We start from the raw sequence: 230,686 nt of genomic DNA on the forward strand, positions 1-230,686 counted from the left end.
GGCGCTCGCCGCTCCTTCATCGTGGATGGCAATTCCAGCCAGCGCATTGTTCATGTTTCCGAGAGGAAGAAGTCATGACCCGCCCCCCTCGCCTGAGCGCCCTGGCCGCGGCGCTCTTGCTCGCCAGCTGCTCGGTGCAGCAGGTGGACGAATCGGCCCAGCGCGCTGAGAACGATGCCGCCATCGCCAGCCAATACGCCGCCCTTCTACGCAATCAGCAGCAACAGCCCAAGCGCGAAACGGTCGTGTTCAGCGACAGACCCTGGGTCTCGACGCAGCCGGTGGTAGCCAAACGTGGCATGCCCTCAGCGTTGGATTGCGAGCTTAGCTATCGCCCGTCGGGTAGCGTCGGTATCACCGAGATCGCTCAGTACATCACCAGCCAGTGCGGTATCGCCGTGCTGGTCTCGCCCGATGCACTGAATCCCAACGCCGGGGCGGCCAGTGCACAGCCGGCCAGCACTGGGCCAGCGCCCATTGGCAATCCAAGTCCGGATAGCCTGGCAGGCCTGCTGCCCGCAGGTGTCATCACCAACCCAGCAACCATGGGCGCCGCCGCGAGCTCGACCGGCTCCGGGTATCGCGCGGCCGACTTCACCAGCTTCGGCGGCGGGAGCCAGGTGAGCGGGCTCAAGTACAGCGGTAAGGCTTCTGGCCTGCTCGATGAGGTGACAGCGCGACTGGGCCTGGGGTGGCGCTACTCGCCCGTCGAGCGCGCCGTGCGGATCAGCTATTTCGAGACGCGGGTCTTCGATGTGTGGTCGTTTGGTGACAAGCAGGTCATCGCCAGCACGGTGAAGTCCGGTATGGCTACGGCCGCAGGTACCAGCGGCAGCAACTCCGGGGGATCCAGCACCAACTCGGGCGTGTCCGGAGACTCTGGCAGTAACCAGAGCACTACGGTGACCCTAGAATCCTCGATCCTGCAGGACATCCAGAACAACGTGAAGGCGATGCTCAGCGTCGCCCCAGCCGGGCGGATGTATCTGGCTCCTTCCACCGGGACCCTAACCGTCACCGATCGCCCAGAGGTCATCTCCCGGGTCGAGGCCTATCTCAACAGCACCAATCGCAGCATCACCCAGCAGGTGCTGTTTAACGTGAAGGTGTTCGAGGTCACGCTCACCGATTCGGACCAGCTCGGCCTCAACTGGGCTGCAGTCTACAAGTCCCTCAACACTAAGTGGGGCCTGTCGCTCTCCAATACTGTCGCCGGCCTCAGTACCAGCGCGACCTCGGCCTCGATCGGCATCGTCGATACTGCCAACTCCGCCTGGGCCGGTTCCAATGCCATCGTCCAGACCCTCGCCGAGCAGGGCCGAGTCTCCAACGTCCGCTCGCCCTCGGTCACTACCCTAAACCTGCAGCCGGCGCCGCTGCAGATTGGCAACGTCCAGGGCTACCTGGCCTCTAGCCAGACAACGACCACAGCGTCAGTCGGTTCGAGCACCTCACTCACACCCGGCACCATCACCAGCGGTTTCAACATGACGCTGCTGCCGCGCGTGCTCGATCACGACGAGATGCTGCTCATGGTGTCGATCAACATGAGCAGCAAACCGACCTTCCAGACCTTCACAAGCAACGGTTCCAGTGTCCAGCTGCCGGACTACGACGCCAAGTCGCTGTCGCCCAAGGTCAAGCTGCGCAGCGGCCAGACGCTGATCTTGTCGGGCTTCGAAGAGCTCAACGAAAACGCGGCCAAGACCGGTGTGGGTGCCCCCAGCTTCTTCGGCCTAGGCGGCAGTCGCACGCGGACCTCTGGTCATAGCGTCCTGGTGGTGCTGATCACGCCGATCGTGACGGGCTGATCGTATGGCCATCTCTGGTACCCCACCGGCAGCCCCCGCGCAGAACGTGCAGATCCTGACCTATCACGGCAAGAGCTTCGTGTCCGGCCTGGACTGGCACCCGCTGGACAGCCCGACCAGCTACATGAAGGAAGCCCGGCAGTACGGCCGCCTGCACAAGATGGACATTATCGCCATCCGCCGGGCTCGTAACGTCATCCAGGCCGGCTTCGTCGCGCGCAGCGCGGGTGCCATGAAGGGCATGTATTCCTTGGCGGCGACTCTTGCCGGGCAACTGGGTGATTCCTGGCTTGCTGCCTGGCAGATATCCCCTGATGAGCCACGCTACGCGCTGGTCGCCGTCTTGGATGGCGCGATCATTCCCAACGCCGACCTGGTTGGCTCCATGGCGGACGTGCAAAAGCGCGTTGCCCAACTGCTGAGTCGGTCCATCACCTTCGACGCGATGTTCCTGCCTGATGAGTTCGGGCTAGGCGGTCAGCCGCTGGACATCGAGGCGCTGCTGCAGCCAGGCAATCTCAAGCGCGAGTACGCCCTGCGTCCGCTAGCCTTCGGCATGAGCAAAGGCGAATGGGTCAAGGTCGCTCTGCTCGGTCTGGTAGTCGTTGGCGCCATCGCAGGCTACGGCCAGTGGAAAGCGCACCAGCATGAGCTGGCGCGGCGCGCGGCCGAGGCTGCAGAGGCAGCGCGCCAAGAGGAACTCAGAGCCCTGAGTCAGCGTTCCGGTGAGCAACTACCCGTGCAGGCCTTGGAACATCCCTGGGTCAGACGCCCCGGGGTGGCGGCCTTTCTTGCCACCTGTAACGGCGCCATCGACCAACTTCCTTTGTCGATCGCCGGTTGGCTCTTCACGTCGGCACAATGCGACGGCGTGCTGCTGTCCACCAACTACAGACGTGATGGTAACAGTACCGCCTCAGGTTTCCTGGCCGCTACCCGCGGGCACTTCGCCGATCAGCCGGCCTTTTTCGATGAAGGTAACGGCGCCGCGCTCAAACTGACTTTCGAGCCGCCGCTGGCCGGCGACGATGAGCTGCTGCAAGAAGCTGCTGCGCTGGCCGACCTGACTTCCTGGCTGCATGGCCAAGGCCTGGCTCCAACGCTCAAGGAAATCCCGGTCGTCGTGCCAGCGCCGGAAGCCTTGCCCGGCCAGCAGGCACCGCCCCCACCGCCGCCGCCGGACTACAAGCACTTCGAGCTGACCTTCAACACGGCGCTGCCGCCGGCGATTGTCCTCAAGGACGTGCCCGACCAGGGCCTGCGGCTGCGCGAGATCAAGACCCTTCTGCAGAGCGATCAGCTGGCCTGGTCGGTGACTGGTGACCTATATGTCAAATGACCTTCCCCTCGCCGTGATCGGCGTCCTCATGTTGACGCTGGCCGGGCCTGTGCTGGCCGCTGAGACGAAGTCGGCTGATCCAGACGGCATCACCGTGGGTGAGCTTTCCCGGGTACAGAGCGAGACGATCCTATTCAAGGCTCAGGGCGAGCGCGCCAAGGCGCTACGCGAAATCAATAACGGGGGCGTTCAGGCGATCTCCGTACCTCAGCCCAGCTACCCGCAACAGCCCCTGCCCATCCCAGGGAATCGTGGAAGTACGACGGCCGATCCAGCGAATGTCGTCGAGCAGTTGCCGGTAGTGAAGCTGGTATACGGCGCCGGTAAGGCACTGCACGCCACCCTGCTCTACAGCGGCGGATTCGAGATCGACGCCTCCCTGGCATCAACCGACCTTCCTGGTGGCTACCGCGTCGCCAGCCTGACGTTGGACAGCGTCGTGCTCAGCCGCGGCCGTAAGCGTTTTCCTCTGGGCTTCTCCAACCGCGCGCCGAGCTATCCGGTAGCCAGCGTGGCAGCAAGTCAGGGGCCTGTGCTGCCGATGACTGTCACGCCGATGAATCCCATGCCTCCCGCACCTATAGCCGCACCTACGCCTATTGCCCTCCCGGGCGCTACGCCTGCTGGTCTCTGACCTGGAGTTCCGCTAATGACCTCGAACGTTTCCATTGAAAGCGCTGCGGATGAACCGGATGACTCAGCCAAGGCGATCGGCCAGCGCCTTGCAGGTGAGCTGGTCAACGAGCTCCTTCCCCTCCAGGCGCGCAACGTGTTGACTGCCGAGGGCGCTCCCTGGGGTTTGCTCAAGCCAGAGCTTCGGCAGCTACTGGCCTTGGTGGAAGGCTCACGCCCAACCGATCGCACCCAGTTGCTGGTCTCGGGTCAGCATTTGCGAGATCCCTTCGTGATGGCATTCATGGGCCAGTTGGACCGGGCGGACCTGGATTACCAGGTCGTACCCAGCACCCTGAGTGACATCCAGGCGCTATACAAGGTCGAGGCATCCTGCAGTGTCGTGGCTATCTCCGTAGATGGAACCTCACGTCAGCAGGAGGTCATTCGACTGCTGGGCGAGGCCCATGCTCGAGGCGCTTCCGACGTCCACTTCGTGGTGGGCCGCGAGATCACCCACATCCTCTTTCGTATCCATGGTCTTCTGACCGAGTACGGTCAGATCCAGAGCCGCATAGGCCGTGAGCTGTGCTCGGCGCTCTATAACTCCATGTGCGACGTGGCCGAAGAGCACTATCAGCCGGAGATCAGCCAGGATGCACGGGTCAAGCACGACTTTGTAGCGCAACTGGGCCTGTTCGGCGCGCGAGTCGCCTCGCGCCCCCTGGTGGGGGGCCCCCTCATGGTCCTGCGACTGCTCTATGACGAGAAAGCCAAGCAGTCCTTGGACGAGCTCGGCTTTCTCTCAGAACAGATCGCCCTGCTCAATCGGCTGCGTCGACTCCCGTACGGCGTCATCCTGATCACTGGACCGACCGGTTCCGGCAAGTCGAAGACCTTGCAGGTCACCCTCAATACGCTGCATAGCGAAACAGAGGGCACTCGCCACATCCTCACAGTCGAGGATCCACCCGAGTACCCACTCAAGGCCAACCAGTCGCCGTTGGGTCATGCCGAGACTTGGGACGGCGCAATCACCAACACCATGCGTCTGGATCCGGACATCCTCATGTATGGGGAAGTACGCGACCTCGCCACCGCCCAGGCGGCGTTTCGCGGCGGCATGACCGGTCACCTGGTCTTCTCGACCCTGCACACCAACAACGCGGTAGCGAGCCTGCAGCGGCTCATCGACATGGGCGCCGACCCGAGCCTGGTGACAGACCCTGCACTCATGTCAGGCCTCATCAACCAGTCGCTGTTGCCGGTGCTGTGCACGCATTGCGCCCAACCACTGGCCTCTCAACGCGAACAGCTGAACCCCGCCCTAATCGAGCGACTGGAACGGGTCATGGATCCCGCGAAGGTCAGGCTGCAAGGTCCTGGATGTGCGCACTGCCGCAACATGGGCGTCTCCTCGCGGACGGTCGTCGCCGAGGTTCTGATCCCCAACCATCGCTTCATGCAGATCTTCCGCGACCAGGGTGCTAGCGCGGCGAAAACCTACTGGGTGCGGGAAATGGGCGGGATCACCAAGATCCAGCACACCATCCGCAAGGTCGCCGCCGGCCTAATCGATCCTCGCATGGCCGAAACCATCGTCGGCCCGCTGGACTTCGATCTCTACGTCCTGGAGCAGCCCCATGCTTAGTAGGGTCCTGGACAGCTTCAGTACCTTCGCCGATACCTTCTACGCCAAGCAGTTCGGCAGTAAGGAGCGGATCCAGTTCTACGAAAGCCTCTGCGCGCTGATCGAGAACGGCGTCGGTATTGACCAGGCCCTGGATGAGGTTCGGGGGATCTACAGCGACAACGGCAAGAAGCCGCGTCACCCAGTAGCGCTGGCCAGCGCCGGCATGGTCCAGGGCGTGCGCAACGGGAAATCCCTGGCCGAGGCCTGCCAGAAATGGATGCGCTACCAGGAAGCCGCCATCATCGGCGCCGGTGAGCGTTCCGGCGCGCTGGTCCAGGCATTCCTCGATTGCGTCCGCATGATTGAAGCGCGCAGCAAGATTGGCTCGTTGGTCGTGAGCACGACGCTGTACCCCTGCTTTATCTGGGCCCTGATGGCGTATCTGCTGCATGTCGTGGCGACCCGCATGGTGCCCGCCATGACGCGAGCATCGAACCCGGACAGCTGGTCGGGCGCCCCGCGTGTGCTCTATCTCCTCGCCACCTTCGTCCAGCAGTGGGGCACGCTCACGCTCATCACGCTGGTAGCCCTGCTGATCATCATCCTCGCAACGCTCCCCTACTTCACCGGACCGTTGCGGGTGAAGCTTGAGGACCTTCCGCCGTGGTCGATCTACAAGGCCCTGCACGGCTCCACGTTCCTGCTCAACATCTCCGTGATGCTCAAGGCCAACATCAACCAGGTCGATGCCCTGGAGTCTCTCTTGCAGGGCGCCAAGCCATGGCTGCGCGAGCGCCTGGTGGCAGCCATCTACGGCGTGCGCATGGGCAAGAATTTCGGTGAAGCGCTGCGCCTGGCCGGTCACGACTTTCCGGACAAGACGGCCGTCCAGTTCCTGTGCGTGCTGGCCACCCGCAAGGGATTCTCCGAGGCTATTCACCGTTTCAGCATCCGTTGGCTGGAGCAGTCACTCAAGATCGTCGGACGCTACAGCAAATCCGTGCTGACCCTGTCGGCCATCGCCATGGGCTCGCTGATGATCCTGGTGCTGCTGGGCACCTACGGCATGCAAGAAGCCGTCACTTCAAACATACACCGCTGATTCACCCCAACCCCCTGCAGTGAGGATGTCGCAGATGCGTACCCAAAGTTTTACCGGCAGTCGCCGTCAACGTGGCTTCTTGGAGCTGAGCACCCTGTTCGTGCTTATCGTCTTAGCCCTGGGCATCGCCGGGGCCGTGTCGGCCGGGCTGGGCCTGCTCGGCAGCTCCGATGTCAGTACCGAGCAGTCCAACGTCGGTACCCTGATCGCCAATACGCGCAAGCTCAAGAGTAGCTCCGGCTACGGCACGTCCGGCACGAACCTGATCTCCCAACTGGTCACCACCAAGGGCTTGCCGAGCATGAGTCAGTCGGGTTCGAACCTTTACAACAGCTGGAACGGCGCCGTCACCGTTGTATCCGGTGGCATGACGTTCACCGTGACCGAAAACGGTCTTCCGGAGGATGCCTGTGCAACGTTGGCCACCAAGATCAGCAGGGGCACCAAGGTGACGACCACGATCAATGGCGGCACCGCCATCACCGGTGAAGTCGACTCCGCCACGGCCTCGAGCGGTTGCAGCAAGGACAGCAACATCGTCGCTTGGACCGCCTACTGAGCCGGTATGAGCCTGATCACGCAAGCCAATTTCGTCGATCTCTTCCTCGGCCCAGACTTCTCGGACGTGAAGGGGCTGGACGGCTCTGGAAGCCGTCGCGACAGCGCACCGGCTTCCTGGAGTGACGAACTTCAGGCGCTGCGCGAGCAGTGCCTGGCCACAATCCTTGATCATGGAGACCCTGAATTCTCGCTGGTTCAGGACGGCATTGTCCTGCGGGTGACGCAGATCAAGGACGCCTTTGCGCAAGATGTCTTCATCATCCGCAAATCCAATGCGCAGATCCGCCCCTTCCACCTGCTCGGTATCCCCGAGCCGTTGGCCAACGCCATGCTTAGCGACCAGGTGCGTGGCCTGGTCGTCTTCTGCGGCGAGATGGGCACTGGCAAGACCAGCAGCGCGGCGTCCCTGATCGCCGCCCGCCTGCAGGAATGTGGGGGTACAGCGCTGGCGATCGAGGACCCCGCCGAAACCAACCTCAATGGCCTGCACGGGCAGGGACGCTGCATCCAGATGCAGGTCTCCCGCCGCACCGGTGGCTATGAAGAGGCGCTGCTGCGCGCGCTGCGCACGGGCGCCGACATGATCCTGATTGGCGAGATCCGCGACACCGCCACCGCCGTTCAGGCGGTCCGCGCAGCAATCAACGGCGTCTTCGTCGTCTGCACCTTTCACGCTGGCAGCCCAACGCAAGCCCTTGATCGCGTCCTGGCGCTGGCCAGCAATGAGATCAAGAACGCTCGCGAGATCCTAGCGCAGGGTCTCGTCGCGGTCGTCGCGCAGACGCTCGAAACCCAGAAGGATCGACGCATCCTCAAGGTCCGCAGCTTGCTGCTGACCGAGGCGGACGGCCCCGCCATCCGCGAGAAGATCCGCAAGAACGAGATTTCGAGCCTGGACCAGGACATCGAGAACCAATCCACCAGGAGTCTGTGGGCATGAGCGTTCAAGACAAAGGAAAGCAGGCCGGCTTCATCGCCGTGGAAGTGCTGTTTGGCCTGATCGTGTTGTCGATCCTTGCGGGGATCGGCATCAACCAGGTGATGAACCGCATGGACTCCCAGAACTACCAGATCGCGGCCGAACAGCAAAAGCAGGTAGCAGATGCCGCGGCCAAGTACCTCAAGGACAACTTCGCCACGGTCTACGCCGCGGCCGGTACCACGACGCCGGCGCAGATCACGCCGGCGATGCTGCGCAACACCAATTACCTCCCGAAGGGCTTCGGCGATGCCAATGCCTTCGGCCAGACCTTCGTGGTGCTGGCCCGGCGGGTGGCTGCCAATCAGCTCGAATCCATTGTGCTGACCACCGGTGGCCAGACCATCGACGAGATGGGTACCCGGGAGATCGCCGAGAATCTCGGCGCCCCGGGCGGCTTCGTGCCGGTGGCCAACACCGGCATCATCCAGGGCGTGCGCGGGGGTTGGTCATTGACTCTGAGCAACTACGGGATGAGCCCCGGTGCAGGCCACACCGCCAGCGCCCTCTTCTTACAGGATGGCACCCTGGCCAACGACTACCTGTATCGCAATGCCATCGCCGGCAAGCCAGAACTGAACCGGATGAACACTGCGCTCAACATGGGCGGCAACGACCTGAACAATGCGGCCAACATCACCGCCTCCGGTACCGCCAGCATCAGCGGCGATGTGAACGCTGGTCGCAACGTCAATGCCAGTGGCAACGTAAACCTCAATGGCACAGTCACCGCCGGCGGCGACCTGCGTGCAGGATCCATGTACCTGCATGGCAATGCTTCGATGAAGGGCAATGCGTCAGTCGGCGGCAACGTTGCCGTGACAGGCGATGTCACCACCGGCTCCATGTACGCCCGCGGCAATGTTCAAGGCGTCACCGCCAGCATGTCCGGAGAAACCTACACCACGGGCTGGTTCAGGACCCGAGGGGATACCGGCTGGTACAGCGAGAAATGGGGCGGCGGCTGGCACATGACCGACAGCGACTGGATCCGCGCCTATGCCGGCAAGAATGTGTATACGCCAGGGCAAATGCGAGGTAACAGCCTATTCTCTGAAGGGCGTACTTACGTGGGTGAGTATCTGCAGCTCAACGGCACTGCGAGTGAGAACGCAGGGTGTGGCTCAAATGGCATGGTCAGCCGCACCGCAGAAGGCTTGCTACTTTCTTGCCAATCGGGTGTGTGGAAGCGTCAAGCAGCAGACACGCACTGGGGAGGCACTTTTTTCGCGGCTTCCTGGGCTGCAGGAGGATGCGGTACAGCCAACCCCTACACTGGGTCATGTAGCTGTCCGGTTGGGTATCGGTCCTACAATCAGTTCTCGATTCAGGTAGGTGGATGCCGGCCTTGCATCTCTTATGGCTGCTACAAGCCTTAAACGCAATGTACCCGCCGCCTAGAACTTGCAGCAAAAAAACCTAGCATAGTCGTTATGCCCAACGACAGGACTGCGGTGGATGCAGATCGCTGCATCTGTCCACCGGTGTTCAACCTGGTTTTGGTGGCCAGCAGGACACGTTCACGTCGTTGCGTCGTTGCGTCGTTGCGTCGTTGCGTCGTTGCGTCGTTGCGTCGTTGCGTCGTTGCGTCGTTGCGTCGTTGCGTCGTTGCGTCGTTGCGTCGTTGCGTCGTTGGATTCGTAGCCGTTTACGGTGTACGCCACACTTGGCAGTCGTCAGACCGGCGGCGACTTTAGAGGGGGACTACTAGGATCGTCAGCTCTGGAGTAACCGTTTCAGGTGCAATAACAGTTGATGCTGACCTCCCGGAGCAAACTTTAGGCCTCATAGGGGTCCATCACCGTGAAGCAACTCCATGCCCATCCTCTGGATCATCCTAATAATTGTGACTGCTACCGTCGGGCTGTTGGCCGATGTTGAACGCTCTTCCAGCAGCCGGGCAAGTGAGGTCGACGTCTCGGCGATCGCCTACAACCTCCTCACCTATCGCAATGCCCTGGCCGAGTACGCGCACGCCAATCCGACCGTCACCGGCGCGCCGGCCGATTCTGTCCTGGCACTGCCTACCTGGTACCGCAAGCTGCCGAACGTCTCCGGCTATGTGAACGCCGGTCAGAGCTTCACCTACTACCCCACGCCGCCCAATGGCCTGGTCAGTAAGATGGTCGACCTCACCCAGTCTCAAGCTATCGGCACGGTAGTAGCCAGCACACTGCAAAGCCCCATCAGCGGCAACATGGGTGTCGTTGTTCCCCAAACCATTCCCAATGGCTCGGCCCTCGCCTACCAGTAGCGACTCCACAAACCGCTCCTGAGCCAGATGCGGCTCCGCGCCCACACCTCATGCTGCTACATAGTGTTACAGCAATGAAACACTCGAAGTGCAGTGGCAGACGAAGCGGACCGGCTGTCCCTTCAAATTAGCGGACGGTCGACTAAAGTCGCATTCCTGAGCGATTCGCAGTCTAGTAGGCGCCCCGTTTGAGATCGCTGATTTGAAACACTTCACCGTCCGCAACCTACTGCTCGTCTTGACCGCTATCACGTTGCTCGTGTGCCTGAATCAAGACGCAGGGATGTCCGTGGTTACGGGTGGATAGCGGCTCTATGGGACATCGCGGTTACCCGCATTTGATGCCAAGCGCCCCTTCGCGCCGTCCGGCCCTGCCGGAAAGCTGACGAAATCCTAGAGGTCGCGGTAACCATCACGCACGAGGCGACGGGCATTGCCCCATCGCTTTACAAGGCTCGCTATCCAGGTAGTCCACATGCAGCAAAATGGCTGGAATTTTCTCAGCAACATCAGCGTTAGGGCCAAGCTTACGCTCGGCTTCTCCCTGCTCATCGGCATGATTTTGCTGGTGGCATACACCGGTTGGACGGCAACCGAAACCCTCCGCGACCGTAGCGCCCGAATGGGTGATATCTCCGGGTTCAGCACCCTGGCCCGAGACATGCGCATCGAGCGCCTGGTGTACTTCAACAAAGCTGATGACGTGCAGGCGGCGAAGTGGCTCGCTGCTCTGGATAAAACCGAGGGCCAGCTGCACAGCATCGCTCCGCACTTCAACACCCCAACTAACAAAGCGCTGCTGAGTGAAGCGGACGCGATCCTGAAACGCTACCGCGAGTTCTATCAGCAGACGGTAGCAGCAACCCGTCAGCGGGAAGCTACGCGAAAGACGGCGGCGACGGCGGTGGAGGGTATGAATACCTACCTTCTCGCGTTGTCCGACGCAGCCAATGCCGAAAGCGGTCACTATGAAGACCGTAAGCAGCTCGCCTCGCTCTATGTCGGCGTCCAACGTATGCGAGTGACTGTCCGCAGCTTTACCGCACAACCCGGTAAAGACACCGAGGAAGCCGCGCGTACCGCCATTTCGAGTGTGCTGGCTCAGATGGAGGCTCTCAAGTCGACAAGCCTGCCGAGAGACGTGGTGCAGACGCTCACCAATGAAGTGAAAGGGTACCAAGAGCGGCTTCTGCAAATGGTTGGGGAACAAGCGAAGGTAGACGCCGCGCAGGGAGGGATCACGACCTCCATCACCGCGCTGCTCGCGACTGCCGACAAGCTGACTGCTATCCAGAACGAATTCCAGGCATCTGATGTGGCCGGCGCTCGGCAGATGCTGCTGATCTGGCTGGCTGTCGCCATCACGTTGGGCCTCCTTGGTGCCTGGCTGATCACTCGCTCTATCGTCCGGCCTCTGAAAGAGACCGTGGCGTTGGTCGAGACTGTTGCCGGTGGTGACTTTACTCAACAGCAGGCGGTTACCCGCAAAGACGAGCTGGGCATGCTCCAGGCCAGCATGCAGCGGATGACCACCAACCTTCGCGGCCTGATCGGTGAAATGAAGGACGGTGTCGTTCAGGTTGCAAGCGCGGCCGAGCAGCTGTCAGCGGTCACTGAGCAGACCAGCGCCGGCGTGCACTCCCAGAAGGTCGAGACCGATCAGATTGCCACCGCTATGCAGGAGATGACCGCGACCACCCATGAAGTCGCGCGTAACGCGGGTGAGGCAGCCAAATCGGCCATGGATGCCAGCCAGCAGGCGCAGCAAGGTGACCAGGCTGTCACCAAGGCGGTCACTCAGATCGAGCTGCTTGCTCACGAGATGGATTCGACCAAAGTAGCCATGGCCGCGCTGCGCGACCAAGCCGATAGCATTGGTGGTGTTCTAGGCGTGATTAAAGCAGTGGCAGAACAGACGAACCTCCTGGCGCTTAACGCCGCTATCGAGGCCGCCCGGGCCGGTGAAGCCGGTCGCGGTTTTGCGGTGGTGGCTGACGAAGTGCGAGGTTTGGCACAGCGCACGCGCGCCTCCACAGACGAGATTGCTCAGTTGATCACCGGCCTGAATCAAAGCACGGACCGAATGGCTTCGGTGCTGGAGCAGAATGTGCAACTCACTGGCAGCAGCGTGAGTCTTTCCCGCGAGGCCGGCGAGATGCTCAAACGCATTACTCAGTCGGTGAAAAGCATCGAGTCGATGAACGAGCAGATTGCCTGTGCGGCCGAACAGCAAAGCTCCGCCGGGGAAGAGATTAGCCGCAGCGTTACCAATGTACGCGACATCTCCGACCAGACCGCTGCAGCGAGTGAGGAAACGGCGTCCTCAAGCATGGAGCTTGCCCGTATTGGTGTCCGCTTGCAGGAAATGACCGCTCGCTTCAAGGTCTGATGGCTACCGGGCCCGGTAACGCACTGGGCCCTACTCATTGAGGTGTAACGCGGTACTGCGGACCTCGTGGACTGAAATCTTTCAATCCGGGACTACATTGGGGTGATAGGCCAATTAGTGGCTTCTCTAATGCCCGTGATGTCTTACGTAATGGCGTAGGGTCATCAATTCGCCACTTTTCTAACGTGGACGAGCTCAATGCCCATTGACCTAGCGAGCGCCTCAAACGTTATCGCTGGGTCAGAGGGCTTATGGCCGAGCAGCAATCGCTCGGCGAAGCAGATCTCCGCATAGGCATCGCTGCGCGAAAGCCGATCAGCTCTCACGGTCAAAGACTTGAGCTCACCAGTCGTGTAAGCAATCTCAAAAACCTGCGTTTCGCCCATAGCCTGTCATTCCGTGACACACATCACATTTTGATGGCATGGTGACACTAGTGTTCAACGATATGAAGCGCGGAAACGCCAGTTGTAGAGCCTCTCGTCGGAAATCATTAGTCAGACAAACATCTTTCACTTCAACTGAATCTGAGCTAGTTGCGGTTCCGCGCTGACGCCTCATGCTGCTCCAGGCACGGTTTCTCTGTAGGCCATTTGGCCATCAACAGGGGAATCCCATGCGTGTGTTTTTGTGCGAGAAGCCCAGCCAGGGCAAGGACATTTCCAGGGTGCTCGGCGCCACTGGGCGCGGTGAGGGCTGCATTCGCGGCCAGGGCGTGGTGGTCACCTGGGGGATCGGCCATCTCCTCGAGCAGGCGCCGCCAGAAGCTTACGATCCGGCGCTGAAGTCCTGGTCCCTGGAAGCGCTGCCGATTCTGCCGGCGAACTGGAAGGTCGAGGTCAAGCCCAAGACCAGCAGCCAATTCAAGGCGGTCAAGGCGGTGCTCAAAGAAGCGACCGAACTGGTCATCGCCACCGATGCCGATCGCGAGGGCGAGATGATCGCCCGCGAGCTGCTGGAGCATTGCGGCTATCGCGGTCCCGTCCAGCGACTGTGGCTCTCGGCGCTCAACGACGCCTCGATCCGCCAGGCCCTGGCGAGCCTCAAGTCCGGGGCCGAAACCTTTTCCATGTACCACTCGGCGCTGGCTCGCTCTCGGGCAGACTGGTTGATCGGCATGAACTTCACGCGGCTGTTCACCCTCCTCGGCCGTCAGGCTGGCTACAGCGGGGTGCTATCGGTAGGGCGAGTGCAGACGCCTACGTTGCGCCTGGTGGTCGACCGCGATCGAGAGATCGCCCACTTCGTCCCGGTGCCGTTCTGGAGCCTGGACGTGCTGCTGGCCGCCAACGGCCAGACCTTCACGGCCCAATGGCGACCTGCCCGCGACATCACCGATGACGAGGGGCGCTGCCTGGACCAGCGCCATGCCCAGGCCGCGCAGGCACGCCTCACTGCGGGATCTACCGCCATTGCGGTGTCGGTCGAGACCGAGCGGGTCAAGGAGGTGGCCCCCCTGTCTTTCGACTTGGGCACGCTGCAGGAGATATGCTCGAAGAAGCTCGGCCTCGGGGCCCAGGAGACCCTGAACGTCGCCCAGGCGCTGTATGAGACGCACAAAGCGACGACCTACCCCAGGACCGACTGCGGCTACCTGCCCACCAGCATGCTGCCGGAGGTGCCGGCCGTGCTCGAGGCGATCCGGCGCACGGATCCGTCCATTGCCCCGGTGCTGGCCAGCATCGATCCGGCGCAGCGCTCGCGTGCCTGGAACGACGCCAAGATCACGGCGCACCACGGCATCATCCCTACCCTTGAGCCCGCCAACCTGTCCGCAATGAGCGAAAAGGAACGGGCGGTCTACAGCCTGATCCGCGCGCACTACCTTGCCCAGTTCATGCCCCACCACGAGTTCGATCGGACGGTGGCGGATTTCGACTGCAACCAGGTCGCTCTACGGGCAGTGGGCAAGCGCATCGTGGTGCCGGGCTGGAAGACCCTGTTTCAGGCAGTAGCATCTGATGACGATGAGGACAGCAAGGAGAAGGACCGAGCGCAGATCCTGCCACCGCTGCAGAACGCCTCTCGCGCCCAGGTGCAGCAGGCCCAGCTCAAGGCGCAGCAGACGCAACCACCCAAGCCCTACACCGAAGGCGATCTCATCAAGGCGATGAAGACCGTGGCCAAGCTGGTGACCGACCCGCGCTTGGCCGCCAAGCTCAAGGAAACCACCGGCATCGGCACCGAGGCCACCCGGGCCAGCATCATCCAGGGCCTGATTGATCGTGGGTTCCTGCTCAAGAAGGGCAAGGCAGTGCGGGCATCCGAGGCCGGCGTCTCGCTGATCGCCGCGGTGCCGCCGGCAGTGGCCGACCCTGGCACTACCGCCATCTGGGAGCAGGCCCTGGACATGATCGAGGCCGGCACCATGCAGCTGGATGACTTCATCGCTAAGCAAGGCGCCTGGATCGGCAAACTGGTCGCCCAGTACCGCCAGACCACGCTCAGCATCAAAGTCCCGGAGGGTCCGTCGTGCCCGCTCTGCCACGGCAAGATGGCTCAGCGAAAGGGCAAGAGCGGCGACTTCTGGTCCTGCCTGCGCTACCCCGACTGCAAAGGCCTAGTGAACATCGAAACGTCAAAAGGGAAAGGCAAAGGCGGCCCAGAAAAGGCACGCGCTTCGACGCGAGCAAGCGGCAGTTCAACGTGACGTCGAAGCTTCAGGATCGTCTGCACCATCATGTGGCCACGCATGAGGCGCACTCAATCTTGCCTCTAGTAGGCCTGCATATTTTCGAGCCTCACTCTCGCTCGCAAAGTACGCATCCGCGCCAGGAATCGAGACACGCCAAGGTTGTGCATTACCTTCAGCAAGATGCTGGATTGTCACCGCTTTCATGAGTTGACCCTTGCCGTAGCAATATCTACGACTACTAGTGAGCACCGTAGGTGTCCTACCAGGGTCCGACTCCGAGAGTAGAGGGTCGTGCGATATTGCTTTACTCAGAATTCCCCCCGCATAATGCAATCGCTCCACCCCGCTCGCGCACTGGCGGTCATCAGTGGCAACCCGGAAGCTTCTCGACCTGGTCTTGAAGTTTCACCCCTAAGAGCACGCTAAGCATCGGGTAGGGCGTGTAGATCTTTGCGTGATGCTCTCCCTGTGTCTCCCTGCTCCGCAGCTGACACGCAGCCGTCTAACTTCGTGATAAGCGGGTTTACAGGCACATAGGGCTCACAGAAGGTTCGGTGCACACTGTACTTCGGGCCAACCTGGTGTGTTGGCCCACACTGTTCCTCCCCTTCAGCTGCATTCGAAGGGTAGCCTGGTCCTCTCGGCATCGCCTGGTGGACGAGGCTACCCGTCGGGTAGCCCTCCTCTCTGCCGGTGCCCGCCGGCGCAAAAATGGGATCCCTTTGTGCGCGGATGCGTGCCTTGCGATTACTGGCCCCAGCCACGATAACGGGTCGGGTGAATGCGACGATCATCAGGACGGTAGGTCAATGCCCAGGGACCACCAGTGCCGGTGCTCACGCTCACAGGTGGCATCTTTCTCTTGAGCTCCACTAGCCCCACCCTCGCCGAGGCGCCCTGCTGCTAGACCCAGCGCTGCGCCTGGCGCGCTTTTCCATTGCAGTGAAAATCGCCGGCTTACAAGTTTCAAAGATAGTACGGCCCCTATGCATCGCCCTGGAAGGCTCTACTTGCCGATCTAAATCTATCCCTAGATCTTGAATTAGACGTTTAATGCGAAGCACCCTTATTCCTCTGACCTAAGGTCAGCAGCAGCCAGACTATAGCGGCGCAATACAAGGAACCGGTCCAGGCGGATGTCTGGGTGCCGTACGAGCTGATCACGCCCGGTAACCTGGCGATTACACCGCTCGTTTCAAGTAGCGACTGGGAGAGCGCCGGCCTGAACGGGGTAGCGTCCCGAATTTATGCGAGTCGCTGCCGAAAAAGAGCGATCGCCCTGCAAGAACGCCCCTCGAAGGCTGAAAACTGACGCCCGGGACAGCTCAATACCGCGTCCAGCGGTAGAAAGGCTTCAGTGCGGTCCCTTGCTCCCCTGGCGCGCCGCTCGCCCACCATCAGGACCAGTCCTTTACCAGCGACCTGAAGTAGAGGGTGAAGATCAGCCGTACATCCATGAGCGGCGCGAAGATGTCTTGGTCACGAAGGATGCCAGCCAGCGTGCCGCAAAACAGGCTATGCAGCTGTAGGCTGGCACTTCTCGGCGTCACCGCGACCTGCAGGCGCTGCCGTTGGCCATCGAAGAGGCGCTCGACGAGCGCCACGAATTCGCGGGTCAAGGCATTTTCCCGCTGTTCGACTTCCTGCAATTCCTGAGTGAACTCGCAACGGTGCATCAGGATGGTCATGACTCGACGCTCCCGTCCCGGCTGAACGAATTTCTCCATGCACTCGACGCACAGTTCGTACAGCCTCATCAGGCAATCGCCCTCCCCATCCGCACTCAACTGCTGGGTGACTTCGTCAAGCGGAATGCGGATGCGATTGAGCATCTCATGGACCAGCTGCGCCTTATCCCTGAAGTGCCAATACACCGCTCCTCGCGTGAGCCCGCACTGTCTGGCGATCATTTCGAGGCTGGTGCGTGAAACACCATTGGTGAGAAACAACGCCTCGGCTGCATCCAGGATGGTCTGGCGGGTCTGCTCAGCGTCTTCTTTTGTACGGCGCATGGCTATCTCGTTTCAAAGGCGTCTGTTTTAGAAGTCTAACGTTTCGCCTGTCTTTTACAAACATTCTTGCATGTATGCTTACCTGGCGCATCTCTTCGGCACTTCTATCGATGCGCGCTCGTCAGTCCTGGGAGCTACTTGGGTGCCGGCTGCCCAGTCAGGTTTTGGACAGCGGCTAGAGAAAAACAGGAAGAGAGCCCTCTCTTCCTGGTGGACTCATTTCTTATCTGAAACGACGCAGGGAAACGCCGTTCCTACCGCTACGCGAGTCCAAAAATTATGTGCACCGCCGCGAGCGTGGCCGGCCGGGCCACCCCTGCAAGCACGTTCAGCAACTATCAGCTCCCCATCCAACGCTTGAACAGCACGCTGGCGTTCACCCCACCGAAACCGAAGCCATTGGACAGGGCGTAGTCGATCGCCACCGGTCGAGCCTGCAGGGCGACAAGATTCAGGCCTTCGGCAGCCGGGTCCGGATCGTGCAGATTCAGCGTTGGCGGCACGACCTGATCACGCAGCGCGAGCACGGTGAAGATCGCCTCGATGCCGCCTGCGGCGCCCAGCAGGTGTCCCGTGCTGGATTTGGTCGAGCTGATGGCCACCGAAGCGTTATCGCCGAAGACCGCGCGGATGGCTGCCAGCTCCCCCTTGTCACCCACCTGAGTAGAGGTGGCGTGGGCATTGATGTGCTGCACCTCGGCAGCGCTGATCCCGGCCTGGCGCAGGGCCTGCTCCATGGCGCGACGAGCACCGCTGCCATCTTCCGGGCCGGCTGTGAGATGGTAGGCATCGGCGCTGGTGCCGTAACCCACCAACTCGGCCAGGGGCGTGGCGCCGCGTGCCAGGGCGTGTTCCAACGTCTCGATCACCAGCAGCCCCGCCCCTTCGGCCATGACGAAGCCGTCGCGATCACTGTCGAAGGGACGCGAGGCCTCCTGCGGACGCTCGTTGAATTCCGTGGACAGGGCCCGGGCGACGGCGAAGCTGCCCAGGCTCACACGATTGATCGCCGCCTCAGCCCCGCCGCAGAGGGCGATGTCGGCCTCGCCGCTGCGGATCAGCCGAGCGGCGTCGCCGATGGCCTGGACACCGGCGGCGCAGGCGGTGATTGGCGCACCCAGCGGACCGCGGAAGCCGTATTGGATGGAGACGTTGCCCGCCGCCATGTTGGCGAGGAACGACGGCGCGGTAAAAGGCGAGAGCCGCCGCGGGCCGCGGGCGTCGGTGGTCCGCACCGCCTCGGCGATGGCGCCGAAGCCGCCCACCCCAGAGGCGATGATGGTCGCCGTACGCTCGCGTTGCGCCTCGGTGGTTGGCTGCCAGCCGGCCTGGCCAAGGGCTTCCTGGGCCGCCACCAGAGCGAACTCGATGAAGCGATCCATCTTCTTCAGATCCTTGGCGGCGATGGCCACCAGGGGATCGTAGCCCGCTTCTGGATCTTCGGCGCGGCCGGGAACCTGACCGGCGATGAGACTGCCCACCCCGTCGCTGACCTCGGGCGGCAGCGGACTTATGCCCGAGCGCCCCGCCAGCAGCCGAGACCAGACCTGGTCGGTGCCACAGCCCAGCGGACTGACCGTGCCCAGGCCGGTCACCACGATGCGTGTTCTGTCATTGCCTTGCATTGCCTTACCTCTTCTCTCGATGGACCAGGCGCCCGCGGGCGGCCTCGTGTCGTGTCCGCGCCCGATCAAGGCGCAATTGGCAGATCGGAGGACAGGGAATCACCACGAGCGGGTGGCCTGATCCTGAACCAAATGGCGTACATGGCCGGCAGGAATACGAGGGTGAGCACGGTGCCCGCGAGGGTGCCGCCGATGAGGGTGTAGGCCAGGGTGCCCCAGAACACCGAATGGGTAAGGGGGATGAAGGCCAGCACCGCCGCCAGCGCCGTGAGGATCACCGGTCTTGCGCGCTGCACGGTCGCCTCGACCACCGCCTGGAAGGGGGGCAGGCCGTCCTGCTCGTTCTGGTGGATCTGCCCGATCAGGATCAGGGTGTTGCGCATCAGGATGCCTGACAGCGCGATCAACCCGACCAGGGCATTGATGCCGAAGGGTTGCTGAAACAGGATCAGGGTCGGTACCACCCCGATCAGCCCCAGGGGACTGGTCATGAAGACCATGATCATCGCGGCCATGGAACGCACTTGCAGGATGATGATGAGCAGCGTCAACGCGATCATCAGCGGGAAGATCGGCAGCATCGCCGCCATTGCCTTGCCCGACTCCTCGATGGCGCCCGCCTGCACGATCCGATAGCCCGCCGGCAAGCGCTCGATGATCGGCTGCAGCTGCTTGAGTACGGCGGTGGAAACGTCTGGCGGCTGTAGCTCTTCGGCGATATCGCCGCGCACGGTGATGGTCGGCACCCTGTCGCGCCGCCGCATGAGGGGCTCTTCCATCTGCACCTCCAGGTCGCCGATCTGCGACAGTGGAATGCGTTGGCCCTGAGCGCCAACTAGCGTGAGATCGCCCAATCGCGCAGGATCGAGGCGAACGTCGCCGGCCGCGCGCGCCACCACCTGGACGGTACGAATGTCTTCGCGGACCGCCGTAACCGGAACGCCGCTGAGCAGGAATTGCAGCTGCTGCGCCACGGAGCTCGAGCTCAGGCCTATTGCCTGCAGGCGATCCTGTTGCAACTTGAAGCGCAAGACCGGCGTACGCGTGCCCCAATCGCTGTTGACGGTGCGCATCAGCGGACTGGCACGCATCACCTGCTCCACCTCCCCCGCCACCCGCCGCAGCACCTGCGGGTCGGGACCGCTCACTCGATAGGCGACCGGGAACGGCGAATAGGGCCCGAACACCAGTTGTGTGACCCGCAGCCGTGCCTCCGGCGCGAGTCCGGCGGCAATGGCGCCACGCAGCCGCATCTTGAGTGCTTCGCGGTCCTCGGGGTTGTCGGTGCGGATGATGATCTTGGCGAAGGACGGATCCGGCAGTTCCGGGCTCATGGCGAGAAAGAAGCGGGGAGCGCCTTGCCCGATGTAAGACGTCACGATCCGGGCGTCATCCTGCTGGGCGAGCCAGGCCTCGACCTTGGCGGTCGCCCGCTCGGTCTCGGTGATCGAGGTGCCATAGGGCATCTGCACCTCCACCATCACCTCGGGGCGATCGGAGATGGGGAAGAACTGTTTCTTGACGACAGCCATGCCCAGGATGGCGGCCACGAACAGGCCGATCACCAGCAGCGCGACCAGCCACTTGCGCGCAATCACCTGGCCGAGAACACGGCGGAAGCGGTGGTAGCGCGGCGTGTCGTAGAGCGCACCATGGCCACCCTCGACCGCCTGGGTCTCCGGCAGCAACTTGACGCCCAGGTAGGGCGTGAAGACCACCGCCACGAGCCAGGAGGTGATCAGCGCGATGCCGACGATCCAGAACATGTTGCTGGTGTATTCACCCGCAGCGGACTGAGCAAAGCCATTCGGCATGAAGCCCACGGCGGACACCAGGGTGCCGGCCAGCATGGGGGCGGCGGTGTGGCTCCAGGCATAGGCCGACGCCTTGACGCGGCTATAGCCCTCCTCCATCTTCACCACCATCATCTCGATGGCGATGATGGCATCGTCCACCAGCAGCCCCAGGGCCAGGATCAATGAGCCCAGGGTAATGCGATCGAAATTCTTGCCGGTGGCGGCCATGACGAGAAACACTGCCGCCAACGTCAGGGGAACCGCGGCCGCCACGACGACGCCCACCCGCCAACCCATGCTGACGAAGCACACCACCATCACCACCAGCAGGGCGACAAAGAACTTGATCATGAATTCGTCGACCGACGAGGCGATGTTGACCGCCTGGTCGGTCACCTTGGTCAGGCTCATGCCCAAAGGCATCTCAGCGTTAATGACGCCAACCTCGCTTTCAAGGGACTTGCCGAGATCCAGGCCATTCCAGCCGTCGCGCATGACGATACCCAGCAGCAGCGCAGGGTCGCCACCGCTGCGGATGACGAAGGTGGCGGGGTCTTCATAGCCACGCTTCACCGTCGCGACGTCTGCCAGTTTGAAGGTGCGGCCTTTGACGATTACCGGGGTGTCGCGGATGGCATCGAGCTGTTCGAAGGCACCATCCAGGCGGACGAAGACCTCGGGGCCGCGGGTTTCGATGGAGCCCGCGGGCGTCAGGACATTCTGGGCATTGAGCGCGGCAAAGATGTCTTGCGGTGCCACGCCCAGGGTCGCCAGGCGATCGTGGGAAAACTCCACATAGATGCGCTCGGTCTGCTCACCCAGGATATTGACCTTCTTGACCCCTGGCACATGCAGCAGACGCTGGCGCAGCGTTTCCGCCTCGCGTGCCAGCAGCCGTTGCGGCTCGCCCCGGGCCTTGAGCGCGAAGAGCGCGAAGGTGACGTCGGCGTACTCGTCGTTGACCATTGGCCCGATCACCCCGGCAGGCAAGGTCTTGGCTTCGTCACTGATCTTCTTGCGCGCCTGGTAGAACTCCTCCGGCACCTCGGCCGGCGGCGTTCTGTCGAGCAGCGTCAAGGTGGTAAAGGCCAGGCCCGGACGGGTATAGGTCTCCGAGCGCTCGTACCAGCGCAATTCCTGTAGGCGCTTTTCCAGCTTCTCGGCGACCTGATCCTGCACCTCCTGCGCCGTGGCACCCGGCCAGGCCGTGATAATGGTCATGACCTTGACCGTGAAGGCCGGATCTTCCGCTCGGCCCAGCTTGAAGAACGACAGTACCCCGCCGACCGAAATCAGCAGGATCAGAAACAGGGTGATGGAGCGCTCGCGGACGGCCAGCGCCGAAAGGTTGAATCGGCTGTCGCTCACGGCTGCTTTCCTTCCAGGGCACTGTTGGCAGCTGTGGCTAAGCGGATCGTCTGGCCTTCGTGGAGCAGATGAACGCCGAGGGCTACGACCCTGTCGCCCCGCTGCAGCGACCCCTCCACCAAAGCAGTGTCATCGGACACCTGACGAACCTGTACGGGTACCCAGGCGACCTGCTCGGGCGAGCCCTGGATACGCCAGACCCCCGCGCCCTTGCCCTCGTCGTACAGCGCACCCAATGGCACCTTCAAGGCGTTCGCTCGCTGCACAGTGTCTTCCGGGATGCGCAGTGTCACCGTTGTGCCCAGAGGAGCACTGGCCAGAGCCCCTTCGAGCACATAGCGCGCCTCAAACGTACGCGTCTCGCGGTCGGTGCTATCCGATAACTGTCGCAGCCGTGCCGGTCCCGGCTGTTGAGTACCACCTAAACGGCTGGCTTGTGCCAGTGAGCCAAGCGCCGGACGCAAGGTTTCCGGTAGCTGGACGACGACCTCGCGGGCGCCCGCGCGGGCCAGACGCACCACGATCTGTCCTGCTGCTACGACCTGCCCAGGCTCGGCCAGGGTGTCGACCACAGTGCCATCCGCATCGGCGACCAAGACGGCATAGCGGCTGGCGTTGAGCGCGACTTCGGCCTGGGCTTCGGAAGCCTTGAGCTGGGCGCTGGCGGTATCCGCAGCGGCCTTGATCTGATCATAGCCAGAGACCGAAATCGCCCCCGTGCCCCGTAGATCCCGGTAGCGCGCCTCATCCTCTGCCGCCTGGCGAGCCCGCGCCTTAGCAGCTGCCACGGCCTCGCGCTGCGCCTGCAAGGCCAGTTGCAGATCGATGGGATCAAGCTTCAGCAGCGGTTGCCCCCGCTTGACGGTTTCACCGATGTCCACCAGCCGTTCGGCAACCTTGCCTGTCACTCGAAAACCCAGATCGCTCTGAATCCGCGCGGCAACGATACCGGTAAAGGTACGACCGACGCTCTCGGCAGGCTCCGCCACCGCAGCTCGCACCAAAGGCGCCTGCGTACGGGGATCGCCTTGGGAAGGGGCGTTGCATCCGCCAAGGGACAGCGAAAGGACGGTAGCCCCCACAGCGGTGGAAAGCAGACGGCGCGCGAACATGGAAGCTCCGAGAGGATGCCAGCAGAGCGCGCAATTTGATACGAGTGACCATTTTAGTCAACAGTCACAGAACAATTTATGGCGAGAGGCTACGCAGTACCAGATTGGCCACCTGAGTGGGAGCGACGTCGAAATGCTCGAAGCTGTGCTGCAGCATCAGTGGATTCAGATAGGGTCGAAGCACGAGATAGGTCGCCGTCGTTACGTCGTCAATCGGCGTCTTGCGCTCGAACTCTCCCTCCCAGCGCCCTTGCACCAGGATTTCCTTGAGCAGCTCCTGCATCCGCGCTTCGTAGCTGATCGTGGCCGGCCAGCGACCCGACGCCGCTGAGATCGCAATTTCGTACAGCTTTCGATCGTCTGAAAACAGCTGCAAGGTGGCCGTTGAAAGGCTCTGAAACAGCCTTCTTAGCTTCTCGTGCGGCTGGCTGGTCGAGGCCACCGCGGCCCTGGCCTCTGCCTCGATTCGGCTCAGGCAATCCGCACAGATGGCCTCGCCAATCGCCTGCTTCGAATCGAAGAATTTGTAGATGTAGGCCTTGGAAAACCCAATGCTCCTGGCGAGTTCGGACACGGTGGTTTTCTCGTAGCCGTAAAGGCTGAAGTGTTCTTTCGCTGCCACCATGATCTGGTGACGGACATCGTGCTCGGCCGGTCCGCGGGCCTGGCCGGGTGAAACGGATTCGGTAGTCATGGAAAGAGGCGTTCCGACAGTTGCAAAATGAAACGGAAGGTGACCAATATACACTTCAGTCACTAAAATCGTTAGGCGTTGCTCAGGATAAAAGCCCATGCGCTCCAGACTCCAGATTATTCTGCTCACCAGCGCTACCCTGGCGAGCGGCTGCACAGCAGGGCCCGACTACCACGTCCCTGTAGTCGCATTACCTGCAGCTTTTCAACAGAAGCCGGTGGCGGCGCCCCTAGCCGATCAGTCCCTTGCTGGCTGGTGGGACCGTTTCAACGATCCGTTCTTGAGTCGCCTGGTAGAACAAGCCCTTGCGCAAAATCTCGATCTGGCCCAGGCCACCGCACGAATTACCCAGGCTCGCGCCGGTGTTACGGCGGCCAAAGCTGCGCTATTGCCAGTAGAGGATCTTGGTGGCCAAGCCGGTCGTGCCTATCAGTCGCTGGAAACACCGCTTGGACGGGTGCTCAATTCATCGCCCGGCTACGACAGGAGCGGTTCTTCTTATGAAGTCAATCTCGACTCAAGCTGGGAGCTAGACGTGTTTGGCGGCCTGCGGCGAAATCGCGAAGCCGCCCAAGCCGATTACCAGGCATCCTTAGCTGGCGCCAGCGCCGTGCGCCTCGCTGTGGCTGCCCAGACGGCAGATCTCTATCTCGATATCCGTGGCCTGCAGACTCGCCTGGCGATCGCTCGGCGTCAGGTCGATACCCAGCAGGGGCTGCTATCGATGGTCACGCTCTTGAATGACAAGGGGTTAGCGACCGAAAGAGAGCGTAACCAAACCGCTGGTGGGCTCGCTGAGGTTCAGGCGACGATACCCGCTCTGCAATATACTCTCGAACAGGCGCTGAACGCCCTCGACGTCATATTGGCCAAGCCGCCTGGCACCTATCGAGCTGAGCTGGCGGCGGTAGCGCCTATTCCCACGGCGCCCCGAATTGAAACAGCTGGTAGTCCCACCGACCTGCTCCGCCGGCGTCCCGATTTAATGGCGGCCGAGCGGCAACTGGCCGCCGCAAATGCACAGATAGGCGTAGCGGTTGCCGAGTATTATCCTAAGTTGTCCCTGAACGCGTTAATCGGCAGCGCGACCACAACTTCCGGCAGTAATCTGTTTAGCCACGATGCCAATCAGGCCTTAGGCGCCCTGGGCGTACGTTGGCGATTGTTCGACTTCGGTCGGATTGATGCCCAAATCCAAGCGGCCAAGGGCCGCGATGCGGAACTACTGGCGGCTTACCGGCTTGCGGTGCTCCATGCTACCGAGGACGTTGAAAACGCCCTTGCTGCCCAGCTCCGCCGTGAAGAACAGGCAGCATTGCTTGCCTCTGCCGAGGCATCCTTAGCTCAAGCCCGCCAGGCCTCATCGCTTGCCTATCAAAAAGGTGTAGTGCCCCTGATCGAGGTCCTGCAGGCTGACGAGCGCTTGTTGCGGACCGCAGACGCACGTGCTCAGGCGCAAACCTCTGCTGCGCAAGCGACGGTCGCGACGTTCAAAGCATTGGGTGGAGGGTGGCGTGCGGAAGAAAAAGGTAGGTTTATAGCGAAGGATTGAGGGTGATCTATAGCTCGGAAAATCGACGTTGCGCGATCACCATTTGTTCTACGTTTGAAGTTTGAGCGAGGGTCTCTCGGTCAGCCAGTGCCCAGTATTTTTCTTCTATATAGCTACGCGAAAACGGTTCATCCACCCGAATCCCCTAACGGCCAAATTGACAATTACGGTGCAGCGGAACATTCTTGCCCCATGTTCCGCTGACGGCGTCAGCAACATGCCCAGGCAGCTCTGGATCTCAAGACTGCAACGTGGCCACCCACGTCGATCCGAACCCATAGTTCGCCAAGCTTCCGGAGGCGCGAACGGTTGACCGGTTCCACCGGTTGATGGAGGCACCTCACACATCTGCTCTACCTACCCAGCGGGGACACACTCCCCCCGCCCGGGATCAGTGTTTCTCCGCATTACTCACCTGCAGGAGAAACACCATGACCACCCCTACCCTGAGCTATCGCTTTGGCGAATCCGTCGGTACTGCCCTGCGTGAAATCATTCGCTCCGTGCGTAATGCTCAAGCCCAGGCACGTGCTGCACGTCCGTCCATAGCACCGGCTGAATGCCGTGTAGTCGAGTTTCCGCAACCGATCGTATCGGCTGCTGTGCTCGAGGAGATGGATCATGTGCCGGCGTTTGTTCGCCGCCATGGGAACAACCTCAACACTTGGTTCCAGGAAAACACCCGCGAAGCCCAGCCTGAAAAGCCCAAGCGCGAGCGCAAGCCGCGCAAACCCAAGGCTGCCGCCTCTGTCACTGAGCCCGTCCAGTCGCCAGCGCCCCGCGTACTGCGTCCGGGCTCCTTGGACCAGCTGATTGCCCCGTTCGACCCTGAGGTCGCGCTGGCCAGCTGATTCACACCGTACCCACCCCTGTCGGGAAACCTCCCGTCAGGGCGGTTTCCTGACTTCACCCTTGAAGAAGGAAGGCTATGAAACCCAAGCGTCAAGCTGCCCTCGCGGAGGATCTCCGTAAGATAGGTACAACCGCTGTAGCAGTTGCTTTTCCTCAGCGACCACAAGTCGTTGACGGCTTGCGCACTGGTAACTGGTGCAGTAATTTGGCTGTATGGCATCTACCTAACCAAGGAGGAATGACATGAGCCAGACCGCCTTCGGGATACTCATGCTGGGAAGCCTGCTGACTCTGTGTACTGGTTTGACGGTCTGGGCTGACTGGCCCAACCTCAAGCAGAAGGCTCAGAAACTGCTAGGCCACCACTGATTGATGCACCCCTCTACCAAAGCCCTCCTCGGAGGGCTTTTTCATTTCCAGGGGATTGACAAGCGATACGGCCCTGAACATTCTGAGGATGTATGCCGCTGACGTTGTCAGCAACATGCCCCAGGCAGTCTCGGATCTCACGACTGCGATGCGCTCCAAGCGCATTGATCCAAACCCAAGTTCGCTAAGCATTCGGTAGCGCGAACGATCGACCGGCACCCCCGGTTGATGAATGCACCTTCCACCCACCCTCGACGGGACTACCCGTCAGGGCCGGTCTCCGTCAAAACCTGGAGACCTTTCATGAAAAGCAGTTTTGCGTTGTACCAGGCATTGATTGCGATCAATGTCCCGGAAGACAAGGCAACAGCTGTTATCGATGCTCTGGAGTCCGATATGCAAACTCAGCTTGTTACCAAGGCTGATCTAGCACAGCACGAGCTCGCTACCAAAAGCGCTCTCATGCAGCTCGAACTCAAGCTCACCATCCGCATGGGCGTCATGATTTCCGCTGCTGTTGGCATCATGCTAACCGCGATGAAATTCATGCACTGACCTGGCACCACCCTTTCTGGCTACACCCACCCACGCGGGGAATACTCTTCCCCTCCCGGGCAAGGTGTTCTCCGCTTTCACCTTTTGAAACTGGAGAGTCACCATGAGCAACCAAGCCAACGAAAGCCAATACTTCGACCTGCACACCACCGGTATCGGTTACCTCAACCGCATCCGCGAAGTGAAGCTCAAGAAAGGCCAGCCATTCTTGGCCGTCACCGTAGCCGCACTCTGTGGCAGCAAAGACGATGTGGAGTACCGCCACATCGACTGCAATGTTGTCGGCGCCGAGGCTGAAAAGCTGGTCCGCCGCTGCATTGACGCCGAAAAAGCGAACAAGAAGGTCCTCGTGTCCTTCCGCATCGGCGATTGCTGGGCTGACTCTTTCACCTACCAATCCGGTCCGAAACAGGGCACCCCAGGCGCCAGCCTGAAAGGTCGTCTCCTGTACATCGGCTGGATCAAGGTGGACGGTGAAACCGTGTACGAAGCCAAACCGCGCGACGCAGCCCCGGCTGAGCAGCAAGGTACGGATCAAGGGAACGAAGGCGACCAATCGGCCGCTTGAGTCACCCTGCTCTTCCAGGCGCCCACCGGGCGCCCCTGCTCTACCCAGGCTTTGCCACCTTTCTCTTCGCACACCCATCCGGGGGCACCATCCCCGGACAGGGGCATGGTGATCTCCATTAGCTAGATTTTGGAGCCCATCGTGCAAGTCATCGCCACCATCAAGTCCGAGCTGCCCGCCCTGCCCATCGTTGCCGAAGTCTCCTATGACGACGTCACCGAAGAGCTACTGAGCAGCGATCTGTTCTGCGACAACGCCTGGTTCCTGTTCGAGATGAACGCCACCAGCGCTGACCGCGTCCAGGCCTGACTGACCACACCCTATAGGCGCCCTCGGGCGCCTTTGTCTTTTGGAGGCCCCATGGCTACCGATACCCCTGCAGGCTTCGGCCGGCTCGCCTTCGAATCGCAAGGCATACACTTTCCCCTTCAAGTACTGCGCAGCAACGCGGGCTATTACATCGGCACTGTCAATGAGGATGGCTTTCCGCTGAGTCGCGAGTCGAAGGAGTACTTCCGCAAGCAGGCCGAGGCTGACCAAGTCCTGGCAGAAGGCACCTGGACCCAGCACGGTTTGTCGTCGCTCGTTCCTGCCTTGCTTGGCTTCTAACCCGCTTCGTCTACCCTTAAGGGATTCATCATCCCTTGAGGGCATGATGAATCTCAGGACGTTGGAGGCATCATGGAATTGATTATTCAACACTTCGAAGGCCAGGCTTTCGTCAGCAACCCGTACGCACCGGGTACATCCCTTCGCCAAGACCTTTTCGAGCGGCAATTCACCGTTACCCTGCACGGGTCGATGGAGCGCTTTGAAGACTCCGGTCGTAGCACCTTCCACATAGATGGCTACGTCCAGCTCGGCCAGTGCGGCCTGCTCGACGACATCCTTCCCATCGCCTTGGAGGCGGTCCGACAAGACCGCTATCCGATACCTATAGCAGCGCTCAACTTCCATCCTAAACGGATCTCCGTTTCCGATCGCCACGGCCACCTGGTCATGGCGGGTAAGGTGGATTGCGAGAGCCGCCGCATCGACTGGATTGACCCCTGCCGTACGGCCGAGGAAGAGAAGGTAGTGCTGGCTCAGATCCAGCTGTTGCGTTCGCGCTCTGCGTTCCAAGATGGCTGGGACAACTTCAGTACCTCACGACTGCTAGACACCGACGCTGACCTACTCAAGGGCCGGCTCGTTCACAAAGCCTGGCGGCCGCACGTCCGTGCACTGCTAAGCGACTGATCTCACCCACACCCATCAGGGGACACCGTCCCCTGGGGGCGGTTGTCCGCCAACGCTTTGGAGACAACCATGACCAACGTCCACCCGCTCGACAGCACTTCAGCCATACGCGCTCGCGAAGACGCCATCATCGCCGAAGCCAAGGTCATCTTGGATCAGCGGCTCTTCACCCGCGGAAGGGGCCTCAATAGCCCGGACGATGTCCGCAGCTACCTGAAACTCAAGCTCGCGCATGAGCCTAACGAAGTCTTCGCCGTCATCTTTTTGGATACCCCATTTCGAGTGATCGCGTTCGAGATTCTGCAGTACGGCACCATCGACCAGGCCTTGATCAGTCCTCGTCACGTTGCCCAACGCTGCCTGAAGCACAACGCTGCTGCGGTCATCGTGGCGCACAATCACCCCTCAGGTAATCCCGAGCCTAGCGAGGGTGATTACAGCCTCACTGAACGCCTGCAGGACGCGCTAGCGCAGCTGGATATCCAGCTGCTGGACCACTTCATCGTGGGCAAAGGCCAGCCTCTCTCGATGGCGGAAGCCGGAGGTTTCACCTTCGCCACCTCGAGTTGATACAGCCCCTAGCACTACACCTTCCATTCACCTACCCAGAGGGGCTGACCCTCTGGGCGGCTCCTCTTCCTGAGGAGAGCACCAATGACCACCCCCAACCCTTTCATTCGCGGCTACCAAGACCTGTTTATCCGCCGCGAGCTGCTGATCACGTACGACGAGCACTTCGAGCCTTGCTACCGACAGATAACGGCCGAGCAGCAGGATGCAACCGACAACCAACTGGTAGGCCACTACAGCGTCTTCAACGAAACTCATGCCCTGGCTATCGAGCCGGAGGAAGTCACTGCTGACCAGCACACGCTCTACCCGTCCAATGGCCAGGTACGGGCGGTTGTCTATGCGCTTCGTGCCATTGAGAATGGCGAAGAGATTCACCTCGGTGACACTGAGACTCTGGCTAGGGCCCAAGGCCTGCTCAAGCGGATCCAGTTCGAAACCGGCTTCTACAGTCGAGCGTTCGAGATCACCTCGTCCCATCTGCCCGATGACGAATGGGATGACCTACAGGACCTGGTGCGGCACGCTGACACCCAGCAACTGATGTTCGAGTGCTTCACCCTGTCAGACAGCGACGCTGTCGGCTTCAAGCTGCACGGTACGCCCTGGACGGACGAGCACCTGAACAATCTAGAAGGGTTCGGGCTGTCGGTCCTGCAGGCCAAGCAACACGAAGAAGGCTTCCTGCCGGAGACCATACGGGTGCTCGGTTTGGCAGGCCAGGCCGACGTCAGGATCCTGATCCTTGATCCCAATGGCTGCCTCCTCGAAGGGCTAACACTGTTCTAACTCCCAACCAGGCGCCTTCGGGCACCATTCGCTTTCTGCCTTAAACGTCTCGGCCATGTGTCAGACTTCAGCCCCAGAAATTTGTTACCACGTGCTCAAATTCCGCTGGACGCGACTTACTACACTCAACATGCCAAGACTTCAGCGGTCATCGGAAGGCCCACCCCCAAATCTACGACTGGGCGATGACTCGAGGAGGTCTGCTATGGCAATCGGAAGACATTACAGAGCTGAAAGAGAATTTCGGGCTGATGACCGCAGAAAGCGCTACGGTATAACTAGTGCAGAGATCGTTGCGAAAATGGCTGAAAAGCTTGAAAAGAACGCTGGTTTTAATGCGATAGCCCAGGCTGCAGGGATGGCGTACCAAGTAGAATGCATGAACGACGGACTCACTCCTTATGCAGATGCCGTTGATGAGGTGCTCGAGGATCGCCGTACTGCAGGGCTTGGGTCTTACGGACTGACTCCGGCAAACTGAGTTCACTTGGGAGCCTCCTTGAAATAGGTTGCTCCCATGTTTGTGGTGAGCGCTGCAACTATTGACCGCATTCAGTCTCAGCTCCACAACCCATTCGACATGCAGCTGACGTCGTCAGCCATGCCCAGGTGGTCAGGATCTCAAGACTACGGCGCCCCGCGCTGATCCAACCCCAAGCTTGCCGAGCATGCGGTAGCGCAAGCGGTCGGCCTCGCCGATGGATGCACCTTTCACCGTTTTCTCCCACAGGGTACCCATCCCCTGCTGGGCATGGCGCGCCCCCCTTATTCACGAGGACCGCCATGATCAAGATCCCCGGCCACCTGGCCATCCGCACCATCCAGGGACGCAACGGTGCTTTCAACGTCGGCCGGCTCTCTACCTCAATCGGCGAATTCGTCATCAAGAACGCTGTGCTTGAGCAACACGTCGAGGGCAAGTACCGCGGCGAGTTCGTCATCACCGAGATCCGTGCATCGTCCTACAGCACCGGCGGCCGTCTGGTCATCGAGATTCGCGCGCGCCCTGGCCGGACTGCTGTTTCCGGCCGGAGGTGGTGAAACACCCTCGGACCCGGGACACCTTGGCCAGGGTTGATGCGATCTTCGACGAAGACCAGGCGAGCCCCAAGGAGGAGGCGCTGATCGAGCTGTGCCGTCAGGAGAAGGCGCTGAGCCGCAAGGTGCTGGCCTACACCGTCTACAGCGGCACCCGGGACACGACTAGCCGACTCAAGCGCTTGCTCGAGCAAGCCGGTCTGAAGGTGGCGGTACTGCGTGCTTCGGTGGACACGGCCCGGCGCGAGGATTGGATCCTCGACCAGGTTGACCGCGGCGTCGACGTGCTGGTCACCAACCCGGAGCTAGTGAAGACCGGTCTAGATCTCTTGGATTTCCCGACAATCGTCTTCCTGCAGACGGGCTACAACGTCTACACCCTGCAACAGGCAGCGCGACGTTCGTGGCGGATCGGGCAGAAGCAGGCGGTACGTGTGCTGTTCTTCGGCTATGCCGGCAGTTCGCAGATCACCTGCCTGCAGCTGATGGCCAAGAAGATCGCGATGGCTCAGAGCTCGTCGGGAGACGTTCTGGAATCAGGGCTCGATGCGTTGAACCAAGATGGTGATTCGGTCGAGATGGCGTTGGCTAGGCAATTGGTCAATGGATGACAACAGCTCCGCTTCGGCGGGGCTTTCTATTTCCGATAGCCCAGGGAAGCACCTGCCAGCATCCCGTTAAATACGCCAGACCAACGCATAAGTCGCGTATAAATTTACGCACAATTTTGTGTATCATGAGCGTGCGCGTGCCATACCTATGACTAAGCTAAATATTTGATCGCACCGGCACGACAATCGAATTGACTTAGACGATCACACCTACCTACCGCTATCTAATGACTTTGAGGCCACAGCGCATGAGTGCACTCCTAGACCGGGCTGAACAGGCAGTGTCCGCTACAGCAATGGTTCGGGGCTTTAGCGCGAAATTGAAAGAGGTCACCAGTGGTGAGGTCACTCACCTAGTTATTTTCAAGGACAACGAGCCGGCTGCAGTGTTAGTAGGCGTAGAGGCCTACCAAGCTCTGCAGGACGAACTCGAAGACCTCCGTGCTGAGCGCCTCGCCATTGAGCGCCTTTCCACCTTGGATAAACAGAAGACAGTGAGCCTTGAGGACATGGAGGCTCGCTTCGAATAGGCGAAGGTTGATGAAATGGAGCGTTCGGTTTCACCTTGATGTCGAGCACGATCTCGCCCAGCTAGGCAAAGCTGAGGCGAAAAGGGTACTCAAAGTTATCCGGGAACGGATCGCTGAAAGTGAACCTGAAAAAATTGGCAAGCCACTCCGCGGCGCCCTCGCAGGGCATCGCGGGATCAGGACGGGCGATGTACGCATCGTTTACAGGATCGAAGGCACGGAAATCATACTGGTCCTATGTGTAGGGGCCAGACGTGATGACGAGGTTTACGAGGCTGCCAATAGAAGAGTCTGACGAGATCCCCCGCTTCGGCGGGGTTTCTTTTGCCTATTGCTCATCGACCACACGCCGCTTGTCACGCAAGACGGCCGCTAGCTGCCAAAATCTTCGAAAGCGACGGTTATCAGCTAGGAGAAACGTCTCGAAAACGACAGCTCTCGACCCAAAGCTGCCGTTGGCGGAGGGCAGCTAACGGCCAGCAGCGCGAAGAAGCTCCACCCGGGCACTGGCAATGGCAATGGCAATGGCAACTCCTAAGAGGTCCTCCAACTGACGGTGTGCGCCGTACCTCACAAACCGCCATCAAGGCCCGACGCTATGTGTGCCAGCAGACAGACGCCGCACATCCAGACTTCCACACTGAATGGGCACCCCCTCAAAGGTGTCGTGCCCGCGGCAATAGCGTGAAAGGCATCTCCGCGTCGTTGTCTACGTATCGCGTTGAATGCTAAGGAAAACATGGATAGGCAGTGGCTTCGAGCAATCCAACGGTTGCGGCATCCCGCGCCGCGCACCTTCCAGTACGAGCCGGCCTTGCGCGCGGAACTGTTCAGTCTGGAGCAGATGGCCGCCCACGGCGCTCATCTCGCCCGACAACATCGGCTGAGCTCCCATACCACCTCGGACGCCCTACTTCATCGCCTTGCTGAGAACGCCGCCGTACTGGCCAGCAGTGGCCAGGCGATGACCATGGCCGCGCTGTCTAATCAACGCGCTACGCCAGCGGCCACCTGGCTACTCGACAATTTCTATCTAGTCGAAGAGCAGATACGCACCGCCCAGAAACACCTGCCCAAAGGCTACTGCCGTGAGCTGCCTGGTCTGGAAGACGGGCCCTCTCGCACCTTTCCACGGGTGTATGACATCGCGCTGGAAACCATCTCCCACGGCGACGGCCGCGTCGACAGCGATAATCTGAGCCGTTTCGTCACCGCTTATCAAGCGGTGACGCCCTTGACCCTGGGCGAGTTGTGGGCCATTCCCATCATGTTGCGCCTGGCGTTGATCGAAAATCTTCGGCGTGTCGCATCACAGGTGATGGCTAGCTGGACCGACCGCAACCTCGCCAACGACTGGGCCGACCGTTTCATTTCCACCGCAGAGCACGACGCCAAGAGCGTAGTGCTGCTAGTGGCCGACCTCGCACGCTCTGCGCCGCCGATGACCAGCGCCTTCGTTGCGGAGCTCTCGCGACGTTTGCAGGGCCAGAGTACCTCACTGGTTCTGCCGATGACCTGGGTCGAACAGGCCCTGGCGGAGTCCGGTCAAAGTGTCGAACGCCTTATTCATCTCGATGGCCAACTGCAGGCCACGGAGCAGGTGTCGATCAGTAACAGCATCAACAGCTTGCGGCTGCTATCGGCAGCGGACTGGCGCGAGTTCGTCGAACGCATGAGCGGCGTTGAACAAGCGCTGGCCAAAGACCCGGCTGACATCTACCGTCGCATGGATTTCGCCACTCGCGATCACTACCGCCACGCCATCGAGCGCCTGGCGCGCAGCTGCTCGCATTCCGAGATCGACATCGCGCAGGCGGCCATCGGGCTCTGCGACGCCGCTGCCGAGCAGGATCCGCTAAAGAGGCACGTCGGTTTCTACCTGGTGGGCGCGGGACTGGCCACACTGGAAATACAGCTGGGTGCCCGGCGCTCCCTGGTGGAGCGCTGCCGCAGGATACTGCGCGGCGCGCCTATGGCGTTCTTCGTCGTGCCCGTCATAGCGCTCAGCGTGCTGTTGGCCTGGCCTTTCTTCACCTGGTCTAGAGCGGACGGATGGGGGCTCTGGACGATAGTGCTGCTTGGCGGGCCGATCATGGTAATGACCAGCCAGCTGGCTATCGCGCTAGTAAACCGCCTGGTGACCCTAACGCTGCTGCCGGACATTCTGCCCCGCATGGATCTCAGCGCCGGCATTCCCCCCGAGGCACGCACACTGGTCGTGGTGCCAACGCTGATCGGTAGCGTTCAGGATGTGGAAGAACTGATCGATGGCATGGAGGTACGCTTTCTCGCCAATCGGGACGCCAACCTGCACTTCGCCTTGCTCACCGATTTCATGGATGCCCAGAGCGAAGTCCTCGAGAGTGACGCGTCGATACTGCACTACGCGAGCCAGGCGGTCGAAGCCCTGAACCTGAAGTATCTGGAAACCGGCCCGGCCCGGTTCTTCCTGCTGCATCGCCCGCGGCGGTGGAATCCCACCGAACAGCGCTGGATAGGCCACGAGCGCAAGCGCGGCAAGATAGCGGACCTCAATGCGCTACTACGCGGGCATGGCGCTGGACGCTTCTCCCTGGTCGTCGGCAACTTTTCTGCTCTGCCGAGGATCAGCTACGTCATCACGCTGGATACCGACACCCAACTGCCGCGCGAGGTGGCGCGGCAGCTTCTGGGTGCGATCTGCCACCCGCTCAACCAACCGCGCTTTGATGGGCGCCAGAAACGCATCACGAGCGGCTACGCGATTCTGCAACCTCGTATCGGCATCAGCCTGCCGAGCATCGCCCGCTCCGCGTACGCTCAGCTGTTCGGCAGCGACGCTGGCGTGGATCCCTATACGCGCTCCGTTTCCGACGTCTACCAGGACTTGTTCGGCAACGGCTCATTCATCGGCAAAGGGATCTATGCCGTGGATGCCTTCGAACATGCCCTGCAGGACCGCTTTCCCGAAAACCGTATTCTCAGCCACGACCTGATCGAGGGCTGTTATGCCCATTCCGGCCTGATCAGTGATGTACAACTCTATGAAGAGCATCCGGCGCGCTACAGCGCCGACGCCAAACGCCGTCATCGCTGGATACGCGGAGACTGGCAGTTATTGCCGTGGCTGATGCCCTGGACACCGAAATCCGACGGTAGCCTGGAGCCGAATCGCCTGACGCACCTGGCCTACTGGAAGATCATCGACAACCTGCGTCGTAGCCTGGAGCCAGCCGCCTTTCTCGGGGTATTGCTATGGGGTTGGTTTGCCAGCTCTCACCCGCTGGCGTGGAGCCTTGGCGTATTGCTGCTGGTGATCACCCACCCCCTGACCAGCGCCTCGCTGGAGCTGCTGCACAAAGCCCCGGACATCCAGCTCGGTCAGCACCTGAAGGTGGTCCTTCGCAGTGCCACCCAGCAGATCACGCGTGCGTTGCTGAGCCTGGTGTGGCTACCCTTCGAAGCCTTCAGCAGCCTGGACGCCATCGGCCGCACGCTGTGGCGCCTAACCATCAGTCGCCGCCATCTACTGCAATGGAATTCGTCGCGCGAAGTGGAGCGCAGCAGCCGCAACGACCTGCCGAGCCTGTATCGGCTGATGTGGGTGGCACCCCTGCTGGCCATCGTCGTGGCCGCCGCCTTGCTGCTGGGTGACGCCCCCTGGGTATCTGCAATCGCCGCGCCTTTCCTGCTGGCCTGGCTGCTGGCACCGGCCGTCGCCTATCGGTTGAGCCAGCCAAGTGGCCCATCGATGTTCACGCCTTCTCCCGCGGAGCAGCAATTTCTGCGCGGCCTGACGCGCAAGACCTGGGCCTTCTTCGACGATCATGTGGGCCCTGGCGATAACTGGCTGCCACCGGACAACATTCAGGAGCAGCCAACGGCGGTGACCGCCCACCGAACCTCGCCAACCAACATGGGCATGGCGCTACTGTCCCACCTGGCGGCCCATGACTTCGCCTACCTGAGCGGGGGCCGCCTGCTCACACGATTGGATAAGACACTGGCCAGCATGTCGCGGCTGGAGCGTCATCGCCGCCACTTCTACAACTGGTACGACACCCAGACCCTGCAACCGCTGCCGCCGCGCTACGTGTCCACGGTGGACAGCGGCAATCTGGCTGGCCTGCTACTGACGCTGCGCTCCGGGCTTTATGAATTGCCGCACGCGCCACTGCTCAGCCCTGACTGGTGCAGTGGCATGGCGGACTGCCTTGCCGTGCTGCGAGGGGCAATACAGGCGAGCGAACTGGATGAGCGCCTGCTCGACGGCGCGCACAGCGAATTGGCGTCCGCCCATACGCTTGAAGGTCTGAAAGAGATCAGTACCGTCCTGCAGCGCCTGATCGTTTGGGCCGAGGCTCTGAAACCCGCGCTAGAAGTGGCTCCCGAAGCCGACTACTGGCGTCTGGCATTGCTCGCTCAATGCGAGGATCTCCACGGCGAGTTGGCCAGCCTGATCCTGCCCGGCTCCCCCCTGGCGTCGGCCAGCTGGCATGAGCTGGCGCAGCTGGAGGTTACGCAGTGGCCTGTGGCCGAGCAGCCTCAGGTACGGGCGGTAATCGCCCAGGCCAAGGAGCGCATCGTCACCGCGCTGCGCCTGGCGGATCTCACTGCCGACCTGGCCGACATGGACTTCACCTTCCTCTACAACTCGCAACGCGAGCTGCTGACCATTGGCTACAACGTCGAGGAACAACGCCTGGACGGCGGCTACTATGATCTCCTGGCGTCGGAAGCACGTCTGACCAGTTTCCTGGCCATCGCGCAGGGACAACTGCCACAGGAAAGTTGGTTCACCCTCGGCCGGCTGTTGACGAGCAACGGCGGCAATCCCGTATTGCTGTCCTGGACCGGCTCGATGTTCGAGTACCTGATGCCGATGCTGGTCATGCCCAACCATGCCGGCACCCTGCTCGACCAGACCTGCCGCGCGGCCGTGGCGAGACAGATCGAATACGGCCAGCAACTGGGCCTGCCATGGGGCGTATCCGAGTCCGGCTACAGCACCCTGGACGCGCATCTCAACTACCAGTACCGGGCCTTCGGCGTACCCGGGCTCGGTCTCAAGCGCGGGCTTGGCGAAGACCTGGTGATGGCACCCTATGCCTCGGTGCTGGCGCTGATGGTAGCGCCAGAAGCCGCGTGCAAGAATCTCCAACGCCTGGCCGGCATGGGCATGGCTGGCCGCTATGGCCTGTATGAAGCGATCGACTTCACCAGCGCCCGCTTGCCTCCAGGGCAGAGCGCCGGACTCATTCAGTCGTTCATGGCGCACCATCAGGGCATGAGCCTGCTGTCATTGACCCATGTCTTGCTCGATCGGCCTATGCAGCGCCGCTTCGAAGCCAATCCGCAGTTCCAGGCCACGTCCCTGCTGCTGCAGGAGCGGGCGCCGAAAAGCGCCGCGCAGTACCTGCACACTGCCAATGCCTCGCTGGAAGGCCAAGTCTCCCGTGCCAATGAGAACAAGCTGCGGGTCTACACCGATCCTTGCCGCCGGCACCCGGCGGTGCAGTTGCTTTCCAACGGCCGATATCATGTGATGATCAGTAATGCCGGCGGCGGCTATAGCCGCCGCGATGATCTTGCCGTCACGCGCTGGCAGGAAGACGTCACTTGCGATAACACCGGCACCTTCTGTTACCTCCGCGATGTGGACAGCGGCGACTTCTGGTCGTCGGCGCACCAGCCGACCTTACGCAAGACGGAGGGCTTCGAGGCGATCTTCACCGATGCCAGGGCCGAATTTCGGGTCCGCGAACGTGATTTCGATGTCCATACCGAAATCGTCGTCTCGCCGGAAGACGACATCGAATTACGGCGCCTGCACATCAGCAATCGCAGTGGACGGCGCCGAACCCTGGAGCTTACCAGCTACGCGGAAGTGGTCCTGGCCCCTGCCTTGAGCGACGCCTTGCACCCAGCATTCAGCAAGCTGTTCGTGCAAAGCGAACTGCTCACACCGCTGCAGGCCATCCTGTGTAGCCGGCGGCCACGCTCCAGTGATGAAAAGGTGCCGTGGTTGTGTCACCTACTGGCGGTCCACGATGCGGACATCGCGGCAATCTCCTACGAAACCGATCGAGCCCGCTTCATCGGACGTGGGCGGAACCTGACGTACCCCGCCGCCATGGATGCTGAGGCACTTTCCGGTACCGCCGGCGCGGTGCTCGATCCCATCGTGGCCATCCGCTGCCGGATCACCTTCGACCCAGGCCAGATCGCCACCATCGACCTGGTGACCGGCGTGAGCGACAACCGTGAGGGTTGCCTCCAGCTGATCAACAAATACCGCGACCGCCGCCTTGCTGACCGCGTCTTCGACCTGAGCTGGACCCACAGCCAGGTGCTTTTGCGCCAGCTCAACACCTCCCACGCCGAGGCGCGGATGTTCGAGCAGATGGCTGCGTCCATCATCTATACCAATCCCTCACTGCGGGCCGCACCGAGTATCCTCGCGGCCAATCAGCGCAATCAAAGCGGCCTCTGGGGCCAGGCGATCTCGGGCGACCGACCCATAGTGCTGCTGCAGATTTCCACGGCTATCCATATCGATCTAGTGCGCAAGCTGGTGCAGGCTCACGCCTACTGGCGACACAAAGGGCTTAGTGTCGATCTGGTGATCTGGAACGAAGACCAAGCGGGCTATCGGCAGGAACTGCAGGACTCGATCATGGAGCTGGTCACCTCGGGCAGCGAGGCGCACTTGATCGATCGGCCAGGTGGCATCTTCGTCCGCCCGGCGCAACAGCTCTCCCATGAGGATCGTGTGCTGATGCTGGCGGTCGCTCACCTGGTGCTCAGCGACGAGCGCGGCAGTCTCGCCGAACAGGTCCACCGGCGCCGCGCGGAACCGAGGCTACCTGCTTTCGATGCCAAGCTATTGCCCAACGTCGTTCCGACCGCTGCGACTCCGCTGGCCGATGCGTCCCTGATCCTCGGCAACCCCCATGGCGGCTTCAGCGCCGATGGCAAGGAATACGTCATTCACTCGCATGGTGGACAGCGCACGCCAGCGCCCTGGGTGAACGTGCTGGCAAACCCCAACTTCGGCAGCGTGATTTCGGAAAGTGGCAACGCCTACACCTGGTATGAAAATGCCCACGAATTCCGCCTGACCCCGTGGCGCAATGATCCGGTCAGTGACCCAGGCGACGAGACCTTCTACCTACGCGACGAGGACAGCGGCCACTACTGGTCGCCCACACCCTTGCCCCGCCCTGGCAAGGGTACTTACGTGACCCGGCACGGCTTCGGCTACAGCGTCTTCGAACACGAGGAAGACGGTATTCGCAGCGAGCTGTGGGTCTATGTATCGCTTCAGGATCCGGTCAAGTTCTCGCACCTGAAAATCCATAACGCTACAGATCGACCTCGGCGGCTATCGATCACCGGCTACGTGGCCTGGGTACTCGGAGATCTTCGCGAGAAATCCTGCATGCACGTGGTCAGCGAGGCCGACCCGAACAGCGGCGCGCTCCTGGCACGCAACAGCTACTCCATCGAGTTCCCAGGCCGCGTGGCCTTCTTCGATGTCGATATGCCAATCGCCAGCAGTACCGCCGGCCGCTGTGATTTCATCGGCCGCAACGGGCATCTCGCGGCGCCGGCAGCGATGGCACAGCCCCACCTGTCCGGACGCAGTGGTCCAGGGCTCGATCCTTGCGCTGCCCTACGGGTGGATATGCAACTGGTGCCTGGCGAGAAGCGCAGCGTCACCTTCCGGCTCGGCGCGGCGCAGGATGCCACCTCGGCATCGCATCTGGTGCTACGCATGCGGGGCAACGTCACCGCAGAAGCGGAATTGCAATGCGTCCGCGAGCACTGGCACGACACGCTCGGCAAGCTGCAGATCAATACGCCAGAGCCGGCCGTGGACGTACTGGTCAATGGCTGGCTGATGTATCAGGTGATCGCCTGCCGCTTCTGGGCCCGCAGTGGCTATTACCAATCCGGCGGGGCGTTCGGTTTCCGCGATCAGTTGCAGGACAGCATGGCCATGCTGCATGCCGATCCGACCGCAGTTCGTCGGCACCTCCTGCTGTGCGCTGCTCATCAATTCATCGAAGGTGATGTGCAGCATTGGTGGCACCCGCCCTTGGATCGCGGTGTGCGTACCCGCTGCTCCGACGACTATCTCTGGCTGGCCTGGGCGACCAGCCGCTACGTCAAGATCACGGGAGATGCCAGCGTACTCTCGGAAACCGTGGGCTACCTGGAAGGACGCGCGCTGAACGCTGGTGAACAGTCCTATTACGACCTGCCGACCCACTCCCCCTTACGAGAGACGCTGTACCAGCATTGCGTGAGGGCCATTGAGCACAGCCTGGCGCGTGGCGCTCACGGCTTGCCGCTGATGGGTGACGGCGACTGGAACGATGGCATGAACCGCGTCGGCGAAGGGGGCAAGGGCGAAAGCGTCTGGCTCGGTTTCTTTGGCTACGACGTGCTCCGCCGCTTCGCCACCACCGCCCTGCTCCATGACGATGCCGCCTTTGCCAAGCGCTGCGAAGAAGAGGCCGAGACCTTGCGCCTCAGCCTCGATGCGCACGCGTGGGACGGAGACTGGTATCGCCGCGCCTACTTCGACGATGGTACGCCCCTGGGTTCGGCTGGCAATGATGAATGCCGCATCGACTCCATCGCTCAGAGCTGGTCGGTGCTGTCGGGCGCAGCGCCGGAGCCGCGCCAACGCGCGGCCATGGCGTCTCTGGAGCAGCACCTCATGCGTCGTGATATCGGCCTGGTGCAGCTGCTTGATCCGCCCTTCGACCAGGGTGTACTTGATCCTGGCTACATCAAGGGCTATGTACCCGGTGTTCGCGAGAACGGTGGGCAGTACACCCATGCGGCGGTGTGGGCGGGCATGGCGTTTGCCGAGTTGGGAGACAGTGCCCGGGCATGGGAGCTACTGCGGATGATCAATCCAGTCGGCCACGGGAACGATGCCACCGCCATCTACAAAGTCGAGCCCTATGTCGTGGCTGCCGATGTCTATGGCATGCCGCCCCACGAAGGACGGGGTGGTTGGAGCTGGTACACCGGCTCCGCCGGCTGGATGTATCAGCTGATCGTCGAGTCGCTCCTCGGCGTGCAACGCAGCGGCAGCCAGTTGCGCATCCGCCCGGTGCTACCGGCAGAGTGGGCGACCTTCAGCCTGGAGTATCGGTTCGGCACCACCCTCTACCACATTGCGCTTTCCCGCGGCGACCTGCCCCAGCCGACCATTCAAATGGACGGCACGATGTTGCAAGGCGACAGCATCGATTTGATCGACGATGGCCTGGAGCATCAGGTCGATGTGCGCTGGCCGGACAACTAGAGCTGCGCAATGCCAGCGCGCTCCGAGCCCTTCGCAGCAGCGCGCGAGACAGAGGGACAGGACTTGACGACGCAGGACCGGCGAAAAGCCGCATCATGCAAGGATATCCCTGATATTCACGACTGGGACAGGGCCATCTGAACGAACTGATGGTCTGGTCTACGAACAAAAGCACAGCGACCTGCCTCGCGAACTCCCAGAAGGGCACTACACAGCAACATCGCTCATACACCCATGAGGAAGCCGTTATGCTTGCTTACTTCGTCGTTTCAAAAAGTTCGGGAAACATCATTCGGGTCACCAGGCGCGACGTCAGGCCAGCGGACTCCGCAACCGTCACCTTCCTCGAGGCGTTGCCCAGCGAACTGGCTAGCTACGAGTCTGCACACGCACGCGGCCAGGACCTGATCAACATCGCCGATACGGTGAGCCATCTCAGCAGCACCTGACACCAAGGGAGCATTCGTGGGTGACGCCAAGCGTATAGAACCGCCACCATTCGATAGACCAGCAGCTGTGTCGTTGGCTGTTATTATCGCTGGATCGTCTGCCTGGCGATCAGCTGAACATGACTCAGGAATTGATCGCCAACATGCTCGGCGTACGTCGCGAAGGGGTCACCGAGGCCGCGGGCAAACTGCAGCGCTAGGGCGTTATCGAATACAGCCGCGGCCACATCACGGTACTCGACCGTAAGCAACTCGAACAATTGAGTTGCGAATGCTATGCCGTAGTGAAAAAGGAAACCGATCACCTGCTGTCATATCTGCCGATACGCAGTTAAGACACGTGCACACGAAGCTAGAGGCGGGTACTAGCTCAGCATGGAAAAAGGCGCCCATCGAGCTGATTAACTCCCTGAAACAAAAAGCCCGGCGCTATAGCCAGGCTAAATTTCATTTCCCACGAATCACCGAGGGGCTGGCTCTTGATCGTCATTCTCACCTGTCACTGGTTCATCGAAAGCGTCTGAATCTTCATTAGGCAGGCTGACCGAATCTATCTCATCAGGACGCAACGGCTCGGCTGGGTCAGGTTCAGCTGCGTGTGCGCTCAGGAATTCGGAGGGCATCACGTATGGTCCGTGCAATGCTCTTGCGAGCAGGGCTGAGGCGTTCGGCGAACTGAATCTTTGCCACCTACTAGTTGGGACAATCATTTACCACCTCACAGGGAGACCGTGAATGGCCTCAATAGATTCGAGGTAGAAAAATATGAGATGTTCAGTAGCCACTACTACCGGCAGTCTTTATTATTGTGGGACTAGCATTTTTCCCTATCCGCTCCTAGAGAGGGGGATAAAAGAAAATGCTGACGAAGTTTTTCGGCTTTTTGCTTGCGTACCTCAGCTTTTCGATACTGCCTCTCTTCTGGAGTAGACGGCAGACAGCCTGAACGCGTGCCACTATCCACTACACCTCTAACATCTTCAGCCATTTTGATTCTCATTTTGCTAAGTTTGCTCGATATTGGAAACGTCCTTGAGCTTTCTGTTCAGTGGCCACTATTACCAGCCATCTGAAGCTTGACCGATCATCCGCACACCACGTCGCGCTAACGGGGGCTAGTATTTATAAAGCGTTTACTTTACCGCTTATGCTTGAGCGAGCCGTATTATAGCGTTTAATTATCCAGTGGTGTCATGGCCCATCGAAGGAAAGAGTAATGAAAGGCGACCCACAGAAGTGGACTCTTTCTTCCTACGCTCGGGGATTTCGCGCGGCTCTTGTTTTAGAGCAGGCATAAAAAAGCCCGACTCAGTGGCCGGGTTTCAAATTCGGCTGCATCTTCTATACGCACAAAATTGGCAAGATAGGGAAATAATTGCTCAAACGCTCGCTACCGTCGAGGGGCAATATGACCCAGTAGCCCTTCTTCTGTTACCACGGTGTTAGTACGACTAAGCGCCTGGGTTACTAGATCCTCGCAGCGCTTACCGATGCCACCGCACCACCGGCGGCACGTCTGCTCGGGGCGTGCATCCGGCTCCCAGCTGTTAATGTAGTAGCATGCTTTGAGCAAGACGACTATGTCTGTGGATCGGCGCCATTCTACCCCGCGTAGCTCAGGGATCGTCCAGGAGGTGGCCGCCTTCCATACAAACAGCCGTGGCGCTGGTGACTCAGGGCGCGGGATCAGGAATCCATGGCATCGACCTTGCGTGCCTTGCCCGTGCTGTACTTGGCCACCAGTCCAGTCCAGTGACGATAGCTGATGGTGTAGCGGAGCGTGCAGCAGGCAGTCCAAGTCGCGCTGCTCCTGCGGGCTAAGGCCGCTGCCAGATTGCACTTCCAGGTGGCCGGCGTCATAGAGCTTCTGTCAGGCCTGCTTGCTGGTGTTGTCGATGATCTGGGCGGACAGGCAGCGGACGACTGCACTAAGGATGTCACGGTAATGCTTATGGTGAGTCTCCGGTGCGATGCGTGCCGTGCGGGCCGCGGCGGTTGCTCGATTCGTCGTGCTGCATCCACTGCAGGGTGGCCAGCAGCTGTTCCAAGTGCAGGAGGCGGTGGCTCAGGGTGAAGACCAGATCCTCTACGGGCAGCGCCTGGCCAGGGGTGTAGTCGACCCAGCTGGTACCAGCACAGGCGTCGCACGCCCTCTCGTAGATGACGCCTTTGGTGACGCCTCCCCTGTGACCTATCACGCAACGCGAAATCAGCTTCACCTTCCGGGTGAGGTCAGGGCCGTGCTACTTGCGCATTAGTCCTTCGGTCGATCTCCTCAATGATCAGGGCCTTCTCGCTCTGGGCGCGTGACATGTCACGCTGGTTTTTTTCCTGCGCCGCTCTGTCGATGGTGCTGCTGTCTTTCCAAGACAGGAACCGATCATCCTGACCTCGACCAGAGCGCAGAACCGGGGCGGTAGATATACGGACGAAGCATTGGCTGCGCTGCTCCTCCAATACGCGGCACCTTCGGCGCAGCTCATCGTCCGTAGCAGTACCCATGCGAAGCGCAGCAATAGCGTGTATTTCGTCGACAAGCTCCTGAGCGTTATCAGGAGCAGCTATGTGTGCCTTGTCGAGGTGGCTTGGCAGAACGACTAGGGACCGCCCCAAGATCTGGGCGGCTATGTCGTGGATTGTGTGCTGCATAGTGATCACTGGATGACCTCGATTCTGGGCAGGCGCAAATAAGCGGTGATGGCTAGGCGCATCCTCAAAGCCAACGCAGACCCGAGACAAGAAAGCTGCTTCGCTCAGATGGTGCAAGGTCTCACGCTGCGCCGGGGAAACAGTGCCCTTGTGCACATGGTTCAGCTTGAACTCAATCCGCGTACCGAAATAGCCGCAGCGCGCTAGATCGATGCAGATGTCCGGGATGCCGACCGTTACGCCCTGCCCCTGTAACTTCTTAGCCGTAGTGGCGTCGCGTTTGCCGCCTTTAGGGACGGGGTAGATCAGTTTCGACTCTTTCGGGTACTGCAGGTCGAGCCAGTCGAACAGTTGCTTTTGCTCAATGGCTTCCCTGTCGTTCCGGCGGGTCTTTGGGCGCGACTAGCGCGGCGGGGCTCAGGGCATGAGGGCGGCGGTCATGCAGCACCCGCCTTGGCCAGCAGCCCATGGCAGCGCTGCAGCAGCTTGTCTTGGGCATCGTAACGGTTCTCGAATCGGCGCTTCCAAGGGTGGATGGCAATCAGGCCGGGCATGCCGGTTCCATCCTGATGGCGGCTAGCGCGCAGCGGTAGCAGGCGCAGGTGGGCGCCGGACCAGGCGCGACCTTCGATGTGGTGGATGCTCACGAGTAGGTTCAGGCGGCCATCCAGCCGACGTGCGATGCAGCCCAGGCTGGACACAGCATTATGGAAGCGCTTTTCTGCGGCGCTAAGTGTCTTACCCTTCATCGCCATCGACCAGGAGGTTGCCGATCGCGCGGCGTGGTGCCGGGGCCGGCGCATTGCGCTCGCGCTCCACCGACTGGGCCAGCTCCTGCTCGCGGAAGTGGATATGGGCCTCGGTCTGCTGGATCTAGGGGTCCGTGACGGAGCCGCGATTGAATCCCTGGTCATAGGCCAGGCGGCGGGCTTCGGTCATCTTTTGCTTGGTGAACATCATGCTACGTCGGCCTCCGGCCAGATGATGCGAGCCGAGGTCAGCGCATCGTCGCGGGTTACTTGGGCGCCGACCATTGCGAACGGCGGTCGGCCAGGGAACAGAACGAACCAGCAGGGCTTCATGCGGCACTTCGACGAGTGCTTTCCCACTCGAACAGGACGAAGCCGCCACCCTCGCGGAGCCGGTCAGCAGTGCGTTCCCCTACGCTCGCCTCGAACTTGGCAGCCGAGAGGGACGGTCGGCTTCATCTCCTCGTAGCGCTTGTACACCACTTCAACGATGCTCATGCGCTCGAAGTCGTTGTCACGACTGGCGCCTAAATCATCGATAACCATTAGGACTGGCCTGGGGCGGCAGGACTTCTACATCGAGGAGCGTGTACTCCCGATCTGGAACTTGCATAAGGCATAGCCAGCGCGAAGACAGCGTCCATAGTTCTCGGTCTGCATCCACGGACGACTTTGCTGCTGACTAGCGTGACTGTCATCTGGCGATGATTGCTAAGCTAGGCGCGAGGCCCACCGGTCGGCCATGGAAGGAAAAAGCGATAATGAGCAGTCTAAGGAAAAGCCGGGAATGAAATCCGTGGAGACGGTGAGTTGTGGCACGGAAAATTTTGAGGTCGAGAAAAAGCGTCGCCTACGTTGGTATCCTGCTGTTCATCGCAGTTGCAGGAACGGTCGTCATTGTAGTTTTGCCGTTCTTCCTATTTGATTATTGGTAGAGCGCACACCCGCGGAGGCGCTGCCCGGACATGCTGAATCCCACAGCTATCACTGGCGCTAGAGCGGTTTCTTGCGGGATACTCACTACCCTATTGGAATAGAAGCACAGGAGGTGCTCATGGTCCTTACGGTACGGTTTCAGCTCAGGCTCACCAACTTGGAAGCGGATTTGGTCAATCGTTTTGCTGAAACGCTTCAAAATCGCTCACGCCGCTGACCTCAAGCTCTAGGTTCAAACCGATCTTGAGCAAGCCCTCACTGACGCAGGCAAACTCAGCAAAGAACAGGAGTTTTGTCTTGCATGGGCTCGTACCAACTGTCCAGACCTATATACCAAGGAGTGAATGAAGATGACGGACTCTCTCGTCGGGCGTGACCCCTACAAAGCGCTTCCTATCGTAGACGGCCCTGTTCAAGGCCAAACCCATGCTTGGCCACACCGCTCATTCCAAGTGGACTCATCTCCAGGAAGCCTTGGATCACTTCCCTCTATCGTTACCTATCACCTAAATCAGCATCAACACCTCGGCTGGGTTTGGTCGCTAGCGCAGCCATCCTGACACCACTTGAACAGGGGCGTACTGGTACAGATATAAATGGCGATTAGGCATCCTTTGAGGCAATCCTCCAGTGGGTCGAGGCCCGAAAAGTGGATTTCCTTGCAGTAGTGCTTAACGGGCCCTGAAAGATGCTGAGCGAAGGCATCGGTCGTATCTCACTTCGCCTTTTGCGAGCCACACAGCAAGATCGCTGATACAGGCACGAGGAAGCCGTTATGCTCGCCTATTTCGTCGTTTCACAAAGTTCGGGCAATATCATCCAGGTCACCAGGCGCGACGTCAGGCCGGCGGACTCCGCAACCGTCACCATCCTTAAGGCGTCGCCCAGCGAGCTGGATCGCTACGAGTCTGCACACGCCCGCGGTCAAAACCTGATCAACATCGCCGATACGAGTCGTCCCAGCAGCACCTGAGGCCAAGGGAGCATGCGTGGGTGACGCCAGGCGTATAGTGACGGCTCAATCCGACCGCACTGCCGAAGAGAAGCTATGCCCGAAGACTCCAAGCCGCAACGCAATAGCTTGTTGGCTGCTCTACCTGACGACGTCCAGCAACGGCTCTCTTCGCACCTGGAGCTCGTCCATCTGGCGCTGGGTCAGGTGCTCTATGAATCTGGTGAGTCCGTACGCTACGTCTACTTCCCCACCGACTCGATCGTTTCGCTGCTCAACGTGATGGAAAACGGCGCCACGGCGGAAATCGCCGTGGTGGGTAATGAAGGCTTGGTGGGTATCTCGCTGTTCATGGGCGGAGAGAGCACACCTAGCCGCGCCGTGGTACAGAGCGGCGGCTATGCGTATCGCCTGCAAGGTCAGCGCCTGACGGAAGAATTCGATCGACATGGTGACATGCTGGTGCTGATGCTGCGATATACCCAGGCACTGATCACCCAGATGTCGCAGACCGCTGTCTGCAACCGCCACCATTCGATAGACCAGCAGCTGTGCCGTTGGCTGTTATTGTCGCTGGATCGTCTACCTGGCGATCAGCTAAACATGACCCAGGAATTGATCGCCAACATGCTTGGCGTACGTCGCGAAGGGGTCACCGAGGCTGCGGGCAAACTGCAGCGCCAGGGCGTTATCGAATACAGCCGCGGCCACATCACGGTACTCGACCGTAAGCAACTCGAACAGCTGAGTTGCGAATGCTATGCCGTAGTGAAAAAGGAAACCGATCGCCTGCTGTCATATCTGCCGATACGCAGTTAAGACACGTACAGCCCTTGCAGCGTGAATGGATCGTCAACATGCCTGTAGGCAAAAAAGCCCATCACACATTCAGTCTGACTGTCCGAGTCGGTGCCACGACCCAGCGCATTATGCCCAGGGCATTTCTGGAGAGATCACGCTGTAGACAAGCGCTGCTGGCTAAGGAAGTAGGACATATCCATGGCCTCCAAGGGTTTACTGAAAAAAAAACCTTGGGCCTGATCGCATCCGCTATTCATAAAAAAATCTGCTTCGGCAGAGGTTTCTATACCTTCAGCTATCACCGTGAGGCCTAGGCTTTTCGCCATTGAGAGCATGGCACCGACCACCGCCTCCCTGCCGCTATCCAATTCGATATCATGAACAAATGACCTGTCTATTTTTAGAAAATCAAAGGGCATACGGGTCAAGTATGAAAAGCTCGAATAACCGGTACCAAAATCATCGAGTGCAAGCAAAACGCCCGCCTCTTTCAGCGCCTCCAACCTTATCAAGCATTCGCTCAAATCCTTTATAAAAATCGTCTCCGTTACTTCTAGCTGCAGTAGACCCGGATCCAGCTTACAATCGCGCAAAACCGTAGAAACGTAGTCTGCGTAGGAGTCGTCTTCCAACTCCAACGCCGACACATTGACGGCGATTTTGATCTCCCCTAAACCCAGCGACTTCCATTGGCCTATTTGGGTACAGGCTTCCTTTATCGCCCACCGACCTAACGCCACCACCAGCCTCGTCGCCTCAGCGACGGGAATAAAACTATTTGGCGCAACTTCTCCCAAAGCGTCATTGCGCCATCTCATCAACGCTTCAACACCTACAACCGCACCGTTCGAAAGATCGATCTTAGGCTGATAGACAAGCCTGATCTCGTTAAGATCGATGCACTGACGTAGACCCTCCTCGATTTTCTGCCGCTCCTGGGCCTGAGCGCCTATTTCATTACTAAAGAAAGTATACCCGTTTCGGCCGTTCTGTTTCGTCCGGTACATGGCAGTGTCAGCTTGCGCAATGAGCGAATCTATATCGACATGCTCATGCGGAGAAAACCCTATACCCATACTGATCGTAATATGAATTTCTTGGTGATCTATCAAATGAGGCTCATTGCAACTAGATATGATTTTTTTCGCGACTTTCTCGGCAGCTTCGCGACTCTTGAGTCCTGCGAGCAATACTAAAAACTCATCGCCTCCCTGTCTGCTTACCGTATCTTCCTCCCGCACACATCCCGACAGTCGAGCAGCAACCGAAACCAGAAGCTTATCGCCCACCGAGTGGCCAAAGGAATCGTTTATCCCTTTGAAGTTATCCAAGTCTAGAAAGAGTATTGCGACGTTTGAATGGTTCCTAACGGCGGATCGCAATGATTGTGCTGCCCTGTCACGGAACAACAGGCGATTGGGCAGATGGGTCAATTGATCATGCTCCGCCAGATAAGTCATCTTCGCCTTCATAGCGCGCTCCATCGAGACATCATGGAATACGATGACGGCCCCCGTTACAGCCCCCTTGTCATCGATCATTGGCGCGGTGGAGTCCTCGATGTCTATTGATCCACCGTTACGCCTCAGGAGGACAGCGCCTGCACTCAATCCTGTAGGTGCTAGCTTACTCAGCGCCAGTTCTACCGGATGAGGTATATCGCCAAATGCCCCATCAAGCTTGACTTTCATGACGTCGCTGACAGGCTTCCCTTTTGCCAACTCTTTCGGCCATCCCGTCAGCTTCTCAGCGGCGGGATTGATATATTCAACCTTTCCTTCACCGTCAGTGCCTATGACTCCGTCACTGATGGAATCCAGGGTGATCTTTGCTCTTGACAGAGCGCTATTGCGTAGGCGGTATCCTTCAGAACCTGTCCAAACGTCTTGTAACACCTGTATCAGGAGGCGAGGATGGGATAACTCATCACCTATATAGATATGCGCGCCTTCTTGAAGGGCGAAATCTACACGTGCGCGGAATGACTCCGACCCTAAAAGCAGAACAGGAATAGGAGAGCTTTTTTTGGCGGCGGCGCTCAAGAGCTCTAGGATTTTAACGGGCTTCAGGACGCTCTTTGTCAGTACCAGGACGATAACATCTGGCTTCTCCTCACCCTTGAGCGCCTCGAGCGCAGAACCAACACTATTAAATTGGGAAACACCAAAGACAGTAGACGTAGAACCAAGGCTTTTTATGAATCCAGTGGCTCGTGCCTTCGTAGAAACAACCATCAGATTGACGTCCATCACCACCTCTACCTGGCCAGGCTTTTTTAATATATCCACCAAACAATGACGCCATGAATCACGTAGCGCGTTCGACTGGATCCATCTATAAAATAACGATCATCAAATTATATTAAACCAAACAAATCCCTGATAATCTGCAATACATCCTGGACCTCACGCGCATCCTGGCACGGAGTCAAGAGCTCCATTGCGTGGAGCACCCACTAAAACCCTGCAGTCTACTTGTTTAAAAATCGGATTTTTTAAAACAATCAAAGACACTACCACCAGGAGGCCGTCGAAACGAAATAATAACCTAAGCATCCCCTTCACAATCCAAAGCCGCTCAGAACCCTTAAGGGCCTTCGATTATCGCCAACAGCAGGGAGAGCTAATCTCCTATTATCAGAGAGATACTCAGGTCATCCAAAACGGTCCTCTACCAAAAATCGAAAATAAGACTGGACAACAGTACCAGCAAGACCACGCCGATCAGCAAAAAATACAATACACCTTCTATAGACGCTGAATCTTTTTGCATATCTTCCCTACTAACCCATACGCGTGCCACACGCAACGCGTGAAGTCACAAAACAACCAAATGCAAAAAAAATACTGCAACTATTGAAATTCGCATTTAATTCATAGCGGCGCAAATACCCAGCCACGAATACGGCTAGAAAATCGCATCTACAGCAATGCTGTCGACCACTACCATTGGCAGGAACAGCTAAATCTTGCAGACAGGACCAGCCCTGCATCCAATCATATTCTTACGAAAGCACACCAAGCATTCCAAGTGAAGGAGACTTGGCTGCCACACGCCTTCATGGGCCATTTTTAATTATTGATCCGCCCTATACATCAAGAGCGGAATGCCTATGAGCGCCCTATCCATTACGCCGCGCCGATAAAACTAGGCAATAAGAGGGAATCCCTTCCCACCCTTGACAGCGCCATCTAATTCCAGCCAACGAACCCATTCACCGACGCCTTGGACCTGTTATGCCCAAGCCTTCGTGCCAATTACAGACTCGCTATAATCAAATTCTGCAACCAAGGGCATGCGTTCAGTACTCACGGTATATCTTGAGCTGCATTATAAGTGCAAAAAAGGGAATTTTCCGCTACTCATATTTCCTGCTATCAGTGACGCAAGCGGCAAACTTGAATGCAGCGTTCGGCATCTGGATCTTGGATATTTGACCCACCAGACCCTGGTCATTACGACAGCTATGAGAATGATGCGCCCCACGGCAAGGCTTGTCGGTGAACAGCTGAGAGTCAGGCAGCCGTAGCCCGCCCGACTCGCTATCCGTGGTAGTGCTTGAGCTCGAGGAGTCGACGTCCTTTGAGGGGATTCAGGGAGATCAAAGCTTCGGAAAGAGCGAGATGCCATTACCGAATAGGTCAATCGCCTGGCACGCCTACCAAAGCCTATCGGTAAAACGCCACTCCCCAAAAATCAACCAGCGCATCGACAGGATGAGCAGTAAAGAAAAGCGGCTCTTTATTACCAAAAAAAGTGACTGATTCAGTTCGCCACGCTAGGGAACCAACTTGTCGTTCCTGTCAGCTGTTATCGAACGGTCCGACAGTTCTCGTTGGCGCCGCTTCGCCATTTTCTCTAAACGTAATTCAGCATTCCTGGCTTGCGTTTCTTCCAGGGTAGGTCGTAAATCTTCCGGTCGCGCTCCGGCGTTTGTCCGAGTGTTGGATTTATCATCCATCTATGTTCTCCTGTAAGCGGCATTCGCCTACATCAGAAGTGTTACGATGCTCGCCGTTCAGTGGCCACTATTACCAGCGGTCTAAAGCCACACAGTGACTGGGGACCGGATGCCTTTCGGCACACGCTCTCGCGTCCGGATCCCGCGGGTCAGCGAGCCCTGGCAAGAGCCAGGCATTACCTAGACGGCCGAGGGGATACACAGCTTGCAGTACCCCTGCAGATCGACTGCCCACAACGACCTCCCCACTCCAGATCTGCCTTAACGGTATCGATCACATCAGCAATTGGGCCAAGCACGCCATTAGGCCAGTCAGAGCAATGCCGCCGATCACGGGTAAGAGGATCCAGAACGGGTTCTTCTGTTGCCTACGAAATCGCATCGACTTGGCGAGTACGGCACTCACCTTGGCCTGGGAGGCATCGATGCGACGGCGCGACTCAGCGCGGGCTTGAGCATGAGTATTCACGATCGACTCCTTTAGCGGCAGCGGCCTCCGCAGTCTTTTTGAAGAACGGAGACCGGTTGATAGTGCCTCCCGCCAAAATTGACTATTAGCCGGGAGATCCAACGCTTACGCCGGTGTCGACTTGACGATCTCTATCGGAGAACTGACCGCCTACTCGCGGTCTGCTAGCCAACAAGCTGGCACTTGAGCACATCCTGTTCCGGTGCCATGCGACACATTATCCAATCGCGGGTGGCGGCGCGCGGGCTACACTACGTGTAGACCCGCCAGTTCCACGGTTTCAGCACTGAACGCTGTCGGATGGCGATTTACGATAGCTTCGAAGATACTCCGCATCACCGCATCGGACTCGAAATCGGTGCGACACCGAAGCAGACCGGAATGGGAGACGCTGCGCTGCACTGCGGCAATTAGCCCACCAGCGCAGAGGCTCTTGATGATGTTATGCGGTAAACGCCCCGAGCGGCGCAACGTCGTTACGGCCTCGGCGAGGACATCGAGAATCTCCTCCTCCGCGGCTGAGAAGGGTCCCGTACCAAGCCTGCCTTTTTTCAGCAAGTAGCGGCGGGCCAGATTAAGCGCATGATGATCCAACTCGGCCTGGACCCTTGTGTTCATAACGCCACGCGCTTTAAGGCTGCTTTCCAGTGCGATGAGATAATCCCAGTTGAGAGACTGAGAAATCTGTGCGACGACACGATCCATAGTGACTGTCCATGCAAGAGCTAGCCTCAATGGCAGTCTGATAGCATCCGATAAGTATCGTTCCCGACCGTCCGTCTCGACACACGGAGGCCGTCATAACCCTGGAGCGTACTGACCTCTCGCTCCGCCTCCGAGCCAGATCTTTCGATCTCTCCGCTCCCAACACGGATCAGTTTAGCGAAGCACCGGGATTGAAGCGGGCGGACCTACGTCGTAGTAATGTCATGAACCGCCATCTCGGATTGCACAAGGACGAAGCTTAAAGATGCGTTTATAGAAAATTATGGAATGAAGATGTGTCTAGCTCATACGCGGTTGCCAAAAACTATTTATTAGCAATTGGCTGGAATGCCAGAGTTTAAGGCGAGTACGCAAATCATTCCAGGTAATGGCCATAGAAGATCGTATCAGCTTAGAGCACATTGGTAGACGTTCGGACGTCGGGGGTTCGACACGCTGATCAGGACAGCGATCCATCGCACCAAACTATACTTAATCTATCGAAGCCTACCGCTGATCAGCAACACCGCCATCTATTAAAACACGGGAAAAATTATTTCATCTTCGCTATAGCCATTTACAGATGAAAAAAGCTATAACGGCAGCTACTGACTAATCTGGAGGAGATCACAATGTCCTTGATCCAAGAGTACCGTCAAACCGAAGCTGCCATTGAAGAATTGAAGCAACGCTTGGAACAGTTGAACACTGATGAGCGTCTGCAGAAAGAGCTCGAGTTCGAAAAACAGCTACGTGCCCTGCTAGGCGAACACAACAAGTCGCTTCGCGACGTCATTGCCGCTCTGGACACAGAAGCCGGCATCAAAAGCACCGATCGCAGGAGTAACTCTGCCGCTGCAGCACAGCAGCGGCGGCCCCGCTCGTTGAAACGCTATAAGCACCCAGAAACTGGCGAAGTCATCGAAACTAAGGGTGGCAACCACAAGATACTGAAAGCCTGGAAAGCTGAGCACGGCGCCGACGTAGTCGAAGGCTGGCTTCAGAGCGAGTAATCACCTCCCAGCGCCGCATCAAGCATGCGACTCATACCAAGGTTGAGTCGCTGCACTATCAGTACTTCTGATGTTCCCGTAGGGAAAGCTCAACGCATCAGTAGTCGCCGCTTCGCTTCTACCGTTCGTCGGTGTCAAGCTTGCTGGGAACCCTTTCGCTGATTACTGTCTATCCATACAGTATCCTGAAAGGAGGTTTTCCCATGTCCATTTCGCGCCCTATCCCTCGTCTCTGCCACGGTTGTCCCGGTCGTTCTGTCGAGTACCAGAAGGTCATGGCGTCAGGGATTGAGCAGGTGGGCCGCTATGGACATGCTTGGTGATGAGCAGGACACCTTCGAACAGCAGCAGTCCCTCTTCCGTCCTACGGAGCTGATGTACTGCCGCAACCTTGTTGATCTGCTGACTGAAGAACTGGACCAGGTGCGTCAGTGCTTGGGGCAAGCCCAGCGCGCCAATCGGATTTTGGTCGCTGAGCGGGATGTCCTGACGGCGGAGGTACAGCGCCACCGACTGCGCTACGTCCAGTTCGTACAGGAAGAGAACCAATGCCACGTGCCACGGGGTGACCGGCTCATTCCGGACGACCGCGGCGACCCACTCTCGCGTGCCCAGCGTCATATCCTGCGGCTGGAGTCGATGAACTCCATCCTGCACGCAGACCTCTTCAAGGTACGCGCGCAGCTGCAGATCCTGCTTACCGAACGAGACAGCACGCCGTCGGCGCCGACGGGGGTGCAGCATGGATAACGCCGCCACCAATGTCGTTGCGCTTGACTCCCTGCTAGACAGTCGCCGCGTATGGCGCGGGCAGAGTCCTCACGTCGACGATGCCAGCACCCAGCCAACCGGGCACGCCTCGCTCGACGCCCAACTGCCCCTTGGTGGTTGGCCTGATGCAGCGCTCACCGAAATCCTGAGCGAGCGACCGGGCCTGGGTGAGCTGACCCTCGTGTGGCCAACACTGGCGCGCCTTACTGCCGCCGGCGAACGCGTCGTGCTGATCGCCCCTCCCTACCTGCTCTACCCGCATGCGTGGCTGCAGGCCGGCGTTGATCTTAGCCGGCTGAGCGTCATTCAGGTCCAGGGCAAGGACGTGCTGTGGGCGGCAGAGCAGTGCCTGCGCTCCGGTAGCTGCGGAGCAGTGCTCTGCTGGCCAAGCCGGGCGGACGATCGCGCGCTGCGCCGACTGCAGGTTGCTGCAGAGACGGGACAGACCCTTGCCTTTGCGTTCCGCCACCAGCGGGAAGCCGTCAATGCCTCACCTGCAGCGCTTCGCCTGGTGCTCGAGGGTTCGCCTCAGCAGCTGCGGGTGCTCAAGTGCCGCGGCGGCAACCCACCGGCGACTGCGCTGGCGTATCAGGTCTGGCATTGAGGGACGACCGCCATGAAATGGGCCTGCATTTTTTTCCCGCAGTTCGCGTTGGACGGTGTGCTGCGCAACTGTCCTGACCCAGACGAACCCCTGGTACTGCTCCACGGGCCTATCCAGCGCAGGATCATCAAGGCGGCGAACCCGGCGGCGTTGGCGCTGGGGGTCCGGCTGGATATGACCTACACCGCTGCCCAAGCAATCTGCCCGCAGTTTGCTACGGTGGAGTACGACGAGGCGGCGTTGCGGCGCCAGCACGAGCTGCTCGCAGCCTGGGCCTATGGCTTCAGCTCCCAGGTCAGCCTGCACTTCGCCGACGCCTTGGTGCTTGAGGTGCAGTCGAGCCTGCCGCTCTTCGGCCCATGGCCCAGGTTTGAATCGCGCCTGCGCCAGGAACTCACGGCGCTCGGCTTCGGCCATCGGATCACCCTGGCACCCAACCCGGTCGCTGCCCGGGTGTTGGCCAACGCCGGCGACAGCCTGGCAGTTCGGGACGACGCAGGCCTAGCCAGCGCGATGCGGACGCTGCCGGTGGCGCTCTTGGGCTTCGAGCCGGAGATCGTGCAGACCCTGAGTCGCATGGGGCTACGTCAGCTCAGCCAGGTGCTGGCGCTGCCCCGGGCGCAGCTTGCCCGACGCTTCCCCCTGAGCCTGCTCAACCACCTCGATCAGATGCTCGGCAGCAAGGTCCTGCCCATGGAGTTTTTTCTGCCACCGACCACCTTCACGCTCCGGATCGAGCTCAACTTCGATGTCGAGTCGACCCAGGCGCTGCTGTTCCCGCTGCGTAGCCTGACCTCGGATCTGGCCACATACCTCGCCGGCCGGGATATGGGGGCGCAACGCTTCACCCTGCGCCTAGAACATCGCGAGGCGCCGACAACCGAGATCGTTGTGGGTCTGCTGGCACCCGAGCGTGACCCGGCGCTGCTGTTCGAATTTGCCCGGGGCCGTCTGGAGCCCACCCAGGTGGTTGAGCCAGTGCTTGCCATCGGCCTGGTCGCCGACGAGCTACCCTCGTTCGTCCCTCAGCACCGCGGCCTCTTCGATGAGCGTCCGCAACAGACCATGAGCTGGGAGCAGCTGCGCGAGCGACTTCGGTCGCGCCTGGGCGACGACGCGGTCTATGCGATCGGCGCCCAGGGCGATCACCGGCCGGAGCGGGCCTGGCGGCGCGATACGCCTTCGCTTGCACTCCAAGCATTAGGACCGAATCGGCGGCCTGGCTGGCTGCTGCCGGCGCCGGAGCCTCTGGATGTCGATCAGCCACGCGTCCTAAGCGGGCCGGAGCGTATCGAGAGTGGCTGGTGGGACGGTGAGGATGCCCGTCGGGACTACTACGTGTTGGAGCTCGCCGACGGACGCACGGCCTGGGCCTTCCAAGCGCCAGCCGAAGGGCCGGGCTGGTGGGTGCAGGGGTGGTTTGCGTGACACCCGGCTATGCGGAGCTGCACTGCCTGTCGAACTTCAGCTTCCAGCGCGGTGCCTCCAGCGTCGATCAGCTGTTCGAACGGGCCAAAGCCATGGGCTATGAGGCGCTGGCCATCACAGACGAGTGCACCCTCGCCGGCATCGTGCGCGCCTGGCAGGCGTCGGAGAAGCACGACGTCCGGCTGATCCTGGGCGCGGAGTTTCAAGTGGCCCAGGGCCCCAAGCTGGTACTGCTGGTAGAAGACCTGCAGGGGTACCAGCAGCTGTGCCGGCTGATTACCCTCGCCCGCCGGCGTGCGGATAAGGGCAGCTACCGGCTGCTGCGCGAGGACCTCGGCCAGGTCGCCGGCCTCGTCGCGCTTTGGGTACCGGAGCGGGGAGCGGAGGCGGAGGCAACGCGCTGGCTCTTGGAGGTGTTTCCCGACCGGCTATGGATCGCTACGGGGCTGCACTTCGATCAGGACGACCAGGTGCGGCTGCAGCAGCTTCAAGGGCTGGGGGCGGCCTTGGGCCTACCGCTGGTAGCCGCTGGCGACGTGCACATGCACTGCCGCGGGCGCCGGGCCCTGCAGGACACCATCACCGCGATCCGCCATCACGTCCCGGTAGCTGAAGCCGGCCAGCTGCTCTTTCCGAACGGGGAGCGTCACCTGCGCACTCGTGAAGCCTTGGCGAGGTGCTATCCGCCCGAGCTACTGGCGGAGACCCTGCGCGTCGCCGAGCGCTGCACCTTCAGTCTGGCCGAGCTGCGCTATCAATACCCCAGCGAGGTGGTACCGGAGGGTCATACGGCCACCAGCTGGCTGCGTGTGCTCACTGAGGAGGGCTGTGCATGGCGCTGGCCCGAGGGCGTCTCGGATCGACTGCGCGCCCAGATTGAGAAAGAGCTGCAGCTGATCGCCGTCAAGGCATACGAGAGTTACTTCCTGACGGTGCACGACATCGTACGCTTCGCACGGCAGAAGGGAATCCTCTGCCAGGGTCGGGGCTCGGCCGCCAACTCGGCGGTTTGCTTTGCACTGGGCATTACCGAACTAGATCCAACCCGGATCAATCTCCTGTTCGAGCGTTTCATCAGCCATGAACGCGATGAGCCGCCGGACATCGACGTGGACTTCGAGCATGACCGGCGGGAAGAGGTCATCCAGTACATCTTCCGCCGTTACGGCCGGCAGCGCGCCGCGCTCACCGCAGTGGTATCCACCTATCACGCTGCCGGCGCCGTCCGAGACGTGGCCAAAGCCCTGGGTCTTCCCCCGGATCAGATCACAGCGCTTGCAGACTGCTGTGGCCGCTGGACCGACAATCTGCCGCCACCGGCGCGCCTGCGTGAGTCGGGGTTCGATCCTGATAGTCCCCTCATTCACCGGATCCTAGTGCTCACCGGTGAATTGATCGGATTCCCGCGCCACCTCTCCCAACACCCGGGCGGTTTCGTCATCGCCGACCAGACGATGGATACCCTGGTGCCGGTCGAGAACGCGGCCATGGAGGGTAGGACGGTCATCCAATGGGACAAGGACGATCTCGATGCGATGGGCCTGCTCAAGGTCGACATCCTCGCCCTGGGCATGCTCAGCGCCCTGCGCCGGTGCTTCGACCTGGTCAAGGGCTACCGGGGCAATGAGCTGACGCTGGCCACCGTCCCCCAGGAGGACAAGCCGACCTACGCCATGATCAGCCGGGCCGATACGCTTGGGGTGTTCCAGATCGAGTCGCGCGCCCAGATGGCCATGCTGCCGCGGCTGAAGCCGCAGACCTTTTACGACCTGGTGATCGAGGTGGCCATCGTACGGCCGGGCCCCATCCAGGGAGGTATGGTCCACCCGTACCTGCGCCGGCGGACGGGTCAGGAAGAGATCAGCTACCCGCCGGCGCTGGAGCGCGTCTTCGGCCGGACGCTGGGTGTGCCCCTGTTCCAGGAACAAGTGATGGAGCTTGCCATCCTTGCCGCCGACTACACCCCGGGGGAAGCCGATCAGCTGCGGCGCAGCATGGCGGCGTGGAAGCGTCATGGCGGACTGGAGCCACACCGGGAGCGGCTCACCTCACGCATGCGCGCTAACGGCTACACCGCCGAGTACGCCGCGGACATCTTCCGGCAAATCGAGGGGTTCGGCAGCTACGGTTTTCCCGAATCCCATGCGGCCAGCTTCGCCCTGCTGACCTACGCGAGCTGCTGGCTCAAATGCCACGAACCGGCAGCTTTTGCTGCGGCGCTGATTAACTCCTACCCCATGGGTTTCTACAGCCCAGACCAGATCCTGCAGGACGCCCGGCGCCACCGGTTGCAAACCCTGCCGGTGGACGTGACCTGCAGCGACTGGGACTGCAGCCTCGAGGCTGTCGCGGATAGCCGGCAACCCGCCATCAGGATGGGGCTGCGCATGGTGCGAGGCCTGGCCGAGAAACACGGCCGCGCGGTCGAACAGGCTCGCAGGCAGCAACCGTTTCGAGATATCACAGATCTGTGCCTACGTGCCGGTCTTGATGCCAAAGCACGCGAGCACCTCGCCGATGCAGGAGCGCTTAAGGGGTTGGCTGGTCATCGCTTCCAAGCACGATGGGCAATGGCCGCAATCGAGCCACAGCTTCCGCTTTTCGCTGAGGGCGCAGTCGTTGTAGAGGAGATCCAGGAACTGGTCGCTCCCACCACGGGTGAAGACCTCCATTCCGACTATGCCTCGTTGGGTACTACCCTAGGCCCCCATCCTCTTACCCTGCTCCGCCCCGAACTCATGGCTCAGCGTCTTATGAGCTCTCGTGACCTCAAGGAGCGACGCCACGGTCAGCCAGCGCGGATCGCCGGACTGGTTGTCGGTCGGCAACGCCCAGGCACTGCCAGCGGTGTGACCTTCGTAACGCTGGAAGATGAATTCGGGATGGTGAATGTGGTGGTCTGGCGCACCCTGGCGGAGCGTCAGCGACGGGAGCTGGTCGCGTCTCAGCTGATGCGTGTGGATGGCACCATTGAGACGCGAGATGGGGTGCTGCATGTAGTGGCGGGTAGGCTGCAGGACATTAGTGAGCTATTACAGGGGCTGGATACACGCAGCCGCGATTTCCACTAGGGACTTTACCCTTGTTATAACCAGGCCAAGTGACGGTGCTGGCTATTTCTTACGTGCCAGCCTATCAGCAGCTTGGTCTAAACATCCGCTTTCCCCACCCAATGCTCTCGTGGCCTTTGCAGATGCCCGGAGCAACAATTCGCTTGCATGGACCACTTGCTTATCTGCGAGGCGATCAACAGGCCCCGACAGGGTCAGAGCACCTTGCAAAAGTTGGCCGGGCCCAAAGACAGGGACGGATACCGCGGCGATTTCCGGGTCTCGCTCGCCCGAGGAGGATGCCCAATAGCACTCAGCAACGTCAGGCAGGTCACTAGCGGCCTTGTGCCCAAACACTCTAAGCACCTTTCCGGATGCACCTACGGCTAACGGAAAGCGATCGCCCTCGTGTACCGATACCTTGATGGCGCGCTTGGGCTCAACGCGAAAAAGCACGACTCTGCTCTCTCCTTCCTCGACGTAGAAGGAGGAGGTTTCTCCTGTTTCGTCCGAGAGATCCTGCAACAGAGGATAGAGGATGTCGCGTAGACGAAAGGACGTCTGGTAAAGGTTGGCCAACCGTGACGGCTCATGACCGATGGTGAACTGTCCATCTGCCAATCGCCGGATAAATCCTGCTTTTTCGATGGAGCTAATCAGGCGCAGGATCGTGCTCTTGTACAGCCCCGTGCGCCGGGCAAGCTCCGCCAGCGTTAGGACAGGATGATCGGCGTCGAACGCGCCCAGTATCGCGAAAGCGCGGTCGACGGCAGCGACGCCTTCGGAACTGCTACGGGCAAAGGAATCGGTTTGTTCGAGATCGGCAGGAGTCATAGGCTCTATCGGGAGCAATCGTTCAAGGGCCCGGAGCAATGCTCCAGATTCGCTCCAGTGTAGCCGCTGGAGCGAATCGGCAGCCAGAACGACGTTCTACCCTCAATCTTCGCGAAGGAATAATTTCAGTGACCCCGCCAACAGGGCCGCAGCGAAAAGAATGCAGCCCATGACCATCAAGCCTGCGGTAAAGGATTGAGTTTGCTCCTTCAGGTAGCCCATAAGGTAGGGGCCAACAAATCCACCAAATGCACCGATCGAGTTAATGAGTGCGATACCGCCCGCAGCTGCCTGACCAGTTAGGAATTTGGCAGGCAAGGTATAGAAGATCGTCTTGGCTGAGATGGTGCCGACCATCGCCAGGGTGATGCCGATAAGCGCCGGTACCAAGGCATTCATGTTCAGCGCGAAGATCAGCGCCAGGCCGCCGAGTACGAGTGCTACGACAAGGTTGAAAATCCCCTTGCCGGTACGATCAACGTGTTTGGCCCAAATCAACAGCCCCAAGGTAGAGAAGAAATAGGGGATGGCTGCGATCCAACCAATCATTCCGAACTCGACCCCCTGGCTCTTGAGCATCTGTGGCAACCAGATACCAATACCGTAAGTGCCAAGGGTGAAGCTGAAGGTGATCAGACTGAGAATCCAGACCCGAGGATCTTTCAGCGCATCGCGAAAACCGTGGTTCTTCTCAGACTTGGTTCCTTCGCTAGCAACCATTTCCTTCAAGGCTTCCCGCTCTTCAGTCGACAGCCATTTTGCCTCGTCTGGACGATTGGCGAGTAGACGCAAGGTGATGAAGCCGAGCACGCAGGCTGGTAGCCCTTCAATGATGAACATCCATTGCCATCCTTCCAGGCCCCAAACGCCGTGCATCTGCAACAACCAAATGGAAAGCGGCCCGCCTACCAAGAAGGAAATAGGCGTGGCTACGGTGAACCAAGCGAGCACCCGCGTGCGATAGCGGGCAGGAAACCACAGAGTGAGGAAGAAGATCACGCCAGGGAAGAAGCCAGCTTCGGCCACGCCCAATAGGAATCGCACCACATAAAAGCTGTAGGGGCCGACCACAAAAGCAGTAGCCGCAGCGGCCACCCCCCAGGTGATCATGATGCGCGCCATCCACAGTCGGGCGCCGAAGCGATACATCGCAAGGTTGCTGGGTACTTCACAGAGGCAGTAGCCGACGAACATGATGCCTGCCCCGAGTCCGAACTGGGCAGCCGTAAGGCCCAATGAACCCGTCATTTGCAAGGCGGCATAACCCACGCTGGTGCGATCTAGGTAGTTGAAGAAGTAAGCAAGCGCCAGCAGTGGAATCAGACGCCACGCAGCCTTGCGCATGGCACGACTCTGTAACTCTGTAGAAGCCTCTACCTGAACTGTAGAAGTCAGGTGGGCCGGTGCGGTGGTATTCACCATGACGATACCTCGTTGTTGTTCTTATAGGGTCTGTGGCTCATGAAGGGAGAGCGACGACAGACCGCGTTGCTGCCCCAGAGCTCACTCAGTCACCCCGGATAGTGCCGCCCCGCTCCAATCTTTCGATGTCTGCGGCGGTATACCCCAACTGCTCTAAAAGGCTTCTCGAATGGCTACCTAGCTCAGGAACGTCCAATCGGGTCCCGAAGCGTTCCCCATTCATTTCAATGGGCAGCATCGGCACTTTCACGGCCTCCCCACTAGGTAGCGAAACGTCAGCCATGCCTCCCGAGGCCAAGAGATGAGGATCGTCGACCAGATCCTGCGGTCGTTGAATGGGAGAGAACGGCAGACCAGCCTTTTCGCAAAGGGTCATGACGGTCTGCTTGTCGAGGCCATTGAGTCGCTCACGGATCCTGGGCAACAAAACATCACGCGCTTGAACACGCTGATTGTTGCGAGCCAATTCGGGATCCTGAGCCCACTCTGGGAAGTCGAAAGCCTCGCAGAAGGCCTGCCACTGGGTGTCACTCACAACACCCATGAATACTTGGGCATCCTCTTCACTGGTTTCGAACACGTCGTAAACTGCCCACGCGGAGATACGACTGGGCATTGGTGCTGCCGCTTTGCCGGTAACGGCCTTCTGCATCATGTGCTGGGCAACGAGGAACGCTGAGTTCTCAAACAGGCCCGTCTGAACAAACTGACCACGGCCGGTAGTACCGCGCTGTAGTAACGCTGCCAAAATGGAAATGGCGCTAAACATACCGCCCATGACGTCGTTGACCGAAGCGCCCGCACGCAATGGGCGACCTACCGGCCCCGTCATGTAGGCCAGGCCCGTCATCATCTGCACCACCTCGTCGAGCGCGGTACGGTTCTGGTAAGGGCCAGGGAGGAAGCCTTTCATCGAGCTGTAGATAATGTCCGGCTTGATCGCCTTTACCTGCTCGTAGCCAAGGCCCAGCTTTTCCATGGCGCCTGCCCGGAAGTTCTCCGTCACGACGTCAGCAGTAGCAATGAGCTTCTTCACCGCCTCCAGGCCTTCTGGAGACTTCATATCAACCGCAAAGCTCTTTTTGTTGCGGTTGTAGGTCATCCAGTAGCCGGCGCCAGACCCCATCAGCCGACGGGTGTTATCGCCCTCAGGTACGGGTTCGACCTTGATGACTTCTGCGCCCAAGTCCGCCAGAACCAAACCGCAGGTGGGGCCCATCACCATGTGAACAAACTCGATGACCCGAATGCCGGCGAGCGGCAGCGCTTTTTCCTCAAAATTGTTCATACAGCCTCCTGCGCATAGGTGAAGTTCTTACCCACACCTGCGTCAGGGATGAAACCGTAAAGCGCCTCGCCAGGCAGTCCTTTAACCAACCATTCGCGCGCCGCTACCAGACGATCGATGTCGATGCCTGTGCGCAGCCCCATGGCTTCCAGGAGATACACCAGATCCTCGGTCACGATGTTGCCCGATGCGCCGGGAGCGTAAGGGCAACCACCCAGACCGCCTTGAGACCCGTCGAAGGTAGTCACTCCGGCTTCCAGCGCCGCCACGACGTTCGCCAGTCCCTGACCTCGGGTGTTGTGGAAATGAGCGCTGCCGGCGCGTTGGCCGACTTCAATCCGAAGCTGATTGAACAACCGACGAACCTGGACGGGGGTGGCATACCCGACGGTGTCCGATAGGCCGATCTCGTCGACTCCGAGTTCGGCCATACGCGTGGCCATGCGCAGGCATTCGTCATCCGTGACCACGCCTTGGATCGTGCAACCGAAGGCCGTGGATAGACCGGCCTCGATCTGAATGTCGGGGTAATGCTCATCACGCAATGCAACAACGTCGCGAACCTCATCGAAGACCTGAGCGTGGGTCTTCCGAATATTGGCCAGGGAATGCGGCTCGCTCACGGAAATGGGGAGCGTGACTTTGTGTACGCCGGCAGAGAAGGCTGCTTGAGCGCCTTTGAGATTCGGAACGAGAGCCGTGACATAAAGGCCCGGCAGAGTCAGGGCATGGGCAACCACGTCAGCACAGTCCGCCATTTGCGGCAGCAGTTTCGGAGAAACGAAGGAACCTACTTCGATCTCTCTGATACCCGAAGCCGCAAGTGCGCGGATCCACTCACACTTGAGGTGGGTCGGCATCGTCGCCTTTACGCTCTGCAAGCCGTCCCGAGGGCCGACTTCGCTCACGAGAATGTCATTTGGGTACAGATCGCTCACGGTGATTCTCCCTTGCGGTTGGGGAGCCCGAAGAACAGGACAGCAATCGAAACGACTCGAATTTTTATGCTTGTTCTGTCAGGCAGAATGTCGTTCTGTTTAAAGTATCTTCACTTTTGATCTGCCCTGTCAACGGCACAAAAGGTCATTCAGCGGTAGATGTCGGGTCTATCCGGCGGGGGTTGACAGCAGAGACGAATAGCGCATCATTGTTCTGGCTAGAGAAATACCGTTCTATCAGACAGAACAATAAATTTGACTAGATCCAGTGATTGATCCGCTCGGGTACTACGAGTTGGAGACAAGCACGCTGGTCAGGAGAGCTGTTATGAGCCTGTTTGCGCCGCCCCAAGAACGCTCTACCGAAGTGTTCACCCGTATGCCCGAAGAGTTTTGGCGTGACGGTGACTCCGACTGGGTCAGAGCCAACAAACCGGGCCAGCGGGTAGCAAACTTCCTGGAAGGGCCATCCTTTGATCGAGATGGCAATCTCTATGTGACCGACATTCCCTATGGCCGGATCTTCCGCATCTCTGCCAGCGGAGAGTGGGCATTGATCGTCGAATACGATGGCTGGCCTAACGGCTTGAAGATCCACCAGGACGGTCGGCTGTTCGTGGCGGACTACCGGAAAGGCATCTTGGTCGTGGATCCTGTGAATGGTCGGATTGAGCCCTTTCTCACCCATAGGCGAAGTGAGAGTTTCAAAGGCGTCAATGACCTCTTCTTCGATGCTGATGGGTGCCTCTACTTCACCGACCAGGGTCAGACCGGTATGCACGACGCTAGTGGCAGAGTGTTTCGGTACGATCCCACCAGCACACGTCTCGATTGCCTGCTGGACAACGGCCCTAGTCCAAACGGGCTGGTTCTAGATCTCGAACAGAAGGCACTGCTCGTGGCCATGACACGCGGTAATGCCATTTGGCGGCTGCCGTTACAGGGCGATGGCCAGACATCGAAGGTCGGTGTGTTCGCCGCCATGGCGGGCGGCGTGAGTGGGGCAGACGGTCTAGCACTAGATACGGCTGGCAGCCTTTATGTCTGCGACGCGGGCCACGGCTGCGTCTGGAGCTTCGACCGATTCGGTGTACCCCTCTACCGCTATCGCACGTGCACGAACGGTCGCACGCTGACCAATCTGGCCTTTGGCGGGACTGACGGGCGCGAACTCTACATAACGGATTCGTCCACCGGCACCGTGCTCAGAACGGTCACAGAGCAAGCCGGCAAACCCTTGTTCTCCCACCGCGAAATCTAACTAGCCATCGCATCCGACGCTAGACCCTCCTGCCGTCCGCGATCTGCAGGCCGCTGGGTATCACCCCACAAATAAGAACTAACAAGAAGAGGGATCCATGCTGACCATCCTCAGTTACACCATGATCGTCTGTTTCATGTACCTGATCATGAGCAAACGACTATCGCCCCTGGTCGCCCTGATTTTGGTGCCCATCGTGTTCGCCTGCCTGGGCGGTTTCGCCAATGGGCTTGGCCCCATGATGCTCAATGGCGTGAAGATGCTGGCACCCACCGGCATCATGCTGACCTTCGCCATTCTCTACTTCTGCATGATGACTGACGCTGGGCTGTTCAATCCTCTCATCAAGGTCATCCTGAAAATCGTGAAGGGCGATCCGCAACGGATCGTGCTCGGCACTGCGGTCTTGGGTACCTGCGTCGGCCTGGATGGCGATGGCGCGACTACCTACATCATCACCACCGCAGCGCTACTCCCGCTGTACCGGCGTACCGGTATCAGTCTGCAAGTCATGGCGACGGTGTTGCTGCTTACGATCGGGGTGATGAACATCCTGCCGTGGGCCGGTCCCTTCTCCCGGGCAGCAAGCGCCATGCATGTGGACATCACCGATCTCTTCGTCGAGATGATTCCTATCATGGTGGCCGGGCTGGCGTGGGTATGGTTCGTGGCCTTTTATCTGGGTCGCGCCGAGCGTAATCGCCTAGGCATCATTAGTCTCGAAGACGGGGAAGGCCTAGAAAAGTTTACCGAGCAACGACTGGGCGACTGGCGCTTCCTATTCAACGCCGCGTTAACTATCACTCTGATTACCTTGATGATGCTCAACGTGATGCCGTTGCCCATCCTCTTCATGGTCGCCTTTGCGCTTGGTCTGGTGGTCAACTTTCCAAGCATGAAGGCCCAGAAGGACGTCATCGGTACGCATGCGGCCAATGTGCTGGCAGTGACACTGCTTATCTTTGCAGCTGGAATCTTCGTTGGGATCATGTCGGGTACCGGTATGGTGCAGGCGATCTCTGAAAGCTTGGTTGCCGTCATACCCGAAGCAGCCGGCCGCTACATGTCGACCTTCACCGCCTTCATCAGCATGCCTTTTACCTATGTACTGACCAACGACGCCTTCTACTTCGGCATCCTGCCCATCCTTGCTGAAACCGCGAACCACTATGGGCTCACTCATCAGGAGATGGCCATCGCATCGCTCATCGGTCAACCGGTGCACCTGCTTAGCCCGCTAGTGGCTTCGACCTACCTGCTCTGCGGCCTTCTGAACATAGACTACGGCGATAATCAGCGAGCTTCGATTGGCTGGAGCGTTGGGACATGTCTAATCATGTTCGTTGTTGCCGTAGCGCTGGGTAAGATCAGCCTTATCTACTGAAAATTCGTAACCTATTCAGAGCTTAGATGGCGATGCTGCGAAGGCTGCGTCCTCAGACCTTTTGCGATCTGGTGATCGAGGTGGTCGTCGTCCGGCCCGGCCCAGGGGGTATGGTGCATCCCTACCTCCGGCGCCGAAACGGTCAGGAGGAGATCAACTATCGACCCGAATTGGAGCGCGTCTTTGGCCGGACATTGGGTGTGCCCCTGTCCCAGGAGCAGGTAATGGAGCTTGCCATTCTGGCTGCCACCTACACCTCAAGCGAAGCCGATTAGTTGCGCCGCAGTATGCCGGCGTGGAAGCGCCATGAGGGCTTGGAGCCGCATCGAGAGCAGCTCACCTCGCGCATGCTCGCCAATGGTTACACCGTCGAGTATGCCGCGGACATCTTCCGGCAGATCGAGGGGTTCGGCAGCTACGGTTTCCGGAGTCCCACGCGGCCAGCTTCGCCTGCTTACCTACGCCAGCTGCTGGTTAAAATGCCATGAGCCGGCGGCCTTCGCCGCAGCGCTGATCAACTCCTACCCCATGGGCTTCTACAGCCCCCGACCAGTTCCTGCAGGACACCCGGCGCCATAGGCTGCAGACCCTTCCGGTGGACGTGACCCGCAGCGATTGGGAATGCAGCCTCGAGCCAGTCGCTGACAGCTCGCAGCCGGCTATCAGGATGGGACTGCGGATGGTGCGAGGCCTGGCCGAGAAAGCAGGGCGCGCTGCTGAGCAGGCCCGCTGGCAGCGGCCATTCCGCGATGTCACAGATCTGTGCCTGCGCGCAGGCCGCGATGCCAAGGCACGGGAGAGCATGGCGGATGAGGAAGCCTTAAAGGGCCTGGCAGGGCACCGGTTCCAGGCGCGCTGGGCGATGGCCGCGATCGAGCCGCAGCTGCCCTTCTTTACTGAGGGCGTTGTGGTGGAAGAGGAGATCCAGGAGCTGGTCGCATCGACCGTGGGTGAGGACCTCTATTCGGACTATGCCTCCTTGGGTACCACTCTGGGGCCGCACCCACTCACCTTGCTGCGGCCGGAGGTGTCGGCCCGGCGGCTGATGAGCTCGGAGGAGCTGAAAGAGCGGCGCCATGGGCAGCCTGCCCGGGTCGCCGGTCTGGTGGTTGGCCGACAGCGGCCAGGTACCGCCAGCGGTGTGACCTTCGTGACGCTCGAGGACGAGTATGGGATGGTGAACGTGGTGGTGTGGCGGACCTTAGCGGAGCGCCAGCGGCGGCAGCTGGTGGCGTCTCAGTTGCTGCGAGTGGATGGGACCTTTGAGACGCGGGACGGGGTTCTGCACGTGGTAGCCGGCAGGTTGGAGAACCTTAGCGAGCTACTGCAGGGCCTTGATACGCGAAGTCGGGATTTCCACTAGGCAGTCAGTTACGCTGGTCCTCAGTATTCAAAGGGCGATCAGCTACCGGCCTGACCGCTCTTCCATCATGTCGCGATAACGAGTGAGCGCGGTCCCCCCGTCGCCCCTGATAGCAGCAACCTACGAACTTTTAATAGTTGGATTGTTTTACTTTAGGTTTGACTAATGAGTGTCCGAGGTGACAGACAGCGGCAATGCCGACGAACAGGAAGATGAGAGGAGCGAAATCCATCGCCAGACCTTGCTGGTCAAGCGGATGACCGCTGAGCTCTGCAATAAAGACCAGTGTGATCATTGAACAGATGATTGCGAAGGCACACCCCCGAGAGATTTTGTAACCCTTCCACAAGTGCGCGGCGCGCTTTGACCATACGTCGTTTTTCATAGTCCTCTCCGAAACAAATCCAGCGCCATTAGAACAGCAGCAAAATCACATGCCGTCAAAGCTGGCGACTCCGATCCGGAATGGCTTCCACTCATTTTCTGGAGTACCGGGGAGGCAGATCGCCACACTCACCTGCTGCCCAGCCTGTGGATCGGCCGGCTTTATCGCCACGTGACGATAAACGGTGAAGTCGGGCCTGTACATCGTTGAGCTCTGGCTCCGGTGGTACTCCCAGATGCCGTACCCATTCGAGGTACTGACCTGGCGCTCGAGGTTGATCACCCCACCTTTTTCCAGCCGAATCACTAGCGCCCTGGTAGCCCTCTCAGCCAAAGCAAGCATCATAGCCTGCCTGCTTTCAGGCGACGGCCAAAGGGCGATCTATGGCCTGTTCAACCCCGAAACCTAACCTCCTGAGACCTGGATAAGGTTTCCTGCTGACCCCCTTCAAAGCTTCTGCGACCGTGCACGGCATCCTGTGCGAGGTCCCCTATGAAGTGCCCTTCCCTGTCACAAACGCTCGTCGCAACCGGCTTTGCAGCCTTGTCTGGGGCCTGCCTGTATCTCTACGTTGAGCTGTCCCATGTCAATCGCGACCTGAACGCCGCGGCTGATCAGAACACCGTCCACGCCATTACTCAGCGTCTGGACAAGATGCAGGACGAGATGGATGGCTTCGCCGGCGGCAAGCCGGTCCAGGATGCGGACTTCCGGGCGAGCCAGCAGGCGCTGTCCCAGCGTATCGATACCGCCCAGGCCATGCTGGTGGAGATCCAGCGCGCCAACCAGGCCGCGCTGCAAGGCATGGCCCAGTCTGGCGACCTGGTTGTGCTCGAGGCCAAGCTGGAAGGCCTGCAAAACGACCTGGGGGACCTGCGCAGAAAAGCAGTGGAGCCTGCCAAGACATCGCCGCCGCTGATCGTTCCTAAGCAGCGCAGCGCGCCGACAACCGCCCGCAAATCCGAGCCGCCCAAGCCGATCGAGACGCCTCCTCCCTTCACCGTGGTCGGCATCGAGTACCGCGGCGGTGAGCGCTTCCTCTCCGTCGCTCCGCCCGGTAGCACCCAGCTCAGCGAGCTCTACCTGGTGCGCCCAGGAGACAACGTCGGCGGCACCCGCTGGCGGCTGGCCAACCTCGACGACCGCCAGGCGCAGTTCAGCGTCGACGGTTCGACCCGCACCCTTTCCGTCAAGTAGTAGAGGCAACTCATGCGCCCCCAGTCCCCTCTCTTCCCCGCGAGCCTTGCGATCGCCCTCATCCTGCTCTCACCATCCGCGCCGGCACTCACCGCAGACCTTGTCGCCCCCCAAGTCTTCTCCGGCGAAACGGGTAGCGCTGAGCGCCAAAGCGCGGTCCAGCGTAACGACAGCGCCATCGCCCAAGAGTGGGGCCTGAGCAGTCAGGAATTCCAGCGCTACCGGACCCTGATGCAGGGCAGTCGTGGCGTCTACTCGCCCGGTCTGGATCCGCTCACCGCTCTGGGCATCGAAGCCCAGTCCGATGCCGAGCGGCGCCGCTACGCAGAGCTGCAGGTTCGCGCCGAGGCGCAGCGGGTGCAGAAGGAGCTGGCCTATGACCAGGCCTACCGTGACGCCTGGAATCGCCTCTACCCGAACCTGCAGCCGGTGCAGGCCGGCGGCCAATCAGCGCCTCAGGCCAGCCCGGCCGTGCGCGGCAATGGGCGGCTCGCCGTGTTCGTGACCGATAACTGCGCCGCCTGCACCGAGCGGGTCCAGGCGCTGCAGAGCGCTGGCCAGGGCTTCGACCTCTACCTGATCGGCAGTCAGAACGACGATGCCCGGATCCGCCGCTGGGCCGTGCTCGCCGGCGTCGATCCGGCCAAAGTGCGCGGACGGCAGATCACCCTCAACCACGACGCCGGCCGCTGGGTCCAGCTGGGCCTGGGCGGCGAGTTACCGGCCGTTGTCCGCGAGGTGAATGGGCAATGGCTACGGCAATGATCAAGGCGCTCGGCGCCGGCGTGATCCTGCAGGCGCTTGCGATTGGCGCCCAGGGGTCCGAGACACCGCCGCCCGCCTATCAACTGGCGGCCTATCAGGCGGGCATCCCCTCCGAGGTGCTGTACTCGGTGGCTCTGCAGGAGAGTGGTACCCGCCTGCGCGGCAGAGGCCCACAGCTGGTCCCCTGGCCCTGGACGCTCAATGTCGCCGGCGCGGGCTATCGCTTCGCCACCCGCGCTGATGCCTGCACGGCCCTTTTGGTAGCGCTGCAAACAGTAGGCCCTAAGCGCGTCGACGCCGGACTGATGCAGATAAATATGGGTTGGAATGGCCATCGCTTCGGCGCAGGCGCACCGCCTTGCTCTGCGCTCGCCCCATACAAGAACCTCAAGGTGGGTACCGACATCCTGGCCGAGCTACGCGCCCAGGGCGGCGACTGGATCAATGTCGCCGGCCGCTATCACCGTCCCGCTGGCGGCGCCCCCGCTGCCAAGTACCGCGAGCTCTTCGCCAAACACCTGAGCCGGGTCACCGGCGTGACCTTGCTGGCCTCGAACCCATGAAGCAGATCCTCTCGCTCCTCATCCTAACTATGACGCTGCCGCTGGCCGCCCAGGCCGCCAGTCTTACCGTGGTCGAAGACCGCGGCGGCGTCTCTGCCCTGCCCTACTACCAGAGCCTGAACCCGGAGCCGGTACAGGCACAGCGGCAAGCACCGCTGCCTCAGCCTGCCCAAGCCCTGGGCTTCCCCGTGCGATCGCAACGGCTCACCCCCGGCAAAGTCCAGGGGCGCGCACTGAACGCACCGGGCCTGCAGCCCTTTTTCCTGATCGGCGATGACGACCTGTCTCGCCAGTGGCTGGCCAGCCGTGGCGAGACTCTGCAGCGCCTCGGCGCCGCTGGCCTGGCGGTCAATGTGGCCAGCGCCCAGCGCCTGGCCGCGATCCGCAGCTGGGCCCCCGGGCTGGCCATCAGCCCCATGGTCGGCGATGACCTGGCCGCCCGCCTCGGGCTCAACCACTACCCCGTGCTCATCACCCCCACCGCTCTGGAGCAATAGGAGTCCCTCATGCCCAGCCCCCTATCCCCGTATTTGACGCTGGTGATCCGCATGCCCGCCGGAGCCGCCGCTCGTGAAGCGCTCGCAGGCGACCTCGGCGTCTTGATCGACCTCCATGGCGGGGAGATTGAGGGACGCTCGCTGGATGATGAGCTGACCCTCTGTGAGCGCTTCGAGGCAGCGCTGCCGCGTGGCGAAGCCGAGGCTATCCGCAAAGAGCACGCCGCGGCCCTGCCGCTGCCAGACGCTGACGAGCTGGAGCGCTAGCCATGGCCCGCAACCATGCACTGGACACGCTGTTGCGCCCTGCCGTTGAGCTCTACACGGTCCAGGTGTGCCTGGCGATGGCCTTCCTGTGCGTCTTCGCGCCCTGGGCGGTTGCCCTGACCCCGCTGTTCGGCCTGGTCACAGCAGTGGCCTTCCTCGGCTTCGGGATCTACCGCTTGCGCCAGGCGCTGCGCGTGCTGCGCTACCGACGGAATATCCGGCGCCTGTCGTTCTACAGCATGACCAGCAAGGAGATCCCGGTCAGCCATGAGCGGCTGTTCGTGGGCAAGGGCTTTCGCTGGGAACAGAAACACACCCAGCGCCTGGTCGACACCTACCTGCCGCAGTACGCGCCCTATGTCGAGCCGTCCGAGTGGACCAACAAGGCGCGGCGCCTCGAGTTCGCGCCCTTTCCGCTCACCCTGCTGGCCAAGGCCACCGCCTGGGACAACGCGGCGAATCCGTTCCGACCGCTGCCTCCGGTGGGCGGTCTGCCGCGCCTGCACGGCATTGAGCCCGAGGAGCACGATGTCACCCTGCCGCTGGGCGAGCGAGTGGGTCACTCCATCGTCCTGGGCACAACGCGCGTGGGCAAGACGCGCCTGGCCGAGCTCTTCATCACCCAGGACATCCGCCGCAAGCGGCGCGGCCAGCATGAGGTGGTGATCGTCTTCGATCCCAAGGGCGATGCCGACTTGCTCAAGCGCATGTACGTCGAGTGCGAACGCGCCGGCCGGGCCAATGAGTTCTACGTCTTCCACCTGGGCTGGCCGGACCAGTCCGCCCGCTACAACGCAGTGGGCCGCTTCGGCCGGATCTCGGAGGTGGCCACCCGCGTCGCCGGCCAGCTATCCAGCGAGGGCAACTCGGCGGCATTCAAGGAATTCGCCTGGCGGTTCGTCAACATCATCGCTCGGGCACTGGTCGCCCTTGGCCGGCGGCCGGACTACCTGCAGATCCAGCAACACGTGATCAACATCGAAGGGCTGTTCCTGGAATACGCGCAGAAATACTTCGATGAGCACGACCCGAAGGCCTGGGAAAAGATCATCTTCATCGAGAGCAAGCTCAACGATAAGAACGTCCCCTTCAACATGAAGGGCCGACCGCTGCGGGTCATCGCCATCGACCAGTACCTGAACCAGACCCGCGTGATGGATCCGGTCATGGACGGTCTGCGAAGTGCGGTGCGCTACGACAAGACCTACTTCGACAAGATCGTTGCCTCGCTGCTGCCGCTGCTGGAGAAACTCACCACCGGCCGCATGGCCGAGCTGATCGCCCCGGACTACCACGACGTCAACGACCCGCGGCCGATCTTCGACTGGATGCAGGTGGTGCGTAAACGCGCTGTGGTCTACGTCGGCCTGGACGCCCTCTCCGACACCGAGGTCGCGGCGGCGGTCGGCAACTCCATGTTCTCGGACCTGGTCTCGGTTGCCGGCCACATCTACAAGTACGGCATCGATGACGGCTTGCCCGGGGAGGCCAGCGGCAAGGTGGCCATCAACCTGCACGCCGATGAGTTCAATGAGCTGATCGGCGATGAATTCATTCCCATGATCAACAAGGGCGGCGGTGCCGGTCTGCAGGTGACGGCCTACACCCAGACCCTGTCCGACATCGAGGCCAAGATCGGCAACCGCGCCAAGGCCGGGCAGATCATCGGCAACTTCAACAACCTCTTCATGCTGCGGGTCCGCGAAACGGCGACGGCTGAGCTACTGACCAATCAGCTGCCCAAGGTACAGGTCTTCACCGCCACGCCGGCAAGCAGCGCGAGCGACGCCGTCAACGGCAAGACCGCCTTCACCTCCAACACCCATGACCAGCTGAGCGCCACCAGCGTGCCCATGCTGGAGCCTGCTCATGTGGTCGGGCTACCCAAGGGCCAGTGCTACGCGCTGATCGAGGGCGGCAACCTGTGGAAGGTGCGGATGCCGCTGCCGGCGGTGGATCCGGATGAAGCGATGCCCAAGGACCTGCAGGAGCTCGCGGAGAAGATGCGCAAGGCCTACCAGGTGGGTCAGGCCACCGGCAGCGAGTGGTGGGAGGCTCCTGGCCAGCGCCGGGTCGCAGACGAACTGCCGGCTGACCTGCAGGACGACTTCCGGCAGATGGCCCAAGGCGCCGCTGACGAAGGAGACGCGGCATGACCACAGGCCTTGATCACGACCACCCCAGAGGAGGCCGCTAATGGCCGACGTCGCCCAGCGCGCCCAGCAGCAACAGGTCAAGGAGCAAACCTTCATCGGGTCGGTGCTCAGCCTCCCCTTCCACTTCATCGGCGTGATGCTCCTGTCCTTGGGCGGCGCCATCCTGGTGGACTGGCTCTGCCTCTACTTCCTCTGGCCAGAAGCCGGCTGGCACCACGCCAAGGGCATGCTCGACCACGAGCTGGCTTGGCTGTCGCAGGGGTTTCTATCGAGCGTTGTGGTGCAGGAGCCCGGGCACACCGCAACCTGGTTGGTAGGGCTGCTCTACGAATGGCTGTTCGTGAAGACCGGGTTGGTCCACTGGCTGACCGGGATGCAGCAGCTGGCCGCTGCCGGCCCGCGGGGCGAGCTGGATCTGCGCTACATGGCTGCGCAAGGGATCACTACGGTGCAGACCTACGGCCTGTCGGCCCTATTCACCATCCTGGTGTTCTGTGTGCGCCTGGTGATCTTGGTGCTCGCCGTGCCGCTCTTCGCCATGGCCGCCCTGGTTGGCTTCATCGACGGCCTGGTGCGGCGGGATATCCGCAAGTTTAGCGCAGGCCGCGAGTCGAGTTACTTCTACCACAAGGCCCGCAGCACAATGCTGCCGCTGGCCCTGCTGCCCTGGTCGCTGTACCTCGCCTTGCCGTTCAGCGTGAGCCCACTCCTGGTGCTGCTGCCGTGTGCCGCCCTGCTGGCTCTGTCAGTGAACCTCACGACCGCCTCATTCAAGAAGTACCTGTAGTCGCCGGCCTGCTCCGCGGCCGCACCCCTAACTACAGAGAGCACTCAATCCGCGACCATATTGCAGGGGTGGTATTGGAAAACCGTCCGAACCAATGTGGAGATGTCCATGCGGTGGCCCCTGAGCGATGTAGAAGTGTCCATCCCGACTGACTGTTGATACCCAATACGACTTTAAACGCTCATTTTCACGACCACTCTTCCACGGACCTTCCCACTCAACAAATCGTCAGCGACGGACACGGTGTCCTGCAGGGAGATCTCTCGGCTGATAGTGAGCAACAGGTCGCTGTCGAGCTCTTCGCCGAGTCGCCGCCAGGCTTCCACTCGCCGCTCGTAGGGCTGGGTCACGCTGTTCACGCCGAGCAGACTTACCCCGCGCAAGATGAAGGGCGCGACAGTCATGGGTAAGTCCATTCCTTGCGCCAAGCCACAGGCGGCGACCGCCCCCTCAGCTGCGGTTCCTGCGCAGACATTGGCCAGGGTATGGCTGCCGACGGAATCGATGGCCGCCGCCCAGCGCTCCTTGCCAAGCGGTCGACCTGGCGCACTGAGCTCTGCCCGATCCATCACGGATTCGGCGCCCAAACGTTTGAGGTATTCACTTTCCTGTTGCTTGCCAGTGACGGCGAGCACCGAGTAACCGCGGCGGGCCAACAGGGAAATGGCGAAGCTACCCACGCCGCCCGTGGCCCCGGTGACCAGTACCTTGCCGCTTTGCGGAGTGAGTCCGTGGCGCTCCAAGGCCATCAGGCAGAGCATCGCGGTGTAGCCGGCAGTCCCCACGGCCATTGCCTGAAACTCCGACAGCGCGAACGGCAGGGGAATCAGCCATTCGCCCTTCACCCTCGCCTTCTCCGCCAAGCCACCCCAGTGGCTCTCACCGACGCCCCAGCCATTGAGCAGGACTCGATCGCCAGGTTGGTACTGTGGATTCGAACTCACCTCGACCACGCCCGCGAAATCGATTCCGGGGACCATTGGGAACTGACGAACGACCGGGCCGCGTCCCGTGATGGCCAGCGCGTCCTTGTAGTTGAGAGTGCTGTAGAGAACCCTGACCGTCACATCACCTTCCGGCAACTGCGTTTCGGCCATTTCGGTGATGTCGACGCGAGGCGCCTCATCGTGCTTCTCGATGAGCAGAGCTTTAAACATGAACCCTCCTATTTAGACCGATCGTCTAAAAATGAACCGAAAAAATCATCGCGTGATTCCGGCGAGGTAGCCGGCGATGAAGATGTCTAGCGGCGCGGCATTCTGCGCCAGTCGCGCGCGGAGCACCGCACCCTCCCAGCCAATCCAGAAAAACGCTGCCTGAGCGTCACAGTCCGTGTCCGCGTGGAGTGTCCCGTTTTCAGCTGCCTCCGTCAGACACCGTGCCAGACGCGCCTGCCAATCCAGTAGGACGGCCTCCAGCTGGGCACGGAAACTCTCTGGAAGCACCAGGATCTCCTGACCGAGGTTGCCCACCAGACAACCGCGCCGGAATCCATACTTCGTCATGCCCGCCTTGGCGTCTTGGACGAAATTCCACAGCCGCTCGAGCGGAGGGACGTCACTCGCCAGCAACCACAGATCGAGTTTTTTGGCGAAATAGGCGGCGTAGTTCTGCAGAACCTCCTGGCCAAAAGCTTCCTTGCTAGCGAAGTAGTGATAGAACGAGCCTTTGGGAACCTGGACCTGCTTGAGCACAGCGTCGATGCCCGTCGCGGAAAAGCCCTGCTCGGTGAAAATCGCCATGCCAACGCGAAGCAAGGCTTCGCGGGTATCGGGATGAGTTCGCGCCACCTTGGGAGGGCGGCCACGACGAGGTAGTGAGCTGAGGGCGGTCATGGCTCTAGTATTTAGACCGATCGTCTCTAATGTCAAAGCTTTCTGTCGGACGATGTGCAACTGGGCGGCGCCGTCCTGGTGGACTGGCTCTGCCTCTACTTCCTCTGGCCAGAGGCCGGCTGGCACCACGCCAAGGGCATGCTCGATCACGAGCTGGCCTGGCTGTATCAGGGCTTCCTGTCCAGCGTTGTGGTGAAGGAGCCCGGGCACACTGCGACCTGGCTGGTGAGCCTGCTCTATGACTGGCTGTTTGTTAAGACCGGGTTGATCCACTGGCTGACCGGGATGCAGCAGCTGGCCACTGCCGGCCCGCGGGGCGAACTGGATCTGCGCTACATGGCAGCGCAGAGCATTACCACCGTGCAGACCTACGGCCTGTCTGCCCTCTTCACTGTGTTGGTGTTCTGCGTGCGCCTGGTGATCCTGATCCTGGCGGTACCGCTCTTTGCCATGGCCGCTCTGGTTGGCTTCATCGACGGTCTGGTGCGGCGGGACATCCGCAAGTTCAACGTGAGCCGCGAGTCGAGCTACTTCTACCACAAGGCCCACAGAACCATGCTGCCGCTGGCCCTGCTGCCCCGGGTCGCTGTACCTCGCCTTGCCGTTCAGCGTGAGCCCGCTCCTGGTGCTGCTGCCCTGTGCCGCCCTGCTGGCCCTATCGGTGAACCTCACGACCGCCTTATTCAGGAAGTACCTGTAGATTTTGCCTCAGCACTATGGCTATCTGTTTGGCCAAGAGGTCGCAAGGATGCTGAAACTGATATTAGAGTCACATCACCAGATCTCATACTCGGCTCGATTCGCATAGCGAAGGCGAGAGGGCTAATTATCAATTAATAAATATGAGCCTGCTCTAAAAAAAAGGATCGAAGGCCGTATCACCGGAAGATGAATAGAACCAATTAAAATACAGATAGCTCCACACCAAACTAAAACATGAGAAAAACAAGATAGCGACCACTGAACAAGGAAAACTAGGCGAGTATGGAAAACTAACATGCCAATAACCTTTAGCCAGGCCTCTTCTCCTGAGTGTGAATTTTCAGAATGGAAGATAATTAATAGAAACCGAGCCAAGTTAGTTGAGATAGTCGCCTACTTATACTTGCGTCAAGAGGAGAATGCCCAGCGAATAATTGAAGCATTAGAACCTAAGATGCGTGCTTCAAAAGGCAAGGTCGCAGAAAATGTCGTGAGAAAACTTACTGCCCCACGCACTAGAGACATCGAGCAGCTCCAATCGGGAACTGATGAACAAAAGAAAGCAGCGAAAAATCGGATTGAAACATCCATCATCCACCGCGATGGACTTCTATTTCAGCATATCTCTTGGATTGCTGCACGACTAGCCCTCCCAAACTGCTATATGAACTCTCCCCATGTCCGACAAGCAGATAAAGGCTTTGACGGCTTTATCATCGAACTAAGTGGTAGCATGCAAGAAGTCAAGCGGATTGTCTTATGCGAGGACAAAGCTTCGATAGCACCGCGCAACTTAATTACTTCTAGCGTATGGACTGAAATCGCAGAAATCCGTAATGGTATGCGTGACGATGAGATACTTGCTGACCTCGTAACGCTACTAAAGACCATTCCAAACATTGATGTTGAACAGGCGGTGGACGCAGTTTTTTGGGAAAATTCACGCGAATTTAGAGTTGCTGTAGCGACGAGTGTTAACCAGAAAAAGAATGGAAGTTATTTGCACATCATAGCTGGCTTTGAAGCGACCGCTGGTGGTGAACTTGAGACACGCACCGCGGGAGTGATGGGCTTTGAAGATGTACGAAAAGGCTTGGGACTCCTTGCTGATGAGGTAGCTGCCAAGGTAAAGGAGATTGCCGGTGTTTGACCTAAGTTCTCGCTCACTACTGCGACAGGCACCTGATTTGGTTGGCCTAGATCCAGAAACTTTGGACGAGTTACTGACGGCTGCTCACATTGAGCTAGCTGCGATACGCCTCCTATCACACGAAAATGAACATAAATCCACGAGCGATGTACTAGACCGGGTACGACGCCTTGCATCGACCTTCGAAGCCTATGTTGCACTCAATCTCCGGCCCGATCAAACTCGCGCTGCTGCTTTTGTCGCCGCAAGTGCCTATCAGATATTGAGCAGTGCCCGAGACGTATCATGGGACCGCCCAACCGTTGTATCGAGTGATGCAATCGGATCATCGATTTCTGCAACACTTCTGTTTTTGATTGCTGACCGGGCGGCAGACGCAACAGAGGCCGCGAGTCGACTTAAGGCCAAGGGTGAACCAAGAGCAGTCCGGCGCACTTTAATTCTGAGCCTTCGGGAACTGGCGAGCGGCAATCTAAGAAACCTTGTAGAGCGTGACCTAGATGAAGATAAGATAGCATCGAGAGACAGCCGAGAAATAGCTGCCGACCTTCTTTTTAGGGAATGTGCTTACGTAGCTCAAGGACTTGCACAGAGCGCGCGTGGCATCGCTGCAATCCCGGACATTCGCGAAAGACTTGAACGTGTTATACGATTATCAGAGGCCTCGGAGGTAGAGATCCAATTGCCTTTTGATGTAGAGGCTGCTACGCATAATCAGTTTGCCGGCCCTCATCATCTCGCAACCTTATTGGCCAGGCTTATAGATGGTATGGAGGAGGCGATGCTGGTTAAACTTCCAGCACCATCTAAAGCCAAAACCCAAGCATGGAATGAGTGGCTCATTTCGCAAGCGGAATCGAGGCCGTTCTTATGGATCAATCACATTAAAGCAATTAAAACTGGCTACCTCAACCGTGGTAGATCCATGGTGATGACATCTCCTACAGGTTCGGGGAAAACGACATTATCTGTCTTGAAAATCGCAGCAACCCTGTGTTCAGGTGAAAGCGTTGTTTATCTCGCGCCAACTCATGCTCTGGTCGATCAAGTGGAAGCCGACTTTTCCCCACAGGTTGGGGGCCTAGAGGAGGTAAGCGTCGTAGAAGATGTGTCACTTGATGAGCTCGGCGATAGACTGCCGCCGTTTTCCGTCATGACCCCAGAGCGTTGCCTCGCCCTGCTAGGCTTCGCGCCGAAGCTATTCGATAAGGTCGGACTCCTGGTGTTCGACGAATTCCATCTTATTAGTGCAGATGATCCAGCTACGTCGCCGAAGGTCAGCACGCGCGCCATAGATGCGATGTTGGCGCTACTGACGTTTCTACGATATCGCAAAAATGCAGACGTGTTACTACTATCTGCGATGGTTGCTAATGGACACGAGATAGCGCGTTGGCTACGTGCTGTCACAGGAAGAGAAGTTGATGCTTTTAACGATCCTTGGAAACCCACTCGCCAACTTCGATCCTGTATTATCTATGACATATCCGAGGTGCATGAGGCTAAGCGAGCGGCGTTAAACGCAACCACTAAAACAGCGCGCAATAGAGTTAACGCACAACCTTTAGGACTTTTTTCCTTAATATCCGGATGGCATCCCAAAAGACCGGAAAAGCTTATAATACAAGCAATCACCGATCGGCGACCGGCGCTTTTAAAAAATTCTAGAGGAAAATTAACATCTAACAGAAACGAAGTAGCCGCGCAAATTGCAGCGGACTATGCTTCTATTGGGAAGCGTGTAATCGTGTTCTGCAATGATACAAAAGCATGCAGCAGTGTCGCAACTCACATAAACAAAACTCTGACCGCGGCGACAGTTGCACTGGACGAAACGCAAGAACAGATGCGTCAGTCAATTCTTGAGGATGTCGGATCGATCGAAGCGGCATTCGATCCCACTGGGTGTAGGGCAGCGGTGCATCATGGCGATCTGCTCCCCATGGAGCGCCGGTTGACCGAGAACGTATTTCGAACTCGTAGAAATGTCGAAAGCGAGAACTTGGGGCTAGATGTAATCGCTGCGACCTCCACCATTGCGCAAGGATTGAATCTTCCGTGTGATGTTGTAATTCTTGCAGGTACCGATAGGAGCGCTGTTGACGATCCAAACGGCAATCCCCGTAAAGATTTGCGTCCTCATGAAATACTCAATGCGCTTGGAAGAGCGGGACGCGCAGCATACGCAGCAACCGGCTTGGCAATTGTCGTACCTGCAAATCCAATATTTGTATACAGAGATAGTCTTTCACTTCCTCAGAATGGGGTTTTAGAGACTGTTTTTTCTGAGCAAGACGCTTGTGAAGAAATTTACGACCCAATCGAATTATTGCTGGATCGGATTGAAGTATCTGCTGATCTTGACCCAAAGGTACAATCGGTAATACGTCGGTTATCTGCCGTCACTACTACCGGCGAGAGCGGCTTCGACGATATAGTTCAACGAACCCTAGGCTTTTTCCGGCGCAAAGAGATTAATCCTATAGCGGCAGATAAATGGCTCAAACATCGACGAGCTGCACTAAAAGCTGCTGAATTGCAATTAAAAGACCCGACCATTCTTGAATGGCAACGGGAAATCGCTGTCCGCAACGGGATGCCGCCAAGACTAGTTGCGCGACTAGTTGAGTCTCTTGAAGAGGCACCGCTTGATAAGACAGCCACCCAAGATTGGATTAGCTGGCTACTTGATATTGTAGCAGAAAACCCTATGGACTTAACCATTTTCGTTAGAGAGTCGGCTTTAGAGTCTGTATTCGGTCGTTCCTACACAAATACAAAAAACCTTAAGACTACTGCAAAACGTACAATTAAAGCTCTCAAAATACTGATTACAATGTGGTGCACGGGGAAAACACTAATCGAGATTGAAACCTGGCTACTCACTTTCATTCGGAAGCACGAAGGAGATGTCAAGCAGAGAGCAAGTCAATCAACGACAGCTCAAAGGGCCCGGCGATTTGCGATACGTATAACTCCCGACATCGGATTTTTATTCAATGTGGTCGGACAAATCTTTGCCTACAAGAACATCGAAGAAAATACAACACCTTACCCAATAATTGAGCTACTTCCGCAAATGGTGAAAGCAGGAGACTATGATCGTCATCATATGGCTTTAAGGCAAATAGCTATACTCCCCTCACGAGTTGGAACCTTTAAAATGCACACTGAAATGACCATCTACTTTAAAGCTGACGCCCTGGCAGAAATGGACGTTATTCGAGATGAAATCAATCTGGCGATTTTACAACAAACATTCTCTTCTTCCAGTGAAGACAACTAGGACTGGCAGCGGGTCTATGCTTCTTACCAAGACCTAAAAACTTATTTCTTAACGCCTTCGGCTGAGGCGCAATGTTGATCACACGCACCCCAATGATATTCCTGATCACAGCATAGCCAAGCGGATCGTTCGACGCCCTGATCGTAACCTCTTGAGACCCAGATACGGTTTCGCCTGGTGAGGTTGCAGTGGGCCACAGGACGATGGCCACCCCATCGAACTGGAGCCGTCCATGTCCCCCGCCCGCTTCGAATACCACACTGATTTCTCCCCCCTCACCTACCGCGTCCAAGAACGCGGCTGGCTGATGTTCAAGCACGAACAGCAGACCGGCACCCCTGACGTCGCCGCTTTCCTAGCCGATCCAGAACGACAGGCTCGCCTGCAGGCCCTGGGCGCGGACGGCTGGGAATTGGTCAGCGCGCAGCCAGTGCTGGAAGGCCGCGCCCAGATTGGTCAGCAGACCGCCCAGGGCAACCAGGGGTGGGGCGTGGGCTACGCGGTGGCCACAGGCTTTCTGCTGTTTTTCAAACGCCTCATCGTCCCTGCGTAAAGTCAGTAACCAAGCGGGTTTGTAACCTATTTGGGCGCAGTAATGGTTTCCCGCTGACCTCCTTGGTGGCCCTCTGCATCCTGTGCGGCATCAACCCGCTGCCCAGGGCCCCGCTGTGAAACTGTCCTCTCCTCAACGCAAGCCTTCCGTCCACTTCGGACTAGTCAGCGGCCTGGTCGTCGCGCTCGGATTCATGGCGGGTCCCGCACTCGCCGCCGGTACGGCCAGCGAGCAGGCCAACGTCGACGTGATGATCCGCCAGCTCAACGCCGTCGAGGCGGTCGCCAGGCGCAGCGCCGAGCTGCCGAGCGATGGCAGCTCCCGCTACCACCTGGATTACAACCGTCTCGCCGCCGACATCGCCCGGATCCGCCAGGGCCTGCAGGACTACCTAGCACCGAGCCGTGCCCAGCCGCGCGATGCAGCCGAGCTCTCCGGCCAGTATCAGCGCGAAGGCGCCCAGCCATGAGCATGACTGCCGCTCAGACCGCCGCCTTTCAGGCGGCAAGTGGCCTTACGCCGGCGGCCAGCAACACCTTCTGGCTATCGCTGGCCATGGCCGTCGTCACCCTCTGGTTCGCCTGGCTTTCCATCAGCCTCTACAAGGGCTGGGCGAACCAAAACCTCAACGCCGCCGCCGCCAAGGGCGCCCTAGTCCGTGGGCTACTCCTCTACTGCGCGTTGTCCTGGCTCATTTTGCATTAACCCCTCGAGGAGAAATCCATGCTGTCCCTCAAACGTCTGTCCACCCTCGGCGCCCGCGCCAGAACACAAGCCGTTCTGGCAAGCGCCGCCCTGCTTCCGTCGATCAGCCAAGCCGCTCTTCCCCAAGCACAAGCTCCGTCGCGAGGCGAAGGGTCTACCTGGCTGGAAACGATCAAGAACTACGGTTTCGACCTCGTCTCGCTGTTTGCGCTGGCCTTGTGCGCCTTCTGCCTGATCGTCGTCGCCGCTCACGGCATCACCGTCTACCACGAGATTCACGTGGGCAAGAAAACCTGGAAGGACCTGGGTGTGACGGTGACCATCGGTGTCGTGCTCATCGGACTGGTGATCTTCATCGTCACCAAAGCCACCGGCATCATGTAAGGCAGGAAGGCGCCGATGGACATCACTCAAGATCTGCATGAGGACGGCACCCTTCGCTTCTTGCCGAATCGCCTCAACACTCAACCCGTCGTCGTCGGCGGCCTGACCACGGACGAGATGTTCGCCACGGTCGGCATCTGTGCTGCTTTTGGAATCGCAGTCGGCATCCCATTTGCGTTTTTCATCACACCGGCCATGCCGATTTTCGCCGCGCTGGCGTGTGGCGCCCTCGGCCTGGTATCCGCTGGGCGAATCCTGCGTCGCTGGAAGCGCGGCCGCCCGGAAACCTGGCTCTGGCGGCAAGCCGAGTGGCGCCTCGCGCATTGGGGGCTGGCGGGTCGCCGACTGGTCATCCGTAGCGGTGCCTGGACCTGCAAGCGGATGGTGGGGCTATGAGCCGGGCCTGGAAGCTGTCCGAGTCGCAGCGCGCTCACATCACCACCCTGCGCCTTGCCCTGGGCCTGGTCAGTGGCATCGCGATCTGGAATGGCTACGGCTGGTACAGCGCGCCCAAGGACCTGACCATACACGTGCCGCCGGACCTGCGCTCCGGCAGCACACGCCCCTGGTGGGAGATTCCTCCGGAGTCGGTCTATTCCTACGCCTTCTACATCTTCCAGCAGATGAACAGCTGGCCCTCCGATGGCGAGAAGAACTACAGCGACAACATCGCTCGCTTGACCCCTTTCATTACCCCTTCGTGCAAGGCCTATCTGGAGGGGGACGAAGCGCTCAAACGCAACAGCGGTGAGCTGCGCAAACGCGTGCGCAACGTCGCGGAGATCCCAGGATCAGGCTACGGCGACGACCCCGCCCGCCGCGTCCAGGTGCTCGGCAATAGCGAGTGGACGGTCATGCTCGATGTCGTTGCCAACGAGTACCTGGGTGGCGAGAAGGTCAAGACGGCACTCACGCGCTACCCGCTCCACATCGTCAGGTCCGACGTCGATCCCGAGAAGAACCCCTGGGGCATGAAGTGGGACTGCTACAGCGGTCAGCCGCAGCGGATCGAGGCCGGCGTCGAAGTCAAAGCTCGAGGTACACCATGAGATCCCGCCACTCCCTCGCCCTGATGCTGGGCGGCCTGCTGCTGAGCAGCCTTGCCCAGGCCATCGAGATCCGCAAGTGGGAGCGTGTCCCCCTGGCCATCCCGCTCGTGGTGGGCCAGGAGCGAATCCTATTCGTTGATGCCAACGTTCGGGTCGGCGTCCCTTTCGCCATCGCTGACAAGCTCAGGGTGCAAAGCACCGGCGGGGCGATCTATCTCCGGGCCAAAGACCCGATCGAGCCCAGCCGGCTGCAGCTGCAGAATGCGGCCACCGGCGAGATCATGCTGGTCGACATCGCCGCAACGCCGGCGCAGGAAGGCCAGGCTGCGCTTGAGCCGATCAAGATCGTTCCAGGTGACACGACCCCGGCCCGCTATGGTCAGGCCGTAGCGGCCGCTCCCAAGTCGTCGGCCAAGGCTAGCCACCAAGCCGATGAGGAAGAGGACGAGCCGGCGCCGCCCAAGCGCGAAACACCGATCCCCGTCGTGCTCACCCGCTACGCCGCCCAGATGCTCTATGCGCCGCTGCGCACCGTGGAGCCGGTCGACGGCGTCGCCCAGGTCAGGATCGATAAGCGCCTGGACCTGTCGACGCTGCTGCCGGCGCTGCCGGTTGAGGCCAGTCAGCTGGGCGCCTGGCGCCTGGACGATCACTGGGTAACTGCCGTGAAGCTGCGCAACCAGACCGGCCAGCGCCTGGTCCTGGATCCGCGTGAGCTCATGGGTGACTTCGCCACCGCGACCTTCCAGCACCCCTACCTTGGCGCCCGGGGCGATGCCAGCGACACCACCGTGCTCTACCTGGTCACCCAGGATCATGGCCTAGGCCAGTCACTGCTGCCCAGCCTGGGCGCCGCAGATCCTCGCGTCACCGCGGAGGCCCGTCATGCAGCTCAGAAGTAATCCGCTGCTCAAGTATGCGCTGCTGGGGGTTCTGATCCTGGTGGTCTATGTCGGCGTGACCCTACTCGGTAAGGGCAAGCCGCAAACGCCCGAGCAGCCACAATCCGCCCAGCTCACGCCTGAACAGGCCAAAACGCTGGGGATCGAGGGCGATACGGCCAACGACACTCTGCGCACCATCGTCGTCGAAAGTCGCCAGCTGAAAGAGCAGTTGAACAAGGTCCTGAGAGACAACGAAGAGGCCAAGCGGGAGAACGATGGTCTCAGGGCCCAGCTGAGCAACATCAACACCACGGTCGATAGTCGCGTTCAGGCAGGCATCAACCAGGGCCTGGAGAGCCAGCAGAAGCAGACGCAGGGTCTATTTGATGGCCTGCAGAAGCAGCTCAACACCCTGTCCCAGATGGGTAACCAGGTAGGCGGCAACGGGAGCTCGGGTACGGACATGCCCATCGGGCTCGGCATTGCTCCCGGCGAAGGCAATCAGTTCAAGAAGGGTAGCGGCAGCTCGGACCTGGTCTGGATCGAGCCGCAGGATGGCACCGCCGTCGACGCCAATGGCAAGCGCCTTGCTGCCGGCAGCAGCCAGGCCGCCAGCGGTTTCGCCTTCCCGACCGCCTTCGGAGCCGCCGGCCAGAAGACGTTGGATGCTGCCTCAGGTGGCGCTCAGCGCGCAGCCGATGGCATGGGGGGTGATGAGCAGTCCCGCAAGAAGGTCCGCAAAGTTTACACCCTGCCGCAGAACTCGACGCTGATGGGTTCGGTGTCCATGACCGCCCTGGTGGGCCGCGTGCCGGTCGATGGCACGGTCAACGACCCCTACCCCTTCAAGGTCCTGATCGGCCCCGACAACCTGACCGCCAACGGCATCGACCTGCCCGACGTCGCCGGCGCCGTCGTGAGCGGGACGGCCTCGGGTGACTGGACGCTGTCTTGCGTGCGCGGCCAGATCCGCAGCATGACCTTCGTCTTCACCGACGGCACCGTGCGTACCCTGCCGGCGCCCCAGGAAAACGCTGGTCAGCAGAACAACGGACAGAATAGCCAGAACGCCTCCACCAACGGCCAGCCCGCTGCGGTTCAGGGTGGCATGGGCTGGATCAGCGACCCCTACGGCATCCCATGCATCGCCGGCGAGCGCCGTAGCAACGCCTCCCAGTACATCGGCTCCCAGGCCCTCATCACCGCTGCCGGCGCCGGCGCCGCCTCGCTCATCAAGAACGACGGCACCAGCTCCAGCTACGTCCAGACCCCGAACGGCACCATCGGCACGACCGGCATGTCCGGCAATGAGGCCATGGGGAAGATCCTGAACCAGGGTGTCAGCGACATCTCCACCTGGGTGAACAAGCTCTACGGCCAGGCCTTTGCCGCCGTCTACGTGCAGCCCGGGGCGAAGGTGGCCATCCACCTCGACCAGGAGCTGGCCATCGACTACGAACTCAAGGGCCGCAAGGTCGACTATCGGACAGGAGCTCGCCATGCCTCGGCTGCCCTCGATTAATCGCACACGACTTCAGATAGCGGCTGTACTGGCCTTGTCCCTGCTGGCCAGCGGCTGCGCGGTCGACAAGGAGAAGATGCTCCCCCATGGCGACAAGACCATGATGGACGTCTGGAACGCCGGTACCACCGGTTCGGCCGGCAGCAGCCAGGGTCGCCAACTCGTCGATGCCCGGGCAGAGCTGCGCCGTCCTGTGGACACGGCCCAGGCTCGGCCGCTGGCTGACAACGCGGGCTATTCGCGCACCGCGCAGAACGAGATCTATAGCCAGTTCAAGCGCCTGCCTAATCCGGACTTGGTCATGTACGTCTTCCCGCACCTGGCCGGCTCCGACCCGGCACCCATCCCCGGCTATACCACCGTTTTCCCGCTCTACCAGCGTGTGCAGTACGCCATGCCCGGTGAGCGGGTGGAGAACTACTGATGGGCATTTTCGAACGCCTGCGTGGCAAGAAGACCCCCAATACTTCGACTGCTGAGCCAGCGCTGGTGGAAAGCCAGCAAGCCCTTGATGAGCCAGCTGATAACACTGAGCCAGTCATTCATCCTGAATCCATCCGGGCCACCCGCGCCCTCGAGGTCGACGAGGAAGCCGCCTACCAGCGCTACCTGGATCGCCTGAGAGCGCACGGTATCCCTGAGCCAGGTGCCTGGATGACGGGCAAGGAGAAGCCCGCGACGGTCGCTGACATTGCCAACATGCACCAGGTCAATCCCAGCTTCACCAACCTGCTGCCCTGGATCGAATACCTGCCCGAGCATCAGGCGATGCTGCTGGAAGACGGCAAGTCGCTGGCCGCCTTCTTCGACCTGGTGCCGATCAGTACCGAGGGCCGCGAAGCCAATTGGCTTCGCCAGGCCCGCGACGCCCTGGAGAACGCCCTGCAGGACGCCTTCGATGAGCTGGAGCAGAGTCCCTGGGTCATCCAGTTTTATGCCCGCGACGAGACCCAGTTCGACGGCTATCTCACGGGGCTGACCAACTACATCCAGCCGCGCGCACGCGGCTCCGAATTCACCAAGCTCTATCAGAGCCTGATGAAGCACCACCTGCATGCTATCGCCAAGCCTGGCGGTCTATTTAACGACACGGCCGTATCCCACCTGCCCTGGCGTGGTCAGCATCGGCGCGTCCGGATGGTCGTTTCCCGCCGGAGCATCGGCGACGGTCTGGTCAGGGGGCAGGCGCCCGCTGCCTACCTGGCGAACATCTGCAGCCGGCTGACCGGCGCGCTGCGTAATGCCGGCGTGACGGCTCACCGGATGGACGAGCGCGCCATTCGCTACTGGCTGCTGCAGTGGTTCAATCCGTGCCCGGATCACCTGGGCACCTCGGCCAAGGACCAGCAGCGGTTCTTCGAGGTGGTCAACAGCACCCTCGACCAGGACGAGTTGCTGGCCGAAGGCACTATTCCCTTCCTGGCCAGCGGGACCGATTTTTCCCAGTGCTTAATGTACCGCGAGCCTCGCTCGGATGCGCAGAAGGGCCTGTGGTTCTTCGATGGCCAACCCCATCGTGTGGTGACGCTGGATCGGCTGCGCACCGCGCCGAGGACCGGTCACATGACCGGCGAGCGCAACTTTGGTGATGCCCTGCACGCCCTGTTCGACGAGATGCCCGAGGACACCGTGCTGGCCATCACGCTGGTGGCCACGCCCCAGGATACGCTCGAAGCCCACCTCAACAACCTGCACAAGAAGGCCGTCGGCGACAACCAGGCCTCTGCCCTCACCCGGGAGGCCATCAAGGACGCCCGTCAGCTGATCGGGCGCAAGCACAAGCTCTACCAGGGCAGCGTGGCCTTCTATGTCCGGGGTAAGGACGAGCAGGAGCTGGAGCAGCGCTGCAACGACCTCACCAACACCCTGACCAGCGCCGGCATCGAGCCTGTGCGGCCTGAGGATGAGGTGGCTGCACTGAACAGCTACCTGCGCTGGCTGCCCGGCAACTTCGATCCCAACCAGCCGCGGGCGCTGCAGTGGTACACCCAACTTATGCTGGTTCAGCATGTCGCCAACCTGGCGCCCATCTGGGGCCGCTCAACCGGAACGGGACATCCGGGCATCACTCAATTCAACCGCGGTGGCAGTCCGCTGACCTTCGATCCACTCAGTAAGCTCGATCGGCAGATGAATGCGCATGGCTTCGTCTTCGGTCCTACCGGTGCCGGCAAATCGGCGACCCTCAACAACCTCTTGATCCAGTGGCTGGCCATCTACCGGCCGCGCATCTTCGTGGCCGAAGCCGGTAACAGCTTCGGGCTGCTGGCGGACTTCGCCCAGCGTCTCGGCCTGACCGTCCATAAGGTCCGCCTGGTTCCCGGCGCTGGCGTTAGCCTGGCGCCCTTCGCCGACGCCATCCGCCTGGCTGAGGATCCGGCTCACGTGGCCGTACTCGATGCCGAGGACCTCGACGCCTCAGACGAAGCCAGCAGCCCGAAGCCCGACCTGGAGGACGATCAACGCGACGTGCTCGGCGAGATGGAGATCGTGGCTCGCCTGATGATCACCGGCGGCGAAGAGAAGGAAGACGCCCGCATGACACGCGCCGACCGGGCTGCCATCCGGCACGCCATCATCAATGCCGCCAAGGCCTGCTCCAAGGCAGAGAAGACGGTCCTCACCCAAGATGTGCGCGACGCACTGAGCGAAGCTTCATGTGACGAACGCCTGCCAGCGCCACGACGGGAGCGCCTGCAGGAGATGGCCGAAGCCATGGAGATGTTCTGCATGGGCGCCGACGGCGAGATGTTCAACCGCCCCGGCACGCCCTGGCCAGAGGCTGACCTGACTGTCGTGGACTTTGCCACCTACGCCCGAGAGGGCTATCAGGCGCAGCTCGGCATCGCCTACATCTCGCTGCTGAACTCGATCAACAACATCGCTGAGCGTGACCAGTACAAGGGCCGGCCGCTGATCAAGCTGACCGACGAAGGCCACATCATCACCAAGCACCCGCTGCTGCTGCCCTATGCGATGAAGATCACCAAGATGTGGCGAAAGCTCGGCGCCTGGTTCTGGTTAGCGACCCAGAACATTGATGACATCCCGATTTCCGGCGCGCCAATGCTCAACATGATCGAGTGGTGGATCTGCCTGAACATGCCGCCGGATGAAGTCGAAAAGATCTCCAAATTCCGCAACCTGAGTACCGCGCAGAAGGAACTGATGCTGTCGGCACGCAAGCAGAGCGGCGCCTATACCGAAGGCGTGGTGCTCTCCAAGTCCATGGAGACGCTTTTCCGCGCGGTACCGCCCAGTCTCTATCTAGCCCTGGCTATGACGGAGCCTGAGGAGAAGGCGGAGCGCGCCCAGCTGATGGAAGAGCTCGGCACCGACGAGCTGGGCGCCGCGCTGGCCGTCGCCGCCCGTTTGGACCGGCTACGAGGGATCGAACCCTACCCCTTCAAGCTGCCACCGGCTCGAGGAGCCCGGCGATGAGAGTGATGGACCAATTCACCCAGGACCTCATCGACAGCCTGACCGGCTTGCTTCGGCAGCCGCACCTGCCCGAGACGCTCACGGCCCTGCAGATCTGCGCACCGGTCTTGATCAGCAACCTGCAGGCAGTGAAATCACGCGCGGTGGATCGCCGTGAAATTGAGGCCCAGCTCGATACGGCGCTCAAAGACTGGTTGGCCAAGCACCCTCAGCCGGATGAGGCCCAGCAGGCGCTGCTCGATGTCCTGCACAGGGAAGTGCTGGGCCGGCAGGTCGAGGAGCCCGATGCACGAGAGGCTTCGGCATGATTAGGGGAGCTATATCTCGGCAACCAGCGGCAATGGCTCTCATACTGCTGGCCGTGTTGCTCTATGTCCTATGGCACCTCTTTGGATGGCTCGCAGCAGTAGAGCCACGAGTTACTCCTGAGCCACCGACGTTCATCTATGGGGCTGCCAAAACCCGCTTCACGCTGATCGAGTACGGCGACCTGGAATGCCCTTACTGCAAGGAAGCCTACCCCCGGGTCAAGCAGCTGATTGATCGACACGGAGTGCTGAATTGGCAGTGGCATCACCTGCCGCTGCCCATGCACGGCGAAGCAGCGCAGCGGGAAGCACGCCTGGTTACGTGTGCCGGTTGGCTGGGCGGCAATCCGGTGTTCTGGCAGGCGGTCGAAGCGGTTCACCAGCACAGCCGCGGCAACGGCGCCGGCCTGGCAGTCCCGATCGATCAACTGGGACTGCAACCAGCCGTATCGCTGCAGCACCTGCAGGCGTGCATCCAGGACAATACGACAGTGCGGAGGGTAGTCGCTGAGCAGACCGCAACCGCAGCGCAGAAGCGGATCGATGCCACCCCGACCTTCGAGCTCCGTGATAATCGGTCTGGTCGTACGATCCGGCTTTCGGCTCTGCTGGACGATGCCGGCATGCTATCGGCCATGGATTGGTTGGCGCGCAAATAAATGAAAACGGAATCACTATTTTCCGATATTTCCTCTTGGCTTAGGACCTTGCCAGATCGCGCATTAGAACGATTTAATAGTCGACTAAACTATCTTGCTAGAATGATTGACGCTGAACTCCATCGACGCGAGCGCATTAAGAAATCGAACGCCCCGACCAATACCAAACATCATTTAAATAGCGACCCTTGACAACGCTAAAAGATACCAAAACAGCAAATCCCATCACAACATAAACCACAAACTAATCGATGAGCCCTAAAACCTTAAAAAAGATCTTTAGATAGTTATAAAATCACTTGGCAGACGAAAAACAAAAGAAGAAGAGCGCCAAGCAGAACAATAACAACACTCACCTTACGACCTAACGATCTCATTTGTTTTTGCAGTCTGATTAGCTCCATTTTAGAGCCAGAGTCTTCATACACAGGTGATCGATCTTGATCTGAGGCAAATGTATCAGCATATGCTGCAATCAGGCTGCCTCCTGCTCCACCACACGCGATTACCAAAAGCTGAACCATCATGTCTATCGTGTTGACCCAAACCCAATCATTCTCGTCTGCAAACTTAAACTCGCATGCTGGGCTCCTGATAGATTCAAGCAAGCATGCCACATCGCCTCTAACTAAAAAATTGTAAAACACAGTAATGGTCAGGCCAACCAAGATAATGGACATTCCCTTGTGAAATCGAGGAATCTTTGCCCGAATAAAAATCACAAACAGGATAGATGCAGAACTCACTAGTGCTCCACCAATGACAAGCGAAGAAAATCTACCCACTAATAAAATTATAAATAGCAACCAAGCCAAATATCCAAACATCAGGCCTAAAAGCCGAAACAAGCGATCATTCATTACACCCCCTTAAAGGTAAAAAAAGATACCTATATCATTATTCAATATTTAGACCTAAAAACTGTCACGACACATTAAATCGTGTCCTGCAGAATTTCGGATCTTAAGTTTCGACATCTTTAGAAACCGGCAAAACATTTATCGAATGTTAAAGGAGCGCATCAAGGACGCGTACATAGGTCATCGTAACCCATTAGATTTTTGGGCGAAAACCTGTCCCATCCTGACGATGGGATCCTTCTGCCCCCCTTATCGACATCGTCGATAAAGGCATCAATATCTCGCTTATCGGAAACTGACAAAATAACCTTCATACGATCAAAGTATTTTTTAGAGCTAGATCGTGCAAACAATTCAAAAGGCGAATATTGGTGGCCAGCATAAACTAGAGTTATCGGCCACCAGCCATCCTTTTGAAACTCAGCCCGCAAATATAAAATGAAATCTGCTTGCATTATAGAGGTAAAATCTATGCAGGAATGCTTTGACCTATCCTTTATCATCTCAGCGCGTAACGACGCCTTGCCTAGGCCCAGCCGCTTATTACGATAATCAAGTGATTCAATGCTATTTAAAAAAAGCCTAAACGTTCCAACCGCACCACCATACCTATGGCTTCTATTGCTAGAGTAATAGGGCGTTTCTAACAATAAGTTAATTTCCAAAAATTTTTCATGCTTGCAAAGAATTGCGATGACCCCTAAAAAAATTTCGTGCAGAAGAAATCTATAATTATCGAAATCTACGCTACGATAGCTACCGACAGTCCGAGGCGCATCCGTGTAATCAATTAGCCTTTCAAAAAACCTATGAATTCTATGAATAAAACCTTCTGACATATGATATTGACTAGCAATTAGTACCAAACCAAGAAGTTCGTTCTTGGCTTCGTTCAGCTCACTTATGTTTTCGACAACCTTATCATCGAACTCAATCGAGCTTGAGCTTTCAATTCTAAAACGCTCAAGATTTTCGGTAAAAACAGTCAGATATTCGTCTAATGCGCCATCAGCATGAATCTTGCCATTACGAATAGCATCACTTGCTCTTTTAAAAGAGGTAGCTGTTCCTAGGGATACGGAATCGTTAGACTCAAGAAAAGAGGGACGCTTGCCTATATCTGGTTTGACGAAGAGGGGCTTGTCAAATATCCAGCGCAAGAGTTTCTCGAACTCACCACTATAACGATCTGCATCACTAAGATCTATATAGATCCTACTATTATAGTAAGTAGGCAGATAGGCCTTTCCGTTTTCATCCCGACAAGGAAGAATCGCAACAAATTTATCCTGAGACTGGTTTTCATAAATCTTTCGGGAAATTATCTGCGTCTCGACCCCGACGCCGCCATTTCTGCCGTCCGCTTTTTCAGCGTAGACCCTATCAGATACGATGAGCACTTTCTTGATAGTTGAGTCTGTAACCATCTGCTCCATGAACGCCACTGAGTCATGACCTTCACGTAGGTCCCATTTATCGAGCTTTACATCTACGCCAGACTCTACCAGCTCTGTAGCAAGATCAAGCACCCACTGCTCATGTTCAGGCGTCGACCAACTGTAGGAAATGAAAAGTTTGGGAGCAACAATTTCCATTTGAATTTACCGCCTCTTGGATGGCTTCGCACTGATAATAGCGGAGAGTTAGAACCAATGCCTCAGAAAGCATGCGCTATGCCAAGACGCTCTAGGGCCTACCTATAAGCATCGCGCACCAAGATGACCTGTACTAAGAAATACACCACCCCGTTTTTAACCTCCAGCGACCTGGATATGGTTTCGCGCTGACCCAGCCCTCCTGATCGCGTTTCCTGTACCAGCCACCTCTCTGCCTGGTACCGCGTATGTCCATCTTTCCCTCTACCGTCCCAGCAGGCCTGAAAGCCCGCATGTTGGGCTTTGTCCTAGCGACCTGCTGCATCTCCTCCGCCACAGCGGATGTGCTGGCCATCTCCGACGCCGCTCATCCCCTAATCAACAGCACCGGCGCACGGGTTGTGCTCTTGGATGCCCCGGAGCGCTTTGAGCAGCAGCTTTCCGAAGGCCTGCCGGCGGATCCGCGACAGGCCGTAGCCATCATGCAGCAGCGGATGCGTTCGGCCTCCGCCCAGCAGCTGGGACGTGACCTCGCCAAGGCGCACCAGGACGTAGCCGATGCCTGGAGCCTGGGCGTGGCCAAGCTGCCAGCAGTCGTGGTGGATCGTCGGTATGTGGTCTATGGCCAGCCTGATGTGGCGGCCGCCGTGGCCAGCATCGAGCGCTACCGGAGCAGCGGACGATGAGCCGCCCCTCTTCACGCGGATCTGTGCAACGTCTACGGCGCCTTGCCCTGGCGATCCCGCTGGCTACCAGCCTGCAGGCCACCGCGGCGGTCACCACCGCAACCATCGTGTCGTCCTCGCTCTCGCCCGACTGCCTCGAATACAAGGTGGTCGGCATCTGCTACTGGCTGTTCTGCACCCCATACGGATGCAAGGTGAAGACCTCGGCCAAGGTACGCCACTTCGTGCCCGATGCCGTGGTGTCCAGCTATGCCAATACCGGCGAGAACCCATGGACGGAGATGGCCTCTTTCAGCCCCGTCAGCAGTGTCGCCGCCGGCGGCAATGACCCGGGCGACAGCGCGACCCAGGCCAACACCACCATCAGCGCGCGCTTCAAGAACACGGATGTCATCGGCCACCCGGGCGGCTACGCGTTCAGCCAGTTCGCCAGCGGCTCTGGCTATGTCTGCAAGGGCGCCGGTACCGCCTACATGCCGTATCTGCTGAGCAACTACGACTACCTGGCTTGGCGGTACGGCATCCCCGAGGTCGTCTATCCGGAGGCCCTTATCCCGGGCAAGCGCGAAGTGGGCGGCACCTTGTCCGGCGACCTGTGGGGCAGCGTCTATCCGCGCAGTGGATTCCTGCATCAGCCCGATGACTACAAGGCCGCGGCGGTAATGGCGCAGCGCGCCGGCGATGTGGTCACGCGCTCCGGCCAGGTCCACGTCTACCAGTCGCTGCTGGCCCAGGCCGAGGACGGCTACTGGCCTGCAGGCGAGCTGCTTGAGGGCGATGCCACCACAGGCAAGTGGCAGGAGCTCACGCCCACGCTGAGCCAGAGCTGCGCAGCCTTCCCCAACCCGGGCCCACACGTCCAGGACGCCGTGGGCGCCTATGCCTGGGCGCTGTGGCGCCCCTACAGCTGCTGCAAGCGTGAAGGCCAGGTCTTCCTGGGCAGCACCGACTTTCAATGATCAGGAAGCCGTCGATCATGAACACTACTCGCCTTACCCTGCTGGCCAGCACCTGCCTGGCTGGCCTTCTCCTCGGCAACGCTGTCCAGGCAGCCGAACCCTACCGTGTGCAGTCCCAGGGCAGCGTCATCGGTGACGACGTGCTCTACAGCATCGGCGGCGGCAATGCCGTGTCGATGGGCAGCGTCGGCAACATGGACAGCATCCAGATTGGGGGTGGCTGGAACACCAACCTGATCTGCGGAAACATGAGCCTCACCAACACCCTGCAGAACCAGCTCAACGGGGCCACTCAGGGCTTCCAGACCATCATGAGTTCGGTGATACAGAACGCCACCGCCGCGGTAGGCTCCCTTCCCGGCCTGATCCTGCAGCGCGCCAACCCGGGGCTGTACAACCTCATCACCAACGGCATTGGCCAGGCACGCCTGGACTTTGATCGCTCGAAGGGCACCTGCCGCGCGATCGGCGACAAGATGCTCGATGTCGCCGGCGGCCAGGTCGGCTGGAACAAGCTCGCCGAGGGTGAAGCGATGAAGTCGGCCGCTGCCGGCACCACTGATGCGGTGGCCGCAATCAACCAGGTCGAGCAGAAGAGCGGGAATGAGGGCGTCACCTGGGTCGGCGGGAGCAAAGCCGGGGGCAGCGGCCAGCAGCCTATCAAGGTGGTCGGCGACGTCACCAAGGCCGGCTACAACATGCTCAGTGGCCGCTCACCCACCGCTACCGGCTCGATCCCGGCCAGCAGTTGCAACGGCGGTCTCGTCTGCAGCACCTGGTCGTCGCCGCAGGAGGCCGCGACCTTCGCCACCCGCGTCTTGGGCGAGCAACAGCAGCAGACCTGCGACAACTGCCAGAAGACCGTGACCCAGGCCGGGGTCGGGCTCACCCCGCTGATTCAGGAAACCTACGACACCAAGCTCAAGGCGGTGAATGCGCTGATCGCCGGCACCCAGCCGATGACAGCTGAGAACCTGGCCGCGGCCGGTAGCAACTCCATCCCGATTACCCGCGGCATCATCGAATCGCTGCGCACCGAGCAGGACCAGGACGTACTGGCCAAGCGGCTTGTGTCCGAGGTGTCCCTGGCAGATGTCATCGAGAAGGCGCTGTCGCTGGTTCGTACCTTGGCCGCTGGCCGTCAGGAGCCCAACGTCGCCGCCAACCAGGTCGCCCAGACGCAGGTCGACCAGAACGCCGCCAACCTGCAGGCCGAGATCCAGAACCTCAAGACCGAGCTGGACATGCGCCGGGAGCTGGCCGGCAATTCGCCCACCACCATCCTGCAGCGCGCTGCGCTGCGCAAGGATGCTTCCAAGACCATCTTCCAGGGCGACCCCATGCCGAACCGGCTGGATCGCGTCGAAAACCCCGTCAAGAAGGGCGAGTGATCATGAGCAATGTTTCTTCGGATAGTCGTTCGCAGATCAACCGTGAGCGGAAGCAGAGCCCGGTATTACGACTCGCCAAGGGCGGCTTGAAGCGCTCCGCATGGGTGGCGGTGATCTTGCTCACCACGGTGCTGCTGGCGCTGGCCAGCAGTCTGCTGATCCAACAGCTGTTTGGCGACGTTGCGGGTTACCGGCAGTGGGCAGAGGCCCACCGTAGCGGTCTGCAGGTCTGGAGATTGATCGTGTATGCAGCCTTGGCAGCCGGCTGGTGGCCCGTTCGCCAGCGGTTGCGAACGCTGCCAGAGGGTGCCGGGCGCCTGGCCCGTTGTGAGTGGTTGGCGATAGCCGTCATTGCGCTCTACGAACTGCAACTCCACCTGTAGCGCCACGCAGAGAAAGACACCCATGGTTCTCTACACCAACGACTACCTCGAGTATTACCTGACCCTGGTGGGCTGGCTGATCAATAGCGCTATCTGGGATCTGATAGGAAGCACCGGCCTATTCGCTGCGCCCTTTGCTGCCATCGTCATTCAGGAGTGGTTGCGCGCCCGCGGCGAAGGCCAAGACGAGGGCAACAAGGGGGCGCTGAGCCTGGCGCGGATCGAAAACCGATTCTATGTCGCCATCTTCGTCATCATGCTCGGGCTCATGCCCTTGCCGAACTCGGTGCTGAGTTTCTCCACCCTTGAGTACGATAAGACACGCTCCAAGCAGTGTCAGGTCGACGTGCTGAAGCCATCCGAGACGGGGTGGGGCACCAGCTTCAGCACCCTCAATGCCAAGAGCGCCCGGATTCCCATCTGGTGGGCAGTGGTACATGCTCTTTCGAAGGGCTTTACTGCAGGTGCGGTCGCCGGCATTCCATGCGGACTGGATCTGCAACAGCTACGCATGGAGGTGAACGCCACCAGGATCGGCAATCCGCTGCTGGCCCAGGAGGTCGCGGACTTCACAAATGACTGCTACGCCCAGGCCCGAGCCAAGCTGTTCATGACGCAGCCGAACCTGTCCGCCTCGCAGTTCGAAGATGTCAGCTGGATTGGCTCGAAATTCTTTCTGAGCACCAGCGGCTACTACAGCGATGGTGCTTCAGGGTTTCGCTCACACACACCGCGCAAGGCCTGGCCCTATGACAAAACGCGTGATGCGGGACTGGCCGAGACCACCGGGGGCGGCGGCTACCCAACGTGCTCGCAGTGGTGGTCTGACGGCACAATCGGATTGCGTGCACGGCTGTTGGCGGCGGTGGAGCCCAGCCTGATCACTCAGCTGGCCCAGTGGGCGAAACTGATGAACCAGCAAGAGGTAGAAGACCAGGTGATCCGCGACCTGGTATCGCCCCGCAAGCAGGTACTGACCCAAGGGCAGGTCTATGGAGACTACGGTGGCCAGGTAGGCGGCAGCATCGGCAGCAGCATTTCGCGCGTCGCAGCCACTGCAGGTCAGGCAGTGGGATCGCTAGCGATGTACCCGGCCATCGACAGTGTTCGTCAGGCTGCGCCGATGGTCCTGGCCTTCCTGAAGATGGCCTTCATCATCTGCATCCCCATCGTGCTGGTGCTGGGCACCTATGATTTGAAGGTTGCCATGACGCTGACCTTCGCCCAGTTCGCACTGATCTTTGTCGACTTCTGGCTGCAGCTGGCCCGCTGGGTCGACAGCACGATTCTCGACGCACTGTACGGCAACATCATGGGTGCCTCACCCCATCTGAACTTCAACATCATGATGGGCATGAACAACGCCCAGGGCGACCTGCTGCTGGACTTCGTGATGGGCACGATGTTCTTGGTGCTGCCGGCGTTTTGGATCACAGCGATGAGCTGGACTGGCGCGAAGATAGGATCTTTGGCGGATGGGTTGGTTACAGGTACTAAGCCTGCTCATGAGGCAGGCGCTAAAGGTGTAAACACTCTCACCAAAAGCATTTTGTAACTATCACAGCAAGTACCTCTACGACATTAGAGGTACTTGCTATCGTCCTCGAACCAGCCCTTCGTTTGCCCGAAAACATTCCGCTCTACGCCGTAGGCAGGCTCATCATCATGGCGAACTTTGTCGTATCTCCCGCTCGATTGAGCGAACAGCCACAAAGCTAGGCAGATGAGGATGAGGGGGACGAACAAATACAAGGAGTAGACGGCTGCAGCAGCCAGGACGAAGGCACGCACCGTCCATTTCAACACCTTGATGATGCCGGCCGGAACACCCACCGCAGCCAAACCGGTCCAAATGGCGCCTTCAGCCCGTACGAGCAAACGGCTCGTATCCAGCTTTCCAAGGTGAGTCCAGTCTTCGGTAGATCCCGGTTTGCGAGTGGTCATGGCTACTGCCTCATTCCATGGAGCGCGATGGCTCTATGGTGGCACTTATACGTCGCAATTGATGACGCCGCAAGTGCCATGGCATAAGATGCCAATCACCTTCACCTCCACCTGGAGTTGTCATGCCGACCCGAAATATCGTCATCCCAGACCCCCTCTCTTACGAGATCGATCGCTTGGTCGCGAGCGGCCGCTACCAAAACGCTAGCGAGGTGGTACGCAATGGGCTCCGCCTACTGATTCAGCAAGAGGCTATGGTCTCGGCCAAGGTCGAGGCCTTGCGCAACGCCACGGGCTCAGCCCTCGAGCAGCTGGAGCAGGGAAGATTCGACGAGGTGAACGGGGGGGACCTGGAGCAGTACCTGGAAGGCTTGTCGGTTGAAGACAGCCGCATAGGCCACTGAACCGATGAAGTACCGTATCTCCGTCGAGGCCCGACAGGACCTGGCCGACATCCTGGTGTATTCCGCTCAGCAATTCGGCTCAGCGGCCCGGAAGCGCTACCAGAGCTTGCTAGTAGGCAGCTTCAATCTGATTGCAACCGATCCCTATGGGCCTGTGAGTCGCGCCCGCGATGAGCTGCACGAGGGCCTGCGCAGCCTCCACCTGGCCCATGCCCAAAGGGGTATCCCGTCCGAGCAGCGCGTCGGCCAGCCTCGTCATGTGGTGTTCTACCGGATCGCGGCTGACGACGTCATCGAGATAGTGCGGCTGCTGCACGACCTAATGGAGCCCAAGGAACATCTGGCCAGCCCCCGGTAACCGAAAGGGCCAAATGGGCCGGAGCAAAGGGGGGGGGAATGGAAGGGGGCTCTAAGGGTAAAAGCCCTACCAGAAAGGGCTCCGCCGCTGGTGAAATGACCCCCGAAAGTTGGACGCTGCCTTGAAGGCGTACCATGCCCAAGTACTCTCTAGCGTTCAAATTGAAGATCGTCGCTCAGTACCAAAAGGGCGATTGCAGCTACGGCCACCTCGCTAGGGTGCATGACGTCAGCGTGGTGCAGGTAAAAGGATGGATTGGCGCCTATGCCAATCACGGAAAAGCGGCTCTACAAAAGCGTTATCGTTATCACAGCATCGATTTCAAGATCGAGGTGGTGCGACAGATCGTCGAAGGCCTATCAATCCGACGGGCTAGTGAGCGATTTAGTCTCAATCGCTCCCAAATGCAGCGCTGGGTCGATGCGTGGCAGAGGTATGGTATCGAGGGGTTGGCCAGCAAACGCAGAGGTGACTCCTTGCCCCTTCTTCCCGTTCCAGATCCATCCGCTTTCAAGCCCCACATCGCAAACCCAGTCCGAGAGCTGGAAAAGCAGGTTGCCTATCTGCAGGTCAAAAACGCCTTTCTGCGCAAAGCCATGAGCTTGGGTCTCAAGGACAGTGACCTGGACAATCAGCAGAAAGCACTTATCGTGCAGGAGTTGCGGTCACGATATCCACTTGATGCGCTTCTTCAGGGAGCATGTCTTCCTCGAAGCAGCTTCTACTACCACCTCAAGGTCACTCGCCAACCAGACAAACAAGGTGCCCGCAAAGAGAGCATCCGGACGATGTTCGCGCATCATCGGGGTCGCTATGGCTATCGCCGCATCACGCAGGCGCTACGCAATCAGGGGCAGCAGATCAATCACAAGGCAGTACAGCGGCTGATGGGCGAAATGTCGTTAAAGTGCACGCTGCGACGCCGTCGCTATCGTCCATTCACAGGGCCGGAGTCCTGCGTGGCGCCTAACCTGCTGGAACGCCGCTTTACCGCACCGCAGCCCAATCAGCGGTGGGCGACTGACATAACGGAGTTTCGTGTCAATCAAAACCGGCTATACCTGTCACCGATTCTTGACCTCTTCAATAAGGAAATTGTGGCTTTCGAGATAAGTGAGCGCCCATCGTTCGAGATGGTCTTACGTATGTTGAAAGACGGATTGAAGACCCTTCGGCCTCATGAGAAACCGCTCATCCATTCCGATCAAGGCTGGCACTATCAATACCCTGCCTACCAACAGCTGATCCGTCAGCATGGACTGACTCAGAGTATGTCAAGGCGAGCCAATTGCCTCGACAATGCGGCAATGGAAAGCTTTTTTGCAGTACTAAAATCTGAGCTTTTCCACTGCAACAGGTTCTCAAGCGTAGAGGAGCTGGCAGTAGCAATTCGGGCCTATATCGACTACTACAATAAGGAGCGAATCAAATTGGCACTGGGTGGGCGCAGTCCAGCTGAATATCGTCTGGCAATAGCGAAAGCTGTGAATACCTGTGACGAATAGGACGTTTGCCTCATAGCTACCGCAGAGTCGATCGGTTTCTAGACCCTCGGCGTTTGAGGAGTGCAGGCATGCTCCGGGTCTCAATAAGCAGTGGCAGGCATGTCGGCTTCAAGAACGAGCCATCTTCAAAGTCATCTGCTGCGCTGCTATGATCCGCTAAGGAGATGGCATTCCTCCTCAAACCGCCTCGTGCTGATGATGCCTACGTAACCCCTTGGCAGGGTGCGTAGGTGCGCCCTGTCTTTTTCGAGGACAGCGCTATGCACCGACCATATCCCTCCCCGGCCCCTAGTCTTCCATTCCCCTTGGGAGACGTTCCATGCTGAAGCCGCTCATAGCCATCGCACTCGGTGCGACCTTGGGTGCCTGGCTCCGTTGGATACTGGGCTTGAAGCTAAATGCCTGGTTCCCGTCGCTCCCGCCTGGGACGGTCGTTGCGAATCTTGTAGGTGGCTACATCATCGGAATGGCCGTAGCCATCTTCGCTGCTTGGCCCGGGATTGCGCCTGAATGGCGGCTGTTTCTGATCACCGGATTTTGCGGCGGCTTAACCACCTTCTCGACGTTTTCTGCTGAGACACTGATGCTAATCCAGCAAGGAAGGCTGCTCATGGCGCTGACTGCAATCAGCGTTCATGTCGTGGGGTCCCTGTGCATGACAGCCCTGGGTATCTTGACCATCAACCTGCTGCACCCACGCTAAAGGCAATAGCATGAACGACTATCTCGTTACGTTCTATACCGAACAAAATCGTCGCCATGAACATCAGCAGATTGGAGATTGGCTTCTGGATCTTGCTAAAGAGCTTCACCTAAGTGGCGCAACGTTGTCAGTGGCGGCTGAAGGCTTTGGCCAAGATGGAAAACGCCACTCCGCTCATTTTTTTGAGCTTGCCGATCAGCCCATCCAGGTAACGATGGCGCTGACTCAAATTCAACACGACATGCTGTTTCAACGCCTCGAATCGGAAGACTTGGCACTGTTCTACATCAAGACGCCTGCCGAGATTGGCACGGTAGGACGCCACCGCCCTTCCCAAGAGACAGAGTCATCCTCGTCCTGAGCTGACGCACCTTTGAATCGGTTAAGGCGGCCGCGGTAACCAACGGCATCAAGGGATGGCTTTCACTGAGCCCCATTTGCGGACTCATCAGCTCACTCGTCGTAGAGAGTGGGCTGATGGTCCTAGCTTGGTAGCGTTGCTCAGCGAGGCGCCACCTAATCGACCTCATTTGCGTGGTTGCAGATGAGCAATGCAAGGCGAGACGAACAGCGTCCCGCGGTAGGCACCGGCTAGGGTGCGTCCCGCGACCACCGCCCACAGAGCAGTCAAGGCGACGACCAAAAAGGCACCGAAGACGGTAAGGAAACCTGACCCAAGCGTGCTTCCCAAACGTAGCGTCGTGACGGCATAGACGCCCAGTGGAAAAGTAAAACCCCACCATCCCAGGTTGAAAGGGATGCCGTGGCGCGCGTACTTCAGCGTGATCAGTATGGCAAGGCTCATCCACCACAAGCCGAGTCCCCATAGTAGGATCCCGCCAATTACGCCTAGCCCCTGCGCGACGGCGCCAATTCCGGCCATACCGTGAGCAGCGAAGATGACCGGCGCGTCGCTGCCCATCACGAGCAGACCCAACGCACCTGTACCAATGGGGCCAAGCGATAACCAGCTCGATGCAGCCATGTTCTCGTGAGGCAGCTTGTGCAGTGCCATCCGCAATAGCAGGATCACGAGGACACTTAGGGCGACAGGTACCGAATAGGCCCAAAGCACATAGCTGGTCACCAGCACGGTGAATTGGTGCCCGCCATCGGCTAGGTGCGGTGCCAACAGCCCGCCACTGGCAGCGGCCACTTCGGCGGCTACCACAGGTAGCAACCATACCGCCGTCATTTGATCGATGCTGTGCTGCTGACGAGTAAACATCAGGTACGGAATCGCTACTCCGCAAACCAGTGCCATGGCCGCATCGACCCACCAAAGTCCGGTGGCAATCGTGACAGCCACCTCACCCCATCGTGGCAGCCCAAAGATCAGCATCCCGTTGATGATTGTTGCCAACCCCATCGGAATGGTGCCGAAGAACATCGATACGGTGGAGTGGGCAAAAATTTGCTTGGCTTCGTTGTAGAACAAGATCCAGCGAGCGGCATACAAGCCGCTGAATAGAACGAAAAGCAAAATGTTGAACAGCCACAGTCCTTCGGCGATCAGACGCAAGCCGGGTACCGACGCGGGAAAACTCGCTAAGGCGATTGCCAAAATACCGGTGCCCATCGTTGCCGCAAACCAGTTGGGGGTGAACTGGCGAACGACTTCGAGCGGCTGCTTGAGCTGGCTGAGCGGCTTGCCGCCGGTGCGCAGGGCTATAGCATCCTTTAATGTCATGAGGTGAGCTCCGCTGAAGAATGCAAACAGTCTAGCCCGGCTCGATTATCTGAAAAATTGAATATGATATAAAAAGTAATCTACTAAATAGATAAGCAGTCCCCGCTGTCCGCAGGGACTGCTCCACGATCAAGGCTTCGCGACGTGCCAGACTTGATTGACACCTTCACCGGTCGTTTCACCGGGCTTGCTGTCCTTTACCCAGGTATAGAGTGGCTGCCCCTTATAGGCCCATTGCTGGCTACCATCCTCACGCTGTACTACGGTATAGCCGTCACCGCTCTTGGCCCCTGCCGGTGCCATCAGCGGCGGCCAGTTCTTGGCGCACGGGCCGTTGCAGGCGGACTTACCCTCGCTGTCCTTGGTGAAGGTGTAAAGCGTCATACCCTTTTCATCCACAAGCACCTTACCCAAGGTGGTGTCGCCAACCTTGGCGGGCGTGGCCGCCACGGCCAGCCCTGTCATGGAGAAAATGGCAGTGGCAATCAACACTTGTCTGAGCATGCTGGACCTCGATGGTTATTGGTTATTGGTTATTAGTATTTCGATTGGAGCACTTGCACTTGCACGGGAGCACCTGGCGCATCGGCTGCACCAGGTGCGATGACGAGGTAGCGCTGTTCATCCGCCTGGGATTGCTGAACCAGTTGGCGTATCGGTCCTACCGCATTCACGATAGCTGCGCCGGCGGGATTGGTTTGAAAAGCGGCGAGAGACTCAAGAGCGCCGCTACCGTCTGCATGACGAGCCAACGCTAGTACATAGGGCTGCTTGGCCACCAGGCCCGTAACCGAGGCCTGCAGGACCTGAGTCAAGCCCTGGTCGAAAAGTGTCACCTGAGTGGTATGACGTTCGTGTTGACCCGGCGGAGCCAGGGCGATCTGAATACTCTTGGCGGCGCTCCCTAACGGCTTAAGATTTGCCAGCCCAGCGCCCTGGGTAGCGGCGCGGGGAACGTAGACCAAAGCCTGGGGCGCCTGCCCCACGGGTACAGTGGTTTCAACGCTATTGGTCAGCGTATTGATGACGGCCACACTGTCAGCATTCTCTAGTCCCACGTACAACCGCGTGCCATCTCCTGACGGCCAGAGACCGTGGGGCAAAGCGCCAACAGGAATGCTGGCGACTTGGCTGAAATCATCGGTTCGGAAGACCTTGACTCGATTTTCTCCGCCTACCGTTACATAGGCGAAGCTTCCGCGGGCATTGCGAACCAAGTTGACGTGATTAGTGATCGCGCCAGTATCAAGCGTCTTAATCAAGCTGAACGGCGGTTTGGCTGCGAACACCTGGGTCTTACCGACATCTTTTAGGGTGAGCCAGACCTGTTGGCCATCTGCAGACGCAGCGATGTTGGGGCAGAAGGGACTCGCCTGAGCGACGCGGCCAACAATTCGATGCTCGGCAACCGAAACCACTACGGTTTCCGGAGTGAACGAGGAGCAGACGTAGCCATAGCGGCCATCAGGGGAGAAGATCTGCATGCCAGGGCCTGGCGGTACGCCAATTCGCGTCTTCTCTTTGAAAGTCACCGGGTCGATCACGGCGATATAGTCCTCGCCCCGTACCGTGACCCAGAGCTCTTTGCCGTCAGGGGTGAAAAAGGCTTCATGAGGCGCGCGACCCAGATAGGTTTTACCCTTCACCTGGTTGTTGGCGGTGTCGATGAAGGACACGGAGTTCGAGCCTATCGCTACGACGGCCAAGGTTCGCCCATCTGGCGAAAATCCCAAGCCATGCACCAGTAGCTCGCCCTTGTACAAAGGACTCAAGTTCTTGGGTTGGCTGTCGCCTAGGGTGATGACGCCGAGCAATTTTTCCGTGCTGGGATCAATCACCGATACCGTGTTGGAGAACTGCTCCGCCGTATACACACGGTCTTGGGAACTAATCGTGATGTCCGGTTGTGCAGCAGCACGCGGAACTTGACCGGCTGAAGCGGTGCAGGAGATTACTAACAACACAGCGGCGAGCGGGGTGAGCGACAATCGAGGCATGAGGATTACCGAGTTGGAGAGGCGGGCAATTCAGAAAGCGCCTGCTGCATGACGGCGATTTCCTGTTGTTGGGTGACAATGATCTCTTGGGCCAGACGGCGTAGGCGTTCGTTATGGCCATACCGCAATTGGATCCGTGCCATTTCGATCGCACCCTGGTGATGTGCCGTCATCTGGGTCACAAAGTCGCGGTCTACGTTGCCACTGCTGGGCTTGTGCATCGCGGCCATCATCTGATCCATGGCCTGACGGTTGTCGGCCTGCGCCGTGGCGGCGCTGCTATCAGGTTCGGCCCAGGCAATGGGAAGCACGAGCACCAGAAGGGTGACTGCCAACAACGGGTGTTTGACTGAAAACACGTGGCGCTCCAGCAGACTGGTGAGTTTCCAATGCAGACGTTTGTACGGTCTGGGTTATTCCATACCTACAAAAATAAAAATTGTGGGGAATAAAAGGTCAGCTCAAGCGTCTGTCAGCGATACCAGGGGAATGTCCATGCTTGATGACGCCATGCTTTCTCAGCTACTACCGTCTCTGCGTCGCTTCGCAAGATCGCTTACTCGTCACGAAGCCAGCGCCGATGACTTGGTCCAGAGTTGTCTAGAACGGGCGCTTACGCATGGGAACACGCGCTGTCCCGCCGGTGATGTGCGAGCCTGGCTGTTCACCATCCTGTACCGCCAATTCGTTGATGGCCGACGTCGTGAGCGCCGCTATGGTCGTCTGTTGGAGTGGCTGGGATTCCAAGAGGTCCCGGTTGAGCCTTCGGCTGAGACGATCTATCTGGATCAAGAAGCGTTGACGAATCTTGAGAGACTCAATGACGAACAGCGTGCCCTGCTGCTGTTGGTCGCGGTGGAAGGCATGAGCTATCGCGATGTATCACAGGCGCTTGGCATTCCACTGGGAACCGTCATGTCTCGTTTGGCGCGGGCACGCGCGGCCTTGAGACAGATCCACGAAAGTCCTTTGGCTACCGCCGCTTTGCGAGTATTGAAATGATGTATCGACCTCCTACTCCTGAAGAGTTGATGGCTTATGCCGACAATCAGTTGGATGCGCTGCGGCACGAGGAGGTGATGCGCTATCTTGCAACCCATCCGGAAGATGCCGCACGGGTAGCTGATATCCGCGAGCAGAATCGTCGGCTACGGCTGATTTTTTCTCCCGTGCTTGAGCCTTTACCGACACACCTTATGCCAGCAGTCGTGCGACACCGGATAGTCGCCAGACGTAAAAGACGTATGACTTATCTCGCTTCGCTAGTGCTGACGTTAGGCCTGGGTAGCGGCTTAGGGTGGCAGGCACGGGAATCGATGCTGCGGCGGGCGCACGTTCCAATGGCGGATGCCGTGGAGGCTTATCGACTATTTGCGAGCGCCGAGGGGCGGCCGCCAGTCGATGTAACCGGCCAGGACGGTGCGATTCAGCATTGGCTTGAAAGGACATTTGTGCAGGCGCCCGCCCTCCCTAACCTGGAGCGCTTCGGCTTGATCTCAGTGGGTGGTCGTCTCATGGCCACGGACACCGGCGCCGCCGCGATGGTGCTCTACCGGGATACGAAAGGGCGCCAAGTGATCTTCTATGTGCGGCATCCCAACAGCCAGCGCGACGTTGGCCACGGATCTCGTAGGGAAAGCGATGTTACGGCTGACTATTGGTCAGGACAGGGCTACAACTTTGCGTTGGTGAGTCCTAGCGAAGCATCGTTTGATACCTTGCGTGAGGCGATCTCGCAGAGGCCACCTCTCTAGTTCCCGTTCAGACCAGTGCTCGTTGCTTGAAACCAACCCTGTCCAACATTTGGGGGTCATTTCATGGCTGCGAAGAGCAAAGGGTACCCAGGCTTCCGGCCATAGTAGCCATATGCCGCCCCAACCTTCCGAGTAGTGATAGCGGTTTACCATTGTTCGCTTACCGCTGCTGATCGACAACGCAGGCCCAAGAATTACCAAGGGCATGCCATGTTCGATCTCTTTTTCAGGAAGAAAGCCCCACCCTCTGCGCCTGCAGGGTCCAGCAAACAGGGCTTCACCCAGCCGTCTGCAGGCCAGGATCTCCTGGCGCTCCCCCGCCGGCAGAAGCTCATGGAGAACATCTGGCAGCGGACGTCGCTGTCCAGCGAGCAGTTCGCCTCACTCTATCGGGATCCTCTCGGGCGCTACGCTGACTTGGTCCAGCAGCTTCCCGCTTCGGAGAACCACCACCACGCCTATCCCGGGGGCCTGCTCGATCACGGGCTGGAAATCGTCGCCTACGCACTGAAGATCAGGCAGAACTACCTCCTACCCATCGGCGCACCGCCCGAATCCCAAGCAGCCCAGGCGGAGGCGTGGTCAGCAGCGGTAGCTTACGGCGCCCTCCTCCACGACTTGGGCAAGATCGCCGTCGACATCGAGGTCGTCCTCGAGGACGGCAAGCCATGGCATCCCTGGCACGGTCGCATTGAGAAGCCCTACCGCTTCAGGTACGTCAAAGGTCGCGACTATCAGCTTCATGGCGCTGCCTCAGCACTCGTCTATTTCCAGGTGCTGCCTCCCCACGTGCTGGACTGGCTCAGTGGCTACCGTGAGCTATGGTCATCGCTGATCTTCGTGTTGGCCGGGCAATGCCAGCACGCTGGCGTACTGGGCGAGATGATCGTCCAGGCCGACCAGGCGAGTGTCGCCCAGGAGCTCGGTGCCAACCCGCAACGTGCGATGGAGGCCCCCAGGAACTCGATCCAGCGGCAGCTGGCCGATGGGTTGCGGACCCTGGTCATTGAGAAGTTCAAGCTGAACCAGCCAGAAGGGCCCTCGGACGGGTGGCTGACCCAGGATGCGCTATGGCTCGTCAGCAAGCCTGCCTCAGACCAGCTGCGGGCACTGATGCTCTCCCAAGGCGTAGAAGGTATCCCCACATCGAACGCCCCGTTCTTCAACCTAATCCAGGACCAGGCCATCATCCAGGTCAATGCTCAGGACAAGGCTATCTGGAAGGCAACGATCGACACGGGCCACGGCTGGAAGAACACCTTCACCTTACTCAAGGTTTCTCCTGCACTGATCTGGCCAGATCCTGCAGATCGACCAGCTCCCTTTACCGGCACACTTACACTCGAGCAGCCAGACGGCGCAGAGCCAGATCAGCAGCGGCCTGAACAAGTGAGTGGTAGCGTTGGGCCAGCATTTCCGCTAACACAAAATGTGACACATGTCACATCTTCACAAGAGATGCCTTCATCCGAAACACTGCCGCCGCCCGCATTCCAGACCGGTTTAGACTCCATGGACGAGACCCTTGCGCTAGCAGATGAACTCTTTGGTGAGGCGGCTCCATCTGCCGCAATTCCAACCCATCGGCCACTTCCTGACGCTGTCGAAGACGGCTTTACTGACCACATCACCGAGCACTTAGCTAAGGCACCTATTTCGTCTACGAACGCAGCTGATCTCGGTCAGGCTTTTGTAGCATGGACAAGGCAAGGCGTGCTTTCACACAAGCTGGTGATTAACGATGCCAAGGCACTGATTCACACAGTGGATGGCACCGCATTTCTTGTTAGCCCGGGATTATTCAAGCGCTATGTCCTGGAGCATCCTCACATACATGCGGATGCCAAGGCGCGTGGAATTGAAGCCTGGCAATTGGTCCAACGAGCTTTTGAAAAGCTCAAAACTAATCGTAAGACAGCGGACAATCTGAATATCTGGATATGCGAGGTCATCGGCCCGCGAAAATCTAAAACGCTTAAAGGCTATCTGCTGGAGGACCCTACTGCGATCTTTACGCATCCGCCCTTCGATAATGTAAGTCTGCGATTGCAGGTCACAGGAGCTAGCGAAAGTTGAATATCATTGATATCGCTAGCGAATACAACGAAACTCACGACCTCAGACCAGCGACTAGAGTTATATATCTAGCAGCGGCCCGAGCACTAAATCGCAGATTCGGTGACGACGTCGAACTGGAGAAGTTACATCATCGCGACATTCTGATCTGGCGCAAAGAGGCTCTAGATTCCGGACTGGCCAAACGCAGTTGGAATACGTACGCAAGCCATCTCAGAACACTCTTTAGTTATGCCATTTCTCAGGACTTATTGAGCATCCGGAAAAACCCCTTTACCGACACCTCTGTAGTTCCGCCTAGGAAGCGGAAGAAGACCGTACCTCACGAGGCCATTACCCAGGGTCGCAACCAGCTGATCAGACTTCAAGAGATAGAACGGGTGTCAGGCGAACGCAGCAGCATAACCCCTGCTTGGTTCTGGCTAGCCGTGTACGAGACCTTTCACTACACCGGGATACGTCTAAACTCTTTATTGAGCATACAGAGGCGAGACATCTGCTTAAGACGCAGAACCATTTATATTAGAAGCGAAGGAGATAAGACTCACAAAGAATTTCTCCTACCAATTCCTGGCCCTCTTTATGAGCACATAGACCGCATTGCAGCATGGGCAGATTCTTTGCACTTCAAAGCCACGGACCAACTATTTAATGTCAATAGGTTCTCCTCACATTACAGACGAGAAACTATGGATATCAATCAGATTGAAGCAATGTATAGAAAGCTCACGGCCATGGTAGGGACTCGGATGACTCCCCACCGGTTCAGGCACACCTTGGCGTCTGACTTGATGCGACAAGCTGATCGTAATATCCACGTAGCTAAGGCCCTACTGAACCACTCCAGTATCGCTACCACGATGGAATACATCGAGACGGATCCACACCAGATGCGTCATGTGCTGGAAGAACGTGCCGATAAGGTACCGAAGAACATGATCGTTCGAGTTGATTACAGCGCCCGGCAGCACCAGGAGCAACGACTAGATCCACCCAAGCCTTCCTCCCTGCCCTTTCAGCAACCGGCGAGCATCACAGGACCTGCCACACTAGAAGCGTTCGATCAGCTCGCAGAATGGATCAGCAACGGGGCACGACCGCTTACAGCGGTAGTAAGACGTGGATAGCTGAGCAGCGGAATACAAAGCGAAATGGCGCCCAGACCAGTTTGTGCCAGGCTCCGGGCGCCAGTTGATTCAGTTTGACATCATCAAACCACGAGGCTAGATTCCGCCACAGACGGCTGCTTGTCTGAGCTGAGGAAACGCAAAAACCCTCCATTGCGGAGGGTTTCTGGTGAAGATGGTGGGTCGTGTGGGATTCGAACCTACGACCAATTGGTTAAAAGCCAACTGCTCTACCGACTGAGCTAACGACCCGTTAGTGGCCGCCATTCTAGCGATTTTCTCTGGATAATCAACACCCTAGATAAAATTTTTTTACTGGTAGCGGGTGGGGTCGGAAATTCCGGCTGCCTTGAAGCCGTCGGCACGCAGGCGGCAGCTGTCGCAACGGCCGCAGGCCTCCCCTCCGCTGTTGGCCTGATAGCAGGACACGGTCAGCCCGTAGTCCACACCCAGGTCGGTGCCGGCCTGGACGATCTGCGCCTTGGACAGGAACTGCAACGGGGCTTCTATCTTGAAGGTATCCCCTTCCACGCCGGCCTTGGTGGCAAGATTGGCCAGGCGCTCGAAGGCCTCGACGAACTCCGGTCGGCAATCCGGATAGCCGGAATAGTCCACCGCGTTCACCCCAATGAAGAGATGACGAGCACCAAGCACCTCGGCCCACCCCAGGGCCAGCGACAGGAACACGGTGTTGCGCGCCGGTACATAGGTAACGGGAATGCCCTCGCCAGGCGTTTCCGGCACGGCGATATCCGGATCGGTGAGCGCTGAGCCGCCGATGCCATTGAGGTCCAGGCCGATCACCTTGTGTTCGACCACGCCAAGCTGGCGAGCTACGCGCTCGGCCGCCTGCAGTTCGGCTCTGTGCCGCTGGCCGTAGTCGAAGCTCATGGTGTAGCAGGCGAAGCCTTGAGCCTTTGCCATGGCGACGATGGTGGCGGAATCGAGGCCGCCGGAGAGAAGGATGACCGCTTTAGGCTGACTCATGCTTAGTGTCCCGGCTCGTCGTTCCAGAGAATCTTGTGCAGTTGCAATTGAAAACGCACGGGAAGGTTATCCGCCACGATCCACTCCGCCAGTTCGCGGGGCACCACCTGGCCGTGGCTGGGCGAAAACCACACTTCCCCCACTCGCTGGTCCAGGCGGTACTCGATCAGCTTGGAAACGGCCCAGTCGTAGTCTTCACGCGAGCAGATGACGAATTTCACCTGATCGTTCGGTGTGAGCTGAGCGATGTTGGCGTAAAGGTTGCGCCCCATTTCGCCCGATGCCGGGGTCTTGAGGTCCATCACCTTGCTGACGCGAACGTCCACCCCGCTGACATCCAGGGCACCGCTGGTTTCCAGGGACACCTCGTAGCCTGCATCGCAGAGTTGCTCAAGTAGTTTGAGGCAATTGGGCTGGGCCAGTGGCTCGCCGCCCGTTACGCAGATATGTCGCGGGCGGTAGCTGGCGACCTGCTCGAGGATGGCATCGAGGTGATGGATCTCGCCACCGGTGAACGCATAGGCCGTGTCGCAGTACTGACAGCGCAGTGGGCAGCCGGTGAGGCGGACGAAGACCGTGGGAAGGCCGGCAGTGCGGGCTTCACCCTGGAGCGAATAGAAGATTTCGGTAAGACGTAAGGTATCTTTTTGCATAGAAGCCACGGGCGTGACGGCTACACAGGCCATCCGCCTCCGTTGCGGTAGATAGAAGAAAAAAGCCTGCGCTAGGGCAGGCTTTTCAGGTCCCGCTGCGCCAGCTGCGCAGCGGAGGTTCCGGGATATTGGCTGATGACCTGCTGGTACATGCCCTTGGCCCGGTCGGTGCGGCCGAGCTTCTGCTCGACGCCACCCAGTTTGTACAGCGAATCCGGCACCTTGTTACTGGTGGGATAGGCCTGGCTGACCTTGGCGAAGGCCTGACCCGCAGCCTGCAGATCACCCTTGGCCAGATTCACCTCACCCAGCCAGTACTGAGCGTTGCCCGCGTACTGGCTGTTGGGATACTTGCGCAGAAACGCATTGAACGCCTGGCTGGCCTTGTCGAAATCCTTGGCTTTGATCAGATCGAAGGCAGCGTCGTAGTACAGCTTTTCCTTCGCCGGATCGCCCGGTTCGCTACTGGCAGCCGGTGCACCTGCGGAGGCAGGCGGAGTCGGCGTGTTGTTGGCCGCGATGGCACCACCCTGGGCGGCACCTCCAGCGGCTCCAGCACCTGCGTTGGCAGGGGCGGAAGAAAGCTGGGAAATTCGGCCATCCAGATCCTGGTAACGATCCAATCCTTCCTGCTTGAGCTGGCGGATCTCGTTTTCCTGAACCTCGACCTGGCCACGCAGGCGAGCGATATCGTCCTGCATCTGTTGCAACTGCATGAACAGTTGACCCATACCGGAAACGGGAGCCCCGTTTCCGGCACTGGTCGCGCCTGCACCGCCATAAGCCTGCCCAGCGGACTGGGCAGTGCCATAGCTACCATCCTGTACGGGAACCTGAGCCCCGGCGACAACCGGTACACCGAGGGTCAGGGCGATCAAGAACTGCAGGCGCTTGGACATCGTTTATTACTTCTTCAGCTCAACGCGACGGTTCTGAGCCCAGGAAGCTTCGTCGTGACCGACGGCAACCGGACGCTCTTTACCGTAGGAAACCAGTTCCAGCTGAGCCGGGGACACGCCCTGCAGTACCAGGTAGCGCTGAACGGCCTTGGCACGACGCTCGCCCAGTGCCAGGTTGTACTCGCGGGTACCGCGCTCGTCGGTGTGACCTTCCAGAACGACGCGCTGGCCGCTGGCCTTCAGGTCGCGAGCGTGAACGTCCAGAGCGCGCATGGCTTCCGGCTTCAGGTCGGAGCTGTCGTACTCGAAGTAGAAGGTGGTGATGGCGCGCAGAGCGGCTTCGTCGCCCATGCTGCCGTCAACGGCACCGGCGTTGGCGCCGTAGCCAGCGTTCGGGTCGACAGCACCGGCGCCAGCGCCAGCACCAGCGCCTTCACCGGAGGCGTCGCCGCCCTTGGAGGAACAGCCCACGGCGACGGCCATGGCCAGAGCCAGTGCAGCGAACTTGCCGAATTTCAGCATTTCCATCATGTAACTCCTAAAAGAACCGCAATGTTGGTGTATCTAAGGACTTTTCTAATTAGCCGTCAGTTCAGGTAAGGAGACCAGGAAGGCTCGCGCACATCACCCTGGGCGGTGGGAAGAGGAATCCGGACGCGACCATTGATGGATACAAGCATCAGTACGCCTCGGTCCTGCTGGCGGGTGGCGTAGATTAGCATGGTGCCATTGGGCGCAACAGTGGGCGAGTCGTTCAGGCTGGTGTTGGAAAGTACCCGAACAGAGCCGCGTTGAAGGTCCTGAGCAGCGATCTGGAAGTTGGTGAAACCTTCCTGACGATGCACCATGACCAGGGTCTTTTCGTCCGCCGAAAGTTTCGGGTTGGCGTTGTAGTTGCCGACGAAAGTCACGCGCTCAGCGCCTCCGCCATTAACGCCGGTTTTGTAGATCTGCGGCTTGCCGGAGCGGTCGGAGGTGAAGTAGATGGTCTGGCCATCCTTGCCCCAGAACGGCTCGGTATCAATGGAGGAGTCATTCGTCACACGACGGATGGCACGGGATCCCAGGTCCATCACGTAGATCTCGGGGTTGCCGTCCTTGGACAGCACGAATGCCAGGCGATTGCCATCAGGCGAAAACGCCGGGGCACCGTTGAGGCCTTCGAAGTTGGTCAGCTGCTCGCGACGACCCGTATCGATGTATTGCATGAAGATGCGCGGGCGTTGCTGCTCGAAGGAGACATAGGCGATGCGCTTGCCATCCGGCGCGAAGCGCGGCGACAGGATCGGCTCGCGAGACTGCAGCAGGGTTACCGAGCGAGCACCGTCGTAGTCGGCGCGCTGCAGGGTGTAGCGGGTATTGGTCGCGGAGAAGCGCTCGGCGGTGACATAGAGGATGCGCGTCGAGAAGGCGCCCTTCACGCCGGTCAGCTTTTCATAGGCCTGGTCGGAGATGAAATGCGCCATGTCGCGCAGCTGATCGGTGCTGCCGCCGACATTGCCGGTGAGGACCTGCTGCTCGGTGGAGACGTTGAACAGCGCGTACTGGATCTGCAGCCGACCACCATTGGGTACGACGCTGCCGACCAGCACGTAGTTGGCGCCCAGGGCTTTCCAGTCACGGAAGATGACTTCGCTGGCCTGGGTCGGTTGACTCAGCATGTTCTGGCGCGGAATCGGCGAGAACACGCCCGAATTGCGCATGTCATCGCTGACGATGTTGGCCAGGTCCTCGGGCAGCGGCTGACCACCCTGCCACCCGAAGGGCACGACGGCGATCGGGATGGCGCGATCACTACCGCTGGAAATCACCAGCGGATCGGCCGCCTGGGCGGAGCCCACCACCAGGACCAGGCCCAGCAGAATGTAACGGATCAGGGTGTTCACAGACTCAGGTCCTCCGGTTTGAAGATCATGCGGCGCTGGCGGTACAGCTGGTCGAAGGTCTTGCGATCCAGCTGCTGCAGCTCACGGATACGACCGACGTTACGCACGGCCGACACCGCTGAATTATCGAATTCCTTGTTGCCACTGGAGCGGGTCACCGTCGCGCTGGTAATGGTGCCATCCGGCAGCATGTTGATCTGCACCTCGACGCTCATGCCATTGCGCGCCGACTGCGGACGCGTCCACTGCTCGCTGACCAGACGCACGATCAGATCATCGAAGCTCGATGCCACTTCGTCGCCCTGCTCTTCGGCCAGTGCCTGCTGCCGCTGGGTATCATCGGACAACAGCTCGGCCAGTGCCTGCGCCTTCTTGTCTTCCGCTGCCTTGCGAGCAGCCGCCTGGGCGGCCTTCTTCTTGGCGTCGTCAGCCGCTTTCTTCTTCGCCGCTTCCGCTGCCGCTTCCTTCTTGGCAGCTTCGGCCGCAGCTTTCTGTTTGGCTTCTTCCGCCGACTTCTGCTTGGCCGCTTCTGCTGCGGCTTTCTTCGCCGCCTCCTCGGCTGCCTTCTGTTTGGCAGCTTCGTCGGCCTTCTTCTTGGCGATGTCCGCCTGCTTCTTCTGCTCGGCGGCCTGCTTGGCCTCTGCGGCCGCCTTGGCGGCTTCGGACTGTTTCTCAGCCTCAGCCTTGGCTTCGGCGGCCTTGGCCGCCGCTTCCGCTTGCTGCGCCTTTCGAGCGTCGTCGGCTTTCTTTTGTTCCGCGGCCTGTTGCTGGGCTTCCTTCTGTTGCTGAGCCGCCTTGGCCGCCGCCGCTTCACGCTGGGCTTCCTGTTGCTGGCGACGCTGCTCCAGTTGTTCCTGCTCGTACTGTTTGGCCGCGGTCTTCTTCGCCTCACCGGCCAGCTTCTGCTCCGTCTGGACCTGGGCCGAGCTCTTGGATTTGAGCTGGACCAGGGTCGCCTGGACGACCGGGCGCGACTGGGGCAATTCAGGCGTGAAGGCGAAGCTGACGAACAGCAGGCCGAAAATCAGCACATGCAGGGCGACTGCCCAGATGGCCGGCCAGAAATAACTTTCGGACGACGAACGCTCGCGGTGTCGCATCAAGGCGCCTCGGTAATCAACCCGACGTTGGGCACGCCGGCCTGCTGCAAGGCACCCATGGCGCCAGCGACGACGCCATAGTTGGCGGCCTTGTCACCCCGGATGAACACCTGGGTGTCCGCACGCTGACGCATGATGGCACCGACCTGCTGACTCAGTTGTGGGAGGGACACCGCCGTAGAGGACTTGGCCTTCTGATCGGTATCCACCTCGGAACCGACGTTCCAGTAGTAGGTGCCGTCGGCCTTCACCGAGACGGTGAGGATCTGCTTGTCGTTGTCCTGCGGCAGGGCTTGGCTGTCGACCTTGGGCAGGTCGACCTTGACGCCCTGGTTGAGCATGGGCGCCGTCACCATGAAGATGACGAGGAGCACCAACATCACGTCGATGTAGGGCACCACGTTCATCTCGGCGACGGGCTTGCGTTTCTTGCGGCGAGGGACCATGGGATACCTCTTTATTCGTCGCTGGTGTGGACTTTGCGGTGCAGGATGGCCTGGAATTCGTCCGCAAAGGTGTAGTAGCGGTTGATCAGCATTTCCGAACGGGCGGCGAAGCGGTTGTAGGCCACGACGGCGGGAATGGCGGCGAACAGACCGATGGCGGTGGCGATCAGGGCTTCGGCGATGCCGGGCGCTACGGTGGCCAGGGTCGCCTGCTGCGCCGTGGACAGGCCGCGGAAGGAGTTCATGATGCCCCAGACGGTACCGAACAGACCGACATAGGGGCTGGTGGAACCGACGGTGGCCAGGAACGGCAGGGCTTGCTCGAGCTTCTCTTCCTCACGGGAGATAGCCACGCGCATGGCGCGCGAGACGCCTTCCATCACGGCATCGGGATCCACACCGGGCTGCTGACGCAGACGGGAGAACTCCTTGAAACCGGCGCGGAAGATCTGCTCGACGCCGGAATCCGGATCGGGGTTGCTGCCGGCCTGGCGGTACAGCTTGGACAGATCGATGCCCGACCAGAATTTCTCTTCGAAGGTATCCAGGGAACGCTTGGCGGCGCGCATGGCATTGCTACGCTGGATGATCATGATCCAGGACGTGACAGAGGCTGCGACCAGGATGAGCATCACCAATTGCACCACCAGACTGGCGTTGGCGATGAGGCTCCACATGGACGTATGGTCGACGTTGGGTTGCACGCTTAATCTCCTGATTGAATTGACGCCGGATTTCCGGCAAGAACCGTTCGCATGGCCTCGGGCATGGCCCTGGGCCTGAAACTGTCGGCACGCACACAGGCGACCGTCACCCACCCTTCACAGAGCAGGACATCATCCTTAGCTCGCCGAACCTCCTGGTGAAACCTGAGGCTGGCACGCTTCGCTTCGACCACCTCGGCACCGATCAACAATTCGTCATCCAGGCGCGCGGGCGCATGGTAGCGCGCTTCGCTGCTGTGGACGACGAAGAGCAGATTGTCCCGAGCGAGTTCGGACTGGGCATAGCCCAGCGCGCGCAGTCGCTCGGTGCGGGCGCGTTCCATGAACTTGAGGTAGTTGACGTAGTAGACGATGCCGCCGGCATCGGTATCTTCGTAGTAGACACGACACCTGAGGACGGACGGCGACGGGCTCCGCGATTGCGCGTGCATACTCTAGAACCTAGCCTCGCCGTTGCCAATCAGAAATGTTCGCAACTGCATTTAGTTACCATTGACCTCGAACAGATCGGGCGTACCACCCTGGACCAGACGAGAGGGCAGATTGAGCCCGAAATGCAGATAGGCATGTCGGGTCACCACCCGCCCGCGCGGCGTGCGCATGATATAGCCTTGCTGGATCAGATAGGGTTCCAACACGTCTTCGATGGTGTGACGCTCTTCGCTGATGGCAGCGGCAAGGCTGTCGACCCCGACCGGACCGCCATCGAACTTGTCGATCATGGTCAGCAACAGGCGGCGATCCTGGTGATCGAAGCCTTGGGCATCGACATCCAGCAAGTCGAGGGCGCGACTGGCGATGTCGTGGCTGATATGGCCCTGCCCGCGTACTTCGGCGAAGTCCCGCACCCGGCGCAGCAGACGGTTGGCGATCCGTGGCGTACCACGCGCGCGGCGGGCGATTTCCAGGGCGCCTTCGGCTTCGATGGCGAGACCGAGGATGCCGGCCGAACGGGTAACGATGGTAGCCAGGTCCGCCGTGCCGTAGAACTCCAGGCGCTGGACGATCCCGAAGCGGTCACGCAGGGGGTTGGTCAGCATCCCGGCGCGGGTGGTCGCGCCCACCAGGGTGAAGGGCGGCAGATCCAGCTTGATGGAGCGCGCGGCCGGGCCCTCGCCGATCATGATGTCGAGCTGGTAGTCCTCCATCGCCGGATAGAGTACCTCCTCGACGATGGGCGACAGCCGATGGATCTCGTCGATGAACAGCACGTCGCCCGCTTCCAGATTGGTCAGCAAGGCGGCGAGATCGCCTGGGCGCTCCAGCACGGGACCAGAGGTACTTTTCAGGGAAACGCCCATTTCCTGGGCGATGATATTGGCCAGGGTGGTCTTGCCCAGACCGGGCGGACCAAAGATCAGGGTGTGGTCGAGTGCCTCTCCCCTGCCCTTCGCCGCCTGGATGAACAGGCCCATCTGGTCGCGCACCACGGGCTGGCCGATATAGTCCGCCAGGCGCACCGGGCGAATGGCGCGATCCTGGACCTCCTCGCGGTCGCGGCCGCCGGCCGAGATGATTCGATCGGTTTCTATCATGGGATCAGACCATGCCCTTCAGGGCGCGACGGATGAGTTCCTCGCTGGAAAGGTCTTCCCCTTCCACGGCGGCGACGGCGCGACTGGCCTCCTGGGGCTTGAAGCCCAGGGAGACCAGGGCGCTGACCGCATCGGCCTCGGCACTGGCCGCGACGGAGGCCTGGTTCGGTAGCACCAGGGGAGCGATCGCGGGCAGATTTTCCCAGGCCTTGAAACGGTCCTTCAGCTCGACCAGCAGGCGCTCGGCGGTCTTCTTGCCCACCCCGGGCACCTTGACCAGGGCGGCCGTGTCCTGGGCTTGCACACAGCGAACCAATTCATCCACCTCGAGACTGGACATCAACGCCAGGGCCAGCTTGGGACCGACACCGTTGAGCCGGATCAGCTCGCGAAACAGCTCACGCTCGCGTTTTTCACCGAACCCGTACAGCAGGTGCGCATCTTCCCGTACCACGAGGTGGGTATGCAATGTGACGACCTCGCCCTGGGCCGGCAGCCGATAAAGGGTCGTCATGGGCACTTCGACCTCGTAGCCGACTCCGCCCACGTCGAGCAGGAGATGGGGCGGCTGCTTTTCCGCCAGGGTGCCACGTAGACGACCGATCACAGGGATACCTTCCTACTTCTGGAGCGAGATGTTCGAACGGATGAAGCTAGAGACGCAGCCGGCCGCCACGTCGACGGGTCGCCAACAGGCCATGAGGCACCAGGCTCTGCCGGGTATGGGCATGGCACAGGGCGATGGCCAGGGCGTCGGAGGCGTCGATCTGCGGCTTTTCGGTCAGCCGCAGCAGGTGCATGACCATCAGCATCACCTGCTGCTTGTCCGCCCCGCCGTTGCCAACCACGGCCTGCTTGACCTGGCTCGCGGTGTACTCGGAGATCTCCAGGCCACCCTCGGCACCGGCTACGATGGCCGCGCCGCGGGCCTGACCCAGCTTGAGCGCCGAATCGGCGTTGCGTGCCATGAACACCTGCTCGATGCCCATGGTGACCGGCCCGTACTGGGCGATGACGTCGCGCACCCCGCGATAGACGATCTGCAACCGTTCCGGCAACGGACCGTTACCGGTTCGGATGCAGCCCGAGGCCACGTATTCGCAGCCGCGCCCGGTGTCGCGCACCACGCCAAAGCCGGTCAGCCGGGAGCCCGGATCGATACCCAGGACCAGGGTGCCCGGAGCATCTGGCGGCAGGCGCTCGTAGAGGGACATCAGCCGAGCTGCGCCATGACGTCGTCGGGGATTTCGGCGTTGGAATAGACGTTCTGCACGTCGTCCAGGTCTTCGAGCATGTCGATCAGCTTGAGCACCTTTTGCGCGGTGTCCAGGTCCAGGGTCGCGGAAGTCGAGGGGATCATGGTCACCTCGGCTTCGTCGGCCTTGTAGCCGGCAGCGGTCAGGGCTTCGTTGACGGCGATGAAGTCGGCGAAGCTGGTGAAGACGTCGATGGAGCCATCATCGTTGGCCACCACGTCATCGGCACCCGCTTCTAAAGCGGCTTCCATCAGGGCGTCTTCGTCCAGGCCGGGGGCGTAGCTGATCTGGCCCTTGCGCTCGAACAGATAGGCGACCGAACCATCGGTGCCCAGGTTGCCACCGCACTTGTTGAAGGCATGCCGGACTTCGGCCGCGGTGCGGTTGCGGTTGTCGGTCATGGCTTCGACGATGATGGCGACGCCGCTCGGAGCGTAACCCTCATAGGTCAGTTCCTCGACGTTCTCGCCTTCACCGGCGCCCACACCACGGGCGATGGCCCGGTCGATGGTGTCGCGGGTCATGTTGGCAGTGAGCGCCTTGTCCACCGCCAGACGCAGGCGAGGGTTGTCGGCCGGAATGCCACCGCCCTGGCGCGCGGCCACGGTCAGCTCACGGATGATCTTGGTGAAGATCTTGCCTTTCTTGGCATCCTGGCGTTCTTTGCGATGCTTGATGTTGGCCCATTTGGAATGACCGGCCATAAGCTACTCCAATGTCTTGACGAAGACTGCGCCGGCCGCGATGGCCGCGACGCAATGAAAAAGGGAAACGGAGGGCGCCGACTTGGGCACCCTCCTCCGGTAAGGCTTATTCCGCCTTGGGCTGCTCGCGCAGGCGGATGTGCAGCTCGCGCAGGGCCTTGGCGTCGACGGCGCCGGGCGCCTGGGTCATGACGTCGGCCGCGCTCTGGGTCTTCGGGAAGGCGATGACTTCACGAATCGACGAGGCGCCGGTCATCAGCATCACCAGGCGATCCAGGCCGAAGGCCAGGCCACCATGGGGCGGCGCGCCAAACTTCAGGGCGTCCAGCAGGAAGCCGAACTTCTCTTCCTGTTCCTCTTCGCTGATACCCAATACCTCGAAGACGGCTTGCTGCATCTTCTTGTCATGGATACGAATGGAGCCGCCGCCCAGTTCGGTGCCGTTAAGCACCATGTCGTAGGCACGCGACAGCGCGGCACCGGGGTTGGCCTGGAGCTCCTGGGGGCTGCACTTGGGCGACGTGAAGGGGTGGTGCATGGCGGTCAGGCTGCCGTCGTCGTTTTCCTCGAACATCGGGAAGTCGACCACCCACAGCGGCGCCCACTGACAGGTCAGCAGGTTCAGGTCGTGACCGAGCTTAATGCGCAGGGCACCCAGGGCTTCGGACACGATCTTGGCCTTGTCCGCACCAAAGAACACGATGTCGCCATCCACCGCGCCGACGCGGTCCAGGATGACATTGATGTTGTCCAGCGGGATGTTCTTGACGATGGGCGACTGCAGGCCTTCGACGCCAGCGGCGCGCTCGTTGACCTTGATGTAGGCCAGACCCTTGGCGCCGTAGATGCCGACGAACTTGGTGTAGTCGTCGATCTGCTTGCGCGGCATGCTCGCCCCGCCCGGTACGCGCAGGGCAGTGACGCGGCACTTGGGATCGTTGGCCGGGCCGGCGAAGACCTTGAAGTCGACGGCCTTGAGCTGGTCTTCCACGTCCACCAGTTCCAGCGGAATGCGCAGGTCCGGCTTGTCCGAACCGAAGCGACGCATGGCTTCGGCCAGGGTCATGTGTGGAAGCGTACCGAATTCGACGTCCAGCACTTCCTTGAACAGGTTGCGCACCATGGTCTCGGTGATGTCCATGATATCTTTTTCATCGAGGAAGCTGGTCTCGATGTCGATCTGGGTGAATTCCGGCTGGCGGTCGGCGCGCAGGTCTTCGTCACGGAAGCACTTGGCGATCTGGTAGTAGCGGTCGAAGCCGGCGACCATCAGCAGCTGCTTGAACAGCTGGGGCGACTGCGGCAAGGCGAAGAAGCTGCCGGGATGGGTGCGGCTGGGCACCAGATAGTCGCGAGCACCCTCGGGGGTGGCCCGGGTCAGGATCGGGGTTTCCACATCGAGAAAACCGTTCTCGTCCAGGTAGCGGCGGATGCTGGAGGTGATGCGCGAACGCAGCTTCAGCTTCTCGGCCATCTCCGGACGACGCAGGTCGATGAACCGATAGCGCAGACGAGTCTCTTCACCCACATCGGTGTACTCGTTGAGCGGGAACGGCGGGGTTTCCGCTTCGTTGAGCACTTCCAGCTCATAGCCCAGCACCTCGATGGCACCGGAGGCCATGTTGGCATTGCGGGCGCCTTCAGGACGCAGGCGCACCTTGCCGGTGAGCTTGACCACGTATTCGCTGCGCACGCGGTCGGCCTTGGCGAAGGTTTCGGCGCGATCCGGATCGAACACCACCTGGGCCAGGCCTTCGCGATCGCGGATGTCGAGGAAGATGACCCCGCCGTGGTCACGGCGGCGGTGGACCCAACCGCAGAGGGTGATTTCCTGGCCGTCCAGGCTCTCGTTCAACTGGCCGCAATAGTGGCTGCGCATCATGGTCGTGTTTTCGCTTCTCTAGAACAGGCTGAATGCGTGGAGGCGCCGGGCCAGCAGGACCGGGCGCTCGACTGAACGGGAGATTCTATATCATCCGTCACGATTTTACCGTAGCCGGGCACGCAGCTCGACATGCCGACACTGGCTAAACGGCCAGCGGTTCTGTGATAGCCTCGAAGCCCTTCGCAACCGACGCACAGGAGCCGTCAGCATGGAAATCAACATCGGAATCGCCGAACAGGATCGCGCCGAGATCGCCGAGGGCCTGTCGCGCCTCCTGGCCGACACCTACACCCTCTATCTGAAGACCCACAACTTCCACTGGAACGTCACCGGGCCGATGTTCAACACCCTGCACCTGATGTTCGAGACCCAGTACACCGAGCTGGCGGTCGCGGTGGACGACATCGCCGAGCGTATCCGCGCCCTGGGCTTCCCGGCACCGGGCACCTACGCTGCCTATGCGCGCCTGTCGAGCATCAAGGAGGAAGCAGGAGTACCGGACGCGCAGGAGATGATCCGCCTGCTGGTGCAGGGTCAGGAAGCCGTGGTGCGTACTGCCCGGGGCATCTTCCCGCTGCTGGACAAGGTCAATGACGAGCCCACCGCCGATCTGCTGACCCAGCGCATGCAGACCCACGAGAAGACCGCCTGGATGCTGCGCAGCCTGCTCGCCGCCTGAGTCAGAGCACCGTCGCCGGCCACGACCGGCGACGGTGCCACGATTGAGCAGCCCTCACCTTTTGGGTTTAATAAGGATGCGCGTTTTGCGCCGGGTCACTCCGCTGTCGGGCAACGTACCGGCAGTTTCGGCAGACCCGTGTTCTTGAACCCAAGGTGATTTCACATTGAACACGTTATCTACTGTCCATGTCGTGGTGGGCGCTGCCGCGCTCCTGTTATCGGCTATTCCCGGACTGCAGTCCGACACCTCGTCCTTCGATCAACCCGAGTCCATCCATCTGGCCCTGCTGGGTCTTGCCACCCTTCTATTCACGCCCTTCTCCCGCAGCCGCAGCAGTGGCACCCAGAAACTCGCCAGCGCCCTGCTGGTGATCGCCGTCGTGGCCCAGACCTTCATCCTGCTGGCGCCCCTCGAGCAGATCGGCGGCCTGCCGGCTGAACTGCTGCCGCTGGGGCTGACCCTGGTCGCCGCCCTGGCCAGCCTGCCGGAAAAGTTTCGTGGGCCGGCCGGCAGCGCTCCCACGGCCGATGCCGAGGCGCGTCCACGCCCGGTGGCACGCGCGGCTGCAGCCCCTGCCCCGGCACGTCCGCTGGCCGATGACCGCGAGCGTGGCACGGTGAAGTGGTTCAACACCTCCAAGGGCTTCGGCTTCATCTCCCGCGATACCGGCGACGACATCTTCGTGCACTTCCGCGCGATCCGTGGCGAAGGTCATCGGGTGCTGATGGAAGGCCAGCGCGTGGAGTTCTCGGTGATCCAGCGGGACAAGGGCCTGCAAGCCGAGGACGTGGTCATCGCGGCCTGATCTCTGTCAGCAAAAAGAAAGGCCGCCCTCGGGCGGCCTTTCTTTTTAGACGAGCGTCACTGCCGCTGGGCGGCGGCGGCCTTGCTGTCGTTCATGCCGGTGGTGTTGCCGAGCAGGCTGGCCGTGGCGGTCTGGATGAAGGCTTCCAGGCGCTTCTGCAACTCGGGCATATTGGTGTCACCCTTGATCACTTCGCCACCGGCCTGGGTACCCAGGTGATAGCGATAGAGCACGGCGTCCCGGTCACGCGGCTTGACCAGGATGTGATCGCCGGTCACCAGGGCCACGGTCTGGTCGCTGCCCGACGGCTTGATCACGGCCACGCCCTGATCGCCCTGGGGCAGGCCCAGCAGGTCACGGCCCCAGCACTGGTGCTGAGTCGGCTTGCCGAAGCGCGCCAGCACGGTAGGCACCACGTCGATCTGGCTGCCCACGGTATCGCGACGGGCGCCAAAGGTTTCCTGCACGCCCGGACCGATCAACAGCAGCGGCACGTTGAAGCGCGACAGGTCCATCTCGGTGATCTGCTCGTTGTTGCCGAAGCCGTGGTCGCCGAGGATCACGAACAGGGTGTCCTGGTACCAGGGCTCGTGCTTGACCTTGGCGAAGAACTGGCCCAGCGACCAGTCGGCGTAGCGCATGGCGGTGAGGTGTTCGTCGAGCGAGCCATGGCCGGTGACCGGCGCGACCGGCAGGTCCTTGGGTAGCGCATAGGGGGTGTGGTTGGACAGGGTCTGCAAGAGCGCATAGAAAGGCTTGCCGTCCGGCGCCTTGGCCAGTTTGTCCAGTTCCTGCACCGAGCGGTCGAACATGTCCTGGTCGGACACGCCCCAGGTCGGATCCATGAACACCGGATTCACGAAGTCCTCACGCCCGACGAAGCTGGTCATGCCCTGGTTGCTGAAGAAGCCGGACTGGTTGTCCCACTGGAAGTTGCCGTTGTAGACATAGACGTCGTCGAAGCCACGGGTGCTGAGCAGCTGCGGCAGGCCGGAGAACTGGTGGGCACCCTCGGGCATGCGCATCAGGTACTCGAAGGCCGGCAGATTGGGGAAGCAGGCCATGGTGGCGAACATGCCCTGGTGGGTATGGGTGCCGTTGGAGAAGAAGCGGGTGAACAGGGTGCCCTGCTTGGCCAGGGCGTCGAAGTTCGGGGTGATGCCGTCTTCGTTGCCCAGGGCGCCGATGTACCGCCCGGCCATGCTTTCCATGAGGATGACCACCACGTTGCGCACCTTGGGCAACTGGCCGTCGGCAGGCGGGGTATAGATCCGGCGAATGGCGGCCTTGTCGGCGTCGATCAGCTCATCGCGCGGGGTCAGCAGCATCTGCCGGGTGACCGCCAGCGCATCGGCGGCGGGCATGGTCGCCTTCCAGCTGTTGTCGCGGTGATCGGAGAAGCTGTTCTCGGCCGCGTCGATCAGCGTCAGGGTGCCGTTCAGGCCGAGGTGGTTGGCGAACATGGAATCCGTGGTATAGGCATCGCCCCAGCGCAGCGGCGGACCGGATCTCAGGGTGCCACGCGCGGCGATGACGGCCACCACCAGGCAGAGCATGAATACCGCACCCCGGCGATACCAGGCCGCAGGCTTTGGCGCGGCATGGCGGCGGGTAGCCCGCTCGATACCAAAGAACACCAGTCCCAGCAACAGGGTCGCCACGGCCCAGGCCAGCAGCAGGCGTACCACCGGGAAGCCGTTCCAGATCATGCTGGTGACGGTGTGCAGGTCTTCCTGCAGGTACTGGAAGACCAGGCTGTTCAACCGCTGGTGGAATTCCCGATAGAAATTCAGCTCGCCGACGCCCAGCAACAGACAGAGGCTGGCGGCCAGGGTGAACCAGCTGGCCTGCAGCCGGCGTGCGGCCATGGCTCTCAGGCTGAACAGGCAGAACAGCGAGGGCGCGCAGATATAGACCACCAGGCGCAGGTCGAAGCGGGCGCCGTTGAAGAAGGCTTCGGCAAAGGTCGCGAAGGGCGACTCACCGATCAGATCGGTGTTGTAGCCCAGCATCGCCAGGCGCAGCAGGGTGAACATGACCATCAGCGCCAGGCCGCAGCCCAAGACGAAACTCAGGTGGCTGCCCAGCGTCGGCACCGGCCGGACGCCAGCGGCGCGTGGGGATTGGGGGACTTCCGTTTGCGACATGAAAACACCTTGTCAAAAGCAGCAGGGATTCGCGGCGAATGGCCAGCGGCACGAGATCGGCCACGCAGAGGCCTCGAGCGCGGTCGGCAGGCGTGGGAGTTTAACCCTCCGGCGCGATCACGCCAGTCTTGGCACGCACTGGTTGAGCGAAGCGAGACCTTGGCCGCGTCGACAGCCGCCCAGCCTGACCAGACCCGCGTCAAAATTTCGTCAAAAACTGCTCTGAATGCGACGCCAGCGCAGGCATGGGCGGCAGCCGCCGCTTGCAGTAAAATTGCGCACCTTTGACCGCTCCAGCGCCGTATTCAGGATGCCCCATGGCTCACCGTGACGCTCTGCAGGTGCTTCGCACCTACCTGACCAGCCAGATCCTTGGCCAGGAAACCCTGGTGGAGCGCCTGCTCATCGCCGTGCTGGCGGATGGTCACCTGCTGGTGGAAGGCGCCCCGGGGCTGGCCAAGACCAAGGCCATCAAGGACCTGGCCGAAGGCCTGGAGGCAGACTTCCACCGCATCCAGTTCACCCCCGACCTGCTGCCCGCCGACATCACCGGCACCGAGATCTATCGCCCGGACACGGCGACCTTCTCCTTCCAGCAAGGGCCGATCTTCCACAACCTGGTCCTGGCCGACGAGATCAACCGGGCACCGGCCAAGGTGCAGTCCGCGCTACTGGAGGCCATGGCCGAGCGCCAGGTGAGCATCGGCCGCACCTCCTATCCCCTGCCCGACCTCTTCCTGGTGATGGCCACCCAGAATCCCATTGAGCAGGAAGGCACCTATCCCCTGCCCGAGGCTCAGCTCGACCGTTTCCTGATGCACGTCAAGATCGGCTATCCGGACGCCTCGGTGGAGCGCCGCATCCTGGCGCAGGCCCGTGGCGAAGCCCTGGACGGCGAGACCCTGCCGACCGAGCGCGTCACCCAGGCGGCCATCAACGCCGCGCGCCGTGAGGTGCTCGGGCTGTATATGGCCGACGCCGTGGAGGAGTACCTGGTCCAGCTGATCATGGCGACCCGTACCCCGGGCCGTTTCGACCAGGACCTGGCGCACTGGATCACCTATGGTGCCAGTCCGCGCGGCTCCATCGCCCTGGATCGCTGCGCTCGCGCCCATGCCTGGCTGGCGGGGCGGGACTTCGTCAGCCCGGAAGACATCCAGGCGGTGGTCTTCGACGTCCTCCGTCATCGCGTCATCCTGTCCTTCGAGGCGGAGGCCGCCGGTATCGACCATGACCGGGTGGTGCAGCGCATCCTCGATCTGGTGGCCGTGGCCTGAGATGGCCGAGCGCGACGGCGTGACCCTGGGCCTGGCCGAGCTCATCGAGATGCGCCACCGGGTGGTCGAGGTGCAGCTGTTTTCCGCCGCCGGACGGCGCAGCCCGCTGATCGGCCTGCACCATTCGCGCCTGCGCGGTCGCGGCGTGGACTTCGACCAGGTACGGGCCTATCAGCCCGGTGACGACGTACGGGCCATCGACTGGCGCGTCACTGCCCGCACCCGTGAGCCCCACACCAAGCTGTTCCACGAAGAACGCGAGCGGCCGGTCTATCTGCTGCTGGAGCAGAGTCCGCGCACCTTCTTCGGCACCTGCCAGCAATTCAAGTCGGTGCTGGCCGGACGCCTGGCCGCGCTGATCGGCTGGGCGGTGCTGGAGCACAACGACCGCATCGGCGGCATGATCTTTGGTGGCGAGCGCCTGCACGAGGTGCGGCCGCGGCGCAGCAAGCAGAATCTGCTGCGCTTCTTCGATCACCTGGTCAATGCCAACCGGGCGCTGCGGGATCCGGCATTGGCCCAGGTGCCGCGTATCAGCTTCAACCAGGTATTGCGCCGCGCCCGCGAAGTGCTGCGTCCGGGCAGCCTGGCGCTGGTGATCTGCGACGAGCGCAGTCTGGACGTGGCCACCGAACAGCACCTCACGCTGCTCTCGCGGCACAGCGACCTGGTCCTGCTACCGCTTTCCGATCCGCTCGATCACGAATTGCCCCAGGCCGGCCTGTTGCGCTTCACCAGCGGCCAGGCCGAAGTGGAACTGGATACCGACCGCAGCGACGTGCGTCAGGGCTATGCCGAGCAGGCCGCGCAGCGCCGCGAGCGCTGGACGGAGCTCAGCCTGCGCCTGGGCATTCCACTGCTGCCGCTGTCCACGGCGGACGACCTGGTCGAGCAGTTGCGGCATCTCTTGCGGCAACATCGCCCGGGGTATGCCTCGTGAGCCCCGGCGCACCCAACCTGGAGCCGCTGCGGCTGCCCCCGGAACCCGTCTGGTGGCCGCCGGCGCCGGGCTGGTGGCTGCTGGCGCTGATCCTGGTGGCGCTGGCCTTCTTTCTCCGTCATCGCCGCGGCCGGCGACCGCTGACCCGCATCACCGTGGCGGAACCGACCACCGAAGAGGATCTGCGCACCACCGCGCTGGCCGAACTGGCTCAGCTGCCCCGCCCCTACGGCGGCCCGGCCGGTCCCTGGCTGCAGGCGCTGAACGCCTTGCTCAAGCGGCTCAGCCGCGCCAGCTATCCGGATCAGCTCAGCCAGACCCTGAGCGGGCGGGACTGGCTGGCCTTTCTCGATTCCCGCTGCCCTGCCGCCGGCCTGACGCGCTACATGATCCTGGTCGACGGCGGCTATCGCCCGGACTGTCGGCTGGACGACCGCACCATCGACGGCCTGCAGGATGCCGTCGCCACCTGGATCCGCAAGCATGTTTGAATTCGCCTGGCCCTGGCTGTGGCTGCTGGCGCCCCTGCCCTGGCTGCTGCGCCTGCTGCTGCCGGCCGCCGACAGCGGCCAGGCAGCCCTGCGGGTCGACTTCCTCAGCGAACTCGAACACCTGGGCGGACGCACCAGTCGCGCCGGCGGTCTGGTCGGGGCCCGACGCCTGCTGCCCTATTTGCTGGGTTGGTTGCTGCTGCTGGCCGCCGCCGCCCGCCCGCAGTGGGTGGGGCCGCCCCAGCCATTGGACGTGAGCGGGCGCGATCTGCTGCTGGCGGTGGACGTCTCCGGTTCGATGGATACCCAGGACATGCAGCTGGGCGACGAAAGCGTCAGCCGCCTGACCCTGGTCAAGCAGCTGCTGGGGCGCTTCATCGACAGCCGCCAGGGTGATCGCGTCGGGCTAATCCTGTTCGGCTCCCAGGCCTATCTCCAGGCGCCCCTGACCGCCGATCGGCGTACCGTGCATGCCCTGCTGGAGGAAGCCCAGATCGGCCTGGCCGGGCGTAATACGGCGGTGGGTGACGCGGTGGGCCTGGCGGTCAAGCACCTGCGCAAGCGCCCGGACAACAGTCGGACCCTGATCCTGGTCACCGATGGCGCCAGCAATGGCGGCGTGGTGACACCCGAGGTCGCGGCGACCCTGGCCGCCAGTGAGCGGGTGCGCGTCTATACCTTGGGGATCGGCGCCGAACCGGATGCCCTGGGCGTTGGCGCAACGCCCAGCGATCTCGATGAACCCATGCTGCGGCATCTCGCCGACCTCACCAACGGCGCCTACTTCCGGGTGAGATCCAGCGCCGAACTGGCGGCCGTGTCGCGGCAACTCGACCGCCTCGAACCCATCCGTCAGCAACCCGACCAGGCCCGTCCCACTCGCGAGCTCTATGCCTGGCCCCTGGCCGCGGCGCTGCTGCTCGGCCTGACCCTGGCGCTCGGGCGCCTGCCGTGGCCCCGCCGCTGGCGTCGCGGAGGCAAGGCCACATGAGCGATTGGCTACCGCTGTTCCTGCGTCCCTACTGGCTGCTGGCCCTGCTGCCAGTCGCCCTGGTGATCTGGTCGTTGCGCCAGCGTCGCCATCGTCACGGGCGCTGGGAGGCGCTGCTGCCGCCAGCGCTGCATCCCTGGCTGCTCGCCGACAGCGAGCGCCAGCGCTCCCCCCTCGGACTGATCCTGCTGGGCCTGGCGGGCTTGCTGGCCTGCCTGGCCCTGGCCGGCCCCAGCTGGCAGCAGGGCGAACCCCAGAACTTCCGGCGCAACGATCCCCTGGTGGTGGTCCTGGCCCTGACGCCGGACCTGCTCGCCACCGATGTCGTCCCCAACCGCCTGCTGGCCGTGCAGCGCAAGCTGCAGGACCTGCTCAAGGCGCGCCAGGACGGTGAGACCGCCATCGTCGTCTATGCCGGTAGCGCCCATACCCTGGTGCCCCTGACCGACGACCTGCCGACCATGGACAACCTGCTCAAGGCGCTGCGCCCCTCGATCATGCCGGTGCCCGGCCAGCGCGCCGATCTGGGGATCGCCAAGGCGCTGGAGCTGCTCGGGCCTGCGCCCAGTGCCAGCGCCCGGCTGCTGCTCATCACCAGCGAGCTGGACGACCGTGAGCGCCTGGGTATCGAACGCCAGCTGGAAGGCCGTCTGCGTCAACTGGCCATCCTCGGACCAGGTACGCCCCAGGGTGCCCCGGTAGCCGCCGAGACAGGCAATTATCTGAGCGATGCCGCAGGCGGCATCCGCATCGCGCGACTGGACGAGGGTCGCCTGCAAGGCATCGCCCGCGAACTGGGCGGACGCTATCAGCGTCTGCAGCGCGATGACGGCGATCTGCGCCGGCTCGGACTGCTGGAGCGGCCCGATGATGTCCGCGCCAGCGCTGGCCAGGGGCCTTCCGACTGGCGCGACCAGGGTTACCTGCTGCTCCTGCCCCTGTTGGTGCTGGTGGCCTGCGGCGCACGCCGCGGCTGGCTGCTGTGCCTGCCCTTCTGCCTGCTGTTGACGCCACCTCCGGTCCACGCGGGTAGCTGGGACGATCTCTGGCTACGCCGTGACCAGCAGGGCTTGCAGCTGCTCAGCGACGACCAGGCCGGTGCGGCCGCCGAGCGGTTTACCGACGAGCGCTGGCGCGGTGTGGCGCTCTACCGGGCCGGTGACTTCACTGGCGCCGCCGCGGCTTTCGCCCGGGATCCCTCGGCGGACGGCCACTACAATCGTGGTAATGCGCTGGCCATGGCCGGTCGCCTGGAAGAAGCCCTGCTCGCCTATCGTGCGGCATTGGTGCTGCGTCCGGATCTGACCGCGGCGCTGCGCAATCGCAACCGCCTCGAGCGTCTGCTTGCCCAGCGCGCCGCCGCGGCGCAGGCCGACGCCGCCGCGCGTAGCCGCAAGGCCCAAGCCGCCAACCAGAGCAGCGCCCAAGCCGACGAACCTGCCAGCGCCAGCACCGCTACCCCGGACGCCACTGCTGCGGCCAACCCGCAGCAGCAGGCCCAGCCCGGTGCGGACTGGCTCGTCAGCCCGTCCGTGCCTGACGACTCCCTGGCGGAAGAACAGCACCAGGCCGCCGAACAGTGGCTGCGGGAAATCCCCGACAACCCGGCCGAGCTACTGCGCCGCAAGTTCTGGTATCAGCAGCAACAACGCGAGGAGAACGCGCTGCAATGAAGCCCTATCCATTGCTGCTGCCCCTGGCGCTGCTCGCGCCCCTCGTCCAGGCGGCGGATCTCAGCGCTCGCCTGGAACGCAGTCAGCTCAGCCAGAACGAGACCCTGGAACTCATTCTCGAGACCACCGATCCCGCCCAGTTCGGCAAACCCGATCTCGCCCCGCTGGAGCAGGACTTCAAGGTGCTCGGGGTGCGCCAAAACAGCCTGCCGCCGGGCGAGCAGGTAACCACCCGCTGGAACGTGACCCTGCAACCCAAGGCCAGCGGCGCCCTCATCATTCCCGCACTCAGCCTGGGCGGTGCCCACAGTCAGCCGCTGACCGTCACCGTGGCGGCCCCAGCCGCCAAGCGCCAGACGCGGGAGCCAGTCTATCTGGAAGCCGCGGTGGATCGCCCCAGGCTCTATGTGCAGGCGGAAACCATCCTGACCATCCGCCTCTACCACGCGGTAGCGCTCTACGACGACCATGTGCTCACCCCACCCAATCCCAGCGACGCGCGGGTCGACCTGCTGGGTACGCCAAACGTCTATGAGCGCGACCTCGACGGCGTCCGTCATGGCGTGATCGAATGGCGCTACGCCATCCATCCGTTGCAGAGCGGCACCCTGGTACTGCCGCCCCAGACCTTCAGCGCCACCCTCGCCGGTGGCCTCGACGACAGCTCGCGCGCTGGCCAGCCGATCCAGCTGCGCACTCCGGCGCTGACCCTGGAGGTTCTGCCACAACCGGCCAGTTATCCGCCACAGACCCCCTGGGTCCCGGCGCGCAGCCTGACCCTGACGCAGCAGTGGAATCCTGCCCCGGAAAATGCCCGGGAAGGCAGCGCCCTGACCCGTACCCTGCAGGTACGTGCCGAAGGCCTGGCACCGGGTCAGCTGCCGCCGCTGGTATTGCCCGAGATAGAAGGCGTGAAACGCTATGCCGAGCAGCCGCGGCTATCCCTGCAGACCCAGGCACGTGGCCTGGTCGGGCAACGCGAAGAACGCGTCGCCCTGATTCCCAGCAGCAGCGGCGACAAGTTGCTACCACCGGTGGAAGTGGTCTGGTGGAACACCGAAACTGATACCCTGGAGCGCGCTACCCTGCCCGCCCAGCCCCTAGTGGTGGCCGAAGATCCGACGCTGCAGCCGACCGCCACGCCGACGGTGGTCAAGATCACCACGGGCGACCGCGGACTCTGGCGCTGGCAGCTGGCGACCGCCTTCTTCGCGCTCACCACGCTGCTTGGCTTCGGCCTCTGGTGGCGCGCCCGGCGTCAACCGGCGGTACTCCCGGCCGTGCCGGACGTGGACAGCCGCGTGCAGCGCGAAGAGCTGCGCCGCGCCTGCCAGAGCAATGATCCCCATGCGACGCGCCACGCCCTGGATGCCTGGGCCCGGCAACAACCGGAAACCCTGGCAGCCATGGGCGCCCGCTTCGAACCCCTGGCGGCCGCCCTCGACGACCTCAACGGCGCCCTGTACAGCGAAGCCGGTCAGCGCTGGCAGGGCGAGACCCTGTGGCAGGCGATCAACGCCCTGCCGCCGCTGACACCGGCGGCGGTACACGACACCCTGCCGCCGCTCTATCCGCGCTGAGCACTCTCTTCCAAGCGCGCCAGGCGCTCTTCGAGGGCGGCGATCCGGGCTTCCAGGACCTCCAGCCGGCCTTCGCGTCCGCCCACGGACGGACTGCCATCGGAGGTACTGCCGAGTTGCGCGACCTGGGCATCGCGTTCAGCCGCGTTGCCGAACAGATGCAGGTAGCGTTCTTCCCGCTGACCCGGCTGGCGCCCAAGCCCGGTGGCCAGGCCGCGAGCGATCAGCCGCTCCAGGTGATGGCGCACCTGCTCGGTATCGTCGAAGGCATGCATCCGGGTACTGCGCGCGAGCAATTCGCCCAGGGTCTGGGGACCGCGCAGGAACAGCAGGGCGCAGAGGACCCACTGCGGCGGCGGCAGCTCCAGTGCCTTTTCGAGGCGCTGTTCCCAGCGGTCCGCACGACTGCCCATGACCAGACGCGCCAGGCCACGCTCCTCCAACCGTCGCAGCCCCTGCCCCACTTCGCCTGGGGTGAGGTTCAGTACCGGTTCGCGACTGGTCTTCTGGTTGCAGGCCAGCACCAGCGCGTTGAGGGTCAGGGGATAGCTTTCCGGCGTGGTCAGCTGCTTTTCGATCAGACTGCCGAGGACACGGATCTCGGTGGCTTCGAGCGGCTCTTCGGCGAAGGCGGGGGTGACTGCTTGGCTCATGGCGAACTCCGCTTGGATGACGCGCCAGCCTAGCCTGCCGTCAGCGACGTCGCCACTGCGGCAAGCCGATCAGCACCACGGCGCCCACGATGACCAGCATGGCCAGCATTTCCGCCGGACCGATCCGTTCACCCACGAACAGGGTACCCAGCAGCACCGCCACCACCGGATTCACATAGGCATAGCTGGTAGCCGCCGCCGGCCGTACTCGGCCCAGCAGGTAGAGATAAGCACTGAAGGCGATCAGGGAGCCGAACACCACCAGATAGCCCAGCGCCAACCAACCGCCCAGGGCTGGCCAATGCTGCAGCCGCTCGCCACTGAGGTAGCTGGCGCTAAGCAGGACAGCGCCAGCTACCAACATTTCCACCGCACTGGCCATAGCCCCGCGTGGCAACGGCAGGTAGCGACTCCAGATCGAGCCGAAAGCCCAGGCCGCTGCGGCGAGCAGGATCACCGCAGCCCCGAGCGGCGTGGCGCTCATGGTGTCGCCCAGATTGAGCAAGGCGATCCCCACCAGCCCCAAGGCGATACCGGCCCATTCCAGCAGGGTATTGCGCTGCCCCCAGAGCAAGCCGAACAACAGGGTGAACAGCGGGACCGTGGCGATCGACAAGGCCGCGATGCCGGAGGTCACACCCCAATGCTCGGCCAGGGTCACGCCGCCATTGCCGACGCCCAGCAACAGAATGCCGATCACCGCGGCAGCCGCGGTCTCGCGCGCCGTCGGCCAGGGCGCTCCCCGCAGGCGCAGCCAGCCGAGCAGCAGACTCCCGGCGATGAGGAATCGCAGCCCCGCCATCAGCAGCGGTGGCCAATGAGCCACGCCGATACGGATCACCAGATAGGTGGAACCCCAGACCACATAGAGGGCGAAAAAGGCCGCTAACAGTGGCAGCCAACTGGGTAGGCGCGGCGCGATGCAGGGCGAGGCGGAGGTGTCCATGCGCGAGAGTTTCCTGGTAGGTCAGGCTGACATTGTAGGAGCGAGTGCCAGGACGGCTAAGATACAGTCAGGAGAGAAAGGGCCTGATCAGGCTTTGATTCGGCAGATTTTAGGGACAACAGCCTTCGATTCGAAGGCGGGGAGCAGGACATGGACCATATCGATCGACGCCTCATCGATCTGCTGCTGGTGGAGGGCCGCGCCAGCTACGCCGAACTGGGCCGCCGCCTGGGCCTCTCCGCGCCGGCCATCGCCGAGCGCATCGCCAAGCTTGAGGACGCCGGCGTCATCACCGGCTATGGCGCCCGTATCGACCGCCGCGCCCTGGGCTACGGCACCGAATGCCTGATCTCGCTGCGCTTGCACAGTACCAGCCAGGGGCCGTTGCTGAAGAAGCTGGAAGCCCTGCCCCAGCTCCTCGCCTGTCACCGGGTCACGGGCGAGGACTGCCTGATGCTGCGCGCCGCCGTGCGCGACATGGCCGAGCTGGAAGCCCTCATCGACACCCTTACCACATTCGGCATGAGCCGTACCGTGGTGGTGCTATCGACGCCCTTCGAGCGGCCGCTGCCGCTCATCTCCACCTAAAGCCGCGCACAAAAAAGCCCTGGAGCCTTGCGGCGCCAGGGCTGGCTGGGCGCGACGACCTAGATGAAAGAGTCGTCGTCGCCACCGTCGTCGAAGAAGCCACCACCGCTGGTATCGCCATAGTCGGCGGCATCCTGGAAGCCTCCGTTATCCTGATAGCCCCCGGCGTCCTGGAAACCGCCGCCATTGTCGTAGCTGGCGTTATCCGCCCAGCCACCCTGGGAGCCGGCATCGGCCAGGCCCTGGTCGGTCGCTGGTGTCTCATTGATGACGTTGACGATCTCCTCGGGCTGCGAATGATGGAACAACCCCGAGATCGCCTGGGCGGCGAGCATCCCCCCGGCTACCCCGGCGGCAGTCTGCAAGGCGCCGCCCATGAAACCACCCATGCGCGACGGTGCGGCCTGAGGCGCACCATAGCCCGGTGCAGGCTGGGCGTAGCCCGGATTGGGCTGACCGTAGCCCTGACGCGGTGCCGCCGGACCGGGATCGTTCCAGCCGCGAGAAGGCGCCGCATTGGCAGGTGCCGGGCCACTGGCTGGTGGCTGGTTGCTGCTGCCGCCGAACAGGCTGGAGAGAAAGCCGCCACTGCCAGGGCGATTCTGCTGAACCTGGGCCATCTGGCTTTCCAGCTCCTTGACGCGCTGGTCCAGCCGCTTGATGGCGGCTTCCTGGATCAACATCGCCTGAGCCATGTAATAGGGCGCCGCGGGCTGGTCGCGCAGACGCTGCTGGATCAGCGCCTCGGCTTCCCGGTCGCGGGGCGCGGTTTGCGCTTCGGTGGTCTTGAGACGGTCGAACAGACCCTCGATCAGCTGGCTTTCTTCGCGTTGCATGATGACCCTCCCGCAGACGGTCTACTGACGGCGTTCCCCCGGGAACGGCCTGGATACTGAAAGGCGCAAGCGATGCGCTACTAGCCAGATAATGACGAAGGGTCGCCATTTCAAGATGGATCCGCACGGCGTTCAGCATGGATTCAGCCAGACACCGCACGTCATCCCTCCCTATCTGAAGAGACGTCTCGCCATCGAGTTCCGAACCGCTGCCCGCAACTGGACAATCGGCGGGTGCTACGGGAGTCTGGTCGTTTTTCAAAGAGACTCGGTCATGATTCCACTGCTCATTTTGATCGACCAGCAACAGGGCATCCGCGCCCCGCACCTGGGGCCACGCAACCATCCCGATGCCGAGCGGCGGATCGCTGAACTGCTGGCGGCCTGGCGCCAGGCCCGGGCCCCGTTGTTACATGTCCGCCATCTGTCGCGCGATCCGCGCTCGGTGTTCTGGCCAGGGCAGCCCGGGGTGGAGTTCCAGCCGGCCCTGGCGCCGCTGCACGGCGAGCCGGTGTTCGACAAGCAGGTCCCGGACGCCTTCGCCAACAGTGGCCTGGAACGCTGGCTGCACCAGCGCGGTATCCACTCACTGCTGATCTGTGGCGTGGCCAGTGAGAATTCGGTGGAAGCCACGGCGCGCAGCGCCGGCAATCTGGATTTCACCACTTGGGTCGCCGAAGACGCCTGCTACACCTTCGCCAAGACCGACTTCTCCGGTCGGCCGCGCAGCGCCGAGGAGGTCCATGCGATGGCTATGGCCAATCTGCACGGCGAATACGCCACCGTCACCTCCAGCGCAGCCATGCTCGAACGTCTGCGGACGAACGGGTCGCCCTGCTAGACTGCCCTCCTGCCCGCCTGGAAGAGCTGCATGAACCCTGTCGATATCCTGCGCGACTCGCTGTCTTTCTTTGCCCGCAATCTGCGGCCCCTGGCCGTCCTCACCCTGCCCTGGCTGCTGCTCGAAGCCCTGCTGCGCTATCAGGTGCTGGAGCGGTTCGGCGTGACCAATGGGCTGTGGGACATGCTGGTCAGCCTGCTCTGCTATCCGCTGTACACCGCCGCCTTGCTGATCTTTCTGGAGGCACGTACGCAGGGCACCACACCGCGCCTGAGCGGTGCCTGGGGCGCGGCGCTGCTGCTCTGGCCTCGCTTCGCCCTCCTCGCGGCCTTGACCTCGGGGCTGGTGATGCTGGGCTTTTCGCTGCTGATCGTGCCGGGCTTCCTGATCATGGCCAAGCTGGCCTTCGCCGAGAACCTGCTGGTGCTGGAGGGACGGGCGCCGCTGGATGCGCTGCGTGGCAGCCTGCGCCTGAGCCGTGGGCACTTCTTCACCCTGCTGGCATGCATCCTGGCCACGGTGCTGCCGGCCTGGCTACTCGATGCCTGGATCACCCGACATTTCGCCGAGGACGCAGCGCTGGAGATCGTACTGCAGACCCTTTCAGGCTTCCTGCAGCTGATCCCCAGCATCGCCGTCTATCGCATCTACATGCTGGTCAGGCAGGACGCCTGACCCGGCACTTCACCACATCAGGTCGTCCGGCACCTGGTAGGCGGCATAGGGATCGTCCGGATCCGGCTCGCCGCTCTGCACGTTGAGCAGTACCACCCGCTTGGGATCGCGCTCCTGGATACGTTCGGCGGTGGCGCGCGGCACCACCTCGTAGCGACCCTCGTAGCGCACGATGGCCAGACTGCCCTTGCTGAGCTTGTCTCTCATCATGACGTTGACCGACAGGCGCTTGACCTTCTTGTCGTCGACGAAGTTGTAGTAGTCCTCGGTGGTCAGCTTGGGCAGGCGGCTCGTTTCGATCAGCTGCTTGATCTGCGCCTGCTCGGCCTTGCGCCGCTTCTTGTCTTCCTGAGCACGATTGAGCTCCTGGTCCTTGGCCAGTTTTTCCGCCTGGGCCTGCTGGACGGCCAGCTCCTGGGAGCGGTCCTTTTCCGTCTGCCCGCGATGCTCCATGCGGCTCTGTTTCTGCTTCTGCTTGACGGCCTGCTTGGCCTGCTTTTCATTGACCAATCCGGCTTTCAGCAGCTGGTCGCGTAGGGACATGCTCATCGATACGACTCGTCTAGATCATCCAAGGGGGCACGGCTCGGGAGCGGCCGCGCGCCAGGGTGTTCATCCTGCGCAGCCGACGAAGCGAGTGCAAGCCTTTCCCGGGGGTGAAATAATGCAGTCATGACCTATCCGCCCCTGGTTCGGGCGCTGCCGATCAGAATTTGTCCATGATTACCTTCGCGATCGTCCTGCTCTTCGTCGCCAGCGTGCTCTTCGTCCACCTTCGCGGACGCGCTCGCCTGCCCTTCCTGCGCCAACTGGTCAACCACTCGGCGGTGTTCGCCCCCTACAACGCCCTGATGTACCTGTTCTCCAGCGTCCCGTCCAAGCCCTACCTCGATCGCAGCCGCTTTCCGGAGCTGGACGTACTCAAGGACAATTGGCAGGAGATTCGCGTCGAAGCCTTGCGGCTGTTCGACGAGGGCTACATTCGCGCCGCGGAAAAGGACAACGACGCCGGCTTCGGTTCCTTCTTCAAGAAGGGCTGGAAGCGCTTCTACCTGACCTGGTACGGCGAACCGCTGCCCTCCGCCCAGACCCTTTGCCCGCGCACCGTCGAACTGGTGCGGCAGATCCCCAACGTCAAGGGCGCCATGTTCGCCCTGCTACCAGGCGGCAGCCATCTGAATCCGCATCGCGATCCCTTCGGCGGCTCGCTGCGCTATCACCTGGGTCTGGCCACGCCCAACTCGGATGCCTGCCGCATCTATGTCGACGGCCAGCCCTATGCCTGGCGCGATGGCGAGGATGTGATGTTCGACGAAACCTATGTGCACTGGGTGAAGAACGAGACCGACCAGACCCGGGTCATCCTGTTCTGCGATGTGGAACGGCCATTGCGCAACCGTCTGCTGACGCGCATCAACCAGGCAGTCAGCCGCTTCCTGGGTAGTGCCACAGCGCCGCAGAACGTCGAAGGCGAACGCGTAGGCGGCATCAACCAGGCCTATGCCTTCAGCAAGAGATTCGGTGATCGTATCGGTGGCGGCGTGAAGAAATTCAAGCGGCGCCATCCCAAGGCCTATCGCATCGCCAAACCGGTGCTGGCCGTGCTGGTAGTGATCGCGCTCTACCACTGGATCGTCAGCTAAGGCGGCGATCCTGCGCAGGCGGCGTCAAAGGCAGATTAGCCGGAGCGCTGCTGGCGCTGCCGATGCAGCCGGGCCACCAGCTCGGCTTCGGCCTGGGAGAGGCCACAGGCCTGGGTGAGATCGTCGGCGCTGGCGCCCAATCCCACCAGGCGCGCAGCCTGGGAAAAGGACAGACTGGTAGGGTCGCTCTGCTCGATCTGGGTCAACCGATCAGGCAAGGGCGCCACCACCTTGGCCAGTCCCTGCACCTGCTCACCCATGCGCACCTGCCCGGCCTGGTAGGTTTCCAGGCGCTTGAGCAGAATCTGCATACGCTTGTCGACAAGGGCGTCCCGCTCAACCTGTTTCGCTACCTGCTGCTGCTGGCGTTGCCAGAGCAGCCAGCAGCAACCACCGAGGCCGGCACAGGCCAGCCCCAGCGCGACGCTGAGCAGGATCAGCCCGACGAGCATCAGATGCTTTCCAGCTCCGACCACTCTTCTTCGGTCATCAGCTTGTCGAGCTCGACCAGGATGAGCAGCTCGCCGTTCTTGTTGCACACGCCCTGGATGAACTTGGCGGATTCGTCATTGCCGACGTTCGGCGCGGTCTCGATCTCCGACTGCCGCAGGTAGACCACCTCGGCCACGCTGTCGACCAGGATACCGACGACCTGCTTGTCGGCCTCGATGATGACGATACGGGTGTTGTCGGTGACCTCGGTGGGCAGCAGTCCGAAGCGTTGACGGGTGTCGATCACCGTCACCACGTTGCCGCGCAGGTTGATGATACCCAGCACATAGCTCGGCGCACCGGGGACCGGAGCGATTTCGGTATAGCGCAGGACTTCCTGGACCTGCATCACGTTGATGCCGTAGGTCTCGTTATCCAGGCGGAAGGTAACCCATTGCAGGACCGGATCTTCGGAACCCTGTGCGGACGTTTTTTTCATGTTCCCTAGCCTCGTCAAATACCGCACGTGCGGCGAAGCGGGCGAACCCGCTGGTTAGTTGCGGCGGGCAGCCCTAGCGACGGCCACCCACCACCTGTTCAGCGAGCGCCGCCACATCCAGCAGCGCACACATCTGATCGATCACCGTACCGGCCAGCCAGGGCCGGGTAGCGCGCTGATTCCGCCATTTGACCTCGGCGGGATCCAGTCGTACCGAATGGCTGACGCCATGCACGGCCAGGCCCCAGTCCAGACCTTGCAGCGATATCACGAATTTCAGGCCCTCACGGTAGTCGTCACGGTAACGTTCGGGCATCACCCAGCGCGCCGCATCGAGAACGCGCAGGTTACCTGCCTGGCAGGGTAGCAGGCCCAGGAACCAGTCTGGCTGACCGAACAGCGGCGTCAACTCTTCGTCGGCGAGTGGGTAGATGGAGCCCAGGCAGACCAAAGGCGCGGCCAGGGTCAAGCCGGCGACGTCGAACAACAGGCATTCGAAGGGTTCCTCGCCCCATTCGGGCCGACCCTCCAGCGCTACGCCACCGGGCGGCGCGCCGCCGACCAGCAGCGATGGCGAAGGCACATTGCCCACGGCGATGCCTTCCACGATGGGACGCGGCGGCTCGGCGACCGGGGCCAATTCAGGGACGCGCCAATCCAGCTCGATATCGGTGTCCGGCGCCGCCACGGGCAGGGTCACTGGCAACAGGACCTCGGCCGGGGAGCGCTCGGCCAGCGCAACGCCTGCGCGGCGCGCGGTCAACGGCACGACCCGGGGCTGTCGCGCGGCGTCGCGCTCGAGCTCTTCGCGCACGGCGGCGGCGAACTCGTCCTCGCTGACGCTGGCGATCGGCTCTGCGGGCACGACCACGGGCGCCACGGCAGGCGCGACTTCAGCGGTCGGCAGCTCCAGGAACGCATCCAGCAGCAGGGCATCGAGATAGCCCTGAAGAACACGCTGCGGACGATTGTCGAGGGACGTCGGTTGGCTCATGGCGATCTACGTGGGTGGGTTGTCCAGCCTATCGGCTGGAAGGATGGAAAACTTGAATCAGGCGACCTGGCTACTGGGCGCCCCTTCGAGCAGATGCCGTAGCAGCGCCCGGTAAGCGATGACACCGCGGCTGTTGAGTTCATAGCGCGACGGCACCTGCCCGGAGCGACTGGCATCGCGCAGCCGGGTATCGATGGGAATGAAGGCCTGCCACAACTGCGCGGGATAGGTATTGCGCAATACCTTCAACGTCCCGATGGAGGCCTGGGTACGGCGATCGAACAGGGTCGGCACTATGGTGTAGGGCAGCGCCTGCTTGCGCGAGCGGTTGATCATGGTCAGGGTGTTGACCATGCGCTCCAACCCCTTGAGTGCCAGGAATTCGGTCTGGGTGGGAATCACCAGATGCTGACTGGCCGCCAGAGCATTGACCATCAACACCCCAAGCAGCGGTGGGCTGTCGATCAGCACGTGATCGAAGTCGTTCCACAGTTGCGCCAGGCTCTTGGAAATCACCAGGCCCAATCCGCTCTGCCCAGGCGACTGGCGTTCCAAGGTAGCCAGGGCGGTACTGGACGGCAGCATCGACAACTGCGGATGGCTGGTCGGCAGCAGCAGACGCTTCGGCAGGCCTTCCGGGACCTGACCACCGTGTTGGAACAGGTCGAACACGCTGTGCTCGAGACTGTCCGGATCCTGACCGAAATAGCTGGTCAGGGAACCATGGGGATCCAGGTCCACCAGCAAGACGCGCTTGCCTTCATCGCCTAGCAACCCGGCGAGGGCAACGGTGGTGGTGGTCTTGCCCACCCCACCCTTCTGATTGGCGACAGCCCAGACTCTCATGTGCAGACTTCCTCCCGACGACATGACCGACCGGGTCAAGGGGCCGGCACAGAGGCCGGCGACGAAGATTTGACAGGCGCCCCCTTGGGCGTCAGCTCTCCAGGCGATGCTGCAGATTGTGTGCCAGTCGACGAATTTTGCAAGGTGCTCTGTGGCCGGAACAAGTCTAGATTGCGCGAGATCAGCAGAACCACCCGCCGATTGCGGGCTCGGTTGACGTCATTGGTGTTGTCGACCACCGGCTGATAGGCGCCATAGCCGACCACAGCCAAGCGCTGCGGGGCGATGCCATTGCCGATCAGCAGCCGCACGATACTGGCGGCCCGGGCCGCTGATAGCTCCCAGTTGGTGGGATACAGCGCCGTGCTGATGGGACGGTCGTCCGTGTAGCCCTGTACCTGGATCGGATTTTTGAACGGCGCCAGAATCTTGGCCACTTTTTCCATGAGGCCAAAGGCGGGATTGCTCGGCAGAGAGTCACCGCTGGCAAAGAGCAGGTTGGAGCTGAGCTCGATTTCCAGCCACATCTCACTGGCCTTGATGTTCAGTTGGTCGCCGGCAATGAGATCGCCGAAGGTGGATCGCACGCTGTCGGCGATCTGCTGCAGCGGATCGCTAGGCGTGCCCTTGGCGCTCTGGGCGGCGCTGGTGTCCATTACCGCAGGCGTCGTTCCCGCCGGACGCTGATCGCCGAGGATGATAGGTTTGAGCGACCGCTCTGGCTGGCTGAAGATGCCTGACAGGCTGTCCGAGAGCACCTTGTACTTGCTCTCGTTCAACGAGGAAATGGAATACATGACCACGAAGAAGGCGAACAACAGGGTGATGAAATCCGCGTAGGAGACCAGCCAGCGTTCGTGGTTCTCGTGCTCTTCGGGACGGCGGCGGCGAGGCATGCGGCGCTCTCCTAGTCCAGGAAACCTTGCAGCTTCATTTCGATGGACCGCGGATTCTCGCCTTCGCCGATGGACATCAGCCCTTCCAGCAGCATTTCCCGGTAGCGGGACTGCTGCTGGGCCAACGCCTTGAGCTTGTTGCCGATGGGCAATAGCAGCAGGTTGGCAAAGGCGACGCCATAGATGGTGGCGACGAAGGCCACCGCGATGCCGCTACCCAGCTGTGAGGGATCGGCGAGATTCTGCATGACGTGGATCAGGCCCATCACCGCACCGATGATGCCGACCGTGGGCGCATAGCCGCCCATGGCTTCATAGACCTTGGCGGCGGCGATGTCACGATCTTCCTGGCCGTAGAGGTCCACTTCCAGAATGCTGCGCAGGGTCTCGGGCTCAGTGCCGTCCACCAGCAGCTGCAGCCCCTTGGCGGCATAGGGATCGGCCTCGCGGGCGACCAGGGGCTCGAGACCCAACAGGCCTTCCTTGCGCGCCACGTTGCTCCAGTTGACCACCTTGCGAATGCCACCGGTGAGGTCCAGCGTTGGCGGCACGAACACCCACCCCAGCATGGTCAGGGCGCGGCGCAGCACCGGTAGCCGGGTCTGCAACAGCACGGCACCGAGGGTCCCACCCACCACGATGAGCGCCGCCGGGCCATTGGCCAGGGCGGCGAAGGAGCCGCCCTCCAGCAGATTGCCGCCCATGATGGCGGTGAAGGCCAGCAGGATGCCGATAAGGCTGAGGACGTCCACGCTCAATGCCCTTCTGGCGAATGAACGCCTGCCGTCACGAACAGGCCTCGGCCAGGTGCCTGCCGATGTCTTCCAGGCCGTAGATGGCGTCGGCCAGGTTGGCCTTGGCGATGGCCATCGGCATCCCATAGATGACGCAACTGGCTTCGTCCTGGGCCCACACCTGGCTACCGACCTGCTTGAGCATCCGCGCGCCTTCGCGACCGTCGGCGCCCATGCCGGTCAGGACCACCGCCAGCACCTTGTCGGCGTAGGCCTTGGCGGCGGAGCCAAAGGTCACGTCGACACAAGGCTTGTAGTTGAGGCGTTCATCACCGGGCAGGATCTTCACCATGCCGCGGCCGTCCACCATCATCTGCTTGCCCCCAGGCGCCAGCAGCGCCAACCCCGGACGCAGCTGATCGCCGTCCTCGGCTTCCTTGACGCTGATACGGCAGAGCTTGTCCAGACGCTCGGCGAAGGCCTTGGTGAAGGCGGCGGGCATGTGCTGGATCAGCACCAGCGGCGCCGGGAAATTGGCTGGCAGTTGGGTCAGCACGCGCTGCAGGGCCACTGGGCCGCCGGTGGACGTACCGATGGCCACCAGGCGGTAGTGCTTGCGCTTGGGCGGCGGTGACGCCGGGGTACTGGGCGCGTGGCCAGCCTGGGTCGCACTGGGCGCCGCCGGCCGGGTTACCGGCCGGGCACTTGCCGATGCAGCCGCCGGACTCGCGGACGCTGCCGGCGCGACACTGGGCGCCACCGCGAAGCGGCGATTGGAACGGGCGATATGGTGGATCTTCTCGCACAGCAGCTTCTGCACACTCGCCGGATTGCGCGAGATGTCCTCGAAATTCTTCGGCAAGTAGTCGACCGCGCCAGCATCCAGGGCATCCAGGGTGACCCGGGCGCCTTCATGGGTGAGCGAGGAGAACATCAGTACCGGAGTCGGGCACTTCTGCATGATATGGCGGACGGCAGTGATGCCGTCCATCATCGGCATCTCGTAATCCATGGTGATGACATCGGGCCGCAGTGCCAGGGCCTGATCGACCCCCTCACGCCCGTTGCTGGCCGTGCCCACCACCGAGATGTTGGGGTCGGCCGCCAGGATTTCCTTGAGCCGACGCCGGAAGAAGCCGGAATCGTCTACCACCAGTACTTTTACCGGCATACCTTGAAACTCCTAACCTGGGGCGGCTCAGGCCACCCGATGGCGCCGGGCACAGGACCCGACGCCGCTCGTACCTGGCCGACTCAGAGCCCGCGACGGGCGTAGCGCTTGAGCATGCTGGGTACATCGAGGATGAGCGCGATGCGGCCGTCGCCAGTGATGGTCGCCCCCGACATGCCGGGCGTGCCCTGCAGCATCTTGCCGAGTGGCTTGATGACCACCTCTTCCTGGCCCACCAGCTGATCGACCACGAAGCCGATACGCTGGGTGCCGACCGAGAGGATCACCACGTGCCCCTCGCCCTGCTCCACGTGGGCTGCACCAGGTACCAGCCAACGCTTGAGGTAGAAGAGCGGCAGTGCCTTGTCGCGCACCACCACCACTTCCTGGCCATCCACCACGTTGGTGCGGGACAGGTCGAGGTGGAAGATCTCGTTGACGTTGACCAGCGGGAAGGCGAAGGCCTGGTTGCCCAGCATCACCATCAGCGTCGGCATGATCGCCAGGGTCAGGGGCACCTTGATGACGATCTTGGAGCCCTGGCCCTTGGTCGAGAAGACGTTGAGGGTACCGTTGAGCTGGCTGATCTTGGTCTTGACCACGTCCATGCCCACGCCGCGGCCGGAGATGTCGGAGATCTCGGCCTTGGTGGAGAAACCCGGGGCAAAGATCAGGTTGAAGCACTCGGTCTCGGTCAGGCGATCGGCCGCGTCGCGGTCGAGCAGGCCCTTTTCCACCGCCTTGTTACGCAGCAGATCCGCGTCCATGCCCTTGCCGTCGTCGGAAATCGACAGCAGGATATGGTCGCCTTCCTGCTCGGCGGAAAGCACCACGCGTCCGGCGCGGGACTTGCCGTTGCCTTCACGCTCGGCCGGCCCCTCGATGCCATGGTCGACCGCATTGCGCACCAAGTGCACCAGCGGATCGGCCAGGGCCTCGACCAGGTTCTTGTCCAGGTCGGTTTCTTCACCGACCAGCTCCAGGTTGATCTCTTTCTTCAGGCTGCGCGCCAGATCGCGGACCAGGCGCGGGAAGCGGCCGAAGACTTTCTTGATCGGCTGCATTCGGGTCTTCATGACCGAGGTCTGCAGATCCGCGGTGACCACGTCGAGGTTGGACACGGCCTTGGCCATGGCCTCGTCGCCGCTGTTCAGGCCCAGGCGTACCAGGCGGTTACGCACCAGCACCAGTTCGCCGACCATGTTCATGATCTCGTCCAGCCGCGCGGTATCGACCCGCACGGTGGTCTCCGCCTCGCTGGTGGGACGCTCGCCTGCCGCGGCAGGTGCCGCCGGCTTGGGCGCAGCGACCTCGACGGCCGATTTCGGTGCCGGTGCTGGGGCCGGGGCCGGGGCCGGGGCCGGGGCCGGGGCCGGGGCCGGGGCCGGAACAGGCTGAGGCGCGGCGACCGGTGTCGGCGCAGCGGCAACCGGTGCAGCTACGGGCTCGGCGGGGCCACTGAACTTGCCCTTGCCATGGAGCTCATCGAGCAGGGATTCGAACTCGTCATCGGTGATCTCATCACCACTCGCCGCCGCCGGAGCAGCCGTGACGGGTGCCGATGCGGCCGGCGCAGGAGCCTCGTTCGCGACGAACTTGCCCTTGCCGTGCAGCTCGTCGAGCAGGGCTTCGAATTCGTCATCGGTGATCTCGTCGCCACCCGTGGCGGCTGGCGCAGGTGCCGTGGCAGCCACCGGAGCCGCCGCTGGCGCCTCGTTGAACTTGCCTTTGCCATGCAGCTGATCGAGCAAGGCCTCGAATTCGTCGTCGGTGATGTCCTCGCCACCGGCGGCACTGGCGGTTTCCGCAGTGGCCCCCTGGTCGGCACCCGGCTCGCTGCCCAGGGCATCGAGCAGGTTCTGGAAATCGGCATCGCTCAGTTCCGGCTCGGCAGCCGCCGCGGCGGTCGGAGCGGGCTCTGCGGCAGCGACCGGGGCAGCAGCCACGGGCGCAACCGGAACCGGCGCCGGCTCACTGCCGGCGGGTTCGGCCAGGCGGGCCAGGGCCGCCAGTAATTCAGGCGAGGCCGGGGTCGGCTCTTCGCGTTCACGGACCTGACCGAACATTTCGTTGACGGAATCCAGTGCCTGCAGCACTACATCCATCAGCTCGGCATCCACGCGGCGTTCGCCTTTGCGCAGGATGTCGAACACGTTTTCCGCGATATGGCAGCACTCGACCAGGGTATGGAGCTGCAGGAAACCGGCACCGCCCTTTACGGTATGGAAGCCACGAAAAATGGCATTCAGCAGATCCATGTCATCCGGGCGGCTTTCCAGCTCGACCAATTGTTCGGACAACTGTTCGAGAATCTCGCCGGCCTCTACCAGGAAATCCTGGAGGATTTCTTCATCGGCGTCGAAGCTCATTCCTGCACTCCCCAAGAGGGTCTGGGTCAAAAGCCCAGACTGGATAGAAGATCGTCGACGTCGACCTGAGCGGCCACGACGTCTTCACGCTTATCGGCATGAATCTGCGGACCTTCACCCTTCATCGTCTTTTCTTTTCGATTCTGTTCGATCAGCGCGGTGTGATCGTGACTGAAGCCGGTATAGCGATCGACCTGACTGGCCATCATCACCAGCTTGACGAGGTCTTTCTCGATCTGCCCGACGAGATTGACGACCCGCTTGATCACCTGACCGGTGAGATCCTGATAGTCCTGCGCGAGGAGAATGTCGTTGAGCTTGGCCGACAGCTGTTCGGCACTGCTCTCGCTGTGGCTGAGGAAGGCGTCGACGCGCTTGGCCAGTTCGCGGAATTCGTCCGCGCCCATTTCCCGGCGCATGAATTTCTTCCAGTCGGCATGCACGGCACGGGCCTCGTCGCCGAAGTTGCCTACCAGCGGCGCGCTCTCCTCCACCAGATCCATGGTCCGGTTGGCGGCGTTCTCGGTCATCTTCACCACGTAGGAGAGACGATCGGTGGCATCGCTGATCTGGGAGACCTCTTCGCCGGCCATGCCGCGCGGATCGATCTCGAAGTTGACGATGGCATTGTGCAGCTCGCGGGTCAGCTTGCCGACTTCCTGGTAAAGACCCCGGTCACGCAGTTGATTGAGCTCATTGATAACATGCACGGCCTGGGTGAAATCGCCGCTTTCCAGGCATTTCACCAGCTCTTGGGCGTGCTGTTTTAGATTCGACTCGAAGTCGCTGAAGCTGTTGGTGCCAAGCTGATCCATAACGTCCCCGCGGCTTTCTTCAGCCGTTCACCCGCTCGAAGATCTTGTCGATCTTTTCTTTCAGCACCTGGGCGGTGAAAGGCTTGACCACATAGCCATTCACGCCGGCCTGAGCGGCTTCGATGATCTGCTCACGCTTGGCCTCGGCGGTCACCATCAGCACCGGCAGGGTCTTCAGGCGCGCGTCGGCGCGGACCTGGCGCAGCAGATCGATGCCGGTCATGCCAGGCATGTTCCAGTCGGTGACGAGAAAATCGAAGTTGCCGCTCTGCAGCATCGGCAGTGCGGTATTACCGTCGTCTGCTTCGGCGGTATTGGTGAATCCCAGATCGCGCAGCAAATTCTTGATGATGCGTCTCATCGTGGAAAAATCGTCCACGATGAGGATTTTCATGTTCTTGTCCAAGTCGACCTCCGTCCTAATCCGCACACACGCCACAAGGCGCGTCTAAGCAATCGTAGTAGCCTGAGTACCAGCCGGTTAACGCGAACGCCATTCCGCCAGCCGCGCCCGCAGGCGTGCCGCGCATTGACTGTGAAGTTGGCAGACACGTGACTCGCTCACACCCAGCACCTCGCCGATTTCCTTGAGGTTGAGTTCCTCGTCGTAATACAGCGAGAGCACCAGACGTTCACGCTCCGGAAGATTGGCGATGGCCTCGGCCAGGGCCTTGCGGAAGCGCTCGTCTTCCAGACCGCGACCGGGCTCGAGTTCATGCGAACCGCTCTCCTCAAGCCCATGCTCACCACCCTCCATGAGGTCGTCGAAGCTGAACAGGCGACTCCCCATGGTGTCGCCAAGGATGCCGTAGTACTCATCCAGACTCAATTTAAGTTCGGCCGCGACTTCGGAATCTTTAGCGTCACGACCAGTGCGCGCTTCCACTGCCCGAATGGCGTCGGTGACCATGCGCGTGTTGCGGTGCACCGAGCGCGGCGCCCAGTCGCCCTTGCGGACCTCATCGAGCATGGCACCGCGGATGCGGATGCCAGCGTAGGTCTCGAAGCTGGCGCCCTTGCCAGCGTCGTATTTGCGCGAGGCCTCCAGCAGACCGATCATGCCGGCCTGCATCAGGTCTTCGACCTGTACGCTCGCCGGCAGGCGCGCCAGGAGATGGTAGGCGATGCGTTTCACCAACGGCGCGTAGCGGTTGATGAGCTGCTCCTGCTGGGTACGTTCCGAGGTTTTGCTGTACATGCGAAGCCCGCTGGATGCTGTCATGCGTGGGTACCGATGGCTGGTTGCACAAGGCGCTCGACAAAGAACTCGAGATGGCCGCGCGGATTGGCGGGCAGCGGCCAGCCATCGACTTTCTGAGCCACCGCACGAAAGGCCAGTGAGGCCTTGGCACGCGGAAAGGCTTCGTACACGGGGCGCTGTTTCTGTACCGCTTTGCGCACCGCTTCATCGAACGGAATGGCGCCCACGTATTGCAAGGCGACATCCAGGAATCTGTCGGTCACCTTGGTCAGCTTAGCAAAGAGATTGCGGCCTTCCTGGGGTGTCAGCGCCATATTCGCCAACACCCGGAAACGGGTGACGCCATGGTCGCGATTGAGCAGCTTGATCAGGGCGTAGGCATCGGTGATGGAGGTGGGCTCGTCGCACACCACGACCAGGACTTCCTGGGCGGCGCGGACGAAGCTGACCACCTGGTCGCCGATGCCGGCAGCGGTATCGACGATGAGCACGTCGAGGTTCTCGCTGATGTCGCTGAAGGCCTGGATCAGACCGGCATGCTGGGCCGGCGTCAGATTGACCATCGCCTGGGTGCCCGAGGCTGCCGGGACGATGCGGATGCCGCCCGGCCCGTGCAGCAGCACGTCGCGCAGCTCACACTCGCCGGAAATGACGTCGGCCAGGGTGCGCTTAGGCGACAGCCCGAGCAGAACGTCGATGTTGGCAAGGCCCAGGTCGGCGTCGAGCAGCATGACGCGCCGCCCGATATCGGCCAGGGCCAAGGCCAGGTTGACCGACACATTGGTCTTGCCGACACCGCCTTTACCGCCCGTGACCGCTATGACTTGGACGGGATGCATGCTACCCATTGCCTGATACCTTTGATTGAAATCCGTCACACTTTAGACCAAGTGCATTTGGCGTGCCCAGGCATGCGATGCACCACTACCGTTCGTCGGCGCTAACCGGCGCGGCGGGCATTGCTCTGATACAGGCCGGCGAACATGCCGGCCATGGTTTCTTCGCTCGGCTCTTCGGACGCCTGCAGGCTCACGGCGCGGCTCACCAGCTGGTGGCTGCGAGCCTGATGCAGATCGTCCGGGATGCGCGGACCGTCGGCGATGTAGGCCACCGGCAGGCGCTGGCTGATGGCCAGGCCCAGGGCTTCGCCGAGGCTGGCGGCCTCGTCCAGCTTGGTCAGCACGCAGCCGCTCAGGCCGCAGCGCCGATAGCTGTGATAGGCCGCCTTGAGCACCTGGCTCTGGCTGGTGACACCCAGCACCAGGTAATTGCGAATCTTCAGCTGGCGGTTCGCCAGGGCTTCGAGCTGCGCCTTGAGCGCCGGATCGTTGGCGGGCATGCCCGCGGTATCAATCAGCACCAGACGCTTGCGTGCCAGGGGCGCCAGGGCCTGCGCCAGGGACTGGCCCGGATCGACCAGGGTCACTGGTACGTCGAGGATGCGGCCCAGGGTCTTGATCTGCTCCTGGGCACCGATGCGGAAGCTGTCCATGCTGACCAGCGCCAGACTCTGGGGACCGTACTTGAGCACGTAGTTGGCGGCGAGCTTGGCCAGGGTGGTGGTCTTGCCCATGCCGGCCGGACCGACGAAGGCGACGATGCCGCCCTCCTCCAAAATCTTGGCGTCAGTGGTCTTGGCCAGCTGGGCGAAGTTGGCCAGCAGCATGCGCCAGGCATGGCGCGGGTCCTGGATCTTGGCCACGCTGTCGAGCAGGTGGCGGGCCAGGTCGGCCGGCAGCCCCATGCGTTGCAGGCGGCGCCAGAGGCCGGCCTGCTCCGGACGGGTGGACTGCACCTGAGTCCAGGCCATGGAGCCCAGCTGGACTTCCAGCAGTTCACGCAGGCCACTGAGTTCGCTGCGCATAGCTTCCAGGGCGCGGCGGTCTTCCGGCGCGGCGCTGGCGGCAGCTGCCGCAGCAGCCGGTTGGGGGGCACGCGGCGGGGCGATCACCGGCTCGCGACGACTGTCGGCGGCACTGATGGCGCCGAGCAGCTGCTTGTCCTTGGGCGCGGCCGAGGGCACGCCCGGCGCGCGGATGCTGAGGTCGGCATGGGCCTGGGCGATCTTCGCATGGGTCTTGCGCAACTCCGCCTGCAGCTCCGCGTTGGGCGCAGCCGGTGCCGGAGCCTGGTAGTCCAGCGCCGCGGTCAGCTCGACCCCGCCGGCGACCCGGCGGTTGCTGAGGATGGCGGCATCCGGGCCCAGCTCGTCGCGTACCAGCTTCATGGCTTGACGCATATCGGCAGCGAAGAAACGTTTGACTTGCATGATCTAGACCTCAGCCATTCTGGCCAACGGTAGCGACGATGGTGACCTGCTTGTTGTCCGGAATTTCCTGGTAGGCCAGTACACTCATGTTCGGCGCTGCCATCCGGGCGAAGCGGGACATCATCCCGCGGATCGCACCAGCTACCAGCAGCACCACTGGCTTACCCATCATTTCCTGACGCTGCGCTGCCTCGATAAGGGAACGCTGCAGTTTTTCAGCCATGCCAGGCTCAAGGAACATACCGTCCTCGGCGCCCTGACCGGCCTTCTGCATACTACTTAGCAACATCTGTTCCAACCTTGGCTCAAGGGTGATAACAGGCAGCTCAGGCTCCATTCCTACGATGTTCTGGACGATTGCGCGGGACAACGCGACCCGTACGGCACCGGCGATGGCGGCGGGATCTTGACTCCGCGGACCGACGTTGGCGATGGCTTCGGCGATGGTGCGGATGTCGCGGACGGGTACCTGCTCCTGCAGCAGCTGCTGGAGGATCTTGAGCAGGGTCGACAGGGAGACGATGCCGGGCACCAGTTCTTCGGCCAGCTTGGGCGAACTCTTGGCCAGCACCTGCAGCAATTGCTGGACTTCTTCGTGACCAATCAGCTCGTGGGCATGCTTGAAGAGGATCTGGTTGAGGTGGGTGGCGACCACGGTACTGGCGTCCACCACGGTGTAACCCAGGGATTGGGCCTGGTCACGCTGGGTGACGTCGATCCATACCGCTTCCAGACCGAATGCCGGATCCTTGGCGGCGACGCCATTGAGGGAGCCATAGACCTGACCGGGGTTGATCGCCAGTTCGCGGTCGGGATAGATCTCGGCCTCGGCCACACTCACCCCCATCAACGTCAGACGATAGGCATTGGGCAGCAGGTCTAGGTTGTCGCGAATATGAACTGACGGCATAAGAAAGCCGAGGTCCTGGGACAGCTTCTTGCGCACGCCCTTGATCCGTGCCAGCAGTTGACCACCCTGGTTGCGATCGACCATGGGGATCAGCCGGTAGCCGACTTCTAGACCCACCATGTCCACCGGGGTCACGTCGTCCCAACCCAGCTCCTTGGCCTCGGCCGGGCGCTGCACCGGGGCCAGGTCCTGCTGCTTCTTGGCTTCGACTTCGGCGGTCTGCTTGGCCTGGCGCTGACGCTTGTAGATCAGCCAGGCACCGGCGGCGGCACCACCGCCCAGACCAAGGAACGGCAGGTGCGGCATGCCCGGCACCAGGCCCATGGCGATGATGATGAAGGCCGATACCGCCAGCGCCTTGGGCGAGGCAAACATCTGACGATTGACTTGCTGACCCATGTCCTCGGCGGAAGAGACGCGGGTCACCATGATGGCCGCGGCGACCGACAGCAGCAGCGACGGGACCTGGGCCACCAGGCCGTCACCGATGGTCAGCAGGGCGTAGATGCGGGCAGCGTCGCCGAACGACAGACTGTGCTGGGCCATGCCGATGGCCATGCCGCCGATGAGGTTGATGAAGAGGATCAGCAAGCCGGCGACGGCGTCACCGCGCACGAACTTGCTGGCACCGTCCATGGAGCCGTAGAAATCGGCTTCCTGGCCCACTTCGGTCCGGCGCTTCTTGGCTTCGTTCTGGTCGATGATGCCGGCGTTGAGGTCGGCGTCGATCGCCATCTGCTTGCCGGGCATGGCATCCAGGGTGAAGCGCGCCGACACCTCGGAGATACGGCCGGCACCCTTGGTCACCACCACGAAGTTGATGATCATGAGGATGGCGAACACCACCGCACCGACCACGTAGTTGCCGCCGACCACCACCTCACCGAAGGCCTGGATGACCTTGCCCGCGGCGTCGTGGCCATCCTGGCCGTGCAGCAATACCACGCGGCTCGAGGCCACGTTCAGCGCCAGGCGCAACAGGGTCGACACCAGCAGGATGGTCGGGAAGACGGCGAAGTCCAGCGGCCGCAAGGCGTAGACGCTGACCAGCAGGACCACGATCGACAGGGCGATGTTGAAGGTGAACAGCACGTCCAGCAGGAACGGCGGCATCGGCAGGGTCATCATGGCGAGCATCGCCAGGACGGCCAGCGGCACGCCCAGGTTGCCGCGAGCCAGACCGCGCATGTTGCCCATCATCAGGGATTTATCGACTTTCACACCCATTCCTCGCTTGCCGGTGCCGTCGTCACGGAAAGTTGACGCAGCGCACTGTTCGCAGAGGCCTGAGCAAGCTCCGGGCCAACTGCCCAACAGCTTGAATCCGCAAGGTTTTCCGGAGGCGATACAGGACTGGTTACGGATCGGTGGAGCGGCGGGCTGAACCCCAGGTGAAAGACGCGAGTCTGTCTAGGGACCTGCGCTAGCGCGCCTATCCGAGGAGCATCATGATGAAAATCTGGACCGCGACGCTGTTGGCCACCTGCCTGGCCGGCACTGCCCAGGCGGCTGAATCCCTGACGATTCCCGTGAACAAGGTCACGACCGACGGTGTGGGTGAAAGCGTCGGCAGCGTGCAGGTGACCCGCTCGAAATATGGCCTGGTCTTCACCCCCGACCTCAAGGGCCTGGAGCCAGGGATCCATGGTTTCCACGTCCATACCAAGCCCAACTGCGGCCCGGCCGAGGTGAATGGCACCCTGACCGCTGGCGGAGCCGCGGGTGGTCATCTTGATCCGCGCAACACCGGCAAGCACAGCGCGCCCTGGTCGGACGATGGCCACCTGGGCGAACTGCCGGCGCTCTATGTGACCGCCGACGGCCAGGCCACTCAGCCGGTACTGGCGCCACGCATCAAGCGTCTCGAAGAGATCAAGGGCCATGCCCTGATGGTACATGCCGGAGGCGACAACTACTCCGATCAGCCCAAGCCCCTGGGCGGTGGCGGCGCCCGCGTCGCCTGCGGCGTCATCAAGTAGGCGCCTTCCCCTCCTCGTCCCGCCGCAGATCCGGCGGGATGGGCAGGTCTGACAGCTTGGGCTTGCGGCCACGTCCGGCGCGGAATTGCCTGAGCTGATAGACATAGGCCAGGACCTGAGCCACGGCCACATAGAGCCCGGCCGGAATCTCCTGATCCACATCGGTTGAGTAATACACCGCCCGCGCCAGGCCGGGTGACTCCAGCAGCGAGACCTGGTGTTCCTGGGCGATCTCGCGAATCTTCAGCGCGGTGAAATCGCTGCCCTTGGCCACCAGCACCGGCGCCCCGCCCTTGGCCGCATCGTACTTGAGGGCCACGGCGAAGTGGGTCGGGTTGGTAATGACTACATCGGCATTGGGCACCTCGGCCATCATCCGCTGCTGCGCCATCTGCCGCTGCATCTGGCGAATCTTGCCCTTGACCTCCGGCTTGCCCTCGCTGTCCTTGTATTCGTCCTTGATCTCCTGCTTGGTCATCATCAGTTTCTTGCGATTGCTGAAGATCTGGAAGGGCACGTCCACGGCCGCGATGATCAACAATCCCAGCGCCAGCAGCAGCGTGGCATGCCCCACCACCTGCATGCTGTGCAGCAGCGCCTGCTCCAGCGGCAGCTTGGCGATCTGCAGCAACGCCGTGCGCTCGCTCATCAGCACCAGCACCGACACGCCGAGGATGATGAAGAACTTGCCCAGCGCCTTGAGCAGCTCCACCAGGGAGTTCTTGGAGAACATGCGTGTGATGCCGGACAGCGGATTCATCCGACTCGGCTTGGGCGCCAGCACCTTGCCGGAAAACAGGAAGCCGCCCAGGGCGATATGGCCGACGATGGCGGCGATCACCACCAAGACAATCATTGGCACCATCCCCAGCATCGCCGCCTTGCCCGAGGCCAGCAAGAAGGTGCCCATGAAGCGTTCGTCCATGACCTCTTCGCGTCGCAACGAGAAGTTGCTGCGCATCACCTCCAGCAGCTTGCCACCGAGGAAGGCGCCGTACATCAGCAGGCCGCCAACACCCGACAGCATGACTGCCACCGTACCGAGTTCGCGTGATCGCGGGAGCTGCCCCTCCTCCCGAGAATCACGCTTGCGTTTCTCGGTGGGGTCTTCTGTGCGGTCTTCGCCATCGGATTCAGCCATGCGGCATACCTCCTAGCGTTCGCGGGCGAGTTCGCGCAGCCATTGCAGCGCCTCGCTGGCGAGACTTTCGTAGTGGGACAGGATATCGGCGGTGCCGAGCCAGACGATCACCATGCCCAGCACCACGATCAGCGGCATGCCGACGGAAAAGATGTTCAGCTGCGGCGCGGCGCGGGTCATGATGCCGAAGGCGATGTTGACCACCAGCAGCGCGGTGATGGCCGGCAGGACCAACAGGATGCCGGCACCCAGTACCCAGCCCAGCCGGCCCGCGATCTGCCAGAAATGCTCGACGCTCAGGGTATCCCCTACCGGCAGGGTGACGAAGCTCTCGGCAAGGATCTCGAACACCACCAGATGACCGTTCATGGCCAGGAACAGCAGCGTCACCAGCATGGTGAAGAACTGCCCCATGACCGGTGCCGAGGCGCCGTTGACCGGATCGATCATGGACGCGAAGCTCAGACCCGCCTGGGTCGAGATGATCTGCCCGGCCACCACGAAGACATGGAAGAACAGCTGCAGGCTGAAGCCCATCACCGCGCCGATGAGGATCTGCTCGACGATCAGCGGCAAGGCCTGGACGCTGATGGCATCCACCTGTGGCATCGGGGGCAAGGTGGGTACCAGCACCAGGCTCAACGCCAGGGCCAGGTACATCCGCACCCGCACCGGGACCAGGGTAGTACCGATGATCGGCATGGTCATGAGCAGCGCGGCGATGCGAAACAGCGGAAACAAAAAGCTGCCGACCCAGCCGCCGATCTGGGCGTCGCTGAGCGCGAGCATGGGCTAGCCGATCAGCCGCGGAATATTGGCGACCGAGGTCTGGATGAACTCCATCAACTGCCTGACCATCCAGGGTCCCAACACGATCAGCGTCAACAAGGTGACGATCAGGCGCGGCAGGAAGCTCAGGGTCTGTTCGTTGATCTGGGTCGCCGCCTGGAACACCGCCACGATCAGGCCAACGATGAGGCTGGGTACCACGAGCACGGCCACCAGCAGCGCAGTAAGCCAGAGGCCCTGGCGGAACAGGTCGACGGCGACTTCAGGGGTCATTTCGCTTCTCCACGCAAAGGGGCACCGCTAGACGGTACCGAAACTGCTCGCCAGGGTGCCCATGATCAGCGCCCAGCCATCCACCAGCACGAACAGCATCAGCTTGAACGGCAGCGAGATGATCATGGGTGACAGCATCATCATGCCCATGGCCATCAGTACGCTGGCGATCACCAGGTCGATGACCAGGAAGGGAATGAAGATCATGAAGCCTATCTGGAAGGCGGTCTTGAGTTCGGAGGTGACGAAGGCCGGCACCAGGATCGACAGCGGTGCCTGATCGGGGCTGGCGATGTCGGTGCGCTTGGACAGGCGCATGAACAGGTCCAGGTCCGATTGCCGGGTCTGACCCAGCATGAAGTCCTTCATCGGCACCTGTGCCCGATCGATGGCATCCTGGGCGCTGAGCTGCTCCTTCAGGTAAGGCTGTACGGCGGTAGTGTTGATGCGGTCGAACACCGGCGCCATGATGAACAGCGAGAGAAACAGCGCCATGCCCACCAGCACCTGGTTGGAGGGCGTGGTCTGCAGCCCCAGCGCCTGGCGCAGGATGGCGAAGACGATGACGATGCGGGTAAAGCTGGTCATCAGCATGACGAACGCCGGGATGAAGCTCAGCGCCGTCATGATCAGCAGGATCTGCAGGCTGACCGAATACTCCTGCTGCCCCTGACCGTTGGTACTCAAGGTGATGGCGGGTATCGACAACGGGTTGGCCTGCCCGGCCTGCTGTGCCAGCGCCAGGGGCGCGAACAGCAGCACGGCCAGTCCCAGCAGCCAGCCCAGGGTACGCCCCAGGCCGGCCGGTAGACGCAAAGGGGTCATGGTTTCGCCTTGGGATCGCGGCTGATGAGTTCCAGCAGGCGCTGGGCGAATTCTGGCGGCGGCGCCTCCGTCTCGCCCAGGCGAACCGGTTCGCGCAGGCTGTGCAACGGCGTGATGCGCCCTCCGGCGACGCCGATCAGCAGCTGCTCCTGACCGACCTGTACCAGCACCAGCCGCTCGCGCGGTCCGAGGTGCTGGGTCGAGATCACCTTGATCGCCTGCTGGCCGCGCGGGCCCTGTTGCTGCACGCGACGCACCAGCCAGGCCAGGCCGAGGATCAGGCCGATCACCAGCAGCAGGCCCAACAGCAACTGGCCGAGCTGAGCCCCCACGTTCAGCCCGGGACTGGTGGCTTCGGCGGCACGCGCGGTCAGGGGAAGCAGACCCAGCGGCAGGAGCAGACTCTTCATGGATCACCGCAGCTTCTTGATACGTTCCGTGGGACTGATGACGTCGGTCAGGCGGATCCCGAACTTCTCGTTCACCACCACCACTTCACCATGGGCGATCAGCGTACCATTCACCAGCACGTCCAGTGGCTCGCCAGCCAGACGGTCGAGCTCGATGACCGAGCCCTGGTTGAGTTGCAGCAGGTTGCGGATGGAGATGTCGGTGTGGCCGACCTCCATGGAGATGGTCACGGGGATGTCCAGGATCACATCCAGGTTGGGACCTTCCATACCGCTCACCGCCAGACCTCCACTGCTTTGTCCGAATTCTTCGACCGGTGCCTTGGGCGGCTTGGGCGGTTCTACCTGGGTACCCTGGGCCATCAGGGCATCGATATCGTCCTGACTGGCATCGCCGGCTTCGGCCAGGGCCGCGGCCCATTCGTCCGCCAGGGCTTGTTCTTCGGGGTTCTCTTCCATCGTCTAGGTCTCGTGCTACGCCGGGCCGCGGCCCGGACGGGAAAACATTGCCGCTCAGCGGCCGCGGCTGACCGGTTCGAGAATCTGTAGGGCCAAATTGCCCTTGCGCGCGCCCATCTTGACCTTGAAGGTGGGCATGCCGTTGGCTCTCATGAGCATCTCTTCCGGCATCTCCACCGGAATCACGTCGCCAGGCTGCATGTTGAGGATATCGCGGAGTTTGAGTTGCCGCCGGACAACCGTCGCTTCCAGGGGAACCCGGACATCGAGCAGATCCTCGCGCAGGGCCTTGACCCAGCGTTCGTCCTGGTCGTCCACGTCCGACTGGAAACCGGCGTCGAGCATTTCGCGAATCGGCTCGATCATCGAATAAGGCATGGTCACGTGCAGCTCACCGCCACCGCCATCCAGTTCGATGTTGAAGGTGCTCACCACCACCACTTCGCTGGGGCTGACGATGTTGGCCAGCGCCGGGTTGACCTCGGAATTCATGTACTCGAACTGGCAGTCGAGCATGGCGCCCCAGGCTTCCTTGAGGTCGATGAAGCACTGGTCGAGCACCATGCGCACCACCCGCAATTCGGTGGGGGTGAATTCGCGACCTTCGATCTTGGCGTGACGGCCGTCACCGCCAAAGAAGTTGTCTACCAGCTTGAACACCAGCCGGGCGTCGAGGATGAACAGCGCGGTTCCGCGCAATGGCTTCATCTTGACCATGTTGAGGCTGGTGGGCACATACAGCGAGTGGATGTATTCGCCGAACTTGGTGACCTGCACCCCGCCCACGGACACATCCGCCGAGCGCCGCAAAAGGTTGAACATGCTGACCCGGGTATAGCGGGCGAAACGCTCGTTGATCATCTCCAGGGTCGGCATCCGCCCACGGACGATACGATCCTGACTGGTAAGGTCGTAGCCCTTGATGGTGCCCGGCTCGGCATCGGTCTCGGTCTCGACGATGCCATCGTCGACCCCGTGCAGCAGGGCATCGATTTCATCCTGGGAGAGCAGATCTTGCACGGCCATGGTGTTACCTATTGCAGGACGAGATTGGTGAACAGTACCTGTTCGATGGTGGTCTGGCCGGTCAGTTTCTTCGCCAGCTCCTGAACCTTGCTGGTGGCCTGCTGACGCAACATTTCCTTGCCCACTGGCGTGAGCAGGCTATTGAAGTCCTGCCCGGAAAATTGCATGACCAGCAGATTCCGCACCTGGGGCAGCTGCGCCTTGAGCGCGTCCATCTGCGCCTGGTCGCGCCCCATCAGGGTCACCGTGACCTGCATGTAACGCTGCCGACCATCGGCGTTGTAGTTGACCACGAACGCCGGCACCAACGGCTGATAGACCGCAGCCAGGTGCACCGGTGCCGCCGGAGTAGCGGGCGCAGCGTGCTCGGGCTCGGCGCTCTTCTTGCCCAGCAGGAACCAGGTCGCTCCCACGGAGGCGCCGATGACCAGCAGCAGGGCCACGACGATGATGATGATGAGCTTGAGCTTGCCTTTGCCCTTGCCTTCCGCGGCTGCACCCTCTGCCGCGGGCGCCTGCTTCTTCGCCATAAGTGCTCGACCGAATCCTGTGCTGCGCGTCACCCTTGTCGAGTGACGCAGCTAACCTATTGATACGAAGGGGATATAGCAGGTGCGGCCCAGGCTGTCACCTGGGAGCCGGTGGCCTGTCACGCGTAGTAGTCGACCAGACTGCGCGCCGCGAGCGTCGCCGAGCCGCGGGTTTCGGCGACGTTCGCCACCGCTTCATCCTCGCCGCCGCTCGCGGCACCACCGCGACCTCGGCGTGATCCCTCGTTCTGAGCGCCCTGCTGCGACTGCTGCCAGGCCTGGCCCGACGACTGGTCGGAGACGTTGACATTGGCCAGGTTCATGCCCTGCTGGGCGAAGAGCTCACGCAAGCGCTGGCTGCCGTTTTCCAGCGCCTCGCGCACATCGGCGTGGGGACTGGCGAAGGTGACCTGGGTCTGGTCCTGGGTCATGTCGATCCGTACTTCCAGTTTGCCCAATTGCGCCGGTTCCATCTGGATGTCGGCGGTCTTGAGGTTCTGGCTGGACATCCACATGACCTTGTCCACCACGGCCTCACTGAAGTTGCCGGCCTGTGGGCTGAGCGGCTGACCAGGCACCGTAGCGGTAACCGGACGGGCGGTTTGCGCCGGCGTGCTCATGGCTTGCGACAGGGCAGTGAGCTTGTCGGCGAAGGCGTCGGTCTTGGTCGGCATCGCCGCGTCCTGATCGCCCCCCTGATCCAGCGTCGAGGCCAGGGCGGCACTGGCCGCCTGATCGGCCGCCGGAACCGCCGCGCTGGCGTCCGGCATCATGCCCTGCAACTGCGTCGCCGCCAGGTTGTTGGCAGTGGTGGCTGCCTTGCTGGCATCTGTCTGAGCCTGAGGCACCTGGCCCAGCATTTGCGCCAGACCATCGTCCGAGACCTGCTCACCAGCTTTGGCTGGGGTCGCCGCTGCACCCGTGCCTGCACCCGTAGCGGTCGCCGGCATGGCGGTGGCCACGGCGCCGCCCAGCAAGGCCGCCGGATCCAAGGCCTGAGTGGTGGCAGTGGTAGCGGCGGTAGCCGCCTCTGCCGCCGTTCCGGTCGGGACCTGGGGTGTTGGCGCCGGCATGGCTACCGGTTGCGGGAGCTGACCGGTCATGCCGAACATGAACAGCGGATCCAGCACCGCGTCGACCGGCGCCTTGGTCTCTTCGCCCTGGGCCACCGGCAAGGTTTTGCCGCTGTCGTCGGTCGCGGCTGCCGACTGCTCACCGCTCTTGGCAGTGGTGTTGGCCTGGGGCTTGGCGTCCGCCGTGCGGTCGTCATCGCCAGCGCGTTTCACCCGGTCATCGCCATCCCGGGCACGCGTGGGTTCGTTCCTACGCGCCTGACTGGACGCCTTGCTATCGCTGGAGTCCCGCGGCTTTTCGCTGCGTACCGCTTCCCGCGGTTGTTCCTGGGCAAAGACGTCGGCAAATCGTTCCTGAGTCGGAGAGCGATCCTGGGGAGAGGGGGTCTTGACCGCAGTCCTGCCAGGCGTGGCCGGAGAGCTTGCGGCGTTGAGAAGAAAATCGGGCACGACGGCCATGGAAGGCTCCAAGCGACGGGTTTTCCAGAAACTTGCAAGTTGCGCGCCAGCCACAAACGCCAGCACTTTGACGAGACTCAGGTCGTGTAGCGTTGCCGCTCGACCTTGAACAAGATGCGCACGATGGCGAACTCACGCTCCATCGCGGAGACGCCCATGGCCAGCTCGGCGGTGGAGGCCCGGCGCCGGGCGCCCTCCTCCACGTCCCGGCACAGTTGCGCCAAAGGCGCGGCACCCATGTTGCCGGCGCTACCCTTGAAGCTGTGCGCCAGCTGGCGAACCTGCTCGGCATCGCCACCAATCAGGCTACGCTTGAGTTCCGCGATGCGTTCTTCACAGTCCACGAGAAAGGTATCGATGAGGTCGACGTACTCCTCCTCCATGCAGTCGCGCAGGGCGGCGAGCGTTTCCGAATCAAGATGGGTGGAAAACATCGATACTCTCACTGACAAGGGCACTGGTACTGACGAGGCAACAAACACCCCGCAGGTCTGCGGGACCTATAGATAGGTCGAACGCGCCCGCTGCGCATATTCGTCCATCTGCTTCTGCTCGCGCTTGTCCTCGACCAGGCGCTGCTCCTGCTTGTAGCGCTCGACCAGCTTGCGCAGGCCTTCGAGCCGGGCATAGCGCTCCTGCCACTGCGCGCGCGCCTTGGCGACCACGTCGCGGTGCCACTGAGCATTACGCTCCTGCTGGCCGATCGCCTCTTCCAGCTGACTGAGAAAACGCTGATAGCCGATCAGCCATTGCCCGGTGACACCCTGACTGCCGTTGGCCACCAGCCGCTGCTGGTAGTCCTCGCGATAGCGCTGCAATTCGCCCAACTTGAACTCGGCCTGGGCCAGTTGCTGCTGGCACTGCCCCAGGCGCTGGGCGGCGTCGCGCTCGTCGCGCTCACTCATCTCCACCACGGGGCCCAGACGTTCGGCTCTGCCTTTCATGATCTATCAGCCTCCCAAGACAGCCTGGAGATTGGCGGCGCTTTGCTCCAGCGACTCGCTTTCGCGCAACCCCTGGCGCAGGAACTGCTGCATCGGGGCGTAACGGGCGATCGCCAGATCGGTTTCGGCATTCCCGCCAGGCACATAGGCGCCAACGCTGAGCAGGTCCTTGGCCTGCTGGTAGAGCGACCAGAGCTGCTTGACGCGCTGGGCGTTGCGCAGATGCTCCGGACTGACTACCTGGGGCATCACCCGGCTGATGGACGCCTCGATGTCGATCGCCGGATAGTGGCCTTCCTCGGCCAGGCGCCGCGACAGCACGAAGTGACCATCCAGCACCCCCCGCGCCGAGTCGGCGATGGGATCCTGCTGATCGTCGCCCTCCGAGAGCACAGTATAAAACGCCGTGATCGAACCCCCACCCTTTTCTGCATTGCCGGCGCGCTCCACCAGCCGCGGCAGCTTGGCGAACACCGACGGCGGATAACCCTTGGTGGCGGGCGGCTCGCCGATGGCCAGGGCGATTTCCCGTTGCGCCTGGGCATAACGGGTCAGGGAATCCATCAGCAGCAGGACGTTCTTGCCCTTGTCGCGAAAGTATTCGGCGATGCGGGTGCAATACATGGCCGCTCGCAGGCGCAGCAGGGGCGCATCGTCCGCTGGCGAGGCCACGACCACCGCTCGCTTGATGCCCTCCTCGCCAAGGATATGCTCGATGAATTCCTTCACCTCGCGGCCCCGCTCGCCGATCAGCCCGACCACGATGATCTCGGCCTTGGTCAGCCGGGTCATCATGCCGAGCAGCACGCTCTTGCCCACCCCGGTGCCGGCGAACAGGCCCAGACGCTGGCCTCGCCCCACCGTCAACAAACCGTTGATGCTGCGGATACCCACGTCCAGGGGCTCGCTGATGGGTTCGCGCTTGAGCGGGTTGATGGTAGGGCCGTCCATGGGCACCCAGTCTTCGGCGCGCATGCGGCCCTTGCCGTCCAGGGCATTGCCCAGGCCATCCAGCACGCGACCGAGCATGGACATGCCCATGGGCAGGCGGCCGGTATCCGGCACGGGCACTACCCGGGCGCCGGGAGCGATGCCGGCCAGGCTGCCCACCGGCATGAGAAAGGTCTTGTTGCCATTGAAGCCCATCACCTCGGCTTCGACTTCCACGGGCTGGTAGCCACCGCCATTGATCAGGCGGCAACGGCTGCCAACGGCCGCGCGCAGGCCTTCAGCCTCCAGCGTCAACCCGACCATGCGCAGCAGGCGACCTTCGATCACCGGCTGCTGCTCGACCCGGATGGCTTCATCGTAACCGCCAAGACGGCGTTCGAAACTCAGGCGCTCAAGACGCATGGGAGGCATCCTCGATGTCGATGTGCAGGTCGGCTTCCTGGGGCTGGGTCGCCTGGTGGCGTTGCTGTTCGGCCAGTTGCGTCAGTGCCTGGGTCAGGCGAGTCTCGATGCTGGCATCGATGACACTGCTCTCGGTCTCGATCCGGCACCCGCCAGGCATCAGCGTCTCGTCTTCGAGGATACGCCAACTCTCTTCATGCCGGTCACGCAGGGCCTTCATCAGTTCGAAATCCTGGGGACTGACCTGGATGCGGATGTTCTCGGCGCCCATGGGCAACAGCTTCAGCGCCGTGCGCACCACTTGCCCCAACTGACTGGAATCCATCTGCAGTTCGCGCTGGATGACCTCGCGGGTGATGTGGCGGATCAGCTGTACCATACCGGCTTCCAGCGCCTGGTCCTGATCGCCGATCGGATCGAGCAGATGAGTCATCAGGGTTTCCAGGCTGGCCAGCCGCGCGGTCAAGGCTGCTTCGGCCTCCTGGCGGGCCTTGAGTTGACCGGCGTGATAGCCATCGCGCTCGCCGGTCACGAAGCCCTCGTTGTAGGCCTCCTGACGAATCGCCTCGAGTTCTTCGAGGGTGATCGGCTGGACCTCTTCGACCGGCACCTCCTCAATCAGGGTCTCAGGCTGAGGCTCCGGCTCGGGTGCTGCGGGCACAGGGATCTCCTCGGGCTCGTCGAAGCTGTCGAAGGCCGGCAACCGCCAGACATCGAACACTTCCAAGTCCCGCGCCCTGATCAGTTCGCTCGCCGATTCTTTGCTCATTACCTGTCCGTCAGAAAACCGCTACTGACAGGACATTAGCAAAGCCCAGGCCAACCCCTGCAACCTGTCAGACCATTTCCTCGCCACCCTTGCCACCCAGGACGATCTCCCCGGCATCGGCCATGCGCCGGGCGACGCTGAGCACCTCTTTCTGCGCCCCCTCCACCTCGGACAGCCGCACCGGCCCCTTGGCTTCCAGGTCGTCGCGCAGCAGTTCGGCCGCGCGCTTGGACATGTTGCGGAAGAACTTCTCCTTGATGCCCTCGTCGGCGCCCTTGAGCGCCAGCACCAAGACGTCGGACGACACCTCGCGCAGCAAGGCCTGGATACCGCGGTCGTCGACATCGGCCAGGTTGTCGAAGACGAACATCAGGTCTTCGATCTGCCCCGACAGATCCTGATCCGCGTCGCGGATCGCCTCCATCAGCGGGCCTTCCACCGAGCTGTCCAGGTAGTTCATGATGTCAGCGGCGCGCTTCACACCACCCAGGGCGGTACGGGTGGTACTCGCGCTGCCGGAGAACTGCTTCTCCAGGATCAGGTTCAGTTCCTTGAGCGCCGCCGGTTGTACGGTGTTGAGCGAGGAGACACGCAGGACGATGTCCAGGCGCACCTTGTGGTCGAAGTGCCCAAGCACCTCGGCCGCCTGATCGGGATCCAGATAGGCCACCACGATCGCCTGGATCTGCGGGTGCTCGTAGCGGATGACATCCGCCACCGCCCGCGGCTCCATCCACTTCAGGCTGTCCAGCCCGCTGGTGTTGCCGCCCAGCAGGATACGGTCGATCAGGCCACTGGCCTTGTCCTCGCCCAGCGCCTGGGTCAGCATCTTGCGGATGTAGCCATCGGCGCCTACGCCCAGGCTGGTCTGGTCACCCACCACCTCGATGAAGTCGCCCAGCACCCGCTCGACCTGCTCGCGGTTGACGTTGCGCATCTGGGCCATGGCGGTGCCGACCTTCTGTACTTCCTTGGGTCCCATGTGACGCAGGATCTGCGCGGCATCGGCCTCACCCAGCGACAGGAGGAAGATGGCGGCCTTCTCGACCTTGGAAAGTTGCGCGTCATTCGTCGCCATTGATCCAATCCTTCACTACCTGGGCGACACGGCCCGGATCATCGTTGACCAACTGCTTGATGGCCGTCAGCTGAGCATCATAGCCCTCGCTGGGGCTCGGCAGCAGCAGCGGCGCCGGACCTGCCAGACTCACCTTGTCGTCGGCCAGATCATCCCCCAAGCCATCCAGACCACCGACCCCCAGGGCACCGGCGCCACCGGCGGCGGCCAGAGCGGCGGCGTCCTTGGTGTTGCCGCCGGACAGATTCTTCAGCACTGGACGCAGCACCCCAAAGACTAGCACCAGGATGAACAGCACACCGAGCGCCTGCTTGACCACACCCCAGAACCAGGGCTGCTGGTAGAAGGGAATGCTTTCGATCTCTTCCTGCTGCACCGGCGCGAAGGGCGCGTTGATCACGCTCACGCTGTCGCCACGGCTGGCGTCGAAGCCCACGGCATCCTGCACCAGGCGGGTAAAGCGAGCCAGGTCTTCGGTGGTCCAGGGCTGGTGAGTGACCTTGCCGGCCGCATCGACCTTGACCTGGTCATCCAGTACCACCGCGACGGAAAGTCGACGCAGGCGGCCCTGTTGCTGACGGGTGTAGCTGATGCTGCGGTCCAGCTCGTAGTTGCGGGTATTCTGCTCACGCTTGTCGGTCGGGTACGGCAGGGTCGCCGGCAGGCTGGTCTTGCTGTCATAGATGTACTGGTCGTTGGCGTCGCGCAGCGGCTGGCCCGGAGCGATGTAGTTCGCGCCGCCACCCTGGGCACCGGCCTTCTCGGGGGTCGAGGACGGACCGGGCGGCTGGTTGGACAGTGCACCGGGCACACCCTGGGCGCCGCCGCCGGAAGTCTGACGTTGCTCGCTGTTCTGCTGCTCGCTACGTAGGGCAGGTTGATCCGGGTTGAACTGCTCCGACGTCGACTCCACGGCGTTGAAGTCCACGTCGGCGGCCACCTCGGCCTTGAAGCGGCCGTTGCCGAGCACCGGCTGCATGATGTTCTGCACGCGCTGGGTCAGGGAGCCTTCCATCTTGCGGGTATAGTCCAGCTGCTTGCCAGCGATCGACAGCTCGGACAGGTTCTGCTGATCGGATAGCAGCTGGCCTTTCTGATCGACGATGGTGACCTGGGACTTGTCCAGCTCAGGCACGCTGGTGGCGACCAGATTGATGATCGCCATGACCTGACCGGCATCCAGGGTACGGCCAGCATACATCTCGACCAACACCGAGGCGCTCGGCTTGCGCTCGTCACGGACGAACACCGAACTCTTCGGAATCGCCAGGTGCACCCGGGCACCCTTGATGTTGTTGAGGCTGGAGATGGTGCGGGCCAGTTCGCCCTCCAGGCTACGACGATAGTTCGCCGCCTCCATGAACTGGCTGGTGCCCAACGGCTGCTCCTTGTCCAGCAATTCGAAGCCTACGTTGCCGTCGGTGGGGGTAATGCCGGCGGCGGCCATCTTCATGCGCGCACGACCGAGATCGTCGGACTTGACCAGCAGAGCGCCGGAATTGGGATCGACCTTGTAGCCGATATCGGCTGCGCCGAGGGCCTGCAGGACCTGATTCGCGTCCAAACCACTCATGCTGGTGTACAGCGGCCGATAGTCGGGCTGCTGGGTCCAGAGCACCACCGCGAAACCCAGGGCGACACTGGCCGCCAGGCCGATCAGCAGACCCAGCTGACGCAGCAGTGGCATATCTGACAGGTTGTCGAGAAAGCTGAGGCCCAGCAGCGACTTCTTCGGCTTGTCTTCAGCCTCCGGCTTGGTCGTGGGGACGGGTGCGTTGGTAAGAGCGTCAGCCATTTTCTAGCCCGTCCTCAAATCGACATTTGCATGATGTCTTGGTACGCCTGGACAAACTTGTTGCGTACCTGGGTCAAGGCCTGTACGGAGATGCTGGCCTTCTGCGAAGCGATCATGACTTGAGTGAGGTCGACGCCACCCTGCCCCAGCTCGAAGGCCTTGGCCATCTCGCCAGCAGTCTGCTGGGTTTCATTGACGGAGCCCACGGCCTTGCTGAGCATGTCGGCGAAGCTCGGACCTTGGACCTGCTCGGCGCCAGCAGCAGGGGCTGCTACGGCTTTCGGCCGGGCCATGGCCTCGGTCTGCATGGAACGCATTTCCAGCATCAACCGATTGAACTCGACACCTTGAACCATTTGCTCTGCTCCTCTGGCACGGGAAATTGACGCCGTACCCACTCGTGTCAGAGATAGAGCAATGCCTGTGCCAGATCCTGAAAATCAAGCTAAAACAATAGCTTGGAGATAGGCACAGAGAGATGATTAAAGTTTGTCGACAATCAGTCGACGGTGAGCAAGGTGCGATTGCGTTGCAGCAGGGCCTTTCCGATACCCTTGACCTCGAGCAGCTCGTCCACCGAGGCAAAGGCGCCATGAGTCTGGCGATGCTCGACGATGGCCTGGGCCTTGACGGCCCCGATTCCCCGCAGCCGTTGCAGCGCGGTGACGTCGGCGACATTGATGTTCAGCGGCGCCTGCTCAAGGCTAGAAATGACTTTGGCGGCGCTGACGCGGTCGGTTTCGCAGGCGCTGGCCCAGGGGCTGAGCAGGACCAACAACGTCACTATCCAGATGAATCTCATAGAGGAACCTCCGTGTTCCACTGTGTCATCCGGGAAGCTTAAACCGCTCCGTCAAAAGGTCAACTCACCAGCGACCCCGCCTGGGCGTGCTCGGTCTTGAGCGCCAGGAGGGTCTGGCGGACGCCTTGACGCCAATCGCTGGGCGCTATGCCGAACTGCTGCTCCAGCACGCTGGAATCCAGCATGGAATAGGCGGGCCGCTTGGCCAGCGTCGGAAATTCGGAGGTCGCGATCCCGGTAATGAGAGGGGTTCGCTGCAGCATGCCGAGTTCCTCTCCGGCATCGACGATATAGCGCGCGAAATCGCACCAGCTCAGGCCGCTGTCACCACCGAAATGGTAGAGCCCATAGGCCGCCTGATTTGGCTGGGCCTGGACCTTGGCCGCGATCTGCAGCAGCGCATCGGCGATATGACCCGCATAGGTCGGGCAGCCGACCTGATCCCTCACCACCCGCAACTCATCGCGATCAGCCGCCAGGCGCAGCATGGTCTTGAGGAAGTTGTTGCAGTGTTCGCTAAACACCCAGGCCGTTCTCAGCACCACCGACCGGGGGCAGGCGGAGAGCACGCGATTCTCCCCTTCCAGCTTGGTCATGCCGTACACGCCGGAGGGACTGACGGGATCCTCGACCTGATAGGGCTCGGTGGCCGTACCGTCGAATACATAGTCGGTGGACAGGTGCAGCAGCGCGATACCGGCCGCCCCACAGGCCTGAGCCAGTACCGCAGGGCCTTCGATATTGCCGCGCGCGGCGATCTCCGGCTCCTGCTCGGCCTTGTCGACCGCCGTATAGGCGGCCGCATTGATCACCACGTCCGGCGCGAACCGCTGGAGATGGCTGGTTACCGAGCCTTCGTCAGCAATATCCAGAGTGGCACGTCCATGGGCCTCCCATGCCAGTTCTGAACGCTGAAGCCGGTCGGTCAGACAACGTCCGACCTGACCGTTCGCTCCGGTAACCAGTATCTTCATCTATACAGCTCCGCCAATCGAAGTCCTTGTGCATCTTTGGCGGACAGGATGGGATCCTTGACCCGCCAGTCGATATTCAGATCCGGATCATTCCAGATCAAAGACCCTTCATCAGAGGGATCGTAATAATCTGTGCACTTGTATTCAAAATCAGCGGTTTCCGACAGCACCACGAAGCCGTGGGCGAGGCCCGGCGGTATCCACAGCTGGCGCTTGTTGTCCTCGGAGAGGATTTCGGCCACGACATTGCCAAAGGTGGGCGAACCGCGACGAATGTCGACGGCCACGTCCAGTACCTCGCCACGCACGACCCGCACCAGCTTGCCTTGCGGCTTGCTGCGCTGGAAATGCAGACCACGCAGGACGTTTCTAGCTGAACGCGAGTGGTTGTCCTGCACGAATGGCAGGGTGATTCCTGCCTGCTGGGCATAGCGATCGGCCTGGAAGGACTCCAGGAAGAACCCGCGGTCATCACCGAAGACCTTGGGCTCGATCAGCTTCACATCGGGAATCGCGGTGTCGAAGACCTGCATCAGTCCTGCTCCTTGCACAGCCGCGCCAGGTACTGACCGTAGCCGGTCTTGCTCAGGGCTTCGGCCTGCAGGGCCATCTGCTCGCAGGTGATCCAGCCTTTCTGGAAGGCGATCTCTTCAAGGCAGGCGACCTTCAGACCCTGACGCTTCTCGATGGTCTGCACGAAATGGCCAGCTTCCAGCAGGGCGTCGTGGGTACCGGTATCCAGCCAGGCGAAACCACGGCCCAGCAGGGACACGTTCAGCGAACCACGGCGCAGGTACTCGTTGTTGACGTCGGTGATTTCCAGCTCGCCGCGAGGCGACGGCTTGATATTGGCGGCGATGTCCAGCACGTCGTTGTCGTAGAAATACAGACCGGTGACGGCGTAGTTGGATTTCGGCTTCTTGGGCTTTTCTTCGATGCTCAGGGCCTTGCCCTGCTCATCGAATTCGACGACGCCGAAACGCTCGGGGTCAGCGACGTAGTAACCGAAGACAGTGGCGCCCTTTTCCAGGCTCGCCGCCTTGAGCAGCGTCTCGCTGAAACGCTGGCCGTAGAAGATGTTGTCGCCCAGGACCAGGCAGACATTGTCATCGCCGACGAATTCGCGACCAATGATGAAAGCCTGGGCCAAGCCGTCCGGACTGGGCTGCTCGGCATAGCTCAGCTGCATGCCGAAATGACTGCCGTCGCCAAGCATGCGCTGGAAGCCAGGCAGGTCGTCTGGCGTCGAGATGATCAGCACTTCCTGGATACCGGCCAGCATCAGCACGGACAGCGGATAGTAGATCATGGGCTTGTCGTAGATCGGCAGCGACTGCTTGGACACGCCCAGGGTAATGGGGTGCAAACGGGTACCGGATCCACCGGCCAGCAGAATTCCCTTGTATTTGCTCATGGCAATCGTCCTCTGAAAATTGACTGTTGCTGTCGGTCGGACACGCCCAGGGACGTGTCCGCGATAGGATCGTTAAACGGCTTCGCCGAGACGCTCGAGGCGATAGGCGCCAGACAGTACCCGCTGCCACCACTCACGATTGTTCAGGTACCAGGTTACGGTCTTGCGCATGCCGGTCTCGAAGGTCTCCTCCGGCGTCCAGCCCAGCTCGCGGCCAATCTTGCTGGCATCGATCGCGTATCTCATGTCGTGACCGGGACGATCCTTGACGAAGGTGATCAGGTCGCGATAACGCTCCACGCCTTCGGGCTTCTCCGGCGCCAGCTCTTCGAGCAGGTCGCAGATGGTCTCGACGACCTGCAGGTTGCGCTTCTCGTTGTGACCGCCGATGTTGTAGGTCTCGCCGATCTCGCCCTGGGTCACTACGGTGTAGAGAGCCCGGGCATGGTCTTCGACGAACAGCCAGTCACGCACCTGGGAGCCGTCGCCATAGACCGGCAGCGGCTTGCCATGGATGGCATTGAGAATGACGTGGGGAATCAGCTTCTCGGGGAAGTGATAGGGGCCGTAGTTGTTCGAGCAATTGGTCACCAGCACCGGCAGCCCGTAGGTCCGACCCCAGGCGCGCACCAGATGGTCGCTGCCGGCCTTGCTGGCCGAATAGGGCGAACTCGGCGAATAGGGTGTGGTTTCGGTAAAGAGGTCGTCGGTGCCATGCAGGTCGCCGTACACCTCGTCGGTGGAGATATGGTGGAAACGGAAGGCTGCCTTGGCTTCCGGCTCCAGCTCGTTCCAGTAGGCACGAGTCACTTCCAGTATGACACCGGTGCCGACCACGTTGGTCTGGATGAAGGCGGCAGGGCCCTCGATGGAACGGTCCACGTGGGACTCGGCCGCCAGGTGCATGACTACATCGGGCTGGAAGGACGCGAAGACCTGCTGCAGAGCGGCGAAGTCGCAGATGTCCACCTGGTGGAACTCGTAGCGGTCGGAGTCGGCGACTTCGGCCAGGGAATCCACGTTACCGGCGTACGTCAGCTTGTCGACGTTGGCAACCTTGCATTGGGTCTCGTTGATAAGAAAACGTACTACGGCGGAACCAATGAAACCCGCGCCACCTGTTACCAGTACCTTCATCCTGAATCCTGCCTATATCGATTTGTACATCATCGCGCCCAGCGCCGCGGGCGAGACATCGGAGGACGGCGCAGCCATCCCTGGCTCGGGTCACAGCCACAGCTATGTACCCAAAGACCTGAGTTAAACAGTGGCAGGAAAAGAAAGTTCAGCCTAGCGGTGGGAGGCTGCCGCTTCTGTGCTCGGCTTCAAATCCAGGCTGAAAGAAAGCGTGGACGGGATCACTCGATGGATCTCTTGCCGTGCAGCCAGTCGACGATATCGCCCTCGGGAGAATAGCCGGCGACGGTATCGCGCAGCAGCTGGCGGACACGCAGGTAATCGCCTGCGTCGATCGCTCGACTCAGCTCGATGATAGCGGCCTGGAAGGCTTCCCAGGCGAGGAAGTCTTCGCTGGCGCGCATGATCTTGGGATGAGAGGTCGGGCTTACGTCATCACCGATGAGCAGCTCTTCATAGAGTTTCTCACCTGGACGCAGCCCGGTGAACTCGATGGCCACGTCGCCATGGGGATTGGTCGGGGAGCGCACGCTCAGACCTGACAGCTTGATCATCTGCTCGGCCAGCTCGACGATCCGGACCGGCTCGCCCATGTCCAGCACGAAGACGTCACCGCCCTCCCCCATGGCGCCCGCCTGGATGACCAACTGGGCAGCCTCGGTGATGGTCATGAAGAAACGCGTGATCTTGGGATGGGTAACGGTCACCGGCCCACCCTTGCGGATCTGGGTACGGAACAGCGGGATGACCGAGCCGGACGAGCCCAGCACGTTGCCGAATCGCACCATGGTGAAACGGGTGCGATTGACCTGATGGATGCCGTCCGCCTGGCCGTGCAGCACGGGCGCGGCCTCGCGGCTCAGCGCCTGGAGGATCATCTCGGCCAGCCGCTTGGTACTGCCCATGATATTGGTGGGGCGAACCGCCTTATCGGTTGAGATCAGCACGAAGCTGGTCACGCCGGCCTGAATGGCTGCCTGGGCGGCGTTGAGGGTTCCCAGCACATTGTTGCCGAATCCCTCGGCGATGTTGTGCTCGACCATGGGCACATGCTTGTAGGCCGCGGCGTGGTAGAGGGTAGCGACCTTCCAGTGCCGCATCACCTGCAACAGCAAGGGTGCATTGCGGATGGAGCCAAGCACGGGTACCAGGGTGACCGGCAGAGCTTCGCGCTGGATATAGGCGTCCAGCTCACGATGGATGCTGTAGAGATTGAATTCGGCGTGGTCGAGCAGGATCAAGGTGCGCGGCTTCTGCCCGATGATCTGGCGACAGAGCTCGGAACCGATGGAGCCCCCTGCCCCGGTGACCATTACCACCTGGGCGGTAATGCAGCGGGCGAACAGCTCGGGGCGGGGCGTGACGGGATCGCGCCCCAGCAGATCGGCGATATCGACTTCCTGAAGATCGTCCACCTGCACCTTGCCACAGGCCAGGTCACTGATGCGCGGCACGGTTCTGACGTGCAGTGGATAGGGTTCCAGCAGCCCAAGCACTTCGCGCCGGCGTGCGCGCGTGGCGGACGGTATCGCCAGGAGGATCTCTTCGGCGCCCGACTCGTCGATCATCTGCTGGATGTGCTTTGGCGTGTAGACCTTGAGCCCGGCGATGATGCGGTTGGCGATGCTCTTGTCATCGTCGATGAAGGCCACCGGGCGCATGGCCCGGCCCATGCGCAGGGCCGCGACCAGCTGGTTGCCGGCCGAGCCGGCGCCATAGATGGCAACCCGCGGCAATTCGTCGGGCTGCTTGATGAAGGGCACCGTGATGGCGCGATACCAGTCACCGAGGAAGTACTGACGCAGCGCGAGGCGCAACCCCCCGATCAGGATCAGGCTGACGATCCAGTAATTGAAGATCATCGAGCGTGGGACGATCTCCGGCAGATCGCGATACCAGTAGATGACTACGGACAATAGCAGGGTCGACAGGGTCACCGCCTTGGCGATGGCGATCAGCGCATCGTTGCCCAGATAGCGCATGACCGCCCGGTACATGCCGAAGCGAATGAATAGCGGGATGGCAATGGCCGGGGCGGTAATGAACAGCCAGGCATGACCACTGAAGGGCTCGATCATCTGCACGGAGCCCAGGCGCAGATAGAAGGCCAACCATAGCGAGAGCCAGATCAGCAGCAGGTCGACCGCGACCTGGATGACTCTCTTCGTACGCCGGTTCAGCTTGACCAGATGGTCACGCAACATGTCAGTGCCCCTAATCCCTGATTCCGGTGGACTGCGCAGCCGCGGCTACCTCATCGGTCCCAGCATGGTATCGAAGGGCCAGGCAAAGCAAAGGCCCATAGGCAAGCAAGAGGCCCAGTATGGCACTTAAACGCCCGGCACCCACCAGCAAAGCGATAGGCAGCAACCCGCACAGATTGATCACCAGCACGGCCAGGGTCACCGGCCGGTGCGCGCCATGCCTCCGCGACGCCCACTGATAGGCATGGGTGCGATGGGCTTCGTAGGGTTTCTTGCCGCGACTCAGCCGGCGCAGCAGCGTCCAGGTCGCATCCACCACGAAGACACCAAGCAGGATCAGCCAGGCCCAGAACAGCGATAGATCGGTCAGCGCCGCCTGCAGCGAAAGAATGCCGAGGACCAGGCCTAGGAAGCCGCTACCCGCATCGCCCATGAAGATTCGGGCAGGCGGAAAATTCCACAACAGGAACCCGCTGACCGCTGCCGCCAACAGCAGCGGCGCCGCCACCAACTGGCTCTGACCGACGAATACATACACCAGCGCCATACCCAGACAGACAGTCAGGGCTTCCACGGCGGCGATACCATCGATACCGTCCATGAAGTTGTAGAGGTTCAGCAGCCAGACCAGATATAGAACGCCAAGGGTAATTATCAGCCAACCGGGCAACCCGAGCGACCCGGCCAGAGTATCAGGCAGGACGCCATAGCCACCCAGCCACAGCAGGGTGCCCAGGGCGGCAAGAAAATGGCCGAGCAACCGCCAGCCAGCACCGACATGACGATGATCGTCAACGAAGCCCAGTACCGCCACCAGCAACCCTGCCCCTGTCAGCACACCACAGAACGAAGGTTCTAGCCGTCCCAGCAGCAGCAGGACTGCGCAGCCGAGCAGAAATACCACGACGATCGCCAGGCCGCCGCCACGAGGTGTCGCCACCTGATGCGAACTACGGGCATTGGGTTCATCGAGCAAACCGCCGGACAAGGCATAGCGCCTGAGTGCTGCGGTACCCAGCCAGCTGCAGCCAACGGCTGCTATCAACAACAGCAGCAGCATCACCTGCCCTCCGGGTGTGCTTGCTGCGCTCCCAGCGCCCGAAGCGCAATGCGCGCCGACAGCGGAGGCTGCCAGCCGAGCAAGGCCCTGGTAGGCTGAATATCGACTTGCAGTGAACCACAGAGTCTTTGCGCCACATCGCCGCGACCCAGCAGCCGAGCGCCCCATTCGAGCCAGGCAGGTGGAATCGACATCAACCGGGCATTGCGCCCCAAGCCTTCGGCCAGTAGCTGCAGCAATTCGGCAGTAGACACGTCCTCGTCGTCACTGGCCAGCAGGATGGTGCCTGCAGCCTCGGGCGCCTCGATGCACAGGATCAACAGATCGACCAGGTTCTCCAGGGCCAGCAGGCTGCGCCTGTTATGGCGGACACCGCCCAAGGGCAGAGGTACACCACGAGCCAGGGTGTCCAGCAGGCGAGCCACATTGGCTTTTACTCCAGGCCCATAGATCAGCGGCGGTCGCACGATGACCACTTCCAGCCCGGTCTCGGCCATCAGCGCCAGCAGCTGCTGTTCGGCGGCCGCCTTCGAACGTGCATAGGCGTCAGTAGGCGCAGGAGGATCGTCAGCGCGAAAGGGCCGACCGGGCTGAGTCCAGTCGCCGTTGACCTTGATACTGCTGACAAAGATGAAGCGGCGAACGCCGACGGCAGAGGCGTCCCGTGCCAGCTTCAGCGTGGCAGCTCGATTCACTTCGTCGTAGCGCCTTTCGCTCTCCGCGCCCGGCTGTTCGCCCAACTGGTGGACGCGCGCCGCGAGGTGAATGACCGTGTCCACCCCTGCCAGCGCTGCACACCAATCGCTATCGCTGGACAGCTCCTGGATCACCGTCGTGATGCCACCCACGGCAGAAGCCGCCGACGCCTGGCGTTGCGCTGCGATCACCGGATACCCCTTGGTCTGCAGCTGCCTAACCAGGGCGGCACCCACGAAGCCTCTCGCCCCCGTCACCAGAATCTTGCGTTCCATCAATGCGTTGCGCCGTGCCAGTCAGCCAGGAAAGGGGGCTTATGGTAAGACATTGCCCCGCGAGGGCCTAGCCGCGCAAAACGCGGGCATAAAAAAGCCCGCCAAGCATGAGCTTGGCGGGCCGTAAAACGGTAAAGCTTTAGAACGTCTTGGCAGTCGCCCGCACTTCAACGGCCTGGAAACGAGCGGCCGGAGGAGCAACGTAGTGACGGGAGAAGCTCTCGACGCGCTGAGCGGGCTGCAGGAACAGAGCTACCATCCAGCTGCCAGCCAGAGCAGCGACGGCCAGGAAGGGATGCCCAAGTTGCATGCTGGTAAAGCAGGCGGCGATACCAATCCAGATGAAAAGATAGTGGCGCATGACAACTTCCTCACTCGGCGTGGACTACGAGGTCACCCAAGACCTTATGTGAAGGAAGTCTCATACAAAAATCGGAACTCGTCTACAAAAATATCAAAACGCCTTGACTTTTTTTGTAAACGTCAAAATACCGATGAAAAATGAGTAAACAACGCTTTTTTGACGATTCTAGCTCAGATTAAAAATGCAGCAGAATCAATAGCTTAGAGAGAAATCGAGCAGACAGAAGAGTTGGGCGACGGCTTTATGGCTCTAACTCGTTGACCCTGTCTCTCAACTCCTTGCCCGGTTTGAAGTGCGGCACGAACTTTCCGTCCAGCAATACCGACTCGCCTGTCTTGGGATTGCGACCGGTCCGAGGCGCCCGATAATGCAGAGAAAAGCTGCCGAAGCCCCTGATTTCGATGCGATCACCTGTGGAAAGCGCCTGGGCCATCTGCTCCAGCATGGTCTTGATAGCCAGCTCGACGTCCCTGGACGAAAGTTGCCCTTGGTAGGACACGATGCGCTCGATCAACTCCGACTTGGTCATGGATTTTTTCCTTCGTTATCAAGCGGCTAGATCACCTTCAAGGACTTTTAGCACGCTGGCCGATTTTTGAAAAGTCAAGCAGGTCGCTTTCGCCTCGGTAACTTTTACGTCTCATGACCACCCTGCTTCCTTTTCTGCAGAGCAAAAAAAAGCGACCCCGAAGGGTCGCCTTTTCATTCAAGCTCGAACTTAGTTCTGGCTTTCCATCTGCGCCTTGATCAGGTCGCCGATGGTGGTGGGGCCAGCAGCAGGCTCTTGCTTGCTACGCAGGGAGCTCATGGCTTCCTTCTCATCGTCGACGTCCTTGGACTTGACGGAGAGGCTGATCACGCGGCTCTTGCGATCGATGCTGATGATCTTGGCTTCGACTTCGTCGCCTTCCTTCAGCACGTTACGGGCGTCTTCGACGCGATCACGGCTGATTTCGGACGCCTTCAGGACGCCTTCGATCTCGTTGCCCAGGGTGATGACAGCGCCCTTGGCATCGACTTCCTTGACGGTACCGCGCACGATGGTGCCTTTCTCGTTCAGGGAGGCGTAGTTGGAGAACGGATCGTCTTCCAGCTGCTTGATGCCCAGGGAGATGCGCTCACGCTCCGGGTCAACGGACAGGATCACGGTGTCCAGCTCGTCACCCTTCTTGAAGCGACGCACGGCTTCTTCGCCGGTTTCGTTCCAGGAGATGTCGGACAGGTGTACCAGGCCGTCGATGCCGCCTTCCAGACCAATGAAGATACCGAAATCGGTGATCGACTTGATGGTGCCGGAGATGCGGTCGCCCTTGTTGAACTGACCCGAGAACTCTTCCCACGGGTTAGCGCGGCACTGCTTGATGCCCAGGGAGATACGACGACGCTCTTCGTCGATATCCAGGACCATGACTTCCACTTCGTCGCCGACCTGAACGACCTTGGACGGGTGGATGTTCTTGTTGGTCCAATCCATTTCGGACACGTGTACCAGGCCTTCCACGCCCTCTTCCAGCTCGGCGAAGCAGCCGTAGTCGGTGAGGTTGGTGACGCGCGCCTGAACGCGGGTGCCTTCCGGGTAACGAGCCTTGATGGCGACCCACGGATCTTCGCCCAGCTGCTTCAGACCCAGGGAGACGCGGTTGCGCTCGCGGTCGAACTTCAGCACCTTGACGTCGATCTCGTCGCCGACATTGACGATTTCCGACGGATGCTTGATGCGCTTCCAGGCCATGTCGGTAATGTGCAGCAGGCCATCCACGCCGCCCAGGTCGACGAACGCACCGTAGTCGGTGAGGTTCTTGACGATACCCTTGACCTGCTGACCTTCCTGCAGGGATTCCAGCAGAGCTTCACGCTCGGCGCTGTTCTCGGCTTCCAGGACGCTACGACGGGAAACGACAACGTTGTTGCGCTTCTGGTCCAGCTTGATGACCTTGAACTCGAGTTCCTTGCCTTCCAGGTGAGTGGTGTCACGCACCGGACGGACGTCGACCAGGGAGCCCGGCAGGAACGCGCGGATACCGCTGACGTCGACGGTGAAACCGCCCTTGACCTTGCCGTTGATGACACCCTTGACCACTTCGTCGGCGCTGAACGCGGCTTCCAGGACCAGCCAGGACTCGGCGCGCTTGGCCTTTTCGCGAGACACTTTGGTTTCGCCGAAACCGTCTTCGACGGCATCCAGGGCTACGTGGACTTCGTCACCCACGTTGATGGTCAGCTCGCCTTGTTCGTTGTAGAACTGCTCGAGCGGAACCAGGCCTTCGGATTTCAGGCCGGTATCGACCACAACCCAGTCGCCATCGATCGACACCACGGTGCCGACGATGATGGCGCCCGGCTGCATGTCGAGGGATTTCAGACTTTCTTCAAAGAGTTCTGCGAAGCTTTCGCTCATGTTTATACCTGTTGTATGGATACCCGATGTATCCGGCTACCGCATGACCAGCCCATGCGGGGTGAGTGGTAACCATCCGGCTACCGGGATGTGACTGGTTCCCGGCAGCTTTCACCGACGACTCGAATGAGCCTCGGCCTTCATCCTGCCAGGTCGCGCTCGGCGGCCAGGGTCAGGATGCGTTCCAATACCTGTTGTATGGAGAGATGCGTGGAATCCAGCTCGACGGCGTCGTCGGCAGGCTTGAGCGGAGCAACGCTACGCTGACTATCGCGGGCGTCCCGCTCACGGATCTCTTCCAGGAGGGCAGGCAAACTAACATTTTCGCCCTTTTGCTTCAACTGAAGATAACGCCTCTGTGCCCGTTCCTCGGCACCGGCGGTCAGAAAGATCTTCAGCTCGGCATCCGGGAAAACCACGGTGCCCATGTCACGACCATCGGCCACCAGGCCGGGCGCTTCGCGGAAGGCCTGCTGGCGCTGCAGCAGGGCATCACGAACGGCAGGCAGCGTGGCGACCTGGGAGGCGCCGGCACCGACTTCCTCGGTACGGATGACGTCAGTGACGTCCTCGCCTTCGAGGATGATGCGCTGGCCGTGCTCGTGCCCCGCGAGGAACTGGACGTCCAGATGGGCCGCCAGCAGCTTGAGCGACTCCTCGTTGGTGTAGTCGACGCCATGGTTACGCGCGGCGAAGGCCAGCAGCCGATAGAGCGCGCCGGAATCCAGCAGGTTCCAGCCGAGCTGGCGGGCGACCAGCGCCGCGAGGGTGCCCTTCCCCGAACCGCCGGGGCCGTCGAGGGTGATGACGGGTGCGGTACTGCTCATGAGTGCCCCTCCGTAAGGGAATGATGGCTGGCGGCCTGAGCGCCGGCCTGGGTACGACTGGCGAGGATGCGCCCGAAATATTCGCGCGCGCCCCGCGCATGGGTCAGCACCTCCATGAGGAACTGACCGTCGCCGGCCTGGATGGCACCGCGCAGTTCGTCGAGATCGGTGCGGTAGGTGTCCAGCGCCTGCAGCACGGCTTCGCGATTGGCAATGAAGATATCGTGCCACATGGTCGGATCGCTGCCGGCGATACGGGTGAAGTCGCGGAAACCGCCCGCGGCATAGTGGAAGATCTCGCGGTTCTCGCTGCGCTTGGCCAGGGAGTCCACCAGATTGAAGGCCAACAGGTGCGGCAGATGACTGGTGGCGGCGAGAACCTGATCGTGATGCTCGACGGTCATGTGCTCGACGTCGGCGCCGATGGCGCGCCAGAGGCGATCGATCTTGTCCAGGTCGGCCGGCAGGGTTTCTTCGAGTGGCGTGAGGATGACCTTGTGACGATTGAACAGGGCCGCATTGGCCGCGGTGACGCCACTGCGCTCGGAACCGGCGATGGGATGCCCCGGGACGAAACGCAGCGACTGGCCGGCAAAGGCACGGCGGGCGGCGCGCACCACGTTGCCCTTGGCACTGCCGACATCGGTGAGAATGGCGCCCTGCAGCGGTAGTGCCGCCAGGTCGGCCAGCACGCGCTCCATGGCCAGGATGGGCACGGCGAGCTGAATGACATCGGCGCCGGGACAGGCCTCGGCAAGTTCGGCGACGCAACGGTCGACCACGCCCAGCTCCACCGCCTGGCGCCGGGTATCCGGATCCCGGTCGATCCCGACCACTTCACGGCAAAGACCACTGGCGCGAGCACCCTTGGCGAAGGAGCCGCCGATCAGCCCCAGGCCGACAACGACAAGACGGTCGATCACGGGGGCGGCCATGTCAGCCACGCCCCAGCACCTTGCCCAGTGCTACCAGGAAGCGGGCGTTTTCCGCCTCGGTACCGATGGAGACGCGCAGGAAGGTCGGCATGCCGTAACCGGCAACGGGGCGGACGATGACGCCTTCCTGCAGCAGGCCCTGGTTGATCGGCCCGGCATCACGACCCAGGTCGACGGCGATGAAATTGCCGCGTGAAGGAATCCATGCCAGGCCGAGGTCGCGAAAACCCGCTTCCAGCTGGGCCATGCCGGCGTCGTTCAGGGCGCGGCTGCGGGCCAGGTAGTCGCTGTCGGCCAAGGCTGCACAGGCCGCGGCCTGGGCCAGGCTGTTGACGTTGAACGGCTGGCGTACCCGGTTGAGGACATCGGCCACGGTCGGCGAGGAGAAGGCATAGCCCACGCGCAAGGCGGCCAGGCCATAGGCCTTGGAGAAGGTCCGCGACACCACGAGGTTGGGATACTGCGCGAGGAAGGCCAGGCCGTCCGGCAGCTCGTCGCCTTCGGCGTATTCGATGTAGGCCTCGTCCAGCACTACCAGGACGTGTTCGGGCACGCGGGCGAGGAAGCGTGCCAGGGCTTCGCTGTCGAACCAGGTGCCGGTGGGGTTGTTCGGGTTGGCGACAAAGACCACCCGGGTGTCGGCATCGATGGCGGCCAGCATGGCGTCGAGGTCATGACCGTAGTCCCTGGCCGGGACGCTGCGACCTTCCGCACCGATAGCCAGGGTCACCAGCGGATAGACGGCGAAGGCATGCTCGCTGAACACGGCGTTGTAGCCGGGTGCCAGGTAGGCTCGGGCGACCAGTTCGAGAATGTCGTTGGAGCCGTTGCCCAGGGTGATGCCATTGGCGGCCACGCCGAAGCGCTCGCTCAGGGCCTGCTTGAGGTCGAAGCCGCCGCCATCGGGATAGCGGGTCAGGTCGGCCAGCTCGGCGCGGATGGCTTCGATGGCCTTGGCACTCGGGCCGAGGGGATTCTCGTTGCTGGCGAGCTTGACGATGCTGGCGGGCGCCATACCCAGCTCGCGGGCCAGTTCATCGACAGGCTTGCCGGGCACGTAGGGCGAAAGTTTCTGTACGCCTGGAAGGGCTTGTGCCAGGAAATCGCAGCTCATGGAGACCTCTTCAACTTGCGATGACGACGGCCGGGCCGCCGAAAATGGGCGCCATCTTAAAGCCAAGGCGGGTCGCGGACCAATCGAAGTTGCGATCGCGCGACGGAAAGCCCGTAGTCGATCCCACTGTAACGACCTGGGCAAGGATCGATCGCCGGGTCAGATAAGGATCGCGGCGGCCAGGAGGGAAATGAGAGTGGCGCCGGACTCGACAACGAACCGGGCCAGGTGAACGCTCAGGCAAGCGATACCCTTCCGCACCTTGCCCACCCACCAACCGTAGCGCTGCTGCAAAGAGTGCACAACGATGTTGATACCACCAAGACTGGCATGATGACGAAGGCGAATCAGCACCGGCATGCCTTGAGGACCGCGGCCTCGCGCGGCCGGGATTGGTCCGGCGAGCAGGCATACGGGCGTCGCGGTCGCGGGAATGAAGGTCCAGCCTAGGCGTAGTACCGCCAGCCAATCTGGCTTCCAGGCCAGTGTGGTGCGGAGGAGTCTTGGAGGTCATGTGGCCATCCTGGCGCGAGAAAGAAGCCGACCCCAACGACGGGGTCGGCCGGAGGGCTGTCAGCCGAGTTCGGCCAGCAGCTTCTCCCACTCCTTGGTTTCTTTCTTGGAGGGTGCGCCCAGCAGCTCGACCGCCTGCCGCAGGCGGAAGCGCGTGAGGTCCGGACCCAAGATTTCCATGGCGTCCAGCACCGAGACCGAGCTGGCCTGGCCGGTAATGGCGGCGAACAGCAGCGGCATCACGTCACGCAGCTTGAGCTGCTGGTGCTCGGCGACGGCCTGGATCACTGCGGTGATGCGCTCCTTGTCCCACTGGCGCAGGGCTTCGAGCTTCCACAGCAGCAGTTGCATGACCAGGCGGACCTGGTCGGCGGACAGCTTCTTGTGCTGGAACAGCGCCGGATCCAGATTGAGCGCACCGCTGAAGAAGAAGCCGGCCAGCGGGGCGATCTGGCTGAAGGTCTCGACGCGCTGCTGCACCAGGGGTGCGATCTTGAGCAGGTAGTCGGGATTGAGCGCCCACTGCTGCACCTCGGCGGCGAAGCGCTCGGGGCTCAGTTCGCGCAGCCACTGGCCGTTGAGCCAGGAGAGCTTCTCGACGTCGAAGATCGGACCACCCAGGGACACACGCTGGAGGTCGAAATGCTCGACCATCTCGTCCAGGGTGAATTTCTCGCGCTCGTCGGGCATCGACCAGCCCATGCGTCCGAGGTAGTTGAGCATGGCTTCGGGCAGGTAGCCCATGCGCTGGTAGAATGTCACCGAGGTGGGATTCTTGCGCTTGGAAAGCTTGCTCTTGTCCGGATTGCGCAGCAGCGGCATGTAGCACAGCTGCGGCTGCTCCCAGCCGAAGTATTCGTAGAGCTTGATCAGCTTGGGTGCCGAAGGCAGCCATTCTTCGCCGCGCAGGACGTGGGTGATGCCCATCAGGTGGTCGTCGACCACGTTGGCGAGGAAATACGTGGGCAGGCCGTCGGCCTTCATCAGCACCTGCATGTCCATGCGATCCCAGGGGATCTCGACATCACCGCGCAGCAGGTCGGGGACGACGCAGACGCCCTCCTCCGGCACCTTCATGCGGATCACATAGGGCTGACCCGCGTCCAGGCGCTGTTGCACCTCGTCCTGGCTCAGGCGCAGGCCGCGACCGTCGTAGCGCGGGGTTTCACCACGCGCCTGCTGTTCGGCACGCATCTGGTCGAGTTCTTCCGGAGTAGCGAAGCAGTAGAAGGCGTGGCCTTTCTCCACCAGCTCCCGGGCGTACTTCCAGTAGATCTCGCCGCGCTCGCTCTGCCGATAGGGGCCATGGGGACCGCCAACATCCGGGCCCTCGTCCCACTCGATGCCCAGCCAGCGCAGGGCATCATAGATCTGCTGTTCGGACTCGCGGGTCGAGCGAACCTGGTCGGTATCCTCGATACGCAGGATGAACTGACCGCCATGCTGACGAGCGAAGCAGAGGTTGAACAGGGCGATATAGGCGGTACCGACATGCGGGTCGCCGGTGGGCGACGGCGCGATGCGCGTGCGAACGGTGGTCATCGGCTTTCTCGAAAAACGCGAAGGGACAAAGGCGGAATGGTAGCAGCGCCAGGGTCAGCGCTGCCAGTTGAGCCCATCACCTTAAACCTGGACCAGGCGCTCGCGGAGCGCCTGTATCTCGTCGCGCAGCTGGGCTGCGGACTCGAACTGCAGGTCGCGCGCCAGCTGCAGCATCTTCTCTTCGAGCTGACGGATGCGCTTGCCGATCTCGCTGGGCGAGCGCAGTTCGGCGGCATATTCGCCCTTGTCCTCGGCAGCCTTGGCCACGCGACGCTTGCCCTTACCACCCGGCGCGGCGGCGCCTTCCATGATGTCGCGGATGTCCTTCTTGATGCCCTGGGGCACGATGCCGTGCTCTTCGTTGAACGCCAGCTGCCGATTGCGGCGGCGCTCGGTCTCGTCGATGGCGCGCTGCATGGAGCCGGTCATGTTGTCGGCATAGAGGATGGCCTTGCCGTTGAGGTTACGCGCCGCCCGGCCGATGGTCTGGATCAGCGAGCGTTCGGAACGCAGGAAACCCTCCTTGTCGGCATCGAGCACCGCCACCAGGGAGACCTCGGGCATGTCCAGGCCTTCGCGCAAGAGGTTGATGCCCACCAGCACGTCGAAGGTGCCCAGGCGCAGGTCGCGGATGATCTCCACCCGCTCCACGGTGTCGATGTCCGAGTGCAGATAGCGCACCCGCACATCGTGATCGGCCAGGTAGTCGGTGAGGTCCTCGGCCATGCGCTTGGTCAGGGTGGTACAGAGCACCCGCTCCTCCTGGGCTACGCGCAGGCGGATCTCGGAGAGCAGATCGTCCACCTGGGTGGTGGCCGGACGGATCTCGATGATGGGGTCGACCAGGCCGGTGGGCCGCACCACCTGCTCGATCACGCGGCCGGCATGTTCTTCCTCGTAAGGACCTGGGGTGGCCGAGACGAAGATGGTCTGGGGCGCGCCGGCCTCCCACTCCTCGAACTTGAGCGGTCGGTTGTCCAGCGCCGAGGGCAGGCGAAAGCCGTATTCCACCAGGGTTTCCTTGCGCGAGCGGTCACCCTTGAACATGGCGCCGATCTGCGGAACGGTGACGTGGGATTCGTCTATCACCAGCAGGGCATTGCTCGGTAGGTAGTCGTAGAGGGTGGGCGGCGGCTCGCCCGGACCACGCCCCGACAGGTAGCGGCTGTAGTTCTCGATGCCGTTGCAGTACCCCAGTTCGAGGATCATCTCCAGGTCGAAGCGGGTACGCTGCTCCAGACGCTGGGCTTCGAGCAGGCGATTCTGGCTGCGCAGCCATTCGAGACGATCGGCGAGCTCCAGCTTGATGTTCTCGATGGCTCCAAGCAGGGTTTCGCGCGGCGTGGCGTAGTGGGTCTTGGGATAGAAGGTGAAGCGCGGCAGTTTGCGGATGACCTCACCAGTGAGCGGATCGAAAGCCGACAGACTCTCCACCTCGTCGTCGAACAGTTCGATGCGCACCGCTTCCAGGTCGGATTCCGCCGGGAAGATGTCGATGACGTCGCCGCGCACGCGAAAGGTGGCGCGGGCGAATTCCATGTCGTTACGGCTGTACTGCAACTCGGCCAGCCGGCGCAGGATGGTGCGCTGGTCGATGCGATCGCCGCGATCCAGGTGCAGGACCATCTTCAGGTAGGCCTCGGGACTGCCCAGGCCATAGATGGAGGACACCGAGGCGACGATGATGGCGTCCTTGCGTTCCAGCAGCGCCTTGGTAGCAGAGAGGCGCATCTGCTCGATGTGGTCGTTGATGGACGAGTCCTTCTCGATGAAGGTGTCCGACGACGGCACATAGGCTTCCGGCTGGTAGTAGTCGTAGTAGGAGACGAAGTATTCCACCGAGTTGTTCGGGAAGAAGGCCTTGAATTCGCCATAGAGCTGGGCGGCCAGGGTCTTGTTCGGCGCCAGCACCATGGTCGGGCGCTGCACCTGGGCGATGACGTTGGCGATGCTGAAGGTCTTGCCCGAGCCGGTCACGCCGAGCAGGGTCTGGTGCGACAGGCCCGCCTCCAGGCCTTCCACCATCTGGCGAATGGCTTCGGGCTGGTCGCCGGCCGGGGTGTAGCGGGTGGAAAGCTGGAATGCGGACATGGCTGCCTCAGTAGCGCGGAAATGCACGGACACCACCACGCTGACGCAAGGTCAGGGCGGTGTGGACGAGGAAAAGGCTGGAAGCCCCTAGATGAGGTCGCATGCGCCCCTTTGCAATCCGCCTGCGGCGCCGCACGTCAGGAAATCTCCTACTGAGGTCGGGTCGCGATGGTGCCTGCAGGGGGCTATACTCCTGGTTCCTAAGCGTTCCGCCCTTCCCTTCACCCCTCATTCGAGCCCCTGCCCCATGAGTTTGTTCTCCGCCGTCGAAATGGCACCCCGCGACCCCATCCTTGGCCTGAACGAGGCCTATAACGCCGACGCCCGTCCGCACAAGGTCAATCTGGGCGTGGGGGTCTACTACGACGAGCAGGGCCGCATTCCGTTGCTGCGCGCCGTGGCCGAGGCCGAGAAGCAGCGCGTGGCCGCCCAGGCGCCGCGTGGCTACCTGCCCATCGAGGGCATCGCCGCCTACGACCAGGCCGTGCAGCACCTGCTGTTCGGTGCCGAATCGAGTCTGGTGCGCGAAGGTCGCGCCATCACCGTGCAGGCGGTCGGCGGTACCGGCGCCCTGAAGATCGGTGCCGACTTCCTCAAGCGCCTGCTACCGGACGCCGTGGTCGCCATCAGCGATCCGAGCTGGGAAAACCACCGCGCCCTGTTCGAGAGCGCCGGCTTTCCCGTGCAGAACTATCGCTATTACGACGCCGCCAGCAATGGCCTGAATCGCGAAGGCTTCCTGGCCGATCTCAAGGCATTGCCAGAGCGCTCGGTGGTGGTGTTGCACGCCTGCTGCCACAACCCCACTGGCGTGGATCTGCAGCCGGCCGACTGGCAAGCGGTGCTGGACGTGGTCAAGGCGCGCAACCTGGTGCCCTTCCTCGACATCGCCTACCAGGGCTTTGGCGACGGCATCGAGGAAGACGCCCAGGCCGTACGCCTGTTCGCCGATTCCGGCCTGACCTTCCTGGTCTCCAGCTCCTTCTCCAAATCCTTCTCGCTGTACGGCGAGCGGGTTGGCGCCCTGACCCTGGTCAGCGAGAGCCGCGAGGAAAGCGCTCGGGTGCTGTCGCAGGTCAAGCGGGTGATCCGCACCAATTATTCCAACCCACCGACCCATGGCGCCACCATCGTCGCCACCGTGCTGAGCAATCCCGAGCTGCGCGCCCTGTGGGAAGCCGAACTGGGAGAAATGCGCCAGCGCATCCGCACCATGCGTAACGCCCTGGTGGGAGGCCTGGCCGCTGCCGGCGCCACCCGCGACTTCGCCTTCGTCAACGCCCAGCGCGGCATGTTCTCCTACTCCGGCCTGACCGCCGAGCAGGTCGAGCGGCTGAAGAGCGAATTCGGCATCTATGCGGTCAGTACCGGACGCATCTGCGTGGCCGCGTTGAACGAGCGCAATCTGCAGCCCACCATCCAGGCCATCGCCGCGGTATTGAAGGGCTGACGAAGGGCTTTCGGCGGCCCGTTTTTCTGGTGCCGCCGAGGCTTGACTTCCCGTTATCTATCAGTAAGATACGCCCCGTTGTTCCGCGATAGCTCAGTCGGTAGAGCAAATGACTGTTAATCATTGGGTCCCTGGTTCGAGTCCAGGTCGCGGAGCCAAAATCTGAAAAAGCCCGTAGCGGGTAACCGCTACGGGCTTTTTGTTTGGGTGCGATTTTCATCGTGTAGACGCTATACCACCTCGGCTGTCAGGGAAGATCCGCGACTATCCTTCGCTGTTTCGCGAAGACCTTGGGGCCCCAGCGATTCGCCATGTGGCTCAGGATCAACGCGACTGCAGTCACCCAGACAACGAGCTACTGCGTAACGGGCTGGGGACAACTACGGTGCAGCATCTCCAGATCCCAGGGCTTGGGCAGAAAGGTGGCACGAGCGGCAGAAGCCGGATTTTCGTCGCAATAGCCCGAGGTGATGACGATGGGCAGGCCCGCCTGGCGGCCACGTGCCTGAAGTGCCAGATCGACACCGCTCAGCAGGCCCGGCATCCGCACATCGGTAAAGAGCAGATCCAGCGTGGGCTGCGCTTCTTGCAGGAAGGCACAGGCCGCGTCGGCACTGCCGAAGGCGTCCACCTGATAACCCCAGCCTTCGAAAAGCTCCTGCAATAGCTCCCGCAGAACAGGCTCATCCTCGGCGACTAGCACACGCTGGCGATTCATGAGCGGATCCTGTGATTGAAAGATATGCAATGGTTTGACCATAGCAATTCGCTAGCGTCCTGAGCTATACGACCAAGGGCACTGTTGTACAAGAAAGGTACCCGCCTGGTCCGCGAGTCGACGAAACGGCTGAAGCGGTCCAAGTCTTGTACAGGATGCCGCCGTCGGACCAGGCAAAGGCGCCTTTGATGCGCCCGCCCCCCCCTAAGCGAGACGGCTTTGCGTTAAGCTTGCGCCGCCGTTATCTACACCACAGGTTAGAGCCTTGGATCCGTCGTCTCGTCGTCATTGGATCAGCGATCTCAGCAGTACGATCCGAGCTCGCCCGGCGCTGGCCTACGGCCTCGCTCTACTGGCCTTCGCCCTGGCCTTGGGCGCACGTTTCGCCCTGGCCGATATCCTGATGCAGGGCTTTCCTTACCTGACCTTCTTTCCGGCGGTGATCCTGACCGCCTTCTTCTGCGGCACGCGTGCCGGCGTCCTCTGTGCAGTGCTTTCCGGTCTCGCGGCCTGGTACTTCTTCATTCCTCCGGGCTGGACCTTCGATGTCGGTGCCCAGGGCTTTCTGGCCCTGGCCTTCTACGTCGTCATCGTCGGGGTGGACATCGCGCTGATCCACTACATGCACAGGGCAAGCGCCCGACTGCGCGCCGAGCAGCAGGTGATCCACGACCTCTACAACGTCCAGACGACGATGTTCCAGGAATTGCAGCACCGGGTGGCCAACAACATCCAGTTCATCGCCTCGCTGCTCATGCTGCAGCAGCTCAAGCTGCCCGGTGACAGCCAGGCCTCCCTGGCCCTGGAAGAGGCGCGCTCGCGACTGGAAAGCATCTCGCGCATTCATCGGCGCCTGCACGACCCCGCCGATGCCGACCAGCCAGTGGCTCACCACCTGCAGCTGCTCACCAGCGATCTGCTGGCCGCGGCAGGACAGTCCAACGTGTCCTGCGCCATCAACGCCGAACCGCTGAATTTCGATCTCTCGCGCCTGACCACCCTGTCGATGCTGGTGGCGGAAGTGGTCACCAATTCCCTCAAGCATGCCTTCGAGGACAGCCAGCGCGGCCTGATCAGTATCAGCCTGCAACGTGAAGAAGATCAGCGCCTGCTGCTGCGTATCGCCGACAACGGTCGGGGCATGCCGCAGCAGTTCAATCCGCGCACCAGCCAGCGCCTGGGCTTCAAGATCATCAACAGCCTGGCCGAGCAGCTCGGCGGCGAGGCGCGCTATCGAAATGACAATGGCACCGTTGTCGAGGTGCAGCTCGTAGCCTAGAGGCGGAGGCGTACCCAGGCACCAGACAGGGCAAAAACCCTATACAATGCGCGGCTTTTCCAGCCAGGTGCCCCCGCCATGACCGCTCTACCGCCCTGCCCCCTCTGCGCATCCGAATACACCTATGCCGACGGTGATCAACTGATCTGCCCGGAATGCGCCCATGAATGGACGCCCGGTGAGGCCGGCGCCGACGACGAAACCAAGGTGATCCGCGATGCCGTCGGCAACCCTCTGCAGGACGGCGACACCGTCAGCGTGATCAAGGACCTCAAGGTCAAGGGCTCGTCCCTGGTGGTCAAGGTCGGCACCAAGGTCAAGAACATCCGCCTGGTCGATGGCGATCACGACATCGACTGCAAGATCGATGGCATCGGTGCGATGAAGCTCAAATCCGAGTTCGTCAAAAAGGTCTGATCGTCGTACCGGGGTGTTCGCTGGCGGAGCGATGGCCTACCCTTGAGGCTCTTTTTCCCTGCCAAGGACTCTCCATGTCTTATCGCTTCCTCCGCCCGGCCCTGTTCCTTGCGCCTCTGCTGCTCGCCGGCCAGGCCTTCGCCCAGTCGGCGCCCAACAACGCCCAGGAACCGCAGCCGTCGGTCACGGAGAAGTATGGCGACTGGCAGGTGATCTGCCGCATCGCCCGCAACGCGGAGCGCTCCGCGCAGCTCTGCGCCCTGACCCAGCAGAAGGACAGCGCCAAGGGCCAGCGCATGCTGGTCACTGAACTGCGCCCCAATCGCGAAGGCGTGGACGGTATCCTGGTGCTGCCGTTCGGCGTGGCGGTGACCAAGCCGATTTCGCTGCAGATCGACAAGCGCAGCCTGGAGAATCGCCCCTTCCATACCTGCATTCCCCAGGGTTGCGTGGTGCCGGTGGAGTTCGTCGGCGATGTCTTCAAGCAGCTGCAGCGCGGCGGTCGCCTGACCGTGACCACGCCGGTCGCCAATGGCGAGACCGCCAGCGAAAGCCTGTCGCTCAAGGGGTTCTCCAAGGCCTACGACCGGGCCAAGGAACTGACGAAGCCGCTGTAACCGCTACTGCACCGGCAGGAAATTGAGGAACAGCAGACTCTGGGCGTAGTTGACGCCGATGCGCCGGTAGCGCTCGTCCAGCAACTGGGCGAGCAGGTCTAGCCGGGCGACGATCTTGCCGAACTCGGTGGCGAAGCTGAGGTTGCTGCCCTCCTCCGAGATCTCGTTGGCGAACAGCAGGGGTTCGCCGTCGGCATTCTTGCGCTGGCCCAGCAGCCAGGTGGCCTTCTCGATGTTGCGGGCGGCGTTGTTGACGAAGCGCGCATTCACCACATCGGTGATGTAGAACTCGGTGCGATTGCCATGGGCCGCGATGATCATGCTGCCAATGGCGTAGATGAAGGCGCCGACACGGTCGCCGTGATAGTCGTCGTCCAGCACGTAGCTCAAGGCCGCCACATCGCGTCGACCGCCCAGGGCCGGCAGGCTGCGGCGCTGCTCGATGGCCGTGCGGATCTCCCGCTCGGCGCTGGCGGCATCGGGCAGGCCGGTCTTCTTCCACTCGGCCGGATTGCGCAGATAGAGCTTGTTCATCAGCAGGTACAGGCTCTGCAGGTTGGCCTGCATGGCGAGGGTAGCCATGCGATCGGAGCTGGTCTGCAGGAATTCGCTGGGGCGGGTCTTGCCGAATTGCTGGGCGATATCCTGGGCGGCCTGGCGGCTGCAGCCGGTCAGACTCGCGAGCAAGAGGCCAATCACACACCCGAGACGGGCGACGGCTGTGAAGGTAGGGGCAGGCATGGAAGCTTCGGCAATGGAGGGCAGCCGAAGGGTAAAGCCTTCCTTGGCCGGCCTGCTGTGCGGCAGGCCAAGGAATGGGGTTTTCCAACCTTCAGTCGTTGCTACGGAAAACGAATAGCCGTGCCGCCTCACTGCCACGGGTGAAGATGCAGGCCTCGTTATCGGATATAGCTCCCACCATTGATATCAAGAGTGGCGCCGTTCAATGAGCGCTGCGAAGTCCGTAGAACAAAGGCTACCAACTCGGCAAGTTCTTCAAGTGCAACAGCCCGGCCTATCGGAATATCCCGCGTCACAGCTTGCTGACCATGAATAGCCATGAAGCTTTCTGCCATTTCGGTACCCACCCAGCCAGGCGCTATAGCCACAGCAGTGATCCCGTCAGCGCCGAATGAGGTAGCAATAGATTTGGTCAGATTGATGAGTGCCGCTTTCGACGCCCCATACTGCATGGCATCAGCGGAATAGCCCCGCTGCCCGGCCCGGCTTGCCATATTGACGATGCGGCCACCTCCGTTCGACCTGAAATGGATTATGGCCTCCTTGCATAGGTCCGCTGCAGCAAAGAAATTGATCTGAAACTCTCTCCGCCAAGTCCTCTGCCATTCCGCAGGGGCAGCCTCCACCGAAACCTCGTTGCGGACACCGGCATTATTCACCAAGGCATCTATACGACCCGTGATCGCCATAGCTTGGTGCCACAACTCAAGAGGCCCACCCTCGGTTCCTAGGTCGCCACAAACGAGATGCCCAGCGCCACCGATACTGGCGAGCAGATGCTCGGCACGTCCTTTATCTCTACTGTAATGGATGATGACCTCGCCCCCTTGGCCAGCTATCTGCCGAACGATGGCCCCTCCAATGTCGCCAGATGCGCCAGTGACCAATACCGTCTGACCAAGCAAGGGTTTGTTCATCTTTTTCTCAGGCAATAAGCGTCTGAACAGAAAGCATGCACTGGGTGGCACGCTGCTCCACCAGCCAAGACAGGGAGCGTCCAGCCTTGACTGGAGCCATAGCCGTCGAGGAAGTCCATGCGCGAGAGAAGCTTCAATTCGCCTCAAATCAACTGCACGCAGGACGTTGGATAGTGCTGACGCCGCAAAGCTGGCGCCTGTGACGCCAGCTTTGCCATCACCCGCTTGACTCAGCCGTTGCTGGGGAAGGCGAACTGCGAGGCCTCATGGGTCTCACGTTGCGGCCAGCGCTGGGTGATGGTCTTGCGACGGGTGTAGAAGCGCACGCCGTCGGGGCCATAGGCGTGAAGGTCGCCAAACAGCGATCTCTTCCAGCCACCGAAGCTGTGGTAGGCCACCGGCACCGGCAGGGGCACGTTGATGCCGACCATGCCTACTTCGATCTGGTCGGCGAACAGCCGGGCCGCTTCGCCATCGCGGGTGAAGATGCAGGTGCCGTTACCGTATTCGTGGGCGTTGATCAGGGCGATGCCCTCTTCCAGGCTCTTGACCCGTACCACGCAGAGTACCGGCCCAAAGATCTCCTCCTTGTAGATGCGCATCTCTGGGGTGACCTGATCGAACAGGCAGCCGCCGAGGAAGAAGCCGTCCTCGTGATCGGCGACCTTGAGGCTGCGGCCGTCCACCACCAGCTTGGCACCCGTGGCCACGCCATCGGCGACGTAGCCGGTGACCTTGTCCAGGTGCGCGCCGGTCACCAGCGGGCCCATGTCCAGGCCACATTGGGTGCCCGGACCGACCTTGAGTTTCTCGATCTCCGGTACCAGGCGGGCAATCAGCGCATCGGCGACCTGATCACCGACGCAGACCGCCACCGAGATGGCCATGCAGCGCTCGCCGCAAGAGCCGTAGGCGGCACCCATCAGGGCATTGACGGTGTTGCCCAGGTCGGCGTCCGGCATGACCACCGCGTGGTTCTTGGCGCCGCCCAGGGCCTGGACGCGCTTGCCCTTGGCCGTGCCGCGGGCATAGATGTACTCGGCGATGGGGGTGGAGCCAACGAAGCTCAGCGCCTTGACCTCGGGGGCGTCGATCAGGCCGTCCACGGCTTCCTTGTCGCCATGCACCACGTTCAATACCCCCTTGGGCAGACCAGCTTCTTCGAACAGCTGGGCGATGGCCAGGGTGGAACTGGGGTCGCGCTCGCTGGGCTTGAGGATGAAGGTATTGCCGCAGGCGATGGCCAGCGGATACATCCACAGCGGCACCATGGCCGGGAAGTTGAAGGGGGTAATGCCGGCCACCACGCCCAGAGGCTGGAAGTCGGACCAGGTGTCGATGCTGGGACCAGCATTGCGGTTGTACTCGCCTTTGAGCAGCTCGGGGGCGGCAGTGGCGTATTCGACGTTCTCGATGCCGCGACGCAATTCGCCGGCGGCGTCTTCCAGGGTCTTGCCGTGCTCCTCGCTGATCAACTGGACCAGGCGCTCTTCGTTGCTCTCCAGCAGTTGCTTGAAGCGGAACAGCACCTGGGCGCGCTTGGCCGGCGGGGTGTTGCGCCAGGCCGGAAAGGCGGCCTGGGCGGCATCGATGGCCTGTTGCAGGGTGGCGGCATCGGCCAGGGGCACTTCGCGGATCACCGCGCCGGTGGAAGGGTTATAGACCGGCGCGCGGCGGCTGCCACCGTCGACCAGCTGGCCGCCGATGAGATGCTTGAGACTCATGAAGGGACTCCTTGTACGAGAGGTTGGCGCTCCCCAGGGGAGCGCCAGAAAAGGGAAATCAGTCGAGGCGGTTGAGGACGTCGCCGACGGCGGCGAAGACGCGGTCCAGGTCCTCCGGCTTGGCATTGAAGGTAGGCCCGAATTGCAGGGTGTCGCCCCCGAAGCGGACGTAGAAGCCGGCCTTCCACAGAGCGATACCGGCCTCATAGGGACGGATCACCGCATCGCCATCGCGCGGCGCCAGCTGCAGGGCACCAGCCAGGCCGCAGTTGCGGATGTCCACCACGTGCTTGGCACCCTTGAGGTCATGCAGCGAGGCTTCGAACGTCGGCGCCAGCTCGGCGGCCTGTTGTACGAGGTTCTCCCGCTCCATGAGCTCCAGCGCCGCCAGTCCCGCGGCGCAAGCCACCGGGTGGGCCGAATAGGTGTAGCCGTGGGGAAACTCCACCATGTGCTCCGGCGTGGCCTGATTCATGAAGGTGTCATAGATGGCGCTGCTAGCGATCACCGCGCCCAAGGGTACCGCGCCATTGGTGACCTGCTTGGCGACGTTCATCAGGTCTGGCGTCACGCCGAAGTATTCGGCGCCGGTATGGCGACCCATGCGGCCAAAGGCGGTGATGACCTCGTCGAAGATCAGCAGGATGTCGTGCTGGGTGCAGATCTCGCGCAGGCGTTGCAGATAGCCCACCGGCGGCACGATCACCCCGGCCGAACCGGACATGGGCTCGACGATGACGGCGGCGATGTTGGAGGCATCGTGCAGTTCGATCAGCTTGAGCAGTTCATTGGCCAGCTCGACGCCACCGGTCTCGGCCATGCCCTTGGTGAAGGCCATGCCGGGTTGCAGGGTATGGGGCAGGTGGTCGACGTCCATGAAGGAGCCGTACATCTTCCGGTTGCCGCCGATGCCGCCCAGGCTGGTACCGGCGATGTTGACGCCATGGTAGCCACGGGCACGACCGATCAGCTTGGTCTTGGCCGGCTGACCCTTGATGCGCCAGTAGGCCCGCGCCAGCTTGACCGAGGTATCGGCGCTTTCGGAACCCGAGCCGGTGAAGAAGACGTGGTCCAGACCCGCCGGGGTCAGCTCGGCCATCTTCTCGGCCAGCTGGAAGGACAGCGGATGGCCGTACTGGAAGCCTGGCGAGTAGTCGAGGGTGCCCAGCTGACGCGCCACGGCCTCCTGGATTTCCTTGCGCGAATGCCCGGCGCCGCAGGTCCAGAGACCGGACAGGCTGTCATAGATGCGCCGCCCCTGATCGTCCGTCAGCCAACTGCCCTCGGCGGCCACCACGATGCGTGGATCCTTCTGGAAGGCGCGATTGGCGGTGAAGGGCATCCAGTGGGCACGCAGATTGAGCTGGGCGGAGACGGGCGGGGAAACGGTCAGCGGCTGGTTCATGACAGGGCCTCGGGCGGGACGATGAGACTGCAGAATGCGCCGCACCTTGCGTGAGTTAAATGGCTTTTTTCTTGCGCTTGAATTTATAAAAACTCACGCAATTCAGGTATCGGGCGTCTGCAAAATTTTTTTCCTTCACCTCTCACCATCGTTTTATATCGAGAAAACAACGCCTTACCTCGTCTTTGCAGCCGAGGCCCGCTTTGGCAGTCCGCTCCTTCGATGACGAAGGTCGTTGACAGCCCGATTTCGCCACTCCTAATCTGCATGCAGCGCTGAATACAACGACACACACAAAAAAGCTTTTTTGCCTCCTGCCTATAACAATCGTCCAAATGGAGTAGCAGCTATGGCTCGGCGTCTATCGCGTTCGCAATCCCTTCGTGCAGTCCTGGGTAGTCTGGCAATCGCCGGTGCCCTGCTCTGGCAGCCGGCCGCTCAGGCCGAGCAGGCCGGCGTGTGGCAGCAGGTCCAGAAAGCCGGCGTCTTGAAATGCGGGGCCGCAGTTGCCGCGCCCTATGTGATGCGCGATGCCGCCTCGGCTAAATACAGCGGCTACTTCGTCGATCTGTGCCGCGACTTCGGCGAGCGGGTGCTCAAGGTCAAGGTGGAGTTCGTCGACACCAACTGGGACAACCTGGTCGCCGGCCTGCAGGGCGGCAAGTGGGATCTGGCCATGGCACTCAACCAGACACCCGAGCGGGCCCTGGCCGTGGCCTTCAGCACGGCCGCCACCGACTATCAGATCTCGCTGTTGCTGAACAAGGACAACCCCAAGCTGGCCCAGGCCGGCGAGACCTTGGCGGACTACGACAAACCCGGCGTGACCTTCGCGGTGATGTCCGGTACGGCCGCGGACAAGGCGATTTCCGCCGTCATCAGGCAAGGGACCGTGATGCGTCTGCCCGGTATGGACGAGACACGTCTGGCGGTGATGTCGCGCCGCGCCGACGTGCTGGTCGATGCCAGCGACACCAATCACCTCTTCGCCATCGCCAACCCCAACTGGGCCAAAGAAGTGATGCCCAAGCCGGCGCTGGCCAAGCAGGGCGTGGCCTTCGGCGTGCGCCGCGACATCTCCTGGGCCGACATGCAGGTGTTGAACATCTATCTCACCCAGCGTCGCGAGACGGGTGAGATCGCCGCCCTCGTGGACAAGGCCTCCGAGCAGGTCAACGCCCAGAAAGCCCCGTAACCCGCCGCTGAGACAAAGGACTCGTCCTGACGAGTCCTTACCGGAGTTCGCCCCTATGAAAGCCGTTTCCATCATGCCGACGCCCCTTGCCACCGCCACGCCGGAGGCCCGCCCGGGTCCCGATGGCTTCGTCCAGTTCCAGCACGTGTGCAAGAGCTATGGCCCGGATCTCAAGGTCATGGACGACTTCTGCCTGGACATGCGTGCCGACGACCGTCTGGTGATCATCGGCCCGAGTGGCAGCGGCAAGAGTTCGCTGCTGCGCGTGATGATGGGGCTGGAAAGCATCCAGGACGGCCGCATCCACTTCCAGGGCCAGCCCTATATAGAAGGTCGCAACGGACGCAGTCAGGTGCTGGATCGAGAACTGCACCGGCAGATCGGCATGGTCTTCCAGCACTACACCCTGTTTCCCCACCTGTCGGTGCTGGGCAATCTGGTCCTGGCGCCCATGAAGGTGCGCGGGCTGTCCCGCGCGGAAGCCACCGAAAAGGCCCGGCTGTACCTCGCCCGCCTGGGCCTGGAAAACAAGCTGCACGCCTACCCCAGCCAGCTCTCGGGTGGCCAGAAGCAGCGGGTCGCCATCGCCCGCGCGCTGATGCTGGAACCGGCGCTGATGCTCTTCGACGAGGTCACCTCCGCCCTCGACCCGGAAATGGTGATCGAGGTGCAGAACGTGATGCTGCAGCTGGCCGAGCAGCGCATGGCGATGATCATCGTCACCCACGACATGCACTTCGCCAAGCACATCGCGACCCGCGTGGTGTTCTGCGCCAACGGCCGGCCGGTCGAGGAAGGCCCGCCCGAGGAACTGTTCCGCCGTCCACGCGAGCCCCGTACCCGGGAATTCCTGGAAAAGGTCCTGCACCTGGATTGAGGACGGCGCCATGAACTACCAATTCGACTTCCATTTCCTCAACGGCACCCTGGGCCCGCTCTGGCAGGGCCTCAAGGTGACCCTGCAACTCGCCCTGGCCGCCAATCTCATGGGCCTGGTGCTAGGTTTCCTGCTGTGCCTGCTGACCCTGAATCGCTGGCGCCTGGTAAGGCTGCCCGCCCAGCTGTTCATCGAGTTCTTCCGCTGCACCCCGGTACTGCTGCAGATCGTCTGGTTCTTTTATTGCGTGCCCATGCTGTTCAACGTCTTTGTCGACCCCATCACCATGGGCGTGCTGGCGCTGGGCTTGAACCTCACCGCCTTCAATGCCGAGGCCTACCGCGCCGGCGTACAGGCCGTGCCGCGTGAGCATCTGGATGCCAGCGTCGCTCTCGGCCTGGGACCACTGAACCGTACCCTCTATGTAGTGCTGCCGCAGGCGCTGCGCAGTGCCCTGCCGGTACTGATGACCAATGGCATCGGCATCCTCCAGCAGAGCGCCCTGGTCGCCATCGTGGCCGTGGCAGACCTGATGTACATCGGCAAGTCCATCGCCACCGAAGCCTATCGCCCGCTGGAAACCTACTCGCTGATCGCTCTGATCTACTTCGCCCTGTCCCTGCCGATCGCCCAGCTGGTGCGGTTCGTCGAACGCCGCCAAGACGCGGCCCTGGAGCGCTGAGATGGATATGCACCTCGACTTCTCCGTCGTCCTCGGCTACTGGCAGGTGCTGCTCAAGGGGCTGGGGCTGACCTTGACTATCACCCTCGGCTGCGCCCTGGTGGGCAGCCTGCTGGGCTTCGGGCTGAGCCTGGTCCAGTTGGCACCCAGTCGCCTGCTGCGGGCGCCGGTCCGGCTCTATGTGGAGTTCTTTCGCGGCACGCCATTACTGATCCAGCTGTTCTGGGTGTTCTTCTGCTTTCCCGTGGTGTTCGGCCTGTCTATCTCGCCCTATGTGTCGGTGGTGATCTCCCTGACCCTGTTCATGGCAGCCATTACCAGCGAGACCTTTCGCGGCGCCCTCAAGTCCATCGCCGGCGAACAGCACGATGCCTGCGTGGCCCTCGGCCTGACGCCCGGGGTGAAGGTGCTCTATGTGATCTTTCCCCAGGCGCTGCTACGCGCCATACCGCCGCTGCTCTCGAACGTCATCAGCCTGTTCAAGGAAAGCGCCCTGATCTCCTCGGTCGGGGTGGCGGACCTGATGTTCGTCGGCCAGAACCTTTCCAACAGCACGGCGCGACCGGTCGAGTTCCTCTCGGCGGTCGCCGTCATCTACTTCTGCATCGCCTTTCCCCTGACCCGTCTGGTCGGTCTCGTCGAGGCCCGGCTGCTGAGACGCTTCGCCTACTGAACCCCCATCCCGAAGAGGTAACTCCATGAACATGCACGGCATCCTTCCCGCTCTCGTCACCCCGTTCGACAAGGCCGGCAAGGTCGATTGCGCGACGCTCGCCTCCATCGTCGACTACCAACTCAAGGCCGGGGTGTCCGGCTTCGTGGCCCTGGGCTCCACCGGCGAGTACTACGCCCTCGACAACGCCGAACGCCGCCTGGTCCTGCAGACGGTCAAGGAGGTAGCCGAAGGCAAGGGCACCCTGATCGCCAACTGCAACGGTGCCAGCACCCGTGAGGTGATCGAGCAGATTCGCCAGGCCATCGAATGCGGCTTCAGCAACATCCTGCTGGCCCCACCCTTCTATGCCCTGCCGACCCAGGAAGAGCTGATCAACCATTATCAGGTCGTGCTGGATACCTTCGCCGACATCAACGTCATCCTCTACAACTACCCCATCCGCACCAACGTCGAAGTCGGCACGTCGGTGCTGGAAGCCTTTCGCGATCACCCGCGCGTCATCGGCATCAAGGAAAGCTCCGGCAACCTGCTGCGCGCCATCGAGATCACCGAGACCTTCAAAGGCGGCTACCAGCTGTCCTGCGGCTCGGACGACCAGGCGCTGGACTTCTTCCTGTGGGGTGCCACCAGCTGGATCTGCGGGCCGGCCAACTGTTTCCCGGATCAGATCGTCGCCTTCCACAAGGCCTTCACCGCCGGCGACATCCAGGGGGCTCAGGCGGTCATGCGCTCGCTGTTCCCGGTGATGGCGAGCATGGAGCAGGGCAAGTTCATCCAGAAGGTGAAGTACGGTTGCGAGCTGGCCGGGTTCAACTCGGGTAACGCGCGCCTGCCGCTGTTGCCGCTGAGCGACGCCGAGAAGGCCGACTTCCGCGCCGTCTTCGAAGCCTCGCAACGCTGATGGGATAGCCCACCCCGGCGCCAAGGGGGGTGGGTGGAGGATTTTTTCCATGAACCCCAGCTTCGGTGGCTTCACAGGCCAGGCGCCGGAGAGGCCAGAGCCATACCACGCGGGTACCGTGGAGGCGCCTTTGCCCGCCCGGCGGGATGAGTCGCCATCCGATCCGCATGACAGGTCGTCATCCAGCGAGAGAGCACTATGAACCAGGAGTCAGGCGTTCCCCGGACCGCGATAGTGGTCGGGGGCGGTATCGTCGGGGTGTGCTGCGCCCTCTGGCTGCAACGGGATGGTCTGGCGGTGACGCTGGTTGACCCTGCCGCACCAGGCGACAGCACGGCCAAGTGGAGCTGTGGCCAGATGGCCGTCAGCGAGGTGGTGCCCCTGTCCAAGCCGGGCATCCTGAAGAAGCTGCCCGGCTGGTTGCTGGACCAGCGGGGTCCGCTGGCGCTAAGGCCCAGCGCCCTGCCTGGCATCCTGCCGTGGTTCCTGAGATTCCTGGCCTGCGCCCGCCCAACGCGCATCCAGGAAATCGCCGCGGAACTGGCGACCCTGACCCGCGACGTCTACCGCGACTACGGGGTACTGCTGGAGGCCTGTCCCGACCGAAGCCTGCTCGGCGAGCGGCCCATCCTCGAAGTGTTCGACACGCCTCAGGGGCTGGCCCAGGAGCGTCACCACTTCGAGTTACGCGAGCGCCTGGGTTTCCAGGTGGAAGAACTGGATGCCGCCGCCATCGCCGATCTGGAGCCAGCCTTCGCCGGTCGGTTCAAACACGGCCTGCTGTTTCCCGATTGGCGAGCGGTCAGCGATACCGAAGGCTTCATCGCCGCCCTTACCGCCAGCTTCGAACAGGCGGGCGGCCGCCGGATTCGCGAGCGGGTGACGCGGATCGACGAACACCAGGGACAGGCCACCGGGGTGACGCTGGCCGACGGGCGCCGTCTGCCGGCCGAGCGGGTAGTCATCGCCGCGGGCAATGGCTCGCGAGCCTTTTTCAGTCAGCTCGGACTTTCGATACCCCTGGCAGGCATCGCCGGCTACCAGGTGGTGCTGCCAGAGCCCGAAGTCGAAATCCGCCACTCCACCATCTATGCCGATGGCGGCTTCTGCTTCGCGCCCATGACCCGCGGCCTGCAGATCGGCGGCACCATCGAATTCGCCGGCGAGGGCGCCAAACCGAACTTCGCCCGGGCCGACATCATTCTGGAAAAGGCCCGGCGCGTGCTGCCGCAGCTGCGGACCACGGATCTCGAATATGGCGTGGGCTATCGGCCCTTCCTACCCGATACCAAGCCGATCATCGACCGCAGCCAGCGCCTGACCAATGTATTGCTCGCCTTCGGTCACGGCCAGCTCGGCCTGACCCTGGGCGCTACCACGGGACGGCTGATCGCCGATCTCGCCGGGGGACGCACGAGCACCCTCGATCTCCACCCTTTCCGCGCTTCGCGCTTCTGACAGGACTTCGCTGATGGTTCGCTACGACCACCTGTACATCGATGGCCACTGGGTTCGCCCATCGCGCGGCGGCACCTTCGAGACCCTCGATCCGGCCCTTGAGACTCCCCTTGCCCAGGTCGCCGCGGCGACCGCCGAGGATATCGACCTGGCTGTCCACGCGGCCCGTCGCGCCTTCGACGAAGGCCCCTGGCCGCGGCAGAGCGGCGCCGAACGGGCGACCGTGCTGCGCCGCATCGCCGCGATGATCCGCGAGCGCCAGCAGTCACTCGCCGAGCTGGAGGTGCGCGACAATGGCAAGCCACTCCCCGAAGCCCTGTGGGACATCGGTGACGCCGCCGGCTGCTTCGATTTCTACGCCGACCAGGCCGAACGCCTGGACCGGGACCGCGAGCGAACCATCGCCTTGAGCGATGCGCGCTTCAGCGCCGTCGCCCGGCAAGAGCCCATCGGGGTGGCCGGCGCCATCATCCCCTGGAATTTCCCACTGCTGATGGCGGCCTGGAAGGTCGCTCCAGCCCTGGCCGCCGGCTGCACCCTGGTGCTCAAGCCGTCGGAGCTGACTCCGCTGACCGCCCTGGAACTGGCCGGCATCTGCGACCAGGCCGGATTGCCACCCGGGGTCCTCAACGTGGTCACCGGCCTGGGCGCGGACGCGGGCGCCCCGTTGGCCGAGCATCCGGCCGTCGACAAGCTGGCCTTCACCGGCAGCGTGCCCACCGGCAGCCGGATCATGCAGGCTGCCGCGCGCGACATCAAAAACATCAGCCTGGAGCTGGGTGGCAAGTCGCCCTTCGTCATCTTCGCCGACGCCGAGCTCGACGCCGCCGTCGAATGGATCCTGTTCGGCATCTTCTGGAATCAGGGCGAAGTCTGCTCGGCCACCTCGCGTGTGCTGGTGCAGCGCGACCTCTATGAACCGCTGCTGGAACGCCTGGCGCAAGAGGCCCAGCGCATCACCGTGGGGCAGGGTCTGGAGGCGGGCGTGCTGCTCGGTCCGCTGGTGAGTCGCGGTCAGCACGAAAAGGTGCTCGCCGCCATCGCCCGCGGCCGCGAAGAAGGCGCTCGCCTGGTCACCGGCGGCGAGCGCCCGGCGCACCTGACCACCGGGTACTACGTGCAACCCACGGTCTTCGCCGACGTCGCCGAGGACAGCTGGATCTGGCGCGAGGAGATCTTCGGTCCGGTGGTCTGCGTGCGGCCCTTCGACGATGAAGCCGAGGCGGTACAAAGCGCCAACGACTCCCGCTTCGGTCTGGCCGCCGCCGTGATGTCGCGCGACCTGGCCCGCTGCGAGCGGGTAGCCCGGGCCCTGCGCGCCGGTATTGTCTGGATCAATTGCTCGCAGCCAACCTTTACCGAGGCCCCCTGGGGCGGCTACAAACAGAGCGGCATCGGCCGCGAACTGGGGGAATGGGGCTTGCAGAACTACCTGGAAACCAAGCAGATCACCCGCTACGACAGCGACCAGCCCTGGGGCTGGTACATCAAGTAGGACAGCTACCATGCGCTGGAAGAAAACGTTGCAGCTGGCCGACGTCCACTGCGAAGGCGAGATCGGCAAGGTCATCACCGGAGGCGTGTTGGACGTGCCCGGCCGGACCATGCTCGACAAGATGAATTACCTCAACGAGGTGGACGATAGCCTGAGGCGCCTGGTGACCCTGGAACCGCGCGGCTGCCTGCAGATGTCGGTCAACCTGCTGCTGCCGCCGACCCGCCCGGAGGCCCAGGCAGGGTTCATCGTGCTGCAGGCGGACAAGGCTCATCCCATGTCGGGCAGCAATTGCATCTGCGTGGTCACCGCGCTGCTGGAACTGGGCATCCTGCCAATGCAGGAGCCACTGACCACGGTCACGCTGGATACCCCGGCCGGGCTGGTGGTGGCCCAGGCCGAGTGTCGCGATGGCCGCTGCCTGAATGTCTCCCTGGACATGGTACCGGCCTTCGTCGAAGCCCTGGATCTGCAGGTGCCTACCGCTCAACATGGCACCCTGACAGTGGACATCGCCTTTGGCGGCGTCTATTACGCGCTGATCGATGTCGATCAAGTCGGGCTGAGCATCGCACCGGAGCATGCCCGAGCCCTGGCCGAACTGGGCGTGGCGCTCAAAAGCGAGATTGGGCGGCAGGTCCGCGTCCAGCATCCGCTGCTGCCCAGCGTCAACGAGATCGCCTACGTGATGTTCCGCCACCGGCTGGACGCTCGCACCTACCAGACCTGCACCACCCTGCCACCCGGGCGGGTGGATCGCTCGCCGTGCGGCACCGGCAGCTCCGCGAATCTGGCCACCCTCGCGGCGCGCGGACTGGTCAAGATAGGCGATCAGCTCACCTCACGCTCGACCATTGGTGGCGAATTCACCCTTGGTCTGCGCGGACTGACCGAGGTGGCCGGCCGGCCCGCGGTCCTGCCGCGGGTCACGGGGCGCGCCTGGCTGTATGGCCTGCAACAGCTGGGTATAGATCCCGATGACCCTCTTGCCGCCGGCTTCATGCTCAGTGACACCTGGGGCGCGGGCTTCGGTTAGCGCAGCAGGTGCGATGCTAGACTGGCCCTCCCCCACCTTTGAGCGTGAAGACCTTCTCGATGGCCCCCAAAGACGCCGACCCCGCCGTTGCCGCCCGCCGTCACGGTGGCCGCTATATCTATGAGGAACTGCGCCGGCAGATCCTCACCCTGCAGCTCAAGCCGGGCATGCCGCTGGACGAGACCTCGCTGGCGACCCAGTTCGGGCTGTCACGCTCACCGGTACGCGACGCCCTGGCACGGCTGGCCAGCGAAGGACTGGTCACCATCCTGCCCAACCGTACCCTGCTGGTGACGCCTTTCGAGATCGAGGAATTTCCCAACTACGTGTCCGCGCTGGACCTGCTGCAGCGCGCCGTCACGCGTCTGGCCGCCATTCGCCGTACGCCGGGCGAGCTGGAAGCGATCAAGCAGGCCGACGTACGTTACCTGGACGCGGTAGCCAGCGGTGACTTCCAGGCCATGTCCGAACTGAACAAGGCCTTCCACCTGGAGATCGCCCGTGCCGGCAAGAACGCCTACCTCACCGCCAGCTACGATCGCCTGCTGGGCGAGGGGCAACGGCTGCTGCACCTGCACTTTGACTACATCATGAACAGCGCAGGTTCCACCCGGCTCGGTCGCGACCATGACCGCATCGTCGCCGCCATCGAACGCCAGGATGGCGACGAGGCCGAAGCGGCAGCCCACGAGCACACCATGTTGTTTCGCCAACGCTTCGTCAGCTTCCTCGAGCAGAATCTCCTGCGCAACATGGCGGTCGGCTAGCAACGATGCGCTGGGGTCCGAACCTTGCCAGGCAGGTCAGGCGGTTCATGACGGGATCATGCAAAGTCCTGCCCTAGAGCGGTTCGAGCATGCAGATTTCATCCTCCGAAATATTCTGCAAAAAGAAATTCTGATTAGCGATCAATAATTTATTTGAAATACTTTAAGCTGGCCGCCCGCCGCTGTAGTCCCGTGGCGCCGAGGCTTGCTCGCCTCACCTCTCTTCCCGGCCTGTAGTTTTGCCGGGCGCGGTAGCCTGTCCGCCGTCTCTACCGCGTGCCCAATCTGTCCGCTTCTCAGACCCGTGCCCCTCTCCGAGGCTGAGCGCGTGGTTTGCCTATTCCTCAAGGAAACCCTCCAATGCTGATTCAGCTCAACTGGATCCGCGGCCTGGCGGCCGTTCTCATCGTTTTTCACCACATGACCGTGGGCAGCTACCAGACCACCGAACATCAGCAGATCGCCCTGAACCTGCTGTCGCTGGAAACCACCTGCATCTTCGTCGCCCTCTCCGGCTTCTTCTTTCGCTACAACCTGGGCAAGTACAGCTATCAGGTCTATCTGGGCAAGAAGCTGCAGAACGTCATCCTGCCCTATCTGCTGATCTCCATCCCCGCCGTGCTGCTCTACGTTTCCGGACTCAAGCAGGACCACGAGTGGATCGACATGAATGCCTTCCACGACTGGCCGCCCTTCGCCCAGACCGCCCTGCTGCTGGCTACCGGCGCCCATCTGGGGCCACTGTGGTTCATTCCGGCCCTGACGCTGATTTTCCTGCTCGCGCCCGCGCTTGAATGGATCGTCAACCGCGGCCTCTTGCCCGCGGCGACCATGGTTGGCCTGGTCTATTTCCTCATTTCCGAACGCCCGGCCAATGACGCCGATCCGCTGCTGGCGGCACTGCACTTCCTGCCGATCTATCTGTGCGGCATGCTGGCCTGCGAACAACGCGAGCGCCTGCAGCGGCCCCAGGCGCGCTACTGGCTACTGGCGGCCCTGCTACTGTTGAGCGGCGCCGCGGTGTTGAACAGCGCCTTCTATGGCCTGCAGAAACTGGCGCTGTGCTTCCTGCTCTTCGCCGTTTTCAGCCAGCAGATCCGGGTCCCGGGTCGGACCGAGAGCCGGATGGCCAAGGGCATGGCCCTGCTTGGTGCCTACAGCTTCGCCATCTACTTCCTGCATGGCTATCTCGCGGGTGCCTATCGCATGCTTGGACGGCTGCTGGGTGAGCAGAACTTCGCCCAGTACCTGGGCACGCGCCTGTGCCTGACGCTGATCACCCTGCTTTGCTGTATCGCGGCGGTCTGGGTGGTCAAGTACCTGACCCGGGAGCGCAGTCGCGCCCTGATCGGCGCCTGAGGCCGGTCGCTGGCGCCCGTCACCGAGGCGCCTTATGCTGTCCCGCATTTGCGGTGGCAGTCATGAAGACGACGCGCAAGGCCCTGCTCGCCCAGGTCGGCGATTTCGAGATCCGCCTGTTGCGGCTGTTCAAGACGGTGGTGGAATGCGGCAGTTTCACTGCCGCCGAAGGCCGGCTGGGCATCACCCGCTCGGCCATCAGCCTGCACATGAACGATCTGGAAAAGCGCCTGGGCATGCGCCTCTGTCAGCGCGGTCGCGCCGGTTTCTCGCTGACCGACGAAGGCCGCGAGGTGCTCAAGGCCAGCCAGTCGCTGTTCGCCGCCCTGGAAGGCTTTCGCAGCGAGGTCAACCAGCTGCACCAGCACCTGCGTGGCGAGCTGAACCTCGGCATCATCAACAACCTGGTCACCCAGCCGCGCATGCGCATCACCCATGCCCTGGCCGCTCTCAAGCGCGCTGCGCCCGACGTGGTGGTCAACATCGGCATGACCCTGCCCAGCGAGATCGAGACCGGCGTGCTCGATGGCCATCTCCACCTGGGCGTGCTGCCGCTGATCAATGCCCTGGCCGGCCTGGAGTACCTGCCGCTCTACGAAGAGCGCGCCCTGCTCTACTGCAGCCGCAGCCATCCGCTGTTCGAGATGGCCGACGCGGCGCTGGACGAGGGCATCCTGGCGACCCAGGACGCGGTTGGCCCCAATCATCTACTCAATCAGGAAGGGCATGAGCGCCATGCCGCCCTGAATTGCACGGCGCGCGCCTCGGATCGCGAAGGCGTGGCCTTTCTCATCCTCACCGGTTGCTATATCGGCTACCTGCCCGATCACGTCGCCCAGCCCTGGGTGACTCAGGGTCAATTGCGCGCCCTCGACCCCGACCGCTTCCACTTCGACACCACCCTGGCCGCCGTCACCCGCAAGGGACGGCGGCCCAACCTGGTGTTGGAGCGCTTTCTCGAAGCCCTGGCGGAAACCGTCTAGTTGGCGCTGCGGGTCGGACGGACGACGATCTCGTTGACGTCGACGTCGTCCGGCTGCTCGATGGCATAACGCACCGCTCGGCCAATGGCCGCGGGTTGCAGCGCGATGGCACGATAGTCCTCCATCATCGCCCGTGCCGCGGGATCGGTGATGGTGGACGCCAGCTCGCTTTCCACCACGCCCGGATGGATGCAGGTGACCCGCAGATCCTCACGTTCCTGCCGCAGTCCTTCGGAGATCGCCCGTACCGCATGCTTGGTAGCACAGTAGACCGCTGCCGTGGGCACCACCGACAGGGCACCAATGGAGCCCAGGTTGATCACGTGGCCGGCCCCGCGGGTGGTGAATTCCGGCAGCACCGCGGCGATGCCGTTGAGCACGCCCTTGATGTTGACGTCGACCATCTGCATCCATTCCTCCGTCTTGAGGGACGCCATGGGCGACAGCGGCATGATCCCGGCATTGTTGACGATGACGTCCACCCGCCCCCAGCGCTCCCGGGCCGCCTGCACGAAGGCAACCATGTCGGCGCCATCGGTGACGTCCAGCCGGCGGCAGGCGACCTCCCCGCCAGCCGCGTTGAGCTCGGCCGCCAGCGCCTCCAGCCTGTCGATACGGCGGGCGCCGAGCAGCAGCTTGCAGCCGGCAGCGCCCAGTTCGCGAGCGATGCCCGCCCCTATGCCACTGGAAGCGCCGGTGATGAGTACGACCTTGTCGATAGCCATGAATGAGTCCTCTTGGATGACTTCAGGGTTTCACTGGTATAGCCACGCCCCGCTCGATCCCGGGTTACGGACGCGGGGCGTCCAGGCTTGCCAACACCTTAGCGACCGCGCATTGTCGTGATAAGCCGCCGCCCCCTGACTGCCTTGGTTAGCCGGACTTACCAATGGAAACGGACCTGAATCTCCTTAAGGTTTTTATCGCCGTGGCAACGGCGGACAACTTTCGCGTGGCGGCAGACCGCCTGGGCGTCAGTCGCTCAGCAGTAAGCCAGGCCATCCGCCGTCTGGAAGACGAACTGGGCAGCTCCCTGGTGCAACGCACCACTCGCAGCGTGCGCCTGACCGAAGCCGGCGAACGCCTGCAGCGCCAGATCGCGGGGCCTCTGGCGGGTCTGCTCGGCGCCTTGGAAGACGCCAGCCACGCGGGGCCACCGCGCGGATTGTTGCGGGTTGCGGTTACGTCCATCGCCGAACGCTTTCTCGACGGTCCCCTGCTGGCCGACTTCGTCGCGGCCTATCCCGAGGTGACGCTGGATATCACGGTTACCGACGAGGAATTCGATATCGTCGCCCGTGGCTTCGATGCCGGCGTGCGCCTGGGCGAGGTGATCGAACAGGACATGATCGCCATCCCGGTAACCGGCGCGCAGCGTGAGGTGGCGGTGGCGACACCGGCCTATTTCGCCCGCCACGGCCGCCCTCGGCATCCGCGTGAGCTGTCGGACCACCGCTGCATCGGTTGGCGCCCGGCGCCGGAGATGGCGCCCTGGCGCTGGGAGTTCAGCGAGAACGGTAGAGCCTTCGACGTGGCCGTTTCGCCCCGGATCACCACCAATGACATGCTGCTGATGGTGCGCACGGCCCTGGCCGGTGGCGGCATCACCTTCGGCATGGAGGACACCTTTAGGCCCTATCTGGACCGTGGCGAACTGGAGCGGGTGCTGGAGGATTACCTACCGCCCTTCGCCGGCTTCTATCTCTACTACCCGAGTCGCCACAACCTGGCGCCCAAGTTGCGGGCGCTGGTGGAGCATGTGCGGGGGTATCGGGAGAAGAACGAGGGTTAGCGTGGGTCTAGGCGGCCCTCACCCCGGCCTTCTCCCGGAGGGAGAGGGAGCGCCCGCCTGACCCTGCGTAGGGTGGAAAACGGCGCAGCCTTTTCCACCTAGTACGAAGGCAGGCCCTGTTGGGCTTCGGCGATGGAGCCGCCTCCCCCAACCTACAGGACGCGTAGGTTGGGTTGAGCGCAGCGAAGCCCAACATCACCTACCAGCCATCAGCTTCCCAGGATCCACCGATCGATGGCCTGGGCCAGGCCGTCTTCCTGGTTGCTGGCAGTGACCTGATCGGCCTCCTCCCGCACCGCAGCCGCGGCCTGACCCATGGCGATGGCCAGGCCCGCCTGGCGGAACATGGGCACATCGTTGCTGCCATCACCGATGGCCGCTGTCCGCGCCACGGGTACGCCCGCGGCCTGCGCCAGCTCGATGAGGGCGTCGCCCTTGTTGGCCTTGGGGTGGGTGATGTCCAGGTAGTAGAGCTGGGAACGCAGCACCGTGGCGCCCTCCCCCAGCCGCTCGCCTAGCTCACCCTCCAGGGCTTCGAGGCCCGCATGGTCGCTACCAGCGGCGACGATCTTGTCGACCCGATCCAAGTAGGGTTCGAAGGAGTCCACCACGGTCGGCCCATATCCCAGCGCCCGGATCTCACGCGGGACGTAGGCGCCCTGCCCGTCACGCGTCAGCCAGAGGTCATCGGCGAACAGCCAGACCTCGAAGGCTTCGCGGTCCAGGCGCTCCAGTACCTGACGGGTCACGGCTTCGGCCAGGCGATGGGCACGGATCAGGGTGCCGTCCGCCTCCACCAGATTGCCGCCGTTGAAGCCGGCTACCGCCTGCTGGATTCCCAACTGCCGTACCAGCGGCAGCAGTGCTCGCGGCGGACGACTGCTGACCAGGGTAATGGCCTTGCCAGCCGCCTGCAGTCGCTTGACGGCAGCCATCACCGCGTCGCTCAGGCTCTTGTCGTCACGCACCAGGGTGCCGTCGATATCCGACACCAGCAGATCAATGGGGATCAGGTCAGCGGATGCCATGAGCGGCCATCCTTCTTCAGGAGTTCATCGGCACCGGCGGGGCCGGCACTGCCTGCGGCATAGCTCTCTACTTCGCCGCCCTGCTTCCAGGCGTCGAGGAAAGGTTGCACGGCGCGCCAGCCGTTCTCGATGTTGTCGGCGCGCTGGAACAACGTCTGGTCACCGATCAAGGAATCGTAGATCAGGGTTTCGTAGCCGGTAGACGGCTGCATCTCGAAGAAATCGGTATAGGCGAAGCCCATGCGGATGTTTTCCAGCTCCACCAGCGGGCCCGGGCGCTTGGCGTGGAAATCGAACCACATGCCTTCGTCGGGCTGGATCTGGATGATCAGGTAATTGGGCCGCATCCGGTCGATCTTGGTATCGCGGAACTGCGCATAGGGCGCGTGCTTGAAGCAGATGGCGATCTCGGTATCGCGCGCGGTCAGGCGCTTGCCGGTGCGCAGGTAGAAGGGCACCCCGGCCCAGCGCCAGTTATCGACGAACAACTTGAGCGCCACATAGGTCTCGGTCTGGCTGTCCGGATCAACGCGTTCTTCTTCGCGATAGCCCCGCACCGGCTTGTCGTTCATCGTCCCGGCGGCGTACTGGCCACGTACCGAATTGGCCAGGGCCTCTTCGGTGGTCTGGGGGCGGATGGCGCCGACCACCTTGGCCTTTTCATCGCGCACCGAGGTGGCGTTGAAGGACGCCGGCGGCTCCATGGCGACCATGGCCAGCAGCTGGAACAGGTGGTTGGGCACCATGTCCCTCAGGGTGCCGGTCTTCTCGTAGAAGTCACCACGCGACTCCACGCCCACGGTTTCCGCCGCGGTGATCTGCACGTGATCGATGTAGTGGTTGTTCCAGAACGACTCGAACAGCGCGTTGGAAAAGCGGCTGACCAAGATGTTCTGTACCGTCTCCTTGCCCAGGTAGTGGTCGATCCGATAGATCTGCTCCTCTTCCATGTTCGCCAGCAGGCGCTGGTTCAGCGCCTGGGCACTGGCCAGGTCGGCGCCGAAGGGCTTCTCCACCACCAGCCGGCGATAGGCGTCCCCGCTCTCCTTCAACAGTCCCGCCTTGCCCAGGCGCTCGGCCACGTCACCAAAGAAGCGCGCGGCAGTGGCCAGGTAAAAGACGGCATTGTCGGTATCGGCCTGGGCAATGCGCTCGCCCACTGCTGCATAGGTGGAGTCCTCGAGGAAGTCACCCTGCAGATAGCGGATGCGGCTGCGCAGCCGGCCCCAGAGGTCAGGATCCAGCGCCTCGTCACGGGACTTGCCCTTGGCCTCGGCCTGATCGCGGATAAAGGCTTCCAGGCGGTCAGCGAAGCCCTCGTCGGTATTGGGATTGTGGTCGACGCCGATGATCTGGGTACGGTCGTCGAGCAACCCGTCGCGCAAGAGGTTGTACAGCGAAGGAATCAGCAAGCGCTTGACCAGGTCACCATTGGCGCCGAAAAGGAACAACGTGGCTGGCGGTGCAGTGGGGGCTTTGGTGCAGGAGCGCCGTTCCTGGGAAGCGGTGCTGGGGGAGACGGCAGGAGAATCGGTCATGACAGGGCCTTATCCACGAGGGCGGCTGGTGCCGTCCCCCGGGACGCGGCCCGTGGCCGCTCCACAGGGGAACGGCCAGGGTTTTACTGCGGGATTTCGACGTGGCCGCCGAAGCCGAAGCGCATGGCCGACAAGAGCTTGTCGGCGTAGGTGGCCTGCTGGCGGGAACGGAAGCGCGCATAGAGGGCAGCGGAGAGGACGTTGACCGGTACCGCTTCCTCGATGGCGGCCTCGATGGTCCAGCGACCTTCGCCGCTGTCAGCTACCGAGCCGGAGAACTTCTCCAGTTCGACGTCGCCGGCCAGGGCCTGGGCGGTCAGGTCCAGCAGCCAGGAGGACACCACACTGCCGCGACGCCAGACTTCGGCGATGTCGGCCAGGTCCAGGTCGAAGCGCTCGTCTTCCGGCAGCTTGTCGCTGTTCTTCATCTTGAGGATGTCGAAGCCCTCGGCGTAGGCCTGCATCAGGCCGTATTCGATGCCGTTGTGCACCATCTTGACGAAGTGACCCGAACCCGCCGGACCGGTGAAGATGAAGCCACGCTCGGCACGTTCGTCCGGGGCGTTGCGACCACGGGTGCGCTCGATGCTGCCGTAGCCAGGGGCCAGAGCTTCGAAGATGGGCTCCAGGCGCTCGACGGCTTCGGACTTGCCGCCGATCATCATGCAGTAGCCGCGCTCCAGGCCCCAGACACCACCGGAGGTACCGACGTCGACATAGTCGATGCCCTTCTCGGCCAGGCTCTTGGCGCGACGGATGTCGTCCTTGTAGTAGGTGTTGCCGCCATCGATGATGACGTCACCGGGAGCCAGGCGGTCGGCCAGCTCGGCGATGGTCTGCTCGGTCGGCTCGCCGGCAGGCAGCATGACCCAGATGGCACGGGGCTGCGCCAGGGCAGCGATGACGCCATCGAGACCGTCGGTGGCGATGGCGCCTTCCTTGCCGAGGTCGGCCACGGTATCGGCACTGCGGTCGTAGACCGCGACTTCATGTCCATGCTTCATCAAGCGCCGTGCGATGTTGCCGCCCATGCGGCCCAGTCCGATGATTCCCAATTGCATGCTGATGACTCCTTGAGGTCAGGCGACCGCCGCCTCGACCAGTTCGACTATTTGTTGCAGACCGGCGTCGATGTCGCCGCCCTTGATATGCACGCGCAGGTAGCGCCGTCCCCGTTCGGCCAGTACCTCGAGGTCGCCCTTGGCCTGGGCGGCCTCGACGACGCCAAAGCTCAGACCCCGCCCTGGAATCTCCAGGTCGTTCTGGGCATCGGCGGTAATCTGGATGAACACACCCGAGTTGGGACCGCCCTTGTAGGCCTGTCCCGTGGAGTGCAAAAAGCGGGGGCCGAAGCCGCCGACGGTCGCTACGCGCTTGCTGTCGCGAATGCTATCACGCATGGCGCCCAAGGCCTCCTCGTGCACGGCATTGCGCTCGAGATAGGCCAGCACGGCCAGGTAGTCGCCGGGCTGCAGGCGTGCCAGGTGCGCCTTGATGGCCGCCCGGGCGGTGTCCTGCCCTTGCAGATCGGCGTCGCCGAACAGGGCCAACGCGCCTTCCTCCAGCAGCGGCTCGTCACCGGCCAGGCGACCGTCGCGCTCATAGCCATCGGTGAGGGCGCGGGTCTTGATCTTGCTGGCCTCCACGTCGGGCTGATCGAACGGGTTGATGCCGATGACCGCACCGGCCACCTCGGTGGCTACTTCCCAACGGAAGAATTCCTGCCCGATCAGCTCAGGGCGAGCGAGCCGGATATCCACCACCGGATGCCCTGCCGCGGCCAGCGCCTGCAGGCGGCTATCGCGCTCGGCATCCTCCTCACCGTCCAGCACCAGACTGACGAATACCCGATCCGTGCCATAGACATCCGGTGCGCCAAGCGGCTCCAGGTCGACCGGGATGATGCCCTTGCCCTGCTTGCCGGTACTTTCGGCGAGCAGTTGTTCCAGCCAGGCACCCAGGCTGGCCACTCCTGGCGAGGCGATCAGAGTGACCTTGTCACGGCCGGCGCGCACCGCTTCGCCCAGCACCACGCCGAGGCGGATGCCCGGGTTGATGGCAGGAGGCGCACTGGGGCTGCAGGCCAGTACCATGGGTTGGGTCACTTGGAAGAAGTCGGCCACCGAATGGCCGAGCAGCGCCAGGGGCACCATGCCGAACACCGATAGCACCGAATAGCGCCCGCCGATATGGGGGTCGCCCTGGAAGATGGCGCGGTAGCCTTCCGCCGTGGCGCTGGCCTCGAGTTTGGAGCCGGGGTCGGTAATGGCGACGAAGCGGCGTTGCACCTCGTCCGCGCCCAGCGTCCGCTCGACAGCCTGGTGAAAATAGGCACGCAGGATTTCCGGCTCCAGGGTCGAGCCGGACTTGCTGGATACCAGGAACAGCGTCTTGTGCAAATCCAGTTGCTCTTCCAAGGCAGCGATCTGCGCCGGATCGGTGGAATCGAGCACCTTGAGGTTGAGTCCGCCGGTGGCGGTACCCAGGGTATTGGCCAGCACTTCCGGGCCCAGACTCGAACCGCCCATGCCCAGCAGTACCACGGTATCCAGACCTTCCTCGCGTACGGCGTCGGCCAGGGCGCTGAGCGCGACCGGATCGGCCTGGCGACCCTGGGCAGCAGCCAGCCAACCCACCCACTGATCCTCGTCGCGACCGGTCCAGAGCGAGGCATCGCCCTGCCACAGCCGGCGCGACCAGCCTTCACGTCGCGCCTCGTCAAGGCGGGCCTCGACGGCTTCATGCAGATCGTGCGGCAGACGATAGGCAGCGGCATTCAGGCGCTCGCCGAGAAACTCGAGGCGCTTCTGCCCTACCGCGCCCAACAGGGCATCGGCGGCGTCCTCGAATTGCCGGGCGCCGTCCTTGACCAACCGCTTGGCCACGCCATCGAGATCCAGCTCGAAACGGGCAGTCGCATCCACCACCCGTTGTGCCGCTTCGATGTCGGTGCTCAGCATGGGCGCTGCCGTGCCATGATCACGGAAGGCATCCATGGTCTTGGGTGGCATAGTGTTGACGGTATCCGGACCGATCAGCTGATCCACATAGAGGGTATCGGGATAGGCCGGATCCTTGGATCCGGTGGAAGCCCACAACAGGCGTTGCGGATGAGCACCCTTGGCTTCCAGCACCTTCCACCGTGGCGACTGGATCAGGCGCAGGTAATCCTGATAGGCCAGCTTGGCATTGGCGATAGCGATCTTGCCACGCAACTCGGCCAGCTCGCCGTCACTGTCTTTGCGCTCGTCGATCAGCTTGTCCAGCACACCATCGACCCGACTGATGAAGAAGCTGGCGACGCTGGCGAGACGACTGATGTCCTTGCCTTGGTGCAGCCGCGCTTCCAGACCTGCGATATAGGCTTCCGCTACCGCCATGTAGGCATTGCGATCGAACAGCAGGGTCACATTGACGTTGATCCCCTCCTCGATCAATTTGCGGATGGCCACCGCCCCCTCGGGCGTACCAGGCACCTTGACCATCAGGTTGGGCCGATCCACCGCCTGCCAGAGGCGCCGGGCCTCCTCCAGGGTGGCACGGGTATCCAGCGCCAGATAGGGCGAGACTTCCAGGCTCACATAGCCATCACGCCCTTCGAGGCGGTCATAGACCGGCCGCAGGATGTCCGCCGCCTGCTGGATGTCCTCGATGGCCAGATGCTCGTAGACGTCCACCGGCTCGGCATCGGCCTTTTCCAGAAAGGCCTCGAGGCTGGCATCGTAGTCACTGCCGTGCCCCATGGCTTTCTCGAAGATCGAGGGATTGGAGGTGACGCCAGTAAGGCCGTCACGCTCGATCAGTTTCTGTAGCTCACCCTTGCCAAGAAATTCACGGCTGACGAAATCGAGCCAGACCGCCTGGCCCTGCTCCGTCAGCTGTTTGAGTGGATTGCTCATGCGGCGCTCCCTTTACGTTGCGCCTGTTCCTTGGCCAGCTTGACCACGTTTTCCACGGTGTAGCCATATTTCGCCTGCAGCTTGCCGATGGGCGCGGAGGCACCGAAGGTGCTCATGGTGACCGAGGCACCCTTGCGACCGATGTAGCGCTCCCAACCCAGGGGACCGGCCTGCTCGATGGCAACGCGGCCCAGGACCGCGTCGGGCAGCACCGATTGCTTGTAGGACTCGTCCTGTTCCTCGAACAGCTCCCAGCAGGGCATAGACACGACCCGTGCCTTCACGCCCTCGCCCTTGAGCTGCTCGTAGGCCTGCATCGCCAGACCCAGCTCGCTGCCAGTGGCCATGAGGATTACCTGGGGCGTGCCGCCCTCGGCATCGGCTACCACATAGGCGCCCTGGGCCACGCCTTCGGCGCTGGCGTATTTGCTGCGGTCCAGGGTCGGCAGTGGCTGGCGCGACAGCACCATGCACGAAGGCCGATTGGTCTGCTGCAGGGCGATCTTCCAGGCCTGCACCGCTTCATTGGCATCCCCGGGACGCATGGTCAACAAACCCGGGGTGGCACGGAGTTGCGCCAAGTGCTCGATCGGCTGGTGGGTCGGGCCATCTTCGCCGACGCCGATGGAATCGTGGGTGAAGACGAACACCACCGGCAGCTCCATGATGGAAGCCAGGCGGATCGGCGGCTTCATGTAGTCGCTGAACACCAGGAAGGTAGCGGTGAAGCTGCGCAGGTAGCAGAGCGCCATGCCATTGGCGATGGAGCCCATGGCATGCTCGCGGATACCGAAGTGCATGTTGCGCCCGGACGGCTCACGTGCGGAGAAGCTGCCCGCGCCATCGAACTTGAGATTGGTCTTGGTGGACGGCGCCAAGTCCGCTGCCCCGCCAACCAGCCAGGGAATGTTCTGGGCAAAGGCATTGAGCGCCTTGCCACCGGACTCGCGGGAGGCCACGCCCTTGGCATCGGGCTCGAAGCTGGGCAGCTTGGCGTCCCAGCCTTCCGGCATTTCACCGGCGCGCATGCGCTGGAGTTCATCGGCGCGGGTCGGATCGTCCTGGCGCAGGCGATCGAAGGCACGGTTCCAGTCTTCGTAGAGACCGCTGGCACGCTCCAGCAGGGCGTCGCGCAGGTGGTGACGGGCGTCGTCGGGTACCAGGAAGTCAGCGTCCTCCGGCCAGCCATAGGCCTTCTTCGCCAGCTTGATCTCGTCGGCGCCCAGGGGCTCGCCATGAGCAGCCGCGGTGTTCTGCTTGTTCGGCGCGCCGTAGCCGATGAGGCTGTCGACCACGATCAGGGTCGGCTTGCCAGTATTGCCCTTGAAGCGATGCAGGGCGGCGGCCAGGGCCTCGGCATCATTGGCGTCCTTGACGTGCAGGGTATGCCAGCCATAACCACGGAAGCGCTCGGCCACGTCTTCGCTGAAGGCCAGCTCGGTGTGGCCCTCGATGCTGATGGTGTTGTTGTCATAGATCCAGCAGAGGTTGTCCAGGCCCAGGTGGCCGGCCATGGACGCCGCCTCGCCGGTGACGCCTTCCATCATGTCGCCGTCGCCACAGAGCACATAGACGTCATAGTCGAACAGGGTCACGCCTGGCTGGTTGAACCGCGCGGCCAGCCACTTCTGTGCCAGCGCCATGCCAACGCTGTTGCCGCAGCCCTGACCCAGGGGACCGGTAGTGGTCTCGATCCCGGTGGTCATGCGGTATTCGGGGTGACCTGGCGTCTTGGAGTCCAGCTGGCGGAATTGCTTGATGTCGTCGAGGCTGACCGCTTCCTTGCCGGTAGCGGTGCCGTGCTCGTCGATTTCCTTCACGCCCGCCAGGTGCAGCAGCGAGTAGAGCAGCATGGAGGCATGGCCGACCGACAGCACGAAGCGGTCACGGTTAGGCCAGTCCGGGTGCTCAGGGTGATAGCGGAGGAAGCGGCTCCACAGCGTATGGCCAACTGGAGCCAGAGCCATCGGGGTACCGGGGTGGCCGGAGTTGGCCTTCTGTACCGCGTCCATGGACAGGGTACGGATGGTGTCGATGGTCAGTTGGTCGGCGTTGGGGCTGGAAGGTGCGGTGGAACCCATGGCAAGCGTCCTCGTGCTGGCAGGCACGCCACCCGCGACGAAAACGGTCTATGCGGTCCGTGAAACCGTTTTCAGCAGAGGCAGCGCCTAAGAGAAAAAGCAAAGCGTCCGGACGAGGTCCGGGAGGGCGGGGGCAAGCATCCTATGCGACCCCACGCCGCAGTCGCGATCCTTTCTCTAGAACAGCGCTCTGGACGGTTGGTTCCGCGCATTTCGATAGCCGGCTATCGACTTCTCCGCTCAGCAGCCTGCGAGCTGGGACAGCTCAACGTCCAACCCGGCATCGCGCATCTGCGCAAGCTTGTACCTGAGCGTGCGCGCGCTGATGCCCAGGCGCTCGGCAGTCTCCTTGCGGCGGCCACGTTCAGTTTTGAGGGTATCGAGGATCACCTGGAATTCCCTGTCGCGCAGATCGGCATCCAGCGGCCGCACGGCCTCATTGGTGATGGCCTCCGCCGAGGGCGTGGTGGCAGACGCCAGGGTTACGCCGGTCGACAACCAGTGCAGCCCGAAATCCTCGGCCTGCACCTGCTCACCCGGCTGCAGGATAAGCGCACGCTGCACGGCATTATCCAGCTCGCGCACATTGCCCGGCCAACTATGCTCGGCCAGGGCCTGACGCGCGGCGGCGCTCAGCGTCGGCACCGAGCGATTCATCCGCGCGGCTTGCACCATCAATAGACGCTTGGTCAGCGGCACGATGTCGGCCGGCCGGTCGCGCAGCGGCAACCAGGCCAGCGGAAACACCGATAGCCGATAGAAGAGGTCTTCGCGAAAACGCCCGGCGGCGGCCTCCTCCGCGAGCTTGCGATTGCTGGTGGCCACCACACGGATATCCAGCGCCAACGGCTTGCGTGCCCCGACCCGCTCCACCTCACGCTCCTGCAGCACCCGCAGCAGCTTGGCCTGCAGGCCTAGGGGCATCTCGGAGATCTCGTCCAGCAACAGGGTACCGCCTTGGGCCAGCTCGAACTTGCCAGGTTGGGCGGCGATGGCACCGGTGAAGGCGCCCTTTTCATGCCCGAAGAGAATGGCCTCGAGCAGATGATCGGGAATGGCCGCGCAATTGACCGCCACGAAGGGGCCTTCCGCCCGCGCCGAGTGATCATGGATGAAGCGCGCCAGCACCTCCTTGCCGGTGCCGGATTCACCAATGATCAACACCGTGGCATCGCTCTGGGCCACCCGGCGGGCCAGCTCCAGCAGTTGCCGACTCTGGGGATCGACCGCCACCGGCTGCCGATCACCGGGCGCTCGCCGGCCCTGAGGACAACAACGCGCCAGGGTCTCCAGCAGCAGCCGTGGTTCGAAGGGCTTGACTAGATAATCCGCCGCACCGCCGCGCATGGCCTCGACGGCACGTTCGATGCTGCCGAAGGCGGTCATCAGCAGCACCGGCAGCGCCGGATCGCGCAGCCGGATGCTGGCCAGCAACTGATGGCCGTCAATGCCCGGCATGTTGACGTCACTGATCACCAGCCCGAAGGATTCCTCGGCCAGCGCCAGCAGCGCCGCCTCGCCACTGTCCACGGCCCGGTAGCGATAGCCGCCGAGTTCCAGGGTATCGGCCAGGGCTTCGCGCAGGGCGCGGTCGTCTTCCACCAACAGGATGGATAGAGTCATGCTACAGCCTCCTCGCTTGCCAGCAGGGGCAGGACGAAGGTCACCAGGGTGCCGCGGCCCAGTTGCGAGCGCACAATGAGCCGCCCGCCATGGGCCTTGGCCATCGCCAGGGCAACAGGCAATCCGAGACCGGTACCGGTGGTCTTGGTACTGAGAAAAGGCTCACCCAGACGCTGCCGGACCGCCGAAGGAATACCTGGCCCGGTATCGCTGATCGCCAGGCGTAACTCGGCATCGCGGCGATAGAGGTGCACCTTGAGCCGCGCCGGCCGGCCACTGCCAGCCATGGCCTGCACGGCGTTGTGAATGAGATTGAGGGCTGCACCCACCAGCATGTCGCGATTGCAGGCGAGCAGACCGCTGCCCGCATCGAGTTGCCAGCGCACCGGGCAATTGCCGAGATGGGGCGCGGCCGCGTCACGCAAGGCCGTGAACAGCGCCTGGGGCGCCAGTCGATCTGCCAGGGGCAACTCACCCCGGGCGAACACCAACATGTCGCGGACCTGATTTTCCAGTTCGTGCAGCCGTTCCTTGAGCCGGCCGGCGAAGCGCTGCTGCTGCTCCGCTGCCAGACCGCCCTCCTCCAGATGACTGGCATAGAGCAGTGCCGCGGTGAGCGGCGTACGGATCTGATGGGCCAGCGAGGCCATGGTCCGGCCTAGCGCCGAGAGACGCTCGTGGCGGGCCAGCTCGCCCTGCAGATGACGCGTTTCGGTCAGGTCGTTGAGCAGCACCAGTTGCCCGGGTTCGCCATCCAGCGAGCGGATGGCAATGGACAGGCGCCTACCGTCGCGCAGGGAAACCTCATGGCCATCGTCATGGCGCGGGGCAAACGCCCGGGCGATCACCGTACGCCATAGCTCTCCCACCAGCGGCTCGCCGAGCAGGGCCACGGCGACCGGATTCCCATCCCGCACCCGTCCGGCGCCATCCAACACCACGATGCCGGCGGGCAGCACATCGAGCAGGTTCTGCAGGCGACTGGCCAGGCGCTCCTTTTCCGCCAACTCCTGCAAACGTTGGGCGGATACCCACTCCAGTTCACCCTGCAGCGAATTCATCCGGGCTTCGAGCAACTGGAAGGATTCGCTCAGCTGGCGCGACATCTGTCCCAGGGCCTCGCGGGCCTGCGCCGAGGCGGAGGCCTCCGCGAGGGTATCGGCAGCGACGGAGGAAGGGAGGGCTTGCGCAGGCATTGGTTTAGGCTCGCGACGGACAATTGACATTGTCCAGGCTGGAGCAAGACCCATGCCGCCCTGACGTCAAGGCGCCGTAGCGTGGAAAACGGCGCAGCCTTTCCCACTTGCCACGCTGGGAAAAGAAGGTGGATGAGGCTGCGCCGTCATCCGTGCGGTGAGGACGTGCCAGGCGTAGGTTGGGCTGAGACGGTTCTATCGTCGAAGCCCAACACAGGAGGTTGGGGTGGAACCGTTGGGCTTCGCCCCGTGCAACCCAACCTACAGCTTAGATCTCTTCGTCGAACTCGTCGTCGCGGCGACCCATACCGTATTTGCGCATCTTCTCGACCAGGGTGGTCCGGCGGATCCGTAGCCGTTCCGCAGCGCGTGCCACGACGCCACCGGCATCGTCCAGCGCCTGCTGGATAAAGCTCTTTTCCAGGTTGGCCAGGTAGTCCTTGAGATCCAGGCCTTCGCTGGGCAGCAGCGCCGACGATGACACCTCGACGGTCCCGATTCCGGCCATGGCCTCGCGCTCCTGCAGCTCCTCACGCAGCGACTCCACCATCGGATCGGCTTCGTCCTCCACATAGCGGAACTTGAGTGGTAACTCGGCCACCCCGATGACGCCGTAGGGATGCATGATCGCCATGCGTTCCACCAGGTTGGCCAGTTCGCGTACGTTGCCCGGCCACTCGTGGCGGCACAGCGACATGATGGCCGCCGAGTTGAAGCGGATGGAGCCGCGCTTCTCGTGCTCCATGCGCGCGATCAGTTCGTTGATCAGCAGCGGGATGTCTTCACCCCGTTCGCGCAGCGGCGCCATGTCAATGGGGAAGACATTGAGGCGGTAGTAGAGGTCTTCACGGAAGGTGCCCGCGGCGATCATCTGCTCCAGATTCTTGTGGGTTGCGGCGATGATGCGCACGTCCACGCTCTGGGTCTTGTTACTGCCTACCCGCTCGTAGGTCCGCTCCTGCAGCACCCTTAGCAGCTTGACCTGCATGGGCAGCGGCATGTCGCCGATCTCGTCGAGGAACAGGGTGCCGGTGTTGGCCAGTTCGAAGCGACCGGCGCGGCTGGTGATGGCGCCGGTGAAGGCACCCTTCTCATGACCGAACAGTTCGCTTTCCAGCAGCTCCGCCGGAATGGCACCGCAGTTGACCGGCACGAAGGGCGCCTCGCGACGCTTGGAGTGGAAGTGCAGGTTGCGCGCCACCACCTCCTTGCCAGTGCCGGACTCACCGAGGATAAGCACTGTGGCCTCGGTATCGGCCACCTGCTGCATCATCTTGCGCACGCCCTGGATGGCGCGACTGGTACCTACCAGACTACGGAACAGCTCGGGCTCGCGCTGCCGGCCTCGGTCCCGGGCCTGGTCGTACATCTCCCGATAGACCTGGGCGCGATGCAGGGAATCCAGCAGCTTGTTGTAGGCCAGCGGATACTGAAGAGAAACCAGTACCCGCCGACGTACGTCGTCCGGCCACTCCGGCTGCGCCGATTCACCCAAGAGCAGCAATGGGACCATTTCGTCCCAGGCCACGATCTGCTTGAGCAGTTCGACGCTGTTGCCGCGGCTATCGACGCGCCCGACCAGCACGCAACTGATCTGCCGACTGCTGTCGAGCGCTTCGAGGGAGGTTTGCCAATCGGAACTGGTGCAGGCGAGATGAGCCTCGCCAAGAAAATCGAGAATGACCGATACCGCCTTGCGCCGCTCGGCTTCATCGTCGATCAGAAGGATCTTGGTTTCACGCCACATGTCCCTGCCCCAATTCGGCTTGTCGGTTCGCTACGCGCAGGTGTCGCCTGCATCCAAGTGCCAACTGGTCGGCATCTTGCGCAAGTTAAGACAAATTGTGATGCGGGGTCAATTTTATGGCGGCGAAATATCGAAACTTCGAATTACCGTCCAACAGATGACAGTCAACCGAACAGTTGATAGACCTTGGCCGCCTGATTCGACTTATTGAGCTTGGTCAGCTCCTGGGCGGTGGCATCCCGCTCTGCCTTGCAGCTCTGCAGCATGGAGGCATAGAGCGCCAGCAAGCGTTCGAGACTGGCGCGCAGGGCTACGGCTTCATCGCCTGTGGCATAAACCGCTTCGTCGACGAACAGCCGGCAATCCAGATCCAGCTCGGCGATCCGCGTCCAGTCTCCGGCCTTGAGCGCAGCGGCCATCTGCTCGTAGACGAGCTCGACGCGTTCCACCGGGGTCTTTTGCATGGCGACGTTCATCGGTCGACTCCAGATCAGGGGGCAATGGCATCCCAGCCGGATTTGATCTCGCGGATCAGGCCGGATACTTCTTCCAGGATAACGGGATCATTGTTGCGGTTGGCTTCGCTGAGCCGGCGGATCATATAGTCGTACAGCCGATCCAGGTTGGTGGCGAGCTCGCCACCCTGCTCGAAATCCAGGACGTCCTTCAGACCCGCGATGATGGATACCGCCTTGCCGATCAGCTCGCCTTTCTCAGGCAGCCAACCACGCTCCAGCGCACCTTGCGCCTTGGCCAGACGGTCCAGAGCGCCTTGCATGAGCATCTGGATCAGCTGATGGGGACTGGCTTCGAACACCTGCGCCTGCAGGCCGACCTGCTGGTACTGGCGCATGGCTGTCATTGCGTTCATGTCATGACCTCTGTGTGTTTCCGATACTTCCTTTATCGGTCAGGACGCGAAAAACTTGACCCCTTTATCGACCGGATTGGCCGAATCCGCCTACTTAACTCTTGTTGGCAAAGGGCATGGCCGCCAGCTGCTGGGAGAGCGAGGACGCGGTACTCGACAACGACGAGTACAGCTGGTCCATGGTGTTGTACTGCTTGTAGAGGCGATCCGAGAGGGCCGTCATTCGGGTGTTGAGCGTGGCGGTCTGCGCATCGACGCTTTTCAGGGTACTACTCAAAGAAGTAGAACGCTGCTCCAGGATACCGTTGGCCATGGTGTAGGGATCAAGTTTGCCCTTGAGGCGCGCCGCCAGGCCCTGGTCGCCGGTAAAGAAGCCGGGCAGGTCGCTGAAGTTGGAGCTGACCATCTTGCTAAGCTTGGTGTCGTCGATGGCCAGGGTGCCGTCTTTCTGAGTCGTAATGCCCAGATCGGCCAGCGCCTTGACTGCGCCCGTCCCCTGCATGGTGCTCAGCTCACTGCGGATGGTGGTCGTGAGGCCGCGGGCAGTGGCATCCCCTACCAATGCAGCCGTGATGGGTGCACTGTTGTCCCCGACCGTCGTGACCGAGGTTTGGGTCTTGATCACGCCCATGAGCTTGTTGTAGGAATCGACGAACTTCTGGATATTACCCTTGACGCCTGACTCGTCCTGGCTGACGCCGACGGTCATCGGACTATCCGCTGGGGTCGTGGCCTTGAGCGTAAAACTCAGACCATCGACCGCACCGCTCACGGTGTTCGAGGCGCTGGTGATCTTCAGACCATCGATGGTCATCTGGGCGCTTTGGGCCTTGGTGAGCGAATGGGCGGCAGCGGGATCGCTGGACTCGCTGTCGCTTGGGTTATAGGCCAACTTGGTCAGGCTCTGATTGCCCGAACCGTCGTCACCGCTCACCGATACCGAAATGTTATTACCGTCTCCGGTCTTGGTGCTGCTCAGCACCAGCCGTGCCCCCGAGTTGTCGTTGACAATGTTGGCGCTGAGCCCCTGGCTCTGCCCAGCCTTGTTGATGGCATCGCGGATGCCACTCAGGGTGTTGTTGGTGGCGTCGACCTGGATATCCGACAACTTGGTATCGCCGATCTTGATGCTCAGCGTGCCCTTGCCGAAGGTGGTGGGAGAGCTAGAGGCGGTCCCGTCGCTTGCAGTCGTGGCAGAGGTGGCTGGCACGGACGCCAGGGCCACCTTACTGCTGCTCGCCAGCCTGCTGACCTCGATCTGGTAGCTGCCGACACTGGCACTGGTACTGGCCGTTGCCGTGAGGTAGTCGCTCTTCGATAGGGTAACGGCCCGCGCCTGAAAACTCGTGGGGCTATTGAGCGTGGTCAGCGCGGTTTGGAATTCGCTGATGGCACCCTTCAGAGAGCCAATAGCAGTGAGCTGGGCGGTCGCCTTGCTCTGGGTCTTGGTGAGCTGATCTTGCTTAGGTGCCCTTTCAGCCGCCACCATCTTTTCAACGATGCCCTGGATATCCAGGCCCGAGCCACCAATTCCGCTAATACCTGCCATTTCACTACCCCCTGCCAACGTTACGTCGTCGCCCCTGCTTTCAGTTAGCTAGATACAAGTTCCGCGCCAACTAGGCTTCAGCCTTGAACATCAGGCTGCGCATATCATCCAGCTGCTTGGCTAGCTTGAGCACTTCCTCGCTGGGCATCTGCCGGATGAGCTTGCCGGATTCACCATCCAGCACCTTGACCACCACCTCGCCGGTGGAGTCGTCGATGCTGAAGTCGAGGTTGCGGTGATCCTCTTGAAACTTCGATTTCAGCTTCGACAGGGCGCCATCCACATTGCCGTCTTTCGGCTTTTCGGCCTTGTCCCCGTCCACCTTGCTGGCCTGGGAAACCGGCTTGACCGAGGAATCCGCCGTGGGCGCCGCAGCGCTGAAGGACGTCGCGGCCGCAGGGCTCGATTGAGCGCTATAGGGCCTTACCGCTGAAAAACCCGTTGTCTTGACGATGTCCATTGTAATGTCCTCACAACGCATGAAAGGGAGAAGGGGCGTCCCCCTTCTCCCTGCCTAGACCGATCTCTGCCCTTACTGGAGCAGGCTGAGAACCGACTGCGGCAGCTGCTTGGCCTGAGCCAGGATCGCAGTACCAGCCTGTTGCAGCACCTGATTCTTCGACAGGTTCGCGGTTTCCGCGGCGTAGTCGGTGTCCTTGATGCGGCTACGGGCGGAGGTGGCGTTCTCCGAGATGTTGGTCAGGTTGCTGATGGTGTTGTCGAAGCGGTTCTGCACCGCACCGAGGTCAGCGCGCTGGGAGTCGATGTTGGCCAGGGCCTGGTCGATCACGGACAGGGCCTTCTGAGCGCCGTCAGCGGTAGAGATGTCGACGTCGGAGACCTTGCTCAGCGAGGACTTGGTGTCGCCGAAGATCTTGGCGGTGTCACCGGTCATGGCGAAGGTGGTAGGCGAATCGAGCTTGACGTAGCCCATGCCCTGGCCGCCGTTGGCCCGGATATCAACCGCAGCGCTGGTGCTACCGTCCGACTTCTGCGAAGCAACCTTGATAGCGCCAGCTGCGTTACCAGTATCTTTGCCGAAGGTGACGTTCTCACCGGTCGCCGAAGTGATGGTCAGTGTCTTGGATTGACTATCGTAGTTGGCGGTGACGCCCAACTTGGCAGCGTTAGCGTTGAGCTGGTCAGCCATGTCCTTGGTGCTGGTCACACCGACCAGGTTCAGGGAGTTGCCGCCCACGGTCACCTTCATGTTGGCCGAACCACTGCTGATGCTGTCGGTCACGGTCAGGACGGTACGCGCCGAGGCGGCGAGACCGGGGATCTGGCCGTTCATGGCGCCAGCGATGGTCTTGGCGGAATCGCCAGCCTTGTAGTTGACGTCCTGGCTCTTGCCGCCGCCCACCAGAGTGATCTTGCCGCTGGTGGTCAGAGCACCACCGCTACCGGCAACCACGCTGCCTGCGCTGGTGCTGGCACCGCTACCAATCTGGTTGGAACCCAGGGCGGTAGCCGAGGTGTCCTTCAGGGTGACGTCGATGGTTTCGTAGGCGTTGGCGCCGATCTGGAAGCTGGTGGTGCCGAAGGAGCCGTCCAGCAGCTTGCGACCGCCGAAGGTGGTGGTCTGGGCGATCCGGGTCAGTTCGTTCTGCTGCGCGGTCACTTCCTTTTGCAGGGCGGAGCGGTCGGCGTCGCTATTGGAGCCGTTGGCGGACTGCACGGCCAGATCACGGATACGCTGCAGGATGTTGGTGGACTGCTGCATGGCGCCTTCAGCGGTCTGCGACAGGGAGATACCGTCGTTGGCGTTGCGAGTCGCCTGGTTCAAACCGTTGATCTGGTTGGTCAGACGGTTGGAGATCTGCAGACCGGCGGCATCGTCCTTGGCGCTGTTGATACGGCTACCGGTGGACAGGCGCTGCATGGAGGTAGCCAGCGAGCTGGACGCGTTCTGCAGGTTACGCTGGGTGTTCAGGGAAGGGATGTTGGTATTGACGGTAAGTGCCATGGTGGCGTCTCCAGTTGAACCTTGTGTGCCTGAGCATGCGAATGGGACCTGCTTGCTCAGACGCCCCTGTATTTCGCATTCATCTTGTTTATCGGCGCCTGTCGCTAGAACTTTAAGGGTGTTTGGCGATTTTCTTCGCCAGACACTTGACAGTGATCAAACGCCGGAGAGTGACATCCAAGTTATCGACGGGAGAGCCGTTTTATTTAATGGCGAACCGCACTTTTCATCTCGGTGTTCAACCGGGGAGCCACGCAGCCTGCCAGACATCCAGATTCTGGCCTTCCAGCATCCAACGCCCGAGTACCTGCTCACGCAGCAGATCGCCCTGCCCCGCGGTGGCATCCAGATCGGCTAGCTGACCGCGGATGGCATCGCACCAGTCCTTGAATCGGTTGCGTACCCGGATGACCGTCAGGTCGCCCTGATAGGGCTCTATATCCGAGCACACCACCGGGAAACCGCAGGCGCCGTATTCGAGCAGCCGCAGATTGGTCTTGCAGCGATTGAACAGGTTGTCTTCAAGTGGGGCGATGGCCAGATCAAGATTCAGGCTGGCCAACTTGGCCGGGTAGTCATCGATGAAGACCCCCGGATGGAACTCATGCACATAAGGCCTGAGCCGGTCGGGGCACATGCCGAAAAAGACCCACTCCACCTCATCGGCAAGCGCCTGGATAACATCCACCACCAACTCCAGATCGCCGGTATGGCTGCTGCCCCCCGCCCAGCCCACCCGCGGCTTGCGTCCCTGTCTACGCTGGGGCTGCCGCCCCGCCCACCAACGTGGAGGCAGGAAGTTCGGTACGACGCGTATATCGGCATTCATACCCGTCAGGGCCACGCCCAGCGCTGGCGTGGAGACCACCAGCCGATCGCAGGTCGCCACAGCCTGACGCAGCGCCTTGAGGATGTCCTTGGGTATCGAAGCGCGGTGCACGCTCTTGAGCGGCAGGTTGGGCAGATAGTCGTCCAGTTCGAACACCGTGAAAGTGCGCGACAGCTTGTGCAGGCGGCGCAGGCTGTCCCGCTGGTCATCTGTGATCTGCCGCTGCAGGACCAGGGTATCGACCGAGAAGCGCTCCAATTCCACGGGTGTCGGATGCTGGGCGCAGATCAGTCCTTCCACCCGGCCGGCATCGCGCAACGCCATCAGCGGCTGGCGTACCCGGTAATGGCCGCAGCCTGCCTCGTCAGCGGGACAGACCAGAATCTGCGGCAGCACGGCCTGCTGCAGGCGTCGGGTGCCGTATTCGAAGGTGAAGCCGCTGCCAGCCAGGGACAGTTGAGGGTTATAGGCCGGATCACGCGCCAGCACAGATAGCCAGCGCTCTTGCAGCGCTTCGCGCTCGACTGCGCGCTGTTGATCGACGGCGGCAGCATCCAGACCATCCTGAACGACGGTCACCTGAGGGGTCCAGACGTTGAGATAACCCGCCTGCCGCAGCCGCAAACAGAAATCCACCTGGCCATAGGCCAGTGGAAAGCGCTCCCCATCCCAGCCATCCAGCGCCAGGACCAGTTCGCGCCTGAGCAACAGGCAGGTCGCACCGAGAGCGCTGTAATCCTGGACCAGCTGCAGCCGGCTCAGATACCCCGGAGCCTGCAGGTCTTCTCCGGCGAAGGCGGCACTGGCCGCATCGTCCAGGCCCAGCAACATGCCTGCTTCGAGAATTTGTCCCTGGGCGTCGCAGACCCGTGGCCCGACGGCGCCGACCTCCGGCCGCTGCCCTTGATCGAGCAGGATCTCCAGCCAATCCGGCTGCACAACCACACAGGTGGGTTCGAGCAGCAGCAGGAAATCGGCTGAACTGGCTTGGGCCACGGCGTTGACCAGCGCCGAGCGATTTGGCTCACCGTCAAAGCGCCAGACCTTGACCTGTTCTGCATCCAAGGCTTCCAGGTCATCCAGCCAGCGACGGGTCGCCGCCTGACGGCTGCCGCAGTCGACCAGCAGGACCTCGAAATGAGGGTAGCGCGTCTGCTCCAGCAGACTGTCCAGGCAGCGCTGGACGTATTCCAACTCATCCTGCACCGGGATGATGACCGACACGCCCGGTGTCGCCTGGTGGCCATAAACGATGTGATAGCGCCGCGGCAGGAAGGCCTCGACCCGGGCGGCCGGATAGCCACGCGCTTGAAGGTGTTGCTCCAGCGCGACCTGTTCTCCCGGTTCCACGGTCAAGGCGGGGGCATCCGCGACCAGCAGGACCTCAGGCAGATGCTCGATACCGGCACCGGCATGGCGCTGGATCAAACGCAATACTAGGTCCAGCGGCGCGGCTATCCCATAAGCCGGTTCCAGACCACCAATCGCCAGCAGACTCTGCTGGCGTACCGCCCAGTGGCGTCCGAACAGCGCCGGAAAGCTCAGCAGTAGGTCCAGGTTGAAATCGGGGCGGAAGCAGGCGCCAATGGCACCTTCGACCGAGCGCTGTAGTTCATCGGCGAAACAGGCGTGGCTGAATGCACCTTCGGGATCCTGCAGTTGCAGACGCGCCAGCGTCGACGTGAACAGCAGCGGACCGCTACGGGTGAATTCGCTGCCGGCCAAGACGGTCAGCCACCAGTCGCAGCGGGTCGGGCCCTGCTCCAGCATCCGGGCCGCAGCGGCCATCATGATCTCCCCTGCCCCTACCGAAAGCCATTCCATACCGGCCTCCAGGGTAGCGGGTGGGGGCGTGGTACTAATAACCACCGGTGTCCAGGCCGCACCCAGCGCCTGCTGCAGGCTGCTCAGGGTCCGCTGTACCGCGGCATCGTCCTGGTCATCATCGAGAATCAGGATACCCAGCAGCTGCCGACCGCGACCCAACTCGGTCAGCGGACGCTCCAACACCTCGCGTTCCGCTGCGATGGGTAGCCGGGCATCCAGCCAGGCCAGCAGCCGGGGGACCAGACCGACGGCCATCTCGCCCATCAGTTGCGCTACGCGTCGAGCGGCATCGCCCTCTTGGGCGACGTTGTAGTAGGGGGCATGGAGCGCGCTGGAGGCGACCTGGCATGCCCGGGCGGCCGGGTCACGCAGCAAGTGGCCCAGTGCCTCGGGCAATTCCGCTGCAACGACGTCGGCGATACCGGCCTCGGCTGCGTAACAGGGTCCGAAGGGCATATTGCCGGGATGCCGCAGATTGATGGCGGCGGTACCGCACAGCAGGGCTTCCACGCAGTAATTGGAATCCACGGCGATCAGCACATCGGCGACCACCGGCCACAGCGGACCATCCTCGACCAGATAGAAATAGCGGCCCGGATCGGCCTTGCGTTCGCGTAACAGCTCCCCTACTCGCGTCTCGCCGAACTGGAAGTTAGGTGGCCGATCCTTGATCACCGGATTGAAGGTCAGTCCCGCACTGAACAACGTCTCGCAGGCGTCGATGAAGGCCGCCACGGTCCTTTCGAAGATGGCCTGATCACCATGGGCGCTATGGCGGCTCGCCCAGGTGGTGCCGAATACCACGATGGGCTCACCAGCGCGTAGTCCGTGCCTGGCGCGCAGGGTTTCGGCGTGCTCGGCTCGTGCGGCGCGACGGGCCGGGATGCCATCCCAGGCCGGGTTACCGGTAACCCTCAGGCGCTCCGGCGGCACACCATAATCCAGATAGCCTTCCAAACCCCGCTGGCCGTAGACGGCGGTGATGTCGGCTACTTGCCGACTGTGCACCGTATAGGGATCGTTCAAGGCCAGGGCGTGGGACAGATGCAGCGATGGAATCCCTTGACGGCGTGCCCACAGCATCGCCACTTTGGCGATGAGCATCACGTCTTCGTTGCCCAGTACCAGGCTCAGCCGATAGTCGCGCTGAGCACGCGCCAGCCCCTCCAGCAGCGTCACGACGGTAGGTAGCTCAGCCTCCAAGCCGGCGTCGATCAGGGTCCGCAGGGCTGTCCAGTCTTCATTGTCGAGCCGCCCTGGAGGGCCTTGGTCGAGCCAGAGCTGCAACCGGGCCTGCCAGTGGTAGGTATCACGCTGAACAGCAAAGACGCCGGCATCGTCCAGCTCCTGATCCAGTACGA

The 230,686-nt window shown here is 61.8% G+C and carries 208 protein-coding genes, 2 tRNA genes, 8 pseudogenes and 1 riboswitch (2 of these 219 only partly in view); of the genes and pseudogenes, 108 read left to right on the forward strand and 110 right to left on the reverse strand.

The window, feature by feature from the left end:
- From pilL2 to PJ259_RS07900, 13 genes and pseudogenes are all read left to right on the forward strand, one after another.
- Positions 1-78: the 3' portion of a PFGI-1 class ICE element type IV pilus protein PilL2 gene (pilL2, locus tag PJ259_RS07845; protein ID WP_271655375.1), read on the forward strand. The gene continues 1,122 nt to the left of window position 1, outside the view; only the last 78 of its 1,200 coding nucleotides appear in the window; its start codon lies beyond the left edge, outside the window; it ends in the stop codon at positions 76-78.
- Positions 75-1,811 (forward strand): PilN family type IVB pilus formation outer membrane protein, encoded by a 1,737-nt coding sequence (pilN, locus tag PJ259_RS07850; protein ID WP_271655376.1) that lies wholly within the window; start codon positions 75-77, stop codon positions 1,809-1,811. Before pilL2 ends, pilN begins: the two co-directional genes overlap by 4 nt.
- A gap of 4 nt (positions 1,812-1,815) precedes the next feature.
- Entirely contained in the window at positions 1,816-3,150 is a 1,335-nt protein-coding gene (pilO2, locus tag PJ259_RS07855) for a type 4b pilus protein PilO2 (protein WP_271655377.1), read from the forward strand.
- On the forward strand, positions 3,140-3,784 hold the full coding sequence (pilP, locus tag PJ259_RS07860; protein ID WP_271655378.1) for a type IV pilus biogenesis protein PilP: 645 nt from the start codon (positions 3,140-3,142) through the stop codon (positions 3,782-3,784). The genes pilO2 and pilP overlap by 11 nt, the downstream gene beginning before the upstream one ends.
- A gap of 15 nt (positions 3,785-3,799) precedes the next feature.
- Positions 3,800-5,413 (forward strand): GspE/PulE family protein, encoded by a 1,614-nt coding sequence (locus PJ259_RS07865; RefSeq protein ID WP_271655379.1) that lies wholly within the window; start codon positions 3,800-3,802, stop codon positions 5,411-5,413.
- Positions 5,406-6,497 carry a type II secretion system F family protein gene (locus PJ259_RS07870; RefSeq protein ID WP_271655380.1) on the forward strand — a complete coding sequence of 364 codons (1,092 nt, stop codon included), beginning with the start codon at positions 5,406-5,408 and terminating at the stop codon, positions 6,495-6,497. Before PJ259_RS07865 ends, PJ259_RS07870 begins: the two co-directional genes overlap by 8 nt.
- A 34-nt stretch (positions 6,498-6,531) precedes the next feature.
- Positions 6,532-7,056, forward strand: a complete 525-nt coding sequence (locus PJ259_RS07875; RefSeq protein WP_271655381.1) for a type 4 pilus major pilin — start codon at positions 6,532-6,534, stop codon at positions 7,054-7,056.
- 6 nt (positions 7,057-7,062) lie between these two features.
- Positions 7,063-7,998: an ATPase, T2SS/T4P/T4SS family gene (locus PJ259_RS07880; protein ID WP_271655382.1), complete on the forward strand. Its 936-nt coding sequence runs from the start codon at positions 7,063-7,065 to the stop codon at positions 7,996-7,998.
- Positions 7,995-9,416 carry a shufflon system plasmid conjugative transfer pilus tip adhesin PilV gene (pilV, locus tag PJ259_RS07885; RefSeq protein WP_271655383.1) on the forward strand — a complete coding sequence of 474 codons (1,422 nt, stop codon included), beginning with the start codon at positions 7,995-7,997 and terminating at the stop codon, positions 9,414-9,416. Before PJ259_RS07880 ends, pilV begins: the two co-directional genes overlap by 4 nt.
- Before the next feature lie 437 nt (positions 9,417-9,853).
- Complete coding sequence (pilM, locus tag PJ259_RS07890; RefSeq protein WP_271655384.1) at positions 9,854-10,291, forward strand: type IV pilus biogenesis protein PilM; 438 nt, start codon at positions 9,854-9,856, stop codon at positions 10,289-10,291.
- A 556-nt stretch (positions 10,292-10,847) separates the two neighbouring features.
- Positions 10,848-11,822, forward strand: a pseudogene (locus PJ259_RS22875) (methyl-accepting chemotaxis protein); the annotation flags it as partial.
- A gap of 27 nt (positions 11,823-11,849) precedes the next feature.
- Complete coding sequence (locus tag PJ259_RS22880; RefSeq protein WP_423815077.1) at positions 11,850-12,680, forward strand: methyl-accepting chemotaxis protein; 831 nt, start codon at positions 11,850-11,852, stop codon at positions 12,678-12,680.
- Between the two features lie 616 nt (positions 12,681-13,296).
- Complete coding sequence (locus PJ259_RS07900; RefSeq protein ID WP_271655386.1) at positions 13,297-15,330, forward strand: DNA topoisomerase III; 2,034 nt, start codon at positions 13,297-13,299, stop codon at positions 15,328-15,330.
- A 1,382-nt stretch (positions 15,331-16,712) separates the two neighbouring features.
- Here PJ259_RS07900 and PJ259_RS07905 read toward each other — a convergent pair.
- From PJ259_RS07905 to PJ259_RS07925, 5 genes are all read right to left on the reverse strand, one after another.
- Entirely contained in the window at positions 16,713-17,327 is a 615-nt protein-coding gene (locus PJ259_RS07905) for a TetR family transcriptional regulator (RefSeq protein ID WP_271655387.1), read from the reverse strand.
- A 338-nt stretch (positions 17,328-17,665) separates the two neighbouring features.
- Positions 17,666-18,952 carry a beta-ketoacyl-ACP synthase II gene (gene fabF, locus PJ259_RS07910; RefSeq protein ID WP_271655388.1) on the reverse strand — a complete coding sequence of 429 codons (1,287 nt, stop codon included), beginning with the start codon at positions 18,950-18,952 and terminating at the stop codon, positions 17,666-17,668.
- Between the two features lie 65 nt (positions 18,953-19,017).
- Positions 19,018-22,116, reverse strand: a complete 3,099-nt coding sequence (locus tag PJ259_RS07915) for an efflux RND transporter permease subunit (RefSeq protein ID WP_271655389.1) — start codon at positions 22,114-22,116, stop codon at positions 19,018-19,020.
- Positions 22,113-23,228 (reverse strand): efflux RND transporter periplasmic adaptor subunit, encoded by a 1,116-nt coding sequence (locus PJ259_RS07920; protein WP_271655390.1) that lies wholly within the window; start codon positions 23,226-23,228, stop codon positions 22,113-22,115. Before PJ259_RS07920 ends, PJ259_RS07915 begins: the two co-directional genes overlap by 4 nt.
- Before the next feature lie 76 nt (positions 23,229-23,304).
- Positions 23,305-23,922, reverse strand: coding sequence for a TetR/AcrR family transcriptional regulator (locus PJ259_RS07925; protein WP_271655391.1), 618 nt, complete (start codon positions 23,920-23,922; stop codon positions 23,305-23,307).
- A 97-nt stretch (positions 23,923-24,019) separates the two neighbouring features.
- Here PJ259_RS07925 and PJ259_RS07930 point away from each other — a divergent pair, with 97 nt between their 5' ends.
- From PJ259_RS07930 to PJ259_RS08015, 18 genes and pseudogenes are all read left to right on the forward strand, one after another.
- The gene (locus PJ259_RS07930) at positions 24,020-25,474 is read left to right on the forward strand and encodes an efflux transporter outer membrane subunit (protein WP_271655392.1); all 1,455 of its coding nucleotides are present in this window, start codon (positions 24,020-24,022) and stop codon (positions 25,472-25,474) included.
- Between the two features lie 431 nt (positions 25,475-25,905).
- On the forward strand, positions 25,906-26,325 hold the full coding sequence (locus tag PJ259_RS07935) for a hypothetical protein (RefSeq protein WP_271655393.1): 420 nt from the start codon (positions 25,906-25,908) through the stop codon (positions 26,323-26,325).
- Between the two features lie 244 nt (positions 26,326-26,569).
- Positions 26,570-26,695, forward strand: a complete 126-nt coding sequence (locus PJ259_RS07940; protein ID WP_007160880.1) for a hypothetical protein — start codon at positions 26,570-26,572, stop codon at positions 26,693-26,695.
- A gap of 303 nt (positions 26,696-26,998) precedes the next feature.
- Positions 26,999-27,250, forward strand: a complete 252-nt coding sequence (locus PJ259_RS07945) for a hypothetical protein (protein ID WP_271655394.1) — start codon at positions 26,999-27,001, stop codon at positions 27,248-27,250.
- 103 nt (positions 27,251-27,353) lie between these two features.
- Positions 27,354-27,818 carry an STY4534 family ICE replication protein gene (locus PJ259_RS07950; protein ID WP_271655395.1) on the forward strand — a complete coding sequence of 155 codons (465 nt, stop codon included), beginning with the start codon at positions 27,354-27,356 and terminating at the stop codon, positions 27,816-27,818.
- Positions 27,819-27,959: 141 nt separating this feature from the next.
- Positions 27,960-28,127 (forward strand): hypothetical protein, encoded by a 168-nt coding sequence (locus PJ259_RS07955; RefSeq protein WP_165904673.1) that lies wholly within the window; start codon positions 27,960-27,962, stop codon positions 28,125-28,127.
- Positions 28,128-28,178: 51 nt separating this feature from the next.
- Positions 28,179-28,427, forward strand: coding sequence for a hypothetical protein (locus PJ259_RS07960; protein ID WP_271655396.1), 249 nt, complete (start codon positions 28,179-28,181; stop codon positions 28,425-28,427).
- A 72-nt stretch (positions 28,428-28,499) separates the two neighbouring features.
- Positions 28,500-29,057, forward strand: a complete 558-nt coding sequence (locus tag PJ259_RS07965) for a hypothetical protein (RefSeq protein WP_271655397.1) — start codon at positions 28,500-28,502, stop codon at positions 29,055-29,057.
- 69 nt (positions 29,058-29,126) lie between these two features.
- Complete coding sequence (gene radC / locus PJ259_RS07970) at positions 29,127-29,627, forward strand: RadC family protein (protein WP_271655398.1); 501 nt, start codon at positions 29,127-29,129, stop codon at positions 29,625-29,627.
- A gap of 84 nt (positions 29,628-29,711) precedes the next feature.
- Positions 29,712-30,416, forward strand: a complete 705-nt coding sequence (locus tag PJ259_RS07975) for an ABC transporter substrate-binding protein (protein WP_271655399.1) — start codon at positions 29,712-29,714, stop codon at positions 30,414-30,416.
- A gap of 205 nt (positions 30,417-30,621) precedes the next feature.
- Positions 30,622-30,897, forward strand: a complete 276-nt coding sequence (locus PJ259_RS07980; protein WP_271655400.1) for a hypothetical protein — start codon at positions 30,622-30,624, stop codon at positions 30,895-30,897.
- A gap of 302 nt (positions 30,898-31,199) precedes the next feature.
- Positions 31,200-31,421, forward strand: a pseudogene (locus tag PJ259_RS07985) (DUF3275 family protein); the annotation flags it as partial.
- 2 nt (positions 31,422-31,423) lie between these two features.
- Positions 31,424-32,065: pseudogene (locus PJ259_RS07990) on the forward strand (helicase-related protein); the annotation flags it as partial.
- A 296-nt stretch (positions 32,066-32,361) separates the two neighbouring features.
- The gene (locus PJ259_RS07995) at positions 32,362-32,595 is read left to right on the forward strand and encodes a type II toxin-antitoxin system Phd/YefM family antitoxin (RefSeq protein WP_174523164.1); all 234 of its coding nucleotides are present in this window, start codon (positions 32,362-32,364) and stop codon (positions 32,593-32,595) included.
- Positions 32,596-32,605: 10 nt separating this feature from the next.
- Positions 32,606-32,890 (forward strand): type II toxin-antitoxin system RelE family toxin, encoded by a 285-nt coding sequence (locus PJ259_RS08000; RefSeq protein WP_271655401.1) that lies wholly within the window; start codon positions 32,606-32,608, stop codon positions 32,888-32,890.
- A 444-nt stretch (positions 32,891-33,334) separates the two neighbouring features.
- Positions 33,335-41,899, forward strand: a complete 8,565-nt coding sequence (locus PJ259_RS08005) for a glycoside hydrolase family 94 protein (RefSeq protein ID WP_271655402.1) — start codon at positions 33,335-33,337, stop codon at positions 41,897-41,899.
- A 248-nt stretch (positions 41,900-42,147) separates the two neighbouring features.
- Positions 42,148-42,348: a hypothetical protein gene (locus PJ259_RS08010; protein ID WP_271655403.1), complete on the forward strand. Its 201-nt coding sequence runs from the start codon at positions 42,148-42,150 to the stop codon at positions 42,346-42,348.
- 38 nt (positions 42,349-42,386) lie between these two features.
- A pseudogene (locus PJ259_RS08015) lies at positions 42,387-42,683 on the forward strand (Crp/Fnr family transcriptional regulator); the annotation flags it as partial.
- Between the two features lie 2,751 nt (positions 42,684-45,434).
- Here the strand turns inward: PJ259_RS08015 and PJ259_RS08020 are convergent.
- On the reverse strand, positions 45,435-45,800 hold the full coding sequence (locus tag PJ259_RS08020) for a Ref family recombination enhancement nuclease (RefSeq protein ID WP_271655404.1): 366 nt from the start codon (positions 45,798-45,800) through the stop codon (positions 45,435-45,437).
- A gap of 1,657 nt (positions 45,801-47,457) precedes the next feature.
- Between PJ259_RS08020 and PJ259_RS08025 the strand changes: the two genes are divergently transcribed.
- Positions 47,458-47,655, forward strand: a complete 198-nt coding sequence (locus tag PJ259_RS08025) for a hypothetical protein (RefSeq protein ID WP_059315488.1) — start codon at positions 47,458-47,460, stop codon at positions 47,653-47,655.
- 75 nt (positions 47,656-47,730) lie between these two features.
- Positions 47,731-48,453: a Crp/Fnr family transcriptional regulator gene (locus PJ259_RS08030; protein WP_271655405.1), complete on the forward strand. Its 723-nt coding sequence runs from the start codon at positions 47,731-47,733 to the stop codon at positions 48,451-48,453.
- Between the two features lie 134 nt (positions 48,454-48,587).
- On the opposite strand, the gene PJ259_RS08035 is transcribed toward PJ259_RS08030, so the two are convergent.
- The 3 genes from PJ259_RS08035 to PJ259_RS08045 form a co-directional block, all read right to left on the reverse strand.
- Positions 48,588-50,684 carry a putative bifunctional diguanylate cyclase/phosphodiesterase gene (locus PJ259_RS08035; protein ID WP_271655406.1) on the reverse strand — a complete coding sequence of 699 codons (2,097 nt, stop codon included), beginning with the start codon at positions 50,682-50,684 and terminating at the stop codon, positions 48,588-48,590.
- Positions 50,685-52,670: 1,986 nt separating this feature from the next.
- Positions 52,671-52,865 (reverse strand): hypothetical protein, encoded by a 195-nt coding sequence (locus PJ259_RS08040; RefSeq protein ID WP_059315491.1) that lies wholly within the window; start codon positions 52,863-52,865, stop codon positions 52,671-52,673.
- Between the two features lie 246 nt (positions 52,866-53,111).
- On the reverse strand, positions 53,112-53,570 hold the full coding sequence (locus PJ259_RS08045; RefSeq protein ID WP_059315492.1) for a hypothetical protein: 459 nt from the start codon (positions 53,568-53,570) through the stop codon (positions 53,112-53,114).
- Between the two features lie 632 nt (positions 53,571-54,202).
- Here PJ259_RS08045 and PJ259_RS08050 point away from each other — a divergent pair.
- The 5 genes from PJ259_RS08050 to PJ259_RS08070 all read left to right on the forward strand — a co-directional run bounded on the left by PJ259_RS08050 (position 54,203) and on the right by PJ259_RS08070 (position 60,457).
- Positions 54,203-54,583 carry a histone-like nucleoid-structuring protein, MvaT/MvaU family gene (locus PJ259_RS08050; RefSeq protein WP_271655407.1) on the forward strand — a complete coding sequence of 127 codons (381 nt, stop codon included), beginning with the start codon at positions 54,203-54,205 and terminating at the stop codon, positions 54,581-54,583.
- A 306-nt stretch (positions 54,584-54,889) separates the two neighbouring features.
- Positions 54,890-55,333: a hypothetical protein gene (locus PJ259_RS08055; protein WP_271655408.1), complete on the forward strand. Its 444-nt coding sequence runs from the start codon at positions 54,890-54,892 to the stop codon at positions 55,331-55,333.
- A complete protein-coding gene (imuA, locus tag PJ259_RS08060; RefSeq protein WP_271655409.1) occupies positions 55,326-55,958 on the forward strand; it encodes a translesion DNA synthesis-associated protein ImuA in 633 nt (210 codons plus the stop codon). Before PJ259_RS08055 ends, imuA begins: the two co-directional genes overlap by 8 nt.
- 12 nt (positions 55,959-55,970) lie before the next feature.
- Positions 55,971-57,386, forward strand: a complete 1,416-nt coding sequence (locus PJ259_RS08065; protein WP_271655410.1) for a Y-family DNA polymerase — start codon at positions 55,971-55,973, stop codon at positions 57,384-57,386.
- The gene (locus tag PJ259_RS08070) at positions 57,383-60,457 is read left to right on the forward strand and encodes an error-prone DNA polymerase (RefSeq protein WP_271655411.1); all 3,075 of its coding nucleotides are present in this window, start codon (positions 57,383-57,385) and stop codon (positions 60,455-60,457) included. The genes PJ259_RS08065 and PJ259_RS08070 overlap by 4 nt, the downstream gene beginning before the upstream one ends.
- 42 nt (positions 60,458-60,499) lie before the next feature.
- Here the strand turns inward: PJ259_RS08070 and PJ259_RS08075 are convergent, their stop codons facing one another.
- The 4 genes from PJ259_RS08075 to PJ259_RS08090 form a co-directional block, all read right to left on the reverse strand.
- Positions 60,500-61,270 carry an IclR family transcriptional regulator gene (locus tag PJ259_RS08075; protein WP_271655412.1) on the reverse strand — a complete coding sequence of 257 codons (771 nt, stop codon included), beginning with the start codon at positions 61,268-61,270 and terminating at the stop codon, positions 60,500-60,502.
- Positions 61,271-61,372: 102 nt separating this feature from the next.
- The gene (locus tag PJ259_RS08080) at positions 61,373-62,692 is read right to left on the reverse strand and encodes an MFS transporter (RefSeq protein WP_271655413.1); all 1,320 of its coding nucleotides are present in this window, start codon (positions 62,690-62,692) and stop codon (positions 61,373-61,375) included.
- Positions 62,693-62,777: 85 nt separating this feature from the next.
- Entirely contained in the window at positions 62,778-63,980 is a 1,203-nt protein-coding gene (locus PJ259_RS08085) for a CaiB/BaiF CoA transferase family protein (RefSeq protein WP_059315498.1), read from the reverse strand.
- Positions 63,977-64,918 carry a hydroxymethylglutaryl-CoA lyase gene (locus tag PJ259_RS08090; RefSeq protein ID WP_271655414.1) on the reverse strand — a complete coding sequence of 314 codons (942 nt, stop codon included), beginning with the start codon at positions 64,916-64,918 and terminating at the stop codon, positions 63,977-63,979. The genes PJ259_RS08085 and PJ259_RS08090 overlap by 4 nt, the downstream gene beginning before the upstream one ends.
- A 328-nt stretch (positions 64,919-65,246) precedes the next feature.
- On the opposite strand from PJ259_RS08090, the gene PJ259_RS08095 reads away from it, so the two are divergent.
- The 3 genes and pseudogenes from PJ259_RS08095 to PJ259_RS08105 form a co-directional block, all read left to right on the forward strand.
- Entirely contained in the window at positions 65,247-66,179 is a 933-nt protein-coding gene (locus PJ259_RS08095) for an SMP-30/gluconolactonase/LRE family protein (protein WP_271655415.1), read from the forward strand.
- 97 nt (positions 66,180-66,276) lie between these two features.
- Positions 66,277-67,563, forward strand: coding sequence for a CitMHS family transporter (locus PJ259_RS08100; protein ID WP_271655416.1), 1,287 nt, complete (start codon positions 66,277-66,279; stop codon positions 67,561-67,563).
- Positions 67,564-67,589: 26 nt separating this feature from the next.
- Positions 67,590-68,926: pseudogene (locus tag PJ259_RS08105) on the forward strand (helix-hairpin-helix domain-containing protein); the annotation flags it as partial.
- Positions 68,927-69,056: 130 nt separating this feature from the next.
- Here the strand turns inward: PJ259_RS08105 and PJ259_RS08110 are convergent.
- The gene (locus PJ259_RS08110; RefSeq protein ID WP_271655417.1) at positions 69,057-69,311 is read right to left on the reverse strand and encodes a hypothetical protein; all 255 of its coding nucleotides are present in this window, start codon (positions 69,309-69,311) and stop codon (positions 69,057-69,059) included.
- Between the two features lie 492 nt (positions 69,312-69,803).
- On the opposite strand from PJ259_RS08110, the gene PJ259_RS08115 reads away from it, so the two are divergent.
- Genes PJ259_RS08115 through PJ259_RS08145 form a run of 7 tightly spaced genes read left to right on the forward strand, consistent with a single transcriptional unit; the run spans position 69,804 to position 75,543 of the window.
- Positions 69,804-70,508 (forward strand): hypothetical protein, encoded by a 705-nt coding sequence (locus tag PJ259_RS08115; RefSeq protein ID WP_271655418.1) that lies wholly within the window; start codon positions 69,804-69,806, stop codon positions 70,506-70,508.
- A 12-nt stretch (positions 70,509-70,520) separates the two neighbouring features.
- Positions 70,521-71,273: a TIGR03759 family integrating conjugative element protein gene (locus PJ259_RS08120; RefSeq protein ID WP_271655419.1), complete on the forward strand. Its 753-nt coding sequence runs from the start codon at positions 70,521-70,523 to the stop codon at positions 71,271-71,273.
- On the forward strand, positions 71,258-71,836 hold the full coding sequence (locus PJ259_RS08125) for a transglycosylase SLT domain-containing protein (RefSeq protein WP_271655420.1): 579 nt from the start codon (positions 71,258-71,260) through the stop codon (positions 71,834-71,836). Before PJ259_RS08120 ends, PJ259_RS08125 begins: the two co-directional genes overlap by 16 nt.
- Positions 71,833-72,333, forward strand: a complete 501-nt coding sequence (locus tag PJ259_RS08130; RefSeq protein ID WP_271655421.1) for an integrating conjugative element protein — start codon at positions 71,833-71,835, stop codon at positions 72,331-72,333. The genes PJ259_RS08125 and PJ259_RS08130 overlap by 4 nt, the downstream gene beginning before the upstream one ends.
- Positions 72,334-72,342: 9 nt before the next feature.
- On the forward strand, positions 72,343-72,600 hold the full coding sequence (locus tag PJ259_RS08135) for a hypothetical protein (RefSeq protein ID WP_271655422.1): 258 nt from the start codon (positions 72,343-72,345) through the stop codon (positions 72,598-72,600).
- A gap of 2 nt (positions 72,601-72,602) precedes the next feature.
- Positions 72,603-74,756 carry a type IV conjugative transfer system coupling protein TraD gene (traD, locus tag PJ259_RS08140; RefSeq protein WP_271655423.1) on the forward strand — a complete coding sequence of 718 codons (2,154 nt, stop codon included), beginning with the start codon at positions 72,603-72,605 and terminating at the stop codon, positions 74,754-74,756.
- Positions 74,757-74,796: 40 nt separating this feature from the next.
- Positions 74,797-75,543, forward strand: coding sequence for a TIGR03747 family integrating conjugative element membrane protein (locus PJ259_RS08145; RefSeq protein ID WP_271655424.1), 747 nt, complete (start codon positions 74,797-74,799; stop codon positions 75,541-75,543).
- Positions 75,544-75,716: 173 nt separating this feature from the next.
- Here the strand turns inward: PJ259_RS08145 and acuI are convergent, their stop codons facing one another.
- Complete coding sequence (acuI, locus tag PJ259_RS08150) at positions 75,717-76,700, reverse strand: acrylyl-CoA reductase (NADPH) (RefSeq protein WP_271655425.1); 984 nt, start codon at positions 76,698-76,700, stop codon at positions 75,717-75,719.
- A gap of 45 nt (positions 76,701-76,745) precedes the next feature.
- Positions 76,746-77,378, reverse strand: coding sequence for an acrylate utilization transcriptional regulator AcuR (acuR, locus tag PJ259_RS08155; RefSeq protein WP_271655426.1), 633 nt, complete (start codon positions 77,376-77,378; stop codon positions 76,746-76,748).
- 54 nt (positions 77,379-77,432) lie between these two features.
- On the opposite strand from acuR, the pseudogene PJ259_RS08160 reads away from it, so the two are divergent.
- From PJ259_RS08160 to PJ259_RS08230, 15 genes and pseudogenes are all read left to right on the forward strand, one after another.
- A pseudogene (locus PJ259_RS08160) lies at positions 77,433-78,078 on the forward strand (TIGR03747 family integrating conjugative element membrane protein); the annotation flags it as partial.
- Positions 78,079-78,375: 297 nt separating this feature from the next.
- Positions 78,376-79,230 carry a hypothetical protein gene (locus tag PJ259_RS08165; RefSeq protein WP_271655427.1) on the forward strand — a complete coding sequence of 285 codons (855 nt, stop codon included), beginning with the start codon at positions 78,376-78,378 and terminating at the stop codon, positions 79,228-79,230.
- Positions 79,223-82,516, forward strand: a complete 3,294-nt coding sequence (locus tag PJ259_RS08170; protein WP_271655428.1) for a DEAD/DEAH box helicase — start codon at positions 79,223-79,225, stop codon at positions 82,514-82,516. Before PJ259_RS08165 ends, PJ259_RS08170 begins: the two co-directional genes overlap by 8 nt.
- Positions 82,517-82,748: 232 nt before the next feature.
- Positions 82,749-83,069, forward strand: a complete 321-nt coding sequence (locus PJ259_RS08175) for a hypothetical protein (protein ID WP_271655429.1) — start codon at positions 82,749-82,751, stop codon at positions 83,067-83,069.
- A 172-nt stretch (positions 83,070-83,241) separates the two neighbouring features.
- The gene (locus PJ259_RS08180; protein ID WP_271655849.1) at positions 83,242-83,538 is read left to right on the forward strand and encodes an integrative conjugative element protein, RAQPRD family; all 297 of its coding nucleotides are present in this window, start codon (positions 83,242-83,244) and stop codon (positions 83,536-83,538) included.
- Entirely contained in the window at positions 83,535-83,774 is a 240-nt protein-coding gene (locus PJ259_RS08185) for a TIGR03758 family integrating conjugative element protein (RefSeq protein WP_271655430.1), read from the forward strand. Before PJ259_RS08180 ends, PJ259_RS08185 begins: the two co-directional genes overlap by 4 nt.
- 18 nt (positions 83,775-83,792) lie before the next feature.
- A complete protein-coding gene (locus PJ259_RS08190) occupies positions 83,793-84,158 on the forward strand; it encodes a TIGR03745 family integrating conjugative element membrane protein (protein ID WP_271655431.1) in 366 nt (121 codons plus the stop codon).
- A gap of 15 nt (positions 84,159-84,173) precedes the next feature.
- Positions 84,174-84,554, forward strand: a complete 381-nt coding sequence (locus PJ259_RS08195) for a TIGR03750 family conjugal transfer protein (RefSeq protein WP_271655432.1) — start codon at positions 84,174-84,176, stop codon at positions 84,552-84,554.
- Entirely contained in the window at positions 84,551-85,207 is a 657-nt protein-coding gene (locus PJ259_RS08200; protein ID WP_271655433.1) for a PFL_4703 family integrating conjugative element protein, read from the forward strand. The genes PJ259_RS08195 and PJ259_RS08200 overlap by 4 nt, the downstream gene beginning before the upstream one ends.
- Positions 85,204-86,109: a TIGR03749 family integrating conjugative element protein gene (locus tag PJ259_RS08205; RefSeq protein WP_271655434.1), complete on the forward strand. Its 906-nt coding sequence runs from the start codon at positions 85,204-85,206 to the stop codon at positions 86,107-86,109. Before PJ259_RS08200 ends, PJ259_RS08205 begins: the two co-directional genes overlap by 4 nt.
- Complete coding sequence (locus tag PJ259_RS08210; protein WP_271655435.1) at positions 86,093-87,613, forward strand: TIGR03752 family integrating conjugative element protein; 1,521 nt, start codon at positions 86,093-86,095, stop codon at positions 87,611-87,613. Before PJ259_RS08205 ends, PJ259_RS08210 begins: the two co-directional genes overlap by 17 nt.
- Complete coding sequence (locus PJ259_RS08215; RefSeq protein WP_271655436.1) at positions 87,591-88,037, forward strand: TIGR03751 family conjugal transfer lipoprotein; 447 nt, start codon at positions 87,591-87,593, stop codon at positions 88,035-88,037. Before PJ259_RS08210 ends, PJ259_RS08215 begins: the two co-directional genes overlap by 23 nt.
- Positions 88,037-91,054: a conjugative transfer ATPase gene (locus PJ259_RS08220; protein WP_271655437.1), complete on the forward strand. Its 3,018-nt coding sequence runs from the start codon at positions 88,037-88,039 to the stop codon at positions 91,052-91,054. Before PJ259_RS08215 ends, PJ259_RS08220 begins: the two co-directional genes overlap by 1 nt.
- Positions 91,051-91,362, forward strand: a complete 312-nt coding sequence (locus tag PJ259_RS08225; RefSeq protein ID WP_271655438.1) for a hypothetical protein — start codon at positions 91,051-91,053, stop codon at positions 91,360-91,362. Before PJ259_RS08220 ends, PJ259_RS08225 begins: the two co-directional genes overlap by 4 nt.
- Positions 91,363-91,394: 32 nt before the next feature.
- Entirely contained in the window at positions 91,395-92,021 is a 627-nt protein-coding gene (locus PJ259_RS08230) for a DsbA family protein (RefSeq protein ID WP_271655439.1), read from the forward strand.
- A gap of 287 nt (positions 92,022-92,308) precedes the next feature.
- On the opposite strand, the gene PJ259_RS08235 is transcribed toward PJ259_RS08230, so the two are convergent.
- Entirely contained in the window at positions 92,309-92,881 is a 573-nt protein-coding gene (locus tag PJ259_RS08235; protein WP_271655440.1) for a hypothetical protein, read from the reverse strand.
- Between the two features lie 161 nt (positions 92,882-93,042).
- A complete protein-coding gene (locus PJ259_RS08240) occupies positions 93,043-94,476 on the reverse strand; it encodes an SEFIR domain-containing protein (protein ID WP_271655441.1) in 1,434 nt (477 codons plus the stop codon).
- 293 nt (positions 94,477-94,769) lie between these two features.
- On the opposite strand from PJ259_RS08240, the gene PJ259_RS08245 reads away from it, so the two are divergent.
- From PJ259_RS08245 to PJ259_RS08265, 5 genes are read left to right on the forward strand one after another with little or no spacing between them, the layout of a single operon-like run.
- Complete coding sequence (locus PJ259_RS08245; RefSeq protein ID WP_271655442.1) at positions 94,770-95,162, forward strand: TIGR03757 family integrating conjugative element protein; 393 nt, start codon at positions 94,770-94,772, stop codon at positions 95,160-95,162.
- Positions 95,159-96,121: a TIGR03756 family integrating conjugative element protein gene (locus tag PJ259_RS08250; protein WP_271655443.1), complete on the forward strand. Its 963-nt coding sequence runs from the start codon at positions 95,159-95,161 to the stop codon at positions 96,119-96,121. The genes PJ259_RS08245 and PJ259_RS08250 overlap by 4 nt, the downstream gene beginning before the upstream one ends.
- Positions 96,122-96,138: 17 nt before the next feature.
- A complete protein-coding gene (locus PJ259_RS08255; protein WP_271655444.1) occupies positions 96,139-97,512 on the forward strand; it encodes an integrating conjugative element protein in 1,374 nt (457 codons plus the stop codon).
- Between the two features lie 2 nt (positions 97,513-97,514).
- Positions 97,515-97,895, forward strand: a complete 381-nt coding sequence (locus tag PJ259_RS08260; protein ID WP_155951366.1) for a hypothetical protein — start codon at positions 97,515-97,517, stop codon at positions 97,893-97,895.
- Positions 97,896-97,917: 22 nt separating this feature from the next.
- Positions 97,918-99,450, forward strand: coding sequence for a conjugal transfer protein TraG N-terminal domain-containing protein (locus PJ259_RS08265; protein WP_271655445.1), 1,533 nt, complete (start codon positions 97,918-97,920; stop codon positions 99,448-99,450).
- Positions 99,451-99,476: 26 nt separating this feature from the next.
- Here PJ259_RS08265 and PJ259_RS08270 read toward each other — a convergent pair whose 3' ends face one another.
- Positions 99,477-99,839, reverse strand: coding sequence for a DUF3742 family protein (locus tag PJ259_RS08270; RefSeq protein WP_037006957.1), 363 nt, complete (start codon positions 99,837-99,839; stop codon positions 99,477-99,479).
- 122 nt (positions 99,840-99,961) lie between these two features.
- Between PJ259_RS08270 and PJ259_RS08275 the strand changes: the two genes are divergently transcribed.
- The 5 genes from PJ259_RS08275 (at position 99,962) to PJ259_RS08295 (ending at position 103,170) form a co-directional block, all read left to right on the forward strand.
- Complete coding sequence (locus tag PJ259_RS08275; protein WP_027601714.1) at positions 99,962-100,243, forward strand: type II toxin-antitoxin system ParD family antitoxin; 282 nt, start codon at positions 99,962-99,964, stop codon at positions 100,241-100,243.
- Between the two features lie 4 nt (positions 100,244-100,247).
- Positions 100,248-100,601 (forward strand): type II toxin-antitoxin system RelE/ParE family toxin, encoded by a 354-nt coding sequence (locus PJ259_RS08280; protein WP_027601713.1) that lies wholly within the window; start codon positions 100,248-100,250, stop codon positions 100,599-100,601.
- A 134-nt stretch (positions 100,602-100,735) separates the two neighbouring features.
- Positions 100,736-102,106, forward strand: coding sequence for an IS3 family transposase (locus PJ259_RS08285; RefSeq protein WP_081049679.1), 1,371 nt, complete (start codon positions 100,736-100,738; stop codon positions 102,104-102,106).
- A gap of 151 nt (positions 102,107-102,257) precedes the next feature.
- Positions 102,258-102,318, forward strand: a riboswitch (Fluoride riboswitch).
- Positions 102,319-102,425: 107 nt separating this feature from the next.
- Positions 102,426-102,809 (forward strand): fluoride efflux transporter CrcB, encoded by a 384-nt coding sequence (gene crcB / locus PJ259_RS08290; protein ID WP_027597932.1) that lies wholly within the window; start codon positions 102,426-102,428, stop codon positions 102,807-102,809.
- Between the two features lie 10 nt (positions 102,810-102,819).
- The gene (locus PJ259_RS08295) at positions 102,820-103,170 is read left to right on the forward strand and encodes a DUF190 domain-containing protein (protein WP_027597933.1); all 351 of its coding nucleotides are present in this window, start codon (positions 102,820-102,822) and stop codon (positions 103,168-103,170) included.
- 165 nt (positions 103,171-103,335) lie between these two features.
- Here PJ259_RS08295 and PJ259_RS08300 read toward each other — a convergent pair whose 3' ends face one another.
- The 4 genes from PJ259_RS08300 to PJ259_RS08315 form a co-directional block, all read right to left on the reverse strand.
- Complete coding sequence (locus tag PJ259_RS08300; protein ID WP_027597934.1) at positions 103,336-104,499, reverse strand: TDT family transporter; 1,164 nt, start codon at positions 104,497-104,499, stop codon at positions 103,336-103,338.
- A 129-nt stretch (positions 104,500-104,628) separates the two neighbouring features.
- Complete coding sequence (locus PJ259_RS08305; protein ID WP_027597935.1) at positions 104,629-105,003, reverse strand: COG4315 family predicted lipoprotein; 375 nt, start codon at positions 105,001-105,003, stop codon at positions 104,629-104,631.
- A 32-nt stretch (positions 105,004-105,035) separates the two neighbouring features.
- Positions 105,036-106,496 (reverse strand): YncE family protein, encoded by a 1,461-nt coding sequence (locus PJ259_RS08310; protein ID WP_037007585.1) that lies wholly within the window; start codon positions 106,494-106,496, stop codon positions 105,036-105,038.
- A 5-nt stretch (positions 106,497-106,501) separates the two neighbouring features.
- Positions 106,502-106,855, reverse strand: a complete 354-nt coding sequence (locus PJ259_RS08315) for a DUF305 domain-containing protein (RefSeq protein ID WP_051398701.1) — start codon at positions 106,853-106,855, stop codon at positions 106,502-106,504.
- Between the two features lie 130 nt (positions 106,856-106,985).
- Here PJ259_RS08315 and PJ259_RS08320 point away from each other — a divergent pair, with 130 nt between their 5' ends.
- The 4 genes from PJ259_RS08320 to PJ259_RS08335 all read left to right on the forward strand — a co-directional run bounded on the left by PJ259_RS08320 (position 106,986) and on the right by PJ259_RS08335 (position 111,453).
- Positions 106,986-107,498 (forward strand): RNA polymerase sigma factor, encoded by a 513-nt coding sequence (locus tag PJ259_RS08320; RefSeq protein ID WP_027597937.1) that lies wholly within the window; start codon positions 106,986-106,988, stop codon positions 107,496-107,498.
- 29 nt (positions 107,499-107,527) lie between these two features.
- Positions 107,528-108,250, forward strand: coding sequence for an anti-sigma factor family protein (locus tag PJ259_RS08325; RefSeq protein WP_271655446.1), 723 nt, complete (start codon positions 107,528-107,530; stop codon positions 108,248-108,250).
- A gap of 210 nt (positions 108,251-108,460) precedes the next feature.
- Positions 108,461-110,326, forward strand: coding sequence for a MobH family relaxase (gene mobH, locus PJ259_RS08330; protein WP_271655447.1), 1,866 nt, complete (start codon positions 108,461-108,463; stop codon positions 110,324-110,326).
- 428 nt (positions 110,327-110,754) lie between these two features.
- Positions 110,755-111,453: a site-specific integrase gene (locus PJ259_RS08335; RefSeq protein ID WP_271655850.1), complete on the forward strand. Its 699-nt coding sequence runs from the start codon at positions 110,755-110,757 to the stop codon at positions 111,451-111,453.
- 176 nt (positions 111,454-111,629) lie between these two features.
- On the opposite strand, the gene PJ259_RS08340 is transcribed toward PJ259_RS08335, so the two are convergent.
- From PJ259_RS08340 to aspS, 15 genes are all read right to left on the reverse strand, one after another.
- Positions 111,630-111,705 (reverse strand) — tRNA-Lys (locus PJ259_RS08340).
- A 60-nt stretch (positions 111,706-111,765) separates the two neighbouring features.
- Complete coding sequence (queC, locus tag PJ259_RS08345) at positions 111,766-112,440, reverse strand: 7-cyano-7-deazaguanine synthase QueC (protein ID WP_271655448.1); 675 nt, start codon at positions 112,438-112,440, stop codon at positions 111,766-111,768.
- A 2-nt stretch (positions 112,441-112,442) separates the two neighbouring features.
- Complete coding sequence (queE, locus tag PJ259_RS08350) at positions 112,443-113,093, reverse strand: 7-carboxy-7-deazaguanine synthase QueE (RefSeq protein ID WP_271655449.1); 651 nt, start codon at positions 113,091-113,093, stop codon at positions 112,443-112,445.
- A gap of 71 nt (positions 113,094-113,164) precedes the next feature.
- A complete protein-coding gene (ybgF, locus tag PJ259_RS08355; protein ID WP_059315505.1) occupies positions 113,165-113,992 on the reverse strand; it encodes a tol-pal system protein YbgF in 828 nt (275 codons plus the stop codon).
- Positions 113,993-113,998: 6 nt separating this feature from the next.
- Entirely contained in the window at positions 113,999-114,520 is a 522-nt protein-coding gene (gene pal / locus PJ259_RS08360; protein WP_058791633.1) for a peptidoglycan-associated lipoprotein Pal, read from the reverse strand.
- 59 nt (positions 114,521-114,579) lie between these two features.
- Positions 114,580-115,878 carry a Tol-Pal system beta propeller repeat protein TolB gene (gene tolB, locus PJ259_RS08365; protein WP_059315506.1) on the reverse strand — a complete coding sequence of 433 codons (1,299 nt, stop codon included), beginning with the start codon at positions 115,876-115,878 and terminating at the stop codon, positions 114,580-114,582.
- Positions 115,875-116,978: a cell envelope integrity protein TolA gene (gene tolA / locus PJ259_RS08370; RefSeq protein WP_059315507.1), complete on the reverse strand. Its 1,104-nt coding sequence runs from the start codon at positions 116,976-116,978 to the stop codon at positions 115,875-115,877. The genes tolB and tolA overlap by 4 nt, the downstream gene beginning before the upstream one ends.
- Positions 116,978-117,424: a protein TolR gene (gene tolR / locus PJ259_RS08375; protein WP_059315508.1), complete on the reverse strand. Its 447-nt coding sequence runs from the start codon at positions 117,422-117,424 to the stop codon at positions 116,978-116,980. The genes tolA and tolR overlap by 1 nt, the downstream gene beginning before the upstream one ends.
- A gap of 11 nt (positions 117,425-117,435) precedes the next feature.
- Positions 117,436-118,128 carry a protein TolQ gene (tolQ, locus tag PJ259_RS08380; RefSeq protein ID WP_059315509.1) on the reverse strand — a complete coding sequence of 231 codons (693 nt, stop codon included), beginning with the start codon at positions 118,126-118,128 and terminating at the stop codon, positions 117,436-117,438.
- A gap of 2 nt (positions 118,129-118,130) precedes the next feature.
- On the reverse strand, positions 118,131-118,580 hold the full coding sequence (ybgC, locus tag PJ259_RS08385; protein ID WP_271655450.1) for a tol-pal system-associated acyl-CoA thioesterase: 450 nt from the start codon (positions 118,578-118,580) through the stop codon (positions 118,131-118,133).
- 51 nt (positions 118,581-118,631) lie between these two features.
- Entirely contained in the window at positions 118,632-119,684 is a 1,053-nt protein-coding gene (gene ruvB, locus PJ259_RS08390; RefSeq protein ID WP_271655451.1) for a Holliday junction branch migration DNA helicase RuvB, read from the reverse strand.
- A 4-nt stretch (positions 119,685-119,688) separates the two neighbouring features.
- Entirely contained in the window at positions 119,689-120,291 is a 603-nt protein-coding gene (ruvA, locus tag PJ259_RS08395) for a Holliday junction branch migration protein RuvA (RefSeq protein ID WP_271655452.1), read from the reverse strand.
- A 46-nt stretch (positions 120,292-120,337) separates the two neighbouring features.
- The gene (gene ruvC, locus PJ259_RS08400; protein ID WP_007160336.1) at positions 120,338-120,898 is read right to left on the reverse strand and encodes a crossover junction endodeoxyribonuclease RuvC; all 561 of its coding nucleotides are present in this window, start codon (positions 120,896-120,898) and stop codon (positions 120,338-120,340) included.
- Positions 120,898-121,644, reverse strand: coding sequence for a YebC/PmpR family DNA-binding transcriptional regulator (locus tag PJ259_RS08405; RefSeq protein WP_059315513.1), 747 nt, complete (start codon positions 121,642-121,644; stop codon positions 120,898-120,900). Before PJ259_RS08405 ends, ruvC begins: the two co-directional genes overlap by 1 nt.
- Positions 121,645-121,750: 106 nt before the next feature.
- A complete protein-coding gene (gene aspS, locus PJ259_RS08410) occupies positions 121,751-123,526 on the reverse strand; it encodes an aspartate--tRNA ligase (protein ID WP_271655453.1) in 1,776 nt (591 codons plus the stop codon).
- A 211-nt stretch (positions 123,527-123,737) separates the two neighbouring features.
- Between aspS and PJ259_RS08415 the strand changes: the two genes are divergently transcribed.
- The 3 genes and pseudogenes from PJ259_RS08415 (at position 123,738) to PJ259_RS08420 (ending at position 125,016) form a co-directional block, all read left to right on the forward strand.
- On the forward strand, positions 123,738-124,208 hold the full coding sequence (locus tag PJ259_RS08415; RefSeq protein ID WP_059315515.1) for a Dps family protein: 471 nt from the start codon (positions 123,738-123,740) through the stop codon (positions 124,206-124,208).
- Between the two features lie 166 nt (positions 124,209-124,374).
- Positions 124,375-124,683 (forward strand): annotated as a pseudogene (locus tag PJ259_RS22785) (cold shock domain-containing protein membrane protein); the annotation flags it as partial.
- Positions 124,684-124,800: 117 nt separating this feature from the next.
- Entirely contained in the window at positions 124,801-125,016 is a 216-nt protein-coding gene (locus PJ259_RS08420; RefSeq protein ID WP_160923550.1) for a cold shock domain-containing protein, read from the forward strand.
- A 56-nt stretch (positions 125,017-125,072) separates the two neighbouring features.
- On the opposite strand, the gene PJ259_RS08425 is transcribed toward PJ259_RS08420, so the two are convergent.
- Positions 125,073-127,163, reverse strand: coding sequence for an LTA synthase family protein (locus PJ259_RS08425; RefSeq protein ID WP_271655454.1), 2,091 nt, complete (start codon positions 127,161-127,163; stop codon positions 125,073-125,075).
- Positions 127,164-127,480: 317 nt separating this feature from the next.
- On the opposite strand from PJ259_RS08425, the gene PJ259_RS08430 reads away from it, so the two are divergent.
- The 6 genes from PJ259_RS08430 to PJ259_RS08455 are packed head-to-tail and all read left to right on the forward strand — an operon-like array spanning position 127,481 to position 134,115.
- On the forward strand, positions 127,481-128,440 hold the full coding sequence (locus tag PJ259_RS08430; protein ID WP_059315518.1) for an AAA family ATPase: 960 nt from the start codon (positions 127,481-127,483) through the stop codon (positions 128,438-128,440).
- A gap of 1 nt (position 128,441) precedes the next feature.
- Entirely contained in the window at positions 128,442-129,380 is a 939-nt protein-coding gene (locus tag PJ259_RS08435) for a DUF58 domain-containing protein (protein ID WP_271655455.1), read from the forward strand.
- Positions 129,377-129,871, forward strand: coding sequence for a DUF4381 domain-containing protein (locus tag PJ259_RS08440; protein WP_271655456.1), 495 nt, complete (start codon positions 129,377-129,379; stop codon positions 129,869-129,871). The genes PJ259_RS08435 and PJ259_RS08440 overlap by 4 nt, the downstream gene beginning before the upstream one ends.
- Complete coding sequence (locus tag PJ259_RS08445) at positions 129,864-130,862, forward strand: VWA domain-containing protein (RefSeq protein ID WP_059315521.1); 999 nt, start codon at positions 129,864-129,866, stop codon at positions 130,860-130,862. The genes PJ259_RS08440 and PJ259_RS08445 overlap by 8 nt, the downstream gene beginning before the upstream one ends.
- Entirely contained in the window at positions 130,859-132,535 is a 1,677-nt protein-coding gene (locus tag PJ259_RS08450; protein ID WP_271655457.1) for a tetratricopeptide repeat protein, read from the forward strand. The genes PJ259_RS08445 and PJ259_RS08450 overlap by 4 nt, the downstream gene beginning before the upstream one ends.
- Positions 132,532-134,115, forward strand: a complete 1,584-nt coding sequence (locus tag PJ259_RS08455; protein ID WP_271655458.1) for a BatD family protein — start codon at positions 132,532-132,534, stop codon at positions 134,113-134,115. Before PJ259_RS08450 ends, PJ259_RS08455 begins: the two co-directional genes overlap by 4 nt.
- On the opposite strand, the gene PJ259_RS08460 is transcribed toward PJ259_RS08455, so the two are convergent.
- Complete coding sequence (locus tag PJ259_RS08460; protein ID WP_271655459.1) at positions 134,103-134,768, reverse strand: YceH family protein; 666 nt, start codon at positions 134,766-134,768, stop codon at positions 134,103-134,105. The two genes, PJ259_RS08455 and PJ259_RS08460, sit on opposite strands and share 13 nt — an antisense overlap.
- Positions 134,769-134,808: 40 nt before the next feature.
- Positions 134,809-135,714: a drug/metabolite exporter YedA gene (yedA, locus tag PJ259_RS08465; RefSeq protein ID WP_271655460.1), complete on the reverse strand. Its 906-nt coding sequence runs from the start codon at positions 135,712-135,714 to the stop codon at positions 134,809-134,811.
- Between the two features lie 150 nt (positions 135,715-135,864).
- Between yedA and PJ259_RS08470 the strand changes: the two genes are divergently transcribed.
- Entirely contained in the window at positions 135,865-136,302 is a 438-nt protein-coding gene (locus tag PJ259_RS08470; RefSeq protein WP_059315526.1) for an Lrp/AsnC family transcriptional regulator, read from the forward strand.
- Between the two features lie 59 nt (positions 136,303-136,361).
- Here the strand turns inward: PJ259_RS08470 and PJ259_RS08475 are convergent, their stop codons facing one another.
- Complete coding sequence (locus tag PJ259_RS08475) at positions 136,362-137,138, reverse strand: DUF2076 domain-containing protein (protein WP_271655461.1); 777 nt, start codon at positions 137,136-137,138, stop codon at positions 136,362-136,364.
- Positions 137,139-137,412: 274 nt separating this feature from the next.
- On the opposite strand from PJ259_RS08475, the gene PJ259_RS08480 reads away from it, so the two are divergent.
- Positions 137,413-137,979 (forward strand): cysteine hydrolase family protein, encoded by a 567-nt coding sequence (locus PJ259_RS08480; RefSeq protein WP_271655462.1) that lies wholly within the window; start codon positions 137,413-137,415, stop codon positions 137,977-137,979.
- Between the two features lie 30 nt (positions 137,980-138,009).
- Positions 138,010-138,654, forward strand: coding sequence for a YciC family protein (locus PJ259_RS08485; RefSeq protein ID WP_059315529.1), 645 nt, complete (start codon positions 138,010-138,012; stop codon positions 138,652-138,654).
- Positions 138,655-138,663: 9 nt separating this feature from the next.
- Here the strand turns inward: PJ259_RS08485 and PJ259_RS08490 are convergent, their stop codons facing one another.
- Complete coding sequence (locus tag PJ259_RS08490) at positions 138,664-139,203, reverse strand: DUF2058 domain-containing protein (protein ID WP_059315530.1); 540 nt, start codon at positions 139,201-139,203, stop codon at positions 138,664-138,666.
- 170 nt (positions 139,204-139,373) lie between these two features.
- Between PJ259_RS08490 and PJ259_RS08495 the strand changes: the two genes are divergently transcribed.
- Complete coding sequence (locus PJ259_RS08495; protein WP_059315531.1) at positions 139,374-140,297, forward strand: aspartyl/asparaginyl beta-hydroxylase domain-containing protein; 924 nt, start codon at positions 139,374-139,376, stop codon at positions 140,295-140,297.
- Between the two features lie 35 nt (positions 140,298-140,332).
- Here the strand turns inward: PJ259_RS08495 and PJ259_RS08500 are convergent, their stop codons facing one another.
- The 14 genes from PJ259_RS08500 to flhA form a co-directional block, all read right to left on the reverse strand.
- Positions 140,333-140,749, reverse strand: a complete 417-nt coding sequence (locus tag PJ259_RS08500) for a DUF2802 domain-containing protein (RefSeq protein ID WP_059315532.1) — start codon at positions 140,747-140,749, stop codon at positions 140,333-140,335.
- Positions 140,749-141,228 (reverse strand): chemotaxis protein CheW, encoded by a 480-nt coding sequence (locus tag PJ259_RS08505; protein ID WP_007160357.1) that lies wholly within the window; start codon positions 141,226-141,228, stop codon positions 140,749-140,751. Before PJ259_RS08505 ends, PJ259_RS08500 begins: the two co-directional genes overlap by 1 nt.
- 73 nt (positions 141,229-141,301) lie before the next feature.
- Positions 141,302-142,222 carry a chemotaxis protein CheW gene (locus tag PJ259_RS08510; protein WP_059315533.1) on the reverse strand — a complete coding sequence of 307 codons (921 nt, stop codon included), beginning with the start codon at positions 142,220-142,222 and terminating at the stop codon, positions 141,302-141,304.
- A gap of 57 nt (positions 142,223-142,279) precedes the next feature.
- Positions 142,280-143,068: a ParA family protein gene (locus PJ259_RS08515; protein ID WP_059315534.1), complete on the reverse strand. Its 789-nt coding sequence runs from the start codon at positions 143,066-143,068 to the stop codon at positions 142,280-142,282.
- 35 nt (positions 143,069-143,103) lie between these two features.
- Positions 143,104-143,964, reverse strand: a complete 861-nt coding sequence (gene motD, locus PJ259_RS08520) for a flagellar motor protein MotD (RefSeq protein WP_271655463.1) — start codon at positions 143,962-143,964, stop codon at positions 143,104-143,106.
- An 11-nt stretch (positions 143,965-143,975) separates the two neighbouring features.
- Positions 143,976-144,716 (reverse strand): flagellar motor protein, encoded by a 741-nt coding sequence (locus tag PJ259_RS08525; RefSeq protein WP_059316913.1) that lies wholly within the window; start codon positions 144,714-144,716, stop codon positions 143,976-143,978.
- A 34-nt stretch (positions 144,717-144,750) separates the two neighbouring features.
- On the reverse strand, positions 144,751-145,869 hold the full coding sequence (locus PJ259_RS08530; RefSeq protein ID WP_271655464.1) for a protein-glutamate methylesterase/protein-glutamine glutaminase: 1,119 nt from the start codon (positions 145,867-145,869) through the stop codon (positions 144,751-144,753).
- 83 nt (positions 145,870-145,952) lie between these two features.
- On the reverse strand, positions 145,953-148,238 hold the full coding sequence (locus PJ259_RS08535; protein WP_271655465.1) for a chemotaxis protein CheA: 2,286 nt from the start codon (positions 148,236-148,238) through the stop codon (positions 145,953-145,955).
- Between the two features lie 26 nt (positions 148,239-148,264).
- Complete coding sequence (locus tag PJ259_RS08540) at positions 148,265-149,053, reverse strand: protein phosphatase CheZ (protein WP_059315538.1); 789 nt, start codon at positions 149,051-149,053, stop codon at positions 148,265-148,267.
- Between the two features lie 19 nt (positions 149,054-149,072).
- The gene (locus PJ259_RS08545) at positions 149,073-149,447 is read right to left on the reverse strand and encodes a chemotaxis response regulator CheY (RefSeq protein WP_169853335.1); all 375 of its coding nucleotides are present in this window, start codon (positions 149,445-149,447) and stop codon (positions 149,073-149,075) included.
- A gap of 87 nt (positions 149,448-149,534) precedes the next feature.
- On the reverse strand, positions 149,535-150,275 hold the full coding sequence (gene fliA, locus PJ259_RS08550) for an RNA polymerase sigma factor FliA (RefSeq protein ID WP_156428962.1): 741 nt from the start codon (positions 150,273-150,275) through the stop codon (positions 149,535-149,537).
- On the reverse strand, positions 150,272-151,102 hold the full coding sequence (fleN, locus tag PJ259_RS08555) for a flagellar synthesis regulator FleN (RefSeq protein WP_059315540.1): 831 nt from the start codon (positions 151,100-151,102) through the stop codon (positions 150,272-150,274). The genes fliA and fleN overlap by 4 nt, the downstream gene beginning before the upstream one ends.
- Positions 151,103-151,194: 92 nt before the next feature.
- Entirely contained in the window at positions 151,195-152,523 is a 1,329-nt protein-coding gene (gene flhF / locus PJ259_RS08560) for a flagellar biosynthesis protein FlhF (protein ID WP_271655466.1), read from the reverse strand.
- Positions 152,524-152,533: 10 nt separating this feature from the next.
- A complete protein-coding gene (gene flhA, locus PJ259_RS08565; RefSeq protein ID WP_237140617.1) occupies positions 152,534-154,633 on the reverse strand; it encodes a flagellar biosynthesis protein FlhA in 2,100 nt (699 codons plus the stop codon).
- A gap of 251 nt (positions 154,634-154,884) precedes the next feature.
- On the opposite strand from flhA, the gene sodC reads away from it, so the two are divergent.
- Positions 154,885-155,412, forward strand: a complete 528-nt coding sequence (gene sodC, locus PJ259_RS08570) for a superoxide dismutase family protein (RefSeq protein ID WP_059315543.1) — start codon at positions 154,885-154,887, stop codon at positions 155,410-155,412.
- Here sodC and flhB read toward each other — a convergent pair.
- From flhB to uvrB, 33 genes and pseudogenes are all read right to left on the reverse strand, one after another.
- Positions 155,405-156,553: a flagellar biosynthesis protein FlhB gene (gene flhB / locus PJ259_RS08575; RefSeq protein ID WP_059315544.1), complete on the reverse strand. Its 1,149-nt coding sequence runs from the start codon at positions 156,551-156,553 to the stop codon at positions 155,405-155,407. The genes sodC and flhB overlap by 8 nt on opposite strands.
- A gap of 12 nt (positions 156,554-156,565) precedes the next feature.
- The gene (gene fliR / locus PJ259_RS08580; RefSeq protein ID WP_059315545.1) at positions 156,566-157,342 is read right to left on the reverse strand and encodes a flagellar biosynthetic protein FliR; all 777 of its coding nucleotides are present in this window, start codon (positions 157,340-157,342) and stop codon (positions 156,566-156,568) included.
- Positions 157,343-157,345: 3 nt separating this feature from the next.
- Positions 157,346-157,615: a flagellar biosynthesis protein FliQ gene (fliQ, locus tag PJ259_RS08585; protein WP_027597972.1), complete on the reverse strand. Its 270-nt coding sequence runs from the start codon at positions 157,613-157,615 to the stop codon at positions 157,346-157,348.
- Positions 157,616-157,642: 27 nt separating this feature from the next.
- Positions 157,643-158,440 carry a flagellar type III secretion system pore protein FliP gene (gene fliP / locus PJ259_RS08590; RefSeq protein WP_156428963.1) on the reverse strand — a complete coding sequence of 266 codons (798 nt, stop codon included), beginning with the start codon at positions 158,438-158,440 and terminating at the stop codon, positions 157,643-157,645.
- Positions 158,437-158,850 carry a flagellar biosynthetic protein FliO gene (gene fliO / locus PJ259_RS08595; RefSeq protein WP_271655467.1) on the reverse strand — a complete coding sequence of 138 codons (414 nt, stop codon included), beginning with the start codon at positions 158,848-158,850 and terminating at the stop codon, positions 158,437-158,439. Before fliO ends, fliP begins: the two co-directional genes overlap by 4 nt.
- Positions 158,851-158,853: 3 nt before the next feature.
- Positions 158,854-159,309: a flagellar motor switch protein FliN gene (gene fliN / locus PJ259_RS08600; RefSeq protein ID WP_059315547.1), complete on the reverse strand. Its 456-nt coding sequence runs from the start codon at positions 159,307-159,309 to the stop codon at positions 158,854-158,856.
- 54 nt (positions 159,310-159,363) lie between these two features.
- On the reverse strand, positions 159,364-160,335 hold the full coding sequence (fliM, locus tag PJ259_RS08605) for a flagellar motor switch protein FliM (RefSeq protein WP_007160377.1): 972 nt from the start codon (positions 160,333-160,335) through the stop codon (positions 159,364-159,366).
- An 8-nt stretch (positions 160,336-160,343) separates the two neighbouring features.
- Entirely contained in the window at positions 160,344-160,865 is a 522-nt protein-coding gene (gene fliL, locus PJ259_RS08610; RefSeq protein ID WP_271655468.1) for a flagellar basal body-associated protein FliL, read from the reverse strand.
- A 119-nt stretch (positions 160,866-160,984) separates the two neighbouring features.
- Positions 160,985-162,397 (reverse strand): flagellar hook-length control protein FliK, encoded by a 1,413-nt coding sequence (locus PJ259_RS08615; protein ID WP_271655469.1) that lies wholly within the window; start codon positions 162,395-162,397, stop codon positions 160,985-160,987.
- A gap of 77 nt (positions 162,398-162,474) precedes the next feature.
- Positions 162,475-162,831, reverse strand: a complete 357-nt coding sequence (locus tag PJ259_RS08620) for an Hpt domain-containing protein (RefSeq protein WP_059315550.1) — start codon at positions 162,829-162,831, stop codon at positions 162,475-162,477.
- Positions 162,832-162,897: 66 nt separating this feature from the next.
- Entirely contained in the window at positions 162,898-163,341 is a 444-nt protein-coding gene (gene fliJ, locus PJ259_RS08625) for a flagellar export protein FliJ (protein ID WP_059315551.1), read from the reverse strand.
- Positions 163,342-163,347: 6 nt separating this feature from the next.
- Complete coding sequence (fliI, locus tag PJ259_RS08630; RefSeq protein ID WP_059315552.1) at positions 163,348-164,694, reverse strand: flagellar protein export ATPase FliI; 1,347 nt, start codon at positions 164,692-164,694, stop codon at positions 163,348-163,350.
- Positions 164,684-165,463: a flagellar assembly protein FliH gene (fliH, locus tag PJ259_RS08635; RefSeq protein WP_271655470.1), complete on the reverse strand. Its 780-nt coding sequence runs from the start codon at positions 165,461-165,463 to the stop codon at positions 164,684-164,686. The genes fliI and fliH overlap by 11 nt, the downstream gene beginning before the upstream one ends.
- Before the next feature lie 67 nt (positions 165,464-165,530).
- Complete coding sequence (gene fliG / locus PJ259_RS08640; protein WP_059315554.1) at positions 165,531-166,541, reverse strand: flagellar motor switch protein FliG; 1,011 nt, start codon at positions 166,539-166,541, stop codon at positions 165,531-165,533.
- On the reverse strand, positions 166,528-168,336 hold the full coding sequence (fliF, locus tag PJ259_RS08645; RefSeq protein WP_271655471.1) for a flagellar basal-body MS-ring/collar protein FliF: 1,809 nt from the start codon (positions 168,334-168,336) through the stop codon (positions 166,528-166,530). The genes fliG and fliF overlap by 14 nt, the downstream gene beginning before the upstream one ends.
- 14 nt (positions 168,337-168,350) lie before the next feature.
- The gene (gene fliE / locus PJ259_RS08650) at positions 168,351-168,692 is read right to left on the reverse strand and encodes a flagellar hook-basal body complex protein FliE (RefSeq protein ID WP_059315556.1); all 342 of its coding nucleotides are present in this window, start codon (positions 168,690-168,692) and stop codon (positions 168,351-168,353) included.
- Positions 168,693-168,835: 143 nt separating this feature from the next.
- A complete protein-coding gene (locus PJ259_RS08655; RefSeq protein WP_271655472.1) occupies positions 168,836-169,138 on the reverse strand; it encodes a ComEA family DNA-binding protein in 303 nt (100 codons plus the stop codon).
- A gap of 59 nt (positions 169,139-169,197) precedes the next feature.
- Positions 169,198-170,112, reverse strand: coding sequence for a dTDP-4-dehydrorhamnose reductase (rfbD, locus tag PJ259_RS08660; protein WP_271655473.1), 915 nt, complete (start codon positions 170,110-170,112; stop codon positions 169,198-169,200).
- A complete protein-coding gene (rfbC, locus tag PJ259_RS08665) occupies positions 170,109-170,645 on the reverse strand; it encodes a dTDP-4-dehydrorhamnose 3,5-epimerase (protein WP_059315559.1) in 537 nt (178 codons plus the stop codon). Before rfbC ends, rfbD begins: the two co-directional genes overlap by 4 nt.
- Positions 170,645-171,526 (reverse strand): glucose-1-phosphate thymidylyltransferase RfbA, encoded by an 882-nt coding sequence (gene rfbA, locus PJ259_RS08670; protein WP_271655474.1) that lies wholly within the window; start codon positions 171,524-171,526, stop codon positions 170,645-170,647. Before rfbA ends, rfbC begins: the two co-directional genes overlap by 1 nt.
- A gap of 72 nt (positions 171,527-171,598) precedes the next feature.
- The gene (gene rfbB / locus PJ259_RS08675) at positions 171,599-172,663 is read right to left on the reverse strand and encodes a dTDP-glucose 4,6-dehydratase (RefSeq protein WP_271655475.1); all 1,065 of its coding nucleotides are present in this window, start codon (positions 172,661-172,663) and stop codon (positions 171,599-171,601) included.
- 221 nt (positions 172,664-172,884) lie between these two features.
- Positions 172,885-174,867, reverse strand: coding sequence for a polysaccharide biosynthesis protein (locus PJ259_RS08680; protein ID WP_271655476.1), 1,983 nt, complete (start codon positions 174,865-174,867; stop codon positions 172,885-172,887).
- Between the two features lie 10 nt (positions 174,868-174,877).
- Positions 174,878-175,927, reverse strand: a complete 1,050-nt coding sequence (locus PJ259_RS08685; RefSeq protein WP_271655851.1) for an MraY family glycosyltransferase — start codon at positions 175,925-175,927, stop codon at positions 174,878-174,880.
- The gene (locus PJ259_RS08690) at positions 175,927-176,898 is read right to left on the reverse strand and encodes an NAD-dependent epimerase/dehydratase family protein (RefSeq protein WP_271655477.1); all 972 of its coding nucleotides are present in this window, start codon (positions 176,896-176,898) and stop codon (positions 175,927-175,929) included. Before PJ259_RS08690 ends, PJ259_RS08685 begins: the two co-directional genes overlap by 1 nt.
- Positions 176,899-177,037: 139 nt before the next feature.
- Entirely contained in the window at positions 177,038-177,259 is a 222-nt protein-coding gene (locus PJ259_RS08695; protein ID WP_271655478.1) for a hypothetical protein, read from the reverse strand.
- A 244-nt stretch (positions 177,260-177,503) separates the two neighbouring features.
- Positions 177,504-177,791 carry an integration host factor subunit beta gene (ihfB, locus tag PJ259_RS08700; protein WP_007160396.1) on the reverse strand — a complete coding sequence of 96 codons (288 nt, stop codon included), beginning with the start codon at positions 177,789-177,791 and terminating at the stop codon, positions 177,504-177,506.
- A 189-nt stretch (positions 177,792-177,980) separates the two neighbouring features.
- Positions 177,981-179,660: a 30S ribosomal protein S1 gene (gene rpsA / locus PJ259_RS08705; protein ID WP_059315566.1), complete on the reverse strand. Its 1,680-nt coding sequence runs from the start codon at positions 179,658-179,660 to the stop codon at positions 177,981-177,983.
- Between the two features lie 140 nt (positions 179,661-179,800).
- The gene (cmk, locus tag PJ259_RS08710; protein WP_007160398.1) at positions 179,801-180,487 is read right to left on the reverse strand and encodes a (d)CMP kinase; all 687 of its coding nucleotides are present in this window, start codon (positions 180,485-180,487) and stop codon (positions 179,801-179,803) included.
- Positions 180,488-180,507: 20 nt separating this feature from the next.
- Positions 180,508-181,422: pseudogene (locus PJ259_RS08715) on the reverse strand (prephenate dehydrogenase/arogenate dehydrogenase family protein); the annotation flags it as partial.
- A 1-nt stretch (position 181,423) separates the two neighbouring features.
- A complete protein-coding gene (hisC, locus tag PJ259_RS08720) occupies positions 181,424-182,536 on the reverse strand; it encodes a histidinol-phosphate transaminase (RefSeq protein ID WP_271655479.1) in 1,113 nt (370 codons plus the stop codon).
- A 159-nt stretch (positions 182,537-182,695) separates the two neighbouring features.
- Positions 182,696-182,896: a hypothetical protein gene (locus tag PJ259_RS08725; protein ID WP_271655480.1), complete on the reverse strand. Its 201-nt coding sequence runs from the start codon at positions 182,894-182,896 to the stop codon at positions 182,696-182,698.
- A gap of 213 nt (positions 182,897-183,109) precedes the next feature.
- Positions 183,110-184,591, reverse strand: coding sequence for a glutamate--tRNA ligase (gltX, locus tag PJ259_RS08730; RefSeq protein ID WP_271655481.1), 1,482 nt, complete (start codon positions 184,589-184,591; stop codon positions 183,110-183,112).
- Positions 184,592-184,672: 81 nt separating this feature from the next.
- Complete coding sequence (gene uvrB / locus PJ259_RS08735; protein WP_059315571.1) at positions 184,673-186,682, reverse strand: excinuclease ABC subunit UvrB; 2,010 nt, start codon at positions 186,680-186,682, stop codon at positions 184,673-184,675.
- A gap of 247 nt (positions 186,683-186,929) precedes the next feature.
- On the opposite strand from uvrB, the gene PJ259_RS08740 reads away from it, so the two are divergent.
- Together PJ259_RS08740 and PJ259_RS08745 are read left to right on the forward strand one after the other, a co-directional pair.
- The gene (locus PJ259_RS08740; protein WP_059315572.1) at positions 186,930-188,132 is read left to right on the forward strand and encodes an amino acid aminotransferase; all 1,203 of its coding nucleotides are present in this window, start codon (positions 186,930-186,932) and stop codon (positions 188,130-188,132) included.
- An 82-nt stretch (positions 188,133-188,214) separates the two neighbouring features.
- A tRNA-Asn gene (locus PJ259_RS08745) sits at positions 188,215-188,290 on the forward strand.
- A gap of 197 nt (positions 188,291-188,487) precedes the next feature.
- Here the strand turns inward: PJ259_RS08745 and PJ259_RS08750 are convergent.
- Positions 188,488-188,850, reverse strand: a complete 363-nt coding sequence (locus PJ259_RS08750; protein ID WP_271655482.1) for a response regulator — start codon at positions 188,848-188,850, stop codon at positions 188,488-188,490.
- A gap of 265 nt (positions 188,851-189,115) precedes the next feature.
- Here PJ259_RS08750 and PJ259_RS08755 point away from each other — a divergent pair, with 265 nt between their 5' ends.
- The 3 genes from PJ259_RS08755 (at position 189,116) to PJ259_RS08765 (ending at position 191,163) form a co-directional block, all read left to right on the forward strand.
- Positions 189,116-190,129, forward strand: coding sequence for a sensor histidine kinase (locus PJ259_RS08755; RefSeq protein ID WP_271655483.1), 1,014 nt, complete (start codon positions 189,116-189,118; stop codon positions 190,127-190,129).
- A gap of 78 nt (positions 190,130-190,207) precedes the next feature.
- A complete protein-coding gene (locus tag PJ259_RS08760) occupies positions 190,208-190,546 on the forward strand; it encodes a zinc ribbon domain-containing protein YjdM (protein WP_271655484.1) in 339 nt (112 codons plus the stop codon).
- Positions 190,547-190,620: 74 nt separating this feature from the next.
- Positions 190,621-191,163, forward strand: a complete 543-nt coding sequence (locus PJ259_RS08765; protein WP_059315576.1) for an invasion associated locus B family protein — start codon at positions 190,621-190,623, stop codon at positions 191,161-191,163.
- Positions 191,164-191,166: 3 nt separating this feature from the next.
- On the opposite strand, the gene PJ259_RS08770 is transcribed toward PJ259_RS08765, so the two are convergent.
- The 4 genes from PJ259_RS08770 to PJ259_RS08785 all read right to left on the reverse strand — a co-directional run bounded on the left by PJ259_RS08770 (position 191,167) and on the right by PJ259_RS08785 (position 195,950).
- Positions 191,167-191,904 carry a hypothetical protein gene (locus tag PJ259_RS08770; RefSeq protein ID WP_271655485.1) on the reverse strand — a complete coding sequence of 246 codons (738 nt, stop codon included), beginning with the start codon at positions 191,902-191,904 and terminating at the stop codon, positions 191,167-191,169.
- Positions 191,905-192,062: 158 nt separating this feature from the next.
- Positions 192,063-192,821 (reverse strand): SDR family NAD(P)-dependent oxidoreductase, encoded by a 759-nt coding sequence (locus tag PJ259_RS08775; protein WP_271655486.1) that lies wholly within the window; start codon positions 192,819-192,821, stop codon positions 192,063-192,065.
- A gap of 230 nt (positions 192,822-193,051) precedes the next feature.
- Entirely contained in the window at positions 193,052-194,545 is a 1,494-nt protein-coding gene (locus PJ259_RS08780) for a CoA-acylating methylmalonate-semialdehyde dehydrogenase (RefSeq protein WP_271655487.1), read from the reverse strand.
- 58 nt (positions 194,546-194,603) lie between these two features.
- Positions 194,604-195,950, reverse strand: a complete 1,347-nt coding sequence (locus PJ259_RS08785; RefSeq protein WP_271655488.1) for an aspartate aminotransferase family protein — start codon at positions 195,948-195,950, stop codon at positions 194,604-194,606.
- A 349-nt stretch (positions 195,951-196,299) separates the two neighbouring features.
- Between PJ259_RS08785 and PJ259_RS08790 the strand changes: the two genes are divergently transcribed.
- From PJ259_RS08790 to PJ259_RS08840, 11 genes are all read left to right on the forward strand, one after another.
- Positions 196,300-197,145, forward strand: coding sequence for a transporter substrate-binding domain-containing protein (locus tag PJ259_RS08790; protein WP_271655489.1), 846 nt, complete (start codon positions 196,300-196,302; stop codon positions 197,143-197,145).
- Between the two features lie 73 nt (positions 197,146-197,218).
- A complete protein-coding gene (locus tag PJ259_RS08795) occupies positions 197,219-198,022 on the forward strand; it encodes an amino acid ABC transporter ATP-binding protein (RefSeq protein ID WP_271655852.1) in 804 nt (267 codons plus the stop codon).
- Positions 198,023-198,032: 10 nt separating this feature from the next.
- Positions 198,033-198,704, forward strand: coding sequence for an amino acid ABC transporter permease (locus PJ259_RS08800; RefSeq protein WP_017642043.1), 672 nt, complete (start codon positions 198,033-198,035; stop codon positions 198,702-198,704).
- A 7-nt stretch (positions 198,705-198,711) separates the two neighbouring features.
- A complete protein-coding gene (locus tag PJ259_RS08805) occupies positions 198,712-199,377 on the forward strand; it encodes an amino acid ABC transporter permease (protein ID WP_271655853.1) in 666 nt (221 codons plus the stop codon).
- A 25-nt stretch (positions 199,378-199,402) separates the two neighbouring features.
- Positions 199,403-200,281 carry a dihydrodipicolinate synthase family protein gene (locus PJ259_RS08810; RefSeq protein WP_271655490.1) on the forward strand — a complete coding sequence of 293 codons (879 nt, stop codon included), beginning with the start codon at positions 199,403-199,405 and terminating at the stop codon, positions 200,279-200,281.
- A 198-nt stretch (positions 200,282-200,479) separates the two neighbouring features.
- Complete coding sequence (locus PJ259_RS08815) at positions 200,480-201,739, forward strand: NAD(P)/FAD-dependent oxidoreductase (RefSeq protein WP_271655491.1); 1,260 nt, start codon at positions 200,480-200,482, stop codon at positions 201,737-201,739.
- A gap of 13 nt (positions 201,740-201,752) precedes the next feature.
- A complete protein-coding gene (locus PJ259_RS08820) occupies positions 201,753-203,234 on the forward strand; it encodes an aldehyde dehydrogenase family protein (RefSeq protein WP_271655492.1) in 1,482 nt (493 codons plus the stop codon).
- A 10-nt stretch (positions 203,235-203,244) separates the two neighbouring features.
- Positions 203,245-204,270 (forward strand): proline racemase family protein, encoded by a 1,026-nt coding sequence (locus PJ259_RS08825; RefSeq protein ID WP_271655493.1) that lies wholly within the window; start codon positions 203,245-203,247, stop codon positions 204,268-204,270.
- Between the two features lie 59 nt (positions 204,271-204,329).
- Positions 204,330-205,037, forward strand: coding sequence for a GntR family transcriptional regulator (locus PJ259_RS08830; RefSeq protein WP_059315586.1), 708 nt, complete (start codon positions 204,330-204,332; stop codon positions 205,035-205,037).
- Positions 205,038-205,397: 360 nt separating this feature from the next.
- Positions 205,398-206,396 (forward strand): acyltransferase family protein, encoded by a 999-nt coding sequence (locus PJ259_RS08835; RefSeq protein WP_059315587.1) that lies wholly within the window; start codon positions 205,398-205,400, stop codon positions 206,394-206,396.
- Positions 206,397-206,458: 62 nt separating this feature from the next.
- A complete protein-coding gene (locus PJ259_RS08840) occupies positions 206,459-207,379 on the forward strand; it encodes a LysR family transcriptional regulator (RefSeq protein WP_271655494.1) in 921 nt (306 codons plus the stop codon).
- On the opposite strand, the gene PJ259_RS08845 is transcribed toward PJ259_RS08840, so the two are convergent.
- Positions 207,376-208,104 carry an SDR family oxidoreductase gene (locus PJ259_RS08845; RefSeq protein WP_059315589.1) on the reverse strand — a complete coding sequence of 243 codons (729 nt, stop codon included), beginning with the start codon at positions 208,102-208,104 and terminating at the stop codon, positions 207,376-207,378. The two genes, PJ259_RS08840 and PJ259_RS08845, sit on opposite strands and share 4 nt — an antisense overlap.
- Before the next feature lie 164 nt (positions 208,105-208,268).
- Between PJ259_RS08845 and PJ259_RS08850 the strand changes: the two genes are divergently transcribed.
- A complete protein-coding gene (locus PJ259_RS08850; RefSeq protein WP_271655495.1) occupies positions 208,269-209,171 on the forward strand; it encodes a LysR family transcriptional regulator in 903 nt (300 codons plus the stop codon).
- A 209-nt stretch (positions 209,172-209,380) separates the two neighbouring features.
- Here PJ259_RS08850 and PJ259_RS08855 read toward each other — a convergent pair whose 3' ends face one another.
- The 14 genes from PJ259_RS08855 to PJ259_RS08920 form a co-directional block, all read right to left on the reverse strand.
- Entirely contained in the window at positions 209,381-210,199 is an 819-nt protein-coding gene (locus PJ259_RS08855; protein WP_271655496.1) for an HAD family hydrolase, read from the reverse strand.
- A complete protein-coding gene (gene zwf, locus PJ259_RS08860) occupies positions 210,181-211,737 on the reverse strand; it encodes a glucose-6-phosphate dehydrogenase (RefSeq protein WP_059315592.1) in 1,557 nt (518 codons plus the stop codon). Before zwf ends, PJ259_RS08855 begins: the two co-directional genes overlap by 19 nt.
- An 83-nt stretch (positions 211,738-211,820) precedes the next feature.
- Positions 211,821-212,798: a phosphogluconate dehydrogenase (NAD(+)-dependent, decarboxylating) gene (gene gnd / locus PJ259_RS08865; protein ID WP_059315593.1), complete on the reverse strand. Its 978-nt coding sequence runs from the start codon at positions 212,796-212,798 to the stop codon at positions 211,821-211,823.
- Between the two features lie 18 nt (positions 212,799-212,816).
- Positions 212,817-215,636 carry a bifunctional transaldolase/phosoglucose isomerase gene (locus PJ259_RS08870; RefSeq protein ID WP_271655497.1) on the reverse strand — a complete coding sequence of 940 codons (2,820 nt, stop codon included), beginning with the start codon at positions 215,634-215,636 and terminating at the stop codon, positions 212,817-212,819.
- Entirely contained in the window at positions 215,633-217,717 is a 2,085-nt protein-coding gene (gene tkt / locus PJ259_RS08875; protein WP_271655498.1) for a transketolase, read from the reverse strand. The genes PJ259_RS08870 and tkt overlap by 4 nt, the downstream gene beginning before the upstream one ends.
- Before the next feature lie 240 nt (positions 217,718-217,957).
- On the reverse strand, positions 217,958-219,340 hold the full coding sequence (locus PJ259_RS08880) for a sigma-54-dependent transcriptional regulator (RefSeq protein ID WP_271655499.1): 1,383 nt from the start codon (positions 219,338-219,340) through the stop codon (positions 217,958-217,960).
- Positions 219,337-220,536 carry a sensor histidine kinase gene (locus PJ259_RS08885; protein WP_442964876.1) on the reverse strand — a complete coding sequence of 400 codons (1,200 nt, stop codon included), beginning with the start codon at positions 220,534-220,536 and terminating at the stop codon, positions 219,337-219,339. The genes PJ259_RS08880 and PJ259_RS08885 overlap by 4 nt, the downstream gene beginning before the upstream one ends.
- A gap of 268 nt (positions 220,537-220,804) precedes the next feature.
- A complete protein-coding gene (locus tag PJ259_RS08890) occupies positions 220,805-222,283 on the reverse strand; it encodes a sigma-54 dependent transcriptional regulator (protein WP_271655500.1) in 1,479 nt (492 codons plus the stop codon).
- A gap of 164 nt (positions 222,284-222,447) precedes the next feature.
- Positions 222,448-222,759: a flagellar protein FliT gene (locus tag PJ259_RS08895; RefSeq protein ID WP_059315599.1), complete on the reverse strand. Its 312-nt coding sequence runs from the start codon at positions 222,757-222,759 to the stop codon at positions 222,448-222,450.
- A gap of 14 nt (positions 222,760-222,773) precedes the next feature.
- Positions 222,774-223,154, reverse strand: coding sequence for a flagellar export chaperone FliS (fliS, locus tag PJ259_RS08900; RefSeq protein WP_026083956.1), 381 nt, complete (start codon positions 223,152-223,154; stop codon positions 222,774-222,776).
- Between the two features lie 94 nt (positions 223,155-223,248).
- Positions 223,249-224,703, reverse strand: coding sequence for a flagellar filament capping protein FliD (gene fliD / locus PJ259_RS08905; protein ID WP_271655501.1), 1,455 nt, complete (start codon positions 224,701-224,703; stop codon positions 223,249-223,251).
- A 70-nt stretch (positions 224,704-224,773) separates the two neighbouring features.
- Entirely contained in the window at positions 224,774-225,163 is a 390-nt protein-coding gene (locus tag PJ259_RS08910; RefSeq protein WP_271655502.1) for a flagellar protein FlaG, read from the reverse strand.
- Positions 225,164-225,235: 72 nt separating this feature from the next.
- Complete coding sequence (locus PJ259_RS08915) at positions 225,236-226,669, reverse strand: flagellin (protein ID WP_271655503.1); 1,434 nt, start codon at positions 226,667-226,669, stop codon at positions 225,236-225,238.
- Positions 226,670-226,907: 238 nt separating this feature from the next.
- A protein-coding gene (locus PJ259_RS08920) for a glycosyltransferase (protein ID WP_271655504.1) crosses the window boundary here: on the reverse strand, positions 226,908-230,686 show its 3' portion. It continues 157 nt past the right edge of the window; the window shows 3,779 of its 3,936 coding nt (coding positions 158-3,936); the start codon falls outside the window, past its right edge; the stop codon is at positions 226,908-226,910.

This window comes from Pseudomonas sp. JBR1 (assembly GCF_028198185.1).
GTDB classification, from domain to species: Bacteria; Pseudomonadota; Gammaproteobacteria; order Pseudomonadales; family Pseudomonadaceae; genus Chryseomonas; species Chryseomonas oryzihabitans_E.

Coding starts and splice junctions, on each gene's coding strand:
- imuA (WP_271655409.1), top strand. CDS start 55,326: ATGGATAACGCCGCCACCAATGTCGTTGCGCTTGACTCCCTGCTAGAC.
- tolA (WP_059315507.1), bottom strand. CDS start 116,978: ATGCGACACCGCGAGCGTTCGTCGTCCGAAAGTTATTTCTGGCCGGCC.
- PJ259_RS08415 (WP_059315515.1), top strand. CDS start 123,738: ATGGAAATCAACATCGGAATCGCCGAACAGGATCGCGCCGAGATCGCC.
- PJ259_RS08320 (WP_027597937.1), top strand. CDS start 106,986: ATGTCCATGCTTGATGACGCCATGCTTTCTCAGCTACTACCGTCTCTG.
- PJ259_RS07905 (WP_271655387.1), bottom strand. CDS start 17,327: ATGCGCCGTACAAAAGAAGACGCTGAGCAGACCCGCCAGACCATCCTG.
- PJ259_RS08255 (WP_271655444.1), top strand. CDS start 96,139: ATGAACACTACTCGCCTTACCCTGCTGGCCAGCACCTGCCTGGCTGGC.
- pilM (WP_271655384.1), top strand. CDS start 9,854: ATGCCCATCCTCTGGATCATCCTAATAATTGTGACTGCTACCGTCGGG.
- PJ259_RS07980 (WP_271655400.1), top strand. CDS start 30,622: ATGGCAATCGGAAGACATTACAGAGCTGAAAGAGAATTTCGGGCTGAT.
- radC (WP_271655398.1), top strand. CDS start 29,127: ATGACCAACGTCCACCCGCTCGACAGCACTTCAGCCATACGCGCTCGC.
- PJ259_RS08495 (WP_059315531.1), top strand. CDS start 139,374: ATGATTACCTTCGCGATCGTCCTGCTCTTCGTCGCCAGCGTGCTCTTC.
- PJ259_RS08055 (WP_271655408.1), top strand. CDS start 54,890: ATGGACATGCTTGGTGATGAGCAGGACACCTTCGAACAGCAGCAGTCC.
- PJ259_RS08545 (WP_169853335.1), bottom strand. CDS start 149,447: ATGAAAATCCTCATCGTGGACGATTTTTCCACGATGAGACGCATCATC.
- motD (WP_271655463.1), bottom strand. CDS start 143,964: ATGCCTCGCCGCCGCCGTCCCGAAGAGCACGAGAACCACGAACGCTGG.
- PJ259_RS07935 (WP_271655393.1), top strand. CDS start 25,906: ATGACCACCCCTACCCTGAGCTATCGCTTTGGCGAATCCGTCGGTACT.
- PJ259_RS08000 (WP_271655401.1), top strand. CDS start 32,606: ATGAAATGGAGCGTTCGGTTTCACCTTGATGTCGAGCACGATCTCGCC.
- tolR (WP_059315508.1), bottom strand. CDS start 117,424: ATGGTCCCTCGCCGCAAGAAACGCAAGCCCGTCGCCGAGATGAACGTG.
- fliO (WP_271655467.1), bottom strand. CDS start 158,850: ATGAAGAGTCTGCTCCTGCCGCTGGGTCTGCTTCCCCTGACCGCGCGT.
- PJ259_RS08080 (WP_271655413.1), bottom strand. CDS start 62,692: ATGGTGAATACCACCGCACCGGCCCACCTGACTTCTACAGTTCAGGTA.
- PJ259_RS08775 (WP_271655486.1), bottom strand. CDS start 192,821: ATGAACAAACCCTTGCTTGGTCAGACGGTATTGGTCACTGGCGCATCT.
- PJ259_RS08535 (WP_271655465.1), bottom strand. CDS start 148,238: ATGAGCTTCGACGCCGATGAAGAAATCCTCCAGGATTTCCTGGTAGAG.
- PJ259_RS08005 (WP_271655402.1), top strand. CDS start 33,335: ATGGATAGGCAGTGGCTTCGAGCAATCCAACGGTTGCGGCATCCCGCG.
- ruvB (WP_271655451.1), bottom strand. CDS start 119,684: ATGATAGAAACCGATCGAATCATCTCGGCCGGCGGCCGCGACCGCGAG.
- PJ259_RS08450 (WP_271655457.1), top strand. CDS start 130,859: ATGAGCGATTGGCTACCGCTGTTCCTGCGTCCCTACTGGCTGCTGGCC.
- pal (WP_058791633.1), bottom strand. CDS start 114,520: ATGGAAATGCTGAAATTCGGCAAGTTCGCTGCACTGGCTCTGGCCATG.
- PJ259_RS07950 (WP_271655395.1), top strand. CDS start 27,354: ATGAGCAACCAAGCCAACGAAAGCCAATACTTCGACCTGCACACCACC.
- PJ259_RS08250 (WP_271655443.1), top strand. CDS start 95,159: ATGAGCCGCCCCTCTTCACGCGGATCTGTGCAACGTCTACGGCGCCTT.
- PJ259_RS08725 (WP_271655480.1), bottom strand. CDS start 182,896: ATGCCGGTGCTGATTCGCCTTCGTCATCATGCCAGTCTTGGTGGTATC.
- PJ259_RS08430 (WP_059315518.1), top strand. CDS start 127,481: ATGGCTCACCGTGACGCTCTGCAGGTGCTTCGCACCTACCTGACCAGC.
- PJ259_RS08810 (WP_271655490.1), top strand. CDS start 199,403: ATGAACATGCACGGCATCCTTCCCGCTCTCGTCACCCCGTTCGACAAG.
- PJ259_RS08120 (WP_271655419.1), top strand. CDS start 70,521: ATGCGCCCCCAGTCCCCTCTCTTCCCCGCGAGCCTTGCGATCGCCCTC.
- PJ259_RS07920 (WP_271655390.1), bottom strand. CDS start 23,228: ATGTTCGCGCGCCGTCTGCTTTCCACCGCTGTGGGGGCTACCGTCCTT.
- PJ259_RS07930 (WP_271655392.1), top strand. CDS start 24,020: ATGCGCTCCAGACTCCAGATTATTCTGCTCACCAGCGCTACCCTGGCG.
- PJ259_RS08505 (WP_007160357.1), bottom strand. CDS start 141,228: ATGAAAAAAACGTCCGCACAGGGTTCCGAAGATCCGGTCCTGCAATGG.
- PJ259_RS08515 (WP_059315534.1), bottom strand. CDS start 143,068: ATGAGAGTCTGGGCTGTCGCCAATCAGAAGGGTGGGGTGGGCAAGACC.
- PJ259_RS07975 (WP_271655399.1), top strand. CDS start 29,712: ATGACCACCCCCAACCCTTTCATTCGCGGCTACCAAGACCTGTTTATC.
- PJ259_RS08870 (WP_271655497.1), bottom strand. CDS start 215,636: ATGAGCAATCCACTCAAACAGCTGACGGAGCAGGGCCAGGCGGTCTGG.
- PJ259_RS08620 (WP_059315550.1), bottom strand. CDS start 162,831: ATGTTTTCCACCCATCTTGATTCGGAAACGCTCGCCGCCCTGCGCGAC.
- pilN (WP_271655376.1), top strand. CDS start 75: ATGACCCGCCCCCCTCGCCTGAGCGCCCTGGCCGCGGCGCTCTTGCTC.
- PJ259_RS07965 (WP_271655397.1), top strand. CDS start 28,500: ATGGAATTGATTATTCAACACTTCGAAGGCCAGGCTTTCGTCAGCAAC.
- flhB (WP_059315544.1), bottom strand. CDS start 156,553: ATGGCTGAATCCGATGGCGAAGACCGCACAGAAGACCCCACCGAGAAA.
- PJ259_RS08190 (WP_271655431.1), top strand. CDS start 83,793: ATGCTGTCCCTCAAACGTCTGTCCACCCTCGGCGCCCGCGCCAGAACA.
- PJ259_RS08435 (WP_271655455.1), top strand. CDS start 128,442: ATGGCCGAGCGCGACGGCGTGACCCTGGGCCTGGCCGAGCTCATCGAG.
- PJ259_RS08405 (WP_059315513.1), bottom strand. CDS start 121,644: ATGGCCGGTCATTCCAAATGGGCCAACATCAAGCATCGCAAAGAACGC.
- pilV (WP_271655383.1), top strand. CDS start 7,995: ATGAGCGTTCAAGACAAAGGAAAGCAGGCCGGCTTCATCGCCGTGGAA.
- PJ259_RS08485 (WP_059315529.1), top strand. CDS start 138,010: ATGAACCCTGTCGATATCCTGCGCGACTCGCTGTCTTTCTTTGCCCGC.
- PJ259_RS08800 (WP_017642043.1), top strand. CDS start 198,033: ATGAACTACCAATTCGACTTCCATTTCCTCAACGGCACCCTGGGCCCG.
- PJ259_RS08680 (WP_271655476.1), bottom strand. CDS start 174,867: ATGTTGCGTGACCATCTGGTCAAGCTGAACCGGCGTACGAAGAGAGTC.
- PJ259_RS08880 (WP_271655499.1), bottom strand. CDS start 219,340: ATGACTCTATCCATCCTGTTGGTGGAAGACGACCGCGCCCTGCGCGAA.
- gltX (WP_271655481.1), bottom strand. CDS start 184,591: ATGACCACCGTTCGCACGCGCATCGCGCCGTCGCCCACCGGCGACCCG.
- ybgC (WP_271655450.1), bottom strand. CDS start 118,580: ATGCACGCGCAATCGCGGAGCCCGTCGCCGTCCGTCCTCAGGTGTCGT.
- PJ259_RS08085 (WP_059315498.1), bottom strand. CDS start 63,980: ATGAACAATTTTGAGGAAAAAGCGCTGCCGCTCGCCGGCATTCGGGTC.
- PJ259_RS08460 (WP_271655459.1), bottom strand. CDS start 134,768: ATGAGCCAAGCAGTCACCCCCGCCTTCGCCGAAGAGCCGCTCGAAGCC.
- tkt (WP_271655498.1), bottom strand. CDS start 217,717: ATGGGTTCCACCGCACCTTCCAGCCCCAACGCCGACCAACTGACCATC.
- uvrB (WP_059315571.1), bottom strand. CDS start 186,682: ATGTCCGCATTCCAGCTTTCCACCCGCTACACCCCGGCCGGCGACCAG.
- PJ259_RS08480 (WP_271655462.1), top strand. CDS start 137,413: ATGATTCCACTGCTCATTTTGATCGACCAGCAACAGGGCATCCGCGCC.
- PJ259_RS08165 (WP_271655427.1), top strand. CDS start 78,376: ATGCCAATAACCTTTAGCCAGGCCTCTTCTCCTGAGTGTGAATTTTCA.
- pilO2 (WP_271655377.1), top strand. CDS start 1,816: ATGGCCATCTCTGGTACCCCACCGGCAGCCCCCGCGCAGAACGTGCAG.
- PJ259_RS08655 (WP_271655472.1), bottom strand. CDS start 169,138: ATGAGATTCATCTGGATAGTGACGTTGTTGGTCCTGCTCAGCCCCTGG.
- PJ259_RS08615 (WP_271655469.1), bottom strand. CDS start 162,397: ATGGCCGTCGTGCCCGATTTTCTTCTCAACGCCGCAAGCTCTCCGGCC.
- PJ259_RS08285 (WP_081049679.1), top strand. CDS start 100,736: ATGCCCAAGTACTCTCTAGCGTTCAAATTGAAGATCGTCGCTCAGTAC.
- PJ259_RS07880 (WP_271655382.1), top strand. CDS start 7,063: ATGAGCCTGATCACGCAAGCCAATTTCGTCGATCTCTTCCTCGGCCCA.
- PJ259_RS07865 (WP_271655379.1), top strand. CDS start 3,800: ATGACCTCGAACGTTTCCATTGAAAGCGCTGCGGATGAACCGGATGAC.
- fliJ (WP_059315551.1), bottom strand. CDS start 163,341: ATGAAAGGCAGAGCCGAACGTCTGGGCCCCGTGGTGGAGATGAGTGAG.
- PJ259_RS08100 (WP_271655416.1), top strand. CDS start 66,277: ATGCTGACCATCCTCAGTTACACCATGATCGTCTGTTTCATGTACCTG.
- PJ259_RS08215 (WP_271655436.1), top strand. CDS start 87,591: ATGCCTCGGCTGCCCTCGATTAATCGCACACGACTTCAGATAGCGGCT.
- PJ259_RS22880 (WP_423815077.1), top strand. CDS start 11,850: ATGAAGGACGGTGTCGTTCAGGTTGCAAGCGCGGCCGAGCAGCTGTCA.
- fliL (WP_271655468.1), bottom strand. CDS start 160,865: ATGGCGAAGAAGCAGGCGCCCGCGGCAGAGGGTGCAGCCGCGGAAGGC.
- PJ259_RS07960 (WP_271655396.1), top strand. CDS start 28,179: ATGGCTACCGATACCCCTGCAGGCTTCGGCCGGCTCGCCTTCGAATCG.
- acuR (WP_271655426.1), bottom strand. CDS start 77,378: ATGACCGCCCTCAGCTCACTACCTCGTCGTGGCCGCCCTCCCAAGGTG.
- fliP (WP_156428963.1), bottom strand. CDS start 158,440: ATGACCCCTTTGCGTCTACCGGCCGGCCTGGGGCGTACCCTGGGCTGG.
- cmk (WP_007160398.1), bottom strand. CDS start 180,487: ATGAGCAGTACCGCACCCGTCATCACCCTCGACGGCCCCGGCGGTTCG.
- rfbB (WP_271655475.1), bottom strand. CDS start 172,663: ATGAAGGTACTGGTAACAGGTGGCGCGGGTTTCATTGGTTCCGCCGTA.
- PJ259_RS08310 (WP_037007585.1), bottom strand. CDS start 106,496: ATGCCTCGATTGTCGCTCACCCCGCTCGCCGCTGTGTTGTTAGTAATC.
- fliD (WP_271655501.1), bottom strand. CDS start 224,703: ATGGCAGGTATTAGCGGAATTGGTGGCTCGGGCCTGGATATCCAGGGC.
- fliR (WP_059315545.1), bottom strand. CDS start 157,342: ATGCTCGCGCTCAGCGACGCCCAGATCGGCGGCTGGGTCGGCAGCTTT.
- fliQ (WP_027597972.1), bottom strand. CDS start 157,615: ATGACCCCTGAAGTCGCCGTCGACCTGTTCCGCCAGGGCCTCTGGCTT.
- PJ259_RS08765 (WP_059315576.1), top strand. CDS start 190,621: ATGTCTTATCGCTTCCTCCGCCCGGCCCTGTTCCTTGCGCCTCTGCTG.
- PJ259_RS08500 (WP_059315532.1), bottom strand. CDS start 140,749: ATGCTCGTCGGGCTGATCCTGCTCAGCGTCGCGCTGGGGCTGGCCTGT.
- mobH (WP_271655447.1), top strand. CDS start 108,461: ATGTTCGATCTCTTTTTCAGGAAGAAAGCCCCACCCTCTGCGCCTGCA.
- fliI (WP_059315552.1), bottom strand. CDS start 164,694: ATGCGTCTTGAGCGCCTGAGTTTCGAACGCCGTCTTGGCGGTTACGAT.
- rfbD (WP_271655473.1), bottom strand. CDS start 170,112: ATGAAGATACTGGTTACCGGAGCGAACGGTCAGGTCGGACGTTGTCTG.
- PJ259_RS08020 (WP_271655404.1), bottom strand. CDS start 45,800: ATGCGCCGGCCCCGGCACCACGCCGCGCGATCGGCAACCTCCTGGTCG.
- queC (WP_271655448.1), bottom strand. CDS start 112,440: ATGAGTCAGCCTAAAGCGGTCATCCTTCTCTCCGGCGGCCTCGATTCC.
- PJ259_RS08065 (WP_271655410.1), top strand. CDS start 55,971: ATGAAATGGGCCTGCATTTTTTTCCCGCAGTTCGCGTTGGACGGTGTG.
- PJ259_RS08075 (WP_271655412.1), bottom strand. CDS start 61,270: ATGACTCCTGCCGATCTCGAACAAACCGATTCCTTTGCCCGTAGCAGT.
- queE (WP_271655449.1), bottom strand. CDS start 113,093: ATGCAAAAAGATACCTTACGTCTTACCGAAATCTTCTATTCGCTCCAG.
- PJ259_RS08915 (WP_271655503.1), bottom strand. CDS start 226,669: ATGGCACTTACCGTCAATACCAACATCCCTTCCCTGAACACCCAGCGT.
- PJ259_RS08770 (WP_271655485.1), bottom strand. CDS start 191,904: ATGCCTGCCCCTACCTTCACAGCCGTCGCCCGTCTCGGGTGTGTGATT.
- PJ259_RS08740 (WP_059315572.1), top strand. CDS start 186,930: ATGAGTTTGTTCTCCGCCGTCGAAATGGCACCCCGCGACCCCATCCTT.
- fliA (WP_156428962.1), bottom strand. CDS start 150,275: ATGACAGCATCCAGCGGGCTTCGCATGTACAGCAAAACCTCGGAACGT.
- fliS (WP_026083956.1), bottom strand. CDS start 223,154: ATGAACGCAATGACAGCCATGCGCCAGTACCAGCAGGTCGGCCTGCAG.
- fliN (WP_059315547.1), bottom strand. CDS start 159,309: ATGGAAGAGAACCCCGAAGAACAAGCCCTGGCGGACGAATGGGCCGCG.
- PJ259_RS08470 (WP_059315526.1), top strand. CDS start 135,865: ATGGACCATATCGATCGACGCCTCATCGATCTGCTGCTGGTGGAGGGC.
- fliE (WP_059315556.1), bottom strand. CDS start 168,692: ATGGTTCAAGGTGTCGAGTTCAATCGGTTGATGCTGGAAATGCGTTCC.
- PJ259_RS08125 (WP_271655420.1), top strand. CDS start 71,258: ATGGCTACGGCAATGATCAAGGCGCTCGGCGCCGGCGTGATCCTGCAG.
- PJ259_RS08095 (WP_271655415.1), top strand. CDS start 65,247: ATGAGCCTGTTTGCGCCGCCCCAAGAACGCTCTACCGAAGTGTTCACC.
- PJ259_RS08210 (WP_271655435.1), top strand. CDS start 86,093: ATGCAGCTCAGAAGTAATCCGCTGCTCAAGTATGCGCTGCTGGGGGTT.
- PJ259_RS08850 (WP_271655495.1), top strand. CDS start 208,269: ATGGAAACGGACCTGAATCTCCTTAAGGTTTTTATCGCCGTGGCAACG.
- PJ259_RS08490 (WP_059315530.1), bottom strand. CDS start 139,203: ATGAGCATGTCCCTACGCGACCAGCTGCTGAAAGCCGGATTGGTCAAT.
- PJ259_RS08530 (WP_271655464.1), bottom strand. CDS start 145,869: ATGCCGGTAAAAGTACTGGTGGTAGACGATTCCGGCTTCTTCCGGCGT.
- hisC (WP_271655479.1), bottom strand. CDS start 182,536: ATGAGCTGCGATTTCCTGGCACAAGCCCTTCCAGGCGTACAGAAACTT.
- PJ259_RS08510 (WP_059315533.1), bottom strand. CDS start 142,222: ATGAGCCAACCGACGTCCCTCGACAATCGTCCGCAGCGTGTTCTTCAG.
- PJ259_RS08045 (WP_059315492.1), bottom strand. CDS start 53,570: ATGGATCGTGTCGTCGCACAGATTTCTCAGTCTCTCAACTGGGATTAT.
- PJ259_RS08030 (WP_271655405.1), top strand. CDS start 47,731: ATGCCCGAAGACTCCAAGCCGCAACGCAATAGCTTGTTGGCTGCTCTA.
- PJ259_RS08820 (WP_271655492.1), top strand. CDS start 201,753: ATGGTTCGCTACGACCACCTGTACATCGATGGCCACTGGGTTCGCCCA.
- ybgF (WP_059315505.1), bottom strand. CDS start 113,992: ATGTCCAAGCGCCTGCAGTTCTTGATCGCCCTGACCCTCGGTGTACCG.
- PJ259_RS07925 (WP_271655391.1), bottom strand. CDS start 23,922: ATGACTACCGAATCCGTTTCACCCGGCCAGGCCCGCGGACCGGCCGAG.
- PJ259_RS08780 (WP_271655487.1), bottom strand. CDS start 194,545: ATGAGTCTCAAGCATCTCATCGGCGGCCAGCTGGTCGACGGTGGCAGC.
- PJ259_RS08815 (WP_271655491.1), top strand. CDS start 200,480: ATGAACCAGGAGTCAGGCGTTCCCCGGACCGCGATAGTGGTCGGGGGC.
- PJ259_RS08445 (WP_059315521.1), top strand. CDS start 129,864: ATGTTTGAATTCGCCTGGCCCTGGCTGTGGCTGCTGGCGCCCCTGCCC.
- flhA (WP_237140617.1), bottom strand. CDS start 154,633: ATGATGGGCAACATGCGCGGTCTGGCTCGCGGCAACCTGGGCGTGCCG.
- fliM (WP_007160377.1), bottom strand. CDS start 160,335: ATGGCCGTGCAAGATCTGCTCTCCCAGGATGAAATCGATGCCCTGCTG.
- PJ259_RS08805 (WP_271655853.1), top strand. CDS start 198,712: ATGCACCTCGACTTCTCCGTCGTCCTCGGCTACTGGCAGGTGCTGCTC.
- PJ259_RS08185 (WP_271655430.1), top strand. CDS start 83,535: ATGAGCATGACTGCCGCTCAGACCGCCGCCTTTCAGGCGGCAAGTGGC.
- fliH (WP_271655470.1), bottom strand. CDS start 165,463: ATGAGCAAAGAATCGGCGAGCGAACTGATCAGGGCGCGGGACTTGGAA.
- PJ259_RS08885 (WP_442964876.1), bottom strand. CDS start 220,536: ATGCCTGCGCAAGCCCTCCCTTCCTCCGTCGCTGCCGATACCCTCGCG.
- PJ259_RS08240 (WP_271655441.1), bottom strand. CDS start 94,476: ATGGAAATTGTTGCTCCCAAACTTTTCATTTCCTACAGTTGGTCGACG.
- PJ259_RS08135 (WP_271655422.1), top strand. CDS start 72,343: ATGCCCAGCCCCCTATCCCCGTATTTGACGCTGGTGATCCGCATGCCC.
- PJ259_RS08425 (WP_271655454.1), bottom strand. CDS start 127,163: ATGTCGCAAACGGAAGTCCCCCAATCCCCACGCGCCGCTGGCGTCCGG.
- PJ259_RS07900 (WP_271655386.1), top strand. CDS start 13,297: ATGCGTGTGTTTTTGTGCGAGAAGCCCAGCCAGGGCAAGGACATTTCC.
- sodC (WP_059315543.1), top strand. CDS start 154,885: ATGAAAATCTGGACCGCGACGCTGTTGGCCACCTGCCTGGCCGGCACT.
- PJ259_RS08295 (WP_027597933.1), top strand. CDS start 102,820: ATGAACGACTATCTCGTTACGTTCTATACCGAACAAAATCGTCGCCAT.
- PJ259_RS08110 (WP_271655417.1), bottom strand. CDS start 69,311: ATGAAAAACGACGTATGGTCAAAGCGCGCCGCGCACTTGTGGAAGGGT.
- PJ259_RS08115 (WP_271655418.1), top strand. CDS start 69,804: ATGAAGTGCCCTTCCCTGTCACAAACGCTCGTCGCAACCGGCTTTGCA.
- PJ259_RS08830 (WP_059315586.1), top strand. CDS start 204,330: ATGGCCCCCAAAGACGCCGACCCCGCCGTTGCCGCCCGCCGTCACGGT.
- rpsA (WP_059315566.1), bottom strand. CDS start 179,660: ATGAGCGAAAGCTTCGCAGAACTCTTTGAAGAAAGTCTGAAATCCCTC.
- PJ259_RS08175 (WP_271655429.1), top strand. CDS start 82,749: ATGTCCCCCGCCCGCTTCGAATACCACACTGATTTCTCCCCCCTCACC.
- PJ259_RS08235 (WP_271655440.1), bottom strand. CDS start 92,881: ATGAATGATCGCTTGTTTCGGCTTTTAGGCCTGATGTTTGGATATTTG.
- fliF (WP_271655471.1), bottom strand. CDS start 168,336: ATGGCTGACGCTCTTACCAACGCACCCGTCCCCACGACCAAGCCGGAG.
- PJ259_RS08305 (WP_027597935.1), bottom strand. CDS start 105,003: ATGCTCAGACAAGTGTTGATTGCCACTGCCATTTTCTCCATGACAGGG.
- fleN (WP_059315540.1), bottom strand. CDS start 151,102: ATGGGTAGCATGCATCCCGTCCAAGTCATAGCGGTCACGGGCGGTAAA.
- zwf (WP_059315592.1), bottom strand. CDS start 211,737: ATGACCGATTCTCCTGCCGTCTCCCCCAGCACCGCTTCCCAGGAACGG.
- PJ259_RS08200 (WP_271655433.1), top strand. CDS start 84,551: ATGAGCCGGGCCTGGAAGCTGTCCGAGTCGCAGCGCGCTCACATCACC.
- PJ259_RS08890 (WP_271655500.1), bottom strand. CDS start 222,283: ATGTGGCGTGAAACCAAGATCCTTCTGATCGACGATGAAGCCGAGCGG.
- PJ259_RS08475 (WP_271655461.1), bottom strand. CDS start 137,138: ATGCAACGCGAAGAAAGCCAGCTGATCGAGGGTCTGTTCGACCGTCTC.
- rfbC (WP_059315559.1), bottom strand. CDS start 170,645: ATGCAGGTCTTCGACACCGCGATTCCCGATGTGAAGCTGATCGAGCCC.
- PJ259_RS08205 (WP_271655434.1), top strand. CDS start 85,204: ATGAGATCCCGCCACTCCCTCGCCCTGATGCTGGGCGGCCTGCTGCTG.
- PJ259_RS08825 (WP_271655493.1), top strand. CDS start 203,245: ATGCGCTGGAAGAAAACGTTGCAGCTGGCCGACGTCCACTGCGAAGGC.
- PJ259_RS08690 (WP_271655477.1), bottom strand. CDS start 176,898: ATGGAACGCAAGATTCTGGTGACGGGGGCGAGAGGCTTCGTGGGTGCC.
- crcB (WP_027597932.1), top strand. CDS start 102,426: ATGCTGAAGCCGCTCATAGCCATCGCACTCGGTGCGACCTTGGGTGCC.
- aspS (WP_271655453.1), bottom strand. CDS start 123,526: ATGATGCGCAGCCACTATTGCGGCCAGTTGAACGAGAGCCTGGACGGC.
- PJ259_RS08035 (WP_271655406.1), bottom strand. CDS start 50,684: ATGGACGTCAATCTGATGGTTGTTTCTACGAAGGCACGAGCCACTGGA.
- PJ259_RS08225 (WP_271655438.1), top strand. CDS start 91,051: ATGAGAGTGATGGACCAATTCACCCAGGACCTCATCGACAGCCTGACC.
- PJ259_RS08855 (WP_271655496.1), bottom strand. CDS start 210,199: ATGGCATCCGCTGACCTGATCCCCATTGATCTGCTGGTGTCGGATATC.
- PJ259_RS08230 (WP_271655439.1), top strand. CDS start 91,395: ATGGCTCTCATACTGCTGGCCGTGTTGCTCTATGTCCTATGGCACCTC.
- PJ259_RS08220 (WP_271655437.1), top strand. CDS start 88,037: ATGGGCATTTTCGAACGCCTGCGTGGCAAGAAGACCCCCAATACTTCG.
- PJ259_RS08130 (WP_271655421.1), top strand. CDS start 71,833: ATGAAGCAGATCCTCTCGCTCCTCATCCTAACTATGACGCTGCCGCTG.
- PJ259_RS08790 (WP_271655489.1), top strand. CDS start 196,300: ATGGCTCGGCGTCTATCGCGTTCGCAATCCCTTCGTGCAGTCCTGGGT.
- PJ259_RS08750 (WP_271655482.1), bottom strand. CDS start 188,850: ATGAATCGCCAGCGTGTGCTAGTCGCCGAGGATGAGCCTGTTCTGCGG.
- PJ259_RS08795 (WP_271655852.1), top strand. CDS start 197,219: ATGCCGACGCCCCTTGCCACCGCCACGCCGGAGGCCCGCCCGGGTCCC.
- acuI (WP_271655425.1), bottom strand. CDS start 76,700: ATGTTTAAAGCTCTGCTCATCGAGAAGCACGATGAGGCGCCTCGCGTC.
- PJ259_RS08455 (WP_271655458.1), top strand. CDS start 132,532: ATGAAGCCCTATCCATTGCTGCTGCCCCTGGCGCTGCTCGCGCCCCTC.
- PJ259_RS08685 (WP_271655851.1), bottom strand. CDS start 175,927: ATGCTGCTGCTGTTGTTGATAGCAGCCGTTGGCTGCAGCTGGCTGGGT.
- traD (WP_271655423.1), top strand. CDS start 72,603: ATGGCCCGCAACCATGCACTGGACACGCTGTTGCGCCCTGCCGTTGAG.
- rfbA (WP_271655474.1), bottom strand. CDS start 171,526: ATGAGCAAATACAAGGGAATTCTGCTGGCCGGTGGATCCGGTACCCGT.
- PJ259_RS08265 (WP_271655445.1), top strand. CDS start 97,918: ATGGTTCTCTACACCAACGACTACCTCGAGTATTACCTGACCCTGGTG.
- PJ259_RS08300 (WP_027597934.1), bottom strand. CDS start 104,499: ATGACATTAAAGGATGCTATAGCCCTGCGCACCGGCGGCAAGCCGCTC.
- PJ259_RS08760 (WP_271655484.1), top strand. CDS start 190,208: ATGACCGCTCTACCGCCCTGCCCCCTCTGCGCATCCGAATACACCTAT.
- fabF (WP_271655388.1), bottom strand. CDS start 18,952: ATGCAAGGCAATGACAGAACACGCATCGTGGTGACCGGCCTGGGCACG.
- PJ259_RS07870 (WP_271655380.1), top strand. CDS start 5,406: ATGCTTAGTAGGGTCCTGGACAGCTTCAGTACCTTCGCCGATACCTTC.
- PJ259_RS08840 (WP_271655494.1), top strand. CDS start 206,459: ATGAAGACGACGCGCAAGGCCCTGCTCGCCCAGGTCGGCGATTTCGAG.
- PJ259_RS08145 (WP_271655424.1), top strand. CDS start 74,797: ATGGCCGACGTCGCCCAGCGCGCCCAGCAGCAACAGGTCAAGGAGCAA.
- flhF (WP_271655466.1), bottom strand. CDS start 152,523: ATGCAAGTCAAACGTTTCTTCGCTGCCGATATGCGTCAAGCCATGAAG.
- PJ259_RS08275 (WP_027601714.1), top strand. CDS start 99,962: ATGCCGACCCGAAATATCGTCATCCCAGACCCCCTCTCTTACGAGATC.
- PJ259_RS08010 (WP_271655403.1), top strand. CDS start 42,148: ATGCTTGCTTACTTCGTCGTTTCAAAAAGTTCGGGAAACATCATTCGG.
- PJ259_RS08785 (WP_271655488.1), bottom strand. CDS start 195,950: ATGAACCAGCCGCTGACCGTTTCCCCGCCCGTCTCCGCCCAGCTCAAT.
- PJ259_RS08025 (WP_059315488.1), top strand. CDS start 47,458: ATGCTCGCCTATTTCGTCGTTTCACAAAGTTCGGGCAATATCATCCAG.
- yedA (WP_271655460.1), bottom strand. CDS start 135,714: ATGGACACCTCCGCCTCGCCCTGCATCGCGCCGCGCCTACCCAGTTGG.
- PJ259_RS07940 (WP_007160880.1), top strand. CDS start 26,570: ATGAGCCAGACCGCCTTCGGGATACTCATGCTGGGAAGCCTGCTGACT.
- PJ259_RS08260 (WP_155951366.1), top strand. CDS start 97,515: ATGAGCAATGTTTCTTCGGATAGTCGTTCGCAGATCAACCGTGAGCGG.
- PJ259_RS07875 (WP_271655381.1), top strand. CDS start 6,532: ATGCGTACCCAAAGTTTTACCGGCAGTCGCCGTCAACGTGGCTTCTTG.
- PJ259_RS08270 (WP_037006957.1), bottom strand. CDS start 99,839: ATGACCACTCGCAAACCGGGATCTACCGAAGACTGGACTCACCTTGGA.
- PJ259_RS08245 (WP_271655442.1), top strand. CDS start 94,770: ATGTTGGGCTTTGTCCTAGCGACCTGCTGCATCTCCTCCGCCACAGCG.
- PJ259_RS07945 (WP_271655394.1), top strand. CDS start 26,999: ATGAAAAGCAGTTTTGCGTTGTACCAGGCATTGATTGCGATCAATGTC.
- gnd (WP_059315593.1), bottom strand. CDS start 212,798: ATGCAATTGGGAATCATCGGACTGGGCCGCATGGGCGGCAACATCGCA.
- PJ259_RS08050 (WP_271655407.1), top strand. CDS start 54,203: ATGTCCTTGATCCAAGAGTACCGTCAAACCGAAGCTGCCATTGAAGAA.
- PJ259_RS08695 (WP_271655478.1), bottom strand. CDS start 177,259: ATGCGCCACTATCTTTTCATCTGGATTGGTATCGCCGCCTGCTTTACC.
- ruvC (WP_007160336.1), bottom strand. CDS start 120,898: ATGTCCCTCTACGAGCGCCTGCCGCCAGATGCTCCGGGCACCCTGGTC.
- PJ259_RS08195 (WP_271655432.1), top strand. CDS start 84,174: ATGGACATCACTCAAGATCTGCATGAGGACGGCACCCTTCGCTTCTTG.
- PJ259_RS08325 (WP_271655446.1), top strand. CDS start 107,528: ATGGCTTATGCCGACAATCAGTTGGATGCGCTGCGGCACGAGGAGGTG.
- PJ259_RS07995 (WP_174523164.1), top strand. CDS start 32,362: ATGGTTCGGGGCTTTAGCGCGAAATTGAAAGAGGTCACCAGTGGTGAG.
- ihfB (WP_007160396.1), bottom strand. CDS start 177,791: ATGACCAAGTCGGAGTTGATCGAGCGCATCGTGTCCTACCAAGGGCAA.
- PJ259_RS08895 (WP_059315599.1), bottom strand. CDS start 222,759: ATGAACGTCGCCATGCAAAAGACCCCGGTGGAACGCGTCGAGCTCGTC.
- fliG (WP_059315554.1), bottom strand. CDS start 166,541: ATGGCGACGAATGACGCGCAACTTTCCAAGGTCGAGAAGGCCGCCATC.
- PJ259_RS08540 (WP_059315538.1), bottom strand. CDS start 149,053: ATGGATCAGCTTGGCACCAACAGCTTCAGCGACTTCGAGTCGAATCTA.
- PJ259_RS08280 (WP_027601713.1), top strand. CDS start 100,248: ATGAAGTACCGTATCTCCGTCGAGGCCCGACAGGACCTGGCCGACATC.
- PJ259_RS08845 (WP_059315589.1), bottom strand. CDS start 208,104: ATGGCTATCGACAAGGTCGTACTCATCACCGGCGCTTCCAGTGGCATA.
- PJ259_RS08835 (WP_059315587.1), top strand. CDS start 205,398: ATGCTGATTCAGCTCAACTGGATCCGCGGCCTGGCGGCCGTTCTCATC.
- PJ259_RS08910 (WP_271655502.1), bottom strand. CDS start 225,163: ATGGACATCGTCAAGACAACGGGTTTTTCAGCGGTAAGGCCCTATAGC.
- pilP (WP_271655378.1), top strand. CDS start 3,140: ATGTCAAATGACCTTCCCCTCGCCGTGATCGGCGTCCTCATGTTGACG.